Origin of the sequence: Isoptericola sp. NPDC019482, from assembly GCF_040632295.1 — a bacterium.
GTDB lineage: Bacteria > Actinomycetota > Actinomycetes > Actinomycetales > Cellulomonadaceae > Isoptericola.
On sequence record NZ_JBEYBQ010000001.1, the window covers coordinates 56,880 to 281,346 of the forward strand.

Genomic DNA, 224,467 nt, shown 5'->3' on the forward strand with positions numbered 1-224,467 from the left:
AGCTTCTCGGAGCGGTCGAAGCGGTACACGCCGTTCTGCTCCTGGAAGACGTCGGTGAGCTGGGTGTAGCAGTAGCCGAACATGAGCGGGTCGCCGAGCAGCACGTCGGTCAGGCCGCGGAACCGGGCGTGGAACTCCTCCTCGTCGGCGACGCGCTGGCCGTAGCCCCACGACTCGGCGGTGTCGTTCCCCGCCGCCGCGGCGGCCGCCTCGGGGTTCCACCAGATGCCGCCGTACTCGGAGACGAAGTACGGCTGCCCCCGGTACGGCAGGGACATCGCCGCGTCCGGGCGCCGGTTCTCGTACGGCGCGCCGTCGGCGAGGCCGGCCTGCTGGCGGGCGAAGGCCGCCGGGTCCTGCTCATAGCTGTGCGAGTCCCAGACGTCGGTCTCGAGCACGCGGTGCGAGTAGCCGCTGGCATCGATCACGGGGCGCGACGGGTCGGCGAGCTTGGTGGCGAGGAACATGCCGCGCGTGACGTCGTCGAGCACGGTCAGCCGGTCGTGCAGGTCCTGGTGCGTCTCGTTGAGGGGGCACCAGCCGACGATCGACGGGTGCGAGTGGTCCCGCTCCAGCACCTCGAGCCACTGGGTGGTGAACGACGCGGTGGGCTGCTGGTTGTGGCCGACGGTGCCCTGCCCGCTCACGCCCCAGTCGCCGAACTCGCCCCACACGAGGTAGCCGAGCCGGTCCGCGTGGAACAGGAACCGCTCCTCGAAGACCTTCTGGTGCAGGCGCGCGCCGTTGAAACCGGCCTGCATCCCGAGCTCGATGTCGCGCACCAGCGCGGCGTCCGACGGCGCGGTCATCAGCGACTCGGGCCAGTACCCCTGGTCGAGCACCAGCCGCTGGAACACGGCCCGGCCGTTGATCCGCACAGCCTGGCCGTCGATCGCGACGGACCGCAGGCCCGCATACGAGTCCACGGCGTCGACGAGCGCGCCGTCGCCGTCGCGCAGCTCCACCCGCAGGCCGTACAGGTGCGGGTCCCCCGGGCCCCACGGGCGCACCCGGTCCTCGGGGACGACGACGCGCAGCGCGGGCGCGAGGTCGACGTCGGCGCGCGCGGTGTCGGAGGCGACGACGCCGTCGGCGTCGGTGAGCGTCGCGGTGACGGTGTGGCCGGGCCGGTTCGCGGTCAGCGGCAGGACGACGTCGAAGGAGCTGCTCGCGACGTGCGGCGTGACGCGCGGGCGGCGCAGGTGGGCGCCCGGCACCGGCTCCAGCCAGACGGTCTGCCAGATGCCGGTGGTGCGCGTGTACTGGCAGTGCGTGTTCGCGTACCAGGTGGCCTGCTTGCCGCGCGCCTGCCGGGCGTCGCGGGGGTCGCGGGCCCGCACGACGACGGTCACGGTGTCGCCGGGCGCGGCCAGGCCGTGCAGGTCGGCGGTGAAGGGCGAGAACCCGCCGCGGTGACGCACCACCTCGGTGCCGTCCACCCACACGGTGGTGTCGTGGTCGACGGCGCCGAAGTGCAGCAGCACGTGCGTGTCGTCGCCGTCGACGGCGGCCCACTCGGCCGGGACGGTCACCTCGCGGCGGTACCAGACCGCCTCGAGGAAGTCGGTGTCCCCGATCCCGGACAGCTCCGACTCGGGGGCGAACGGCACGGTGATCGTGCCGGCGAGCTCGCGGTCGCGCAGCCCGCGCTCCAGCCCCGAGTCGCCGCGGTCCAGCTCGAACTGCCACGTGCCGTTGAGGTTCAGCCAGCGCTCGCGCACCATCTGGGGGCGCGGGTACTCCGGTCGGGGCACCGCCGCGCCGGTGGGCGCGGACGGCGGGTCGAGGTGGGTGAGGTGGTCTGCCATGGCGGCTGCTCCGTCGCGGTCGGCTGGTCGATGGTCCGGGGCTGATTCAACCTCCGTGACCCGAAAAGCGCAACGTTGTACCACCGGGAGTCTGCGGGCGACGCCGTCAGCCCGGCCTGCGGGAGCTCTCCCGCACCAGCAGGCGGTGCGGCGCGACGACGTCCTCCGCCTCCCCCGCACCACCCTCCACCTGCGCGACGAGCCGCGCCACGGCGCGCTCGGCGATGCCGCGCACGTCGGGCGCCACGGTGGTCAGGCCGGGGTTCGCGTACCGGCCGTCCTCGGTGTTGTCCCACCCGACGACGCCGACGTCCTCCGGCACCCGGACGCCGTTCGTGCGCAGCACGTGCATGGCGCCGAGCGCGAGCAGGTCGTTGCCGCACACCAGGCCGTCGATCTCGCCGACCCGGGCGAGCACGTCCTCGACCGCCCGCGCCCCGGCGGCGCGGCTGTAGTCCGGCACGGGGAGCAGCCAGTCCGGGCGGGCCTCGAGCCCGGCGTCGCACAGCTCCTCCACGAAGCCGCGCAGGCGCGGGGCGCCCGAGCGCTCCGGCACCCCCGGCTCGGCACCCAGGAACGCGAGGCGGCGACGCCCGGTCTCCAGGAGGTGGCGGGTGGCCTCCCGGGCGGCCGCGACGTTGTCGATGCTCACGTGGTCCGTGGTCAGCGGCGCCCCGGGCGTCCAGGGCCGCTCGCCGAGCAGCACCATCGGCGTCGCGCCGCGCAGCTCGTCGACCTCGCCCAGGCTGAGGTCGAGCGGGCTGAACACGATGCCGTCGATGAGCCGCACGTCGAAGCCGCGGGCCACGAGGCGCTCCGCGTCCGCGTCCCCCCGGGTCTCGTCGATGAGCACCCGGTACCCGCGGGCCGCTGCGACCTCGATGGTCTCGTGGGCGAGGGTCGAGAAGTAGGGCGAGTCGATCTGCGGCACCGCCAGTGCGAGGATCCCCGTGCGCCCCTGCCGCAGCTGGCGGCCCGCGAGGCTGGGGCGGTAGCCGAGCTCCGCGATGACGCCCTCGACGCGCTCGCGCGTCGCCGCGCCCACCCGGCCGGTGCCGTTCACCACGTTGGACACGGTCTTCCAGGACACGCCCGCCGCGGCCGCCACGTCCTTGATCCCCGGCGGCCTGCGCCGCGCGCCCCCCGTCGGCGTCCCGTCCGCCGCGACCTGTCCGCTCACCCGTCCACCTCTCGTCGCCCGGCGCAGCGACGCGCCGTGCGCCACCCCTTGACGGGCGGCGCCTCCGTAGTCCATCGTGATCCAACGTTAGACCGCAACGTTGCACCACGGGTCGAGGACGACCCCCGAGAGATCGGATGCGCAGTGACCGTGACCGGTGAGCCGATGACGGCGACACCCGACGCGCCCCGCCAGGACCGCGCCCGAGGCGCGGCCAAGCGTCGCCGCGAGGCGGGTGCGGGGTTCGCGTTCTTGTCGCCGTGGTTGGTGGGTTTTGTGGTGTTGACGGCGTTCCCGATGGTGGCGTCGTTGTATCTCGCGTTCACGGATTATGACTTGTTCCGGCCGCCGTCGTGGGTGGGGCTGGAGAACTTCACGAAGCTGTTCGAGGACCCCAGGTTCTGGACGTCGGCGAAGGTGACCGCGATCTATGTGCTGGTGGGGACGCCGATCAAGCTCGCCGCGGCGTTGTTGGTCGCGATGGTGTTGAACATGAAGCACCGGGGTCAGGGGGCGTATCGGTCGATCTTCTACGCCCCGTCGTTGATCGGTGCTTCGGTGTCGATCGCGATCGTGTGGAAGGCGATGTTCATCGATGACGGCATCGTGGACCGGATCCAGCAGCTGTTCGGGCTGCCGGCCGGGGGCTGGGTGGGTGACCCGTCCAAGACGATGCCGATGTTCGTGCTGCTCGCGGTGTGGACGTTCGGCGCCCCGATGGTCATCTTCCTCGCGGGCCTGAAGCAGATCCCGGCCGAGCTGTACGAGGCCGCGAGCGTTGATGGTGCGGGCCCGGTCAGGAAGTTCTGGCGGATCACGATCCCGATGCTGTCCCCGGTGCTGTTCTTCAACCTGCTGCTGGAGACCATCGGCGCGTTCCAGGTCTTCGGGTCCGCGTTCATCATCTCCGGCGGTACCGGCGGTCCCGCGGACTCCACGTTGTTCTACACGCTGTACCTGTACATCAAGGGCTTCGCCCAGTTCGACATGGGGTACGCCTCGGCCATGGCCTGGGTCCTGGTCGTCGTGGTCGGTGTGATCACCGCGATCTTGTTCAAGACCTCGAACGCCTGGGTCCACTACTCCGGAGACAACCGATGAGCGCGCACATCACGACGCCGCCGCTGTCGAACCAGGCGGCCGCCACAGGAATCGCTACCGGGGGCGGGTCGTCCCGCCCGGCCGGCCCGATCGACACGTCCCTGCGCCAGGCCGCGCGCCGTCGTAAGGGTGTGCGGTCGGTCGGGTTCCACGCGTTCATGATCATCTGCACCGTGGTCGTGCTGTACCCGGCGGCGTGGATGCTGATGTCCTCGTTCAAGCCGTCGAACGAGATCATCGGGAACATCAGCCTCTGGTCGGACCATCTGTCGCTGGGCAACTTCGCGACCGCGTTGTCCGGCATCGGCGGGGTCGGGTTCTGGACCTTCTTCGGCAACTCCATGATCCTCGCCGTGGCCTCGGTGGTCGGGGTGATCCTGTCCTCCACCGTCGCGGCCTACGCGTTCGCCCGGATCGACTTCCCCGGCCGGGGCATCTTCTTCGCGATCATGATCGGCACCCTGCTGCTGCCGTTCCACGTCGTGATCATCCCGCAATACATCATGTTCAACGAGCTCGGCATGGTGAACACCTTCATCCCCCTGCTGGCGCCGAAGTTCCTCGCCGGCGAAGCGTTCTTCGTCTTCCTCATGGTCCAGTTCATGCGCAACCTCCCCCGAGAGCTCGACGAAGCCGCCCGCATCGACGGCGCCGGCCACGCACGCATCTTCGGCTCCATCATGCTGCCCCTGATGCGACCCGCGATCATCACCAGCTCGATCTTCGCGTTCATCTGGTCCTGGAACGACTTCCTCGGCCCCCTGCTCTACCTCAAGAAGCCCGACCTCTACCCCCTGCCCATCGCGCTACGCCTCTACGTCGACCAAACCTCCGTGTCCGACTACGGCGCCCAGATGGCCATGGCCGTCCTCGCCCTGCTGCCCGTGATGCTCTTCTTCATCCTCTTCCAGCGCTACATCGTCGACGGCGTCGCCACCCAAGGCCTCAAGGGCTGACACCCGCCGCGTTCTCGCACGACCCACCACCACCGACCAGCCCGCGGCGGGCACGACCGCCGAGGCCCGACCCCGCAGAGCTGCGGGACGGAGGAACCACCATGAAGCTCGCACGACTCTCCGGCGCGGTCGCCGCCATCGCCGTCACTGTCGGCCTGACCACCGCCTGCGGCAACGGCGGCGCCGACGCCGGCCCGGCCGCCAAGGTCTCCACGGACGAGGACATCACGCTCTCGTTCGCCTGGTGGGGCAACGACGACCGCGCCGCGCGATACGAGAAGGCGATCGACGCCTTCGAGGAGAAGTACCCGAACATCACCGTCCAGACGCAGTTCCAGTCCTGGGACGACTACTGGACGGCGCGCTCCACCGAGGCCGCGGGCAGCGCCCTGCCCGACGTCGTCCAGATGGACGCGGGCTACGTGCGGCAGTACGGCGCCACGGGGCAGCTCGCCGAGCTGGACGGCCAGGTGGGCGTCAACCTCGACGTCGACGGCGTCGACGACACCGCGCTCGCGTCGGGCCAGATCGAGGGCACGACGTACGCCGTCCCGGTCAGCCTCAACACCCAGTCGATCATCTACAACGCCAAGCTCCTCAAGGAGCTCGGCATGGAGCCCCCGGCCGAGGGCTACACCTGGGACGACCTGGTCGCCTGGTTCGGTGACGTCGCCGAGGCCGGCGCGAAGCACGACCCGCAGGTGTACCCCATCGGCGACATGACGGGAAACAGCCCGTGGTTCCAGCAGTGGCTGGTGCAGCAGGGCAAGGCCCCGTTCACCGACGACGGCCAGATCGCCTTCACCCAGGAGGACGTGCAGGCCTGGGCCGACCTGTGGGCACCGCTGCGCGAGTCCAAGGCGTTCTTCCCCCCGCAGCGCGCGGCGCAGCTCGAGCCCAAGACCGGCCTGAACTCGAGCGAGGTCGTGGCCGAGGCCAACTGGGACACGCTGATGCCCAACTACGTGGCCGAGCTCGGCAGCGACGACCTCGACCTCATGCCCATCCCCACGGGTGACGACGGCAAGAAGATGTACTGGCATTCCGGCGTCATGCTCTCGGCGTCGGCCAGCTCCTCGCACCCGGACGCGGCGGCCGCGTTCATCGACTTCATGACCAACGACCCGCAGGTCGGCGAGATCTTCGGCACCTCCAAGGGGGTGCCGGCGACGGACGCCCAGAAGGACGCGATGAAGCTGGAGGACGGCTCTCCCGACTCCCGCCTCATCGGCTACGAGGACGCCAACGCCGACGACGTCACCGAGCCCGCGCCGGTGCCGGTCGAGGGCTATGGCGAGATCGAGGCCGAAATGGCCCGTCTCTCCGAGGAGATGCAGTACGGCAAGCTCACCGAGGACCAGTTCGTGGAGCAGTGGTTCGCGTACGTGCAGGACACCGTCAAGGCGCAGTGACCCCGCGGTGACCGGGGGTGCCGCGCGCCCGCCGCGCGGCACCCCCGCCGAGCAGGGACGATCGGGGCATGCCCGGCCCGCACGCCCCCGCCACGCAGCCTCCCGCCCCCCGACCCACGCAGCGACCCCACGTCGCGGCGCTGGTCGAGGACTGGTGGTGCTCCGTGGCGGGGGCGTTCCTGCGCCGTCGCGGCTGGGTGCCGCGCGTGCTCGCCTACACGGGGTACGGCACGCCGCACGACGTCCGGGTGCTGGCACGCGTGCTGCTGGTGCCGCCGTCGCGCGCGCGAGGCCCGCTGTCCTCGGTGCAGCACGCCGACCGGCGCCCGCTGCGGAGCTACCTCACGCTGCCGGCGCCGGGCGAGCCGATGCGCGTGGCCGTGGGTGACACCCTCGTCGACGTGGTCACCGACCGCGCCGGGTACGTGGACGTCGAGGTGCCCCTGCCCGACGACGCTCCCCTGCCGGCCGGCCGGCACGACGCGACCGTCACCGCCCTCCGCGCCGGGGCCGCCACCGCGCCGACCGTCGCCCCCGTCGTCGTGGTCGGCGACGACGCGGCGTTCGGCGTCGTGAGCGACATCGACGACACGGCGATGGTCACCGCCGTCCCGCGGCCGTTCGTCGCGGCGTGGAACACGTTCGTCACGCGGGCGAGCGCCCGCCGCCCCGTGCCCGGGATGCCCGAGCTGTACCGGCGCCTCGCCGCCGAGCACCCCGACGCGCCGTTCGTCTACCTCTCCAACGGCGCCTGGAACACCGCCGGCACGCTGGCCCGGTTCCTCGACCGGCACGGCTTCCCGCCCGGCCCGCTGCTGCTCACCGACTGGGGGCCCACGCAGACCGGCTGGTTCCGCAGCGGCCCGCGGCACAAGGGCGAGAGCCTGGACCGGCTCATGGTCACGTTCCCCCGCGTGCGATGGCTGCTGATCGGCGACGCCGGCCAGCTCGACGAGGACGTGTATGTGCGCGCGTCCGCGCGCTGGCCCGGGCGGGTCGTGGCCATCGCCATCCGACAGGTCGACGGCGCCCGTCCGCGCGCCTCCCGCGGCCGACCGGCGCCGGGTGCGCCGCTGGTGCACGGCGCCGACGGCACCCAGCTCGCCGACCGGCTCGACGACGTCCTGGGCCGCTGAGACCACCGGACGTCCGGCCCCTGTCGTCCTACGCGCTCGGCTCCCAGGTGCGGGACTGCAGCTCCGCGGCCAGGGCACGGACTCGTTCCCCCGCGGCACGCCACCCGACGACGGGCTCCGCGAGGACCACCGTGCGACCGCTGACCACCTCGACGATCCACGGCTTGCCGAACGCGACCCTCGCCAGGACGAACGCGGGCAGCAACAGCAGCAGCACCAGGATCTCGCCGAGCAACAGCAGCAGGAGCACGATGAGGGGCAGCAGCACCACGATCGCGATGCCGAGCAGGATGACGGCGACGACCGGCAGCTCCCCGTCGGCGTCAGGGAGGTCCCAGGGCGAGGCCGAGGTCGGGTCCACCTCGCGCAGGCGTGGCCGCCACGGCAGCAGCCGGCGGTGCACGCGGAACGTGGCGCCGCTCGGCGTCGTGATCTTCACGGCGCGAGAGTACTGCCCCGGCCCTGGGGGCTCGGGCCTCAGGGCCGAGCCAGCGGCACGAACCCCGACTCGTAGGCGCGGACGACGGCCTGGGTGCGGTCGCGTACCCGGAGCTTGGCGAGCACGTTGCCGACGTGCGTGCGCACCGTCTCCACGCCGAGGTACAGCTCGCGGGCGATCTCGGCGTTGGACATGCCCGCGGCGACCAGCCGCAGCACCTCCGCCTCGCGATCGGTGAGGCCGACGGAGCGCAGCCGGTCGCCCTGCGACGTGTCGGGGCCGTGCGCGGCGACCAGGCGCCGGACGGCGTCCGGGAACAGCAGCGAGTCCCCCCGCGCCACGACGCGCACCGCGTGCACCAGCTCCTCGGGGCGGGCCCGCTTCAGCAGGAAGCCCTGGGCGCCGGAGTGCAGAGCGTCGAGCACGTGGTCGTCGTTCTCGAACGTCGTCAGCACCAGCACGCGCGGCGCGGGGGCGTCGGGCCGCGCGGACGCGACGACGGCGCGAGTGGCCGCGATCCCGTCCACCTTCGGCATCCGCACGTCCATGAGCACGACGTCCGGCCGGGTCCGGGCCACGACCTGCGGCACCTCGGACCCGTCGCCCGCCTCCCCGACGACCTCCAGGTCCGGCTCCGCGTCGAGGATGACGCGCAGGCCCGCGCGCACCAGCGGCTCGTCGTCGACGAGGACGACACGGACGACGGCCTCGACGTTCTCGGGCGGGGTCACCCGCACGATCCTGCCGCACGTCCGGTCCGGCGTCGCCCGGGGAACCCGTTCACCCGAGCGGGAACCGTGCCCGCACGACCCACGCGCCGCTACGCGGGCCGGCGTCGAGCTCGCCCCGCAGCAGGCGGACGCGCTCGGCCATGCCGTGCAGCCCGCGGCCCCCGCGGTGCGCCGGTGTGGCGCGCGACGGCGCGGCGGGCAGCGGGTTCGTCACCGCGACGTCGAGGGCGCCGTCGTCGACGGACACCCGCACGGTCACGGGGCGACCGGGGGCGTGCCGGACGGCGTTGGTGAGCGCCTCCTGCACCACGCGGTAGGCCTCGTGCGACGTCGCGCGCGGGAGCGACCCGGCGGTGCCGGGGTCGAGGTCGAGCCGCACGGCCGTCCCGGCGCGCCGTGCGTCGTCGACGAGGGCGGGCAGGTCGTCCAGCGACCGGGCGGGGGCGCGCCGCGCAGACGCCGCCCCCGCGTCGTCGCCCGCACGCAGCAGCCCGAGCACGTGGTCGAGGTCGGCCATCGCGGACCGGCCGGCGTCCTCGATCGCCGCCAGCGACCGGCGGGCGGCCTCCGGGTCGGTCCCGACCTGGCGGGCGGCCGCCGCGGCCTGCAGGGTCGTCACCGTCAGGGCGTGGCCCACGGAGTCGTGCAGCTCGCGGGCGAGGCGGCCCCGCTCGGCGAGCCGGTCGGCGTGCGCCTCGAGCTCCGCGATCCGCGCCGTCTGGTCCGGGCCCAGCAGGGGCTCGGCCGACTGCCGCAGCACGCGCCGTGCGAGCGCCGTGCCGTACGGGAGCGCGAGCAGCGCCAGCACGGCGAGCGCCAGCCAGCCGGCGGTGTTGCGGGCGAGCGCCGACCCCATCTGCACGAGGAACGCCCGCTCGACGCCGAACGCCGACAGCACGAGCTGCGTCGCCAGCGGCACGGCGATCAGCAACCCCAGCGTGACCAGTGCGCCGAGCGCGAGGTGCAGCGCGAACCAGGCGGCGCCGCGCCAGCGCGTGGCGACCGTGGGCGCGCCGACCGGGTCGGGGAGGGTGCGCGCGTCGACGTCGAGGAACGTGCGCACGGCCGCGATCTCCAGGGCCCGCACGGGCGCCAGGAACGGCGGCGAGCCGACGATGACCGCGGTGACCAGCGCCAGCACGCCGACGGCGACCCGCGGCGTCGCCGGGTCCGCGAACATCTGCACGAACCCCGCGGCGAGCACGAAGTACGCCCCCGCCAGCACGCCGCCGATGACGAGGTACACCCCCGCGCGGACGGTCGACGCGCTGGTCAACGGCGACAGCGCCCAGCGCAGCGTGCGCCGCCTGCTCCCCGCCGTCGCCGTCATGCCCGCCAGTCTGCCCACCGGGCCGGCCGGGCGCCTCCCCCGCCAGGGGGGTCTCCTGCGACGTAGTACCTGATGATGCTTCCGTGGGAGTAACCATCAACGGGGACTACGTCACCACCGTCAGACGGGCTTGCGGGCGCTCACAATCATGTGGGTGCCGAGGAACCGGCGGCGCCAGGTGACGTCGTCGAACCCGAGGCGCCAGAGGATCGACGCGACCTGCTCGGGGGACATGAACCCGAGGGTGGTCTCCTCGAGGTAGGTGTACGACTTCTTGTCGCGCGCCACGAGCTGCCCCAGCAGCGGGATCACGACCTTCACGCCGAGCGCCACCGGGTACTTCAGCAGCCCGCGCGGGGGGCACGTCTCCAGCAGCGCGAGGCGGCCGCCCGGCTTGAGGACGCGCAGCTGCTCGGCGAGCACGCGCTCGGCGTCCTCGACGTTGCGCAGCAGGTAGCCGTGCGTGACGGCGTCGAACGACGCGTCGTCGTAGGGCAGGGCGTTCGCGTCGGCGAACTGCCAGGTCACGGCGTCGGCGCCGGTCTTGGCACGCGCGCCCTCCAGCATCCCCTCGGAGAAGTCGACGCCGTGGATCGTGGCGCCCGGGTACTGGCGCGCGGCCTCGAGGGCGATGACGCCGGTGCCGGTGGCGATGTCGAGCAGCGACCCGCCCGCGGGCAGCTGCGCCCGGCGTGCGACGTCGCGGCACCAGGCCGCGTGCCGCCCCAGCGTCATGAGGCGGTTCATCCGGTCGTAGTAGCCGGGGACCGTGTCGAAGAGGCGCTGCACCTCCTCGCCGTGCGGCGAGGGGGAGGTCACGCGGCGAGCTCCTGGCCGCTCATCTTGTGGATGGACGACATGACGTGGTCGGTCAGCTCACGACGCACCTGGGCCGGGCGACCACCGGCGGTGAGCTGGCGCGACGGGTCGATCGGGGCGCCGAAGTGCACCTGGATGCCGCGCGTCGGGCGCGGCAGCCGCTTGCCGACGGGCTGCACCTTGTCCGTGCCGCGCAGCGCCACCGGGACGACGGGCGCAGAGCCCGCGAGCGCCAGCCATGCCACGCCGGTGTGGCCCTGGTGCAGCTTGCCGTCGCGGGAGCGGGTGCCCTCCGGGTAGATGCCGAAGGCGCCGCCGCGCTTGAGCACGACGAGGGCGTCGTCGAGCGACCGCTGCCCGGCGCGCGGGTCCTCGCGGTCGACGGGGATGTGGCCCATCGTGGTGAAGAACCAGCGGGAGAGGCGGCCCTTGATGCCGCGGCCCGTCCAGTACTCCGCCTTCGCGATGAAGGTGACGTGCCGGGGCACGACGAGCGGGATGATGATCGAGTCGATGAACGACAGGTGGTTGCTCGCGAGGATCACCGGTCCACGCCGCGGGATGTTGTGCAGCCCGGTCACCTGGGGGCGCAGCAGCACGTACACCAGGAGCGACAGGACGAGGCGCAGGAACCGGTAGGTCACCGCACCATTGTGCCCCCTGCTCCGGCGGGGTTCGCCGAAGCAGCTCCCGCGGGCGTGCGATCAGGGCGTTCACGCCGCCGAGGCTGCGAGCAGCGACGCGGCGGCGCGGCGTGCCTCGCGCGCCACGTCGGCGTCGTGCGTGATGGCGGCGGTGGTCTGCGCGCCCTCGGCGAGGAGCACGACCTGCAGGGCGACGGCGTCGGGCAGGCCTGCCTCGCGCACGAGGGCCAGCACGTGCTCCCGGAAGGCCTCCTTGTGCCCGCGCACGGCCTCCGCGATGCGGGGCGACGTCGCGCCGAGCTCGCCGAACGAGTTGATGAACGCGCACCCCCGGAACCCGTCCTCCCGGAACCACGCGTCGAGGAAGTCGAAGACGCTGAGGATCCGGTCGCGCGGCGTGGCCGCACCGGCGGCCGCGCGCTCCACGCCCTCCGTCCACTGCCGCGTCCGGAGCGCGAGGACGGCGACCACCAGGTCCTCCTTCGACTGGAAGAGCCCGTAGATCCGCTTGAGCGACACGCCCGCCTCGGCGCGGACGGCGTCCATGCCCACGGCCTGCACGCCGCGCGCGTAGAACAGCCGGTCGGCGGCGGCGACCACGGACTCCCGCGCTGCCTGCTCGTCGAGCATCGTTCACCCTCTCGTCGCCGTCCCTCCCCTTGCGGGGAGAACCATCGTTCTCTACTGTAGCGAACAGCGGGAGAACGATCGTTCTCCCCTCCTTCGGAAGGAGCACGACCATGGGCCACATCACCGTCGGTCAGGAGAACAGCACGGCCGTGGAGCTCTACTACGAGGACCAGGGCTCGGGGCAGCCGGTCGTCCTCGTGCACGGGTACCCACTCGACGGGCACAGCTGGGAGCTGCAGACCCGCGAGCTCCTCGCCGCCGGGTACCGCGTGATCACCTACGACCGCCGCGGTTTCGGCGCGTCCAGCAAGGTCGGCTCGGGGTACGACTACGACACGTTCGCGAAGGACCTCGACACCGTCCTGACGACGCTCGACCTGCGGGACGTCATCCTCGTCGGTTTCTCGATGGGCACCGGCGAGCTTGCCCGGTACGTGCGCAACCACGGCCACGAGCGCGTCGCCAAGCTCGCCTTCCTCGCCTCGCTCGAGCCGTTCCTCGTGCAGCGCGACGACAACCCCGAGGGCGTGCCGCAGGCCGTCTTCGACGGCATCGTCGACGCGGCCCGCGGCGACCGCTATGCCTGGTTCACGCAGTTCTACAAGGACTTCTACAACCTCGACGAGAACCTGGGCACGCGGATCTCCGAGGAGGTCGTGCGGGCGAACTGGAGCACGGCCGTCGGCTCCGCGCCCGTCGCTGCCTACGCCGTCGTCCCCACGTGGATCGAGGACTTCCGGCCCGACGTCGAGGCGGTCCGCGCCGCGGGCCTGCCCACGCTGATCCTGCACGGCACGAAGGACAACATCCTGCCGATCGACGCCTCGGGCCGGCGCTTCCACGCCGCCGTGCCGGACGCCGAGTACGTCGAGGTCGAGGACGCTCCCCACGGCCTGCTGTGGACGCACGCGGACGAGGTCAACGCGGCGCTGCTCGCGTTCGTCGGGCGCTGAGCGCGCCCCCGTGGGCACTCAGCTCGCGGTGAGCAGGTAGTCGTCGGCGTCGTCGTCCCACGCGAGGGCGACGGCGCCGGCTGCCGCGGCGCCCTTCGCGAACTGCAGGAACCCGCGGTAGCCGAGCGCCTTCTCGGAGAAGTCGGGGCGGCGCTTGCGCACCTCGTTCTTCAGCCCGGACAGCGGCGCGCTGCCGCCGGCGTCGCGCACCACCTGGCGCAGCAGGTCGAACGCGCCCTCGGTGTCCTGCTGCGCGGGCAGCTCCACCTCGGGGTCGCCCGTCGACGGGCCGGGCGAGAGCACCACGAAGCCGCGGTCGGCGAGGAAGCGCAGGAACTCGCCGAACGTGCGGAAGCCGTAGTCCGACTCGCTGAACGTGGGGTCCTTGCGCACCATCGTGCGCTTGAGCATCGACGCCGTGACCGAGCCGCTGGTCGAGGCCTGGAGGTCGGCGAGGGTCTGCGCGACCTTGACCTCCATCGTCGCGTCCTCTCCGGCGGGCGCCGCGTCCTCCTGCTCGAGGTCCGTCTCGACCACGGACTCGACGGGCTCTGCCGCGGGCTCGACGGCGGGCTCGGCCGCGGGCGCCTTCTTGCGGCGGCGGGTCCCCGACGTCGCGCCGGACGTCGCGGGCGCGGGCTCCTCGGCGGGAGCGGCGGACTCCGTCGCCTCTGCGGGGGCCTCGACCGGGGCGGGGGCCTTGGCCCTCCCCCCGCGGCCACCGCCGGACCGGCCGGTGCCCTTGCCGCCGCGGCCGGACCGCTTGGGGGCGGGGGCCTCGGACTCGTCGGGCACGTCGACGCCCTCGAGGCGGTCGTAGAAGAGGAACTCGTCGCAGGCCGGCGGCAGCAGGCGGGACGTGGAGTTCTCCACGCCGACGCCGATGACCTTCTTGTCGAGCTCGCGCAGCTTGTGGACCAGCGGGGAGAAGTCGGAGTCGCCGGTGCACATCACGAACGTGGTGATGTACTCGCGCTCGAACGCCATCTCGATCGCGTCGACCACCATCTTGATGTCGGCGGCGTTCTTGCGGGACGCGCCCATGCGCTGCGTCATCTCGATGAGCTCGACCTGGTGGCGGGTGAGCATCCGCCGGTCCTCGTCGAAGTACGACCAGTCGGCGTACGCGCGGCGCACGACCACGCGCCCCCGCACGGCGAGCGCGTCCGCGATGGGCTTGAAGTCGAACTGCATGCCGCCCAGGTGGTCGCGGGCGCCGAGCGCCAGGTTCTCGTAGTCGAGGAAGACGGCGAGGCGCTCTTCGGTGTCCATGCACGTCAGGCTACGGCGTCGAGTGCTCCACCGCGGGCCCAGAGCCGGTTACCACGGCCGTCAGCACGCCGTCCAGGTTCCGGGCGTTCCGTCACCCTTTCTTCACCCCCTATCCTGTGTCGGGTCCCGACGACGCGACGCCTTGGAGGCTCACCTTGTCAGCAGATCCCGGAGCCACCACGGCGACGGACGAGATCGTTCCCGACCCCTCGCTCCCCCCGACGGCCGTCCCGGCCGAGGACCTCAAGCCCCGCTGGACGCCCGCGAAGATCGCACTCTGGGCCGCGATCGCGCTCCTCGGCGGCGTCGCGTGGGTCATGATCGCGCTGGTGCGCGGCGAGACCATCAACGCGATCTGGTTCGTCTTCGCCTCGGTGTGCACGTACCTCATCGGGTACCGCTTCTACTCGAAGGTCATCGAGCGGTACATCACGCGCCCCGACGACCGCCGCGCCACCCCCGCCGAGACGCAGGAGGACGGCAAGGACTTCGTCCCCACCGACCGCCGCGTGCTGTTCGGCCACCACTTCGCCGCCATCGCCGGCGCCGGCCCGCTGGTGGGCCCGGTCCTCGCCGCGCAGATGGGGTACCTGCCCGGCACCATCTGGATCATCGTCGGCGTGGTGCTCGCGGGCGCCGTGCAGGACTACACGGTGCTGTTCTTCTCCATGCGCCGCGGCGGGCGCACCATCGGCCAGATGGCGCGCGAGGAGCTCGGGCGGATCGGCGGCGTCGCCGCGATCGTCGCGTCCCTGCTCATCATGATCATCATCGTGGCGATCCTCGCCCTCGTGGTCGTCAACGCCCTCGGCGAGAGCCCCTGGGGCGTGTTCAGCGTCTCCATGACGATCCCGATCGCGCTGTTCATGGGCGTCTACCTGCGGTACCTGCGCCCGGGCAAGATCACCGAGGTCTCCCTCATCGGCTTCGTGCTGCTGCTCGCCGCGATCATCGGCGGCGGCATGGTCGCCGACACCGCGTGGGGCGCCGACGTGTTCACCCTCGACCGCACCACGATCGCCGTCGGCATCATCGTCTACGGCTTCGTGGCCGCCGTCCTGCCCGTGTGGTTGCTGCTCGCCCCGCGCGACTACCTGTCCACCTTCATGAAGGTGGGCGTCATCGTGGTGCTCGCCGGCGCCGTCGTCATCGTGCGGCCCGAGATCAACGTGCCCGCGATCAGCGAGTTCGCGAGCGGCGAGACCGGCCCGGTGGTCTCCGGCAGCCTGTGGCCCTTCCTGTTCGTGACGATCGCGTGCGGCGCCCTGTCCGGGTTCCACGCGCTCATCTCGTCGGGCACGACGCCGAAGCTCGTGGAGAAGGAGCGCCAGACGCGCTTCATCGGCTACGGCGGCATGCTCATGGAGTCGTTCGTCGCGATCATGGCGCTGGTCGCCGCGATCTCGATCGACCGCGGCGTGTACTTCGCGATGAACTCCTCGGCGGCCGCCACGGGCGGCACCATCGAGGGCGCGGTCGCGTTCGTGAACTCGCTCGGCCTCGCCGGCGTCAACCTCACGCCCGACACCCTCAGCACCCTGGCCGGCCAGGTGGGCGAGCCGTCGATCGTGTCCCGCACCGGCGGCGCGCCGACGCTCGCGCTCGGCCTCGCGACGATCATGCACCAGCTCGTCGGCGGCACCGCGATGATGGGCTTCTGGTACCACTTCGCGATCATGTTCGAGGCGCTGTTCATCCTCACCGCCGTCGACGCCGGCACCCGCGTGGCCCGCTTCATGCTGCAGGACACCATCGGCAACGTGGCACCGAGGTTCAAGGACGTGAGCTGGCGACCAGGGGTGTGGATCTGCACCGCGATCATGGTCGCGGGCTGGGGCACGATCCTCTACCTGGGCGTCACCGACCCGCTCGGCGGCATCAACACGTTCTTCCCGCTGTTCGGCATCGCGAACCAGCTGCTGGCCGCGATCGCGCTCGCCGTCGTGCTCGCGATCGTCGCCAAGCGCGGCCGCGCCTACTGGGCCTGGCTGTGGATCGTGGCCGTGCCGCTCGCCTTCACGGCGCTCATCACGATCTGGGCGTCGTTCGAGAAGATCTTCTCGGACGTGCCCCAGGTCGGGTACTGGGCGCAGCACCGGGCGTTCCAGGACGCGCTCGCCGCCGGGGAGACGTCGTTCGGCACCGCGCCCGACGTCGCCGCGATGGAGGCCGTGGTCCGCAACACCTTCGTGCAGGGCACCCTGTCGATCGTGTTCGTGGTGCTGTCGATCATCGTGATCGCGGCGTCGGTGGTCGTGACGATCAAGGCGTTCCGCGACGGCGGCGGCGAGAACCATGAGGACGCGCCCGTCGCGTCCCGGCGGTTCGCCCCGGCGAACCTCTTCGCGACGGCCGAGGAGAAGCGGATCGAGAAGGAGTGGGCCGACGCCGGCCTGCGGGAGACCAGCGGTGCCGGGCACCACTGACGCCCGCACCGTCGGCGCCACCGCGCGCGACGCCGCCCGGGCACTCGCCCGGGCGGCGTCGGCGGGGTGGTCGAACCTGCGCTGGTACGTGCGGCAGGTGATGGGCGAGGGCGCCTACGCGACGTACGTGGCGCACGAGCGGTCCGCCCACCCGGACCGGGAGCCGATGGGCGAGCGCGAGTTCTGGCGGGAGCACTACGCGGCCCAGGACCGCAACCCGGGCTCGCGCTGCTGCTGAACGGTGCTGAGCGGGCGGGCACGACGGCGCCCGCCGCGCCAGGATGGGCGCGTGCGCGCGATCGTCTACGAGTCCCACGGCGGGCCGGAGGTGCTGCACCTCGCCGCCGTCCCCGACCCTCAGGCCGGGCCCGGCCAGGTGCGCGTGCGCGTCGAGGCCGCCGCCGTCAACGGCTGGGACGTGAAGTCCGGCGCCGGGGCGACCGGCGCCCCGGCGCCGACGTCGGCCGTCGTGCCCGGTCTGGAGGTGGCGGGGGTCGTCGACCAGGTCGGCCCGCCCGGCGGGGACGGCGCGACCGGCGTCGCGCCCGGCGACCGCGTGGTCGGGTTCGCCGTCGGCGGCGGGTATGCCGAGCTCGCCCTCACCTCGGTCTTCGCGCGGGTGCCCGACGGGCTCGCCGCGGCCGACGCGGTGACGCTGCCCGTCGCGGCGGAGACCGCGACCCGCGTGCTGCGCCTCCTCGACGTCCGGTCCGGCGAGACGCTGCTCGTGCACGGGGCGTCCGGGTCGGTGGGCGAGCTGGCCGTCCAGCTCGCCGTGCGCCGCGGCGCCCGCGTGATCGGCACGGCGTCGCAGCGCAACCAGGACCGGGTCGCCGCACTCGGCGCGACGCCCACCACCTACGGCGCGGGGCTCGTGGAGCGGGTGCGCGCCCTCGCCCCCGACGGCGTGGACGCCGTCCTCGACGCCACCGGCGCGGGCGTGCTGCCCGACTCGATCGCCCTGCGCGGCGGCACCGACCGGATCGTCACCATCGCCGACGACGCCGCGGCGGACCTCGGGGTCCAGGCCAGCTGGCGGTCCGAGCGCGACGCCGGCGAGCTCGCCGAGGCCGTCGACGCCCTGGCCCGCGGCGAGCTGACGACCACCGTCGGCGCCGTGCTGCCGCTGGCCGACGCGCCGCGGGCGCACGAGCTCGTCGAGACCGGACGCGCGGGCGGCAAGGTCGTGCTGGTGCCCTGAGCAGGGCGTTCCCGCCCGATCCGCATCAGCGATCGTCTCACCAGGCGGTCTCATCCTCGCTCGTATCGCGGATGCTGCGTACGATCGCGTGACAAGCCATCCAGAGCGGCCGAGAGTCCTGGCTCGACGACGCCGCAGCAACCCGTTCTCCGACGGAAGCCTCCCGAGGACGAAGGTGCTCACGCCAGGATCGATGGAGTGACGCATGGTCGCAGAGGCATCCCTTTCGCCCACCCCGGTGCTGCCGGCACGCCCGACGGTCTCGTTCGAGCTCATGCCGCCGCGCCGGCCGGACGCCGCCCCCAAGTTCTGGGAGACGGCGCGCCGGCTCGTGGCCGCGCGCCCGGACTTCGTGTCCGTGACGTACGGCGCGGGCGGCGGTGACCGGGCGACCGCCCGCCAGGTCGTCGCGACCCTGCTCGAGGGCACACCCGTCCTGCCCGTGGCGCACCTGACCTGCGTGGGCGCGCACCGCGAGGACGTCTCCGCCGTCATCGACGACTTCCTCGACGCCGGCACCCGCGCGTTCCTGGCCCTGCGCGGCGACCCGCCGAAGGACCAGCCGGACTGGGCGCCGCCCGCCGACGGCGTCGCGTCGTCGATCGAGCTCGTGCACCTGCTGCGCGAGGTCGAGGCCCGGCGCTGCGCGACCGACCCCGGGGCCGCCCTGCGCGGCGCCGCCCGCCCGATGACGATCGCCGTCGCGACGTTCGTCGACGGCAACGTGCAGGCGGGCACCACCCGGGCCCAGGAGGTCCGGCGCCTCAAGGAGAAGCAGGAGGCGGGGGCGGGCTTCGCCATCACGCAGCTGTTCTACGAGGCCGACTCCTACACCGACTTCGTCGCCGAGGCCCGCGCGGCCGGGGTGACGATCCCGATCCTCGCCGGGCAGCTGCCCACGACCGAGCCGCGCCGGCTCCGTCGCGTCGAGGAGCTCACCGGCGTCCGCGCGCCCCGGCAGCTGCTGGACGCGCTCGACGCCGCGGGGGACCCGGAGGCCCAGCACGCCTACGGGACCGCGCGCGCCGTGGAGCTCGCCCAGCGCGTGCTCGACGCGGGCGCCCCCGGCATCCACGTGTACACGTTCAACAAGTACCGTCCCGCTCTGGACCTGCTCGAGGGTGTCCACCTCGGCGGACCGGCGCCCTCCGACGCCACGTCGGACGGCGCGGACCTGGCCAGAAGGCCGTGGGTACCGAGCATCCCGACCCAGGCTCCCGTCGTCTGACGGGCGCCCGAACTCTGGAGTGCTCATGTCCACCACACCGACCAGCCCCACCCCCGCCGCCTTCCCGGGCGGCACGATCCTCGGCTACCCGCGCATCGGGCGGCGCCGCGAGCTCAAGAAGGCCGTCGAGTCCTTCTGGGCCGGGCGCACCGACGCCGTCGACCTGGAGGTCGCGGCAGGCACGCTGCGCCGCGAGACGGCACGCCGCCTCGTCGACCTCGGCCTGAACCCCGACGACGGCTCCGTGCCCGGGTCGTTCTCCTATTACGACCAGGTGCTCGACGTCGTCGCGCTGCTGGGCGCCGTCCCCGCGCGGTTCCGCGACCTGCTCGACGACGAGGACGGCTCGCTCGAGCTCGACGGGTACTTCACCGTGGCCCGCGGCCGCGGCGAGGACGCCCCGCTCGAGATGACCAAGTGGTTCGACACCAACTACCACTACCTCGTGCCGGAGATCAGCGAGACGACGCCGGTCTCGTTCGCCGACCACCGCATCGTGCGCGAGTACGCCGAGGCCAAGGAGGCCGGCGTCACGACGCGCCCGGTGCTCGTGGGCCCCGTGACGTTCCTCGCCCTGTCGAAGGCGGCCGACGAGGCGGGCGAGGGCTTCCACCCGCTCGACCGGCTCGACGACGTCGTCGCCGCGTACGCCGACCTGCTGCGCGCGCTGGCCGCCGTCGGCGTGCCGTGGGTGCAGCTCGACGAGCCCGCGCTCGTCACCGACTCCCTCGACGTGCCCGCCGAGCGCCTGCACGCGGCGATCGCCTCGGCGTACCGCACCCTGGCGACCGGCCTCGCGAGGGAGACCGACGACGACACCGCCTCTGAGGACTCCGCGGGCGAGCGGCCGGCCATCCTCGTGACCGCGCCGTTCGGCGGCCTGCACGAGGACGCCCTCGCGCTCCTCGCCGCGACCGACGTCGACGCGATCGCGATCGACCTGGTCAAGGGTGCCGTGCCCGCCGGCAGTCTCGACGGCGCGGTCCCGGGCCTCGAGGGCAAGACGCTCGTCGCGGGCGTGATCGACGGGCACAACGTCTGGCGCGCCGACCTGGCCGCCAAGCTCGACGTCGTCGAGTCGCTGCGGGGCCTCGGCGCCGGGGCCCTCGCCGTCGGCACGTCGACGTCGCTGCTGCACGTGCCGCACGACGTCGAGGACGAGGTGTTCGACCAGCAGGCGGCGGGCACCACGCTCGACCCGCGCCTGCGCGACTGGCTCGCGTTCGCCGACCAGAAGGTGGGCGAGGTCGCGACCCTGGCCCGCGCCCTCGCGGACGGCCGTGGCGCCGTCGCGGACGCGCTCGCCGCGTCGTCCGCGGCCGTGGCCTCCCGCGCGACGGCGGCGGGCGTCGTCGTGCCCGCGGTGCGCGACCGGGCCGCGGCCCTCACCGACGCCGACTTCGCCCGCGGCCCGTACGCGGAGCGCGCGGCCGCGCAGGCCGCGCGCCTGAACCTGCCCCCGCTGCCCACGACGACGATCGGCTCGTTCCCGCAGACCCCGGAGATCCGCAAGGCCCGGGCCGCGTGGACGAAGGGCGAGCTCGCCGACGCCGACTACTCCACCGCGATGCGCGAGGAGATCGGGCGCGTCGTGGCGCTGCAGGAGGAGCTGGGCCTCGACGTGCTGGTGCACGGCGAGCCCGAGCGCAACGACATGGTGCAGTACTTCGCCGAGCAGCTCGACGGCTTCGCGGTGACGGCGAACGGCTGGGTGCAGTCGTACGGGTCGCGCTGCGTGCGCCCGCCGATCCTCTGGGGCGACGTGCAGCGCCCGGCGCCGATCACGGTCGAGTGGTCCGCGTACACGGCGTCGCTCACCGACAAGCCGGTCAAGGGCATGCTCACCGGCCCGGTGACGATCCTCGCGTGGTCGTTCGTCCGCGACGACCAGCCGCTCGGCGACACCGCCAACCAGGTGGGCCTGGCCCTGCGCGACGAGATCGCGGACCTGGAGGCCGCGGGCATCGGCATCGTGCAGGTGGACGAGCCCGCGCTGCGCGAGCTGCTGCCGCTGCGCCGCGCCGACCAGCCCGCCTACCTCGACTGGTCGGTCGGGTCGTTCCGGCTCGCGACGTCGGGGGTGGACGCCGCCACGCAGATCCACACCCACCTGTGCTACTCGGAGTTCGGCGAGGTCATCGGCGCGATCGACGGCCTCGACGCCGACGTGACGTCGGTCGAGGCGGCCCGCTCCCGCATGGAGATCGTGCCGGAGCTCGCCGACGCCGGGTACTCCCGCGGCATCGGGCCGGGCGTCTACGACATCCACTCCCCGCGTGTGCCGTCGTCCGACGAGGTCACCGAGCTGCTGACGCTCGCCGTCAAGGCGATCGACCCGGCGCTCGTGTGGGTCAACCCGGACTGCGGGCTCAAGACCCGCCGGTACGCGGAGGTCGAGCCGGCCCTGGCGCATCTGGTCGCCGCCGCGCGCGAGGTCCGCGCGGCCCTCTGACCACTGCCGAGCATGCAGTTGCGCACCTTCTGAGCGTTCAGAAGGTGCGCAACTGCATGTTCGGCGACGGGGTGACGCAATAGACGTCGACCCGGGCGACGGTCCCGTGCCACCATGGAAGGGCCGGTCGTGCCCTCGGGGCGCGAGCGGACCACCATCTTTCACGAGCGAGGAGCGAGCGATGCCGGGCGTCGCAGGGAGCGGGGTGGGCCACCAGGCCTGCTCGGGCAGTCCCGCCTGCCCCGGCACCGTCCCCCGCTGATCGTTCACGCTTCTCAGGCTGATCGGTCCGGCGGACCGGGCGGTGCGGGGCTTCGTCGCGCCCACCCCCGCTCATCCGAAAGCCGATCCTCATGAACCCCCTGACCGAGAAGCAGCTCCGCGACAGCCTCGTCAACGCGACGCGCAGCGAGCGCCAGCGCATGATCGTCCCCGACCTCGACGAGGTCGACTGGGACCGCCTCGACTACCTGGGCTGGCGCGACCGCAAGCAGCCCCTGGCCGCGTACGTCGTCATGACCCTCGACGACGAGCCGGACGCCGAGCCCGTCGGCGTCCTCCTGCGCGCCACCGAGCGCACCGGCCCGCGCCGCGCCGCCATGTGCGCGTGGTGCGAGGACGTCGTCGAGACCCGTGACGTGCAGCTCTTCGTCGCCAAGCGCGGCGGCGCCGCCGGCCGCAAGGGCGACACCATCGGCACGCTCGTCTGCGGCGACTTCCGCTGCTCCCGCAACGTGCGCCGTCGTCCCACCCTTGCCGAGGCGGGGCGCGACGACCCCGGCGTCCGCGAGGCGATCGTCGAGCGCCGCGTCGCTGCGCTGCGCGAGCACACCCGCAAGTTCCTCGACGAGGTGCGCCGCACCGCCTGACGCATCCGACCCCTGCCGAACAGGCGGTTGACACCGTTATCGCGGGCGAACACCCCCGATAACGGTGTCAACCGCCTGTTCGGCGGCTCCGGGCCTACCGGTAGAAGCCGTCCCTCAGGTTGATGCCGTGCTCGACCCACGCCTTGAGCGCGGCGAGCATGCCGGTCCAGCCCTCGCAGTTGCCGAACGCGTTCTTCGCGCCGCCCGGGCTGAGGGCCCAGGACGACTCGGTGATGGTGACGAGCGTGCGGGTGTCGTCGTCGAGCGGCTCCAGCTCGAACGTCGTGGTGGTGGAGCCGGACCCGTCGGCGGTGTCCGCACCCTCCCACCGGATGACGATGCGGCGCGGCGCGTCCGCCTCGACGACGGTGACGGGGAAGCGGCCGGGGAAGTCCGCGAAGTCCCAGGACACGTCGGCCCCGGGCTCCAGGCGCCCGCGGGCGCCGCCGGTCGTGAAGTACTGGGACAGCTGTGCGGGGTCCGCGATGGCCTCGTAGACGTCACGGCACGGGCGCGAGACGCGGCCCGAGACCGTGAAGGTGAGCTCGGAGAGTGCCTGCTTCTCGTTCATGTTGTATTTTTATCACATGAACTCTCCGGCGCCCAGGGATGACGGCGACCCCGCCGACGACGACGCCGTCTTCAAGGCCCTCGCCGCGCCGGTGCGGCGGCGCATGCTCGACGCGCTCAAGGAGTCCACCCGCACCACCGGCGAGCTGTGCGCGCTGTTCCCCGAGCTCGACCGCACCACCGTGCTGCAGCACCTGCGCGTGCTCGAGCGTGCGGAGCTCGTCACCGGCCGCAAAGTGGGCCGCGAGCGCCACCTCGCGCTCGCGCCGCTGCCCATCAAGCGCCTCCACGACCGGTGGATCGGCGACTACGCGCGCGCCGCCGTCGATCTGCTCGGCCGGCTCGACGACGACGCCTGACGCCCCCGACACGACGAAGACCCCCGCGACGCCGTCGTCGCGGAGGTCCGTCAGGGAGGTGCGGGGTCAGCCGCGCTCGTGCGCGCCGATCATCGGGAGGCCGAAGGCCAGCCCGACGAGCAGGATGCCGCCGACGACCATGTACGGGTCCAGGGTCGGGTTGCCGCCCGAGGCGCCGGAGCCGAACAGCACCAGGCCGGCGGCGAAGAGCACGAACGCGCCGAGGAAACGGCCGAGGACGGCACCGGTGGGCTCGGACTTGACGCGCGGGTTGACCTGGAAGTCGCTCATGCTCCGAGGATAGGCCGACGACGGCGGGCACGGCGAACGGCCCCGGCGGCTCCCGTGCCTGTGCGACGCCACGTGCCTATCGTCCGGACATGGGGTACGCGACGAAGCACCTGACCACCGACACGTGGGACGACTTCGCGGCGCTCGTCGAGGCCCACCACGGCGTGTGGGGCGGGTGCTGGTGCATGGGTTTCCACCCGGAGGGCATCGGCCGGGACAGCACGCCCGAGGGCAACCGCGCCGCCAAGCTGGCGCACACCCGCGCGGGGACGGTGCGGCAGGTGCTGGTCTACGACGGCGCGGACTGCGTGGGCTGGTGCCAGTACGGCACGCCGGCCGAGCTGCCGAACATCAACAACCGCAAGGCCTACGAGCGCGAGGCCGGGGAGCCGCCCACCTGGCGCATCGGCTGCATATTCACCGCGGGGAAGCACCGGGGGCACGGGGTCGCCCGGGCCGCCGTCGGCGCGGCCCTGGACGCCATCGCTCAGGCCGGCGGCGGGGTGGTGGAGGCGTACCCGGAGCAGACCGCCGACCGGCCGCCGCAGCGCGGCGCCTACCTCCACACGGGCCCGGAGGCGCTCTACGAGCAGCTCGGCTTCGTCCGCGACCGGCGGATCGCCAAGTGGCGCTGGGTGATGCGGGCCGACGTGCCCGCCGTCTGACGATCCACAGGAGCGTCCGGGCGGGCTGTCCTTCAGGCGCACACCGCCGTCCCGGACACGCAGACCGTCCGTCGCCGGCGTGTCACCCGTGGTGTGGTGGTCAACCGACATCGAGACCCGGTCCCGGAGCAGACCGCGTCCAGGTCCTGCGTGACGCGCATGCACAGGAGGTGCCCGTGGACCCCCGTCGCACGCCGGCCGACACGCCCGAGACTCCGTCGTCCCCCGCACCAGCGCGGGAGAGGTCCGCCCTGGAGCACACTCTCGGCATCCCGAACACGCCGCTCACCGGCTCGTATGGTTGCCTGCTCCCGGAAGAGACCTGGTGGTGGTCGGAGGGGACGTTCCTCGTCCACGGCTTCGAGCCGGGCGAGGTGGTGCCGTCCACCGCTCTCGTCCTGGCGCACCAGCATCCCGACGACCGCGAGCGAGTGCAGCGGCTGCTCGCCGCGGCCCGGCGCACCGGTGCCCCCTTCGCCAGCGTGCACCGCATCATGGACGCACTCGGCCGGGAGCGCACCGTCGTGCTCACCGGTCACGTCCAGCCCACCGAGCACGATCCCTTCACGACCGTGCTGGAGGGCTTCGTCACGGACGTGACGGACGAGATCCGGGAGCGCGCGTCCCGCACGGCCTCCCAGCAGGTGGCCGAGTCGGAGCAGAGCCGGTCCGCGATCGAGCAGGCCAAGGGGGCGCTGATGGTGCTCTACGGCGTCACGTCCGACGACGCCTTCGCGATGCTGCGCACCGCCTCCAACGACCACAACGTCAAGGTGCGGGACCTCGCGACAGCGGTACTGGCCGCCGCGAACACGCACGGGACGGCCGGGCGACATTTCGTCGAGCGTCTGCTGCGCTCCGCCCCTCTCGCGACCGGACGGTCCACGAGCGCGCGCTGAGAACCGGCGCTCACCGGTGCAGGGTCGTCGACGGCAGCTCGTCGTGCTCCCGCCGGTAGGCGGCGGCGAAGTGGCCGAGGTGCAGGAATCCCCACCGGTGCGCCACCGCCGCCACGGTGACGACACCCGGGTCGGCGTCGAGGAGCTCGCGTCGCGCACCGTCCAGCCGGGCCCGGCGCAGCACCTCTCCCGGAGTCGCGCCCAGGGAGCGACGGAACGCCGCCTGCAGGCCGCGGGTGGAGACATGCACCGCGGCGGCGACGTCGTCGACCGTGATCGCCTCGTGCGCGTGCTCGTCGATGAACGCCGACGCCCGCCGCACGACCGCCGGCAGCACGCTCCGAGTGGCCGGCCCCCGGTGATCGAGGGCCACGTTCGGGAACGTGTGCAGGAGCGACAGAACGACGTGGTGCTCCAGCGAACGCTGCAGGACCGGCGACGACATCGCCTCGGCGTCGACGGTCAGCGACCGCGCGGCATAGCGCGCCGTCGCCTCCCACGCGCGCGCCTCCGCCGGACCCAGCGGCGAACCCGCCTGGAAGAGGCGGCTCGGCTGCTCGCGCCCCGTGAGGCGCGACGCCACCGCGCGCACGTACCCCCGGTCGACGGTGAAGCCGCTCGTCCTGGCCGTCTCCCAGGTCGCCGTGGCCTGGTCCCGCGCGTCGAGCAGCACCGGGCCCGGCCCGAAGGTCTGTCCGGCGTGCTCCAGCGCGATCTCGCCCCGCAGCTCGAGGATGACGAGCGGCTCCGGCTCGTCCAGGGCGGAGCGGCCGGGCATGGGCAGCGTGTGGTCCGTCCAGGCCAGGTGACCGACCGCGGCGGAGCGGATGGAGAACTCGAAGGCCTGCTTCGGCGCTCGCAGGTGCACGCGCGGGAAGATCCTCTCGAGCGCCTGCTCGGCCTCCTGGGCGTCGGAGGTGCGCAGCTCGAAGCCCGCGACCGATGTCGTCATCCGCCAACAGTCGCGAGTACGACACCGGTGCGCAAGGGGTCGGCTGAGCGCCCCGTCCCGCCGTCTCGCGGCGTTCGGCGGGCGTCCGACGGCGTTCTCCGCCACTGTGGGAGGAGCCGCACCCGGGACCCGCACCCGCCACAGGAGACACGCATGGACCAGCGCCGCTCCAGCACCCGCCCCGCAGTCCGCACCCGCGCCGTCGCCGCGCTGGGTGCCGTCGCCCTCACCGCGACGACCGCCGTCGTCGGCGCCACCGCCGCGACCTCGGCGAACGCCGCCCCGCGCGACGACGTCAAGGTGCCGACCGCCGTCGGGTACGGCGGCGCGATCAGCACGGTGGACCCGGAGGCGAGCCGGGTCGGCCTGGAGGTGCTGCGCAAGGGCGGCAACGCAGTCGACGCGGCGGTGGCCGCGGCCGCGGCGCTGGGGGTGACGGAGCCGTACAGCGCCGGCGTCGGGGGCGGCGGGTACTTCGTGTACTACGACGCCGACAGCGGCGAGGTGCAGACCATCGACGGTCGGGAGACGGCGCCGGCGGACATGCCGAACGACGCCTTCATCGACCCGGCCACCGGGAGGCCGTACCCGTTCACGCCGGACCTGGTGACCAGCGGCGTCTCGGTCGGCACGCCGGGCACGCCCGCCACGTGGCAGACGGCGCTCGACGAGTGGGGCACCTACTCCCTGAAGAAGGCGCTGAAGCCGGCGACGCAGCTGGCGCGGCGCGGGTTCGTCGTCGACCAGACGTTCCACGACCAGACCAAGAGCAACGCCGAGCGGTTCGCGGCGTTCCCCGCGACGGCAGAGCTGTACCTACCGGGCGGGCAGCCGCCGGCCGTCGGCAGCGTGTTCCGCAACCGCGACCTGGCGGACACGTACGACCTGCTGGCGAAGCACGGCACGGACGCGTTCTACGGCGGCGACCTCGCGGCCGAGATGGTGGACGTCGTGCAGGACCCGCAGACCTCTCCGGACACCGACCTGCCCGTGCCGCCGGGATTCCTCGACCTCGACGACCTCGCGGGCTACGAGGCGCTGCTCCAGGACCCGACGGTGTCCGACTACCGCGACTTCGACGTCTACGGCATGGCGCCGTCCTCCAGCGGCGGGTCCACCGTGGGCGAGGCGCTCAACATCCTCGAGACGTTCGACCTCGCGGCCATGGACGACGCCGCCTACCTGCACCACTACCTCGAGGCGAGCGCGCTGGCGTTCGCCGACCGCGGCGCCTACGTGGGCGACCCCGCGTTCGTCGACGTCCCGCTCGACACCCTGCTGTCGGACGACTTCGCCGCCGAGCGCGCGTGCCTGCTCGACCCGGAGGCGGCGGCGACCAAGCCCGTCGCGCCCGGCGACGTGGACGCCGACGACGCGGCGTGCGGCGAGACGATCGCCCCCGCCGACTCGGACACGGAGAACGTCTCCACGACCAACCTCACCGTGGTCGACAAGGACGGGAACGTCGTCGAGTACACCCTGACGATCGAGCAGACCGGCGGCTCGGGGATGCTCGTGCCGGGGCGCGGCTTCCTGCTGAACAACGAGCTCACCGACTTCTCCACCGTGTGGGCGGCGGACGACCCGAACCGCATCGAGCCGGGCAAGCGGCCGCGGTCGTCGATGGCGCCGACGATCGTGCTGCGCGACGGCGAGCCCGTGCTGGCCCTCGGCTCCCCCGGCGGTTCGACCATCATCACGACCGTGCTGCAGACGCTGACGAACCACCTCGACCGCGGCATGCCGATCGGCGACGCGCTGGCGGCCCCGCGCGCCGCGCAGCGCAACACGGCGTCCGTCACCGCCGAGCCGGAGTTCATCGAGGCCTACGGACCGGAGCTCGAGGCCTACGGGCACACGCTCGTGCCGTCGGGCGACGCGTTCACGTCCGCCGCGGAGATCGGCGCGGCCACCGCCGTGCAGATCGGCGACGACGGCCTGCTCACGGCCGTCTCCGAGCCGCGCCGCCGCGGCGGCGGCGCGGCGATGGTGGTGGAGCCTTCCGACGGCTGACCCGGCGCCGGCCTACCCGGCGACGAGCTTGCGCAGCAGCGCCTCCAGCTGCTCCCGCTCGCCCCGCGAGAGGGGGGCCAGCAGCCCGTCCTCGAGCTCGAGGTGCGCGGGATACGCCTCGTCGATGAGGCGGCGGCCCTCCGGCGACAGGGTGACGACCCGCCCGCGCCCGTCGTCGGCCCGCGCCTGCCGGGCGACCAGTCCGGCGGCCTCCAGCCGGTCGACCCGCTTGGACGTCGCGCCGGCCGTCACCATGGTGTGCTCCGCGAGCTCCCCCGGGTGGAGCGCGAACGGTGCGCCCGCGCGCCGCAGCGCGCACAGGACGTCGAACTCGCCCTCCCCGATCCCGAACCGGCGGTAGTTCGCGACCAGGGCGGCGGTGAAGTCGTCGGAGATGCGGCGCATCCGTCCGATCACCGCCATGGGGCTCGGGTCGAGGTCGGGGCGTTCCCGGCGCCACTGCTCGACGAACGTCGCGACGCGATCGACCTCAGCCATGGAAACCACTCTACTTTCCACGGAAAGTAGAGTGGTTTCCATGGAAAGTATGTCGTGGGCACGCCGGACCTGGCTCCGCGTCCGCTGGCCCCTCGTCGCGGCGGTCGGGCCGGTCGCGTTCGGGTCGAACTACGTCGTGACCCACCACCTCCTCCCCGAGGGCACGCCCCTGTGGGGGTCGGCGATCCGCGCGCTCCCTGCGGGCCTCGTCCTGCTGCTGGTCGCGCGCCGGCTGCCGCGCGGCGCCTGGTGGTGGCGCTCGGTCGTGCTCGGCACCCTCAACATGGGGATCTTCTTCTGCCTCGTGTACGTCGCGGCCCAGCTGCTGCCGTCCAGCGTGGCCGCCTCGCTCATGTCGCTCAGCCCGATCGCGATCGCCGGCGCGGCGTGGCTCCTGCTCCGCGAGCGCCCCACGCCGCGCGTCGTCGTCGCGGCCGCCGTGGGCGGCGCCGGCGTCCTGCTGATCGTCGGCACCGCGACCGGCGCGCTCGACGGCTGGGGCATCGCGGCGTCCGTCGCCTCGATGGTGCTCTCGTCCGTCGGGGCCGTCCTCACCAAGCGATGGCAGGACGGGACGCCGGTGCTCACGGTCACGGCGTGGCAGCTCGTCGTCGGCGGCCTCGAGCTGCTCGTCGCCGCGATGCTCGTCGAGGGCGCGCCGCCCGCCCTGACCGTGTCCGAGACCCTCGCGTTCGCGTACGTGAGCCTCGTCGCCACGGCGCTCGGCTTCGTCTGCTGGTTCAGCGGGTTCCGCCATCTCCCCGCCGGGGCCGTGGGCGTGATCGGCCTGCTGAACCCCGTCGCGGGCGTCGCCCTCGGCGTCCTCGCGGGGGGCGAGGTGCTCACCGGGCTCCAGGCCCTCGGCATCGGGCTCGTGCTGGCCAGCGTCGCGCTCGTGAACGCGGCACGCCGGACGCCACGCCCCGCACCGCCCCGGGACGAGGGCGGTCAGGGCAGGGCGGCGCCGCGGGTCGCCGCCTCCAGCAGCTCCAGGACGTGCACGTAGTCGCGGCCGGTGGCGCGCGTCATCCCCATCTCGCAGGTGCGGTTGTTGGAGACGTAGGCGTCGTACCGGCCGCCGGGCCGGGCCCGCTCCCCCGCCGCGACGTCGGCGGCCTCGGCGTGCGTCGCGGCGGCGGTGAGCTCGGGGTGCAGCATGCCGCGGTCGCCGGCGAAGCCGCAGCAGCCCCATGCGGCGGGCACGACGGCGTCCTCCGCGACGGCGGCCGCGACGGCGCGCAGGTCGTCCATGGCGCCCAGGTGCACGGTCGCGCAGGTGGGGTGCACGACGACGCTCCCCTGCCGCTCGACGTCGACGCCGCGCGCCGCGAGCGCCGGCAGGACGTCGGTGCGCACGAACGTCACGGCGTCGACGACCCGCAGCCGCGCGAAGCGCTCGGCGTCCTCCCCGGAGAGGTGGTGCGGCGTCTCGACGAGGCCGTGCGTGCAGCTCGACGCGTCGCCCACGACCGGCAGCTCCCCGCCCCGCGTCGCCGTCCACAGGGCGTCGAGCACCTGCCGCGCCATCAGCGCCGCGCCGTCCGGCAGGCCCTTGCTCGCCCAGGGCGTGCCGCAGCACAGGCCCCCGATGCCCTCCGGGACGGCGAGCTCGATCCCGGCGCGCTCGCACAGGGCCCGGAGGGCGTGCTCGGCCCCGAGCGCGCTGCCGTCGAAGTCCGGCAGGCCGCGCGGGGCGGGGGCGAACAGCTCGCCCATGCACGACGCGAACAGCACGGCCCGGGGACCGCCGCCGTCGGCCGCCGGGAGGTCGTCGGACTCGCGCCGGGGCCCCGGGCCGGGCAGGTCGGCGTCGACCCGCGGCACGACGTCGGTCCCGACGACGCCGCGCGCGACCTCCGACGCGACCCGCACCACCGGCGTCGGCACCTTCTCCACCACGCCCAGCGCACCGCGCAGCACGTCCACGACCGGCCCCCACGACCCGGCGAGCGCCTCGCCGCCCCGCTGCACGAGCGCCGGGTTCGACCGCGCCCGGTGCCCCTTCATCACGGTGCCGGTGTCGATGCCGACGGGGCACGCCTCCACGCACAGGGAGTCGGCGGCGCACGTCTGCACGCCCCAGTACCGGTATGCCTTCGCCAGCTCCTCGCGCTCCCCCTCGGGCGCGACGGCGAGCTCCTTGAGCAGCGCGATGCGCTGGCGCGGCGTCGTCGTGAGGGTCCGCGAGGGGCAGCCGGGCTCGCAGTAGCCGCACTCCACGCAGCGGTCCACCAGCGGGGCGTCCTCGCCGCCGGCGGAGGCCTCGACCTTGAGGTCGCGCAGGTGCTCACGCGGGTCGTCGGTGAGGAGAACACCCGGGTTGAGCAGGCCGCGCGGGTCGAACAGGCTCTTGATCTCGCGCATGACGGCGTACAGGTCGTCGCCGTACTGGCGCCGCACGAACGGCGCCATGATGCGGCCCGTGCCGTGCTCGGCCTTGAGCGAGCCGCCGCGGCCCAGGACCAGGCCCACGAGGTCGTCGCTGAACGCCGCGTACCGGTCGAGCTCGGCGGCATCGCCGAGGCGCGGCGTGATCATGAAGTGCAGGTTGCCGTCCTTCGCGTGGCCGAACGTCACGGCGTCCTCGTAGCCGTGCCGGGCGAACAGCCCGCCCAGGTCGCGCACCGTGCCGGTGAGGTCGGGCACCGGGACGACGACGTCCTCCAGCAGCGCCGTCGCCCCGGCCGGACGTGCGCCCGCGACCGCCGTGTACAGGCCCTTGCGGACGTGCCACAGGCGTTCGCGCGTGGCGGGATCGGTCGTCAGCACCGCGGGCAGCTCCAGCGCGAGACCGTCGACGACGGCGCGGGCGGCGTCCTGCAGCGGCGCGAGCGCATCGTCGGTCGCGGCGCGGTACTCGACGAGAAGCGCCGTCTGGCCCGTGATGCCGGCACCCTGGGCGAGCGACCGCATCGACACGTCCGCCCTCGGGTCGGCCGCCGCGACGCGCAGCGAGGCGGCGTCCATCAGCTCGATCGCCTCGGGGCCGGACGCCCCCAGCGGCACGAGCGCGTCGGTGGCGCGCTCCAGCGAGTCGAAGACGAGCAGCGTCGTGGCCGCCTTCGTCAGCAGGGGCACGGTGCGGAAGGTGACGTCCGCGACCCAGCCCAGCGTGCCCTCGCTGCCGATCATCAGGTGCTCGAGGATCTTCACCGGGCTGTCGTGGTCCAGCAGCGCGTTCACCGAGTAGCCCATGGTGTTCTTCATCGCGAACTGCCGCTCCACCTCCGCGCGCATCGTCGCGCTGCCGCGCACCCGGTCGCGCAGCCCCGCCAGGCCGCGGTGCAGGTCGGGCTCCAGGGCTGCGAGGCGCGCGTCGGCGTCAGGGGTCCCCGTGTCGAGGACGGTGCCGCTCGCCAGCACCACCGTCATCGACTCGACCGTCCGGTACGCCGTGCGCGTGGTGCCCGACGACATCCCCGAGGAGTTGTTGGCCACCACTCCCCCGACCGTGCACGCGACCTCGCTCGCCGGGTCGGGCCCGAGGCGCCGGCCGTGCCGGGCGAGGTGCCCGTTGACCAGCCGCAGCGTGGCCCCGGGCTGGCAGCGCACGCGCTCCCCGCCGTCGAGCACCTCCACGCGCGCGAACCGCGTGCGGGTGTCGACCAGCATCCCCGCGCCCGACGCCTGCCCCGACAGGCTGGTGCCGCCCGACCGGAACGTCACCGGCAGGCCCCGCCGGCTCGCCTCCCGCATCGCGGCGACCACGCCGCCGACGTCGTGCGCCCGCACCACCACCTCCGGGCGCAGCAGGTAGTGCGACGCGTCGTGCGCGTGCGCCACCCGCGTCAGCAGGTCGGCGCGGAGCTCGAAGCCCGACGCCGGGCGGTCGCGATGGCTCGCCGGTGAACCCATGCGCCCAGTTCAGCAGCCCGTCCCGCCCCGCGCGACCCCCGCCCACGGCGTCGTCCGGCTTGCGAGCCTGGCACAGCGGCCGGAGCGTGGCGGAGACGCCAGGACACCAAGACACCAAGACCGGACGCACGGCGCGGAGAGGCGGGTGAGGTCGATGCAGCTGGCTCGGACGGTGGGCCGGGTCACGATCGGCGGACTGTTCGTGGCGCACGGCACGCAGAAGCTGTTCGGATGGTTCGGCGGTCCCGGTCTCGACGGGACCGAGGGGATGATGACCGCGCTCGGCTACCACCCTCCGCGGCAGCAGGCCATGACGGCAGGCGTGGTGGAGGCGGGCGCGGGCGCGATGCTCGCCCTCGGGCTCGGCACGCCGCTCGCGGCGGCCGGCCTGACCGGGGTCATGGCGTCCGCGGTCCGCGACGTGCACGCCTCGAAGGGCCTGTGGAACTCCGACGGGGGCTATGAGTACAACCTGGTGCTCGTGGCCGCCCTCGCGGACCTCGCCGAGAACGGCCCCGGCACCCTGTCGCTCGACCGGGCCCTCGGGATCGAGCGACGCGGCATCCGGTGGGGAGTGGGCGCCGTCGTCCTGGGCGTGTCCGCGTCGTTCCTCAACGCGGCGCTGAGCCGGCGGCTGCGCGAGCGGGAACAGGCGGGTCGCGAGCTCGACGACGCCGCGACGGCCTGACCGCGCCGTACTCTCGGCGGGTGCCCCCCGACGCTCCCGCGCCCGCCGTCACCGCCCGCCGGATCCTCGTCGCCGGCACGTCCGGCGCGGGCAAGACGACGCTCGCCGGACGGGTGTCGGCCGCGCTCGGCCTGCCGTACACGGAGCTGGACAGCCTGTATCACGGGCCCGGCTGGACGCCCCGCCCGGAGTTCGAGGACGACGTCTGCGCCGTCGTCGCGCAGGACGCGTGGGTCAGCGAGTGGCAGTACCGGGCGGTGCGGCCGCTGCTGCTGGAGCGCGCCGAGCTGCTGGTGTGGCTCGACCTGCCGACGCCGCTCGTGCTGTGGCAGGTCGGACGGCGGACCGTGGGGCGCAGGCTGCGGCGCACCGAGCTGTGGAACGGCAACGTCGAGCCGCCCCTGCGCACGATCCTCACCGACCGCGACCACATCCTGCGGTGGGCTTGGCGCACCCGCCGCACGCTGCGCGGCCTCGACGAGCGACTGGCGCGCGAGGCGCCGCACGTGCAGGTCGTGCGGCTGCGCAGCCACCGCGCCGTCGAGCGCTGGGTGCGCACCCTGGGTCCCCGTCCTTAGGAGCCGAACGTCTCCAGCAGCGTCGCGCGCTCCGCCTCGGTGAGGTTGGTGGCGATGAGCCTGGCGTGCAGGCCCTGGAACCGCTCGCCGACCCGGTCGACGTCGCCGTCCTCGGTCACGGCGAACAGGGCCGGCATGAAGTAGAGCGCCCGGGCCTCGCGGTTCGCCGCGGCCGTCGCGGGAGTGGCTTCCTGGGCGTGTACGAGATCGGCTCTTCTCGTCGGCCGTCGGTAGGGAGTAGGTCAGAGCGTCGAGATGCCGTCGCCGAGCATCTTGGCACCGATCACGAGCAGCAGGACCGCCATGATCACGGCGTTGTGGTGCACCATCCAGGTCTTCAGGTCGTCGAGCACCTTCGCGGCCCGCTCCCCCATCGCGAGGTAGATGACCAGCGGGGTCACGACGCCGGCGCTGGCGATCAGCGCGAAGACGACGGCGGCCACGACCTGCGCGTTCGTGTCCCCCGGAGCGGCCGCGGCGATCGCGGCGCCGCCGGACACGACGAGCAGCAGGTTCTTCGGGTTGACCGCGGACAGCAGGACGGCGAGCCCGAGCGCCTTGCCGGGCGTGAACTGGTCGATCGCCGCCATCCACTTCGGCGTCTCGGGCGCCACGCCCTCGCGGGGGCGCCCGCGCCACTGCTTGACGGCGAGCAGGAGCAGCAGCACGCCGAGCACGATCTTGACGACGCTCGCCCACGCGGGCGGGCCGCCGTCGTCCGGCGAGGACGAGCCGGCGAGGACCGCGACGAGCGCGACGACGACCAGGACCGCGACGAACCAGCCGATCAGGAACGCGGCGGCGTTGGCCTTGGCACGCCGGCTGACCAGCATCAGCACCACCGCGACGATCGGCAGCGGGCTGATGAGGACGCCCACCGCCACGGGGAGTGACTGTCCGATCGCTGCGCCCACCTGTGCTCCTTCGTCCGGGTCTGGTCCGAACGTAGGCGCGGCCGGGCGAGACCGCCTGTCGAGTCGCCCGTCGAGGTGTCAGCGCGAGGTGTCAGCGCGAGGTGTCGACCCGGTCGTGCAGGACGGCGTCGAGCGCCTCGACGATGCGGACGTCGCCGTCCAGCCAGTCGACGTCGAACAGGGTGGACCGGTCCAGCCAGCGCAGGTCGTCGTGCTCCACGAGGGGGCGCGGCTCGCCGTCGGTGACGACCGTGAGCCAGAGCCGCAGGACGTGCCGGTCGGTGATGATCCAGCCGCCGTCGTCGGGGCCGGGGAGCTCGTCGCCGAGCTCGACCCGCACCCCCAGCTCCTCCATGAGCTCGCGGTGCAGCGCCTCGACCGGCGTCTCCCCCGGGTCCACCTTGCCGCCGGGGAACTCCCACCGGCCCACGAGGTGCTCGGGCCGGCTGCGTCGTGCGGCGAGCAGGCGCGCCGGACGGTCGAGGTCGTCGACGATCGCGGCGGCGACCACGAGGCGGCGTGCTGTCATGGTCGCGAGTCTGCCATCCGGGGCCGCGCCGCCGAGGGTCGTGACCGGTGCCCGGACGTGCGAGAGCCCCGCACCGACGACCTCCCCTGTCGTCGGGCGGGGCTCGCACCTCCCGCGCTCAGCCGACTCCCACGCCGGCCTGTCGCGCCCATGCGACGGCCTCGGCCCGGTTGGAGACGCCGATCTTGCGATACACGCTGCGCACCTGCGACTTCACCGTGTTCCGGGTGACGAACAGCTTCGTCGCGATCTGCTCGAGGGTGACGTCCTCGGACAGGTTGGACAGGACCACCCGCTCGCGCCGCGTCAGCAGACGGTTCGTCACCGGGGCCATTTCGATCGTGCTCATCGTTCTTCCTCCGTCGACGGCCGTCGACCGAAGGTCGACCAGGGGAAGCCGTCATGGATGAAGATGCGAACGGGCCCCGGTCATGACGCGAAATCTCGCTGATCGCTGCCGCGCCGGGACGGCGACGGCCGGCCGCGCCCCGTCGGAGGGCACGGCCGGCCGTGTCGTCGCAGGTCAGCGCGGTTATCCCAGGCAATCAACGCATTTCAGGCCCGATGGTCACGATTCGGTCACGGGTCCCGGGAAAGCGTCAGCCCGCCTGGGCGGCGTACTCCTCGGCCGTCAGCAGGGCGCCGCGGGACGTCACGTCCACCTTGAAGAGCCAGCCCGCGCCGAAGGGGTCGGAGTTCACCACGGCCGGGTCGTCCACCGCCGACTGGTTGACCTCCACCACGGTGCCGCTCACCGGCGAGTACAGCTCCGAGACGGACTTGGTGGACTCGATCTCGCCGACGACGGCGCCCGCCTCGATCGTCGCGCCCACCTCCGGCAGCTCGAGGTAGACGACGTCGCCCAGCGCGTCGGCGGCGACGGACGTGACGCCGATCGTGGCGGGCGACGCGTCGTCCACCCACTCGTGCTCGGCGGAATAGCGGAGGTTCTCGGGGAAGTCGGCCATGGGGACTGCTCCTTCGGGGCTTTCAGGCGGATGGTCGGGACGGGTCGAGGACGATCGTCCTACGAACGCTTGTGGAGCTCGGCGGACGAGGACGATCGTCCTACGAACGCTTGTAGAACGGCAGCGGCACGACGACGAAGGGCTCCGCGCGGCCGCGGACGTCGACGGCCAGCTCGGTGCCCTCGGCGGACACCTCGGGGGTCACGTACGCCATCGCGACCGGGTAGCCGAGCGTGGGTGACGGCGCGCCCGACGTGACACGGCCGACCACGGCGCCCACCGCGCCGTCGAGACCGCGCTGCACGACGTCGTACCCCGCGCGGGCGGGGCGGCGCCCCTCGCCGCGCAGGCCGACGAGGACGCGCGCCGGCGCACTCTGGGCGCGCGCCGCGAGGGCGTCGCGACCCACGAACGGCAGCGGCGCACCGTCGGCGTCGGCCTTGTCGAGCTTCACGACGCGGCCGAGGCCCGCCTCGTACGGCGTGGTGGTCTGGTCGAGCTCGTGCCCGTAGAGCGGCATGCCCGCCTCGAGCCGCAGGGAGTCGCGCGCGGACAGGCCGGCCGGGACCAGGCCGCGCCCCTCCCCCGCCGCGAGCAGCGCCCGCCAGAGCTCCGCGGCCCGGTCAGCGGGCACGAACAGCTCGAACCCGTCCTCCCCGGTGTACCCGGTGCGCGCCACGAGCACGCCGATCCCGGCCACCGTGGCCGGCGCGGAGGCGTAGTACTTCATGCCGCGGACCGTGTCGACGTCGTCGTCGGCCGTGAGCGAGGCGACGATCTCCTCGGCCTCCGGGCCCTGCACCGCGACCAGCGCGGTCTCGGCGGACCGGTCGGTGACGAGGGTGTCGAACCCGGCCGCCCGCGCCACCAGCTCGGCCGCGACGCGCGGCGCGTTGCCCGCGTTCGCGACGACGAGGAAGTGCTCGTCGGCCAGGCGGTACACGATGAGGTCGTCGAGCACGGAGCCGTCGTCGGCGCAGATCATCGAGTACCGCGCCCGGCCGACGCCGATCGCGCTCGCGTTGCCCACGAGGGCCTGGTCCAGCGCCGCGCCGGAGCCCGCGCCCTCCAGGTGGATCTCCCCCATGTGCGACAGGTCGAACAGCCCCGCCGCCTCGCGCACGGCGCGGTGCTCCGCGAGGTCGGAGGTGTACCGCAGCGGCATCAGCCACCCGCCGAAGCCGGTGAGGCTGGCGCCCAGCGCGACGTGCTCGTCGTGCAGCGGCGTGGTCTTGTCCTGCGTCTCCTGCTGGTCCTCGGCCATCGAGGCTCCCTTCGGTGTTGTGAGCGCGATTTCGGGGACAATTCGGGGCTGCAAAGTCCCCGAAATCGCGCTCACAGCGGTCAGTGGGTGGGGGTCGGCTCCGCGTAGGACTCCAGCGGCGGGCAGGCGCACACGAGGTTGCGGTCGCCCTTGGCGCCGTCGATGCGGCGCACCGGCGACCAGTACTTCGCGCCCCGCAGGCTGGGCAGCGGGAACGCGGCCAGCTCACGGGAGTACGGGTGCGTCCACTCGTCGGCGACGACGCTCGCCGCGGTGTGCGGGGCGTGGCGCAGCGGGTTGTCGTCCACGGTCCACTCCCCCGCCGCGACGCGGTCGATCTCGCCGCGGATGGCGATCATCGCGTCGACGAAGCGGTCCAGCTCGGCGAGGTCCTCGCTCTCGGTGGGCTCCACCATGAGCGTGCCCGCCACCGGGAACGACATCGTCGGCGCGTGGAAGCCGTAGTCGATGAGCCGCTTGGCCACGTCCTCCGCCGTCACGCCCGTCGCGGCGGTCATCGGCCGCAGGTCGAGGATGCACTCGTGCGCCACCAGGCCGTTCTCGCCGGTGTAGAGCACCGGGAAGTACGGGTCCAGGCGCTTCGCCACGTAGTTCGCGGTGAGGACGGCGGCCTTCGACGCCTCGGTCAGCCCGTCCGGGCCCATGAGCGCCAGGTACGCGTACGAGATCGGCAGGATGCCGGCCGACCCGTGCGGTGCTGCGCTCACCGGCGCGATGCCGTCCTGGGCGTCCACGCCGGGCGTCGGGTCCGCAGGCAGGAACGGCACCAGGTGCGCCGCCACCGCGACCGGGCCCACGCCGGGGCCCCCGCCGCCGTGCGGGATGCAGAACGTCTTGTGCAGGTTGAGATGCGACACGTCGCCGCCGAACTCCCCCGGCCGCGCCAGGCCCACCAGCGCGTTGAGGTTGGCACCGTCGATGTACACCTGACCACCAGCATCGTGTACAAGGTCGCAGACCTCGCGCACGTGCTCCTCGTAGACGCCGTGCGTCGACGGGTACGTGATCATGATCCCCGCCACCTGCGGGCCGTGCTGCTCCAGCTTCGCCCGCAGGTCGTCCAGCTGGATCTCGCCGTCGTCCGCCGTTGCCACGACCACCACGCGCAGGCCCGCCAGAGCCGCGGATGCCGCGTTCGTGCCGTGCGCCGACGCCGGGATCAGCACGATCTCGCGGTGCTCCTCGCCCCGCGACCGGTGGTACCCCTTGATCGCCAGCAGCCCCGCGAACTCGCCCTGCGAGCCCGCGTTCGGCTGCACCGACACCCCCGCGTACCCCGTGATCTCCGCGAGCTGCGCCTCCAGCGTCGACACCAGCTCCGCGTAGCCCAGTGCCTGGTCAGCCGGCACGTACGGGTGGATGTCCGCGAAGCCCGGCCAGCTGATGGCCTCCATCTCCGCCGTCGCGTTGAGCTTCATCGTGCACGAGCCCAGCGGGATCATCGTGCGGTCCAGCGCCAGGTCCTTGTCGCTCAACGACCGCAGGTACCGGAGCATCGACGTCTCGCTGCGGTGGATGTGGAAGATCGGGTGCTGGAGGTACGGCGTGCTCCTGGTCACGGCCGCGGGCAGGTCGGAAACCCCTCGCGCGGACGCGTTCACGGGCGCCTGGGCGCCCTCCACTTCGGGAAGATCTACGTCCGCGCGAGGGCTTTCCGACCTCCCCGCTCCCTGCACCGTGTCGGCGTTCGTCAGCACCCGCGTGAAGACGGCGAGGACGGCGGTCACGTCGTCGGCGGTCGTAGTCTCGTCGCACGCGATCTGTACATGGTCGGCGTCGGGGTTGTACAGGTTGTAGCCGGCGTCTGCGGCTGCTGCGACGACACGCCCTGCCTGGCCGGGGACGACGGCGCGGACGGTGTCGAAGAAGACGTCGTTCTCGACCATGACGCCCGCCTCGCGCAGGCCGGCCGCGACGGCGGCGGCGCGGGCGTGGGTGCGCTCGGCGATCGCGCGGAGGCCGTCGGGGCCGTGGTACACGGCGTACATCGAGGCGACGATGGCGAGCAGCGCCTGCGCGGTGCAGATGTTGCTCGTCGCCTTCTCGCGGCGGATGTGCTGCTCGCGGGTGGCGAGGGCCAGGCGCAGGCCCGTGGCGCCGTCGGCGTCGGTCGAGACGCCGACGAGACGGCCCGGGAGCTGTCGCTCGAGGCCCTTGCGCACCGCCATGAACGCGGCGTGCGGGCCGCCGTAGAACAGGGGGACGCCGAAGCGCTGGGCGGAGCCGACCGAGACGTCCGCGCCGAGCTCGCCGGGAGAGGTCAGCAGGGTGAGGGCCAGGAGGTCCGCGGCCACCGTGACCAGCGCGCCGCGCTCCTTGGCCTCCGCGACCACGCCGCGCGCGTCCAGCACGCGGCCCGACGCGCCCGCCTGCTGCACCACGACGCCCACCAGGTCGCCGTCGGGAAGCGTGCCGCCCGCCGCGACGAACGCGTCGAGCCCCGCGGCCAGGCCGCCGTCGAGCCCGACGACGACCACCGGGAGGCCGATCGCCTCCGCGCGGCCGCGCGTGACCGACAGGCTCTGCGGGAACAGGTCCGCGTCGAGGACGACGTAGCCGCTCTTCGCCCGCGAGGCCCGCCACATGAGGGCGACGGCCTCGGCGACGGCCGTGGCCTCGTCGAGCAGGGACGCGCCCGCGATCCCCAGGCCGGTGAGATCCTCCACCGCCTGCTGGAAGTTCAGCAGCGCCTCGAGGCGGCCCTGCGAGATCTCCGGCTGGTACGGCGTGTACGCCGTGTACCAGGCGGGGGACTCGAGCACGTTGCGGCGGATGACCGGGGGAGTGGCGGTGCCGTAGTAGCCCAGACCGATCATCTGGCGCTTGACCTGGTTCTTCCCCGCGAGGTCGCGCAGGTGGGCGAGCACCTCGGCCTCGGAGCGGGCGGCCGGCAGGTTCAACGGGCGGTCCGTGCGGATCGACGCGGGGACGGCGGCGTCCACCAGCGCGTCGAGGCTCGCATGGCCGAGGGTGTCGAGCATCGTGGCGACCTCGCGGCCGCGCGGGCCCACGTGCCGGTCGGCGAAGACGTCGGGGTCGACGCCGGTGGGGGTGGTCGAGTGGTCCGGGAGGGTGGTCACGTCGGTGCTCCGAGGGTCGGGCCGGGCAGGCGGGGGACTGGCAGGTCCTCCCCGCTCTGTCATCGGACGCGCGCGCGTCGACCTGAGAGTTTTGCCGGTCCGCCATGGCGTCGTCGCAGACGTGACCTACGACGTCGACGGGGCGCGCCGACTTGCACCGTCGGTGGGCCCGCGCCTGCCACAAGGCGAGCGGGGCCGCTTTCCAGAGTTGCCTCGCCACGACGGTACGGATGCCTGAGAGATTCCCGGGGAGGGTTGCTCCTTCGGCGCCGGCCGGCCACCTTGCGGCGCACGGCGCGAGCTCTCCCGTCGCGGTTCGAGCGGCTATGTGGCAACCGCACCCGGGGGCGAGGCCGCGTTGTGGGGGCAGCCAGGGCTGCCGTGTGACGTGGCCGATCCTACCCGGCCGCCGCGCCGTCGCGGGCCTTGCGGGCGTCGTGGTCCCGGGTGCCCGTGGCGAACGCACCCACGACCAGCACCGCCCCGGCGAGCACCAGGTAGAGCGCCAGCAGCTGCGCCCCCGTGGCGACGTCCGCGCTGGGCCGCAGCAGCATGACCAGGCCGAGCACGATCCACAGCACCGCGTTGACGAGCTGCCAGTCCCACGACGTCGTGCGCAGCGCACGGCCGCGCAGCGCGCCGATGACGCCGACCACGCCGGCCGCGCACGCCCACACCGCCACGATCAGGTACATCACCGGGCCCGTGAGGGACGGCCACACGATGATGAGGACGCCCGCGACCAGGCTGACCACGCCCGCGATCAGGCGCCAGCTGATCTCGTCGCCCGTGCCCTGCGGGCGGCCCGACCGCTTGGTGGGGGCGCCCTCGAGCGTGAGCAGCACACCCTGGACGACGATCACCAGGCCGACGAGCCACCGCACCCACACGAGCCCACGGTCGGGGTTCGCGAACAGCACGATCCCCGCCGCGAGGTACATCAGCGCCCTCAGGTACACCAGGCCCCAGAGGCGGCGCGCGACGCCGAAGGTGCGGTCGGACAGGGGCGCGGCCCCCGACGAGCCGGCCGGCCCCGACGTCGTGTCGCTCATGCTCGCGATGGTAGGAGGGGTCCCGCCAGGTCGCGCGGCGGAGACCTGCGACGACACGGGCGGGAGCGACCCTCAGGCGAGCTCGAGGTCGCGCGTCACCTCGACCATCGCGTCGACGACGGCACGCACGGCCGGGCCGGGCTCGTGCCGCGTGGCACGGTGCCGCGCGACGATCCGGCGGGTACCGAGGCCCGCGAGGCGCGCGACCTCGACGCCCTCCGGCACGTCCCCGCCCTGGAGCGCGAGCGCGGGCAGCATGGCCACGCCCTGGTTCGCCGCGACGAGCGCGAGCGCCGTGTCGAAGTCGAAGAACCGGTGCCGCTGGCTGACGGTCGTGCCGAGCGTGCGGGCCAGGCGGCGCAGCGCGCGGTCGGACGCCGTGTCGGCCTCGGCGCCGACCCACTGCAGGTTCGCCAGGTCGTCGAGGCGCTCGGGCATGGGCAGCCCCGCCGGTACGACGACGCACCACGGCTCGTCGAGCAGCGGGACGTCGTGCACGCCGCGGGGGGCGGGGGAGTCCATGTCGGCGTCGCGCTCGAGCAGGATGACGTCGAGGTCGCCGGCGCGCAGCATGCGGATCGCCTCGGCCGGCTCGTGCTCGCGCACGTCCACCTCCACGGCCGGGTACTGCTCGGCCAGGTCGAGCAGCATGGGCGCCACGACGGCGCGGATCGCCGTCTGGAAGGCGCCCAGCACGACCGTGCCGCTCACCCCCTCGCCGAGCCCGGCGATCGCCTGCCGGGCCTCGAGCAGCTCGGCCTCGATCCGCTCGCCGGCCTCGGCCAGCACGCGGCCCGCCGGGGTGAGGGTGACGCCGCGCGGTCCGCGGTCGAGGACGGCGATGCCCTCCTCGGCCTCGAGGCGGGCGATCTGCTGGGACACCGCGGACGGGGTGACATGCAGAAGATCTGCTGCCGCGAGCACGCCTCCGGCACGGTGCACGGCAAGGAGGAAGGCAAGTCTCCGTGGGTCTGTGGCCATGTAGAGATACTAACTGCCGGTCGGAGAAGGATTTGATTGTGCTGAAGGCAGATCGTGCTGCAGAATCGTTTCGACGCCAGCCGGAGCTCTCCGGTTCCCGGGTCTCGGGAGCGGCGTCCCCCACATCCTCAGTTCTTCCTTCCCGTGGCACACCTGTGCCACGCCGACCCCCCGGAGGTGCCCGTCATGACGATCTCCCTGCTGACCGTGATTACCGCCCTCGGCTGGGCCGGCGCCATCGCCGGGCTGGTCGCCTACGGGATGGTGAGCAAGGGCCGCTGGACCGCCAACTCCTTCGCGTTCCAGATCACGAACATGGCCGGCGCGGTCGTGATGACCGTCGTCGCCGGGGTCAACGGCGTCTGGCCGTCCGCCGCCGCGAACGTGGCGTGGATCGTCATCGGTGCGCAGACGCTCATGACCGTGAGCAAGGCGCGTGCCGCCGCCCGCCGCGAGGCCGAGGCCGTGCGGGTCGAGTCGCCGGAGCAGGTCGACCTCGCCGCCTGACCGGCTCCGCCGTCGCCCGCCGCGTCAGCTGCGGCGGTGCACGACGACCGGGACGACGACCCAGAGCAGCAGGAGCACGCCGAGGACCGACGCCCCCACGACCAGGCCCGCAACCCGGTCGACGACGACGTCGAAGACGAGCATCACGGCACCCGTCATGACCAACGCCATCAGGACGATCGCCACCCTCGTCATCCTGTCGCCGCCGGTGACGATCTCCTCCTTGAGGCGGCGGCGGAACAGCGCACGGTGCAGCGCGACGGGGGACGCGAGCATCCCGGTCGTCGCGACGGACAGCACCACCAGGACCAGGTAGAGGGTGATCTGGTAGTCGTCCAGCTCCGCGAAGCGCTGCTGGAACGGCAGCGTCAGCAGGAAGCCGGTCAGGATCTGCACGCCGGTCTGCATGACCCGCAGCTCCTGCAGGAGCTCGACCCAGTTCCGGTCCGAGCGCTGCTCCGGCGTCTCTCCACGACCGTGGTCGTGCTCGGACACGTCCGTGGCGTCGTCGCTCATCCTGCCCCTCCTTCGTGGCGGGCGTCGTCGTGCCTCCGCCCGAGCTCGACGTCGACGACGACCGCGCGGTGGTCGCTGACGCCGAGGTCCACGGCGCGAGCGGCGGACGCGGCCGTCACCGGGCCGTCGGCCAGCACGTGGTCGATGCGGATCCAGGGCCGCGTGCGCGGATAGGTCTGCACGTGCACGAGCTCGCGCCAGCCCGTGCGCCGGGCCGGTAGGTCGCCGCGCGTGTTGAGGTCGCCCACCAGCACCAGCGGGCGCGGCGCGTGCCGCACCCGCCGCCGCAGCCGCCGCAGCTGCGCGGCCTTCCACGGCTCGCGCTGGGACAGGTGCGTGGCGACGACGGTCAGCGGTCCGTCGGGGGTCGCCACGGCGGCGACGACGGCGACGCGCGGCTCGTCCACGCCGAGCGGCGGCACCCCCGGGAGGTTCAGGCCCGGCAGCCGCATGGCGCGCCACGCACGGACCGGGTGGCGGCTCAGCAGCGCGATGCCGTAGCCCGCCGGGGCGGGCAGGCGTCCGTCGTCGCCCTCGGCCGAGCGCGGGGCGCGACGACGACGCCACCCGGGGTCGAGCGGCCCGCGGACCGCGGGGACGAAGCGGTGTTCCCGCATCCCGAGCGCCGCGGCCAGCCGGTAGGCCTGCGCCTCGCCGTCGGACCGGGCCTGGCCGTGGTCCACCTCCTGCAACGCCACGACGTCTGCGTCGAGGGCGGCCAGCGCGGTGCCGAGCCGATCGAGGTCCACGAGCCTCCCGTCCACCAGGGCGTGCTGGATGTTCGCCGTCACCAGCCGGATCATCCGTCCTCCGTCCACGAGGCAACCCCGCCCCGCCGAGGTAGTTCCAGGAGCCGCGAGGTAGTGCGAGCCTCCCGCAGGACGCCGTGTCTCGCACCCACGAGCGGACCTCCGGGAACTACCTCGCGGAGGAGGGACTACCTCGCGGGGCCTGGGACTACCTCGGCGTCAGAGGGTGCGGTGCCAGGCGACGATGCGGTCGACCGCGCGGGAGACGACGTCCGGCGCCGCGGCGAAGGAGAGGCGCACCCAGTCGCCCCCGCCCACGGCGTCGAAGTCCGCGCCGGGGGTGATGGCGACGTCGGCCTCGGCGAGCAGGCGGCGGCAGTAGGCCACCGAGTCGCCGCCGACGGCGTCGCGGAAGCCGGCGACGTTCCCGTACAGGTAGAACGCGCCGTCGGCGGGCGCGACGGGGCGCCAGCCGAGCTCGTCGACACGGTCCAGCAGGGTGGCGCGCGACGCCGCGTACCGTGCCACGTTCTCCGCGGCGGCGGCGTACCCGGCGGGGGAGAAGGCCGCGACGCCCGCGTGCTGGGCCAGCGCCGGGGGCGAGAGCGCGACGTTGCCGGCGAGCGCGTCGACCGGGCCGACCAGCTCGTCGGGCAGCACGAGCCAGCCCAGCCGCCAGCCGGTCATCGCCCAGTACTTGGAGAACGAGTTCACCACCACGGCACCCGATCCCGTGTACATCGCAGCGGTGGCCTGCTGTACATCGGCCGAGTAGGCGATGCCGTGGTAGATCTCGTCGCTGATCAGGCGGACGTCGTGCTCCTCGCACCAGCGCGCCAGCGCGGCCAGCTCGGCGGGCGGGAGCATCGTGCCGGTCGGGTTGGCGGGGGACGCGACGACCAGCCCGTCGAGCCCGCCCTCGTAGTACGCCTCCATGAGCTGCGAGACCGTGGGCTGGTACCGGGTGTCGGGCCCGCAGTCCAGCTCGACCACCTCGCAGCCCAGCGCGGCGAGGATGTTCTTGTACGCCGGGTAGCCCGGCCGGGCCAGCGCGACCCGGTCGCCGACGTCGAACGCGGCGAGGAACGCGAGCAGGAACCCGCCGCTCGACCCGGTCGTCACGGCAATGCGCGCGGGGTCGACCTCCACGTCGTACCAGCGCCGGTAGTGCCCGGCGATCTCGCGCCGCAGCGCGGGCACACCCATCGACTCCGTGTAGCCGAGGTCGGCCGTGCGCAGCAGCTCCGCCGCCTTCTCCCGCACCACGTCCGACGCCCCCGTGGACGGCTCGCCCGCGCACAGGTTGAGCACGTCGTGCCCGGCCGCGCGGCGCTCGTTGGCCTCCGCCAGCACCTGCATGACGGCGAACGGCGGCACATGGCTGCGACGGGAGACCTTCATACGGCCCATCATGCCGGGTCCCGCACCGCCCGCGACGGACGGTCCGCCCTAGTCTGGGAGCACACGAACCGGAGGGATGCCGATGTTCCGACGCCGCCGTGACGACCAGGGCGACCCGGCCCGCCGGGCCGCGCAGTACCAGGTGGACCGGGAGGCGGCAGCCGATGCCGCGGCCGCGGAGGAGGCCGGTGACCCCGCACCCGAGGAAGCGGGCGCCGGGCCGGGACGGGCCAAGCGCCGCATGGACGACCGCGCCCTGTGGGTGGACACGGTCGTCGACCAGGCGATCCGCCGGGGCGAGTTCGACGACCTGCCGCTGGAGGGCAAGCCGATCCCCGGGCTGCGCGGCACGCACGACCCGGACTGGTGGCTCAAGAACCTCGTGGAGCGCGAGCAGATAACCGGCGTCCTGCCTGCCGCGCAGCTGCGCCGCGACGACGCCGAGCTGGACGAGACGCTCGACCGCGAGCCGGAGGAGAAGCGGGTCCGCGAGACCGTCGAGGAGTTCAACGCGCGCGTCGTCGACGCCCGCCGACAGCTCATGGGCGGGCCACCGGTCGTGACACCCACGCGCGACGTCGAGCGCGAGGTGCAGCGGTGGCGCGAGCGTCGCCGCGCTCGCGGGATCTTCTGAGGCCGCCGTGGGCGACGTCGTCGTGGTGACCGGCCCGCCAGGCTCGGGCAAGTCCGCCGTGGGGTCGGCCCTGGCCGACCTGCTCGACCCCTCGGTGCTGCTGGAGGCCGACTGGTTCTTCGGGCGGTGGCGGACCGGCGCCGTCGACCCCTGGCGGCCAGAGGCCGCGCCCCAGACCGCGCACGCGGGCCGGGCCGCGCTCGCCGCGACCGTCGAGTTCGCGCGCTCCGGCGCCTGGGTGGTCTACGACGGCGTCCTCGACCGCGCGGCGACGACCGACCTCGCCGCCCTCGCCCGGGAGGCCGGCGTCGCCGTGCACCGCGTCGTCCTGCTGCCGCCGGTCGACGCGTGCCTCGCCCGCGTGGCGGCGCGCACGGGGCACGGCTTCGACGACCCCGGCGCCACGCAGGACATGCACGCGGCCTTCGCGGCGGACGCCGAGAGCACGGGAGACGCCGCCGTCCTGCGGGACGACGGCGCGCCGGCCGACCGGCTCGCGGAGCGCGTGCGCGACCTGCTGCGGGCCGGGGCGTTGCGGGTGCAAGTCCGGGTGCCGACCGGGGGAGCGCGGCCATGACGCGGCACGCCGTCCTGCTCGACCTGCAGGGCACCGTGCACGAGGGCGACCGGCTGGTCCCCGGCGCCGACGCCGCGGTCACCGCGCTGCGCGACGCGGGACACGCCGTCCGCTTCGTCACCAACACCGACTCGCAGGACTCGGCGTCGATCGTCGCGCGCCTTCGGCGGATGGGTCTCGGCCTGGACGCGGCGGAGCTGTTCACCCCGGTGGATGCCGCGGTGGCCGATCTCGAGGCCACCGGCGCGCGGGTGCACGTGCTCGCCACCGCTGCCGTCCGCGACCAGCTCGCCGCGCGCCTCGACGTCGTCGGGCCGGAGGCCGACCCGACGCACGTGCTGGTCGGCGACGTGCACGACGTGCTCGACTACCCCGCCCTCGACGCCGCGTTCCGCGCGGTCCTCGGCGGCGCGGAGCTGCTGGCGCTGCAGCACGGACGGTGGTTCCTGCGCGACGGCCGGCCCGCGCTCGACACCGGGTCGGTGGTCGCCGCGATCGAGCACGGCGCCGAGGTGACGGCGCGCACCCTGGGCAAGCCGAGCACGGAGTTCCTGCGGCTCGCGCTCGGCACCGTCACCCCGGCGCCGGAGCCCGGGCGCACGTGGGTGGTGGGCGACGACCGCTCGTCGGACGTCGCGATGGGGCGCGCCGCGGGCGTCCGCACGGTGCTGGTGCGCACCGGCAAGTTCGCCCGGCAGGCCGACGACGACTCCCTGCCGCGGCCCGAGCACGTCCTGGACGACGTCACCGCGCTGCCGGGGCTGCTCAGCGACGCCTGATCGCGCCGGGCACGGGAGCGTCAGCGCCGGCGGTTACCGTGACGCCGTGACGACGCGCCCGCACGACCCGACCCTCACCGCCGCGTGCCTGGTCTCCCGCGCGGCGGCGGCGCTGGCCGTGACGCCGCGGCCGACGACGGTCGACGGCCTGATGGCCGGCGACCCCGGCACCCTGGTGCGCGGCGTCGCGGTGACCACGCTGGCCACGTTCGAGGTGCTGGAGCGCGCGGTCGCGGCGGGCGCGAACGTCGTCGTCACGCACGAGCCGCCCGACTACGACCACACGGGCGCGGCGGTGCCCGACCTGGAGGCGGAGAACGACCCCGTGCTCGCCGCCAAGCGCGCGTTCGTGGCCGAGCACGGCCTCGTCGTGTGGCGCGCGCACGACGCCTGGCACGACCGTCGCCCGGACGGCGTCGACGAGGGCGCGGCCCGCGCGCTGGGCTGGTCGCTCGACCCGGCCGCCGAGGGAGCGTCGGTGTGCGACGTCGGCCCGACGACGCTGGGCGAGCTGGCCGCGCACGTCGCGACGGCGCTCGGTTCACGCACGGCCCGCCTCGTCGGCGACCCGGACCAGCGGGTGCGCCGCGTCGGCCTGGACCTGGGGTTCCGCGGCTTCGCGCGCAACCGCGCGCTGCTGCGTCGCGACGACGTGGACGCCGTCGTCGTGGGGGAGGCGCACGAGTGGGAGACCCAGTCGTACGCGCTGGACGCCGCGCACCTCGGCGCGACCGGTCGGGGCGCGCCGAAGGGGCTGGTCGTGGCCGGGCACGTGCCGGCCGAGCAGGCGGGGATGGCGTTCTTCGCCGACTGGCTGCGCGACGTCGTGCCGGAGGTGCCGGTGACGTTCCTGCCCGCACCGGACCTCGGCCGCCCGGCCGCGGTTCAGCCCACGTAGGCGAGCGCGTCGATCTCGACGAGCATCTCCTCGCGGGGCAGACCGACCATGATGGTGGTGCGCGACGGCAGCACGGCGTCCGGGCCCAGCCGCTCGGTGAGGAACGCGCCGTACGCGTCGTTCATGGCGCCGAAGTCGTCGCGCGTCGTGAGGTAGACGCGCAGCATGACGACGTCCGCCATCGTGCCGCCGCCGGCCTTGACGATCGCCTCGACGTTCTGCAGCGTGCGCGTGGTCTGCGCGGCGACGTCGCCGGGGTAGAGGTACTCGTTGGTCGCCGGGTCCACGGGGCCCTGCCCCGAGACCTGGAGCAGGTTGCCGACCCGGACGCCCTGGTGGAAGGTGTGCGCCGGGGCGGGGGCCTGGTCGGTGGAGATCGCGGTCTTCGGGGTCTGCTCAGGCATGTGCTCGTCCTTTCGGGGTGGGGCGGCCACGTCGGACCCGGTGTGCATCTCGGCGGCGGGTGCGGCATCGTCGCACCGTCGACGGGGAACGAGGAGGGCCTGACGATGGACGGTACCGGAGCCGAGGACACCTGTCGGATCGACCACGAGAAGGTCGCCGCCCGCGACGGCGAGCGCGTCGGCTGGCGGCACAAGGCGATCCCGCCCGAGCTGTGGGGGCTGACCGTCGCGGAGGTCCGCGAGCGCCGACCCCGCCTGTCGCAGCTGCCCACCCCGCTGCTCACGCTGTCCCGGTCCGCGCTCGACGCCAACCTGCGGGTGATGGCCGACTGGTGCGCCGCGCGCGGCCTCGACCTCGCCCCGCACGGCAAGACGACGATGGCGCCGCAGCTGTGGGCTGAGCAGCTCGACGCAGGGGCGTGGGCGATCACGGTCGCGAACCCGTTCCAGCTGGCCGTGGCGCTCGAGTTCGGCGTGAGCCGCGCGATGGTGGCGAACAGCGTGATCTCGCCGCTCGCGCTGCGCTGGATCGCGGACGAGCTGGCCGCCGACCGCGACCTGCGGGTGCTGGTCTGGGCGGACTCGCCGGACACGGTGGACCTCATGCACGACGCGCTCGCGGCGCACGTGGGCGCGTCGGGCTCGCGCCCGCCGATCGACGTGCTCGTCGAGCGCGGCGGCGCCGGCGGCCGCACGGGCGCCCGGGACCTGGACACGGCGCTCGCGACGGCGGAGCGCGTCGTCGCGTCCCCGCACCTGCGCCTGGCCGGCGTCGGCGGGTACGAGGGCGCTCTGGCGCACGACTCTGACGCGCACAGCCGGGACGTGGTGCGCGGCTACCTGCGCGACATGGTCGAGGTGCACGAGCGGCTCGCGGCCGACGGGCGGTACGAGGTGGAGGTGCCGGTCGTGACGGCGGGCGGCAGCGCGTACTTCGACGTCGTCGACGAGGTCATGTCGCCGCTGGTCGCGACGGGCACGCGGGTGGTGCTGCGCAGCGGCGCGTACGTGGTGCACGACGACGGCTTCTACCGGCACGTCTCCCCGCTGGGCGAGGAGCCGCGCAGCGGCGGGCCGGGGTTCCGCAGCGCGATGCACGCCTGGGTCCGCGTGAGCTCGCAGCCCGAGCCGGGCCTCGCGCTGTTCGACGCCGGCAAGCGCGACCTGCCGTTCGACGAGGGCCTGCCGGAGGTGCAGCTCCGCCGCCCACGGGCGGCGGGCGACACGCCGTCCCCGGTGACCGGCGTCCAGGTCACCGCCCTGAACGACCAGCACGGCTTCCTTCGGTGGGACGGCGACGCCGACCTGCGCATCGGCGACGAGCTGCGCCTGGGCCTGTCGCACCCGTGCACGGCGATGGACAAGTGGACACTCGTGCCGGTGGTCGACGACGCCGACGCGGCCGACCCGGTCGTCGTCGACCTCGTGCGGACCTGGTTCTGAGGGGCGGGGCATGGCCGCCGACCTGCTGATCCGCGACGCGCTGGTGCTCGACGGCACGGGCGCGCCCGGCGTCGTCGCCGACGTCGCGGTGACCGGCGGTCGCATCACCGCCGTCGACGACGGTCGCTCCGAGGCGCGCTCGGCGGGCGCCCACCGCACGGTGGACGCCGCGGGCCGCGCGCTGACGCCCGGCTTCATCGACATGCACGCGCACTCCGACGTGCAGATCCTGGCGAGCCCGGACCACACGGCGAAGGTGAGCCAGGGCGTCACGCTGGAGGTGCTGGGCCAGGACGGGCTGTCGTTCGCGCCCGTCGACGAGCGCACCCGCACCGCGATCCGCGCCCAGATCGCGGGCTGGAACGACGACCCGCCCGGCTTCGCCTGGGACTGGGAGTCCGTGGCGGGCTATCTCGACCGCCTCGACCGCGGGATCGCGTGCCACGCCGCCTACCTGGTGCCGCAGGGCACGCTGCGCCTGCTCGTCGTCGGGCCGGACGAGCGCCCGGCCACGCCCGCGGAGGTCGCGCGGATGGGCGAGCTGCTCGCCCAGGGGATGCGGGAGGGCGCGCTCGGCATGAGCAGCGGCCTCACCTACACGCCGGGCATGTACGCCGACGACGACGAGCTCGCCGCGCTGCTGCGCGTCGTCGCCGCGCACGACGGCTACTACAGCCCGCACCACCGGTCGTACGGCAAGGGCGCGCTCGAGGCTTACGCCGAGATGATCGACCTGGCCCGGGCGACGGGCTGCGCGCTGCACCTCACGCACGCGACGATGAACTTCGGGCCCAACAGGGGCCGTGCGGGCGAGCTGCTCGCCCTGATCGACGGGGCGCTGGACGACGGCGTCGACATCACGCTCGACACGTACCCGTACCTGCCCGGCTCGACGACGCTGAGCGCGATCCTGCCGAGCTGGTCGTTCTCGGGCGGCCCGGACGCGCTGCTGGCGCGGCTGGCCGAACCCGCCGACCGCGAGCGCATCCTGTACGAGCTGGAGCACGTCGGCACGGACGGCTGCCACGGCTGCGTGGCCGAGTGGGACACCATCGAGATCAGCGGGGTGCAGAACCCCGCGCTGGCCGGCCGCGTCGGCCGCACCGTCGAGGCGATCGCCCGCGACGAGGGCCGCGCGCCGGGCGACGTGTTCGTGGAGCAGCTGATCGCCGACCGCCTCGGCACGACGATCCTGCAGCACGTGGGCCACGAGGAGAACGTGCGCGCGATCATGCAGCACCGCACGCACACGGGCGGCTCGGACGCGATCCTCGTGGGCGGCCGCCCGCACCCCCGCGCGTGGGGCACGTTCCCGCGCTACCTCGCGCGGTACGTGCGCGAGCTCGGAGTCCTCACGCTCGAGGACTGCGTGCACCACCTCACGGGCCGTCCCGCGGCGCGACTGAGGCTGGTCGACCGCGGCCTGGTCCGCCCCGGCCATGCCGCGGACCTCGTGCTGCTCGACCCCGACACCGTCCAGGACACCGCCACGTTCGAGGACCCGCGCCGGCAGGCGACGGGCATCGACCTGGTCCTGGTCGACGGCGTCGCCGTCATCGACGACGACGGCGTCCGCACCGACGCCCTCCCCGGCCGCGCGCTGCGGCGCACCGGGAGCGGCACCCGCTGAGACAGGAGAAGCGCGGGCGGGCCCGGCGCGGCCCGGTCGCGCAGGCGCGCCGGGTTCCTTACCTTCGGGTCGTGGAACAGTCCGGCACGAGCAGCGCGTGGGAGCCCGACGTGCTGCCCGGCTTCGAGCGGCTGACCCTGCCGCTGGAGCCGGACTTCGAGGGCGACGTCGTGGCGACGCTCGTTCGCCGCGCCCCCGAGCCGGGCGGTGACGAGGACGCGGCGCCCGACGCGGGCATCGACGTCCTGTACGTGCACGGCTGGGTGGACTACTTCTTCCAGACCCACCTGGCGGCGTTCTGGGAGCGGCAGGGTGCGCGGTTCTACGCCCTCGACCTGCGCAAGTACGGCCGCAGCCTGCGCGAGCACCAGACGCCGGGCTTCGTCACCGCGCTGGCGACGTACGACGAGGACATCGAGGCCGCGCTGGCCGTGCTCGGCCACGGCCCGAAGGCGTCGTCGGGCCGCCGGCTGGTGCTCATGGGCCACTCGACGGGCGGGCTGGTGCTCAGCCTGTGGGTGTCGCACCGGCCGGGCCGCGCGGACGCGCTGGTGCTCAACAGCCCGTGGCTCGAGTTCCAGACCCGCAGCGTGGGCCGGTGGATGCTGGAACCGGGTCTGCGCGCCCAGGCCGCGCTCGCGCCGCGCAGCCACCTGGTGAACGTGGACCTCGGGTTCTACACCCGCAGCGTGTCCCGGCGGTTCGACGGCGCGTGGGACATCGACCAGGCCTGGCGGCCCGACATGGGCTGGCGCACCACCCCGGCGTGGCTGTCGGCGATCTTCCAGGGGCAGGAGCGCGTGTCCCGCGGGCTCGGCATCGACGTCCCGGTGCTGGTGCTGCTGTCCGCCCGCTCGACGGCGCCCGTGCGGTGGAGCCCCGAGATGATGACCACCGACTCCGTGCTCGAGGTGGGCGGCGTCGCGCGCCGGGTGCCCGCGCTGGGCAGCCTCGTCACGCTGGTGCGCATCGACGGCGCCATGCACGACGTCACGCTCTCCGCCCCCGCCGTGCGCGACGTCGTCTGGCGCGAGATCTCCCGCTGGACCGGCGCCTACGTGCCCGCGGCGCCGCCGGCGGCCGAGCCGGAGCCGCAGCGCGCGGCCGCCTGGTGGCGCCGCACCTTCGGCCGTGGCCGCCGGTCGCGACGGGCGGTCACAGCGCCCGCACCAGCTCGATCTCCTCGCCCTGCTCGAGGACGAAGCGCTCGCCCGACGGCGTGAACCCGAGCTTGCCGTAGGCGGCCCGGGCGCGCGGGTTGTCGACGTGCACGCACAGTCGCGCCCGCTCGACGCCGCGGCTCCGCGCCCAGTCCTGGGCGCCGTCGAACAGCTGCGCCAACAGTCCGGCGCCGCGGTGCTCAGGCCGCACGAACACGCCCACCAGGTGCACCTGCCGCTGCGTGACCGGCCCACCCAGGACATCGGTCGCGCCCGGCTCCTCGACCAGGCCGGTCGTCGTGCCGACCCAGCGACCGTCGGCGTCGACGGCGACGAACGCCGCCACCGCGGCGCTGGTCGCGTTGCCGCGCGCCCGCTCCTGCCAGAACGCGTCCGGGCGCGCCGCCGCGACGTCGTGCGTCTCGAGGAACGCCACCGGGGCCGCCGGGTCCTGCAGCGCCGCCAGGCGAAGGTCGCGGGTCTCGCGCCACTCGTCCTCCCGGGCGCGGCGGACGGTGATGGGGGGCTGCGGCGTGGTCATTCCTCGATCCTTCCATCGCCCCCGGGTCCCCGGTCAGGGCTTTTGCCGACCCCGCCCGCGGCCCGGCGCGCCGCTCGGCGTGTCGCCCGGCGCGCCGTCAACCGGATCGGGTTGTCCTTTCGGGGTCCGTCCGCAGACCAGGAACGACGTCCGCACATCAGTCACCGTTCCGCGTGGGCACGAGCCGCGGTCTCAGCCGGAGCGGCGCTCGGAATCCAGGACCGAGTGCGGCTCCGCCGACAGGGCCGAGAGTGACAACCCCCGGGCGGCGACGACACGCCGGGGGACACGCCGGGTCAGCGCTCCAGCCGCGTCCGCACGTGCGCGACGACACCGTCGGAGGCGGCCTCGACCTCCGCCAGCGTGGTCTCGAAGCCGGACTGGTCGCCGTACCAGGGGTCGTCGACGTCGAGCAGGTGCTCGTCGCCCCCCGGCTCGACGACGGGCGCCTCGGGGTCGAACGAGCGGTACATCCGGATCTCGGCCAGCCCGGGGGCGCCCGCGGCGCCGTCGGCCAGGCGGCGCAGGCGCCGCGCGTGCTGGGCCGTCATCGCCAGCACGAGGTCGTGGCCGGCGAGGTCGGTAGTGGTCACCTGGCGGGCGCGGTGTCCGTCGCCGGTCGGGTAGCCGTGCGCCGCCAGGGTGCGGCGGGCGCGGCTGTCGACGGGGTTGCCGTGCTCCTCGTCGCTCACGCCGGAGGAGTCCACGACGACGCGGTCTCCGAGCCCGGCGGCCTCGAGGCGGTCGCGCAGCACGATCTCGGCCATGGGGGAGCGGCAGATGTTGCCGGTGCAGACGGTCATCACGCGGTACGGGGTGGCGGTCACCGGGTCATTCTCGCCTCTCGCCGAGCCCGGGCCCCGATCCGTGCCTACCGTGAAGCATGGCGAGATGGGCGGCGGACGGGCTGGTCGCCGTGACCGGGGCGAGCGGGAGGCTCGGGTCACGGCTGGCGTTCCGACTCGCGGCAGAGGGCGCGCGACAGCGGCTGGTCGTGCGGGACCCGGCGCGCGCCCCGCGCCTGTCGGACGGGCGGGCACTGCCGGAGTGCGAGGTCGCCGTCGCCGACGGCTACCGCGACACCGCCGCGATGCGGGCCGCCTTCGAGGGAGTGCGCACCGTGTTCCTGGTCAGCGCGCGCGAGGCCCCCGGCCGCGTCGCGCAGCACGCCGCGATGATCGACGCCGCGGCCGCGGCCGGCGTCGAGCGCCTCGTGTACACGTCGTTCGCCGGCGCGGCGCCGGACGCCGTCTTCACGTTCGCCCGCGACCACTGGCACACCGAGCAGCACCTCGCCGACGTCGCCGCCCGCACCGGGCTGCGCTGGACCGTGCTGCGCGACAACCTCTACTTCCACGCGCTGAGCACGTTCGTGGGGCGCGACGGCGTGATCCGCGGCCCGGCCGCTGACGGGCGGGTGGCGGCCGTGTCGCACGACGACGTCGCGGACGTCGCGACCGCCGTCATCCTCGACGAGCGCCCCACCCGGCACGACGGCGCGACCTACGACGTCACGGGTCCCCAGGCGCTCACGCTCGACGAGGTGGCGGCGACGCTCGGCCGCGCCGCCGGCCGCGACCTCACCTACCACCCGGAGACCGAGGAGGAGGCGTACGCCTCCCGCGCCGGGTACGGGGCGGAGCCGTTCGAGCTCGACGGGTGGGTCACGTCATACACCGCCATCGCGGCGGGCGAGCTGGCGCACGTCTCGGACGACGTCGGGCGCCTCGTCGGCCGGCCCGCGCGCTCGCTCGCCCAGTGGCTGGACGACTACCCGGGCGAGTGGGCGCACCTGCGGCGGGCGTAGGCCCGCCAGGGCTCGCGTTCACCCTGGGGAAAACCCTTGGCCTCCCTCGCCGCGCGGGCGTAGCGTCGTCGGCACATGAGAAGGGAGGTGATCGGAGAAGTGAAGACTCTTCGGACCCATGAGGTGGTCGCGCGCTAGTCGCGCGCGCTAGAACGTCGGGCGGGTAGCGAGTTCCTCGCGACCACCGGAGCCCGCGGGTGCCGTGACCTCGTCCAGCACGGCAGGAGGTTCGACCTCCAGCCCGCGGGCTTTCTGCTGCCTGCGCTCAGCGCCTGAGATCAGACTGCGCATATCGCGCAGACAATTGCGCGCGATGCGCCGCTCATGCCAGAATCCCCGCACAGTCTGTGCGTCCCGGCCCCCGCGGTCACCGGAGCTCCGGTCACGGGGACGACCAACCCCAGAGCGAGGACGCTGACAATGACCGATCGAGCCGCGACGACGCGCACCGGTCCCCCTGGTGGACCGACGACGGCGACACCCGACCCCTATCGACTCGACCCGGCCGACGCCATCGAGCCACCCACCTCGTTCCGGGGTCGTCTCAAGTACCTCGGCCCGGGCCTCGTGATCTCCGCGGCGGTGATCGGCTCCGGCGAGCTCATCACGACGACGGCGCTGGGCGCGAAGGCCGGCTTCGTACTGCTGTGGCTCGTCATCATCTCGACGGCCATCAAGGTGTGGGTGCAGCTCGAACTGGCGCAGTGGACGATCCTCAGCGGCAAGCCGGCACTCGAGGGATACAGCCACGTAGGACCCCGCCTCGGGCGGCGGGCCGGGTGGATCAACTTTCTGTGGATCCTCATGGACTTCGCCAAGGTGCTGCAGCGCGGCGGCATCATCGGTGGCGCCGTCGCGGCCCTGAGCATCATGTTCCCCGTCGTGGGCGAGCCGCTAGGCACCCCGTCGCTGATCTTCTGGACGGTCGTGTCCCTCGGCGTCGTCATCTCGCTGCTCGTGACGAACCGGTACTCCGTCGTCGAGAAGTTCTCCGTCGCGGCCGTCGTCGTCTTCACGCTGTGCACCGTCGGCCTCGCGATCGCGCTGCCGTTCACCGACTTCGCGTACGACAGCACCGACGTCGCGTCCGGCCTGACCTTCGCCATCCCGGCCGGCACCCTGGGCTTCGCGGTCGCCATGTTCGGCATCACCGGGGTCGGTGCAGACGAGATGACGACCTACACCTACTGGTGCCTCGAGAAGGGGTACGCCCGCTACGTCGGGCCAGACGACGGTTCGGCCGAGCGAGCCCGGCGCGCGCACGGCTGGATCAAGGTGATGCGCACCGACGTGCTGGTCTCCTGGGTCGTCTCGACCGTCTGCACGATGTCCTTCTACGTCATCGGCGCGGCGATCCTGCACCCGCAGGGTCTCGTGCCCGAGGGCAACGACATGATCGTGACGCTCTCGCACATGTACACGTCCGTGATGGGCGACGGCGCACAGTGGATCTTCCTCGTGGGCGCGTTCATGGTGCTGTTCTCGACGTTCGTCGCGTCGACGGCGAGCGTGCCGCGGCTCTGGGCCAACACGGTCGCGCTCCTCGGCTTCTACGACTGGCACGATCTCTCGACGCGCACCCGGATCATCCGCGTCCTGACCGTCGTGTTCCCGATCGTCTGGGCGCTCAGCTTCCTGGTGATCCAGTCGCCCGTGCTCATGGTGCAGATCGGCGGGGTGGCCAGCGGCATCTTCCTGATCGCCGTCGTGATCGCCGTCTGGTGGCTGCGCACCAAGGAGGTGCCCAAGGAGTTCAGGTCGAACCACGCGCTCACCGTGGCGCTCGTCCTGTCCTCCCTGGCCGTCGCCGCCCTGGGCGTCTACTCCGCCCTGGAGACGTTCGGCATCGAGGTCGGAGCATGATGCGCGCGGTCGTCCTCACCCCGTCCTTCGGCCGCCACTCGGACGCCCCTGACCGGCTCGCCGAGGACCTGGGGCTCACGCTCGAGCGGCGCACCGAGGGGCACCCGAAGTCCGCCGCCGACGTCGTCGCCGCGATCGGCGACGCCCCGGCCGTGATCGTGGGTCTCGACGAGATCTCCGCCGACGTGCTGGCCGCCTGCCCGAACCTTCGGGTCGTGGCCAAGCACGGCGTCGGTGTCGACAACATCGACCTCGGTGCCGCGGCGGCCGCCGGGGTCTCGGTCGTCAACACGCCGGGCGCGAACGCCGGTGCGGTCGCCGACCTCACGCTCGGCCTGATCCTCATGGGCGCGCGGCGGATCCGCGAGGCCGAGGACAGCCTGCGAGCGGGCCGCTGGGAGGTCTTCCTCGGCACCGAGCTGTCGGGCAAGCAGCTCGGCATCCTGGGCTTCGGTCGGATCGGCCGGGCCGTGGCCGACAGGGCCCGCGCGTTCGGGATGCGGATCTGCGCCTACGACCCGTTCGTGCCCGCGGAGGTGATCGAGCAGGCCGGCGCCCGCCCGGCGGACCTCGACACCGTCGTCGCGACGAGCGACGTCCTCTCCCTCCACCTGCCCGGCGGCGACGGCGTCCTGCTGGGCGCCGCGCAGATCGACGCCATGCCCCGCGGCGCGGCGCTGGTCAACGCGGCGCGGGGCGGTCTCGTCGACGAGCACGCGCTGGCGGCCGCCCTGACCACCGGACGTCTCGCGTTCGCCGCCCTCGACGCGTTCGAGGTCGAGCCCCCGCCGGCCGACCATCCGCTGCTGGGCGCCCCGAACCTGATCGCGACACCGCACGTCGGCGCGTTCAGCGACGTCGCGAACGCGACGATGGGGACGATGGTCGTGGAGGACGTGGTGCGCGTGCTGGACGGGCGTGAGCCCGCGCACCCGGTGCGCCCCGCGCGGTAGGTCTCCCGCAGACGCAGGAACGCCGCCCGGCCTGCGCCGGGCGGCGTTCCTGCGTCCTGCTGCGTGCGGCCGACGACCGCCTGTCAGGTCCAGAGCTTGCAGTCGCCGTCGAGCACCTGCGCGGTGCCGTCGATCCACGCCTCGGTGAAAACCACGTGCTTCATGGTCTCCCGCGAGAAGTAGGAGTACACGAGGTGCAGCGTCTCGCCCTCGACCATGAGATACGGGTACTCGTAGCGGTGGTTCGAGCGGAGGTTGCCCGTCCCCGTGAACCCGTCGCCGGGCTCGACGACCCGGCGCACGGGCCAGGTCCGCCCCCCGTCGTCGGACACCGCGACCGTCACCTGCGAGCGCTCGAACGGCCAGAACACCGGGCCACCCACGTCGTTGAAAGACTGCGCGTTGTACGCCACGGCGAGGCGCCCGCTCGGCAGGCGGACGGCGGAGAGCCCGGCGTTGTTGTTGGGCAGCGCGGTCGGCTCCGGCTCGGTCCAGGTGTCGCCGTCGTCGGTCGAGCGGCTCAGGTAGATGCGGTCCGCCGACCGGCTGCGGAACAGCGCCACGAGCTCGCCCGGGCCGAGCTCCACCACGTTCGCGTGCACCCGCCCTCGGCTGCCCGGCACCGCGACCTCGCGCCAGCTGGCTCCGGCGTCGTCGGACAGCTGCAGCACCGTGACGTCGGACCCGTTCTTCGTGTCGTCGTCGAAGCAGAGCCACTGCGGGAAGACCCAGCGCCCCGAGGCGAGCACCTGCACGGGCTGGCGGCAGAACGTACCGGGCCGGGTGAACCATTCCTCGGGGTCGCTCCAGGTGCGGCCGTCGTCGTGCGACACCCGACGGCGCACGACCGAGGTGTGCTGCAGGTTGAACGTCTCCTCGACGCCGGTGTTCCGCGCGACCATCGACGTGTACACGAGCCACAGCGCGCCGTCCGGGTGCCGGAACAGCGACGGGTTCTGCTCGGCCCGCACCGGGTCCTCGGTCACCCGACGCTCGTCGCCCCACCGGCCGGTGGCCGGGTCGAGGCGGGCCTGGACGATGCCGATGTCGGCGTTGCCCTCGTCGCTGCCGCCGAACCACACGGCCAGCAGGCCGCCGTCGGAGGTCGGCGCGAGGCAGGGCGCGTGGTTGGACGCCGTCGGCGTGGGCAGCAGTGCCACGGCCGCGCCGTCGCGCGGGTCACGGTAGAGGGCCCCGTCTGCCGGGACGGGCGCGCGGTCCGTGACGGTGTAGCCCCCGCTCACCGCAGCCCTCTCGCGAGGTCCGCCTGGACCGTCGCGCGGATCGTCTCCAGGGCTTCCGCCGGCAGCAGGTTGAACGGCGCCCGGCATGGGCCCAGCCACGCGCCGCGCGCGTTGGCCGCGGCCTTGACCACCGTGTTCGGGTTGCCGAGGGCGAGGCAGTTGCGGATGGGCCGGATGCTGTCCTGAGCCGAGCGGGCCGCGTCGACGTCGCCGGCGACGAACAGGTCGTAGATCGACGCCATCGTGCCCGGGTAGATGTTCGCGATGCCGCTGATACCCCCGGTCCCGCCGGCGAGCAGCGTCCACAGGATGAGGGAGTCGTTCCCGGAGATCACGGAGAACGAGTCGCGGTCGGTGCGCTCCAGGTACTGGAGGATCGTGTCGAAGTTCCCGCTGGAGTCCTTGACGGCGACGATGTTGTCCACCTGCGCGAGGCGTTCGACCGTCGCCGGTGCGACGTTCACCCCGGTGCGCGCCGGGATGTTGTAGACGATCACGGGCACGTCGACCGCGCCCGCGACGGTGCGGAAGTGCTGCTCGAGCTCGGCCTGCGAGGCGGCGGCGAAGTACGGCGAGATGATCGACACCGCGTCGGCGCCCGCGGCCGCGGCGTCACGCGCGATGCGCACCGTCTCGGCCGTGCCCACCGCGCCCGCGCCGATCACGACCGGGACGCGACCCGCCACCTGCTCGACGACGACCCGCGCGACCCGGGCACGCTCCTCGGCCGACTGCACGAAGAACTCGCCGTTGGTGCCGAGCGCGAAGATGCCGTGCACCCCGGCCTCGATCTGGCCGTCGACGTGCTCGCGGAGCGCGGCCTCGTCGATCGCCTCGTCCTGGTCGAACGGTGTGGCGACCGCGGCCAGGATCCCCTTGATGCTGGTCATCGTTTTCCTTTCGGTGGGAGGTCGGTGCCGGGCGACGGCGGTCGCCCGGCCGGCGGCTAGCCGGAGAAGGCTGTACCGAGCTGGGTCGGCAGGCTGATCGCGATCTGCACGCCGACGACGATCGCGATGACGCCGAGGACCCCGAGGGCGCCGATCTGCCACCGCTTGTTCACGGCGTAGCCGAACATGTACTTCTTGCTGCTGGTGAGGATCACCAGCGCGATGACGATGAAGGGCAACGAGAGCACGGTCGACACGCTCGTGCCGACGACGTTGAGCGCGATGAGGTTCGGCGCGTGCGGCAGCGAGGCCACGATCGGCACGACCGTGAAGACGACGATCTGGATCCAGCGGAACTTCGGGTCCTTCTCGTCCCGGCCGAGCCACTTCTGCCCCGACCGGGTGCTCAGGTGCAGGCCGTTGACGGCGAGCTGTGCGAAACCACGGGTCTCGGACGGGAAGCTCGACGCGGCGGCGGCGAAGATGCAGAACCACAGGATGTACGGACCGACCGGGCCGACGATCAGCTCCATCATGTGCGACAGGTCGCCCTCGTCCGAGATGGACAGGCCGCGCGGGTGCGCGAACTCGGCCGCGACCACCCAGAACAGCAGGTTGATGAGCAGCAGCGGGAGCATCCCCGACATGAGGTCGAACTGCTGGAGCTTGCGGTAGCGAGGGCCCACCCAGCCCTTGTCCTTCATGAAGCCGGAGTACAGGAGGTTCGGCATGTTGCCGGCGATCGTGCCGATCGTGGCGCAGGCGATGACGATGGGTCCGAAGGCGCCCGTGGTCTCGCTGGAGGTCTGGAAGGTGAAGAGGCCCTGGAAGAAGCCGGCGACGTCGAACGTCCCGATCTTGAAGAGCGCGTAGACGAAAGCGCCGATCATGAGCACGGACGCGAACCGTGCGATGTACTCGAGGATCGTGAACTGGCGCCTGCTGGTGATCACGACGAGCGTGACGCCGACCATGACGACCGCGCACACGAAGGTGCCCCACTCGCCGCCCCAGCTCCCCCCGGTGAGCTGGTAGAGCCCGATCGCGCACGCCTTGAGAAAGGTCGCCTGCGTGACGAACCCGGCGACGAGGACCACGCCGGCCATGAAGCCCGGCAGCCACGGCAGGATCCGGTGGAAGCCCTCCAGGATCTGCGTGTCGCCGTGCCGGTTCATCAGCGTGTACTTGGCGATCGAGGACACGATGAACGTGCGCGCGACCAGCGAGATGACCAGGGTCCACACGAGCAGGTACGCGTAGTTCGCACCGGAGACCGACGAACTGACGAGGTCGCCCGTGCCCAGGAACGTCATGGCGAGCACGAGTCCCGGACCGACGGTCGTGATGAGGCCACGACCGCGGGGCAGAGGGATCTGCTCGGGGCGCACCGCCTCGTCGGACGGCGCGTTCAGAGTGGTGGTGCCACTTCCTTGTGACATGGTTCGGCCTTTCGTCATCGAGCGGTGGTCACCGGTTGTATCGAGGCATGAACCCACGGACAGGGGCCGTGGCGCGGTCGACGGCCTCCAGCACGTCCGTCGGGAGCGGTCCCCGCCCGACGGCGGCCAGGTTCGCGGCGAGCTGCGCAGGACGACTGGCGCCGAGCAGCAGCGCATCCGTGCCCTCGGCCCCGGCCGCCCACCGCAGCGCGAGCTCCGCCTGCGACAGGCCCGCCTGGTCGGCCACGTCGGCCAGCGCCTCGGCGGCGTCGAGCACCGCGTCGGACAGATAGCGCTGCCGGTACATGTCGGCGAGGACGGATCCGCGGAAACGATCGGGGGTCCCGCCGGTCGACGGACGCCGGGCGAGGAGGCCGCCCGCGAGGGGGTTGTAGACCATGGTGGCCACGCCGTGCGTGCGGGCGCACTCGAACCACTCGTCCTCGGCACGGCGGGCCAGGATGCTGTAGACGTTCTGGGCCACCACCGGACGCGGCGCGCCTGCCCGCTCGCACGCGGCGAGAAGGTCCACGACCTGCCAGGCCGCGTAGTTCGAGACGCCGAGGGCGGAGATCTTGCCCTCTGCATGCAGCTCCGCGACCGTCTCGAGCGTCTCTGCGAGCGGAGCGAGCCGGTCCGGCTGGTGCAGGTAGAACAGGTCGACCCGGTCGACACCGAGCCTGCGCAGGGATCCCTCGACGCCGGCCCGCAGACCGGCGCGGGACAGCGGGGAGTGGGCTCCGGCGTCCGGGTGCGGCATCCCGGCCTTCGTCGCGAGCACGATCTCGTCCCGGTGTCGCGCCACCCACGGCGCGATGAGCGACTCGGTGGTGCCCTTCGCGTAGCCGTTGGCCGTGTCGATGCCCGTGATCCCGGCGGCCAGCGCGGCCTCGAGGATCTCCTCGGCCGTCGCCGCGTCCACCGTGTCGCCGAAGGTCATGGTGCCGAGCACCAGCGGGCTGAGCGGCACGTCGACGCCGTCCAGGATGACGTTCTTCTCAACGGTCATGGGCCTCGCTCCTCCGGTCGTAGCGCGTCGACCCTGAGCGCGTCGGCGCGGAGCCACTGTGCCACGACTGCGCGCGACGCGCAAAGATTTGCGCACATCGCGCAGACGTGGAACGCTGACGTCGTCCAGGAACCAGGCCACGAGGGGAGGCGCCGTGCTCGAGAGCGACGAGCGCCTGCTCATCCTGGCCGACGACCTGAGCGGAGCCGCCGAGGCCGCGGCCACCCTGGGCGTGCCGGCGTCCGTGGAGCTCGTCACGACGGAGCAGGACGCCGTCCACGCCGTCCACGCCGTCCACGCCGTCCGCGCCGTCGACCTGGACTGCCGTTACGCGCCGTCCGACGTCGCCTATCGACGGACGGCCACAGCACTGACCGTCGCGCCCGGCACGACGACCGTGCTGCTCAAGATCGACTCCCTGCTGCGCGGCAACGTCGAGGCGCAGCTGCGCGCGGCGCTCGACTCGTCGCGCCACCCCGTCGTGCTCGCCCCGGCGCTCCCGGAGCACGGCCGCACCGTGGTGGACGACGTGCCGCTGGTCCACGGCGTTCCACTCGCGGAGACTCGCGCGTGGCACATCGAGGACGCCGAGGCGCCCCGCCGGCTACGCGACGTGTGCCCCGAGCCCGCACTGCACCTCGGGCTCGCCGCCGTGCGCGGCGGCGGGCTCACCGGAGCACTGGCCGCCGCGACGCTCGCGACCTGTGACGCGGAGACCACCGACGACCTGGCCCGGGTCGCCCACGCCGTCGCGGCGGCCGGCGGCATCCTCGTCGGTGCTTCCGCGCTGGCCCGCGCCTGGCCGGGCGGACGTGGGGCTCGCGACGACGTCAGCGCCCCCGGCGGCCTGCGACCCCCGCGCCGGACGCCCACCCTCACCGTCCTCGGCACGGCCGCACCCGCCGTCCACCGACAGGTCGAGCACCTCGACGCCGCCTACCCGCAGACACTCGTCGAGCTCCCCGCCGCCGACGTCGCGCGCTGGGCGGACGACCCGGCCGCGAGCGCCGCGACCGCCGTGCGGGTCGCGTCCGCGCTGGCCGCGGGTCACGACGTCACCGTCCGTCTGACCGACTCGGGCGAGCCCACGGACCCCCGGCCCCTGCCCCTCCTGCTCGGGGGGCTCGTGGCGCAGGCCCTCGCCGCGGCCGGCACCGTCGACCTCGTCGCGTCCGGCGGCGAGACGGCACGCGCCACGCTCCTGGCCCTGGGCGTCCGGCACCTCGAGGTGCTCGCCGAGGTCCACCCCGGGGCCGTGCTCTCCCGAGCGGACACCGCCGCCGGCATGCACGTCGTCACCCGCCCTGGCGGCCAGGGCGACGACGACTCCCTCGTCCTCGCCCGCCGCGCCCTGCACGGTCGCCGCGCCGGCCGCGCCACCACGTCGACCGACACCGCTACAGACATCCTGGAGAAGAACAGATGAAGACCGTGCCCACCATTGCCGTCACCATGGGCGACGGGGCCGGGGTCGGCCCGGAGATCTGCGTGTCCGCGTGCCTCGACCCGTCCGTCGTCGCGGTCGCGAACCCGGTCGTCATCGGGGATGCTGCCCGCCTGCGCCTCGCCGCGTCGATCCTCGACGTCGAGGTGGAGATCGTCGCCGTGGACAGCGTCGCCGAGGCGGTCCACGGTCCCGGCCGCATCAACGTGATCGACCTGGGCCTGCTGCCCGAGGACCTGGCGTGGGGCGAGCTGTCGGCCACGGCCGGCGACGCCGCGTTCCGCTACATCGAGCGCGCGGCCCAGCTCGCGATGGCCGGTGAGGTGCAGGCGATCTGCACCGCGCCGCTCAACAAGGAGGCCCTGCACGCCGCGGGGCACACCTACCCCGGGCACACCGAGATGTTGGCCGAGCTCACCGGGACGGACGAGGTCTCGATGATGCTCTCCACCCCGAAGCTGCGCGTCATCCACGTGACCACGCACATCGGCCTGATCGACGCCGTGGCGCGCATCGAACCCGGTCTCGTCGAGCGGACCGTCCGCCGCGGCCACGACGCGCTGGTCCGAGCGGGAGTCACGAACCCGCGCATCGGCGTCTGCGCCATCAACCCGCACGCCGGCGAGGGCGGGCTCTTCGGCTACGGCGAGGAGGAGACGAAGATCGTGCCGGCGCTCCGGGCGCTGGAGGGTTCCGGGATCGACGCGGTCGGCCCGCTCCCGGCGGACACCGCGTTCTTCCTCGCGGGCCGCGGCGACTACGACCTCATCGTCGCGATGTACCACGACCAGGGACACGGTCCGATCAAGGTGCTCGGCATCGAGGCGGGCGTCAACATCACGGTCGGGCTGCCGGTGATCCGGACGTCCGTCGACCACGGCACCGCCTTCGACATCGCCGGCACCGGTAAGGTCGACCCGGAGAGCATGTCCGAGGCCGTCCGCCAGGCGTCGTCCCTCGCCACGGTGTGATCACCACGCCGCCGGCCGCCCGACAGAGAGGTCCGATGAACGCACGCAACCGCCGCGAGGAGATCGTCAGGCTGGCCCGGACGCGAGGCGTCCTCAGCGTCGAGTCCCTGTCCGAGACCCTCGGGGTGACGGCGTCGACCATTCGTCGCGACCTCGCCCGGCTCACGGCCGACGGAGCCCTCGCCCGCACCTACGGCGGCGTGATGGCCATGACACCGCACCCGGAGAGCGGGCTCGCCGAGCGGAGCGAGCAGGCCACGGCCGCCAAGCGGGCGATCGGGGACTGGTGCGCGGCGCAGGTGACGGCGGGCGAGACCGTCCTGCTCGACGCGGGGACGACGTCGGCCCAGGTCGCCCGCGCCCTGCGGGGTACGACGCCGCTCGATGCCGTGACCGTCGGGCTGACCCCGCTGGGTCAGCTGTCCGGCGTCGACGGCATCGAGGTCACGCTGCTCGGTGGGAGGCTCCGCGACATCAGCCAGGGCTTCGTCGGACCGCTCACCGAGGCGGCCCTCGAGCGGCTCACGTTCGACGCCGTCTTCCTGGGTGCCGATGCCGTGACGGCTGAGGACGGTGTGTGTGAGGCGACGCTCGAGCAGACCCGCCTCAAGGAGCTCATGGCTCGCCGCGCGGCGCGCGTCTACGTCGTCGCGCACGCCGAGAAGCTCGGGAAGCGGCCGTTCCACGCGTGGGCCGCTCTCGCGCCCGGCTGGACCCTCGTCACCGATGACGGCGCGACGGACGCGCAGGTCGCGCCGTTCGAGGCTCGCGGCATCACCGTCGTGCGCGTCGACACGCAGGACGAGTCGTCGTCCGGCCCCGACCGCCCCGCCTGACCTTCAGGCTGCGGCCGCGATCTGCGCCGTCAGACGAGAGCCGCGCCACGACGCTCCCGCCGCAGGCGACGCTCGGCCTGGTCGACGAGCTCGTCCGCGTCGGCGGCGCCGGCGACGGACCACGCGGACGCCGCGTGGAGCGCGGGCCAGACCCGGGGGTCGAACCCCGCGGACGGCGCGGCGACGTGCGCGAGCACGTGCTGCCGCAGCGCGTCCGCGGACGCCGCCGCCTGGATGTCGTCCATCGCCGGCAGGGTGGCCAGCACGGCGAAGCCGTCGCCCTCCACACGACCCGCCGCGCAGCCGGCGGGCAGCGCCGCCCCGATCCGGGCCGCGAGCTCCGCGAGCACCTCGTCGCCGGCGTCCTGCCCGTGGCCGGCGTTGAGCCGGGCCATGTCCCGCACGTCGAGGAGCACCAGCACGACGCGGGTGGCGCCGCCCCGCACCAGGTCACAGCGGTGCCGCAGCGCGTACCACGTGGCGGAACGTCCCGGCAGCCGAGTGAGCGGGTCGCGCGTGGAGCGTTCCGCGAGCTCCGCGACGACGGCGCGCATCACGTCGGCCGTGCTCGCCGCGCCCCAGGCCGACGGGCTGCTCACCAGGACGTCGTCGTACCGGCGGTCCGCGGTGCGGGCCATCGCGCGGGTCGCCACGTCGGCCACGGCGGTCCCTGGCCCGACGACGAGGGGCGACCAGTCCGCGACCGCCCCCGTGGGGCGCCGTTCCAGGACGGCGCGGCCGTAGCCGAGGCGTCCCGTGAGCGCGGCCGTCAGGCCCGCCCGCGTGACGATGCCGGTGCGGGCGGGCGCGGCGTCGTCCTGCACGGCGACCGACCCCACCTCCGGGCGCCGGAAGATGACCTCGAGCTGCCCGACGGGCAGCGTGGAGCCCACCACCAGCACCGGCTGGGCCAGGTCCGCGACCGACGCGACGCGCGTCGTCCGGCGGGGGGCGACGTGGCGGGCCAGGCGGGCGATCTCGTCGTGCACAGCGGAAGTATGGCCACCCGGTGCCCCTGTCGGAGTCGCTCCGCGGAGATGTTCGCCGAGCGTTCGCCGGTCGTTCAGACCGGGCCAGGAAAGATGGGAGCGCGACCACGCAGCGCCCACGGTCGTCGGTCCCTAGAGTGTCGCGAGGGTACGCGATGTCTGTGATGTCTCGGGGGCGACACATGCGAAGGACGAGCACGAACGGTCGCAGGGCGACGAGCGGCCTGCTGGCGGCCGCGCTCGCACTGGGCGGGCTGGTGGGCCTCGGGGCGCAGACGGCGACGGCGCCGCCGGCGGCCGCGGCCGAGGGCGACGTCAACCCGTTCACGTCCGCCGGCGGGTACACCGTCTACGCGCAGCGCGACGCCTTCGTCGGCAACCAGGAGATCGAGGGCTCGCTCGCCGCAGGGCGGAACCTCGCGCGGACGGGGACCACGACCCAGTGGACGGTGATCCACGTGGCGGCCGGCACCGCCGACTACACGATCCCCACGGTGGACGGCGACCCGAACCGGCTCCTGATCGGGCGCTTCGACCCCGACACCACGCGGAACGTCGGCGAGGTCGCCATCACCAGCCGCGGCGCGACCACGCCCGACAACGACGGCACGCTGAAGATGGTGGACCGCGACCTCGGGCCGTATCTCACCTCGGCGCGCGGCGAGGGCTGGGTTCGCGTGTCGCGAATCCCGCCGGAGGGGCCGATCCCTCCCCTCATCGACGCGACGGCGCAGCAGTACCCGGCCGACGCGGAGCCGCCGACGGGCGGCAACGCGTCGATCTTCACGGAGCAGACGGGCGGCACCCAGGACGTCGTCGCGGGGTACGTGCAGGCGAACCAGGACGCGACCACCGAGGAGAGCGCGGAGTGCCTCGCGGCGATGGCGGACCCGGACGGCCACGACGCGAACCACGTCACGGTCGCGGAGGACGCCGGCGACCGCAAGGTGCTCTCCCCGCTCGCGGCCGACCGGCCCAACGTGGTCGCGTACGAGGACGTCGCGGGTGCGAGCCTGCTCCAGTTCTCGGCGGGCAGCCCCACGCCCGGGCAGGCGAACCCGCTGATCATCCGTGTGCCCGCGGGCACCACCGACGTGCACGGCCTGCGCGTCGACCCGCAGGGCCAGTACTCCCCGTACATCCTGTGGGACCTGTCCGCGGTGACGGGCGACGTGACCGTCGAGAACACCGGCGGGCGCATCGACGGCTCGATCTTCGCGCCCTTCGCGAACGTCACCGTCGACGCCGCCCCGCTCGACGGCCAGGTGATCGGGCAGGACGTCACCCTGCTGGGCGGCGAGGTGCACTCGTTCCTCTTCGCGAGCACCATCCCCTGCGGCGAGCCGCGCGGCACGTTCGAGGTGGACAAGGAGCTCGACGGCATCGCCGCGGGTGACCTGCCGGAGGGCACCACGTTCCCGGTCGACTGGACCGCCACGTCGCCCGACGGCGAGGTGCTCGACACCGGGACGCTCGAGCTGCCCGCCGACGGCTCGCCCGTGCGCCCGGCGGCGGTGGACGGCACGGTGCGCACCTTCCCCGTCGGCACCGTGATCACCTTCGAGGAGCAGACGCCGGATGACGTGCCCGGCTGGGAATGGGGGCCGCCGTCCGTGGCCCCGAACCCGGTGACCATCACCGCCGACGGCGACGGCGTCGTGGCCGCGACGGTGACGAACACGGCGGAACGCACCACCGGCACCTTCGAGGTGACGAAGACCGTCACCAACGGCACCGGCGACCCCGTGCCGCCCAGCCCCGGAGCCGTCATCACCGTCGGCTGGACCGCCGTCGACCCGGACGGGAACGAGTCGAGCGGCACGATCGAGCTGGAGTCGAACGGGAACTGGGACTTCGCGTCACAGGGGCCGGTGGACGAGGACGGGAACCCGGTCGAGTTCCCCGTCGGCACCGAGATCACCCTGAGCGAGCCGGACCTCCCGGACCCGCCGGAGGGTTACACCTGGGGCGGGCCGTCCTGGAGCCCGAGCATGATGTTCACCATCGACCGCGCCGATCAGGTGGTCGCCGTCGAGCTCACCAACCTGGTGGTCGCACAGCCGGCGACGGCAGCCTTCAGCGTGGTCAAGGTGCTCGACGTCGACGGCCCGGTGGACCCGGAGCCGCAGTTCGCCATCGAGTACACCTTCGACCCACCGGGCGGGGAGCGTGAATCCCGGACCCGGGAGATCGCCGTCGGGGACCCCGTGACGATCGACACCCTCCTCGACGGCCAGCCCATCCCCGCCGGCAGCACGGTCTGGGTGCAGGAACCCGCACCGACCGGCGGCGGCGATGTCGTCTGGGAGGACCCGGTGCTCTCCGTGGACGGCGAGCCGCTCACCGACCCCGACGAGGACGGCTTCTACCCGCTCGAGCTGACCGCGGGGCAGACGATCGCCCTTGAGGTGACGAACGTCGGCCACGTACCGACCGGCACGTTCACGCTGGCCAAGGAGCTCGACGGCCCAGCCGCCGAGGACGTGCCCGAGGGCCTGACGTTCGGCGTCGGTTGGACGGCCACGTACCCCGACGGCACGACGGCGGGAGGGACCACCGAGCTGTCGCCCGACGGCACGCCGGCCGGACCGACGGACGCCGACGGCGAGCCGCTCGACTTCCCCGCCGGCACCACGGTCACGTTCGACGAGGCGAACCTGCCCGACCTGCCGGGCTGGGACTGGGGCGAGCCCACGATCACGCCGGCCGAGGTCACGGTGGGCGACGGCGAGACGGCCGCGGTCACTGTCACCAACTCCGCCGACGTGGAGCACGGCACGTTCGAGGTGTCGAAGGCCCTGGAGGGCGCCGACCCGGGCGACGTGAGCGGCGACGGTTTCACCGTCCCGTGGACGGCGACGCTGCCCGACGGCAGCACCGACGAGGGCGAGCTCACCGTGCCGGCGGACGGCTCCGCCGTCGGGCCCGACCGCGACTTCCCGGTGGGCACCACGGTGCACGTCACCGAGGAGCCGCCGTCCGACGCGATGCTCCCCGACGGCTGGACCTGGGCCGTGCCGACCTGGTCGCCGGGCAGCAGCCTGACGATCGACGAGGGCACGGGCACCACGGCCTTCACCGTGACGAACACCGCCGTGCCCGTCACGACGCTGCGCCTGGAGAAGCTGGTCGAGGGCGCCGACCTGCCCGACGGCACCCGCTTCCCGGTCGAGTACCGCGTGGACGACGGCCCGGTCCAGCAGGGCGACCTCGTGCTCGGCGACCCGTTCGTGGCCGACGACGTGCCGCTGGGCACCATCGTCGAGATCCGCGAGGTCGACCCGCCCGCCGTCGACGGCGCCACGTGGGACACGGAGCGCTGGGCGATCGACGGGCAGGCGCTCGAGCCCGACAAGGACGGCTGGGTCGTGATCCACGCGGACGACGAGGAGCTCAACGCCGTCACGCTCACGAACACGGCCCGCCCGACGACGCCGGAGACCCCCGGGGGCACCCTGCCGGCGACGGGGTTCGGCGGGGGCCCGCTCCCGCTGCTCGCGCTCGGCCTGCTGCTGCTCGGCGTCGCCGCGCGCCTGGTGGCCCGGACGCTCCGCGCCTGACCGCCGTGCAGGGCGGCGGCGCGAGGGATCGGCACGCGGGTTCCGAGCCGGGTGGCGCGCCCGACGTCGCGGCGCTGCGGCGGGGCGCCCACGAGCGCGCCGTCGCCCGAGCGAGGCTGCCGTTCGCGGGGACGGTGACGGACTCGGTGCACGACGGCGTCGCCCTGCGCCGGTACACGCCCGACCGGCGCCACCCGGGCGCGGCGGTCGTCTTCCTGCACGGCGGGTACGGGCTGTTCGGCGACCTCGACCTGCAGGACGGCTGGTGCCGGCGGACCGCCGACACGCTCGGCGTCGTCGTGCTCTCCGTCGACTACCGGCTCGCGCCGGAGGCGTCGCTCGACGACGCCGTCGCGGACGCCGTGGCCGCCGTCGACCTGCTCGCGCGCGAGGGCTTCGACCGTCTCTACCTCGACGGCGACTCCGCGGGCGGCGCCGTCGCCGTGCTCGCCGCCGTGCGCACGCTCCACCCGCTGGCGGGACTGCTGCTCACCAACCCGAACCTCGACCTGTCGCTCGAGACCTACGACGACGCCCTGCCGGGCGGCCCGGGCCGCGAGCTGTCCACGTACGCGATGCGCGCGTGGACCGGCGTCGACGCCGCCGACGCACCGCGGCTGCACCGGTCGGCCCGCGGGCTGCCCCCGACCCTGGTCGCGGTCGGGGAGCTCGACTCGCTGCGTCCCGAGGCGCGGGAGCTGGCCGACGTCTGCCGGCGCGACGGCGTGCCCTGCCGGCTGGTCGAGCTGCCCCGCGCCGGGCACGGCTTCGTCGGCACCGAGCGCGCTGGCGAGGTGCTCGCCGAGGCCGCGGCGTTCCTCAGCCTCGGTTGAACCGTGGCCACAGGGCCAGCGCACGGACCGGCCGGCCCGTCGGAGGGGTCGACGGGCCGGCCGGGGTCGGGATGACGGCACGACCGTGCCGTCAGGGTGGGTCAGCTCAGCCGAAGGTCACCTCCAGCGAGCCGTCCGCGGCGAAGGACCAGTCGAGCGCGCCGTCGTACGCACCGCAGTCGCCGGTGCCGTTCCAGGCGTTGGTGCCGTCGTCCGAGCCGGACAGCTTGTCGTTCGAGCCGCCGCCGCACGAGACGTTCCCGCTGAACTTGTGGGAGCCCTCGTCGAACGCGAAGTTGCGCTCCTCGCTGCCGATGCCCACGTTGTCCGTGACGGTGATCGAGCCCGGGTTGCTGTTGTACGTGAACCCGTGGTGCCCGTTGTCGTACGCGATCGAGTCGCGGATCACGTGGTCGACGGCGATGTCGGAGCCGCCCAGCTTGAAGCCGTTGCGGTCGCCGCTGCCGGCCTGCGAGCCGTCGGACAGCGTCCCGTTCTCGTACGAGAGGGAGTGCTCGATCGTCACGACGCCGATCGGGCCCGTCTCGTCCTTGGCGTACAGGTCCCAGCCGTCGTCGATGTTGTTGTGCGCCACGCAGTCGCGGAACACGTTGCCCTCGCCGACCGTCAGCTTGGCCGCGAAGCCGTCCGCGTCCTCACCGTCGGAGTCGACGTTGTCGTAGGACTCCGAGGAGAGCACCAGGTTGTCCGACGGCCACTCCTCCTTCGGAGCCCCAGCGACCAGGCGGGCGATCTGCAGTCCGGTGTCGGCGTTCCCGCGGGTGACGACGCGCTCGATCACGTTGTCGTCGCCGCCGAGCAGGATGCCGTTGTCGCCGGAGTTCTGCACGGTGATCCCGTATACGTGCCAGAAGTTGCCGCCGATGGCGAGGCCACGGTTGGCGGAGTCCTCCGCCTGCGCGGAGAAGTCGAGCACCGGCGTCTCGCCCGGGTACGCCGACAGGAGGGTGCGCTCCGACGACGTGCCGTCGTTGCCCGGCTCGATCGTGATCGTGTCGGCCTCGTCGTACTGGCCGCCGCGCAGGTAGATCGCGCCGCCCGGCTCGACGGCGGCGATCGCCGCGGCGATCGTCGTCGGGTCGGCCTCCGTGCCGGCCGCTCCGGCCGAACCGTCGGGCGCCGCGTAGATGACCTCACCGCTCGGGGTCGGCGGGTCAGTCGGCTCCGGGTCGGTGGGGTCCGTCGGCGGGTCGGTCGGCTCCGGGTCGGTCGGGTCGGTCGAGCCCTGACCGGCGTACGTCTCGAGCTCGGCCACCTTCGGCGTGCCGGAGGCGCCGGTGATCTCGAGGTCGATCTTGCTCAGCGTGGTCTCGGGCAGGTTGACGACGCCCGCGCGGCTACCCGTGGCGAGCACCGCGCCGTTGTCGTGGTTGACGACGCGGAACGCGGTGATCGTGCCCTCGGATCCGGCCGCCTCGACGATGTTCACCTGCGACACCGTCTGCGGGGTGCCCCACTTGACGGACACGCGGCCCGTGGTGCCCGAGGGCGACCAGAAGGTGCTCAGGTCGCCGTCGATCACGTTGCCGAAGCTGGTGCCCGACGCCTTGCTCGAACCGTCCGCGCCGGCGCCGGCGCTCAGGTTGGTGCCGCTCGGCGGGTCGGTCGGGTCGGTCGGCGGGTCCGTCGGCTCCGTCGGGGGATCCGTCGGCTCCGTCGGCGGGTCCGTCGGGTCCGTCGGGTCCGGCGTCTGCGCCTCGCACGACCCGTCGGAGACCTTCAGGCCCTTGTTCGCCCCCGCGGTCGCGGCGACGACGTCGGGCACACAGCCGGCGTCGTCGAGCGCGTAGTCGTAGGGGATGCTGACCGTCGTCGTCGACGTCGGGTTCGGGCCGGCGGGGTTGTTGTCCTCGCCCGGCTCCGACCAGGTGACGTTGTCGAAGGTGTTCCCTGCGACCTGCCAGTAGCCCGGGAGGTCGGTGTAGAACGTGCCGAGCACGTCCTTGGAGTCCTGGAAGTAGTTGTTGTCGACCTTGGCCTTGCCGCCGGCGCGCGCGTTGATGCCCGACTCGTGGATGTCGACGTAGTGGTTGTTGTAGATGTGAGCCGTCGCCCCGCGCAGCAGGGGGAGGCGCGAGTCGATGTTCTCGTAGAGGTTGTGGTGGTAGGTGACCGGCCCGTTGTCCAGGTCGCTGTCACCCGAGCCGACGAGGCCACCGCGGCCGGAGCCTCGCAGGATGCTGTAGGAGAGCGTCACGTACTTCGTGTCGCCCTTCATGTCGAAGAGCCCGTCGTAGCCCTCGGACTCGCCGCCCGAGGCCTCGAGCGTCACGTGGTCGGCCCAGACGTTCGAGACGCCGGACTCCATGCCGATCGCGTCGCCGCCGTTGGACGTCGGGGAGCCGGACTTCTTGACGTTCTTGACGGTGACGTTCTGGATGATGATGTTGCTGGCCTCGCGGATGTGGATGCCCACCTGGTCGAACGTGGCGCCGCTGCCCACCCCGACGAGGGTGACGTTGCTGATCTGCTTCAGCTCGATCACGCCGTCCGCGGTGTTGCAGCTGTCTCCCGAGACCTTGCTCGTGTTGCTGTGGTTGATCGTGCCCTCGACCTGGATCGTGATCGGGGTGTCCTCAGAGGCGCGGCCGCAGAGGGCCTCGTGGATCTGGGTGCCGGTCGTCGCCTTGACGACGGCGCCGCCGGCGCCGCCCGTCGTGCCACCGTTCTGGGTCGCGAACCCGGTCGGGCCGGTCTCCGCTGCTTGGGCGCCGGGGAGCGTCAGGGCGGTCACTCCGATCGCGGCGGCCAGGGACGTCGTCACCCCCGCCGCCAGGAGTCGTCGCGCTGCTTGCCGTCTCATCGTTGCTGCCTCACCTTCGTCGTCGAACGCGGGACTTGCAGCCGGTGCCGGGACAGCTCCGCCTGGCGGAACGACCGCTGTCCGAACCCGCATTGGTCACGAACAGATCACAGCAACCGGTTTCTTGACCGTAGGGGACCGGTTTCCCGGAGCGCAACCCCCAATTTCACCCGGTCTTCGTCTCGGCGACGGTTGACGCGACCACCGAGGGTCAGCGGGCGGGCTCCGCAGAGCTCCGCGCCCACCCGGCCAGGAGGTCGGCGACCTGCACGCGCGGGTCGCGGCGCGAGTCCACCTGCCGCACCTCCACGAGGGGCGGTGGGGCGGGAAAGGCCGCCGCGGCGAGTGCCGAGCCCAGCACGGCGGTGCGCTGCGGCGTCAGCGCGCTCTGCTCGTCGTGCACGACGACGACCGAGCGGCCCTCCCTGCCCCACCGCAGCACCGTCTCGGCCAGGGCCGGGACCAGCGGCTCGAGCGGCGGCGGAACGGCGGGGTCGCCGTCGAGCAGCCGGTCGAGGACCGCGACCACCTGGCGCCGGGAGAGACCCGCGAGCTCGGGCACGCCGTCGGCCACCATGCCCGGGACGAGCGCGAGGAACCGGTCGACCGCGGCCCGGTCGGGCCGCCGCCGGTGCTTGAGGCGCGTCATCGCGACGAACGCGGCCAGGACGTCGCCCCGATCCCGCAGGACGGCGGCGCCGCCGCCGTGGTCGCGGCCGAGCCGCGTCCCGTCGAGGTACGACGGCTCACCCGTGAGCAGGTCGAGCACCCGGCCGGCGACGTGGTCGCGCTTGTCGACCACGTGCACCGTCGAGCGGCCCGCCAGCTCCCCCAGGAACCACGCCACCGCCTCCGGCTGCCCCGGACGCAGCAGCAGGTGGGCCTTGTGCTCCGTGGTCCGGCGGTGGTTGAACCGCGACCGCAGCGTGTCCAGCACCGCGGCGGCCTCGTCCCGCGTGAGGTCCACCCCCGCGTGCGCGATCACCGGCGACGCCGGGTCCAGCAGGTTCGTCCCGGAGAACCCCGACTCGTCGCACGCGACCTCGACGACGGCGACCGGCCCGGACATGACGCCATCGTGGCGCGGCCGACCGCCCATCACCACCGCATGACACATGTCATGGCCGAGGCGTGCGGTCGACACGGGAACCGGTGACGCGGGGCACTACCCGGCGCCCCCGCTCGCGGGTGGACTGGGGGTCATCGCCCGGCAGCACCCGACACCCCTGGAGCACACCGTGAACCTCGTCGACACGTTCCAGGACCTGGTCGCCCAGGTCCCCGACCTCGTCCAGCCGATGATCGTCGCGGTCGCGGCGATGGTCCCCTTCATCGAGGGCGAGGGCGGCGCGACCATCGGCATCCTCGGGGGGATCCACCCCGCCGTCGCGGCGGTCGCCGCGATGATCGGCAACTTCCTCGCGGTCACGGCCGTCGTGCTGGCCAGCGCCGGCGCCCGCGACGCGGTCGTGAACCGCCGTCGGGCCAAGGCCCGGCAGCGCAGCACCGTCCTCGTGGGAGCCGGCAGCGCCCGGGACGCGGCGTCACCCGAGCCGGCGGACGACCGCCGCAGCGCCCGCCGCGCGAAGTTCCAGCGCGCCTACGAGCGCTACGGCGTCCCCGGCGTCAGCCTCCTCGGGCCGCTGCTGCTGCCCACCCACTTCACCGCGTCGATGCTGGTGGCGTCCGGAGTCGGCAAGGCCCGTGTGCTCGTCTGGCAGGCCGTCGCGATCGTCGGCTGGACGACGGTCACCGCGTTCCTCGCCAGCCGGTTGCTGACCCTCGTCCACTGACCGGGGGTCGTCATCAGGGCCGCCGTCTTCCCGCACTCGTTCCCGTTCAGGGCGTACGCGGGGAGGAGCTAGGCGTCGACGAGCCTGCCGAGGCGCCGGTACGCGCGTCGGCCGAGAGCTCTTCGGCGGGCACGGTGCGGGTCCGGGACCGCCACCCCAGCAGCGCGAGGCCTCCGTTGGCCAGTATCTCCGCGTACGCGGGGTGGGCCCAGGCGGACCCGGAGACGTCGAGCACCACCGCGAGGACCAGTGCCGGTGCGGCGGCGGCGAGCAACCACGCGGACGGCGACCGGTCCCCGCGGGCGAGCATGACGGCCCCGAGCACAGCCGGCACGAGGAGCATCGAGACGAACGCGAGGTTCACGACGAGAGCGGCGGCGCCCTCCGGCTCGACCCCGGTGGCCGCGAGGACCATGCCGACAGCCATGGCCCCGTAGGTCGAGACGAGCACCCACCGCAGCACGGAGCAGAAGCGACCCGCCGGGAGCGCGTCGCGGCCGACGGTGAGCAGGACGGCGACGAGCGCCGCGTAGCAGAGCGTGTGCAGCACGGCGACGGCGACGGCGACGGACGGCTCGGCGGGCTCGGACAACGGGTGCTGACCGGTCGCACCGCCGACCACGATGTCGGTGAGGGCGACGCCGACGAAGACGACGGTGACACCGACGGCGACGAGGTTGACGCGGGACATGGCTCCTCCTGGACGAACGACTGGCGGACGGATCGACGTCCGGCCCCTCGGGCGGGCTCCCGGGCGGTCCGACCACCGTCACCCCGCCGGCGGGCGCGCCGCGTCGGTCACGACGTACTGATCGCGTCGGCCACGGGGACGAGGAGGAGCTCATCCTCACGGAGGACGCGCGCGGCCCCCGGCGGGACTAGCGTCGTGAGGGTGCGCAGGTCGGTGCTCGAGCACGTCGCGACCGGCGTCGCCGCCGTCGGCCTCGCCGTGGTGTCGCTCGCGCTCGAGCCAGGCCCGATCCGGGCCCTGGACGTCCTGTTCGCCGCGTTCCTCTACACCTTTCTCCTGCTGGGACTGCGGTTCGGGGTGCGCGCCGTGCGCGACGCCCTGCGGGCCGGACGCCTCGCCGCGGACGTCGAGCACCGCACCGTGGCCGACGTCGTGGGACCGGCGCTCCGCGAGGAGCGCGCACGGATGGCGGCCGACGTCGGGGCCGTGGTGCACCGAGCGTTGAGCGACGTCCGGGCCATGGTGCTGAGCCTGTCCACGGCACCGGACGACGCGGTCCCGGAGATACTTCGGGAGGTTCAGCGACGTGGCCGTACGGCCGTCACCGAGCTACGGCGGATGGTGGGGTTGCTCCGCGCCGCCGACCCCGCGCCGCACGACCCCCCGTCGGTCGCCGCGTCGACGGCGACCCTGCGTCGTCCCGACGTCGTCCTCACCGTCGTGACGGTGCTGGTCTGCCTCGTCGAGACGACGGCCGGTGCGGTCTCGGGCGAGCTCGCCACGGACTACGGCCTGCGGGTCGGGCCGGTCTCCGTACTGCTCACCCTGCTGGCCGCCGCGGCCGTGGTCCTGTGGCGGGTGAACCCGGCGCTGGGTACGACCGTCCAGGGCGTCCTGGCGACGCTCGGGCTGGTCGTCGGATCGCCGCTCCTCGTCGGCGGGTGGGCTGTCCTGGCCTTCTGCCCGACGCTGTGGAGGTGTGTCGCCCGTGCCCGAGCGGGATGGCCGACGGTGGTCGGTCCCGTCCTGCTGGTCACGGCCACGCTCGCGTCCCAGTGGCGCTTCTTCCGGGAGAACACGGAGATCCTCGCCGTCGTCTATGCGGCCACGGTGGCGACGGCCCTCGTCGTGCGCCTCGGCGAGGTCCGCCGCGGCCGGGCGACGGCCCGTGTGGCGAGCCGGCGCGCCTTGCTCGACGACGCCGCTCGCCGGGCGCTGCTCGACGACCGACGCGCCCTCGCCCGGGACCTTCACGACACGGTCTCCGGCTCTGTCGGCGTCATCGTCGTGCAGGCCGGCGCGGCGGAGCTGCACTGGGACCTGCGCAGGGACCAGGCGATGGAGTCGCTCGCTGCCGTGCGGACGTCGGTCGACACCGCCCTCGAAGAGCTCGACGCCCTGACGGCACGGCTCGGCGCGGGCGACGGCGCGGTCCATCGCGGCGTGCCGGAGCTCGATCGCCTGGTCGAGCGCATGCGTTCGGCCGGCCTGACGATCCGCACCGAGATCGCGGTCGATGGCGGTTCGGTCGACGCCGAGACCGCGACCTGTCTGTTCCGCGTCGCCCAGGAAGGGCTGGCCAACGCGGCGCGGCACGCGCCAGGATCGGCCGTCTCCCTCGTGCTGCACAGGGTGGGGGACGCCGTGGAGCTGACGCTCGACGACGACGGCGCGCCGCGCGCGGACGGCACCGGCGAGCCGGGGTTCGGCCTGGTGAGCCTCGCGGAACGGGTCGAGCGGCTCGGTGGCCGGCTGACGGCCGGGGCGCGGGGCGACGGCTCAGGGTTCGTCCTGCGGGCCCGGCTGACAAGTCGTCGGCCCGCGACGTCCGGGGGCACCGGGCACGTCGGGACGCCGACATGATCCGTGTCCTCCTCGCCGACGACCACGAGCTCCTGCGCACGGGGATCGCCTCGGTGCTCTCCAGCGACCCAGACCTCGCGGTCGTCGGTCAGTGCGCCGACGGGCCGACTGCGGTCCGCGAGTGCGCCCGACTTCGGCCCGACGTCGTGCTCATGGACGTGGAGATGCCCGGCGGGGACGGCATCTCCGCCACCGCGGCGCTGCTCGCCGCCGACCCCACGACGCGGGTCGTGGTGCTCACCATGTTCGACCTCGACGAGTACGTCGTCGGTGCCCTGCGTGCCGGGGCGTCCGGGTTCCTGATCAAGACGACCCCGCCGCGCGAGCTCGTCGCGGCGGTCAAGGCCTGCGCGGCCGGGGACGCCACGTTCGGCCCCAGCGTGATGGACCGGCTGGTGCGGACCTACGTCGGGTCGGCGCACGTGCCGCACCCCGGTCTGGACGAGCTCACCGCCCGCGAGCGCGACGTCCTGCGCGCCCTGGCCGGCGGCAGGTCGAACGCCGAGATCGCCTCGCACCTCTTCCTCGCCGAGACCACGGTGAAGACGCACGTCGCCCGCATCCTGACGAAGCTCGGTGTGCGGGACCGCGTCCAGGCGGTGGTCGTCGCGCACGAGGGAGGCCTCGTCGGCCCGACATGACAGGCGCAGGACCGTGCGGACGGGGGTCGATGCCGACCGGCGTCCGCATGGTGTGGCAAACGCAGAAGGTCCCGGCCAGGAGAACCTGACCGGGACCTTCTCTTCACGTGCGCGAGGGGGGAGTTGAACCCCCACGCCCTTTCGGGCACACGGACCTGAACCGTGCGCGTCTGCCTATTCCGCCACTCGCGCGTGCCGCAGAAGATTAGCACGGCGCGTGGGGTGCTCCCCAATCGCCTGCTGAGGGCCCTGACGGCCCCCGACGGACCCGTCCGGCCGCTGGTGGTGGGCGTGGCGGCCGTCACCTGACCGTGACCTGCCGGTTCCGCTTCTGCGCCGAGCGTTCGCAGGAAATCCACACCGCGCGGAGGAGTGGTGCTGCGGCGCTGCCTACGATCTAGATAGTCTGCCCGCGGACGTGTCGGGCCAATGGGAGGAGGTGGCATGGGCGCCCTGGATCGCTTCGAGAAAGGCGTGGAGCGCGTGATGAACAACGCGTTCGCGAAGGTGGGTCGCAACAGCGAGATCAAGCCGGTCGAGCTGGCGAGCCGCCTGCGGCGCGAGATCGACGACCGCGCCGCCGTCGTCGGGCGCGACCGCACGGTCGTGCCGAACGAGTTCACGATCGAGCTGTCGTCGGCCGACTTCTCGCAGATCGACGCCTGGGGCGCGGAGACGATGGCCGACGAGCTGGCCACGAACCTCACCGAGTACGCCGCCTCGCAGCACTACGCCTTCGTCGGCCCGGTCAGCGTGTCGTTCGAGGAGCACGAGGACCTGCCGGGCGGCCGCTTCCAGCTCCGCTCCGCGACCGTGCGCGGCAACGTCGCGCCCGCCACGTCGGCGGCGCCGTCCACCCGCCACCCCCTCATCGACATCGACGGCCAGCGCTACCTGCTCACCGGCCCCGTCACGGTCATCGGTCGTGACGCCGAGGCCGACATCGTCGTCGACGACCCGGGAGTCTCGCGCCGCCACCTGGAGATCCGCGTGACGCCGGAGGGCGTCGTCGCGACCGACCTCGGCTCCACGAACGGCCTGTTCGTCGAGGGCCACCAGGTGCCCGCGGCCACCCTGCTCGACGGCAACACCCTGACCATCGGCCGTACCCGCATCATGTTCTGGACCGGCAGCGCCTCGGGCCAGCAGACCGAAGGCTGGTGATCCCCCCAGGATGAGTGAGCTGACGATCACCCTGCTGCGGCTGGGCTACCTGGTGCTGCTCTGGGTGTTCGTGCTCTCCGCGATCGCGGTGCTGCGCCGCGACCTGGCACCCCGCGGCGCCCCGCGCGCGTCCAAGACCGAGCGCCGTCGCGCCGAGGCCGCACCCGCACCCGCCGCGGGCGCGCCGGCCGCAGCGGCACCCGCGCCCACCCGGCGCGGCGGCCCCACGCGCCTGGTCGTGACGGCCGGCCCGCTGACGGGCACCACCCTCCCGCTGTCCTCGGCGTCGATCCTCATCGGTCGCTCGCCGGGCTGCACCCTCGTGCTCGACGACGACTACTCGTCGTCGCGGCACGCCCGCATCTTCCCGCAGGGCGACCAGTGGTACGTGGAGGACCTCGGGTCGACGAACGGCACCTTCATCGGGGACACCCAGGTGTCGGGACCGCAGCCGCTGGCGCCGGGTGTCGGCGTCCGGATCGGCCAGTCCGTCGTCGAGCTCCAGGGGTGACCGCTCCGTGACCCTCACCCTGCGCTACGCCGCGCGGTCCGACGTCGGGCTCGTGCGGTCCAACAACCAGGACTCCGCGTACGCCGGGCCGCACCTGCTGGCGGTCGCCGACGGCATGGGCGGGCACGCTGGCGGCGACGTCGCGTCCCGCCTCGCGATCGCCGCCCTCGCCCCGCTGGACCGCACCGAGCACGGCCCCGAGGAGGCGCTGACCGACCTCGAGCACACGGTCGAGCGCGCCCGGCAGGACCTGGTGCGCGCCAGCGACGCCGACCCGGAGCTGGTCGGGATGGGCACCACCGTCACGGCGCTGCTGCACACCGGCACCACGCTGGTCATGGCGCACCTCGGCGACTCGCGCGCCTACTTGCTGCGCGAGGGCCGCCTCACGCAGGTCACGGTGGACCACACCTTCGTGCAGCACCTGGTCGACACCGGCCGCATCTCCCCGGAGGAGGCGGAGCACCACCCGCAGCGCAACGTCGTCATGCGGGTGCTGGGCGACTTCGACGTCGATCTCACGCCCGACATGTCGGTGCGCGAGGCGCGCGCGGGCGACCGCTGGCTCCTCTGCTCCGACGGCCTGTCCGGGTTCGTCTCGCCCGAGCAGCTCACCGAGGTGCTCACCGAGACCGCGAGCCCCGACGAGGCCGCGGACCTGCTGATCACGCTGTCCATGACGGCGGGCAGCACCGACAACATCACCGTCGTCGTCGCCGACGTCGTGGACGACGGCGACGCCCCCGTCGCCGAGGACGTGACGTCGGCCCCGGTCGAGGGCGCCACGGTGCCGCAGGTCGTGGGCGCGGCCGCGACGGGCGAGCTCCCCGCGGTCCTCGCGACCCCCGCAGAGGACCCGGCGGACGACCCGGCGCCCCTCGACGAGGGCGCGGACCCTGTCGACGACGACCCCGAGGACGACGACGCCGACGACGCGGACGCCCGCCCGGAGCGCAAGCGCCGCCCGTGGATCACGGTGCTCGTGGTGCTCGTGGTGCTCGGCGCCGTCGGGTACGGCCTGTGGCGCGCGTACGGCTGGACGCAGCAGCAGTACTACGTGGGCGTCGCCGACGGCGAGGTCGCGGTGTTCCAGGGCATCCCCGCCAGCGCCGGCCCCCTCACGCTCTCCACGCCGGTGGAGCTCACCGGCACGCCGGTCTCCGACCTGCCCGACTACTGGGCGGACCGCCTCGACGGTTCCATCCGGGCCTCGTCCGAGGCCGAGGCTCGCGAGCGCGCGGACCGGCTCATCGCCGAGGCCGCCCCCGAGCCGACCCCCACCCCCACCCCCTCCGCGTCCCCCTCGAGCACTCCGACGGCGACGCCGTCCCCGGACCCGTCCACCACGAAGCCGGCCGCCGAGACCGCCGCCGACAAGCCGGCGGACAGCGCCGCCGACAGCAAGGCCGAGGGGGGGTCGAAGGGGTGAGCGCCGTCGTCGAGAACCCCGAGCGGACGGTCGAGCCGACCGAGCGCCGACCGGCCCGCCTGGCCGAGCTGTTCCTGCTGATCCTCGCGCTGGCAGCCGGCATCAGTGCGTTCGCGATGGTCGGCCGCAGCGTCACCGGCGAGCTGCCCGCCGACTTCTGGGCCGTCAGCCTCGTCCTCACCGGCATCTCCGTGGCCGCGCACGTCGTGCTGCGGCTCCGCGCGCCCTGGGCGGACCAGGTGATCCTGCCCGCCGTCGTGCTGCTCAACGGCCTGGGCCTGGCGATGATCCTGCGCCTGCAGCTCGCGGACACCCAGGGCGCCGACGCGTGGGCGCAGATGATGTACACCGCGCTCGGCGCGGTGATCGCGATCCTCCTCGTCTGGTTCCTGCGCGACCACCGCTGGATCCGCCGCCTCACCTACACGGCGATGCTCGTGGGCCTGGGGCTCGTCGTCCTGCCGTTGCTGCCCGTCATCGGGCGCGAGATCAACGGCGCCCGCATCTGGGTGAACATCGCCGGCTTCTCGCTGCAGCCCGCCGAGTTCGCGAAGATCGCGTTCGCGATCTTCTTCGCCGGCTACCTCGTGACGAACCGCGACACCCTGGCCCTGGCGGGCAAGAAGGTGCTCGGCCTGCAGCTGCCCCGCATCCGCGACCTCGGCCCGATCATCATCGTGTGGGCCGCGTCGCTGGCCGTCCTCGTCTTCGAGCGCGACCTGGGCACGTCGCTGCTGTTCTTCGGCCTGTTCGTCGCGATGCTGTACCTCGCCACCGAGCGGTTCAGCTGGGTGCTCATCGGCCTCGTGCTGTTCGCGGCCGGCGCGCTCGTCGCGGCGAGCGTGTTCCCGCACGTCGGCGCGCGCATGGACGTGTGGCTGCACCCGTTCGACAACGAGCTGTACAACGCGGTCGGCGGGTCCTACCAGATCGTGCAGGGCACGTTCGCGCTGGCCGCGGGCGGGCTGTTCGGCACCGGCTGGGGCGAGGGCTACCCGTACCTCGTGCCGTACGCGTTCTCCGACTTCATCTACTCGTCGCTGGGCGAGGAGCTGGGCCTCACGGGCCTCCTCGCCATCCTGCTGACGTACCTCCTCATCGTGCAGCGCGGCCTGCGCACCGCGATCGCGGTGCGCGACGGCTTCGGCAAGCTGCTGGCCGGCGGCCTCGCGTTCGTCATGGCGCTGCAGCTCTTCGTCGTGGTCGGCGGCATCACCCGGATCATCCCGCTCACCGGCCTGACGCTGCCGTTCATGGCGCAGGGCGGGTCGTCGCTGCTGGCGAACTGGATCGTCATCGCGCTGCTGCTGCGCATCTCCGACAACGCCCGCCGCCCGTCGGCGCTGCCCGTGCGCGGCACGATCGCGCAGGGCGGGGCGATGCACGACCCGATCGTGGTCGGCGCGCACGACGGCACGACACCGGGCGGCGGCGTCCCCGTCCGACGACCGGCAGCGGACGCGCCGTCGCGCGGGTCGACGCCGTCTCACCCCACCGAGGCCATCACGCCGCACCGCGACGACCCCCGAGGCACGACAGGAGGTGAGCACCTGTGAACACGACCCTGCGCCGGCTGGCGAGCGTCGTCATGGTCATGTTCCTGGCGCTCATGGTGTCGACCACGTGGATCCAGTTCTTCCACGCCGACGAGCTCAACAGCGACACCCGCAACATCCGCTCGATCTACGCGGAGTACGGGCGCGCCCGCGGCCCCATCGTCGTGGGGGGCGAGGCGGTCGCGCTGTCCAAGCCCGTGGACGACGAGTTCGGCTACCAGCGCGAGTACGCCGACGGCAAGCTGTACTCGCCGCTGACCGGCTTCTTCTCGCTCGCGAACGGTACGTTCGCGATCGAGCACGCGGAGAACGACTACCTCAACGGGCAGGCCGACGCCCTGTGGGTGGACCGGCTGCAGAACATGCTCACGGGCCGTGACCCGGAGGGCTCGTCGGTGGAGCTCACGGTCGACCCGAAGGCGCAGCAGGCCGCCTGGGACGGCCTCGGCGACCAGCGCGGCGCCGTCGTCGCGCTCGACCCCAAGACGGGCGCGATCCTCGCGCTGGTGTCCAAGCCGTCCTATGACCCGAACGACCTCGCGTCGCACTCCACGAAGGAGGCCGGCGAGGCGTACACGAAGCTGCTCAACGCCGACGGCAACCCGCTGAAGAGCAACGCCACCGCCGACGCGTACCCGCCGGGCTCGACGTTCAAGCTGATCACGACCGCCGCCGCGCTCGAGAGCGGCGACTACACGCCGGACACGGTCATCGACGCCCCGCCCTCGTACACGTTGACCGGCACCAGCACGCCGGTCGGCAACTTCGCCGGCACCTCCTGTGCCTCGGCGGGCAAGATGACGCTGGCCGACGCCCTGCGCATCTCCTGCAACACGGCCTTCCTCGGCCTCGCCGGCGACCTCGGCGCGGACGCGATGGACGAGCAGGCGGAGAAGTTCGGGTACGGCGACAAGTTCCAGATCCCCTTCTCCACCGCGGCCAGCGTGTACGACCAGGACCCGGACTCCATGAGCACCGCACAGGTGGAGCTGTCCGGCATCGGGCAGGGCAGCGTCATCGCGACCCCGCTCCAGGTCGCGATGGTCTCCGCGGCGATCGCGAACGGCGGCGAGGTCATGGAGCCCTACTCCGTCGACACCGTCCGCGACCCGCAGCTCGAGGTGGTCCGGGAGACGTCGCCCACCAGCCTGGGCCGTGCCGTCTCGGAGAAGACGGCGGGCCAGCTCACCGAGATGATGAAGAGCGTCGTGGAGTCCGGGTCGGGCACCAGCGCCCAGATCTCGGGCGTCCAGGTGGCCGGCAAGACCGGCACCGCGCAGCACGGCGCCGACACCTCCAAGACGGACCCGCACGTCTGGTTCACCGGGTTCGCGCCGGCGGACGACCCGCAGGTCGCCGTCGCGGTCGTCGTCGAGGACGGCGGCGACCTCGGCGGGCAGGCCACCGGCGGCTCGGTCTCCGCGCCGATCGCGAAGGCCGTCATGGAAGCGGTGCTGAACGGATGAGGCCGGCCACGGGGCTCGCGCTCGGCGAGCGGTACCGCCTGACGCGCCGCATCGCGATCGGCGGCATGGGCGAGGTCTGGGTGGCCGACGACGGCTACCTGGGCCGCGAGGTCGCGGTGAAGGTGCTCCGCGAGGAGTACACGGGCAACGAGGACTTCCTGCGCCGCCTGCGCACGGAGGCGCGCAACAGCGCCGCCCTGTCGCACCCGAACATCGCGCAGATGTACGACTACGGCGAGCAGGACGGCGCCGGCTTCCTCGTCATGGAGCTGGTCCTGGGCGAGCCGCTGGCCGACCTGCTGGAGCGCGAGCCCGTCGTCGCGCCCCGCAAGCTGCTGCCGATCCTCGCCGCCACGGCGCGAGGCCTGCACCACGCGCACCTGGCGAAGGTGGTGCACCGCGACGTCAAGCCCGGCAACATCCTGCTGGAGCACGGCGGCAGCGTGAAGATCACCGACTTCGGCGTCTCGCTCGCCGCCAACCAGGCCCCGATGACCGCCACGGGCATGGTCATGGGCACGGCGCAGTACCTGTCTCCCGAGCAGGCCGTGGGCCAGCCCGCGACGGCGGCGTCCGACCTCTACGCGCTCGGCGTCGTCGCGTACGAGGCCACGGCGGGCAAGCGCCCGTTCACGGGCTCGACGCCGGTCGACATCGCGGTCGCGCACGTCAACGCGCCCGTCCCTCCGCTGCCCACGCACGTGCACCCCGGTCTCGCGGACGTCATCGGCCGCATGCTCGAGAAGGACCCGTCGCGCCGGCCCGAGTCGGCCGCCGCCCTCGCGGGGGAGCTCGAGTCGCTCGCGCGCGAGATCGCGGAGGACCCGCTCGGGGCCCGGTCCCGGTCCGCACGACGCGCCGCCGCGGCCCGCCAGGGCGCGCGGCCCGCGCGCGCCGTCCCCGCGCACGCCGCGCCCGCGACGCCCCGCCCCTCCGCTCCGGCGACCCCCGCTGCCCCCGCCGGGCCGAGCACCCCCGCCTCGCCGCCGTCGGCCGCGATGCCGGTCGCGTGGGCGGCGGTGACGCCGTCCGACGACGAGCGCGCGACGACGTCTCCCGAGCCCACGCCGCAGGGAGACGTGGCCGACCCGACGACGCCGGCCGACGACGTCGCCGGGCGCGCGTACCCGCTGCGGCGCGAGGTGCGCGCCGGCTCGCACGACGCGCGCCGCCCGCCGGTGCGCAAGCCGCAGCCGACCGGCGCCCGCAGCCGTGCGTCGTCCCGGTCCGCCCCCGAGGCGAAGCCTGCTCGCCGGACGTCGACGTCCACGGGCCAGCGCTTCGGCCCCCTCGGGCGCCTCTCCTGGCCGCTGCTCGCGCTGCTCGGCCTCCTCGTCGTCCTGCTGCTCGCCACCCTCGTGCAGGCCATGGCGGCCGACGCCGAGGGTCAGGCGGCGGCGCTCCTGGTGGGACCTGCGCTCGCGCTGTCCCGCCCCTCCCGCACGGATGCGCATCCCTCCTCTGGGATGATGCTCCGAGACACGCCGCGCGCCCCGCGCGCGGCCATGACCGAGAAGGACATCTGAGTGGTGGACAACACGCCCCGGGTACTCGCCGGCCGCTACGAGGTCGGTGAGCTCATCGGCCGCGGTGGCATGGCCGAGGTGCACATCGGGCACGACACGCGCCTGGGTCGCACGGTCGCGATCAAGGTGCTGCGGTCCGACCTCGCACGCGACCCCTCCTTCCTGGCGCGGTTTCGCCGGGAGGCCCAGTCGGCCGCCGCGCTGAACCACCCCGCCATCGTCGCCGTCTACGACACCGGTGAGGACACGCACACGGACACGCAGGGCGCGTCCGTGCACGTCCCGTTCATCGTCATGGAGTACGTCGAGGGCCACACGGTCCGCGACATCCTGCAGGACGGCGCAGCCGTGCCGATCGAGGAGGCCGTCGAGATCACGGCGGGCATCCTCAGCGCGCTGGAGTACTCGCACCAGGCCGGCATCGTGCACCGCGACATCAAGCCCGCCAACGTGATGATCACGCCCACGGGCGCGGTCAAGGTGATGGACTTCGGCATCGCGCGCGCGATGGCGGACTCCGCCGCGACGATGACGCAGACGCACGCCGTCATCGGCACGGCCCAGTACCTGTCTCCCGAGCAGGCCCGCGGCGAGACCGTGGACGCCCGCAGCGACCTGTACTCCACGGGCTGCGTGCTGTTCGAGCTGCTCACCGGGCGCCCGCCGTTCATGGGCGACTCCCCGGTCGCAGTCGCGTACCAGCACGTCGGGCAGGCGCCGCAGCGCCCCAGCGAGCTCGCCTCGGACGTGCCCGAGGTGCTCGACCGCATCGTGCTCAAGGCCCTCACGAAGGACCGCGACGCCCGCTACTCGACGGCGGCGGAGTTCCGCGCCGACCTCGAGACCGCGCTGCGCGGGGGAGACGTCACCGCGCCGCTGATCGGCGCGGCCGCGGCCGGCGCCGCCGCGACGCAGGTCATGGGGCCGGCCCAGGGCACCCAGGTGATGGACCCCGCGAGCACGTCGCAGTGGGGCACCACCGGGGCCGTGGGCGCGAACGGCGGCGAGCCGGACGACGAGAAGAAGAGCCGCAAGGGGCTCATGTGGGCGCTCATCGCCATCGGCGTCGTCGCCCTGGCGGCGATCATCACGTTCCTCGTCATGAACAGCGCCGACGCCAAGACGACCGTGCCCGACCTCAAGTCCAACGTCACCCCCGCCGAGGCGGAACGAACGATCACCGCCGCGGGGCTCGAGTACGAGCAGGCCACGGACACCGAGTCCACCGAGCCGGAGAACACGTTCCTCGGCACGAACCCGCAGGGCGGCACCGAGGTCGAGCGCGGGAGCGTCGTGACCGTGACGTTCTCCGCCGGCCCCGATACCGTCGCGGTCCCCAAGCTCGCGGGCATGACGGAGGACGAGGCCGAGGCCGCGCTCGACGAGGCCAAGCTGTCGCTCGGGGACGTGTCCGACGCGAACAGCAAGGACGTCGAGGAGGGTGACGTCATCGAGTCGAAGCCGGCCGCGGGCCAGGCGGTGAGCGAGGGGTCCTCGGTCGACCTCGTGCTCTCCAACGGCCGGGTCGAGCTGCCGAACCTCGAGGGCAAGTCCGAGCAGACGGCCAAGGACACGCTCACCGGCCTGGACCTGAACTTCTCCACGAGCACGGAGGAGAGCGACGAGAAGGCCGGGACGGTCATCCGCCAGAGCCCCCAGCCGGGCAACGTCCCGCAGCGCAGCTCCGTGGAGATCGTCATCGCCAAGGAGAAGGCTCCCGAGATGACGACCGTGCCGCCGGTTGTCGGGAGCTCGGCCGCCGAGGCGCAGACCGCCATCACCGGCGCCAACCTCAAGCCGCAGATCAGCTACGAGGCGTCGGACGACGTGGCGAACGGCTTCGTGATCTCCCAGGACCCGGAGGGCGGCGAGGTCGAGGTGGGCTCCGACGTCGCCATCGTCGTGTCGAGCGGCCCGGAGGCGGAGGAGCCGCCCAGCGGCGAGCCGACCGGCGAGCCCACGGACGGGGAGACGGACGACGCCGGCGGCCTGCCAGGGCTGGACCTCGGGGGCGACAGCTAGCTCCCGCTGATCCCGGAGACGAACGAGCCCGTCAGGACCGCACGGTCCTGACGGGCTCGTCCCGTTCCTGCTCAGCCCTGGTGCACCAGGGGCGCCATGCCGACGGACCGGTCCACCGCGCCGTCGTCGCCGCACACGGCGAGCCAGTTGGCCAGCAGCCGGTGCCCGCCCTCGGTGAGCACCGACTCGGGGTGGAACTGGACGCCGTGCAGCGGCAGCTCGCGGTGCTGCAGCCCCATGACGACGCCGCTCGCGGTCGCGCCGGTCACCACCAGCTCGGCGGGCACGCTCTCCGGGAGCACCGCGAGGGAGTGGTAGCGCGTCGCCGTGAAGGGCGAGCCGAGGCCGTCGAGCACGCCGACGCCGTCGTGCTCGACGAGGCTGGTCTTGCCGTGCATGAGCTCCGGGGCGTGCGCCACCGTGGCGCCGTACACCTCGGCGAGGGCCTGGTGCCCCAGGCAGACACCGAGCATGGGCGTGCGGGAGCGCGCGCAGGCGCGGATGACGTCCTCCGACGCCCCGGCCTCCTTCGGCGTGCCCGGCCCGGGGGAGACGAGGACGCCGTCGAAGGGCGCGCCGTCCGCGTCGTGGAAGACGCCGTCCGCGTCGGGCTCGGGTACCGCGTCGTTGCGCACGACCACGGTGCGCGCGCCGAGCTGGTCGAGGTAGCCCACGATCGTGTAGACGAACGAGTCGTAGTTGTCGACCACGAGGATGCGCGGGCCGGTGGTCGGAGAGGTGGGGGTGGTCATGGCTGTCTCGCTTCGGGGAGATGGTCAGGCGGGCTGCGGGGCGGGACGACAGCCGCGCCATCGACGCCGGCCCGGCAACGCCGTGATCCAGGCGGTGGCGGCGCTCACGAGAACACGTCCGTGCCGGCGGGGACGGTCGCGTACTTCATCTCGGAGCTGCCCGTGTACGAGGGCAGCTCGAGCGTGCCGGCGTCCTTCACCGACCACCCGAGGGCGACCCAGTCCACGTACTGCTGGTAGATCGCGACACCCGGGTCGGAGTCGAGGGAGGTTCGCAGCTGGTCCGGGTCCCCGACCGCCTCGATCACGTACGGCGGGGAGAACACCTTGCCGTGCAGCAGCAGGATGTTGCCGGAGCAGCGGAACGCCGACGTCGCCGTGACGCGCTCGCCCTGCAGCGTCATCGCCTCGGCGCCGCCCGCCCACAGGGCGTTGATGACGTGCTGCACGTCCTGCTGGTGCACGACCAGGTCGTCCGGGCGTGCCCCGGCGATGGACTGGCTGGACGCCGGGGCGTCGTCGAGCGCCACCCGTAGCCCCGGCCCCGAGACGGGCAGGGCACCGGTGACGACCGACTCGTCCGCGACGAGGTCGGCGCTGCGCGTGGGCAGGTCGGTGCCGACCTGCTGGCCGAGGTCGTCGATCTCCGCCTCGAGCTCGTTCATCTGGTCGGTGAGGTCGGCGACCCGGTCGGACTCCGTGGTGACGAGCTCGGCGAGGTCCTGCGGGTCGCGGCCGTCCTTGGTGTCCGCGAGCTGCGCGCTGGCGGTGAACAGGAGCCCGGACGCGGCGAGGACGCACGCGACGGTCGCGCTCTGGCGCAGTCGGCGGTTCATCGGCACCCCTGTCCGTCCCAGCTGTCCTTCTCGAGCCTGCTGACGACTACGCTAGTCGACAGAATCGCCGACGGTGGCGGGCATCCGGCCCGCGGCCGCCGCCCACACCGTCCGGACAGGAGATCTCCCCGTGCCCGAGTCGAAGTCCCGCAAGAAGAAGAGCGCGCCCGCCGAGCAGGCCGCCGCCCCCGCGAAGGCGAAGCCGCAGGGCAACCCGCGCTGGCTGGTGCCGACGATGCTCACGCTCATGCTGCTGGGCCTCGCGTGGATCGTGCTGTACTACCTCACGGCGCAGGGCCTGGGCCTGCCGGTCCCCGCGCTCGGCGGCTGGAACCTCGCCGTCGGGTTCGTGCTGATCATCGCGGGTTTCGGGCTCACCACCCGCTGGCGCTGACGCCGGCACCGACGCGCGGACTTCCACCGGTGTAGTTCGTTCCACACCTGTGGACAACCCTGTGGGCGACGCTCAGAGCATCCCCACCGAGGCGTACTTCCACAGGGTCGCGGCGACGAGCACGACGGCGACGCCTGCGGGCACCGCCCACGCGACCAGGGCCTGGCGCTCACGCGGCGCGAACGCGAAGGCTGCGCCCATCGCGAGCCCGACCGCCAGGCCGCCGAGGTGCGCCTGCCACGCGATCCCGCCGACGAAGAACGGGATCGCCATGTTGATGGCGATGAGCACGACGATCTGCGCCGCGCTGCGCCCGGTGCGACGCAGGACGGGGATGATCGCGCCGAACAGCCCGAAGACCGCGCCGGAGGCGCCGACGACGGCACCGACCCACGAGTAGCCGTCGGGGTCGGCGAGCAGCAGGTAGCCCACGGACCCCGCGATCGCGGACAGCACGTAGAGGGCGATGAACCGGCCCCGGCCGAACGCCTGCTCGAGGAACGGGCCGGTGAGCCACAGCGCGTACATGTTGAACAGGATGTGCAGCGGGCTGGTGGAGTGCAGGAACGCCGCGGTGAGGAACCGCCACGGCTCCTCGAGGCCCACCGACGGGGCGAAGGCCCAGCGCTGGGTCCACTCGCCGCCGGTGACGAGCTGCAGCACCCAGCTCACCACGCACAGGGCGACGATCGTCAGCGTGACGACGGGCCGCCCGCCGCGCACCGTGCCGCCGAACATCGTCCGCGCGCTCGGTATCGCGCGCGACGCCTCCTTGACGCAGTCGACGCACTGGATCCCCACCGCGGCGGGCCGCTGGCACTCCGGGCACGTCGGCCGGCCGCAGCGCTGGCAGCGCACGTAGGACACGCGGTCGGGGTGTCGCGGGCACACCGGCGGAGCCGTCGGCTGCGGTTCTGGAGTCGGTGTCGAGATGGGTCAGCCCTCCGTGAGCCGAGAGAAAGGTCGGGGTCGAGAACCTCGTCGCAGTCCTATCCTTCCCGACGTGGAGCGCCCCCTGGGGCGCGTGAACGGGACTGCGACGAGGTTCTCGACCCCGACCGTGACCTGGACCGAAGCTCAGTCCTCGATCGTGACCGAGTTGATGACGATGTCCTGCACCGGGCGGTCACCGGGGCGGGTCGGCGTGGTGCCGATCGCGTCGACGACGGCGCGCGACTCGTCGTCGGCCACCTTGCCGAAGATGCTGTGCTTGCCGTTGAGCCACGGCGTGGCGGCGGTGGTGATGAAGAACTGCGAGCCGTTGGTGCCCTCGACGGCGCCGGTGACCGGGTTGCGGCGCTTGCCGGCGTTCGCCATCGCGAGGATGTACTTGTCGTCGAACTGGAGCTCCGGGTGGATCTCGTCGTCGAAGGTGTAGCCGGGGCCGCCGGTGCCGGTGCCCAGCGGGTCCCCGCCCTGGATCATGAAGCTGTCGATGACGCGGTGGAAGATGACACCGTCGTACAGGGGGTCGTTGCGCTCGGCGCCCGTGGCCGGGTCCGTCCACGTCGTGGTGCCCTTGGCCAGCCCGACGAAGTTCGCGACGGTCTTGGGCGCGTGGTTCGGCAGCAGCTCGATGCGGATGTCACCGGCGGAGGTGTGGAGGGTAGCGAACATGCCCTCATCCTCTCACCCTCCCCCTCACCATCCGTCTTCACGACCCGCACGGCGCGGCCCGCGCGTGCCGCTGCAGGCCAGGGCACCTGGTGGCACAGTGGGTCCATGGTGCGAAAGAACGTGGGCGACGGCGTCAAGGACGCTGCCAAGGACCAGGCCGAGAAGCTCTCCTCGAAGGTTTCCGAGAAGGTGAGCTCGACGATCAACGACATCGACACCGAGAAGCTCAAGGGCTCCGCGACGGAGGCGGCCGCCGTGCTGGTCGACGTCGGTGCCCGAGCTGCCGGCGGGGCGAAGGGCGCGGCGAACCAGGCCAAGGACTGGGCCGAGCCGCGCGTCGACTCGTTCCTCGAGTGGCTCGTGCCCCGCGCCGAGAATGCGTGGCGCGAGAGCGTGCTCGCGGCGGCGCCGCGGGTCGAGAAGGCGGCCGACAAGGCCGGCCCGCTCGTGGACACGGCGCACGACAAGATCGTGGACGACTACCTGCCGCGGGTCGTCCAGGCGTTCAACGAGGCGGCGACGCGGGCCGGTGCGGCCGCGGGTGCGGCCGGCGTCCTGGCGGCGGACGCCGCGCGCGACGCCGCGGAGAAGGCCGGTCGTGCGGGCAAGAAGGCCGCGAAGCAAGCGGCCAAGGAGGCTGCCAAGGCCCAGGCCGCTGCCGAGAAGGCGGCGGAGAAGGCCGCCAAGGAGGCCGAGAAGTCCGGCAAGGGTAAGGGGCTGTTCTGGTTCCTCGCGCTCGCCGGGGCGGCCGTGGCGGGCTTCGCCTTCTGGCGCCGCGCCCAGCCGCAGAACGACCCGTGGGCCGAGCCGTGGGAGCAGCAGTCCGCCCCGGACTACGACGGCGCGGCCCGCGACGCGCGGCACGCCGTCGGCGATGCGGCGGAGGCGGTCGGCGAGGCCGCGGGGCACGCCGTCGCGAAGGGCCGCGAGGCCGCCGAGCGTGCCTCCGAGAAGGCGGCCGAGCTCGGCGAGGAGGTCACCGAGGCTGTGGACAAGGCCAAGGACAAGGCGACCGACGCCGCGAAGAAGGCCACGAGCCGCACGCGCTCGGCCACGCGCAAGACCGAGGACGCCGTCGCCGACGTCGCGGACGACACCAAGGATGCGGGGGAGGGCGACCGGGCCTGACCGTCCGACGTACGGACGGCACCGCACCGCACCGTTCGCTACGACACCGACCGCAGGGCCTCGTCCACAGGGACGGGGCCCTGCGGCATGTCCGGGGTCGGAGCGGCCCGCAGGCTCAGGCCGCGTCCGTTCGCGACCCCGGAGCATGAGAAAGGCCGCCGACGATGTCGGCGGCCTCTTCCTTGTGGTGGAGCCAAGGGGACTCGAACCCCTAACCCCCTGCTTGCAAAGCAGGTGCGCTACCAATTGCGCCATGGCCCCTGGCGGCCTCGTCAGACGGGCCGGGCGTGCTCAGTCGATGGTGTCGGTGACCTCGGACCACAGGTCCCGGTCGGCCGAGTCCTCGTTGAGACGGCGCCAGACCAGGTAACCCGCGCCCAGCGCGAGCAGGAGGACGAACAGCTTCTTCATCTTCTGCCTCCTCGTCACGACCGTCGTCGTGCGTCTCGGGCCCGGGCCTGAGATGGCCTGGAGTGGGGCTAGGAGGACTTGAACCTCCGACCTCTTCCTTATCAGGGAAGCGCTCTAACCGTCTGAGCTATAGCCCCGAGCGCGCCCCCACGAGGGAGCGCGTGCAGCACGGAACATTACCGTACGCGTGGGTCCGTTCCCAAACCGGGAGCGGCGTCACGCGATGTGACGTCGGTCCCGGCCGGGACGGGGATCACTCGTCCGTCAGCGTGAGGTGCACGCCACCGACGAGCGCGGCCGTGATGTTGTACAGGATCGCCATGATCGTGGCGAGCGCGGTCAGCAGCACCACGTTCACGATGGCGATCAGCACGGACAGGGAGATGACCCGGTCGAACTCGATGAACTGCATGAGGTTCACGGCCTGCGGGCCGATGGTCTCGCTGAGGAAGCCCTGGATCTTCGCGAAGGTGCCCATGTCGTTGAGCACGTACCAGACCACCATCGTCGCGACGACGGTGATGAAGCCGATCGCGACGGACAGCAGGAACGCGAGCTTCATGATCGACCACGGGTCGACCCGCGAGACGGACAGCCGCACCCGGCGCGCCCCGGCGCCGGCCTGCGCGGCCCCGACCATGGGGCCGCCCGCGGGCGCCGCCGCTGCGGGAGCGGCCGTGCCCTGGACGCCGCCGGCCGAGTAGTGCATCTCCGGACGCGGCTCGGCAGGCTTCGCGGCGCCCTTCGGCGCGGCCGCGGCGTCGTCCTCGCCCTTGCCCGGTGCCTCCGGCATGACCGACTGGACCTTCTTCGCCGCGCTGCGAGCGGCGGCGAGGGCGGCGGCGGCCGCCTTCACGGCGCCTTCCTTGACGGGGGACGCGCCCTGGGCGGCGGTGCCGTCCGGGGCGGCCGCGGCGGCCGACGACGACGGCGCGGCCGGTGGGGCGGGCGGGGCCGGGACCTGGCCCACGCGGACGGCGCCGGCCGGTGTCGTGGTCGATGTCGTGCCTGCCGCCGGGCTGCGGCGGTGGGTCGAGTCGTCGACGTCCGCCTCCCGCGTGGAAGGCGCCGACGACGCCCGGGTCGACGCGCTGTTCTCCGTCATCAGTCCTCGTCCCCGCTCGTGGTCTGCTCGTCGGCGGTCTGCTCGTCCACGCTAACCGACTCGTCGCCGCTTGCCTCGTCGACGTCCCGACGTTCGACGTTGCGGGCGACGGCGATGATGCGGTCCCCGCGATCGGGCTTCGCGAACGTCACGCCCTGCGTGGTGCGGCCGGTGAGGTTCACCTCCGCGACCGCCGAGCGCACGATCTTGCCACGCTCCATGATGACCAGCACCTCGTCGTCGGCCTCCGTGACCAAGGCCCCCACGAGGTCTCCACGGGCCTCCACCAGGTTGGCGACCTTGATGCCGTAGCCGGCGCGGCCCTGGACGCGGTACTCGGTGATCGCGGTGCGCTTCGCGAAGCCGCCCTCGGTGACGACGAACAGGTCGGTGCCGGGGGTGACGACGTCCGCGTTGAGCAGCTCGTCCTCCTCGCGGAACTTCATCCCCGTGACGCCCGACGTCGCACGGCCCATCGGGCGCAGCGTGTCGTCGTCGGCGGGGAAACGGATCGACTGGCCCTTGCGGGACACGAGGATGAGGTGGTCGTCCGCGTTGACCAGGCGCGCCGCGACGAGCTCGTCGGGCTGGCCGTCCTCGTCCTCACGCAGGTTGATCGCGATGAGGCCGCCGGAGCGCGGCGAGTTGTACTCCCCGAGGCGGGTCTTCTTCACGAGCCCGCGGCGGGTGGCGAGCACGAGGTAGTCGGCGGCCTCGTAGTCCGGCAGGTCGAGCACCTGCGCGATGTGCTCGCCGGGCTGGAACGCCAGCATGTTGGCCACGTGCTGGCCCTTGGCGTCGCGGCCGCCCTCGGGCAGCTCGTAACCCTTGGCGCGGTACACGCGGCCCAGGTTCGTGAAGAACAGCAGCCAGTGGTGCGTCGTCGTGACGAAGAAGTGCTCGACGATGTCGTCCTCGCGCAGGGCCGCCCCGCGCACGCCCTTGCCTCCGCGGCGCTGCGCCCGGTAGTTGTCCGACCGGGTGCGCTTGGCGTAGCCGCCGCGCGTGATCGTGACGACGACCTCCTCCTCGGGGATGAGGTCCTCGACCGACATGTCGCCGTCGAACGGCAGGATCGTGGTGCGTCGCTCGTCCCCGTAGCGCTCGACGATGTCGTCGAGCTCGTCCTGGACGATCGTCCGCTGACGCTCGGGCTTGGCCAGGATGTCCTGGTAGTCCTTGATCTGCCGCTCGATCTTGTCGTGGTCGTCGATGATCCGCTGGCGCTCGAGCGCGGCGAGACGCCGCAGCTGGAGGGCGAGGATCGCGTTGGCCTGCTGCTCGTCGACGTCGAGCAGCTCCATCAGGCCCGAGCGAGCCTGCTCGGCGTCGGGCGAGCGCCGGATGAGGGCGATGACCTCGTCCAGCGCGTCGAGCGCCTTGAGGTAGCCGCGCAGGATGTGGATCTCGCGCTCCGCCTCGGCCAGCAGGTACTCGGTGCGGCGGCGCACGACCTCGATCTGGTGCGTGGTCCAGTGCCGCACGAAGGCGTCGAGGCTCAGCGTGCGCGGCACGTCGTCGACGAGCGCGACCATGTTCGCGCCGAAGCTGAACTGCAGCGGCGTGTGCTTGTACAGGTTGTTGAGGACGACCTTGGCGATCGCGTCGCGCTTGAGCACGATGACGAGGCGCTGGCCGGTGCGGCCCGACGTCTCGTCGCGGATGTCGGCGATGCCCGCGAGCTTGCCGTCGTTGACGAGGTCCGCGATCTTGCTCGCCAGGTTGTCCGGGTTGACCTGGTAGGGAAGCTCCGTGATGACGAGGCAGATCCGGTTCTGGATCTCCTCGACGTTGACGACGGCGCGCATCGTGATGGAGCCGCGCCCGGTGCGGTACGCCTCCTCGATGCCCTTGGTGCCGAGGATCTGCGCGCCGGTCGGGAAGTCGGGGCCCTTGATGCGCTGCATGAGCGCGGCGAGGAGCTCCTCGCGCGACGCGTCGGGGTTCGCCAGGTGCCAGCGCACGCCCTCCGCCACCTCGCGCAGGTTGTGCGGCGGGATGTTGGTCGCCATGCCGACGGCGATGCCGGCGGAACCGTTGACCAGGAGGTTCGGGAACCGGGCGGGCAGGACGACGGGCTCCTGCGTGCGGCCGTCGTAGTTGTCCTGGAAGTCGACCGTGTTCTTCTCGATGTCCCGCACCATCTCCATGGCCAACGGGGCCATGCGGCACTCGGTGTACCGCGGGGCGGCGGCGGGGTCGTTGCCGGGCGAACCGAAGTTGCCCTGGCCGGCGACGAGCGGGTACCGCAGCACCCAGTCCTGCACGAGGCGCACCAGCGTGTCGTAGATCGCCGTGTCGCCGTGCGGGTGGAACTTGCCCATGACGTCGCCGACGACGCGCGAGCACTTGGAGTACGCGCGGTCGGGGCGGTAGCCGCCGTCGTACATGGCGTACAGCACGCGGCGGTGCACCGGCTTGAGGCCGTCCCGCACGTCCGGGAGCGCGCGACCGACGATGACGCTCATCGCGTAGTCGAGGTAGCTGCGCTGCATCTCCAGCTGCAGGTCCACCTGGTCGATCCGGCCGTGCTGCACCGTGACCGCTCCGTCGGTCGTGTCGATCGCCTCGTCGTCCGGGGCGCCGTCCGTCATGTCGGGGCCGGGGGTCTCGTCCGTCACCGTCTACCTTCTTCCTGTCCTGCGCCGCCGGGGCGCGGGTTCCGTCGTCCTCGAGATCGTGGGATGGCGTACAACGGCGTGCGTACGAGTTGTACGACGTCGCCGTCAGCCGCTAGATGTCGAGGAAACGGACGTCCTTGGCGTTGCGCTGGATGAAGCTGCGGCGGGACTCGACGTCCTCGCCCATGAGCACCGAGAAGATCTCGTCGGCCGCGGCCGCGTCGTCCATGGTCACCTGCAGCAGGGTGCGGTGCTCCGGGTCCATGGTGGTGTCCCAGAGCTCGGTGTAGTCCATCTCGCCCAGGCCCTTGTAGCGCTGGATGCCGTTCTCCTTGGGGATCCGCTTGCCGGCGGCCAGGCCCTCCTTGAGGAAGGCGTCCCGCTCGCGGTCGGAGTACACGTAGTCGTGCGGCGCGTTCGACCACTTGAGCCGGTACAGCGGCGGCTGCGCCAGGTACACGTGGCCGTGCTCGATGAGCGGCCGCATGTAGCGGAACAGCAGGGTGAGCAGCAGGGTGCAGATGTGCTGGCCGTCGACGTCGGCGTCGGCCATGAGCACGATCTTGTGGTACCGGAGCTTCGAGATGTCGAAGTCCTCCCCGATGCCGGTGCCGAACGCCGTGATGAGGGACTGGATCTCCTGGTTGGAGAGCGCCTTGTCCAGCCGGGCCCGCTCGACGTTGAGGATCTTGCCGCGCAGCGGCAGGATCGCCTGGTTGTGCGGGTCGCGACCGCGGACGGCGGAGCCGCCGGCCGAGTCGCCCTCGACGATGTAGACCTCGCAGTCCTCGGCCCGGTTGGACTGGCAGTCCTTGAGCTTGCCGGGCATCCCGCCCGAGCTGAGGATCCCCTTGCGCCGCGTGGCCTCGCGCGCCTTGCGTGCCGCGATGCGCGCCTGCGACGCCTGGATGGCCTTGCGGATGACGTCGCGCGCCTCCGTCGGGTGGGCGTCGAACCAGTCCACGAGCTTCTCGCGCACCACGCGCTGGACGAACGTCTTCGCCTCGGTGTTGCCGAGCTTCGTCTTGGTCTGGCCCTCGAACTGCGGCTCGCCGAGCTTGACGGAGATGACGGCGGTGAGGCCCTCGCGGATGTCGTCACCCGTGAGGTTGTCGTCCTTCTCCTTGATGATCTGCTTGTCGCGCGCGTAGCTGTTCACCAGCGTGGTGAGCGCCGCGCGGAAGCCCTCCTCGTGGGTGCCGCCCTCGGTGGTGGAGATGGTGTTCGCGAACGTGTGCACCGACTCGCTGTACGCGCTGGTCCACTGCATCGCGATCTCCACGGAGATCTTCCGCTCCGTGTCCTCGGACTCCACGTCGATGATCTCGGGGTGGATGAGCTCGGACTTCTTGGCCGCGTTGATGTGCGCCACGTAGTCCGTGAGGCCGTTGTCGTAGCGGTACGTCACCGTGCGGACGGGGTTCGCCTCCTCGACGTCCGCGGTGCCGTCCGCCGACGTGACGTCGGCGGCGGTGCCCTCCGGGGTCTGCCCGGCGACCTCGTCGTCCGCGACGGCGTGGCCCGCGCGCTCGTCACGCAGCGTGATCTGCAGGCCCTTGTTGAGGAAGGCGTACTGCTGGAAGCGCGAGCGGAGCGTCTCGAAGTCGTACTCCGTCGTCTCGAAGATCGAGTCGTCCGCCCAGAACGTCTGCGTGGTCCCGGTTGCCTCACCCTCGGCCAGCGGCTCGAGCTTCTGCACCTCGGTGACGGGCTCGCCGCCGTCGCGGTACTCCTGCTGCCAGTGGAAGCCGTCGCGCTTCACCTGCGACACGAATCGCGTGGAGAGCGCGTTGACCACGGACATGCCCACGCCGTGCAGGCCGCCGGAGACGGCGTAGCCGCCGCCCCCGAACTTGCCGCCCGCGTGCAGGATCGTCATGACGACCTCGAGCGTCGGCTTGCCCTCGGTGGGGTGCATCGCGACGGGGATGCCGCGGCCGTTGTCACGGACGCGGACGCCGCCGTCGGCGAGAAGGGTCACCTCGACGCTGTCGGCGTGACCCGCCAGGGCCTCGTCCACAGAGTTGTCCACAATCTCGTAGACCAGGTGGTGGAGGCCTCGCTCGCCCGTGGAGCCGATGTACATGCCCGGGCGTTTGCGGACGGCCTCCAGGCCCTCGAGGACGGTGATGTTGCCGGCGTCGTACCCGCTCCCCGGTCCGGCTGTTCCGTTGGCTCCGTTGGCGACTGTGTCGGGACGGGGGGTGTCGGTTCGGTCTGCCACAGGCGGAGCTGCTCCTCGGTCGTCGTGCACGCGCCGGCGCTTCGTGCATGGTGCAGGCGGCGCGGCTCTCAGGTTCCGGGCTGCGCGCGACCGAGGCGTGCGAGAGGTCGCAGCACGACCCGGAATGACCGTCCCAGTCTACCTGCCGGAGGCAAGGAAACGGCGGATTGACGCCGTTCGGGGGAAGTTCGGCACACGTTGTCCACAGGCGGTGGACGGCGTCGTCCCCGCAGCGTTGTCCACAGGGTTTTCCCCAAGGTTTTCCACATCTCTGGGGGCGATCGGAGCCGGACTTCGCGAACGTCCGTTTTTCGTGCTCCGACCGTTATCAATATCCTCTCCCGTTTTGCCCAGGAAACTGGTGTACTACACCACGATTCCCCGTTTCGCACCTCGGCTGGTGCGCGCCCGTGCACCGGTCACCACCGAAGGGACAACCCCACAGTGAAGAGGACCCTGGCCGGCGTCGCCGCCACGACGCTCGCCGTCGGAGGGATGCTCGTCGCCACCGCGGCGCCTGCCTCCGCCCACCACCCAGAAGTCGGGGCGAGCTGCCAGACCGGTGAGCTCCGGATCGAGCTCTACTCCTACCCCGATGCCACCGTCACCGTCATCCTCGACGACAAGCAGATGGTGCAAGACCACCGGTTCTCCGGTGACTATCGGAAGGCATTTGGTCTCGACCCTGCCGCGCCCCATGGCTGGGAAGTGCGCATCGACGCCCACGACGACAACGGGTACGACCGGCGCTTCTCAGGTGAGCTCGAAGCTTGCCGCCCCGCTCCAGACAACGGACTCGAGGTCGGGCTCTACCTGTACGAGAAGGACCACGCCGACGAACCTGCATCCTGGGGTAACTCCGGAGACCAGGAACTGATCGCCCACCGCGAGGGGAACCAGTTGTGGACGGAGTTCCCGGGAGACCTCCCCGCCGAGGTCTGCGGCCCTGGCTGGGCCGTCCAGCAGGATGTCGTGGCCCCGGACGGTGACTTTGTCTGGCCGACCGAGATCAAGCGCCAGGTGCTCACACTGCAGAAGTGGCTCCGAGGAGCCGTCCATCAGAACCTGTCCGACCTCGTGGACGTACCGGCCTGCGACCAGCCTGGCGGGCCCGTCAAGCTGCCTGCTCCTGTGCCGGTGGACGTGTGCGGACCGGGTGACGCAGTGACTCTGCCGACGTCGGAACTCGCGACCTACGCAGAGGAGTGGAACGACCAGCGCACCCACGTCGTCGTCACCGCAACCCCGAACCAGGGCGTGGCCCTTGTCGACGGGGCCGCGACGACCTGGCAGTTCGACTTCGACTCCAGCCAGTGCGAGACCACGCTGCCCGTCGTGAGGCCTGTCCTGCCGACGGTTGCCGACCTCTGCGGCGTGGATAACGACAGGCTCGACCTCCCTGCGGACGGCGGCAACATCACCTACAGGTCCACGGATGAGGGTGTCGTCGCCACCGCTGCGGCGGGCTACACGCTCGGCACCCTGCCGGAGGGCTACACCTCCACCGGTGTGACCACGGCGCTGTACGCCGTCACGGACAGCACCTTCACCGATGCGGACTGTGAACTGATCGCCTCCGACGACATCGGCGCGGTGTGCGTCGGCGACACCCCGTACCTCGACTATGGCGTCGCTCTCCCCGAGGGGGTCGAGGTCGACAGCGACACGCCGCTGACGATCACGTTCCTCCACCCGGACGGCGGCGACAACTACGTCGCCACCGACCAGCCGCTGGAGGGCCAGCTGCTGTGGCCGGGCGCCTCGGACACCGCGCCGAAGCAGTGGCCGGGCTGGGAGCAGCAGGACGACGGCTCCTACGTCGAGACGGACGGCAACTACGCCTGGACCCGAGACGGCGTCGAGGTGCTCTTCGAGGTCAACCCGGAGTACTCGCAGATCGTGAGCTACCCGGAGGCGTCCTCCGAGTGCGCGAACCCGGTCGGCACGGGCGGCGCCGACGTGGAGGTCGTCGCGGACGACGCTGACGTCCCGCCGGTCGAGGCCGAGGCCGCCGACGAGCTCCCGCAGACGGGCGCGACGGTGGGCGTCTTCGCCGGGATCGCCGCGCTGCTGATCGTGGGCGGCGGCGTGCTGTTCTGGCTGCGTCGCCGCATCCAGCACTGACGTACTGAGCACGGAGAAGGGGCCCGGCCGCACCAGCGGCCGGGCCCTTTCTCGTCGTCCACAGGCACTGGAGCGCTCAGCCGTAGGTGTCGCGCGGCCCCGGGCCGCGGACGGATCGTCGTCCGCGGCGGAACCCGGGCCCCGCGGGGCCGAGCACGGTGACCTGCTCGACGACGCCCTCGCCGATCTCCTCCTCGAGCCGCCGCAGGAGCGTGGGCACCAGCAATCGCACCTGCGTCGCCCAGGCGGTCGAGTCGGCGCGCACCACGAGCACCTTCTGCTCGAAGGTCTCCGGCTGGCAGTGGTCCGCGACCTGGTCGCCCACGACCTCACGCCAGCGACCGATCACTCCGCCGACGGAGACGTCCGCAGACCAGCCCTTGTCGCGCATGAGGCGCCCGACCACCTCCGACAGCAGCTGCGGGTCACGGGCGCCCGGTCCCTGCCCCGACAGACGCGGTTCCGCGAGGGGGGACCGGCGTGCCGGCGATCCCGGCCGCAGCCCCTTCGCCCGCGCGGCGGCCTTCGCGCGGTTCAGCGCCTCGCGCGCGACGGCCGACGGCGGCGTCAGCTCGGTGCGGTCCTTGACCGGCCGCGGGTCCTCGGCACGGGACGACGCGTCGCGCGCTCCGTCGTCGTCGGGCCCGCCGCCGGCCGCGTCGTCGTCCTCGCCGTCCTCAGTCCGCACGACGCACCTGGCCCGGGGTGACCTCGAACCGTGCTCCGAGCAGCCCCGGCGGGACGTCGTCGGGCACGGCGGCCGTGACGAGCACCTGTCGCGCCGGCGCGACGAGCTCCGCGAGCCGCTCACGACGCCGCACGTCGAGCTCGGCGAACACGTCGTCCAGGATCAGGACGGGATCGGCATCGGTGTCGAGATCGGGGTCCCAGAAGGCGGCGTCCGGCACGTGCTCCGGCTCCTCGCCACCGCCGAGCAGCCGGTACGACGCGAGCCGCAGCGCCAGCGCGAACGACCACGACTCGCCGTGGCTCGCGTACCCCTTGGCCGGCAGGCCGCCGAGCGTGAGGGTCAGGTCGTCCCGGTGCGGTCCGACGAGGCTCACCCCGCGCTCGATCTCCTGCGCCCGGGACTCTGTCATCGCGCCCAGCATCGCCTTCTCGAGATCCTCCGCGGCCGGGGTCGCGCCGTCCGCGATGCCGGGAACGCTCGAGCGATAGGCGAGCTCGGCGTCGCCGTCCGCGTCGCTGACCTGCTCGTACGCGGCCGCGACGTGCGGCCTCATGACCTCGACCAGCGCCAGCCGCATGGCGAGGATCTGACCGCCGAGCTGCGCTGCCCGCGCGTCCCAGACCTCGAGCGTGCTCGTGTCCTCCGTGCCGGCGCCGGATCGGCGTACCCCCCGCAGCGACTTGAGCAGCGCCGACCGCTGCCGGACGACCCGCTCGTAGTCGCTCAGGAGGCCGGCCGCGCGGGGGAGCAGCTGCACCACCAGCTGGTCGAGGAAGCGACGCCGCCCGTCCGGGTCGCCCTTGACCAGCGCCAGGTCCTCGGGCGCGAAGAGCACCGTGCGGAGGATGCCGAGGACGTCGCGCGCCCGGCCCAGCTGCCCGCGATTCACGCGGGCCCGGTTCGCCTTGCCCGCGGTGATCTCCAGCTCGACGGTCGACGCGCGGTCCCCGCGCACGATCCGCGTCCGGACGACTGCCCGCTCCGCCCCCGCACGGATGAGGGGGGTGTCGTTCGCGACACGATGGCTGCCGAGCGTCGCCACGTAGCCGATGGCCTCGACGAGGTTCGTCTTGCCCTGCCCGTTGCGCCCGACGAACGCGTTGGGGCCGGGCTCGAGCTCGACGTCCGCCGCCGCGTACGACCGGAAGTCGAGGAGGGAAAGGTGCGAGACGTACATCTACCCTGCTCGGCGGCCCGACACCGCCGACCTCACTGCGCGGGCTTGACCGCGTGCCCGCCGAACTGCTGACGCAGCGCAGCCACGGCCTTCATCGCCGGGGACTCGTCCTGCCGGGACGCGAACCGCGCGAACAGCGCCGCCGAGATCACCGGCAGCGGCACCGCGTTGTCGATGGCCTCGTCCACGGTCCACCGGCCCTCGCCCGAGTCGTCGACCCAGTCGTCGATCGCCGCCAGCGCCGGGTCCTCCTCCAGCGCCTTCACCATGAGGTCGAGCAGCCACGACCGCACCACCGTGCCGCGCATCCACGCCTTCATCGTGCCGTGCACGTCCGTGACGATGTCCTTCGCGGCGAGCAGCTCGTAGCCCTCGGCGTAGCTCTGCATCAGGCCGTACTCGATGCCGTTGTGGACCATCTTCGCGAAGTGCCCCGCGCCCACCTCACCGGCGTGGACGAAGCCCTCCTCGCGGGGTCCCTCGGGCCGCAGCGCGTCGAAGACGGGCATGAGCGTCTCGACGTGCGCGCGATCGCCGCCGCACATCAGGCCGTACCCGTTCTCCAGGCCCCACACACCGCCGGACACACCGACGTCGACATAGCCGATGCCACGCTCGGCCAGCTCCGCCGCACGCGCCTGGTCCTCCGGGTAGTGCGAGTTCCCGCCCTCGACGACGACGTCACCGTCGCCCAGCAGGGTGCCGAGCTCCTGCACGACGCCGCGCGTCGGGTCGCCCGCCGGCACCATCACCCACACCACGCGGCGGTCCGCGGGCAGCGCGGCCACGAGATCGGCCAGGGAAGCGACATCGGACACCTCGGGCCGCGGGTCGTACCCGGTGACCTCGATGCCGCCACGACGCAGCCGCTCACGCATGTTGTTGCCCATCTTGCCCAGACCGACAAGTCCGATGTGGCTGACCATGGGTACCTCCAGGAGCGGTGCGAGCAGGTGGGCGGACGTGCTCAGCCGGCGAAGCGGATCGGCACGAGCAGGTAGCGGTACTCCGACGAGTCCTCGCCGTCGAGCGACTCCTGGCCGGTGAACTCGACCGGCTTGTTCGGGTGCGTGAACGACAGCCGGACGAAGTCGGTGCCGAGCGCGCCCAGCCCGTCCAGCAGGAACTGCGGGTTGAACGCGACCTGGATGTCCTCGCCCACCAGCACCGCCTCAAGGGCCTCGGACGCCTGCGCGTCGTCGCCCTGGCCCGCGTCGAGCACGACCTGGCCGTCGGTGAACGACAGGCGGATGGGGGTGTTGCGCTCCGCGACGAGCGAGACGCGCTTGGCGGCCTCGATGAGCGGCGCGGTGGCGACGACGGCGTGGATCGGCGTCGCGTCCGGGAAGAGGCGACGCACCGGCGGGTAGTCGCCGTCGACGAGCTGCGACGTCGTGTGGCGGCCGCCGGCCTCGAAGCCGATGAGGTCCACGCCCTGGCCGGTGGACAGACCCACGTTGACGAGGCCGCCGCCACTGCCCAGGGACTTCGCGACGTCGGTCAGCGTGCGGGCTCGCACGAGCGCGACCGCCGAGTAGCCGGGCGTGGCGGGCGTCCAGGTCAGCTCGCGCAGGGCGAGGCGGTACCGGTCGGTCGCGATGAGCGTGATGCGCTCGCCCTCGATCTCCATCCGCACGCCCGTGAGCAGCGGGAGCGTGTCGTCGCGGCTCGCGGCCACGCTGACCTGTGCGACGGCGTGCGTGAGCGCGTCGCCCGTCACCGTGCCGCTCAGCTCGGGCATCTGGGGCAGGGTGGGGTAGTCCTCCACCGGCATGGTCAGCAGGGTGAAGCGCGAGGCGCCGCACGTGAGGACCACCTTGGTGCCCTCGAGCGTGACGTCGACCGGCTTGTTCGGGAGGGCACGGGAGATCTCCGCGAGGAGGCGTCCCGACACCAGGACGGTGCCCGGCTCGGAGACCTCGGCAGGGATCTCTGCACGGGCCGAGACCTCGTAGTCGAAGCTGGACAGCCAGATGGTGCCGGCGGTGTCGACCTCGATACGGACGCCCGCGAGCACCGGTGCCGGCGGGCGCGTGGGGAGCGTGCGCGCCGTCCAGGTCACGGCCTCGGCCAGGACGTCACGCTCAACCCGGAACTTCATCCCACTCCTCGCGTTGTCGACCCTTGTCGATCGAAGTGGACGCACGGGCGTGGGGTCGTGGCCCGGGACCGGCCCGGACCGTCGAGGTTCCCCGACCAGCCTCGTCGTCCGAGCCAAACCCTACGCGAGACAAGGGCTCTTCGGCACGTGATCCTCAGGCTGAGGCGCGGACCGGCCTGGAAGCGCGAGCCGGCCTGATGAAGGTGTGGGGAATTTTCTGATGATCAAACGTTCGTCATCGTCATCGGGGTTGTGGATTCTGGGGATGACGGGCGTTTCCGCAGGTCAGAGCCTTGATCGCGGTGTGGAGGCCGTGGGGGCACAACTGTGGACAACACCTATGGCCTGTGGGCGACGGATTCTTTGCCCACAGCCGTCCACCGATCGGGGCGTCGTCGTCCACTGTTCTGGGGCTGCGGTCCACACCCGTCCACAAGGTTTTCCACAGGTGTGAATCTCTCGAGGCCCCGCGAGGGGCCTGTTGTCCACGACAACGCTCCACAGGGCTGGGGACAGAGGCGGCGGAACCGGACGTTTCTGGGCACTCCCCTGTGGGTGAGGATGTGGAGAGACGCCGACGGGCCCGGATCCACACCCCTGTGGAGGAGGTGGACGGGCCCGTGGAGCGACGTGTCGTGCGGCGGGATCAGCCGCGGTGCTGCTGCTTGATGCGGCTCGTGAGCTCGGTCACCTGGTTGTAGGTGGAGCGACGCTCGGCCATCTGGCCCGCGATCTTCTTGTTCGCGTGCATGACCGTGGTGTGGTCGCGCCCGCCGAACTGCTGGCCGATCTTCGGGAGCGACAGGTCCGTGAGCTCGCGGCACAGGTACATGGCGATCTGCCGTGCGGTGACGAGCACCCGTGACCGCGAGGAGCCGCACAGGTCGTCGATCGTCAGCCCGAAGTAGGCCGCCGTCTGCGCGATCACCATCGACGGGGTGATCTCCTGCGTGTCGTCGTCGGTGATGAGGTCCTTCAGGACGATCTCCGCGAGAGCCAGGTCCACGGCCTGGCGGTTGAGGTTCGCGAAGGCCGTGACACGGATGAGCGCACCCTCGAGCTCGCGGATGTTCGTCGAGATGCGCGAGCCGATGTAGCTGAGCACCTCGGCGGGGACGTCGAGCCGCTCGCTCGCGGCCTTCTTCCGCAGGATGGCGATGCGCGTCTCCAGGTCCGGCGGCTGCACGTCCGTGATGAGGCCCCACTCGAAGCGGGAGCGCAGGCGGTCCTCGAAGCCGTTCAGCTGCTTGGGCGGGACGTCGGAGGTGATCACCACCTGCTTGTCCGCGTTGTGGAGGGCGTTGAAGGTGTGGAAGAACTCCTCCATCGTCTGTTCCTTGCCCTCGAGGAACTGGATGTCGTCGATGAGGAGCACGTCGACGTCGCGGTAGCGGCGCTGGAACGCCCCCGCGCGGCCCTCGCCGATGCTGTTGATGAAGTCGTTGGTGAACTCCTCCGAGTTCACGTACCGCACGCGCACATGGGGATAGAGGTTGTGGGCGTAGTGGCCGATGGCGTGGAGCAGGTGCGTCTTGCCCAGGCCGGAGTCCCCGTAGATGAACAGGGGGTTGTACGCCTTGGCGGGAGCCTCGGCGACGGCGACGGCCGCGGCGTGGGCGAACCGGTTGGACGAGCCGATGACGAAGGTCTCGAAGATGTACTTCGGGTTGAGCCGCGTCGGCTCGGCCGGCTGCTTGGGGCTGGGGGGCAGCGGGGGCGCCTCCGGCTCGTCCGGGACGCCAGGCTCCGGGGGAGCGGTGTAGTCCTGGGACGGACCGGTGAGGGTGTCGCTGCTCAGCTCGGGGTCCACCGTGATGCCGAAACGGATGTCGCGCCCGAGCGTGGACGCCATCGCGGAGACGAGCTGGTCCCGGACCGAGGTCTCGAGGTACGCGCGCGTCTGCTCGTGCGGCACCGCGATGAACACGGTGTCCTCGAGGATGGCCATCGGCTTCGCAAGCTTGATGAAGGCGAGCTGCCGGGCGGTCATGTCCGGGCGGGCCTCGAGGGTGGCGAGCGTGTGTGCCCAGACGTCGGTGATGTTCTCGTCCGGCTGGGCCACGGGCGTCGTCCTTCGGGTCGTTCGGGATGGGGCAGATGGTGGTCAACGAGGTCGCGAGTCTGCCATGCCGGAACTCCGTCCACAGCGTTGTCCACATGCTGTGGAACCTGTGGAGAACGCTGTGGACGATGACCGTACCCGGCGGCCGGCGCGACGTCGCGCCGAGGTGCGTGAGGTCCTCCCCATCGTAGCCACCGGCGGCTGCGCGTCGCCGCTGGGCGGGTTTGACCTGAGGGGCCTCCACGGCGTAACGTCGGACAGCCGTTCCAGGTCCTTTCGCGCGCCCTTAACCGGGCTGGCGGTCCTCGGGTCGGCCCGGTCGGTGCCCCCACGCCTCGTGCGCGAGGTCCGACCTGCGACAAGACCCTGCATCGTCGAGGAACTGACGGTGTACCTCCCCGACGTTTCTTGGAGTACCTCGTGAGCAAGCGGACCTTCCAGCCGAACAACCGCCGTCGTGCCAAGACCCACGGCTTCCGGCTGCGCATGCGCACCCGTGCCGGCCGCGCCATCCTGGCGAACCGTCGGCGCAAGGGTCGCGCCGAGCTCTCTGCCTGACGGATGCTGCCCGCGGCGCACCGACTGCGCCGTTCCGTCGACTTCGAACGGACGGTGCGCCGCGGCACGCGTGCAGGTCGATCGACCGTGGTGGTGCATCTCCTCGTCGACCCCGACGCCGGCCCTGAGGCCGGCGTCGGTGCTGTCGCGGGCGGTGCGCCGTCACAGGTCGGTCTTGTCGTATCCAAGGCCGTGGGGAACGCCGTGCACCGCAACCAGGTGAAGCGTCGTCTGCGGCACATCGCCGCGGCGCACCTTTCCGAGCTCCCGGTCGGAGCCCGGATCGTCGTGCGCGCCCTGCCGGCCTCGAGCGCCGCCACGTACGCGGATCTCGACAGGGACCTCACGAGCAGCCTCGACCGTGCCCTCGCACGGTCCCGGAGGGCATCGTGACCGCCGCGGCCGTCGGCCGCGGGCGCGACGTCCTGCGGAATCTCCCGGCCGCCGTCCTCATCGGCGTCCTGCGCGTCTATCAGTCGGTGATCTCCCCGCTGACGGGGCCCACCTGCAAGTACTACCCGTCGTGCTCCCAGTACGCGATCATCGCGATCCGTACGCACGGCACGTTACGGGGAACCGGTCTCGCTCTGTGGCGGATCCTGCGGTGCAACCCGTGGAGCCTCGGCGGAGTCGACGACGTCCCACCCGCTCGCACCTCGAGCGTCGACGCTGATGTCGACGTGCCGGGCCACGAGCACCGCGGCGCAGCACACCACTGACCCTCCCGGACCGCGCCGCCGGGGACGCAGACTTTCCGACAGAGGAGACAATTCGGGATGTTCGACACCATCCTCTACCCCATCGAGTGGGTCGTGGCCTGGATCATGTACGGGGCGCACGCCCTGTTCACGACCCTCGGGATGCAGGACGGACCCGGCTGGGCCTGGGTGTTCTCGATCGTCGCCCTGACGGTCGTGATCCGTATCGCGCTGATCCCGCTGTTCTTCAAGCAGATCAAGGCCTCGCGCGGGATGCAGATGATGCAGCCCGAGCTGCAGGCCGTGCAGAAGAAGTACAAGGGCAAGACGGACCCTGCGTCCCGCGAGGCCATGGGCCGCGAGACCATGGAGCTGTACCGCAAGCACGGCACCAACCCCATGGCGTCGTGCCTGCCGATCCTCCTGCAGTCCCCGATCTTCTTCGCCCTGTTCCGGGTGCTCAACAACCTTCAGGGCATCGCCGAGGGCACGCACAAGGCGATCGGGCCGATCGACCAGCGCATCGCCGGTGACATCGAGTCGTCGAGCCTCTTCGGCGCCCAGCTGTCCGACGTCTTCCGGACCACGGACTCGACCACGTCGCGCGTGGTCGTCATCTGCCTCATCATCCTGATGAGCGCCACGATGTTCTTCACCCAGCGCCAGCTGACGATGAAGAACATGCCGAAGGCGGCCCTCGAGGGCCCGATGGCGAGCACGCAGAAGATGATGCTCTACATCCTCCCGGTGATCTTCTTGATCTCGGGCATCAACTTCCCGGTCGGCGTGCTGATCTACTGGGTCATCTCGAACCTGTGGTCGATGGGCCAGCAGTTCTACACGATCAAGAAGATGCCGGCCCCCGGCTCGGAGGCGGAGCGTCTCCTCAAGGAGAAGCAGGCGCGGAAGGCCGCGGCCAAGGGCGCGATCGAGGCGACCCCCGAGCCCGAGCCCGAGAAGCCGCGCGGGCAGCGTGAGCAGCCCAAGCGCAAGAACCGCCAGAAGCGCCGCTGAGCAGCGAGAGGAATCGAACACCGATGACCACGGACACGCCGGTGGAGCAGGGCCCCGACCGTACGAAGCGCCTCGAGGAGGAGGGCGAGATCGCGGCTGACTACCTGGAGGAGCTGCTCGACATCGCCGACCTCGACGGCGACATCGACCTGGACATCCAGCACGACCGCGCGGCGGTCGAGATCGTGGCGGACGAGCACGAGGACCTGTCGGCGCTCGTCGGTCGCGACGGGGAGGTGCTCGAGGCACTGCAGGAACTCACCCGGCTCGCCGTCCAGGCACGGACGGGGGAGCGGAGCCGTCTGATGCTCGACATCGCGGGCTTCCGCGCCGCGCGCCGGGAGGAGCTGACGGTCCTGGCCGAGGACGCCATCCGGCAGGTGCGCGAGTCCGGTCGAGAGATGGAGCTGGACCCGCTCAACGCGTTCGAGCGCAAGGTCGTGCACGACGCTGTTGCGGCGGCGGGCCTCGTGAGCGACTCGCGCGGCGTGGAGCCGGCCCGATACGTCGTGGTCCAGCCGGCCTCGGACCAGGGTGCGGCGTCGGAGTCCTGACAGCCTCGACGAGAGCCCGTTGTTTCACGTGAAACGACGGGCTCTCGTCATGTGGTGGGAGTGCAAGGGAGAGATCGTGATCGACGAGACACAGGCAGGGACGGCTGACGACGACGCGGCGCTCGGCGAGAGCGTGGCGGTGCGCGAGTATTTCGGGGACCGCTATGCCCTTATAGCGCGCTTCGCCGCGAGCCTCAGGGACGAGGGTGAGCTGCGCGGGCTCATCGGTCCGCGGGAGGTGGCGCGCCTCTGGGAGAGGCACATCCTGAACTCCGCCGCAGTGACTCCCTATCTCGGAGACGCGCGCTCGGTCGCCGACATCGGGTCGGGCGCGGGGCTCCCCGGTCTCGTCCTGGCAGTTCAGCGCCCCGACATCGAGATCCACCTCATCGAGCCGATGGAGCGCCGGACGGCGTGGCTCCAGGAGTGTGTCGAGAACTTGGGGCTGGAGAACGTGCAGGTCAGGCGCGGACGCGCGGAGGAGTATCACGACGCGTTCGAGGTCGACATCGTCACGTCACGTGCCGTGGCGGCCCTGAGCAAGCTCGCGCGGATGAGCCTGCCGCTGGTGCGCAAGGGCGGAGCGATGGTCGTGCTGAAGGGTCGCAACGTGGAACGTGAGATCGAGCCGGCCCGCAAGGTGCTGCGCTCGTTCAAGACGGCTGAGCCGGAGATCCTTGAGGGAACGACCATCGAGGACGTCGAGCCCACCACGATTCTCCGGATCCGGCGCAGCTGACCACCGGCCGCCGTCGGTCGTGGACCCAGGTCTGTCCACGGGTCGGAGTTTTGACCCGTCGCGAGGTCGCGCAGGCCGTAGAGTGAGCGCGGAGCACCGGGCCGTGGCGTCGTACGTGCCGCGATCCCGGTGCAGAGTCCCTGTGACGAACCGGAGGAGCGGCACGTGAGCACGAGTACGGAGCACGTCGACGACGTCCCGCAGAACGATGGGACCGCGACGGGCGATCCGCACGTTTCACGTGAAACCGCGCCGGACTTGGCCTGGGCGCCCGGCGGCCTTCCCTCGGCGATCGACGGATACCGCGATGCGCTCGTGGCCTCGGTTCCCGAGGCCGACGAGTCCACCCCGCTGGCAGCGCAGCTCGCGATCGACGCGCGTCGTCGGATCGAGCTGCAGGGTCGACAGTTCCCTCGGCCGGCGCGCACCCGCATCATCACGGTCGCGAACCAGAAGGGTGGCGTGGGGAAGACGACGACGACCGTCAACCTTGCCGCCGGCCTGGCCCAGTCCGGCCTCAAGGTGCTGGTCATCGACAACGACCCCCAGGGGAACGCCTCGACAGCACTGGGCCTCGAGCACCGTGCCGGTACGCCGTCGATCTACGAAGTACTCGTCGAGGACGAGCCGCTGGCGAACACGGTGCAGGAGTGCCCGTCAGTTCTGGGGCTGTACGGGGTGCCCGCGACCATCGATCTTTCCGGTGCGGAGATCGAGCTCGTCTCTCTCGTTTCACGTGAAACACGACTTCGGCGCGCACTCGACGCCTACCTGACGGAGCGCGAGCGGCGGGGTGAGGAGCAGATCGACTACGTTCTGGTCGACTGCCCCCCGAGCCTCGGACTGCTGACCGTCAACGCCTTCGTGGTCGGACGGGAAGTCCTGATCCCGATCCAGTGCGAGTACTACGCCCTCGAGGGACTGAGCCAGCTCCTCAAGACGATCGAGCTGATCAAGGCGCACCTCAACCCCGAGCTCCGAGTCTCGACCATCTTGCTCACGATGTACGACGGCAGGACGAACCTGGCGCAGCAGGTCGCCGCGGAGGTGCGGGAGCATTTCCCCGACCAGACGCTGCGGACCACCGTTCCGCGATCGGTACGCATCTCGGAGGCACCCAGCCACGCGCAGACGGTCATGACCTACGACCCAGGTTCTACGGGATCGTTGGCCTACCTCGAGGCCGCTCGGGAGCTCGCGGAGCGCGCGCCGCAGCGCGCTGACCAGCGATGACGCTAGTGGACCGCGATCGGCCACGGCTGGCGCGTCGCTCGACGAGGGAATACCGCGGTGTGCCCCGCGGCGGTGTGGCAGGTTCCCCACGGGGAGATGACAGCAACTTCAGGACGACCAGGGGAGCACGGGGCCAGATGGTTCAGGAGGCTGGAGCATGAGTCAGAAGAAGCGTGGCCTGGGTCGCGGGCTCGGCGCGTTGATCCCGTCAGGTCCGGAGGGCGATCGTCCGGTCGACGTCTTCTTCCCTGCGGGCGAGAGCCGTGATGCCGCCGAGAAGGGAGGAGCGCTGGCGACTGTGGCCGCGGATCGCTCCTCTTCGGAACCTGCTGCTGACGATTCCGGCCGGGCCTCGCGCCGTTCCGCCTCGTGGGATTCTGCGATAGCGGGAGGCCGGCTGAGCATTCGGACCGGTGCGGAATCGCCGTCGAAGGAGACGCCGGCGAACGACGGCGCTCCCGCATCAACTCTTTCTGAGGCGCCCAGCGTCGGGGACGAGCCCACCGACGTCGCGACTGAGCGCGTGGCGGAGGAGTTGCTCGGTGCCGAAGGCTTGTCACTGGGCCTCATCACGAGCATCGAGGTGGCGGACCTCGACGATGTCACGGACATTGCGTCCGCAGAGGACGACGGGGCTGAGAGCGAGGGTGTCACCTCGAACGGGACTGCTTCGACGCCCTCGAGTTCCGAGAGCCTGTCGGATCCGGCGGACGGGAACGATCGTGTTTCACGTGAAACGGAACTGAAGCCGGTCCCCGGCGCTCGTTTCGCGGAGATCCCCGTCGATTCGATCCGCCCGAACACCTGGCAGCCGCGAACGGTCTTCGACGATGGTGAGCTCGACGAGCTGGTGGCCTCGATCGCGGAGATCGGTGTCCTTCAACCGATCGTGGTGCGTCCCGACGCCTCTGAGCAGGAGCAATACGAGCTCATCATGGGTGAGCGTCGGTGGCGGGCGAGCCAGGCCGCCGGCCTCGAGACCATCCCGGCCATCGTCCGGGAGACCGACGACAGCGACATGCTGCGTGACGCCCTCCTGGAGAACCTGCACCGGGCGGCGCTCAATCCGCTCGAGGAGGCGGCGGCGTACCGCCAGCTGCTCGATGACTTCGGGTGCACTCACGAGGAGCTCGCGACGCGCATCGCGAGATCGCGGCCGCAGATCTCTAACACCCTGCGCCTTCTGAAGCTGCCCCCTCTCGTTCAGCGGCGCGTCGCAGCGGGGGTTCTTTCTGCGGGGCACGCTCGGGCTCTGCTCTCCCTGAGTGACGGTGCGGAGATCGAGCGGCTCGCCCAGCGCATCGTGTCCGAGGGGCTGTCCGTACGGGCGACGGAGGAGGTCGTCGCGCTGCTGACCAGCGGCGATGTCGAGGCTCCGACGAGGCGTGCTCCCCGCGCGGGGCAGCGAAGCGAGGCCATGGACGAGCTCGCGACACGGTTGGCCGACCGTTTCGAGACGCGCGTGAAGGTGAGCATCGGGAAGACCAAGGGGCGACTGACCGTCGAGTTCGCGTCCGTGGAGGACCTCAACAGGATTCTCGGAGTGATGGCGCCCGAGGACCCGGGCCTCCTGCGGTCCGGAGGCGCGTGACCTGTGGTACCCGTGAAACGGGCACCGCTCTCGAGGAGCGGTGCCCGTTCTTGTTGTTGGGTGGTGTGCACCACCAGCGTGGCCGCCAGCAGTGACTTGGCGAGACAGCGTGTGTCGCCCGGCGCGGAGAGTGACGAAGGCGTCGCGACGACGGAAGGGGGCGGCGTCTCGGGTGCGGCGGTGTTTCACGTAAAACGTGCTCGTCGATGTTCTTCCCGCGTAACCAGATGGTGAGTCCGGAACGACGGCCCGCGATGGCGATCAGCGTGAACGTCCTCGTGTGTGTCGCGCTTCGCGAGGGACATCGGGAAAGCGGGTATGTAGGGAGTCGAACGTGTGGCAGCGCGATGGGATCGGCCGACAGCACATGTCGGTCGTGCTGGTCGGCACGCAGGGCAGGGCCCCCTACCGACATCCGGTCGCGAGGGTGCACCTCTCAAGGCTTTGACCAGGGGGTTCTCATCCCCGGCGATTCGCGCGCGGGTGTCGGCCATCCGTCGTGCACCGGGTGCACGGGTATCGAAAGCGCCCAGCGCCCGGTGTGGTGCAGTGCCCGCGCAAGGGCAGGCGGATCAGCATCTGCGGAGATGGTGCTGGAGCATGACTCACGTGCACGGTCGAGACGCTCCCAGTGTGGGTCGTGCTGATTCTTCGGTGCGGGATGTCGGACGGCGCCTCGACGCTTTGGCATGCGGGATCGGACCGTCATGCTCGCGGGCCGGGCACTCGTGCGCTGGCGAGGGATAGGAGGCCACGGATCGACGCAGAAGGATCGCGCCCCCATTTGGGCCTTCGTCGCACGCCCGTGGGTGGGGCACGGCCGGGGGGCGGGGCAGAGCGTGGCCCAGGGGATGGAGGATGGCCCGGGCGGCGATCGTGGCCACACGGTGGCGACACGAACTGACCGCGGACGATGGTGGCGGACGCGAACTGACGCAGAGGCTGATCTTCGCCCAGTGCGGGCCGATCTGGATGACCGTTCCAGGCCGGGCACCTTGACACATGGATCAGTGCCGAATGGCGTGCGGAGAGCCGTCGGGCGACGCGCCCCGACGGCATAAGGCGTTAGGACGCCATCATCCAGATCCCGGCTGTTTCGGTCAAGTCCCAGGTGGTGGTGTAGCGCTCGGTGATCCTCATGCGGTCAGGCGCTGAGTTCGAGGACGGGGTCGGTGTTTACCTCCGTTCCTGGCTCGGTGAACGTGGTGAGTCGGCAGCGGTTCAGGAGGTCGAGGCCGAGGTAGCGGCGTCCTTCGGCCCATTCGTCGGTCTGCTCGGCCAGGACGGCTCCCACGAGTCGGACGATCGCGTCTCGGTTGGGGAAGATTCCGACCGAGTCGGTGCGGCGACGGATCTCTTTGTTCAACCGCTCAGAGGGGTTGTTGGACCAGATCTGGGTCCACACGTCCTTCGGGAAGCCGGTGAACGCGAGGATGTCGGCGCGGGCGGTGTCGAGGTGCTCGCCAACGGCGGGGAGCTTGCCGGTGACGTAGTCGAGCAGCCGGTCGAACTGGGCGTTCACCGATGCGGCGTCGGGTTGGTCGTAGACGGAGTGCAGCATGGCCTTGACCGCGGGCCACAGGCTCTTGGGCGTGATGGCCATGAGGTTCGCGGCGTAGTGGGTGCGGCACCGTTGCCAGGTCGCGCCGGGCAGGTTCGCCGCGATCGCCTCGACCAGGCCTGAGTGCGCATCGCTCGTGACGAGGCGGACCCCGGCCAGGCCGCGGGCGACGAGGTCGGCGAAGAACTCGTTCCACGCCGTCTTGGTCTCCGCGGTCGCGACCCGCATACCTAACACCTCGCGGTGCCCGTCGCCGTTGACCCCGGTCGCCACGAGCACGACGGCGTTGATGACCCGCCCGGCCTCGCGGACCTTCATCGTCAACGCGTCCGCGGCGACGAACGTGAACGGGCCTGCCTCGTCCAGGGGACGGTGGCGGAACGCCTCAACCTGTTCGTCCAGATCCGCCGCCATCCGCGAGACCTGCGACTTCGAGAGGCTGTTGATGCCGAGGGTCTTGACGAGCTTGTCCATCCGGCGGGTCGATACGCCGGCCAAGTAGCAGTCCGCGACCACCGTGATCAGCGCGGCCTCGGCCCGCTTCCTGCGCTCGAGCAGCCACTCCGGAAAGTAGGTCCCCGAACGCAGTTTCGGGACCGCGACGTCGATCGTGCCGGCCCGGGTGTCCAGATCGCGGTGCCGGTAGCCGTTGCGCTGCGCCGTGCGCGTCGTCGACCGCTGGCCCCACTCCGCGCCGACCACCGCATCGGCATCCGCGCTGAGCAGGGCGTTGATCACCGTCTGCAACAGCGATCGCATCAGATCCGGGGAGGCCTCGGTCAGGGCCTCGCCAAGCAGGCCGGCAGGGTCGACAATGTGTGGTGCGGTCATCGTGATGCTCCGTTCGAGGGTGCTGTGAAGGGTTCACTCGAAGGATCACGCGGTGGCCGCTTCACGTCTCGTCGAAGATCTCGACGACCCTGGCGACCGCGCTACACCACTATCTGGGACTCAACTGCTGTTTCACGTGAAACAGAGTCCGGCCTCGTCGATGCGTAGGCGAGGGCGTGCAGTCGCCACCTTGGCGTCTGGCGGCGTTCCACGTGAAACATGACAGCAAGGCCACGCGCAGGAGCACCGTGCGCCAGACGGCGGACCGCGGCGGCAGCCGGGGGCCCAGACACAACGCGATGTTCCATGGAGCTCTGGCTGCGGCTATGCGACGACAGCCATGAGCGGCCGAGCACAGTCACGCCCGTACGCCGCTTGTGATGAGGCGCGGTGCGGGTCGGGACCGCGGCAGGAGGACGAAGCGCACCGAGCTGCCGACGACCAGCCCACCCACAGCAGCCCTCCGTTCCATCAGCAGCGCCGGGCTGCTGGCCGGGTCGTGATTCTGCGCCGGCCACCTCGACGCGAGGGGCCAGGGCTGCACTCCAGCGGACAGGGAGTGGCCGCAGGAGGAAAACGCTGGCCGCGAAGGCACCGGGGGAGGTGGTGGTCGACAACCCGCACGACGTGACCCTCGGACGGCGAGGGAAGCGAACGAGGCGAAGTGACCGACCGTGAAGCGCGCCTGACGTCGCGTTCGAAGCGGATCTCTGCAGGTCACAGGGGCGTGACGCCTGCACCAGTCGTCTTCGCAGTGTGAGGCCAGTCGCCACCATCGAGGCCGACGAGGCGTTCCATCCTGAGCGCCCGCCTGCACCCAGCAGCCGGCCAGAGCTGTACGTGTGTCCGGCGGGGGGACGGTTCGAGGACGCCTGGGAAGCGGGTACGGGCTTGACGTCCTCGCACGCGCGGACTCGGACCGGGGCCTCTGGCGACGGGAGTCAGGAGAGCGCGAGGTCGAACGAGGACTCCGATCACTCCCCGCCTGGGGTTGCCCTGCGGACGAGCCGCCGGGAACGAGGCGTCTCCGTCACGGTGCGCCAGAGGAAGGGTGCCGATCTGGGCCGACCCGTCCTTGGCCAGAAGTGGAGTCGAGTGCGTTCTGCGTGTGGGGCGATCGGCCGGCCCGCGGGACGGCGGAGGCCGGTACCGGCGGGATCATCGAGCCCGAAGCGCTCCAAGGGCAGGGGGCCAGCGCCGGTGGTCGATGCGCGTGTCGAGGCCCAGGTGGGGGACGCCGCGCCGGCGCGAGCGCGTCGCCCGTCCCGCGGGGTGGCGACGTGAGGTCTTCACCGACCGGACAGGGGGAGGGGTGGCGGTGGTCCGTCGGTGACCGTGAGGCGGGCACTGCTGCCACGAGGCGATGGCACCCGCACGGTCGTCGAGCCGCCCCGCTGGTCCACGGGGATGGCGCCTGGGGGACCGTCGGTATGGCGGCGCGCGGGGAGGCGACCATGGCGCCCCCGGCCTCCGTGACGAGGCCGACGTCTCTGACGGGCGCCGAGCGCGGCCGGCCTCCGGGGGAGAGGGAAGCGCCTGAGCGGACGACCTCACGATGACCGCGCAGTTCGCCCATCAGCACGGGCGGTACGTGCGGCACAGGGTCTCGCCACGGGTGTGTGACGGGCGTAAGCGGACTGACCGGTCATACCGCGGATAGGGCTCAGACCGCCCGAGAGGTGATCTTCCGCGGCTATCGCTCACGGTGACGAGGGGTCGCCGCCGGCGTGGTGCGTCCGGTCGACCGGCAGGGCGTGCCGGGCATGACGAAGGCCGACCGTGTTTCACGTGAAACACGGTCGGCCTTCGTGACAGATGCTCAGGCGCTCGGCGTGAGGACCGCGTCGATCTCCTCCTGGAGTGCGCGCTTGGGGCGCGCACCGATCACGGACTTCACGAGCTCTCCGCCGGAGTAGACGTTGAGCGTCGGGATCGACGTGATGCCGTAGGCCATGGTGGTGGCCTGGTTGGCGTCGGTGTCCAGCTTCACGATCTTGATCTTGCCCTCGTACTCGTCCGAGAGCTCCTCGAGGATCGGGGCCACCATGCGGCAGGGGCCGCACCAGGTCGCCCAGAAGTCGACGAGGACGGGGACGTCGGACTCGAGGACCTCGGACTTGAACGTGTCGTCGGTGACGGCGACGGTAGCCATGTGTCCCTCCTTAGGGATCGATGGAGAAAGGTCAGCCGGCGAGCGCGGCAGGCAGCCCGTCCGGGTTGGGCACGGCCGGGGTGCCGGCGAGCGACTGCTCGCCCTCGGCGTCGGCCACCTCGGTGAGATAGGACTGCGCGTCGAGGGCCGCGGCGCATCCGGAGCCGGCAGCGGTGATCGCCTGGCGGTAGGTGTGGTCCACCGCGTCGCCGCAGGCGAAGACTCCGGGCAGGTTGGTCCGCGTGGAGCGGCCCTCGACGAGGATGTAGCCCTCGTCGTCCAGGTCGATCTGGCCCTTGACCAGGTCGGTGCGGGGGTCGTGACCGATCGCGACGAACAGGCCGGTGGTGTCGAGCTCGCGCTCCTCGCCGGTGACGGTGTCGCGCAGCGTGAGGCCGGTGACCTTGTCCTGACCAGAGATCCCGGCGACCTCGCTGTTCCAGGCGAACTCGATCTTCGGGTCCGCCTGCGCACGGTCTGCCATGATCTTCGAGGCGCGCAGCGAGTCGCGGCGGTGCACGATCGTCACCTTCGAGGCGAAGCGCGTGAGGAAGGTGGCCTCCTCCATCGCGGAGTCGCCGCCGCCGACGACGGCGATGTGCTGGTCGCGGAAGAAGAATCCGTCGCAGGTGGCGCACCACGAGACGCCACGGCCGGAGAGCTGCTTCTCCTCGGGCAGGCCGAGCTCGCGGTACGCGGACCCGGTCGCGAGGATCACCGCGCGGGCCTTGAAGGTCTCGCCGCCCCCGGTGACGACCGTCTTGACGTCACCCGTGAGCTCGACCTGCTCGGCGTCGTCCCACAGCACTCGGGCACCGAACTTCTCGGCCTGCTCGCGCATGGCCTCCATGAGGTCCGGGCCCTGGATGCCGGCGGGGAAGCCGGGGAAGTTCTCCACCTCGGTGGTGTTCATCAGGGCACCGCCCGCGGTGACGGAACCCGCGATCACGACAGGTGCCAGACCAGCCCGTGCGGCGTACACGGCCGCGGTGTAGCCCGCCGGCCCCGAGCCCACGATGACGATGTCGTGCACGGTGGCCTCACCGGTGGTGTTGGTCGGCTGATCGGTCACGTTCTCTCCTGCTCGTCTGGTGGTCGTTCGCGTCCTGCGGCGCCATCGCACTCAACACGCCGAGGGGGTGTGGTGTTCCCGGGCGACCGACGGTCGGCCTCCCGGGAACGGTCACGAGAGGACGATCTCGTTGAGCTCGACGTAGTTCTTGCCGTTCGTGGTCGGGAGCTCCGTGATCCAGATGACGAAGGAGTCCGCCACGGTCTCCTCCGAGAGGTCGAGCGTCGTCTCGGAGCTGAACGACCCCTCGGCGAGCACAGGCCCGTCGGTCGGCTTGTCTCGCGACGTCGCGCGCACCTCGACGTGCCCGCCCTCGGAGTTCGTGTTCAGCGTGATCGAGGTGACCGGGGCCGGCTCCTCGAGCTCGATGACGTACCCGAGGCCGGAACGCAGCCCGGCGAAGTCGGCGCCGTTGAACCACTGGGTGTACCAGAAGGTGGACGGGTCGCCGTCGTACGCGAGGTCGACGGCTTCGGGGTGCTGGCCGTCGCCCTCGGGGTCGAGCTGGTCGCCCGACTCGATGACGGGCCGGACCTCCGGGGTCTCCTCGGGCTCGTTCGACTCCTCGGCCGTGGGATCCTCGGCGGCCGCGCCGCCGGCGTCCTCGGTGGCTGCGGGGGTCTCGGCCACCGGCGGCGGGTCCGACGGCGACAGGACCTTCGAGACGGCCCAGAGCGCGCCCGCGAGCACGAGCACGACGACGAGGCCGAGCACGATCGGCGTCGGGTTCACCCCGCGCCGCTTGGGGGCGGGCGAGGACGCGAAGCCGCCGGTGTCCGTGCGGGGCTCTCCGCCCCCGGGCGGAGGCGGGACGGGCGCGTGGGCGGTCTGCTGCTGCACGGGCGCACCCTGGGCCGTGGGATAGGCCTGGGTGCCGTAGCCCGCCGGCGGCGCGCCGTAGGCCGCGGTCGGCGCCGCGGGCTGGGCCGAGGGCTGCTGCACGGGCGACATCGCGGCCGTGGCCTGCGCGGGAGGCACCGGCGCCTGTGCCGCGGTCGGTGCCGCGACCGGCGGCATCGCCTGCGTGGACTGGTGCGCACCCGCAGCAGCGCCGACGGCGCCGCCGACAGCGGCCGAACGGGCGATGCGCCCGCTGGCCGGACGGCGGACGGGCGGGGCCGGGGGAGGCGTGCCCGGCAGGGCGGCCCCCGTCCCGACGGCGCCCATCACGGACGAGCGGACCGGCGGCTCGGTCGACGGCTGCACGAACTGGGGGAGCGACGCGACGACGGAGACCTCGCCCCAGGGGGCCAGCGCGGCGACGACGTCACCGGGGGCGGTCGGGGCGTCCGGGGAGCCGGAGCCGAAGGTCCGGCGCACCAGGGAGTCCAGCTCGGGGTCGACGTGGGGGACCAGCGTCGACACGGGCACGACTCCGGTCTCGTCGCGCTGCGCGGGCAGCGGGCGCACGGCGTCGGGGGCGATCCAGGGCTCGTCGAGCGAGTCCCCGGGCCAGCGGGCGGTGAGCGCGTAGTAGGCGAGGGCGACGAGGTCCCGCGCGTCCGCGGCGGCCGCGCCGGAACCCGTGACGTGCTCGCGGCCGCCGTCGACCCCGGCGAGCGCGGCGTCGATGCCGAGCCCGGTCACGACGACGCGGTGGCCGTCCACCCGGACGGCCTCGGGCCGCAGCGCCAGGTGGTGCACACCGCGCTGCCCGGCGGCCTCGAGGGCCGCCGCGGCCTCGCCGACGACGGCGCGCGCCTGCTGCGCGTCGACCAGGCCGCCGGAGACGACCTCCGTGAGCGTCGTGCCGCGGTAGGGCTCGGAGATGATGTAGCTGCGGGGACCCGCGCCGAGGTCGGTGCTGCCGACGTCGAGCACGCGGGAGAGCCGCGGGTCGGCGACGAGCGCGGCCCGGCGGGCCGCGTCGAGCGCGGCGGACGCGTACTGGCCGTCGACGAACGTCACGCGGACGGGACGGTCCAGGATCTGGTCGTGCGCTTCCCACGCCTCGGCTGCGGCGAGGTCGGTGTCCGCGAGCTGGACGAGTCGATAGCGATCGACCATGACGGTCCCGGGATGGGCGGTGCTCACCTGTGCTCCTCGGTGGGGGTGCGGGGGGAGAGGGTCCTCCGGTCCATCGGACCATGGTACGGGCGGGCCCGTGGCCGCGAGGCCGGGCCCGGCGGGCGTGCCCGCAGGGCCCTCACGGAACCCGCGCGCGCCGGGCACGCGACCGGCGTCATCGCTTGATCCGGCGGAGGACGGGGGCGAGCGCGTCGTCGAGCTCGCGCACGTGCAGGACCTTCAGCGCGAGGACGTACCCGACGATCATCACGATCCCGGCGACGGCCGTCACGAGCAGCGAGTGCCCCCACGAGCTCACGTCGTAGCCGTCGAGGAGGCGCACGGTCAGCCACCCCAGGAGGGCGGCGATCAGCGCGCCGATCAGCGCGCGGACGTACAGCCGCAGCACGCGTCGGCCGTCCATGCCGTGGAGCTTGCGGCGCATGCCGCGCACCCGCAGCAGCAGGGAGATCCACGTGGACAGGGCGTACGCGCCGCCGGCGGCCACGGCCCACCATTCGGGAGCCAGCAACCGCGTCGCGCCCCACAGCACGAGCACCATCGAGACGGTCGCGATGACCTGGATGCCGAAGATGCTGCGGCCGTCCTCGAAGGCGAAGTACATGCGGCGCACCAGCACCGTCGCGCCGAGGGCGATGATGCCGACCGCCATGGCCTGGATGATCGGCGCGACGGCCGCGATGCCGTCCTGCCCGAGCGAGGGCAGCAGCGCGCCGGTCAGCGGGACGGCGAGGACGGCGAGGACCGCTGTGGAGAACACGGAGAAGACGCCCGCGGAGCGCATCCCCAGGGACATGTCGCGCCGCACACCCGGGATGTCCCCGGCCTGGACCGCTGCCGTCATGCGCGGGAACAGCACCGTGACGATGGAGACGACGACGAGCGAGTGGGGCAGCAGGTAGATCGTCATGGCGTTGGTGTACGCGGCGTTTCCGGCGACCACCACGTCGGGATCGGTCACGGAGCGGCCAGCGGACCACAGCACGTTGGTGAGGAAGAGGACGCCGACCTGCTCGAGGGCCACGGCACCGATGGTCCAGCCGACGACCGAACCTGCCGCGCGGAGTCCGATCCCTCGGAAGCCGAACCGGAAGCGCCAGCGGAATCCCGAACGACGCAGAGCGACCACGAGCACCAGGGCCTGGGCCGCGATACCGAGCGTCGCCGTCCCGGCGAGCACCGCCGTCTGCGCCGTCGACCACTGGGACAGGTCCGAGATGCCGAGGTCCGGCGCCGCCCCCCACACCAGGAGAAACGTGCCGAACCCGATCAGCGACACCAGGTTGTTCGCCACGGGCGCCACGCCGTAGGCGCCGAACTTCCCCTGTGCGTTGAGTACCTGGCCCAGCAGCATGTAGAGCCCGTAGAAGAAGACCTGAGGGATGCACCAGTACGCGAACACGATCGCGAGGTGGCGCGCGTCAGGGTCGAGGGGCGCGGAGACCGTGGAGAGCCAGACGATCAACGGCGCCGCGATGACGAGCACCGCGGTGAGCAGGAGGAGACCAAGCCCGGAGAGGCTGAGCAGCTTGTCGAGCCGCTCGCGGGCGTTGTGGGCGTTCATCGCCCGCAGGATCTGCGGGATCAGCACGGCCTGGAGGACGCCGGCCGAGATCAGCGCGAACAGCATGTTCGGCAGCTTGTTCGCGATGTCGAACGCGTCGGCGACCGTGCCGACGGCACCGACGCAGGCCACCAGCAGCATGGCGCGGATCAGCCCCGAGGCGCGCGACGCGATCGTGCCCAGCGTCATCACGAGGGAGCCACGGCCGAGGCTGGTGCGTCGCACGGCGTCGGCGCCGCCACCGTCGTCACCGCCACCACCGGCACCATTACTACCCGCACCGGCGTCGTCGCCGTCCGCACGGGCAGCGGCGCCCTGGCCCGGCCCACCGCCGGCGGGGTCGGCGACCGGGTGCCAGCTGGCACCGGCGGCGCCGGTCGGTGACGCCGGGTCGGTCGCGTCGCCCTCGCCGGGCAGGTCGGGCCGGCCGTCGTCGGGGAAGGCGGACGTCGAAGTCATGAGGGGTCGGTCTCCGTGGCCTGGGCGGGGGGCGTGCGTGTGGCGGGGGCCCCGCCGCCACCGGGGTCGTCCGGCGGGTCGTGCGGGTGGTCGGGCAGGTCGCCCGCATCGCGGTCGGGCAGATCGCGGTCGGGCAGATCGCGATCGGGCACGTCGCGGTCGGGTGCAGCGACGTCGCCGCCCGCCGGGGCGTCGGGTCCCTGCGGGTCGGCCGCGGCGGCCGCGACCCCCTCGCCGGTGGTGCGCGCCGACGACCGTCCCCGACGCACGGTACGCCAGATGCCGCCGAGGAACAGGAGCGCGACCAGCACGGCGACGACGGCGGTGCCGGCGGTCTCCCAGCCGGCGCGGACGCGCAGGGAGAAGCTGGTCGGCCCGGCGACGACGGTGCCGCTCGGTGCGAGGACCTCGACCTGCACGGTGACGTCGCCGGAGCCGATGGCACGCACGGGGACGTGCACGTTCGTGGCGGTGCCGGCAGGGACGACGACCGTGGGGCGCGACTCGACGACCAGCCGGGACGCGTCGGGCCGCAGCACCACGGTGACGGTGGCGTCCACGGGGAGGTCGTTCGAGACGGTCACGGGCAGCTTGCCGGTGTCGGAGACGAGCGTGACGTTGGAGCGGTCGGCGACCCCGATGCCCTGCTGGAGGGCGTCGGCCTGCTCGACGGCGAGGTCGACGGCGCGGTCGCGGGCCTCGCGCTCGGTGCGCGCGGCGACGGCGAGCGGGGCGACGAGCGCCTGGTCGGCATCGCCGCTCAGCTCGACGGGGTCGCTCGCCACGGTCGAGAACGCGGCGAGGTCGCGGTGGGCGTCGAGGAGGCGGCGCACGGAGGACGGCGCCAGCTCGCCCTTGGACCGACCGGCCCGCTCGCCCCGCGCGGGGTCGTCGCGCTGGACGCGGGAGGCCGGGGCGGCGACGGTCTCCGAGAGCGGGACGACGTCGGCCCACGACGCCTCGTCGAGGGCACCGAGGACCGCCCCCACAAGGGCGGGGTCGGGGGACCAGTCGCGCGGGAGCGCGGCCAGCAGGTGCAGGTCCTCCTGGCCGGACTCCGCCTGCTGCAGGGCGACGAGCGCGGCGTCGGCCAGCACCCGCGTGGACGCCTCGGCGGCGGTGGGCGCATCGGTGTCGTCGGTCAGAGTGGTGAGCGCGGACGAGAGGCCGGCGTCGGCGACGAGGGCCGGCACCTTGCCAGACGGCGTCTCCACGGCCGTGCGGGCGGAGGCGGCCGCGCCGTCGTCGGGGGCGAGCCCGTCGGCGACGACGACCTGGTCGACCGAGGCCTCGCGCCCCGCGGACAGGGTCGCGACGTCCGGCCGGCCGTCCGGCCAGGCGAGGGTGAGGTCCCAGCCCTCCGGACGCTGCCACGCCGAGCCGAGCGCGGCCTCGCCGCCGGTCGCCGCAGCGACGTCCGCCCGGGACGGCTCGGCGTGCGCCACCGCCGCGAGGTCGGGGTCGTAGCCGGGCAGGACGGCGACGTCGGCCGGCTCGCCGGTGGCCGCGGTGCGGAGGGTGCTGCTCGTCAGGCTCGCCGACGTCGCGGCGTCGGCGTCGTCGTCGCCGACAGCGGGTGCCCCGGTGAGCCGGGTGGCCCACGCCTGGGCGTCCTCGTCGCCCGTGGCGGCGGCCGCGGCGACCAGCGCGGGGTCGACGGCGAGCGACATGCCGGGGGAGGAGCCGGTGACGGCCGCGGCGTCGAGCAGGCGGGTCAGCCGTCCGCCGTCGGCGGTCGCGGTGCCGAGCGCCAGGTCGTAGCCGTCCGGGTCGAGCGGGTCGACGGCGGGCCCCGTGACGGGCGCGGCCACGCTCACCGAGACCGGGTCGGGCGCGTCGCCCGCGGGCGCGAACAGGAGGAAGGTGTGCACGACGTCGAGCGTCGCGTCGCCGCGGGTCAGCGCGACGGACATCTCGCGCGGCCCCCAGGGGTTCTCCGCGCTGAGGCCGAGGACGTCGACCTCGAGCTCCATCGTCACCCGCGTGGAGTCTCCGGGCGCGAGTCGGTCGACGGCCGCGCCGTCCTGGCGCGATCCTGCGGTGCTGGTGCCGCCGTCGTCCGCCCAGGCCGCCAGGTCCTCGCGCGAGGTGACCGGCCGCCACGCGACGCCGAGGTCGAGCTGGGCGCCGTCGAGCACCGTGTCGGTGCCGTTGGTGACCTGGAGGGTGAGGGTCACGGTGGAGCCAGGCGCGGCGAGCACGGGCGCGGAGCTCACGAGCTCGACGGTCGCCTCGCCGTCGCGCGCGGCCGGCACGACCGAGGGCGACGGGATGGCAGCCGACGCCATGGTGCCGGGGAAGGCGACCAGCGCGCCCGTCAGGAGCAGCCCGGCGAGCACGAGGAGGACGGCGGACAGGCGGGCCGGACGGGCGGGCGTAGGCGCGGGTGCCGCGCAGGCACCCGACGGTCGGGAGGCGGTCACGCGGCGGGCCTCACTCGACTGCTCCGAGGCCGGGGTGGCCGAGCACCTCGGGCGTGCGGCGCAGCACCTGCTGCGCGACGATCGCGAGGCGCTGCTCGTTGGGGTACGAGAGGCGGTCCGTCAGCTGCTCGACCGGCACCCAGAGCGCGTCCTCCGCCTCGCCGTCGGGGTCGCCCTCGGCGGTGATGGTGCCGCCCTCCGCGCGCAGGAGGAAGTGGTGCACCACCTTGTGGACGCGGTGGTCCTCGCCGCTGAACCAGTAGTCGATGACGCCCAGGCGGGTGCGGATCGTCCCCAGGATGCCCGTCTCCTCGCGGATCTCGCGGACGGCGGCCTGCTCCGGCGTCTCCTCGCCCTCCAGGTGCCCCTTGGGCAGGCACCACTCGAGCCGGCCGCCGCGGTTGCGCCGCACGATCACGGCCGCCTCCGGGCCGCCCGCAGCGACCTGCACCACGAGCCCGCCCGCCGACGTCTCCTCGTGGACGGGCAGGTGCGTCGTCGTGCCCGACGGGGCCACTCCGACGACGGCGGGCGTCGCCGTGCCGCGCGGGCCGGCCAGGCGCGCCGGGTCGACCTTGAGCGGGTGTCCTCCCGGTGGCACGGGGACCGGCGCGGCCGGGCGCCGGCGCCGCGGGCCGGGAACCGGGGCCGGGGATGACATGCGCCCCACCCTACCGAGTGACGACGCCCCGCCGGCCCAGCCGCCGGGGCGCGCACGCCCAGGATCTGGGAGGATGGGACGCCGTGTCGACCCCTGAACCCCCGGCCCCCGCCGCGCTGCTGCGCCGCGCCCTCGCCGTGCTGACCGAGATGGCCCCCGCGGCCGTCGAGCTGGGCGAGGTGTTCCGTGCCGCCGGGCACGAGCTCGCGCTGGTCGGAGGGCCTGTCCGCGACGCCTTCCTCGGCCGCACCAGCAACGACCTGGACTTCGCGACGTCGGCCTCGCCCGACGAGACGCAGGCCCTGCTGGCCCGCTGGGGCGACGCCCACTGGGACATCGGCAAGGAGTTCGGCACCATCGGGGCGCGGCGGTTCGCGCGTGCCGGGGGCAGGTCCGGCGTCGGCGCAGGAAGGGTGTCGGGCGACGTCGTCGTCGAGGTCACCACCTACCGCACCGACGAGTACGACCCGGCCTCCCGCAAGCCCGTCGTCGCGTTCGGGGACACCCTCGACGGCGACCTGTCCCGGCGCGACTTCACGGTCAACGCGATGGCGGTGCGCCTGCCGGACCTCACGTTCGTCGACCCGTTCGACGGGCTGTCCGACCTGGCCCGGGGAGTGCTGCGCACCCCGATCGCGCCGGAGCGGTCGTTCGACGACGACCCCCTGCGCATGATGCGCGCGGCGCGCTTCGCCGGCCAGCTCGGGTTCGCCGTCGAGCCCGCGACCCGGCAGGCGATCGTCGACATGGCGGGCCGCATCGACATCGTCTCCGCCGAGCGGGTGCAGGCGGAGATCTCCAAGCTGCTGCTGAGCGACCGCCCCCGCGCAGGCCTCGAGGTGCTCGTCGACACGGGCCTGGCCGACCACGTGCTGCCCGAGCTGCCCGCGCTGCGGCTGGAGATCGACGAGCACCACCGCCACAAGGACGTCTACCAGCACTCGCTCACCGTGCTCGAGCAGGCGATCGCGCAGGAGACCGGCCCGGACGGCCCGGTGCCCGCGCCCGACCTCGTGCTGCGGCTCGCCTCTCTGCTGCACGACGTCGGCAAGCCGGCCACCCGCCGCTTCGAGCCCGGCGGCGGCGTGAGCTTCCACCACCACGAGGTGGTCGGCGCGAAGCTGGTGGCCAAGCGGCTGCGCGCGCTCAAGTACGAGAAGCAGGTGGTCAAGGACGTGGCGCGGCTCGTCGAGCTGCACCTGCGCTTCCACGGCTACGGCGAGGGGCAGTGGACGGACTCCGCGGTGCGCCGCTACGTCACCGACGCGGGCCCGCTGCTGGAGCGCCTGCACCGGCTGACGCGCGCCGACTCCACGACGAGGAACAAGCGCAAGGCGCAGCGTCTCGCCGACACGTACACCGACCTCGAGCACCGCATCGCCGCCCTGCGCGAGCAGGAGGAGATCGACGCGATCCGTCCGGACCTGGACGGGTCGCAGATCATGGCGATCCTCGGCATCGCGCCCGGGCCCGCCGTCGGGCAGGCGTACAAGCACCTGCTGGCCCTGCGGATGGAGCACGGTCCGCTCGGCGCGGAGCGCGCCGAGCAGGAGCTGCGCGCCTGGTGGGCGGGCCGCGAGGGCTGACCGACCCTCCCGCGCCAGGGCGCGGCGGGTCTATCCTCACGCTTGCGCGCGGGCCCGACGGCGAGCCCCGGAGCGCGACGAGCGGAGGCTGGGCATGAGCGGTGCCGGGGTGACGTCGGGCGGTGCGTCCGGCGGGACGGCCGGTGGCGTGCGCGGAGCGGGCGGCGACGCGGGGGCGCGCGACCGGCGCGCACGCCTCGTCGTGTCGGCGTTCTACCTGGTGCAGGGCATGTGCTTCGCGGGGCTCCTGGCGCAGGTGCCGACGCTCCAGCACGACCTGGGTATCTCGGACGGCACGCTGACGCTGATCCTGCTGCTGGTGCCGGTCGTGGCCGGCGTCGGCAGCGTGCTGGCCGGGGCCCTGGCCCCGCGGGTCGGCAGCGCCCGCCTGCTGCACGTGTGCGGGCCGCTCGTGGCGCTCGCGGTGCTGGGCGCGGGCCTGGCGCTGAGCGTCACGGTGCTCTACCCCGTGGTCGCGGCGGTGGGGCTGTTGCTCGGCCTGGTCGACGCGAGCATGAACATGCAGGGCGTGGAGGTGGAGCAGCGGTACGGCCGCAGCCTGCTCAACTCCTTCCACGGCGCATGGAGCGTCGGCGGCATCCTCGGGTCGCTCGCGGCCGTGCTGGCGCACTCGCTGGGCTGGTCGCTCGCCGCCGGGCTGGGGCTCGTCGCCGCGGTGGGCGTCGCCGTCGACCTCGTGGCGACGGCGGCCGCGTCCGGGGGCGGCGCCCCGCGTCCGGCCGCGCGGGAGACGGTGCCCGGCCTGGTGTCGGGGGACCGCGCGCTCCGCACCGTGAACGGGGTGCCGGAACCGGCCGGCCCTGTCGGCCGGGAGCGGGTCGACGCCGGCTCGCCCCGCGCCGCGCGTCCGCCGTGGGGGCCGCTCGTCCTGGTGGGCCTCGCCGTGACGATCGTGTACGTCGCGGACTCGGCGACGTCGAACTGGTCCACCAAGTACATCCAGGACGCGCTGGGCGCGGCGGCGAACGTCGCCCCGCTGGGTCTCGCCGCCTACCTGGGCTGCCAGCTGATCGGCCGGCTCGCGGCCGATCGGCAGGTCAACCGGTTCGGGCCGGTGGCGCCCGTGGCCGTCGGCGGGATCGTGGGGGCGGCGGGCCTCGCCGCTGTGACGCTCGCCCCCGGGCCGTGGGTCGCCGTCGTCGGCTTCGGGCTCACCGGGCTCGGCCTGAGCGTCGTGGTGCCGCTGGCGTTCTCGGTGGCGGGCCGGCTCGACCCTGAGGGCACGGGCGTCGCGGTGGCGCGCGTGAACCTCTTCAACTACGTGGGGTTCGTCGTGGGGGCGGGACTGATCGGCGGCGTCGCCGAGCTGCTCAGCATGCGGCTGGCGTTCGCCGTCCCCGCGCTGCTCGCGCTCGGCGTGATCGCCCTGGCGCCGGCGTTCAAGGTCGCGGCGCGCGACGACGTCGCTGCTCCGTCCGCCGCCCCCTGACGTCGGGGACGACGACGGGCGGTCACCGTCGTGCGACGGTGACCGCCCGTGGCGGCCGAGGCGGCGCCGCCGGCCCGTGACGGGGCCGGCGACCGGTCAGTGCGCCGCCGGCATCCCCTCGCCGTCGGGCGAGGCGGGCACGCGCCGCAGCAGGAGCGACAGCCCCACCGCGACGAGCATGATCGCCGCGCCCCACACGAACGCGTCGCCGACGCCCTCGGCGAGCGCGACCTGCGCCGTCGCGCCGTCCTCCATGAGGGCGACGGACCGCGTGGTCATCACCGCGACGAACATCGCGGTGCCGGCCGCGCCGGCGAGCTGCTGCACGGTGCCGATCGCGGCCGACCCGTGCGAGTACAGGGGCGGCGTGAGCGACGACAGCGCCGAGGTGAACAACGGCGTGAACATGAACGCCAGGCCGAGGCTCAGCGTGACGTGCAGCGCCAGGATGTACCAGGGCGACGAGTCCGCGTGCACCTGCGTGAACAGGGCCAGGGCGACCGTCACGACGGCCAGGCCGGGCGTGACGAGAGGGCGCGGGCCCACGCGGTCGTAGAGCCGTCCGACGACCGGGCCGAGCAGACCCATGAGGGCACCGCCCGGAAGGACCACGAGTCCCGTCCACAGCGGGTCGAGACCGATGGCCTGCTGCAGGAACAGCGGCAGCAGGATCAGCGAGCCGAACATCGCGAGCATGCCGACCGCCATGATCGCGAGGCCGACGGAGAACGCGCGGAACCGGAACACGCTCAGGTCGAGCAGCGCGCGGTCGTCGCGGGCCAGGAGGAGCTGGCGCCAGGCGAACAGGCCGAGCGTCACCACGCCGACGGCGATCGGGATCCACGGCGCGACGGGCGGAGCGTGCCGCGCGGCCTCGCCGAGACTGGACAGGCCGTACACGAGGCCGCCGAACGCCACAGCCGCGAGGAACAGCGACAGCGGATCGAGGCGCGAGTGTGTACGGTCGGCGACGTCCCGGACGTACAAGAAGCCCATGACCAGCGCGAGCAGCGCGATCGGGAGCACGATGCCGAAGACCCAGCGCCAGCTCAGCGAACTGAGGATCACCCCGGACACGAAGGGCCCGAGCGCCGGCGCGGCGGCCATGACGATGGAGATGTTGCCCATCACCTTGCCGCGGATCGCCGGCGGTACGACCGTCATGATCGTCGTCATGAGCAGCGGCATCATGATCGCCGTGCCCGACGCCTGCACGATGCGGCCGCCCAGCAGCCAGCCGAAGCCGGGGGCGAGCGCGGCGAGCAGGGTGCCCGCGCTGAACAGGGACATCGCGAGCAGGTAGGCGCCGCGCGTGCCGAGGCGCTGCAGCAGGAACCCGGTGGCCGGGATGATCACCGACATCGTGAGCATGAACGCGGTGGTGAGCCACTGACCGGTGCTCGCGGTGATGCCGAGGTCGGTCATGAGCGGGGCCAGGGCCACGCTCATCGTCGTCTCGTTGAGGATGACGACGAACGCCGAGCCCAGCAGCAGCGCGATGACGGTGAACTGCTGGCGCGTGAGGCGCTGGGGCACGGCCTCGTCGATGACGATGCCGCGCGGGGGAACCGTGGTGTCGGCCGTGCTGGGAGTGGTCGCGGGGGTCAGGGCAGCCTCCGGGGTCGGCGCGTCGGGTGGGGCGGTGTCGGTCTGTCGGGGGGCTGGCACGCTGTGCTCCGCTCGCGTCGTGCCGGGTGAGCCCGGCGGAGGGCAGGCGAGGGCCGACGCCGGTGGGCGCGGCACGTCGTCGTGGTCGGTCGTGGCCCCGGGGGCGGTCACCCCGGTGCGGTCATGGTGCGGTCGCCGGACGGGCGAGACCGTACTGTGTACGACCACGAACCATCCTGCGATATTCCCGCTCCCGGTGACGACCTGTTTTCCGGGCGGAACTCGTCGGTCCGGGCGGAACCGTGGACAGGCAGCCGTCAAGCAGCCGTCAGGCGTGCGCGGCGGCGTCCTCGGCGCCCCCGGCGCGGCGGACGCGGGCGGGCACCTCGGCCGGGGACCGCGCGCCCCGGGTCGCCATGAGCAGCGCGGCGAGGACGTAGGCGACGGCGAGGCCGACGAAGACGCCGCGGGACCAGCCGGTGTCCGGCAGGGTGAAGGCGGCGAGGGCGGCCGCGCCGACGAACGCGGCGTTGTAGAGCACGTCGTAGAAGGCGAAGGCGCGGCCGCGGAACTCGTCCTCGGCGTCGCGCTGCACGATCGTGTCGACCGCGATCTTGGTGCCCTGCGCGGCCAGCCCGAGGAGCGCGGCGCCCGTGTACACGACGACGCGCTCCGGCGTCGTGACGAGGAGCAGCTGGCTCGCGGCGGCGAGCAGGAGCATGACGGCGATCCAGCCCTGGGGCCCGGTGCGGCGCGACAGCGTGGGGGTCAGCACCATCGCGAGGGCGCCGCCGACGCCGGTGAGGCCGATGACGACGGCGAACGTCGCCATCCCGGCGCTCTGGCTGCCGGGGTCGAGCAGGTTGCGCGAGATGAGGATCGACGCGATGAACACCACGCCGTAGAGGAACCGGTGCACGGCCATGGCGAGCAGCGCCTGCCCGGGGGTGCGGCGCGCGACGAGGTAGCGGGCGCCGTCGGCCAGGCCGCGGGCGACCCTGGCGAGCTCGCCGCGCAGGTCGGCCTCCGCCGGCCGCTCGGGGCCGAGCTGGGTGCGCCGCAGGCGCGTGGCGAGCAGGGACGCGACGCCGAAGACGAGGGCCGCGCACACGAGCGCGGAGGAGTCCTTGACCCGGCCGGGCTCGAACATCAGGCCGAGGACGAAGCCGATGCCGCCGCCGACGAACGCGGCGCCGGCGCCGAGCGTCGGGGACAGCGAGTTGGCGGTGAGCAGCAGCGGCCCGTCGACGACGCGCGGCAGGCCGGCCGACAGCCCGGCGAGGAGGAAGCGGTTGACGGACAGGGCCGCCAGGCCGATCGCGTAGATGGCCCAGCCGACGCCGCCGGCCAGCATCACGCCGGCCATCGCGAGCGTGAGCACCACGCGCACCGCGTTGCCCCACACCAGCACCTGGCGGCGCTGCCACCGGTCGAGCAGCACGCCTGCGAACGGGCCGACGATCGTGAACGGCGCGAGCATGACGGCGAACGCGCCGGCGATGGCCGCCGCGGTGCCCTGCGACTCGGGGGAGAAGAACAGCAGGGACGCCAGGCCCACCTGGAACATGCCGTCGCCCGCCTGCGAAACCAGCCGCACGGTGAAGAGCTTGCGGAAGCCCTCCAGCCGCAGCAGCGCGCGCAGCTCGTGCCAGGTCTCGCCGATCGCTCCCACGTCCTTACCCTCCCATGTCCTGTGGCGCGAGATAGAGAGGGTCCTCCCGCGAGATAGAGAGGGCGCGCCCCCGGGCCGAAGCCGGGGGTGCCTCTCTATCTCGCGGGAGGACCCTCTCTATCTCGCGGGGTCGTCAGCGCTCGACGTCGCCGCGGATGAACGCCTCGAGCTGGGCGCGGCCCGCGGTGTCCTCCATCTGCACGGGCGGGGACTTCATGAAGTACGTCGACGCCGAGAGGATCGGGCCGCCGATGCCGCGGTCCAGCGCGATCTTGGCGGCGCGGACGGCGTCGATGATGATGCCGGCCGAGTTGGGGGAGTCCCACACCTCGAGCTTGTACTCCAGGTTCAGGGGCACCTCGCCGAACGCGCGGCCCTCGAGGCGGACGTACGCCCACTTGCGGTCGTCGAGCCACGCGACGTAGTCCGACGGGCCGATGTGGACGTTGCGGTCCTCCTTCTTGCCGCCGAGCGGGCCCTCGAGGTTCGAGGTCACCGCCTGCGTCTTGGAGACCTTCTTCGACTCGAGGCGGTCGCGCTGCAGCATGTTCTTGAAGTCCATGTTGCCGCCGACGTTGAGCTGGTAGGTGCGGTCGAGCACGACGCCGCGGTCCTCGAACAGCTTGGCGAGCACGCGGTGCGTGATCGTGGCGCCGACCTGCGACTTGATGTCGTCGCCGACGATCGGCACGCCGGCGTCCTCGAACTTCTTCGCCCACTCGGGGTCGGAGGCGATGAAGACGGGCAGCGCGTTGACGAAGGCGACCTTCGCGTCGATCGCGGCCTGCGCGTAGAACTTGTCCGCGGCCTCGGAGCCGACGGGCAGGTAGGACACGAGGACGTCGACCTTCGCGTCCTTCAGCGCCTGCACGACGTCGACGGGCTCGGCGTCCGACTCGTCGATCGTCGCGGAGTAGTAGTCGCCGAGGCCGTCGAGGGTGTGGCCGCGCTGGACGGTGACGCCGGTGGGCGGCACGTCCGCGAACTTGATGGTGTTGTTCTCGGAGGCGTGGATCGCCTCGGCGAGGTCGAAGCCGACCTTCTTCGCGTCGACGTCGAACGCCGCGACGAACTCCAGGTCACGCACGTGGTAGTCGCCGAGCTGCACGTGCATGAGGCCGGGGACGGTGTCGGTCGGGGCGGCGTCGCGGTAGAAGTGCACGCCCTGGATCAGGGACGATGCACAGTTTCCGACACCGACGATGGCAACGCGGACGGAGGTCATCCTCGCTCCTTGTTTCTCTGGGCCGGCGCGTCGGACGCCCCGGCGTTGTGGTCGCGGGCGCGGCCGAGAGCACGGTCGCGTTCCGTGGTGATGAGTCCGTCGAGCCAACGCACCTCGCGCTCGACCTGTTCGAGCCCGTGACGCTGCAGCTCGAGGGTGTACTCGTCGAGCCGCTCGCGGGTGCGTGCGGCAGACTCTCGGACCGCCTCCAGGCGCTCGGTGAGCCGGGTTCGCCGGCCCTCGAGGATACGGATGCGGGTCTCGGCGTCCGTCTGCGCGAAGAACGCGAAACGGACGTCGAAGTTCTCGTCCTCCCAGGCGGCGGGGCCGGACGACGCGAGGACGGTCTGGAGATGTTCCTTGCCGTCCGCCGTCAGCCGGTACACGATCCGCCCGCGGCGGCCCGACAGGGGTGCCTTGCCGTTGGCCTTGGCGCCCGACTGCCGGGAGCCCGACGCCCGGCCGGCGGGGGCCGGCGCCTCGCGCTCCGTCGTCTCGATGAGACCGCGGGCGACGAGGGACTTCAGCGCCGGGTAGAGGGTGCCGTAGGAGAACGCGCGGAACGAGCCGAGCAGCAGGTTGAGCCGCTTGCGCAGCTCGTACCCGTGCAGCGGGGCGGAGTTGAGCAGGCCGAGGATGGCCGTCTCGAGCACCACAGACCTGCTGCGCACGAGGGTTCCCCTTCCGTCCCGTCGTCCCGTTGCTGCCGACCCGTCGTCACGACGTATCGAGTCGATACATCGTGAGAATAGGACTCGCCGACATGGTCGTGCAACGGGAGGCGACCGGACGTCAGCTCCGCGCAGTTGTGAAGGTTCCGCGGAGCGCAGGCCAGAGGGCTGCGGACGCCTGGGGTCGAACCGTCGCCCCGGGCGCCCGAGGCTCCCTCTGGCCCCACCGGATCGCCTAGTGTTCCCTGTGGTCCGCAGGCCGGCGCACTCTACGAGCAGCTCGCCGGTCCCGCACGACGAAAGGCTTGACGTGGCGAGGAGACGTCGCTTCTGGAACTACCCGCGCCCGCGCAAGGGCCCGGTGCAGCGCTGGCTGCCGTCCTGGCGCATCGTCGTCGGCACCCTGCTCACCGGGACGGCGCTGGGCGCCGGGCTGTTCGTGGCCGCGTGGAGCACCACGACGATCCCGAAGAACCTCGACGAGGTGAACAACCAGGCGGCGACCGTCTACTGGTCGAACGGCAAGGAGATCGGGCAGTTCGCCGAGCAGAAGCGTGAGCTCGTCCAGCTCGAGGACCTGCCGCCCTACGTGGGCAACGCCGTCGTCGCGTCCGAGGACGACACGTTCTGGACCAACAACGGCATCGACGTCAAGGGCATCGCGCGAGCGACGTACAACAACCTCAAGGGCGGAATGCGCCAGGGGGCGTCGACCCTGACGCAGCAGTACGTCGAGCGGTACTACCTCAACACCGAGGACTCCTACGCCGGCAAGGCTCGCGAGGCGATCATCGCGCTCAAGGTGGCGCAGACCCAGCCCAAGGAGCAGGTGCTGGAGAGCTACCTCAACACCATCTACTGGGGCCGCAACACGTACGGCATCCAGGCCGCGTCGCAGGAGTTCTTCGGCAAGGACGCCAAGGACCTCACGCCGTCCGAGGCCGCGCTGCTCTCGGGCATCATCCCCTCGCCGAACAAATGGGACCCGTCGGTCGACCCGGAGCGGGCCAAGGAGCGCTGGGAGCGCAGCATCAACCGGATGTACCAGCAGGGGTACATCACCAAGGACGAGCACGACAAGGCCGAGTTCCCGAAGTTCAAGGAGAAGAAGGAAGCCGCCAACACCTGGGGCGGCCAGAAGGGCTACATCCTCGCCCAGGTGCGCAAGGAGCTCGTGAAGTCCGAGAGCAACCCCGACGGCCCGCTCGAGTCCGAGCAGGAGCTCGAGACCCGCGGCCTGCGGATCACCACGACGATCGACCAGAAGCTGCAGAAGACGGCCGTCGAGGTGGAGAAGACGCTGCACGAGGACGGCACCTACGGCAAGGCGAACAAGAACGTCCGCATGTCGCTGGTGTCGATGGACCCCCAGACGGGCGCCGTGAAGGCGCTGTACGGCGGCCCCGACTACGTGAAGCAGTCGCTCAACACGGCCACGCAGGACGTCATCCAGGCCGGTTCGACGTTCAAGCCGTTCACGCTCATCGGCGCGCTCGAGGAGGGACACACCCTCGAGGAGAAGTTCGACGGCAGCACGCCGCAGGTCTTCCCCGGCGACTCCGCCGACGACAAGCCCTGGACCGTCGGGAACTTCGGTGGCGAGCCGTTCGGGCAGATCGACCTGGCGACGGCCACCGCGCACTCGGTGAACACGGTGTACGGCAAGCTGAACCTCGAGATCGGGCCGCAGAAGACGGTGGACGTCGCCGAGAAGGCCGGGATCAGGGCGTCGTCCCCGGATCTCCAGCCCTACCGGTCCAACGTGCTCGGCACCGCGTCGGTCTACCCGATCGACCTCGCCCGCGCCTACTCCACGATCGCCGCGGGCGGCTACCGCACCACGCCGCACGTCGTGGCGAAGGTGGAGACGCTCGACGGCACCACCCTCTACGAGGGGCCGACGGAGCAGGAGAAGGAGTTCGAGTCCGACGCCATCACGGCGGCCACCTACGCGATGACCAGGGTCGTCGAGGAGGGCTCCGGAGACACTGCCAAGGAGCTCGGTCGCCCCGTCGCCGGCAAGACCGGGACGTCGAACGAGAACAGGTCGGCGTGGTTCGCGGGCTTCGTGCCCCAGCTCACCACCGTCGTGGGCCTGCGGCAGTACACGACGCTCGATCTCGAGGCCGGCGACATCAAGGGCCAGGACGAGATCGACGGCTTCGGCGAGTGGGAACAGATCACCGGTGGCTCGTGGCCGGTCCGCGCCTGGACCGACTTCATGCAGGTCGCGACCGAGGGCATGGAGTCCCTGGACTTCCCCGAGTACGTGCCGACGCAGCCGACGTACACCCCGTCGCCGACGCCGTCCGAGACCGAGGAGGAGAAGGTCACCGTCACCGACGTGACCGGCTGGGACATCGCCAAGGCCACACGCGAGCTGGAGAGGCTGCAGCTCAAGGCGAGCACGAGGGCCCAGAACAGCGACCAGCCCAAGGGGACCGTGCTGGAGATGTCGGGCGCGAACACCGAGGTGCCGGTCGGCGCGACGATCACCCTCGTCGTCTCCACCGGCCAGGCGGACCAGCCGGAACAGGTCGTGGTGCCGAACGTCGTCGGGCAGCCCCGGACGACGGCCGAGCAGATGATCTACGGCGACGCCCTGGAGCCGGCGGTGCGCGAGGAGTTCAGCGACCAGCCCGTCGGGACCGTGATCAGCACCGAGCCCGGCCCCGACGCCAGCGTCCCCGAGGGCTCCACCGTGACGCTCGTCGTCTCGAAGGGCCCCGAGCCCGGCAACGACGACAACGGGAACGGCAACGGGAACGGGAACGGCAACTCGCCGTCGCCGGACCCGACAGCCACCGACGACGGTGGGATCCTCGACGGCATCGGCGAGGACAACTGAACCCGATGACCAGCGCGCGTACCCGCGGAGCCGGCTGATTTCGAGTCAGCGGGCTCCGCGGGTATCCTGGTCGACTGGCTGTGCCCACCACCCCGGACCGTTCCGGGGCGGAGCGCGGCCGACGCACGCAAGAACCCTCCTGTCACGGAACGACCGTGACCGCTGAGACCAGAGGAGGTGGGTTGAACACATGCGTCAGTACGAGCTGATGGTGATCCTGGACCCGGAGGTCGAGGAGCGCACCGTGGCCCCGTCGCTGGACAAGTACCTGACGGTCATCTCGACCGAGGGTGGGTCCGTCGACAAGGTCGACATCTGGGGTCGTCGCCGCATGGCGTACGACATCAACAAGCGTTCCGAGGGCATCTACGCCGTCGTCGACTTCACCTCGACGCCGGCCACCGCGAAGGAGCTGGACCGCCAGCTCGGCCTGAACGAGGCCGTGCTGCGCACCAAGATCCTGCGCACCGACGCCCGCTGAGACCTGAACCGAATCTCTGCCCCCGTCGCGGGCGGCGTCCTGGTCGTTGTGGACAACGACGGCGCGGATGTCACAGTCCCGTGATGGGATCCCCTCACGACTCTCGGACGAACGAAGGAGCATGGCATGGCTGGTGAGACCGTCATCACGGTCGTCGGAAACCTGGTCGCGGACCCGGAGCTGCGCTTCACCCCGTCAGGGGCTGCCGTCGCCAACTTCCGCATCGCGTCCACGCCGCGCACGTTCGACCGCCAGACCAACGAGTGGAAGGACGGCGAAGCGCTGTTCCTGTCCTGCTCGGTCTGGCGCGAGGCCGCGGAGAACGTCGCCGAGTCGCTGACGAAGGGCATGCGCGTCGTCGTGCAGGGCCGTCTGACGCAGCGCTCGTACGAGACCCGCGAGGGGGAGAAGCGCACCGTCATGGAGCTGCAGGTCGACGAGGTCGGCCCGTCGCTGAGGTACGCCTCGGCGAAGGTCACCCGCGCCCAGCGCTCGGGTGGCGGCGGCGGCTTCGGCGGTGGCGGCGGCAACCAGGGGGGCGGCTACGGCGGCCCCCAGGGTGGCGGCGGCCAGCCCGGCGGAGGCTTCGGTTCTTCCGGCGGCGGTCAGAGCAACGACCCGTGGGCCACGGCCGGTCCCGCCTCCTCCGGTGGCGGGTTCTCGGACGAGCCCCCGTTCTGATCGGCGCCAGTCCCCAGATCACCCGTCCTCCGACGCCGGCCCCGGCCGGTGCCTCGTGAGGACAGCACCTGTGAAGGAGCAACACCATGGCGAAGCCTGTGGTGCGCAAGCCCAAGAAGAAGGCCAACCCGCTCAAGACGGCCAAGATCGAGTCCGTCGACTACAAGGACACCGCGCTGCTGCGCAAGTTCATCTCCGACCGCGGCAAGATCCGCGCGCGTCGCGTGACCGGCGTCTCCGTCCAGGAGCAGCGCCAGATCGCCCGTGCGGTGAAGAACGCCCGTGAGATGGCGCTGCTGCCGTACTCGTCCTCGGCCCGCTGACCGGAAGGATCACTGAATCATGTCGAAGCTGATCCTGACCCACGAGGTCACCGGTCTCGGTGAGCCTGGCGACGTCGTCGAGGTGAAGGACGGGTACGCCCGGAACTTCCTCATCCCGCGCCGTCTGGCCACCCCCTGGACCAAGGGCGCCGAGTCCCAGGTCTCCGCGATCCGCAAGGCCCGCAAGGCCCGCGAGATCGCCACGCTGGACGAGGCCAAGGCGGTGGCCGACTCGCTCGCCGCCAAGACGGTCGTCGTCACGGCGAACGCCGGTGAGTCCGGCCGCCTGTTCGGTGCCGTCACCACCGGTGACATCGCCGACGCGGTCGTGGCCGCCGAGGGCCCGCAGGTCGACAAGCGCAAGATCGAGATCGGCCAGCCGATCAAGACGACCGGTGAGTACACCGTGTCGGTGCGCCTGCACCCCGAGGTCTCCGCGAAGATCGCCGTCAAGGTCGTCGCCGGCTGAACGTCTGACGCCTGACGGTCGAAGGCCCCGACCCCCGCGAGGGGGTCGGGGCCTTCGTCGTTCCTCCCGTCAGACGGTCAGGGCAGCGGCTTCAGGTCGACGTCGTAGACCGTGGTCTGCCCGGCGACGATCTGGGCGGCGCGGACGGTCGGGACGAAACCGTTCGCCGCGGCGATCAGCTGGAGCGGCCCGTTGGCCTTGGGCATCCAGTACCCGTACGTCCCGTCGGCCCCCGTGACGAGGGTCTTGTCGGACGCCTTGCCGTCGAGGTGCACGACCGCGCCCTCGAGCGGTGACCCGGCACCGGTGATCGTGCCCGCGACCTTGCCCCAGCCGGCAGGCGCCTTGACGGTCATCGTCGCGCCGACCTTCGGCGCGGCGTACGGGGTGTTCTCGCCCACGGTGATCGTGGCCGTGTACGTGCCCGGCTGCTCCACCGCGGCGTCGAGCGTCACGGCTGCCCGCACGGACGCCCCCGGCGCGAGAGTGAGCTCGGGCGGCTGGACGTCCAGCCACTCGACGCCCCCGCCGGCGGACTCACCCGACACGTTCATGACGATGTGCATCCCGGGGGACCCGATCTCGGCCGTGTCGCTCGGCTCGGCGATGTCGCACTCCCGCGAACGGAGGTAGCTCGGCGCGCTCTGGCCGGCGTCGTTGGACCCGATGAAGAACCATCCTCCGGCGGGCACGTCCACCTCGACGACGAGCGTGCCGTCCGCGGGCACCTCGCCGGTGACCGGCACCGTGACGATCTCGCCGCTGGTTCCCGCCGCGACCGTGGCCTCGGCACTCCCGACGAGCGTCATGTTGGCGTACCGCAGGTCGCCGTCGAGCGTGTAGAGGTTGACGGTGAGCGCCTGTGCGACGCGAGCGGCCTCCACACCGAACGACACCGCGGACACGTCGAACGACCCGTCGATCCCGAAGTCGCTCAGCGTGAAGGTGCGCAGGTAGCCGTTGTCCTGCGTGACCACCTGGTTGGTGCAGGCCACCGAGTTGTTGGAGACGATGTCCTGCGACGACGAGTGGGTGAGCGTCGTCTCGCCGGCCGCGACGACGGCCGACAGGTCGGGCGAGACGGTGCCGGCGTCCGCGCCCGAGGTCGCGAGGCCGCTGCCCCCCTTCGTGCCGGCGGCACCCAGGCTGCTGCCCTTCGGAGCGGACGACTCGGCGATGGTGGCGGTGTCGGTGACGTGGTTGATGACGCCGCCGCCCGTCGTCGACGTCGAGAGCATCTCGAAGCCGCCCGACGACGCTCCGAGCGCCACGTCCACCGGCTCGGTGCCGGTATTGGTCAGCTGGAAGGCACGGCTGGCCGTACCGCCCATCGCGAGCGCGGCGGACACGCTCCCCTTGTCGACCTCGAGGCGCCCCGCGCCCAGGGCGACGTTGCGGGTCAGGACCTGACCGTCCTCGGTGAGGGCGGCGTTGCGGGTCGCTCCGGCGTACTCGTCCATCGCGTACGAGAGGCCGTACCGCTCGAGCGGGAGCCGGGCGGCGTACGTGCCGTCCGCCTCGGTGGTCACGACCGCCTCGTCCCCGTCGTCCTTCGACGTGATCGTCACGGTGGCGCCCTCGAGCGGCTCGCGGGTGTTCCCGTCCCGGACGACGCCCTGGATGGTGCCCATGTCGACGAGGTCGTAGGTGATCGACATCCCCTCGCTTACCACCGGGGTGTTGTACGAGTACTGGGACGCGACCGCTCCGGCGGCATCCTCGATCCCGATCGTGGCGGAGTCACCGCGCGCGGTGGTGCTGTCCGTGACGGCGCCGTACCCGAGGGTCACCCGGCCGTCGGCGAACAGGGTGGCCGAGACGTTCACACGGTCGGTTTCCGGACGGTACTTGCGCACGTTGCGCCACTCCACGACGAACGCATCGACGCCGTCCACGGTGGTGGAGCCCGTGTACACGGCGGCCTCCGCGTCGACGTTGAGGTCGTCCCAGAACGGGTAGACCGCGGCGTTCGGCGCGGCGGGCGCGGGCAGTGCGGTGTTCGTCAGGCTGGTGGACGACGCGAGGAAGTTCAGGAACCCGTTGGTCGACACGTACGCGGTGTCGTACCGGTCGCCGTAGAACGGGAAGCTGAACGGCAGGTCCACCGCCGCGGCCTTGTCGTCGCCGGTGAGCCCCAGCAGGGTGTCGCCGGACGCGACGCCGGCCGTGCCGGTGGTGCAGGCGTAGCCGTAGCCGTCGATCGTACGGTCGAGCACGGCGTTCGCCGTCTCGTCGCCGTCCACGACCAGCTCGGTGCTGAACGGTTCGGCGCAGTGCCCGGCCGAGACGGTCAGCGTGTACGTGCCGTCCGGCACGTCGGCGATCGTGTACCGCCCGTCGGCGTCGGTCGTGACGTCCTCCAGGGGAGCGGAGAGCGAGACGACGGCACCCGCGCTGGGCGAGCCGTCCCGCTCGGCGACGAGACCGGTGACGGTGCGGAGCGGTGCGCGCTCGAGGGTGATCGGCAGGGTGACGGCCTCGTCGGCGGTGACCGTGACCTCCGAGGTCGCCGCCAGGTACCCGAAGGCGGTCGCGCTCACGGCGTAGTCGCCCACGGCGAGGCGGGCGGAGAACGTGCCGTCCTCGCCGGTCGTGACGGTGCGGTCGTGGGTGCCGTCGAACGCCACCTCGGCGCCGACGACGGGCTCGCCGCCGGCGTCGGTGACCGTGCCGGTCACGTCGCCGGTACCGTCGGTGGGCGCGGCCTCGACGAGGGCCAGGGCGTCGAGCTTGCCCTCGCCCCAGACGTTGTTGTCGTCGGCGGTGCCGCCGCACGTCAGGTCCTCGACGTCCAGCGCCGTCTGGTCGAGCAGCGCCGCGGTGCCCTCGATGTCGCCCTGCAGCGCCGGCGCGGCGCTCCACAGGAGGGCGACGGCGCCCGCCAGGTGCGGCGTCGCCATGGAGGTGCCGCTCATGGTCGCGTAGCCGCCGGGCACCGACGACCGCACGTCGACGCCGGGGGCCGCGATGTTCGGCTTGACGCCGTCCTCGCGGCCCGGGCCGCGGGCGGAGAAGCCGGCGATGTCGCCGTCGACGTCGAAGGCGCCTGCCGCGTAGGTGTGGGTGAACGTGCCGGGGAAGCGCCCGGACTCGCAGGACGGCCCCTCGTTCCCGGCGGCCCAGGCGCCGAAGATGCCGGCGGCGTTCCAGGCCTGCGTCTCGGCGCTCATCCAGTCCGCGGGCAGGTTCACGCCCGACGGGATCCCCCACGAGTTGTTGATGACGTGCGGACGCTTGCTCGGGTCGGCGTCGGTGCCGTCCGCTCGCGTCGGGGCGAGGAACCACTGGGCGTCAGTCAGGTAGTCGTCGAAGTCGCACCCGGCGAGGTCGATGCAGTTGGCCGCGATCCAGGTGGCGCCGGGTGCCACGCCGACCTGGTTGGCGCCGTCGGAGCCCAGCACGGTGCCCGTGGTGTGCGTACCGTGCGACCCGCTGCTGGCGCACGGGTCGCCGCCGCAGGCGTCCGGGACGTCGAACCAGTTGTAGTCGTTGTCGAGCGAGCCGTCGGGCTGGATGCCGCGGTACTTCGACCGCAGCGCGGGGTGCGTGACGTCGACGCCGGTGTCGAAGCTCGCGACCGTGATGCCCTCGCCCGTCACACCGAGGTCCCAGACCTCCGGGGCGTTGATGGCGTCGATGCCCCACTCGACGGCGGCGGTCAGCCTGGTGTCGGCCGGCTTGGATTCGACCGGTTCGGTCTCCTCCATCGCGAACGTCTCATAGATGCCGGTGACGTCGTCGGACCGGGCGACGTCCTGCGCCAGCGCGAGCGTGCCGCCCTCGACGTAGATCGAGTTGTTGATCCAGTAGCTGGTGTAGTGCGCGCCGGCGGCGTCGAGCGTGTCGATCACCTCGGCCTGGGACTTCTTCGCGAGCGCGGTGAGCGTGTCGTACACGTGCTGGCCGCGCTCGTCCCAGTCGGCGATCTTCTCGGCGGCGGCGAGGTCCGCCGCCTCGTTCATCCTGATCCAGAAGTCACCGGACTTGTGGTCCGTGAGCTGCTCCTGCACCGCGGCGGAGAACTTGTCCGCGGGGTCGTCGGGGGTGGAGAGGTGCGTGGTCGTGGCGTCGACCTGCGCCAGCGCCGGCGCGGCGGCCACGGCCGACGTGGCGAGGAGGGCCAGGCAAGCGCTCGTCGCTGCCCAGCCCCTCCTGCGGTGGATCGTTGAGTGCACGGTTCCTCCAGGTGAGGGTGCCCCGGGTGCGGGGCTTCGTGACGGGCGCCCGGTCGGGGCCCGTCCTCAGCCCATCCGGCGATCCTTCGGCGGACAAGGACGACCGGCGGCCAGTTTCCGGTCAACCCGGGGACGGATCCGGGTCGGTTCCGGGCTGCGTCGGCGGGCGGTCCGGCCTGAACTCTGATAGGCACCTGGGTAAACGATGTCCGCGTCCCCTTCCCGGAGTGCGCGTCGGACGGAGGACGCAGATGCCCCCCAAGAACGTGGTCGAGCCGGTCGGCGGGTACGTGCTGTGCATCGGGTTGCCGCTGCAACGGGTGGGCGAGGTGGCCCGGCTGCTGCGCGGGCGCGCCGCCGTGATCGCGACCGCCGACACCGACGGCGCGCGCATGCTCCTCGGCCCGCCCCCGCCCGCGGTGGTGCCGGATGACGAGCCGCCGCACACGCTCGAGGTGCACGCCCGCGCTCCCGCGCCGCCGTCGGGCGAGATCCCGGTCGTCTCCGCCGCTCTCGTGGACGACCGGGCGCGTCGGATCGTGCTCGGCGCGCTCACCGTGGACCTCGCGGCGCGGGAGGTCACCGCCGGGGGTGTCCCCGTGCACCTGTCGATGCGCGAGTTCGACCTCCTGGTCGTCCTCGCGTCCGCACCCGACCGGGTGTGGTCGTTCGCCGAGCTCACGAGCACGGTGTGGCGGACCGGCTACCTGGGCGACCCGGACCCGGTGGTGTCCGCCGTGAAGCGGCTGCGCAAGCGGCTGCGCGTGCTGCCGGAGCTGCGCGTGTCGTCCGTGCGGGGCATCGGGTACCGGCTCGTGGTCCCCTCGTGACCATGCCGCTCCGACGTACCCGCCGCGCCGACGGTTCTGATCACGTACGTTCTGGAGCGCACAGCGTTCGCCATCAGAACCGTCGGCCGTGTGCTGGGGCTCAGCCGAGCAGCACCGGGCCCCGAGGGACAGGTCGGCCGGGCCGCCAGCTCGTGCCCCGGAGATGGTCGGTGACCTGCGGCCCGACGACGCCGGACCAGGCGTCCGACCCGGAGTAGCGGAGCACGACGTGCCCCGCGGCGGCGAGGAGGTTCTGCCGCCGACGGTCGCGGAACAGCGCCTCCGGGGTCGAGTGCTCGTCGTGCCCGTCCACCTCGACGAGCAGCCACCGTCCGTCGCCGAGCCACCACGCCATGTCGACGCGGACCCTGGCGCCGTCGCGCGTGACGAGTCGCAGCTGGAGGACGTCGGGAGGGGCGCCCTCGTCGAGGCAGCTCAGGCGGGCGACGGTTTCGGCAGGGGACTCGGAACGCCGGTCCGCGAGCCCCCACCAGTCGTGCGTACGTTCTACGCCTCGCCGTCCCCGCGCCAGGTCGTGCGCAAGGTGCAGTCCGTCCGGTGTGATCAGCCGCCGGTGCAGCGCGCTGTCCATGACGGCGACGGCGTGCCTTCGGTCGAGGTGCGGGACCGCCTGCGCCAGGGCCAGGTCGACGGGCACGGCGAGGCGACCGCCGACGTCGTCGTACGACCTCGCCCCCTCGTAGCGCCGTAGCAGCACTCCGGGGCGGACCACGCGTTCGCGACGGTCGAGGCGAGTCACCTCCACCAGCGGTTCCACGGGCAGGCCCTGGACGTCGCGGAGGACCAGTGCCGACTGCCCGACCGCGACCGCGGACGGCCCGTGCGCCAGCAACCCGTACCAGGCGGGCCGACGGCGACGGTGGGCGAACAGGTCGTCTCGCTGGTGGTCGGGGTCGCGGGTCCGTCCGAGGAAGGGCTGGGGGAGAAGGTCATAGACCGAGTCGAAGACCCGGTGGAGCCGACCGTCCCGAACCGCTCGGCTCATGCGAGGTGAGGTCATCCCGACGGCGAGGAGCTGCGCGCGGGTGACGAGCCCTTCCTGGGTGCGTGCGTCGGCCATCAGCGCGGCCGGGAGGGGGTTCGGCGCTCGCACGAGGCCCATCGGACCACGTCGTGCCGGTGTCGTGTCGTGACCCTGTGGACAACTTCCGTTAACACCCGCCGACGGTTCTGATCACGGACGTTCTGGGCCCGATGGCGTACGTGATCAGAACCGTCGGCGCGAGGGTGGCGGCGTCACGCGCCCGTGACCATCCACCGGTCGCCGCGGGCGCGCAGGCCGGTCGTGAGGGCGCGGGCGAGCATGAAGACGCCCGCGAACGCGCCCCACAGCCAAGCCAGCCCGATCGCGCCGTCGGGCGCCCAGGCGCGCACCGCGAGGGCGAACGGGACGTAGACCACGAGGGTCAGCATCCCCGCCCAGGCGAGGAAGCGGCCGTCGCCGGCGCCGATGAGGACGCCGTCGAGCACGAACACCCAGCCCGCCATCGGCATGAGCACGCCCGTGACGACGAGGCCGGCGGTGATCGCGACGCGCACGTCGTGGTCGGACGTGAACAGCGGGGCGATCCACCAGCCGGAGACGGCGAACATGACGCCGATGACGACGCCGGCGCCGACGCCCCACTGCAGGGAGCGGCGCAGGACGGCGCGCACCCGGCCGACGTCGCCCGCGCCGAGGCCGTGGCCCACCAGCGCCTGGCCCGCGATGGCGAGGGCGTCGAGGGCGAACGCGGCGAGTCCCCACAGGCTGTTGACGACCTGGTAGCCGGCCAGCGCCGTCGCGCCGAGGCTGGTCGCGACCGCGACAGTGAGCAGGATGGCGAGCCGCAGCGACGCCGTCCGGACGAACAGCGGCGCGCCCGCCCGGGCGTTGGCCCAGATGCCGGCGTGGTGCGGCCGCAACGACGCGTGGTGGCGCCGGGCGCCCCGCACCACGACGACCGTGAGCACGGCGCCCATGCCGAGCTGGGTGGCGGCGGTGCCGATGGCCGAGCCCGCGATCCCCAGGCCGGCGCCGTAGACGAGAACGACGGACAGGATCGCGTTGACGACGGCGCCGCTCGACGCGACCCACAGGGGCGTCCGTGTGTCCTGCAGGCCGCGCAGCACGCCGGTGGACGCCAGGACGACGAGCATGCCCGGCAGGCCGATCACCGACCAGCGCAGGTAGGTGGCCGCGTAGCCCGCGACGTCCGCGTCGGCGCCCATCGCCCCGACCGCCCAGTGCGCGCCGACGGCGAGCACCGCCGCCAGCACGACGCCCAGGCCGAGGGCGAGCCACATGCCGTCGACGCCGGACTGCAGCGCGTCGCGGGTGCGGCCCGCGCCGACCAGCCGTGCGACGGCGGCGGTGGTGGCGTAGGCGAGGAACACGCACAGCCCGACGAGGGTGACGAGCAGCGTCGAGGCGACGGACAGGCCCGCGAGCTGGGCCGTGCCGAGGTGGCCGACGACGGCGCTGTCGACGAGCACGAACAGCGGCTCGGCGACGAGGGCGCCCAGCGCGGGCAGCGCGAGGGCGAGGATGTCGCGGTCGATGCGGCGTCGATCACCCTTGTGGTTGCCGCTGTTCTCACCCCTGTGGACAACCTTGTGGGTGGCGTCCGCGGGCGGGTGACCCTCCGGCGGCGTCGGTGAAGGAGGGGTGGCGTCGTGGTGTCCGCCGTCTGGATCCGGGGTGCGGTGCACCTCACCCAACTTTCTTCTCCTCCACACCCTGAGGGTAACGTCGCCGCAGGTCAGGGGCCTGCGGAAAGTTGTACACAGCCGATATCCCCAGTTGTGCACATGCCTGTCCACCGCCCATGCACAGCCTGAGCCACCTATCCACAGGCCCGTCCACATCTGTGTCCACACCGTCGATTGCGCACGGTCGCGGGCGCGCCTAGCGTCGTCCGCGGTGTCAGAGGGCCACGGTAGAACGTGGACCTGACAGCGGGAGTCGATGTCCGGTGACGGACCGGACGCCGGCGACGGCGGGGGAGCGGGGTGAGCATGTCGATCGAGGAGCTCGAGGCGGGCTATCAGGGGGCGCCCGGCGCCACCTTCGACCGCACACCTCCTCAGGACGTCGCTGCCGAGATGAGCGTGCTCGGCGGCATGCTGCTCTCCAAGGACGCCATCGCCGACGTCGTCGAGCAGATCCGCGGCAACGACTTCTACCGCCCCGCGCACGAGGCGGTCTACGACGCCATCATCGACCTGTACGGCCGCGGCGAGCCGGCTGACGCCATCACCGTCGTCGCCGAGCTCACCAAGCGCGGCGAGCTCGCCCGCGTCGGCGGCGCCCCGTACATCCACGACCTCATGGCCGGCGTCCCCACCGCCGCCAACGCGGGCTACTACGCGCGCATCGTGCAGGAGCGGGCCGTGCTGCGCCGCCTCGTCGAGGCCGGCACCAAGATCGTGCAGCTCGGCTACGCCACCGACGGCGGCGACGTCGAGGGCATCGTCAACACCGCGCAGGCCGAGATCTACGCCGTCACCGAGCGCAAGACCTCCGAGGACTACCTGCCGCTCGCCGAGATCATCGGCGGCACGATGGACGAGATCGAGGCCGCCGGCAACCGTGGTGAGGGCATGGTCGGCGTACCCACCGGCTTCGCCGACCTCGACCGGCTGACCAACGGCCTGCACCCCGGGCAGATGATCGTCATCGCCGCGCGGCCCGCTATGGGCAAGTCGACGCTCGCCATCGACATCGCGCGGGCGGCGTCGATCAAGCACGGGCAGTCGTCCGTCGTCTTCTCGCTCGAGATGAGCCGCAACGAGATCACGATGCGTCTGCTGTCTGCGGAGGCGCGCGTTCACCTGCAGAAGCTGCGCAACGGCTCCATGGGCGAGGACGACTGGCAGAAGGTCGCCAAGGTGATGGGCCGAGTGTCCGAGGCGCCGATGTTCATCGACGACTCGCCGAACATGTCGCTCACCGAGATCCGCGCCAAGTGCCGCCGGCTCAAGCAGAAGCACGACCTCAAGCTCGTCGTCATCGACTACCTGCAGCTCATGACCTCCGGCAAGAAGGTCGAGTCACGCCAGCAGGAGGTCTCCGAGTTCTCCCGTGCGCTCAAGCTCCTGGCGAAGGAGATCGGCGTCCCCGTCATCGCGCTGTCGCAGCTGAACCGTGGTCCCGAGCAGCGGCAGGACAAGAAGCCGGCGATGTCGGACCTTCGCGAAAGTGGCTCTATAGAACAGGATGCAGATATGGTTATCCTTCTGCATCGTGAAGACGCCTATGAAAAGGAATCGCCGCGAGCGGGCGAGGCTGATCTGATCGTCGCCAAGCACCGTAATGGCCCGACCGACACCATCACCGTGGCTTTCCAAGGTCACTACTCGCGGTTCGTCGATATGCAGTCCTGACAGTCGTGTCGTCGACGTGCAGCAGGCTTTGCTGAACCCTGCAGGTGAGTTGCTTAAGGGTGGCTGATGGGAATCTGCTGGTCTCGATGTCGAGCAGTGGGGTGTGCCACCATCCTGCGATGACCGCCACTGAGTCGATCCCTCCCGTGCCGCCGGTTCCCGGCGTCGTGCCTGCTCGAGCGCGCACCGTCTACGTGGTGACGCATCCGGAGGCGACGCACCACGTCGACGGATTGGTCGGTGGTCAGTTCGACTCCGAGCTGACAGTGAAGGGCCTGGAGGACGCGGGTCGGATCGCTGCGGCCCTGGCCGAGCGGATCGACGACGGGGCGAGCCGGGCCGTCGTCTCCTCGGACCTCCGTCGGACGGCCCAGACGGCAGCAGTCATCGGCGACGTCCTGGGTGTCGCCCCCGTCCTCGACAGCCGCCTGCAGGAGAAGTCGTACGGCGTGGCGGGAGGACGCGAACAGTCCTGGTTGGACGAGCGGTTCGTCTCACCGCCGGCGGTCGGGGACCGGTTGCGCCACCACGAAGGGATCGACGGCGCCGAGACGCGCCGGGAGGTGGCGTACAGGGTCTACGAGGCGACGTCGGACGCCCTGACGCGCGACGTGGACGACCTGGTGGTCGTGACCCACGGCTACGCGGCGACGTTCGTGGTCGCCGCGTGGATCGGGATGCCGATCGAGAGCACCGGCCACGTGGCCTTCCACGTGCGCTCGGGCAGCATCACGACGCTGCGCGAGGACGACTACTTCCACAACCGAGCTGTGCTGGCCGTGGGGGAGACGTCGCACCTGCAACGTTGACGGATGCGTTCGAAGGCCTGTGGTGACGCAGGCCGGTCACTCCGTGGCGCGCGCGAGGACGGCGATGCCGGGTCCGCCGGGCAGGTCGATGCGGCTGGGGCCGCGGTAGGTGCCCGGTGCGGGGGTGCTGGTCATGGTCCAGGTGTCGATGACGTCGACCGTGAAGTCGGTGTCGTCGGGCAGCTCGATGATCCGGTAGGCGGGGCGGTGGCGCCCGAAGTACTGCAGGTAGACGGTGCCCTCGATCCCCAGGGTCGGAGCGCTGTGGCGGCGGTCGTCGTCGAGCGGCGCGACGTCGTCGGGCAGGCTCTCGACGACCTGCCGCAGGTAGGCGATGCGGGCGGGGCTGTCGCCGACGAGGTCGCCGCCCTGGGCCCACCAGATGGCGTCGCCGTGGTGCAGGTAGGTCTCGCCGTGGGTGACGGAGCCGCCGAGGGTGACGGCGGTCCAGAACGTGTCGACGACGGACTCGGCGGTCAGGTCGCCCCACCGGTAGGGCAGGTCGCCCTCGTACCCGCACTCGTCCACGACGACGGGCTTGGACCACTGGGTGCGCCACTGGCGCATCTGCTGCACGTCCCAGTGCTGGAGGCTGACGTGGGTCACCCACGGCCGGTGGTGGTCGTACAGGGCGAGGCTGGCCGGGTCGTACATCCGGGTGCCGTTGTGGATCGAGGCCAGGTGGCGGTACGGGTCGTAGCGCTCGACCGTCGCGAAGGCGCGGTCCCAGTCGTCCATGGACTTCTCGCGCATGAAGTCGTACTCGTTCGCCAGCGACCACCACACGTTCCGGTAGGCCGCGAGGCGGGCCAGCGTGTACCGCAGGTAGCGCTCGTCGGCCTCGGGGTCCATGCGGTCGAAGCCCCACCGGCCCTTGTCGTAGGGGTGGAACAGGATGAGGTCGCACTCGATGCCCAGGCGTTGCAGGGCGAGGATCTGTTCCTCGAGGTCGCGGTAGAACACCGGGTCGGGCCGGGTGAGGTCGAAGGTCCCGTCGTCGTGGCGCTCGAACGGGAAGCGGGCGGGCTCGGCGGCGTTGAAGGCGTAGTTCTTGGGGAAGACGCACATGCGCAGCTTGGTGAACGACGCATCCCCGAGCGCGGCGAGGGTCCTTTCCTGGGTCGCCGCCGGCTGGTGCGTCCAGGCGTAGCAGGTCGTGCCGAACGGACGGTAGGGCGTGCCGTCCGCGTACCGGAAGCGGCTCGCGTCGCGCACGCGCACCGGGCCGTGGTTGTCGCCGCTCGCCGGGACGCAGGCGAAGGCTCCCTCCGCGAGGGTGGCGCCGTCGGGTCCGGCGACGCGGTAGCACCATCGCCCGACCTGCTCGGGCATGAAGCGCACCCGGTAGACGCCGTCGCCGTCGTAGAAGCCCTCGACCTGGCGTCGGGTCCGGCCGTCCTGCGGCCCGTCGAGCCGGAACTCGGCGCGCGGGCGGACGTCGAACGGGTTGCCGGGGGAGCGGAGCTCGACCGAGACGTCGACGACGTCCCACTGCTCGACCTCTGTCCGGGCGGTGCTCATGGTGCGGGACCTCTCTGTCGTCGCGGCATCAGACGTGCGGCGTCATTCTCGCGAACCTCGGCCGGTCTCGACCGGTCCCGATCAGAAATGGACCTACCGACGCTCCTCCTCCCGGTGCCCGGGGCATGATGCCCCCGTGGACTTCTCGCAGCCGCCGGTGGTCCGGGTCGCGCCGGACGCCGAGCACCCGCTGCCCGCGGGCGTGTGGCCGCGCACCGTCCCCGCCGTCGAGCAGGTGCTGCGCGACGGGCTGGACCTCGCGCCGGGCGTGACGTTCCTGGTGGGGGAGAACGGCAGCGGCAAGTCCACGCTCGTGGAGGCGGTCGCGGTCGCCTACGGGCTGTCGCCCGAGGGTGGCACCGCGCACGGTCGGCACTCGACGCGCGAGACCGAGTCGCCGCTGCACCGCGCCGTCCGGTTGCAGCGGGGCGTCGGGTCGGGGCGGTGGGGCTTCTTCCTGCGCGCGGAGACGATGCACGGCTGGTACACGTTCCTCGAGGAGCACCCGGGGCCGAGGGACCCGGTGTTCCACGAGATGAGCCACGGCGAGTCGTTCCTCGCCGTCCTCGAGTCCCGGTTCGACGGTCCGGGCCTGTACTGCCTCGACGAGCCGGAGGCGGCGTTGAGCTTCTCCTCCACGCTCAGCCTCATGAGCGTGCTCGAGGACCTCGCCGGACGCGGCGGCCAGATCCTCTGCGCCACGCACTCGCCCGTGCTGGCGGCGCTGCCCGGCGCGACGATCCTGGAGGTCGGGCCGTGGGGCCTGCGCCCGACGACGTGGGACGACCTGGAGCTGGTGCAGCACTGGCGCGCGTTCCTCGACGCGCCGGAGCGCTACCTGCGACACCTGCTCGGCTGAGCGGGCTCGGCTCGTCGCCGACATCGCCGGTTCGTGCCTCAGAGCGTGTGGAGCCACGGGTACTGGCGACACAGGCCTCCCGCCCGCCTCGATCGGCCGGCCGCCGATGTCGAGACCCGGCGCACGGCTCCGTCCCCGGGGTGAGGCGCCCGACCGGGAGCCCGAGTCCGAAGGAGCAGACCATGACGCACCCGACCGGCCGCACGGTGGCCGCGAACATCAGCCTCTCGCTCGACGGCCGGTACCGCGGGCCCGAGGGGCCAGGGGACTTCGGGGCGTTCCTGCCCTACGTCGCCACGGACACCGCGCGCGACCACATGAGCCGGATGTGCGCGGGCGCGACGACGGCCGTGCTGGGCCGCGTCAACGCGGAGGGGTTCCTGGGCTACTGGCCGTCGGTGGCGGACGACAAGGCCGCCGACCCGCGCGACCGCACGTACGCGAGGTGGCTGGTCGACACGGAGAAGGTGGTGCTCTCGCGCACCCTCGCGACGGCGCCGTGGCCGCGGGCACGGACGGTGGACGCCCCCGCGACCGACGTCGTGCGGGAGCTCCGGGGCACGGGTGACGGGGAGATCCTCGTCAACAGCAGTGCGAGCGTCATCAGGCCGCTCCTCGCCGCGGACCTGCTCGACCGGCTGTACCTGCTCGTCGTGCCCGTGATCGTCGGCGGCGGGCCGCGGTTGCTCGACGACGGCCTGCCAGGCTCCACCTGGACGCTGACCTCGCAGGTCGTGGGGGAGCAGGGCGAGGTGGCCGCGGTCTACGACCGGGCGCGGTGAACGCCCGCTCGCGTCGCCGGGGGTGACGGCTACGCTGCCCCGGTGCTCGAACCCGCCCCGCTGATCGCCGGACTGCCGTGGACGGGCTGGGCCGTCGTCGTCCTCGTCGCACTGCTCGTCGGCTTCTCGAAGACGGCGCTGGGCGGCCTCGGCATGATCGCGGCGGCACTGATGGCGCTCGTCGTGCCGGCCAAGGAGTCCACCGGCGCGGTGCTGCTGCTGCTGATCACCGGCGACCTCGTCGCGATCTGGGCCTATCGCAAGCACGCGGACTTCCGCGTGATCGGGCGCCTGCTCGCGCCGGTGCTGGCGGGCGTGGCGCTCGGCGCGGCCTTCCTCACCTGGGTCAGCGACGACGTCATGCGCCGCACGATCGGCGGCATCCTGCTGGCGCTGCTGGTGCTCAACCTCTGGCGCGATCGGCTGCGCGTGGACACGCGCGCCGCGACGCTCGGGTACGGGGGCCTGGCCGGCTTCACGACGATGGTCGCGAACGCCGGCGGGCCGCCGATGAGCCTCTACCTGCTCGCCGCGCGCTACGAGAAGTGGCGGTTCCTCGGCACGACGGCGTGGTTCTTCTTCACGGTGAACGTCATCAAGCTGCCGGTCGCCGTCGGCGTCGGGATCGTGGGCACCGACACGGTGGGGCTGTGGGCGGCCCTCGCGCCCGTCGTGCTGGTCGGGGCGTGGATCGGCCGGCGCGTCATCGGGCACGTGGACCAGCAGCTCTTCGAGCGCCTCGTCACCGTGCTCGTGGCGCTCGCGGCCCTCAACCTGCTGCTGCTCTGACGCGCCGGCGCGTCACGTCGGTCGCAGCCCCCACCGCGCGGGCGCCATCGTGTAGATCTGCCGGTACAGCGCGGTGCCGACGAGGACGCCGAGCGCGATGGCGACGATCGACCCCGCGATGGTCGGCAGGCTCGTGGAGCTGACGGCGTCGCCGCTGGCGGTCTGGGTGAGCCCGATCAGCCCGGTGGCGCCGGGCACGAGCAGCCAGAACGCGGGCAGGAAGCAGACGACGGCGGGCGGCGCGCCCCGGACGGTCTGCACGAGGTAGGCGCACAGCGTGAGGGCCGCGGCGCCGAGGAAGCCGCTGTAGACACCGCTGGTGAGGGTCGCGCCGACGACCTGACCGCCGTACGCCACCAGCAGCACGACGGTGAGGAAGAAGAGGGACCGCGGCGGGCCGCAGTGGTACAGGAAGATGCCGAGCGAGAAGAGCAGCACCCCGATCCACGGCTGGAACGCGCCGAGCGTGGTGGGGGAGGACGCCAGCGCGTCCGCGCCGGGCACGTCGGTGATCGCCAGGGCTGCGAGGATCCCGAACGCGAGGAACAGCAGCTGCGCCAGCCCGGAGACGAGCCGGCTCGACCCGGCGACCATGTCGCCGGCGGCGAGCTCCTGCACCCCGGTGGTGAGCGCGGCGCCGGGCAGCAGCGTGACCAGGGGTGGCACCAGCACCTGCAGCGGCTCGCTCACGACGGCGGTGTCCGCGAGCCCGAACACCAGCAGGGCCAGCACGAAGGCGGTGACGACGGGCAGCAGGGTCGCGGCGTAGGTGCCGGGCCGCACGGTGAGCTTCACCGCGCCCACCAGCACGCCCAGCACGAACGCGTAGAGCAGGCTCACCGGGTTGCCGCCGAGCAGCACCAGCCCCAGGCCCGCCGCGGCCAGCCCGTGCCCGGCCGTGCGTACCCAGGCCGGGAACCGTGGGTGGGCGTCCTTGACCTCCTGCAACCGCTCGGCCCCCTCGGATGCGTCGATCCGGCCCGCGACGGCGTCGTCCACGACGGCGTAGACCTGCGCGGCGCGGTCGAATCGGACCTCCCCGCCGGCGGACTCCGCGACGTCGAACCGGGTCTCGGTGTCGCCGGGCATCTTGATGAGGATCAGCGTCGGGAAGACGAACAGCGTGGTCTTGGGGGACCCGAGGGCGACGGCGACACGCTTGAGCGTGTGCTGGATGTCGGTGGCCGCCGTCCCGACGGTGAGGAGCGCGCCGCCGAGCAGCACCAGGAACTCCTGCAGCCGCTCGGACGCGGCGTCCACGACCGGCTCGGCCTCGAGCGACCGGCGTCGGAGCGAGAAGCGCCGCAGGTGGAGGTGCCGGGGCCACCGTCGCGCCGGCGGGGCCGCCCGCAGGGCGTCGTCGCCGTCGTCACCGGTCACCGTGCCTCGCCCTCTCCCGACGGGTGTGGATCGCGATCGCCACCCTAGGGCCGGTCCGCGCGGGCGACCACCGCGACGGCTTGCGGCGGTGCGCGTCAGTGCCTGGGTCGAAGGACCGGGCCGGACCGCTGCATCGCGGAATTCGCTACCGACCGGTAGGCAACGCGGTGATTCATGTGTACGCTTGTACACATGCCTCCTGTCGCCCCTTCGTCGTCCGACCGCCGCGCCCGTGCCGCCGTCGCGGCGCTGTTCCTCACCAACGGGGCCCTGTTCGCCAACCTCATCCCGCGCTACCCGGAGATCAAGGCGGACCTGCAGATCAGCAACGCGACCTATGGCCTGGCGGTGGCGGCGTTCCCCGCGGGGGCGATCGCCGCGGGGCTGGCGGCCGGCCTCCTCGTGCGGCGGTTCGGCTCCGCGCGCGTGGCGGTGGCCGGGACGGTCCTCACGAGCCTGGGGGTGCTCGCCGCCGGCGTCGCGCCGGGGCTCGGGCTGCTCGTCGCGGCCCTCTTCCTCGGCGGCGCGATGGACGCCTGCACCGACGTGGCCCAGAACGCGCACGGGCTGCGCGTGCAGCGCCGGTACGGCCGCTCGATCCTCAACTCCTTCCATGCGGTGTGGTCGATCGGCGCGGTCCTGGGCGGCTCGATGGCCGCCGCCGCGATCGCCCTCGACGTCCCGCGCGGCGTGCACCTGGGGGTGTCGGCCGTGCTGTTCTCCACCGTCGCGCTGGCCGCGCTGCGGTTCTGCCTGCCGGGGCTCGACGGCGCGGTGCAGGACGGCGGCCCCGCGCCCGCCGCCGCGGGGTCGGCCCCCGCGACGCCGCGCGGCCGCACCGTGCTGGTGCTCGCGGCACTGGTGCTGGTCGCGTTCGCGGGCACCCTCGTCGAGGACGCCGGGAACTCCTGGGCCGCCGTGTACCTGTCGGGCACCCTGGGCGCCGCCGCCGCGGTGGCAGCGACCGGCTACATCGCGCTCACGGGGGCGCAGTTCGTCGGGCGGATGCTCGGCGACCGGTTCGTCGACCGGTTCGGCCAGCGCGCGGTGGCGCGCGCGGGCGGCCTGCTCGTCGCGGTGGGCACCGGCCTGGCGCTGGCGTTCCCGTCGGTCCCGGGGACGATCGCCGGTTTCGCGTGCGCCGGGTTCGGCGTCGCGACGCTGGTGCCCGCGGCGATGCACGAGGCCGACGAGCTGCCAGGCCTGCGCGCCGGCACCGGGCTCACCGTCGTGTCGTGGCTGATGCGCCTGGGGTTCCTGCTGTCGCCCCCGGTCGTCGGCCTCGTCGCCGACGCCACCAGCCTGCGCACCGGCCTCCTCGTGCTGCCGCTGGCCGGCGTGGTCGTCGTCCTCGCCGCGGGCGTCCTCTCCGGGCGGCGCACGGCCCGGCCCGCGACGCCCGGCGAACGGCCCGCGGACGCCATCATGGGGTCATGACCGCCGGGACCCGCCCTCGCCGCTACGACCCCGAGCGTCGCGACCGCATCATCGACGCCTGCCTCGACGTCATCGCCGCCCACGGTGTCGCGGGCACCACGCAGCGCCGCGTCGCCGCGGCGGCCGACGTGCCTCTGGGCTCGATGACGTACCACTTCTCCGGGCGGGACGAGCTGCTGCGCGAGGCGTTCGGACGCTTCACCCGCCAGGCGTCCGCGCAGTTCGACCGCCGCATGGCCGACGCGCCGGACCGTGACGCCGCGCTGCGCGCCGTCGTCCGGCTCATCACGCTCGACGTGTTCGCCACGCAGCGCGACCTGGTGCTCTCGCACGAGCTCTACACGCTCGCCGCGCGCGACCCCGCGTTCCGGGACCTCACGAACGACTGGATGCGCCGCAGCCGCGCCGCGCTCGGCCGCCACTTCGACCCGGCGACCTGCCGGGTCCTCGACGCGTTCGTGGAGGGCATGACCATCCACCGCGCCCTCGACACCGAACCGCCCGACGGGGTGGACGTGCTCGGCGCGGTGCGGCGGCTCGCCGGGCCGGGCCCGGCCGCCGGAGCGGTCAGTAATCGCCCATCTGCGTGACTCCCGCGGTGTACTCCCAGTGCCACGGCTCGTACTTGGAGCCGCCGGGCCGGGCCCAGTCGGGGTTGTCCCAGCCGTAGGCCGGGGCGTTCGCGGCGAGCCAGTCCCACCGGGAGCCGGAGTACGTCTCGGGGCAGATGTCGACCGCGAGGCCCCAGCCGTGGTTCGACGTGCCGGGCGCAGCCGCGAGGTACCCCTTGGCGGCCTTGGTCGCGACCTGCTGCGCGTAGCTGCGGAAGCCGTCCGTGATGCACATGGACTCGCCCCACGCGGCCTTGTACGCCTCGTTGAGCTCGGCGAGCCTCACGGCCGCGTCGGCGCGGACCTGCGTGCGCCCGTCCCACAGGGTGCACAGCTCGCTGGACGGGATCTGCCCGTTGGACCCGGTGCCGGCAGCCTCCCCGCCGCAGCCGGGCAGGACGGGCGGGGGCGCCTCGATCTCGCCCCGGGCGAGCGTCTCGACCGTCATCTTCGCCTTGTCCGACACCGTGACCGTCGCGCCGGCCGAGGTCTGCTGCACGGTCGAGGCCTGCGCGACGCCCGCCCTGGCGCCGCTGCGCGAGGCGGCGGCCCCCCGGTCGTCGACGGCTGCGGCGGCCGCGGCGGTGATCGCCTCCAGGGAGCCCGTCGTGGGCTGGTTGTCGGCCTCCGGAGCCGCGGCCTGCGGCGCGATCCCGGTGAGCGTCGTCGTGGTGGCGACGGCGACGGTCAGCCCGACGCCGAGGCCGGCCAGGCGGCCCGGGACGCGCTTGCGCGCCGACTTGCGCACGGGACGGCGTACGGTGCGCGCGGTCTCCGCGGGAGTCGTCGTGCCGCGCGGGGCGCCGTCGTCCGCGGCCGGGTGCACGGGGGCGAACACGTGCGCGTGCACCACGGGGGGCGTGGCGGGTGCCGGAGCCTGGACGTGGACGCGAGGCGCCGGGGTGGCGGGAGCGGCAGGGGTGACGGGCGCGGCGGCACGGGGCGGCGCGCCCTCGCGGACGGGCTCCGGGACGTGCCGGACGGCGGTGACGGGGCGGCTGCGCCCGCCGCGGCCGGGGTCGCGCCGGCTCGGGTAGGTGCGGGCGGGGGCCGGCGCGGGCTGCGTCTGCGTCATCGCGCGGCCTGCGCGGAGACGACGGTCGGAGAGGGTGCGCCGCGGTGCGCGGTGCTCCCGTGAACGTGGGTTGTCATGCGACCTCTCTTGCTGCCTGAACCACCGGCCCGGAGGAACGTACCGCACGGGCGGATGAAATGTCACGAAACGATCACGAGGTGGTCGCAGGGGCGCGGCTCGAGCACCGTCACCGATGCCTCCCGTGCGGGATGCCGCGGCCCGGCCTAGCGTCGGGGGATGAGCGAGGACAACGACGTGGTCCGGACCGAGAAGTCCGGTGGCAAGGCCGCGAAGATCCTGTACCGGCCGGTGGGGATCGTCAGCTCGATCGTCGGCGGGCTCGTCGCGGGTCAGGTGTTCAAGCAGGTCTACAAGCGGGTCGCGCCGGGGCATCCGGACGACGCGCCCACGCCGCTGCAGTCCGAGTACCGGATGCGGGAGATCCTGCTCGCGTCGCTGCTGCAGGGCGCGATCTTCTCCGTCGTGAAGGCGGCCATCGACCGCGGCGGCGCCCGCGCGTTCGAGCGCTGGACGGGGGAGTGGCCGGGCGACTGACCGGTGCCCGGCCCTGTTCTCACCAGTCCGCGGGGCGGGAGTCCTTGCCGTCGAGCCACAGCCGGTCGCTCGCGTCGCGGTGCGAGCCGGTGGTGCCGACGTGCTTGGTGCCGATCTGGTCGCCCTTGACGATCACGTGCGCCATGGCCTGGGCGTGCCCGTGTCCGATCCCGTACGTCTCCTTGAGCCAGGCGACGACGGCCATGGTCTTGCTCTCGGGGCCTAAGCCCTGCTGGGCGGCGGCGTCGACGATCTGGCGCGGCGTGAGCCCGGTCTTTGTCTCGACGGTGTCGAGGTAGGCCTGGAACGACATCAGCGGTGCTCCTCGCTCTTGTTCTCCTGGATCATCGTGCCGGACGCGTGGATGCACATCATGCGCAGCACGCCGGTGCCGGTGTTGGTGAAGCCGTGCCAGACGTCGGGCCCGACGACGGCGGTGTCGCCCGCGCGGGCGACGACGCTCTCGGTGCCGATGCGGATCGTGGCCTCCCCCTCCAGCACCGACCAGGTCTCGGAGTAGGGGTGGCGGTGCAGGTCGGGGCCCTGCCCCGGGTCGTTGCTGACGAGGAAGAACGACACCCCCGACCCGTGGTCCTGGCCCTCGAAGCGCAGCGTGCGCGAGCCGGGGATGCGGAGGGTGTCGGCGGGGACGACGGCGGCCATGGTGGGCTCCTTCGGTGAACCGTGGTGGACGTCGTCCAGCCTCGCGGGGGCACGCTCCCCGCCACTACCGTTTCGACGTGCATCGAAACGTGGTCGAGTTCCGCCTCGCCCCCGACGACGTCTCGGCGATCCGGTTCGGCGTCTCGCCCGGCCACGAGCTGGCGCACGCCGTCCGGGTGCTGGCCCAGCCTGCGTACCACCCGCTGCAGTGGGGGTGGCTGCGGGCGGCGCGGGGCCGCGCGCCCGCCCGGGCGCTCGGACTGCTGACCCTGCTGGTCGGCGCGGACGGGTACCTGCCCGACTTCCTCACCTCGACGCCCGGCTGGGACCTCGGTCCGGACGAGGAGCTCGAACGGCTCCGGGAGGCCGACCTCGGCCCGCTGCGGGTCGACCTGCTCAAGCGCGTCGACCGGACCGACGGCGCCGACCGGCGGCTCCTGCAGGCACTCGCCGACGACCCGGCGCACGCCCGCGACCTCGCCGCCGACGCCTGGGCGCAGGTGTGGGACGCGGTCCTCGCGCCGTCGTGGCCCCAGCTGGAGCGGATCCTGCGCGCGGACATCGGCGCTCGCTCCCGCCGCGTCACGACGCACGGCCTGGGCACCATGGTCGAGACCCTGCACGAGGCCGTGGCCTGGGCCCCCGACGCCGTCCAGGTGCGCCTCCGCCTGCACGGCGAGGTGCTCGACTGCGCGGGCAGCGGCCTGGTGCTGGTGCCGTCGGTGATGGCGCCGCGGTGCTCGGTGGTCACCGAGCCGCCCGCGCAGCCCACGCTCTTCTATCCCGCGCTGGGGATCTCCGAGCGCTGGGCCGACGACGCCCCCGACACGTCCGGGGCGCTCGCGGACCTGCTCGGGGCGGGCCGGGCGGGCGTGCTGCTCGCGCTGCGCGGGCCGCTGACCACGAGCGAGGTCGCCGCCGCCGGCGGGCTCGCCGTCTCGACGGCGTCGCACCACCTGGCGCGGCTGCGCGCCGCCCGCCTGGTCGACGCGCGCCGCGACGGCCCGCGCATGCTGCACGAGCGCACGCCGCTGGGGGAGGCGCTGGTCGGGGGCTGATCGCCCGGGGCGAGGCATGACCCGCGCGATAGGTTCGCCCGATGCGTCGCCCTGCTCCTCAGCCCTCGTCGTCCGTCGCGCGCGTGCCGGGGTTCCGCCCGCTGCTGGCGATGTCGGCGCTGGGCTTCTCGGGGTACGCGCTGCTGCTGCCGGCGGCGCCGCTGTGGGCCGTGCACGGGGGAGCGAGCGAGGGCGGTGCCGGGCTCGTCAACGCGGTGCTCATGCTCGCCACCGTGCTCACGCAGACCACGGTGCCGTGGCTGCTGCGCCGGGTGGGGTGGCGGCTCACGATGACGGCGGGCGTCGTGCTGCTCGGCGCGCCGTCGTTGCTGTTCATGGCCACGGACCAGCTCGGGTGGCTGCTCGCGCTCTCGGCGGTGCGCGGCATGGGGTTCGCCGTCCTCACCGTGTGCGGGTCGAGCGCCGTGGCCGCCCTCGTGGACGGGCCGCGGCACGGCCGCGCCATCGGGCTGTACGGGCTGTCGATCGCGTTCCCGCAGCTGGTGCTGGTCCCCAGCGCCGCGTGGATCGCCGAGACGCTCGACTTCCGCGTGGTCTTCGCGCTCGGCGCGCTGCCCGTGCTCGCGGTGCCCTTCGCCGTCCTGCTCGGCCGGTGCCTCGACGCCGTGGACGATCGCGCCGGCGAGGCGGACGCCGACGCCGCGCGCGCCGGGCAGCCTGTCGACGGCGGGCCCGGGCGCGGCCGCGTCCTGCTCGCGCTGGTCATGCCGTCGCTCGTGCTGCTGGCGGTGACGACGCCGGGCGGCGCGCTGCTGACGTTCGCGCCGCAGTTCGCCGGGGGAGCGGGCGCGGCCGTCGCGGGACTGCTGGGCTTCACGGCCGCGACGGCCCTCGCGCGCTGGGGCGTGGGCGGCCTCGCAGACCGGTTCGGGCCGCGCGTCTTCCTCGCACCGCTGCTCGCCTTCTGCGCCGCCGGGCTGGCGGTGTGCGCCTGGGCGATCGCCGACGGCGGCCCTCGACCGGCGCTCCTCGTGCTGGGGATGACGATGGTCGGCGTCTCCTACGGCAGCCTGCAGAACCTCACCCTCGTCGCGGCGTTCGCGGCCGTGCCCGCGCGGCAGCACAGCACCGCCAGTGCCGTGTGGAACATCGGGTTCGACGCCGGCACCGGGCTCGGGTCGCTGGTCGTCGGCTTCATCGCCGCGGGCACCTCGTTCTCCGTGGGGCTGCTCACCACCGCCGTGGTGTGCGTCGTGGCGGCCGTCGCGGTGCTGCTCACCCGACCCTCGCGCTGACGACGCCCGCCTGGTGCACGATGGGTGCGGACACCGACACGCGACGAGCGGAGGCCGAGATGGGCACCAAGCAGGAGATCCAGCACGGGAAGCCGGAGCGCGGCCGGAAGCGGGGGCCGGGGCTGTTCCAGCTGATCATGGTCGGCCTGGTCGTCGCGGCCGTCACCAAGGAGCTGCAGAAGGACAAGGAGGACCGCACCTGGCACGGCACCGTCGCCGGGTTCGTCCCCTACGAGTTCCGCGTCCCGACCGTCGAGCGCATCCGCGAGCGCGTCTGGGACCCGGAGGGCGAGCACCTGCTCAGCCCGCACGTCTTCGGCGTGGGCTGGACGGTCAACGTCGGCCGCATCGTCGAGCTCGTGCGGCGCAAGGTCGACGACGCGCGGGAGGACGCCCCGGCCTGACCAGGGCGGAGGCGGGCGTTCGCTGACGTCAGGCCCGGGCGTCCAGCCACGACCGGCCGACGAGCGCGGTGGACGATCGGGGGAGACGAGGGGCGCCGCCGTCGGCGAGCGAGCGGCACGCTCGCATCACGGTGTTGAAGTCCGACGGCGCTCGCGTCTCTCCCTCCATGCTGCCGCCGTCGGGGTGCCAGGTGGCCCTCCAGCCCTTGCCCTGCAGCATCACGAACGGACCGGCGACGATGCTGAGGACGTCGTCGTCGATCGCCTTCAGGAGGCCCGCCGACCCGAAGTCGCAGGCGTCGCAGCCGCAGTCGGGGACCCCGTAGTCGATCCGGTGGTCGGCGTCCTCGACAGCGAGGTGGAGAAAGTCCGGCGCCTCCCCGTGCTCCGTGGGGCCGGCGTCCTGCTCCAGCAGCACGAGCGCCAGCGTGCCCGGCACGGGGGACACGATGCGCACGCCGCGTGCGAACTCGTGCCGCTCCGTGGTGACGGGGCCGAGGCGCTCGACGACGACGCCCGGCAGCGCGCCGAGCACCTCGGTCCACGCGTGGGCGCGGCCGTGCACCACCCGGTACCTGTGCAGGTCGGAGACTCGTGAGTACTCCTCGTGGCGCGGCTCCACGCCCTCAGGCCGGGGCGGCGGCCAGGAGGGCAGGCCGAGGCGGTCGTAGGCGTCGACCACCCGCGCCCGCAGGACGTCGGGCGTCACGGCGCGTCGAAGGCGCGGACCACGAGCCCCTGCGCGAGCGCGCCGAACGCGCCGCGCTCGTCGTGCAGCACGCTGGACGTGAGGCCGGCGCCGGTCGCGCCGAAGACGACGCTCGTGTCGAGGCCCAGCCACCCGCCTGCGGGCGCGCGGTACAGGTGCGCCGAGAGGTCGACGTTGGGGAAGGCGACGCGGCGCGGGTCGGCGCGCACCGTCATGCCGTTCGCGAGGTCGAACAGCCCGACGGTGCGGGCGAGGGCGCTCGCGTCCTCGTCCTCGACGAGCGCGTGGCCCGTACGGACCCAGACGTGCCCGCGGCCCGGCCCGGCCAGGGCGCGGCGCACCTCGATCGACTCGACGAAGCCGCCCGGCCAGTCCGCCGCGGGGTCCCAGGCCGCGGTCGCGTCGGGCCCGGGCAGCGGCGCGGGCGCGCCACCCGCGAGCGGGCTCGTGTCGCCGACGGCGGTGAGCCACGCGCGCAGCGTCACCACGGTGCGGCCGGAGCAGGCCACCGACGCCTCGACCAGCTCGACGCCGCGACCGGGCCGCAGCACGCGCACGTCGGCGGACATCTCCTCCAGGCGGTACGGACCCCAGATGTCGAACGTCAGCCGGGTGGCCCCCAGATCGTCGCGGCCCCGCTTCTCCCGGTCCGCCTCCACCAGGTGGGTGAGCAGCCCGAGCGTGGGGGCCACGTGCTGCTCGTCGGTCTTCCAGGCGCCCCCGACGTGCTCGGTGGGCTGGAACGTCGTCGCGCCGGTGCGGCGGAAGTAGGCCATGGGTGTCCGTCCTTCGTGGGGAGTGACGGCCATCCTGCCAGGCGTGGCGCCGACGGTCAGAGCCGCTTGCGTAGCCTGTGGTGGGTCTCGACCACCCGGAACCCGAGCCGCTCGTAGAGGGACCTGGCCCCCGCCGGGTCCTCGGCCGCGGTGCGCAACCGCAGCGGCGCGGACGTGCGCGCCCCGACGCGCTGAGCGAGGTCGACGAGCAGCGCCGTCGCCGTCCCACGGCGCTGCCAGTCGGGGTGGACCTGGACGTCGTCGATCTCCGCGACGTGCGGCCACAGCGTCGCCGAGGCGAGCCCGACCAGGTCGGGTCCATGCTCGGCCAGCAGGTACAGGTCGAGGTCGGCCCGGGCGAGCCAGCCGCGCACGTCGTCGACGCTCGGCGCCACGAAGTGGTCGCGGCCGGTCCAGACGCGCGCGGTCAGGTCCGCGATCCGGGCGGCGTCGTCGGGGCGGGCCGTGCGGACGCCGACGCCGTCGGGCAGGGTGGCGGCGGAGGCGACCTCGCGTGACGCCTCCATCTCGACCACCGCGAACGCGTCGGCGAAGCCGAGGTCCCGGAGCAGCGCACGCCTCTCGACCTCGCGGGACCGGCTGTTGGCGCCGAGCGTCGCCGCCCGGTCGCCCCGGCCGACGCGTCGTCGGACGTCCTCCTCGAGGTGGACGAAGAGGTCCCGCTCGTCGGTGCTCCGCGAGGCTCCGGGCGCGGCCCACACGTCGAGCAGGTGCAGCCAGGTGCCGTCGGTCTCGGTCCAGCTCCAGACCAGCCCGTAGCCGCGCGGCGACCCGTCGGGGCCGGGCGCGACGACCGCGCGGTCCGCGGACCGCAACGCCTTCTCGAGCTCGTCGGCCGTGGGGACGGCATCCAGGATCGCCCGCTCGTCGATCCCGTCCGAGGCCGCGCCGGCGCGCCGCAGCTCCGCCAGGCGGCGCGTCGTGCGCGTCAGGTCGTGCGGTACAGGTTCGCCGATCACCAGGACAGCCTCTCGACGGGAGGTGCGCGGGCCCAGGCATTTTGCGCAACCGTCACCCGCGCCCGCGATTCGACGGGGCCGCCGGGCGCGCTCAGGCCGTCGGGCCGGCGACCCCCACGAGGACCAGGGGCCGGCTGGGCAGCGGCTCGAGGCCGTAGCGCCGGTAGACCTCGGCGTGTCGGGTCGTGGCGGCGACGGTCCCCACGGTCTCGTGCGGAGCGACGACCTCGCCGACGTGGCGGGCGATGAGCGCGAGGGCGCCGTCGCGCCCTCGCGACGCGACGGAGTCGACCGTCCAGTCGGCTGCGCGGAACCGCGCGACGTCGGCGCGACGCTGCTCCCGCGACGCCGCCCTCAGGGCGGTGCGCTGGGCGCGGGCCACGGCGGTCCAGCTGCGGGCCGCGGGGAACGCGAGGAGCAGGACCGCCGCGGCGAACCAGCCGAGGATCACCACGGCGACGCCGACGGATGCGACGGTCGGCGCGAACGACGCCTGGCCCGCCGCCGTGCCGAGCACGGCGCCGACGAGGATCGCGACCCCCACACCGCGGGCGAACATCCCCACCGACGGCCACGCGTTCCGGCGCGTCAGGCGCACGACGACCCTGCCTTCGTGGTGCACGAACCCGTCGAGGACCACGGCGATCGCCACCCACAGCGGCCACGTCACCGTCGCCCCGACCCTGCGGGCCCGGGCGGGAGCGTTCGTCCAGGCCAGCGTCCAAGCGACGGGGGCCAGCGCACGTCCCCGCACGGGTTCCATCGCCGGCGCCCAGACGGCGTTCATCCGCATGGCGGGACGGTATCCCTCGCCGTCGCCGTCACCACCGCCGGGGCCGGGTGAACTCAGCCCGCCCGGCCCGCCGCGACGCCCCGGGTGTCCTCGTCGGCGCCCCACGACGCCAGCAGCCGCAGCCGGTCGGCGGACGGCGACCCGGGCTCCGCGGTGTACACGAGCAGCACCTGGCCGGGCTCGGCGGTGATGGCGAGCTCCTCGAAGGCGAGGGTCAGCTCGCCGACCACGGGGTGGCGGAAGCGCTTGGTGCCGGTGCCGTGGATGCGGACGTCGTGCGCGGCCCAGAGCCTGCGGAACGTCTCGCTGCGCGTGGACAGCTCGCCCACCAGGTCCTGGAAGGCCTTGTCGTGGGGGTTGCGCCCCGCCTCGGCGCGCATCACGCCCACGCACATCTGCGCGAACAGGTCCCAGTCGGGGTAGAAGTCGCGGGCCGCCGGGTCGAGGAACTGGAACCTGGCCAGGTTGGGCGTGCGCCCGCCGTCTCCGATGACGGGGGCGTAGAACGCGCGGCCCAGGGTGTTGGTCGCGAGCAGGTTCTGCCGCGGGTCGCGGACGAACGCGACCGCGTCGGTGATCGCCTCCAGCGCCCACTGCAGGCTCGGGCGCGGCTCCGCGGGCCGGGTGGCCCGGCCGCGCGAGCGGCCCGACGTCGGGATGCCGTCGGCCGCGCGCGCCAGGTCGAGGAGGTGCGCGCGCTCCGCGTCGTCCAGCTGCAGGGCCCGCGACACGGCGTCGAGCACCGACGCGCTCGCGCCGGCGATCGCGCCCCGCTCGAGCTTCGCGTAGTACTCGACGCTCACGCCGGCCAGCATCGCGACCTCGCTGCGCCGCAGACCGGGCACGCGCCGGTTCGAGCCCCCGGGCAGACCGGCCTCGTCGGGGGTGACCTTGGCCCGGCGCGACATGAGGAACTCGCGCACCTCGGCCCGGGTGTCGCTCTTGTGGTCCATCCCGCCAGGCTAGGCACGGTCGCGGTCGGGCGGCGGCCGCGAGGGGTGTACCGCCGGTACACGGTTCGTCAGGGACTCCCGCCGCGCTGACGCCCGACGCACGCTGGACGACGGCGCACCCCGATCCGCTACTGAGAAACACCGACGAACGGAGCACCACCATGCGTGGAGTCGTCCTGCACGCCCCCGGCGACGTGCGCGTCATCGAGCGCGAGGACCCCCGGATCATCCAGCCCACCGACGCGATCATCCGCGTCACCGCCACCTGCATCTGCGGGTCCGACCTGTGGCCCTACCGCGGCGTCGAGGACGTCCACGACGCCGTCATGGGCCATGAGTACGTGGGCGTCGTCGAGGAGATCGGCGCCGACGTCCGGACCGTCAAGGTCGGCGACTTCGTCGTCGGCTCGTTCTGGGCGTCGGACAACACCTGCGAGATCTGCGAGTCCGGCTACCAGGCCTACTGCGTGCACCGGGTGCTCATGGGCACCCTCGGCACCCAGTCGGAGTGGGCGCGCATCCCCCTGGCGGACGGCACGCTCGTCGCGACGCCCGGCATGCCCGACGACGATCTCGTGCCGTCGCTGCTCGCCGCGTCCGACGTCCTGGGCACCGGCTGGTTCGCGGCCGTCGCCGCCGAGGCGGGCCCCGGCAAGACGGTCGCCGTCGTGGGCGACGGCGCGGTCGGGCTGCACGGCGTCCTCGCCGCGAAGCAGCTCGGCGCGGAGCGCATCATCGCGATGTCCCGGCACGCCGACCGGCAGGCGCTGGCCCGCCGGTTCGGCGCCACCGACATCGTCGAGGAGCGCGGGGACGCGGGCGTGGCCCGCATCAAGGAGCTGACCGGCGGGCTCGGCGCGCACTCCGTGATCGAGGCGGTCGGCACGCAGGAGTCGATGATGCAGGCCGTGCGCTCGACCCGCCCGGGCGGCCACATGGGTTTCGTGGGCGTCTCCCACGACGTCGCGCTGCCCGGCGACGACATGTTCATGGCGGGCATCCACCTGCACGGCGGCCCGGCCCCCGTACGCCGCTTCCTGCCCGAGCTCGTCCGGCTCATCTGGGACCGGGAGATCGACCCGGGGCAGGTGTTCGACCTCACGCTGCCCCTCGAGCAGGCGGCCGAGGGCTACGCGGCCATGGACGAGCGGCGCGCCACCAAGGTGCTGCTCACCGTCTGACGGTCAGGACTTCGCCGGCGTGAGGGCCAGCACGCCGGCGAGGCCCACCATCATCCCGCCGCCGGCGCCGCGGACCGCCGCCAGGCGTCGCGGCGACCGGGCGAACCACGCGCGGGCCGTGCCGGCGAGGACCGCCCAGGTTCCGTCGAGAACCAGCGCGATCAGCGTGAACTCCAGCCCCAGCACGAGCATCTGCAGGGGCACGGCCCCGGCGTGGAAGTCGACGAACTGGGGGAGCGCGGCGACGAAGAACACGATCGTCTTGGGGTTGGTCGCCCCGACGACGAACCCCTGCCGCAGCACCGTCCACGACGACGCGGGCCGTGCCCGCGGGTCGGTCCGGACGTCGGTGCCCTCGCGCCGGTGCCGGATGGCCTGGACGCCGAGGTAGGCGAGGTAGGCGGCGCCGAGCAGCTTGAGGGTCGTGAACAGCGCGACGGACTGCGCCACGAGCGTGCCCACGCCCAGCGCCACCAGGACGACCGGGACGAGCGCGCCCAGCTCGTTGCCGAGCACGCTCAGCAGCCCGCCGCGTCGCCCGAGCGACAGCGAACGGCCGATCACGAACAGCACGCTCGGCCCCGGGATCGCGATGAGCACGACCGAGGCGAGCGCGAAGGCGAGGAGCGACTCGACGGGCGGCACGGGCTCAACCTAGCCCTGCGCCGGGACCCTGGGAACCCGGGCGCCGGGTGCGGGGCGGGGGGTCGGCAAGGCAGTGGGCTGGATGCCAGGAACGAGGCGGTCCATCATCCGCAGCAGGCTAGGTGCCTGGTAGACCTCCGAGCGCCGGATGCGGCCGCCGGACGGTTCCAGGATCTGGACGTCGAGCAGGTTGTCGATCACCTTCCGGGCCGTGACCCCGGATGTTCCGAGGGCCCGCTGGAGGTAGCGGGCCGTGACGACCGGTTGTTCGGCAAGGATGCGCAGGGCGTCGTGCACCTTTGAGTCGGAGCGAAATCGGGACACCTGCCCGGCCCAGTCGTGCTGCACCTCGGCAGACTCGGTCAGGATGCGCTCGGTCTCGTCGCAGGCATCGGCCAGGATGTCGGCGAAGTAGGCGACGAACTGGCTCACCGTCTCGGACCTGTCGGCAGGGTCTCCGTGCCGGAAGTCCGTGAGGCGGCGGACGTACTCGTCGGTGTCCCGGCGCAGCACGACGGACAACGGGAGCACGCCCTGCTCGAGCACGGCGGCGCGGGCGAGGTAGCCGTGCACGAGCACGCGCCCGGTGCGCCCGTTGCCGTCCTCGTACGGGTGGATCGTCTCGAACTGGGCATGGATCAGCGCTGCCTTGATCAGCGGACTGTCCGGGCTGCGGTTGGCGTAGTCCAGCAGGTCGCCCATGAGCGGCGGCACGCGCTCGGCCGGCGGCGCTACGTAGGAAGCGGTCAGCTTCGACGAACCGCCGATCTGGACGTCGACATCGCGGTACCCACCCTTGTGCACGTGCGGCGCGATGGCACGGTGGATGTCGTGCACCGACCCGTCGTCCCACGGGTCGCGGAGAGACTCCACGCCGTCCCGCACGGAGTTCAGGTTGCCGAGGATGGCGTGGGCGGTGTCGAGCCGGTCGAACTGATGGCCCTCCAAGCCGGGATCCAGGTCCTTCAGCTGGGCGACCATGACGTTCCGAGGAGTCTCGCGCAGCCCTTCCACCCACGAGGAGGAGATGGACTCGGAGCGCACCAGCGTCGCGTAGAGGATCGGCTGAGGCCGAGCGCGGAGCCGCTCGGCGATGCGGGCGACGCCGGCGGAGACGTCGGTGATGGCCTCCAAGGCGTCGGCGTCCAGCAACGGCGCCATCCGCAGGTCCAGCCCGACCGGGAAGTAGCGCCGGTACGCGCCGCCACGCCGGTCTGCCGACCGCATGGCACCGAGGTCAGGTTCCTGAACCTCTCGCACCCACAAGGTGCGTTCGTCGGCGGACACGTCAACCCTTCCCTTCACCGGACCTTGGTTAAGGCTAGCGCGCTAGCCTTAACTGTGGCTTGGCGACGGGGTGGGGATCGGGGAACGACCCGTGCCCGAAGAGGATGCGCCGCGCGGCGGCACGACCGGGCGGCGTGCGCAGCGCGGTGAACCCGGCGGCGGCGACGGCGGGCGTGCGCACCAGCGACAGGCCGCGGCGCAGGGCGAGGCGCCCGCGGAACCGGGCGCGCAGCGCGGCGCCGTCGTACGCGGCGAGCTCGCGCCGGTCGCCGGTGCGCAGGGCGCGGTCGAGGACGTCGGCCGCGTGCGCGGACAGCCGCAGGCACGGGTCGAGCCCGCCCGCGGTGAGGGGCGAGACGGCGCCCGCGGCGTCCCCCACGAGGAGCCCGCGCGGACCCGTGATGCGGCGCAGCAGCCCGCCCACGGGGATGGGGCCCGCGCGCCGCTCGACGGCGTCGGGCACGGGCGCGCCCGCGAGGCCGGGCGCGGTGGCGGCGAAGCGGCGCAGCGCGTCGCGCAGGCCGTGCGGGTACCGGTCGGGGTATCCGGCGACGCCCACGTGCGCGTGCTGCCCGTCGTCGAGCACCCACGCGAGGTAGCCGGGCGCGAGGCGCGGGTCGAGCACGCAGTGGAAGGCCGGCACGACGTCGGTCCGGTGCGGCAGGGCGAAGACCTCCTCCGCCCCCACCAGCAGCTCGCGGTTGCGGTCGAGGCCCAGCTCCCGCGCGACGGCGGACCGGGCGCCGTCGGCCCCGACGACGAACGTCGCTCGCGCCTCCACCGGTCCGCCCGGGCCGTGCAGCAGGTGCACGTCGCCGTGCGAGCCGAGGTAGCGGGTGCCGAGCTCGAGCCGCACCCCCGCGACGGCGGCCCGCGCCGCCAGCTCCAGGTACAACGGCGCCATGTCGCCGACGCGGAACTCGTCGTGCCTGCTGTCGAGGGTGACCGGGCCCCGGTGTGACGGCGGGTAGAGCACCATCCGCCGGATCGGCGGCCCGAGGTGCTCGGGCGGCAGGTCGAAGTCCTCCAGCGTGCGGCGCACGAAGATGCCGGTGGTGCGCACGGTGGTGTCGAGGCGGGAGCGCCGGTCGGCGAGGACGACGTCGTGCCCGCGCCGCGCCAGCTCCGTCGCCGTCCACAGCCCGGCCAGCCCGGCCCCGACGACGAGCACGTCAGCCCTCATCGTCGGCACCGCCCTCCGGCTGGTCGTCGACCCACTCGAGCAGGTCGCCCGGCTGGCAGCCGAGCACGCGGCACATGGCCTCGAGGGTGGCGAAGCGGACGGCCTTGGCGCGCCCGTTCTTGAGCACGGCGACGTTGGCGGGCGTGAGCCCCACGCGCTCGGCGAACTCGCCGACGCTCAGCTTGCGCCGGGCGAGCTCCACGTCGAGGCGGACGACGATCGGCATCAGATCACCCCGTCGAGGTCGGTGCGCAGCTCCGTGGCCTGCCGCAGCAGCGCGCGCAGCACCACCATCAGCAGCCCGACGGCGGCGCCCACGAGCAGCACCCCGAGGAGCAGCGCGGCCAGCCCCGCCAGCCCCTCCGCGGCGACGAGCAGCACGAACGCCACCAGCACGAGCAGCCATGCGCCGGCGACGGCGGCCACGATGCCGTTGACCCAGACCATCGCGTGGTCGGAGAAGATGCGGTCGTCGCGCACCATCGTCAGCAGCCGCCACGTGCACACGATGACCGCCTCGACGCAGGCGAGGCCGACGACGGCGAGCACGAGGAGCGGCCAGCGCAGGGGAGCGAGGTCGGGGGACTCGCCGGCCATCCGTGCGAACGCGGCGGGCAGCACGGCGACCTGGGTGGCGACGAGGGCGGCGAAGACGGCGACGAGCAGGCCGCGGAGCGGTCCGACGAGGCGCTGGGTGCGGGACATGGCGACGAGCGTGGCGCCCTCGCCTATCGAAAGTCAATAGGTATCGATCGCTTTGCAGCGTCTTCGCAGGATCTCCCCGTGGTCAGTCGTCGCCCTCGAACAGCCCGCCGTCGAGCAGCCAGTGGTAGCGCAGGCGCAGCGCGCGCTCGGTGCTGGCCAGGATCGTCCCGACCAGGAGCGCGATGTTGAGGCCCGCGGGCAGCCGGACCGGTGAGGTGAACGTGCCGAACCGCTCGGCGACGGGCGGGACCTGGGAGATCTGCTCGACGATCTGCGGGGCGCCGAGCACCAGCGCGACCGCGAGGACGACCCAGGAGACGGCGCCGACCGCGCGGCTCACCTCAGGGCGGTCGCGTTCCAGGCGGGCGCGGCGCCCCTCGGCGGAGGCCGGGTCGGGTGCGAGCTGGCGCTCGCGGCCGTCGGCGGTCACGTAGTGGCAGCGGCGCAGCCCGTAGCTGCTGGTGGCCACCTGGACGACGCCGCCGGTGACGGGGAGCTCCGCCGGGAGCCGCGACGTCGCGGCGTGCACGCCGTCGCGGTAGAGGCGGGCCCGCACGTCGCCGTCCTCGGAGTCGCCCCAGAGCCGCACGTCGACCGACCACCGCTCGGGCACGCCGCCGTCGCCCACGAGATCCAGGTGGAAGAGGGCGCGGGACAGCGGCTGCCACCACCGGAAACGCTGCAGGGCGTGCCCGTCCCCGGGCCTGATCCGTCGCGCGGCGCGCCGACGTCTGCGGTCCGAGAACATCCCCGGCAGCGTAGCCGGGCCCGCGACCCGTGGCCCGCCGGGCGGGTCGGGTGCACGATGTCTGGCGTGAGCACGCCCGAGACCCCGCCGCGGTCCCGCCTGGTACGCATGTCCGCCCGCGACCCGAAGGAGCCCGGCCGCACCGCGAGCCCGCTGGAGCTGTTCTTCGACCTGGTCTTCGTGGTCGCGGTGAGCGTCGCGTCCGTGCAGCTGCACCACGCCCTCACCGAGGGGCACGTCGGGAGCGGGCTGCTGTCGTACGGGATGGTGTTCTTCGCGATCTGGTGGGCGTGGATGAACTTCACCTGGTTCGCCACGTCGTTCGACACCGACGACTGGCTGTACCGCGTGCTGACGATCGTGCAGATGTCGGGCGTGCTGGTGCTCGCGGCGGGGATCGAGCCGGTGTTCGTGGACGGCGACTTCACCGTGGTGGTCGCCGGGTACGTCGTGATGCGCGTCGCGATGATCGCGCAGTGGCTGCGCGCGTCGGCGACGGACGGCCCCACCCGTGGCGCGACGCGGGCCTATGCCGCCGGCATCGCCGTCGTCCAGGTGTGCTGGCTCGCCCTCCTGCTGCTGCCCGAGGAGGTCCAGGGGGCGGCGTGGGTGGTCCTCGCGGCGGCGGAGCTGGCGGTGCCGGTGGTCGCCGAGAACCGCGGCCGTACCCCGTGGCACCCGCACCACATCACCGAGCGGTACGGCCTGTTCACCCTGATCCTGCTCGGCGAGAGCCTGCTCGCGTCGTCCAACGCGATCATCGAGGCGCTGCACGACGAGCAGGACCTCGGGTCGCTGATCTCGATCGCGGTGCTGACCGTCGTCGTCACGGCCGCGCTGTGGTGGATCTACTTCTGGCCGCCGCACCACCAGGCCCTCGACGGCCGGCTGAGCCGGTCGCTGCGCTACGGCTACGTGCACTACTTCGTGTTCGCCGCCGCGGGCGCGTTCTCCGCCGGCATCGAGGTGGAGATCGACGCGCTCACCGGGCACACCGCGCTGTCCGACGTGGGGGCGTCGTTCACGGTCACGGTCCCCATCGCCGTGTTCGTGCTCGGCGTCTGGTGGCTCGCGATCCGCGACAACGCCGACCGCGTCGTCAACACGGTGGTCCCGGTGGGCGCGCTGCTGGTGCTGTGCGACCCGGTGATCCCGGTGCCCGTCACCCTCACCGCCGTGATCATGGTGGCGATCGTCGTGGTGCTGGTGCTGCACCCGCCGGTGACCGGGGCGTCGCGCCGGGCCGGTTGACGCCGGCCGTCAGGCCGTCGTCGCGCTCGACGCCGTGCGCTCGTCGCGGCGGGCCAGGAGCTCCGCGCGGTCGTACTGGGGCGGCAGCGACCAGTCGGCGCCGAGCTCCCGCGCGGCCCGGACGGGCCAGTACGGGTCGAGCAGCAGCTCCCGGCCCAGGGCCACGAGGTCCGCCTCGCCCTCGGCGACCAGCTGCTCGGCGTGCTGCGGGTCGCGCACGAGGCCGACGGCGGCGGTGGTCACGCCCGCCTCCCGGCGCACCCGCGCCGCGAAGGGCACCTGGTACCCGGGTCCCACGGGGATGGTCGCGTCCGGCACGTTGCCGCCGGTCGAGACGTGCACGACGTCGACGCCATGCTCGCGCAGCAGCCCCGACAGGCGCACGGTGTCGTCGGCGGTCCAGCCCTCGGGCTCGGCCCAGTCGGTCGCGGACAGTCGCGTCAGCACCGGCACGTCGTCGCCCACCGCGCCGCGGACGGCGTCCACCACCTCGAGCACGAGGCGTGCGCGGCCCTCGAACGACCCGCCGTAGGAGTCGGTGCGGTGGTTCGAGAGCGGCGACAGGAACTCGTGGAGCAGGTACCCGTGCGCGGCGTGCACCTCGACCGCCTCGTACCCGGCCTCGACGGCACGGCGCGCGGCGGCGGCGAACTGCGCCACGACCTCGCCGATCCGCTCCGGGGGGAGGGCTTCGGGCAGCGGCGAGCCGTCGGCGAAGGGCAGTGCGCTCGGGGCCAGCACCTGCCAGCCGAGGCCCTCCTCGGGTGCCAGCGCCCCGCCGCCGTCGGACGGCCGCCCGGTGCTGGCCTTGCGGCCCGCGTGCGCGAGCTGGACGCCCGGCACCACGCCCTGCTGGCGCATCAGGGCGGTGAGCCGGCGGTGGCCCGACACCTGGGCCGCGTTCCACAGCCCGAGGTCGTACGGCGAGATGCGACCCTCGGGGCTCACGGCGGTGGCCTCGACGAGGACGAGACCCGGGCGGCCGACGGCGCGGGAGCCGTAGTGCTGCACGTGCCAGTCGGTCGGGACGCCGACCTGCGGGCCCGACGGCTCGGCCGAGTACTGGCACATCGGCGCCATGACGATCCGGTTCGGCAGCGTGACGGCACGCAGCGGCAGCGGGGCGAAGAGGGCAGAGGGCACGGGGCGGCTCCGGTGGGTCGGTGATGGCGGTGCTGCCCGTGCCAACCGGCGGACCGTCGAACATCATCCGAGAGACAGGTCACCGCGCGCTGTGTACGACCGTACGCAACGCGGCTAGGCTCCTGCGGGTGACCACGGACCACTTCGCGGGGGACCCGCGCTCGAACCACGAGCGGATGCTCGCGGGGGACCTGTACGTCGCCGACGACCCGGAGATCGAGCGCCGCGCCCAGCGCGCCGCGCGGCTGCAGGACGAGTACGCCCGGACCGCGCCGCACGACCCGGCGGGCGCCCGCCCGGTGCTCGCCGAGCTGCTCGGCACCCTGGGCGAGGGCGCGGTGATCCGCCCGCCGCTGTACGTCGACTACGGCGAGAACGTGCACGTCGGCCCGCGGACGTTCGTGAACTACCACCTCACCGCGCTCGACGTCGCGCCCATCGTCATCGGCGCGGACTGCCAGATCGGCCCGAACGTCCAGCTCCTCACGCCGACGCACCCGGTGGAGCCCACCCCGCGGCGCGACAAGCTCGAGGCCGCGCGGCCCATCACGCTCGGCGACAACGTGTGGCTGGGCGGCGGTGTCATCGTCTGCCCCGGCGTCACGATCGGCGACAACTCCGTCATCGGCGCCGGGTCGGTCGTGACCCGTGACATCCCGGCGAACGTGGTCGCGGTGGGGAACCCCGCGCGCGTGGTGCGCAGCATCGCCGAGGACGCCTGAACCGCACGTGGCCCGCGCGTGACCGCGCGGTCGAATCGATACGAGGAACGCGGTTACGATCGTCCGCATGCCCGACCAGCTCCGCCGTCGCCTGTCGCTGTTCTCGCTGACCCTGCTGGTGGGCCTGGGCATGTCGTCCTGGATCACCCGCACGCCCGACGTCCGGGACGCGCTCGGCGCGTCGACCGCGGGGATGGGGCTGGTCCTCTTCGGGCTCTCCGTCGGCTCGATGACGGGCGTGCTGTCGGCGGGCCCGGTCGTGCGACGCCGGGGCGCGAGGCCCGTGATCCTGGTCGGCTCCCTGCTGGTGGTGGCCGGCGTCGCGGTCATCGGCGCGGCCGCGGCCGCGGGCCTCGCTGCGGGCGCGTTCGCGGGCCTGCTGCTCGTCGGGCTGGGCGGCGGGCTCGGCGAGATCGGCCTCAACATCGAGGGCGCGGCGCTCGAGGTCGAGAGCGGGCGCCCGGTCCTGCCCGCGCTGCACGGCAGCTTCAGCCTCGGCACCGTCGTCGGCGCCCTCGTGGGCATCGCGCTCACGGCGCTCGACTTCCCCGTCGTCTGGCACCTGCTCGCGATGGCGGCCGTCATGGCCGCGCTCGTGGCCTGGGCGATGCCGGGGATCCCCGCGGGCACGGGACGGGAGGCGCCGGAGGCCCGGGCGGCCGGCGCCCCGCGCGAGCGCCGACCCAGCGTGTGGCGCGACGGGCGCCTCGTGCTCATCGGCGTCGTCGTGCTCGCGATGGCGTTCGCCGAGGGCGCCGCCAACGACTGGCTGCCCCTGCTCATGGTCGACGGCCACGGGATGTCGGCCACGCACGGCTCGCTCGTCTACGCCGGCTTCGCCGCCGCGATGACGGTGGGCCGGTTCAGCGGCGGCCCGGTGGTCGAGCGGTTCGGCCGCGCCGCGGTGCTGTCCGTGAGCGCGGTGTGCGCCATCGCCGGCATCCTCGCCGTGGTGTTCGCGCCGAGCCCGGTGGTGGCCGGGGTCGCGGTGGCGCTCTGGGGCCTGGGGGCGTCGCTCGGGTTCCCGGTCGCGATCTCCGCGGCGGGCGACGACCCGGAGCGCGGCGCCGAGCGGGTGAGCGCCGTCGCCACCAGCGGGTACCTCGCGTTCCTGGTGGGCCCGCCGCTGCTCGGCTTCCTCGGCGAGCACCTGGGGCTGCGGCTCGCGATGCTCGCCGTCGTCGTGCTGCTCGTCGTGGCGGTCTTCGCGGCCCGCGCGGCGACGCCCCGGCCGGTCAGCCTTCCCGAGCGGCCAGCACCGCAGCCCGCTCGGCCTCGCTGAGCAGGATGCAGAACTCGTTGCCCTCCGGGTCCGCGAGCACCACCCAGCCGCCCTGCCCGTCCGGGCTGCGGAGGTCGGCGACCTGCGTGGCGCCGAAGGCGAGCAGGCGCTCCACCTCCTCGGCCTGCGTGCGGTCCGTGGGGCGCAGGTCGAGGTGACCGCGGTTCTTCACCGTCTTGGGCTCCGGCACCTCGATGAACAGGAGGCGGCCGTGGCTCTCGGCGGGCGCGTCGTGGCCGGCGGGCGGCACGATCATGCACTCCTCGTGGCCGGGCAGGTTCGGGTCGCCCGGCACGTCGACGTAGCCGAGCACCTGCTTCCACCACTCGGACTGGGCATAGGCGTCGCGGGCGTCGAACGTCGTGTGCGAGATGCGTGAGGTCATCCCCGCATCGCACCACGACGACGCCCTGCGGTCCCGGCAATTTCGCGCCCGCGCACCTATCCTGCGGGCGTGAGTGCCGAGGTCAACGCCACCGCCTGGTCCGTCGTCGCGTCGGCGGTGATCTGCGGCCTGTGGGTGGCCTGGCTGGTGCACTCGCTCCGGGTGGACCGCCGCCGCCTGCGCAACGGGTTCCTCGTCCTCGCCGTGGTCTACAGCGGGGTCGGCCTGCTCTGGCAGCTTGTCGCGCTGGTGCCCGGGGGCTCGACCGCCATGGGGTGGGTCAGCTTCCTCCTGTTCGGTGTCCTCGTCCTGGGTCTCCTGGTGCTGCCCGTCCTCCTGGTGGTCAACGGGCTGACGATGGTGCGCCGGGAGCGCCGCAGCCTGGGGAACCTGCTGTCCCTGCTGGTGGGTATCGCGATGCTCGCTGCGCCGTTCGTCGTCGTCGCCCCGTTCGTGCTGCAGGTGCCCTGGACCCTGGGGCTCGTCGTCGGGCTGGTGATGGGCACGGCGTGGCTCGGGTTCGTGTTCCTCGGCTTCGTCACGCAGACGCTGCTGTACCGGCGGTACGCCGAACGGGTGCCCGCGCACGGCGTCATCGTGCTGGGCTCGAAGGTGGTGGGCGGCCGGGTGCCGCCGCTGCTCGCGGCCCGCCTCACCACGGGGCGGGCAGCGGCCGAGCGCCTCGGGTCCGACGGCGTCCCCGTGCCGATCGTCCCGTCCGGGGGGCAGGGCTCCGACGAGGTCCGCCCGGAGGGCGTCGCGATGGGGGAGTGGCTCGTCGACCGCGGCGTGCCCGCCGACCGCGTGCTCGTGGAGGACCGGGCGCGCACCACGCGCGAGAACCTCACCCTCGGCGTCGCCGTCCTGCGCGAGCACGGCACCGAGGGCCCGTACCTCCTGGCGACGAACAACTACCACGCCCCGCGCGCCGCGATGGAGGCGATGGACCTCGGCCTCGACGTGCACGCGGTGGGCGCCCCGACCGCGGGGTACTTCTTCCCCAGCGCGTACCTGCGCGAGTTCGTCGCGGTGCTGCGCCGCCGCCCCGCGGTGCACGGCGTGGTGGCGGCGGGCATCGTCGTCGTGGTCGCCCTCGTGACCCTCGTCGCGGTCGCGGGGTTGTAGGGACTCAGCCCACCAGCGCGGGCTCGTCGTCGGCGTCCGGGACGGCGGCCAGGTGCCGGCCCTCCTCCTGCCCGGTGCGCTGCCGGGGGATGCAGAGCACGATCGCCGCGCCCACGGCGGCCGCGACGGCGCCGATGACGAAGCAGAGCTGGAACGCGCCGCCGGTGGGGATGGGCGGAGTGCCGGGCGCCAGCACCGTGGTCTGGCTGGTGAGCACGATCGCCATCACCGCGCCGGCCACGGTGGTGCCGATGGAGCGCATGAGGCTGTTCAGCCCCACGCTCGCGGCGGACTCCGCGGCCGGCACGTTGTTGAGGATGAGAGTGGGCATCGCGGCGTACCCGATGCCGACGCCGGCGGACGCCACGCACGAGGCGAGCATGAGCTGCCACGGCGCGTCCATGAGGAAGACGGCGACGACGTAGCCGAGCGCCAGCACGCCCGCGCCGATCGCCATGGTGCTGCGGCCGCCGAGCCGCGTGAGCAGGCGCGACGAGACCGGCGTGAAGAGCATCATCATGAGGCCCGCCGGGGCCATCCACAGGCCCGCCTCGAGGATGGTCTGGCCCAGGCCGTAGCCGGTGGCCTCCGGCATCTCGAGGAGCTGCGGCACGACGATGGACTGCGCCATCATGCCGAACCCGATGAGGACGGCGGCGAGGTTGGTGAGCAGCACCGGACGGCGGGCGGTGGTGCGCAGGTCGACCAGCGGGTCGTCGTGACGCAGCTCGTACCAGCCCCACAGCAGCAGGACGACGACGCCGCCCACCACCATGCCGAGGGTGCTCACGGAGCCCCAGCCCCAGTCGTTGCCCTTGGACACGCCGACGAGGACGCCGACGAGGCCGATGGCCAGCCCGATCGCGCCGACGACGTCGAGGCGGCCGGGGTGGGCGTCGCGCACGTGCGGCACGACCGTCGCGGTGAGGGCCGTCATGACGACGGCGAGGACGACGGAGACCCAGAACAGCATGTGCCAGTCGAAGTCCTGCGCGATCCAGGCGGCCAGCGGCAGGCCGAGCGCGCCGCCGACGCCGAGCGTGGCGCTGACGCCCGCGACCGCGGTGTTGCGCAGGTGCGGCGGCGCGATCTCGCGGACCATGCTGATCGCGACGGGGATATAGCCCATCGCGATGCCCTGCAGCACACGGCCGACCAGGACGGGGCCCACGGAGTCGGAGACCGCGCAGACCAGCGAGCCGACCACCAGAACGGCGGCCGAGACGACGAGCACCGGCTTCTTGCCGTAGAGGTCGGCGAGCCGGCCGGTCACCGGCATGGCGACGCCGCCGCCGAGCAGCGTGGCCGTGACCACCCACGACGCGGTGCTGGCGGAGGTGGACAGCAGCTCGGGCAGCTCGCTCTGGATCGGGATGACGAGCGACTGCATGAGCGCGGCGCAGAGGCTGCTGAAGCAGACGACCACGACGACGGCGATCGCCCGCCGGTCGGTGCGCGGCGGCGCGTCGGGGGCGGGGGACGGGGAAGAGCTCACGGCACACCTCGGGATGTGTAACTTACATAAGACCGTGTGTATGCTACCTGCATATCGACCAGCGTCAACCCCCGAAGGGATCCCGATGCCGACCGTGACACCGTCGTCCGCGCCGTCGCCCTCGCCGTCCGACCCTGCTGGGCTGACCGACGACCGCCGGGTCGCGGGCCTGCTCTTCCGGCTCGACCTCCATCGCCGTCTCGCGGAGCACCGCAGCCCGCTCGGCACCGCCGACGGTCGCCTCCTGTGGCTGCTCTCCGACGGCCGGCCCCGCACGCTGCGGGAGATCGCCGAGGCGCTGCGACTCGAGCAGTCCACGGTCAACCGTCAGGTCAACGGGGCGCTCGCGGCCGGGCTGCTGCGCCGGTTCACCGCGCCCGGCCGGTCGGCCCGCCTCCTCGAGCCGACCGAGGAGGGTCTCGCTCGGTTCGAGGAGGCGACCGGTCAGGCGCTCGGCGCCTACGCCGACGGCCTCGCCGTGCTCGGCGCCGACGCGGGCGCGTTCCTCGACCAGCTGGAGCGGTTCGCGGACGCCTACGGGGATGCCGTCCGGGAGTCGTGACGCATGCTCCTGGTGTGACCCAGGTCACCGCGAGCGGGTGGGCGCCGTCCTACCGTGGACGCATCGATTGGATCACCGCGGGGCCGCCGACGGCCCGGCGCTGACGCCCGCCGACCCCTCGACCGGCGCCCGCAGGGCAGGCCGCGACCCGTGGGGAAGGAGGAGTGCGATGAACTGCTACGAGTGCGCCACGCGTGACCGTCGGGAGACGGTGGCGGTGGCGAGCTGCTCCACGTGCGGCGCCGGAGCCTGCCTGGATCACGTCCGGGTGGGGGCCGCCGTCGTCCACGAGCACTCGCCCGGCAACCCGGCCGACTACAGGCTGCCGGGGCGTCGGCTCTACGACGTGACCTGCGCACCGTCGGGATCGGTGACGCCGCAGGAGGCCGCGGCGGGCATGGAGCCGGCGACCTGACGCGGTCGTCGACGCAGTACGCCCAGATCCTGCCCGATTTCGGGCAGGATCTGGCATGTCAGGGGCGAGGGGCGCATGATGTCCCGGTGACCGACGCCGATCTCGTCGCCCGCATCGCGACCTCCACGGGGCTCTCCCCGGCGGAGGCGGAGCGCGTCGTCGAGGACGTCCTCGCCTGGTACCGCGAACCGGCCGAGGACTACGTGCGTCGTCGGCACGCGTCGCTGCGCACCTACGGGCGCCGCAACGAGGAGATCTACGCGCAGATCGCCGCCGAGCTGCGGGAGCGCCTCGTGGCAGCCCCGGAGCTCAGCGAGCGTCAGGTCCGCCGCGTCATCTACGGCTGAAGAATCTACGGCTGAACATCAACGGCTAGGAGCAACCACCCCATGTGCGGAATCGTCGGCTACGTCGGCCCCCAGCAGGCAGCCCCCGTCCTCGTCGAGGGCCTCACGCGGCTGGAGTACCGCGGCTACGACTCGGCCGGCATCGCCGTGCTCAACCCGCGCTCGACCGCGCACCCGTCGCGCGTCGTGCGGGCCAAGGGCCGCGTGCGCGACCTCGAGGCCGCGCTGCCCGCGCGCCTCGCCGGCACCGTCGGCATCGGGCACACCCGCTGGGCGACGCACGGTGAGCCGAGCGAGCGCAACGCCCACCCGCACACCTCGTTCGACGGCCGCGTGCACGTGGTGCACAACGGCATCATCGACAACTTCCACGCGCTGCGCTCGCGCCTCACCGCCGACGGCGTCGAGCTCACCTCCGACACGGACACCGAGGTCATCGCGCACCTCGTGGCGCGCGAGCTCGCGGCCGGGCAGGGCTTCGAGGACGCCGTGCGCGCCGCCGTCACGCAGATCGACGGCACGTACGCGCTCGCGGTGACCGACGTGCAGAACCCGGACCGGATCGTCGTCGCGCGCAACGGCTCGCCGCTGCTGCTCGGCGTCGGCGACGGCGAGATGTTCGTCGCCTCGGACGCCGCGGCGATCGTGCGCCACACGAGCCAGGTCGTGCTGCTCGACGACGGCGACTTCGCGTCCGTGACGGCGGACGGCTTCCGCACCTTCACCAACGACGAGGAGCACACGGCACGCGACGCCGTCACGATCGACCTCACCGTCGAGGAGCTGGAGCTGGGCGGCCACGCCCACTTCATGCACAAGGAGATCCACGAGCAGCCGGAGACCGTGGAGCGGATGCTGTCCGGCCGCCTCGACGACCGGTTCGGGACCGCCAAGCTCGACGGCCTGAACCTCGACCCGCGCCAGCTGCGCCGGTTCACCCGCGTGAAGATCCTCGGCTGCGGCTCCGCGTACTACGTGGGCCAGCTCGGGGCGTCCATGATCGAGGACCTGGCGCGCATCCCGGCCGACGCCGAGCCCGCGAGCGAGTTCCGCTACCGCAACCCGATCATCGAGCCCAGCACCCTGTACGTGGTGGTCAGCCAGTCCGGCGAGACCGCCGACACCCTCTTCGCCGTCCGCGAGGTGCAGCGCAAGGGCGGCACCGTCGTCGGGCTCGTCAACGCCGTCGGGTCGTCGATCGCCCGTGAGGTGGACGGCGGCATCTACCTGCACGCCGGGCCCGAGGTGGCGGTCGCGTCGACCAAGGCGCTCACGCACATGGGCGTCGGGTTCGCGCTGCTCGCGCTGGCGCTGGGCCGCGTGCGCGACCTGTCGTTCGCGGACGGCAAGCGCATCATCGCCGGCCTGCGGGCGATCCCCGGGCAGATCGCGCAGATCCTGGGCGACGAGGAGGACCTGTCCGCCGCGGCGAAGGAGCTCTCCGAGGCGCCGAGCCTGTTCTTCATCGGCCGCGTGCGGGGCTACCCGGTGGCGCGCGAGGGCGCGCAGAAGTTCAAGGAGATCACCTACCGGCACGCCGAGGCGTACCCGACGAGCGAGCTCAAGCACGGGCCGCTCGCGCTCATCAGCCCGGAGCTGCCGACGGTCGCGATCATGCCCGCCGACGACCTGCTGGAGCGCAACATCACCGCCGCGCAGGAGATCCGCGCCCGTGGCGGCGCCGTCGTCGCGATCACGCACCCGGGCGTCGAGCTCGGCGACGCCGCGACGGCGCGCATCGAGGTGCCGCGCAACGAGGTGGAGCTCGACCCGATCCTGCTGACGATCCCCACCCAGCTGCTCGGCTACCACGCGGCCGTCGCCCTCGGCGAGGACGTGGACCGGCCGCGCAACCTCGCGAAGTCCGTCACCGTCGAGTGACGACGGCGGCGGGGAGGTGCGGCAGGTGGCGGCTCAGCCGCCGACCTCGTCGAGGAGCTGCCGCACCCCCTCGCCGTCCATCAGCCCGATGACGTTGCCCGCCGGGTCGGTGAACCAGGCGCCGTCGCCGCCCTCCATGAAGCCGCGGGCGACGCCCTTCTCGTCCTGGTCGAAGCCCTCGTAGCGCTCGAGCGTGACGCCCTTCGCGACGAGGTCGTCCACCACGGGATCGACGTCGTCCACCGCCAGGTGGAAGACGGTGAACGCCGCCGGGGTGTGGTCCTCCTTGGGGTACACGAACACCGGGGAGCTCGTGTCGAGGTGGAGCACCAGGCCCATGCCCTCGTCCAGGGTCGTGACGCGGAGCCCGAGGGTGTCCGCGTAGAAGCTGCGTGCCGCGTCGAGGTCGTCCACCGAGAAGCTGGAGAACCCGCGCCGAGTCGTGACCATCGCCGTTCCACTCCCTTGTGACCGCCGGTCCCCGGGCGTGGGGAGCCGCCACGAGGGTGCCGGACCTCTCCAGGATCCGTCCGTCGTCCCGTCCACGCCGCTGCCCGGACGACCGGGGGCGGGTGAAGTTCGGCCGGCCCGTGGCGTCGTCCCGGTCACGCCGGGTCGGGCTGGTCCTCGATCTGCACGGCCTTGAGCTCCGGGGTGAACGCGAACAGGGCGCCGTCCTTGGCGCCCACCCACCAGCCGCCGCACTGCAGGGTGGCGTCCTGCTCCTGGCCGGCGGTCCACCACCCCGCCTCGAGCGTCGAGTCCGTGCGGTAGTCGTCGGCGGTCAGGGTGCCGCGCGCGGGCTTCGGCACGAGCGGGTGGTCGGCGTCGACCGACGTGCAGTCGGTCGGCAGGGACGTGACGTCGGCGTCCATCGTGAGGATCACCTCGTCGCCGGTGGTGCGGAAGACGCCGCGGACGTCGGAGGCGTCGTCGGGCACCCAGGAGGGCAGCCCCTCGTCGGCCTTGCCGTCCACGCCGCTGTCGTACGTGAACGCCTTGGTGTGGCCGGCGCTCCGGTCCTGCAGCGCCTCCGAGATGGCGCCGCACGCCGTCGTCGTGACGGTGACGACGGAGGCGAGCGCCAGCACGCCGACGCCGCGGTAGCGGCGCACGGGCGACGTGGTGACGGCCGAGACGTCGGCGCGGTCGGCACGGTGGGTGCTGCGGTGGTCGTGGTGGTTCTCGTGCTGCGTCATGTCCACGACGCTACGAACGCGCAGGTGGCGGCGTCGTCGGCCCCGGAGCGGAACCTCGCGGGCGGCGCGTACGACCCGGGGAGGACGCCGGGCTCAGGGCCGGCTCAGGGGTTCACCCGAGGCGGGCGGTCGAGGTGAGCGGCGACCGCGGCGGCGGTGACGGCGACGGCGGTGGTGGCGGTCGCCGTCCCGACCACGCCCGCCCAGCCGGCGTCCTCCCAGACGTGCGTCGCGACCGCGCCCATGACGGCACTGCCCACGTAGTACGCGAACAGGTACGCGCTCGAGGCCTGCGCGGTGCCGCGGCCTTGCCGGTGCGCGCGGTCCACGGCCCAGCCGCTGACCAGGGAGTGCGCGCAGAAGAAGCCGACGGTGAGGATGCCGAGCCCGGCGACGACGGCCACGACGGAGGTCGGCACGGTCACCGCGACCCCGACGCCGAGCAGCACCAGGCCCGCGACGACGGCCGGGCCGCGCCCGCGCCGTCGGGCCAGGAGCTGTGCGACGGACGGCGTGACGATCCCGACCGGGTACGCCAGGTACACCAGGGTCACCGCGTGCCCGAGCGAGAACGGCGGCGCCTCGAGCCGGAACGCGACCGCGTTGTACACGCCGACGAACGTGCCCATGCTCGCGAAGCCGACGGCGCACAGCAGTGCCACGACCGGGTCGCGGAAGGCCGACGCCGTGCCCGTCAGCACGCCGCCCAGCCGCAGCGGCCGGGGCGTGAACCGGGCCGAGCGCGGCACGAGCGCCCACAGGGCGACGGCCGCGAGGAGCGTCGTGACGCTCAGCACCTCGGTGGCCAGCGGCCACCCGCCGAGGGCGGCGAGCGGGCCGGGCACCAGCCGCCCGACGGCGCCGCCCACCGCGGTGCCCGCGATGTACGCCGCGTTGGCGCGGGCGTGCGCGCCCGGGTGCATCTCCTCGCGCAGGTAGGCGAGCGCGACGGCGGGCAGGCCGGCCAGCGCGACGCCGGCCAGCCCGCGCAGCACCAGCAGGCTGCCCCAGGTGGGCGCGAACGCGCTCGCGAGCCCCAGCACGCCCGAGGCGAGCAGCGACCAGCGCATCACCTCGACCCGCCCGAACCGGTCCGCGACCGGGCCGACCGCCAGCAGCGCGACCGCCATCGCCGCCGTCGTCACCGACAGCACCTGGGCGGACGCGCCCGCCGAGACGTCGTAGTGCGCGGCGACCTGCGGCAGCAGCGGCTGCACGTAGTAGAGCAGCGAGAAGTTCGCGAGCCCGCCCGCGGCCAGCCCCAGCAGCGTGCGGCGGTACGCCCGCGACCCGGGGCGGTGGCCCTCGAGCGGGGTTGTGGTGCGCGTCGGCGCGGGCGGGGCGGCGGTCACCGGTCCACGATGCGCCGGTCGTTCCGATGCGCCAAATGATCCGGACGCGGGTTCTGATGCCAGAATCGCATCTAGCCTGACGGAGGGACGGACATGGACGAGCAGACCCTGCGGGTGTTCCTGTCGCTGTGCGAGACGGAGAGCACCCGCGACACCGCGGCGCTGCTGCGGGTGGACCAGTCGACGGTCTCCCGCACGCTGGCGCGGCTCGAGGCGGGGCTCGGCGTCGAGCTGTTCCGCCGGCACGGGCGCCGCATCGCGCTCAACCGGGCCGGCGTGAGCTTCCGCGGCGACGCCGCGCGCGTGCTCGACGAGATCGAGGTGGCTCGCCGGCACGTGCGCCAGGAGGCGCTCGGCGCGCGCACCGTGCGGCTCGGCTTCCTGCAGTCCGTGGCGCGGTGGCTGGTGCCGCGCGTCGTGACCGAGCTGCGTCGTGACGACCCGGACCGCCGCTTCGAGCTGCGCCAGGGCTTCGCGCAGGACCTGTTCGGCTGGCTCGACGACGACGTGCTCGACCTCGCGCTCGTCACGCCCCCGCCGCCCACCCGCACCACGGGCTGGCGGCTGCTGCACGAGCAGGTGCTGTGCGTCGCCGTCCCGCCGGGGCACCGGCTGGCCGGGCGCGCGGGGGTCGGTGTGGACGACCTGGCGGGGGAGCGGTTCGTCGCGTTCTCGCGGACCACCGAGCTGCGCGGCGTCGTCGAGGGCATGCTCGGCACGGCCGGCGTCGAGGTGGAGGTCGCGTTCGAGTCCAGCGAGGTCGACACCATCCGCGGCCTCGTCGCCGCGGGGATGGGCGTGGCCGTGCTGCCCCGGCCCGAGCGGCCCGACGCCGCCGACCCCGTCTACGTACCGCTGGAGCCGCGGACCACCCGGAGGCTCGGTGTGGCCTGGCCCGACCGGTCACGCATCCCCGCGGTGGCGCGGACGGTCACCGGGTAGGTTTTCGCCGTGAGACCCGAGCCCCGCGACGCGCCGACCCCCGAGGCCGTGGCGTCCCTGCAGCGCCGCACGCTGACCGTCGTCGTCGCGAGCCAGGTGCTCGGCGGCGCAGGGCTGGCGGCGGGCGTCACGGTCGGGGCGCTCCTCGCGCAGGAGATGCTCGGCAGCGACCGCCTCGCGGGCCTGCCGACCATGCTGTTCACGCTCGGCTCGGCGCTCGCGGCGTTCCTCGTCGGGCGGATCACGCAGCGGGCGGGACGCCGGGTGGGCCTGGGGCTGGGCTTCGCCGCGGGCGGCCTGGGCGCCGTCGGCGTGGTGGTGGCCGCGGCCCTCGGCGCCGTCCCGCTGCTGCTCGTGTCGCTGTTCGTCTACGGGGCGGGCACGTCCACCAACCTGCAGGCCCGGTACGCGGGCACCGATCTCGCCGCCCCGGACCGCCGCGCGACGGCGGCCAGCGTCGCGATGGTGTCCACCACGCTCGGGGCCGTGGCGGGGCCGAACCTCGTGGAGCCGCTCGGCGTCCTCGCGACGTCGTTCGGGCTGCCCGCGCTCGCGGGCCCGTTCCTGCTCGCGGCCGTCGCCTTCCTCGCCGCCGGCGGCACGCTGTTCGTCTTCCTGCGGCCCGACCCGTTCCTCGTCGCGAAGGAGCTGGCCGAGGCCGCGGACGGCGCGGTCGACGGGGTGGTCGACGGCGCGCCGGCGGGGACGGACGGGGCTCCGGACGGCGCGCGGCGCACCGTGCCGGCGGGCGTCGTCGTCGGCGCGACGGTGATGGTGCTGACGCAGATCGCGATGGTCGCGATCATGACGATGACGCCCGTGCACATGCGCGGCCACGGCCACGACCTGGCCGACGTCGGCCTGGTCATCGGCATCCACGTGGCGGCGATGTTCCTGCCGTCGCTGGCCACGGGCGTGCTGGTCGACAAGGTCGGACGGGTGCCGATGGCGGTCGCGTCCGGCGTGACGCTGCTGCTCGCGGGGATCACCGGCGCCGTCGCGCCGGGCGACTCGATGGTGCTGCTCGTGCTGTCCCTCGCGCTGCTCGGGCTCGGGTGGAACTTCGGCCTCATCGCGGGCACGGCGCTCATCGTCGACGCGACGACGCCCGCCACCCGCGCCCGAACCCAGGGCACGGTCGACGTGCTCATCGCCCTCGCCGGCGCGGGCGGGGGCGCGATGTCCGGCGTCGTGATGGCCGGGTCGAGCTACGCCACCCTGGCGCTCGGCGGCGGCGTCCTGTCGCTGCTGCTGATCCCGGTGCTGTTCCTCACGCGCCGGTCGGCGCCGTCTCCGGCGTGAGCGTGGACAACGAGGCGACGACGCCGTCGACGGCGCCCGGCACGGCGCGGTAGTACGCCCAGCGCCCGCGCTGCTCGCGCTCGAGCAGGCCCGCCTCGACGAGGATCTTGAGGTGGTGGCTGACGGTGGGCTGCGACAGCCCGACCGGCTCGGTGAGGTCGCAGACGCACGCCTCGTGGCCCTCGTGCGCGGTGACGATCGACAGCAGCTGCACGCGCGTCGGGTCGGCGAGGGCCTTGAACGTGCGGGCGAGGTCGCGGGCGCCGACGACGTCCACGGCGGGCGTCGTGCCGCCGCAGCAGCCGGCGTCGTCGGTCGTGGTCATGCGACCCATCTTGCCACGCATCGAAGAACGTGGATACGTTGCTCCCTGGGTGTTATCGACGTTCATCGATACGAGGGAGTCCGGAGATGGTCGAGACGGTGCGGGACGAGCTGCCGGTGGTCGTGATCGGCGCGGGCCCCGTGGGGCTGGCTGCGGCGGCGCACCTGCTGGAGCGAGGGCTCGAACCAGTGGTGCTGGAGGCCGGCGCGGGCGCGGGCGCGGCCGTCGCGTCGTGGGGGCACGTGCGCCTCTTCTCGCCGTGGCGGTACGACGTCGACGCCGCGGCCCGGCGACTGCTGGAGCCCACCGGGTGGGCGTCGCCCGACCCCGACGCCCTCCCGACCGGCCGCGAGCTCGTCGACGGCTACCTCGCCCCGCTGGCCGCGACGCCGGAGATCGCGTCCCGGCTGCGCACCGGGACCCGCGTGCTCGCCGTCGCGCGGGACGGCGCGGACAAGACGCGATCGCTCGGTCGGGAGCGCCGCGGCCACCGCGTCCGCACCGTCGACGCCGACGGCCGCGTCTCCGACGTCCTCGCCCGCGCGGTGATCGACGCGTCGGGCACGTTCGGCACCTCGAACCCCCTCGGCGTCAGCGGCCTGCCCGCCGCCGGCGAGGCCGAGGTCGCGCCCTTCGTCACCGGGCCGCTGCCCGACGTCCTCGGAGCGGACCGCGACCGGTTCGCCGGCCGGCACACCCTGGTGGTCGGCATGGGCCACTCCGCCGCGAACACCCTGCTGAGCCTGGTGGAGCTGTCGGAGACGTCGCCCGGCACCACCGTCACGTGGGCGATCCGCGGCGGCTCCGCGCGCCGGCTGTTCGGCGGCGGCGCCGACGACGAGCTGCCCGCCCGCGGCCTGCTGGGCACCCGCCTGCGCGAGGCCGTCGACGCCGGCCGCCTCCGTCTGCTGACCCGGGTCTCGATCGAGCAGCTCGCGCCGGGGGAGGGCATGGTCCAGGTGCGCGGCACCGCCAAGGACGAGCCGCTGGCCCTGGACGTGCACGCGATCGTCAACGCCACGGGCTTCCGCCCCGACCTGGACATGCTGCGCGAGGTCCGCCTCGACCTCGACCCCGTCGTCGAGGCGCCGAGCGCGCTCGCCCCGCTCATCGACCCGAACCAGCACTCGTGCGGCACCGTGCCGCCGCACGGAGAGCAGGTGCTGCGCCACCCGGACGACGGCTTCTACGTCGTCGGCATGAAGTCCTACGGGCGCGCGCCCACGTTCCTGCTGGCCACCGGGTACGAGCAGGTGCGCTCGGTCGCCGCCGCGCTGGCCGGCGACCGCGCGGCCGCCGACGCCGTCGAGCTGGACCTGCCCGCCACCGGCGTCTGCTCCAGCGACCTGGCCCTGGGGGCCGACGGCGAGTCGTCCGCAGGGTCGTGCTGCGGCACCGCGCCGGTCGAGCCGCAGCTCGTCACCCTCGGCGTGGGCGCCCCCGCCGGGGTCGGTTTCGCCTCCGGCGTCGCCCACGGGCGGTCCGGCGACGACGACAACGCCTGACCAGATCACCTGACGCCACCGCCCCCTTCGAGCAAGGGATCCGTACCGTCAAACGTGCTCTTGGCGGTACGGATCCCTTGCTCGAAGGGGGCGTCGGGGGTCAGTGCGCGACCGGGTCGACGCCGAGCGAGGCGAGCAGCGCGAGGACCCGGCGCCGGATCTCGTCGCGGATGGGGCGCACCGCCTCGATCCCCTGCCCGGCGGGGTCGTCGAGCTCCCAGTCCTCGTACCGCTTGCCGGGGAAGAGCGGGCACGCGTCTCCGCAGCCCATCGTGATGACGACGTCGGAGGCCCGGACGGCGTCGGTCGTGAGGACCTTGGGCTGCTCGGCCGTGATGTCGATGCCGGACTCGGCCATCGCCTCGACGGCGACGGGGTTGATGCGGTCGGCGGGCATCGAGCCGGCGGAGCGGACCTCGACCGCGCCGCCCGACAGCACCTTCAGGAAGCCCGCGGCCATCTGGGAGCGGCCGGCGTTGTGCACGCAGACGAACAGGGCGGACGGCCGGGCGCCGTCGTCGGGGAGGGTGGACATGCCCTCATATTGATCGACGTCGATGCACTCCGCAAGGAGCCGGTGCTCGAGCCTCAGGACTCCGGCTCCACGGGCCCGTCCTCGCCCACGGCGGCCTCGCCGCAGGTGGTCTCCTGCGCGGTGACGACCACGGGGTCGTCGGGGCCGGCGTCGGTGGCGACGGTCGACTCGTCGCCGTTCGACGCGTTCAGCGCGGCGTCGTCGAGGTCGACGAAGGTGCGCTCGACGGTGAAGGAGCTGCCGTCGGCGGACGTCGCGTTCAGGCCAGCGAGGCGCAGGTCCCCGTCGACCTCCGTGCACCCGACGCCGGTGCCCTGGCCGGTGAAGCCCTTGTCGAACGTGTAGGGCGCGCCGGCGAGGTTCTGCGTCGCGGCGAGGTCGCAGTCGGCGGCGGAGAAGAGCAGCACCTCGCGGCCCGTGTCGACGAGCGCGATCGGGGTGGTGCCGTCCCCGGCCGCCACGACGTTCACGACGGCGGACGCGCGCTGCGGGCTCGCCGAGTCGATCGCCGCCGAGAACGTGGCCCCCGACGCCGTCGTGATCCCGAAGCGTCGCTCGGCGCCAGCGGTGAGCCACGCGGTGTCGGCCGCGCCGTCGCCGTCCACGTCGACGACCTCGTGCGTGTCCGCGCCCTCGGGGGTGCCGTCGTCGGTCTCCGCGCAGCCCGCGGCGCCCGTCGTCGTGGGCGACGAGGAGGGGTCGGGGGAGGTGTCGTGCGTCGCGGTCGCGGTCGCGGTGGGCGACGGCGACGCGGCGGTCGCGCCGTCGCCGCCGCCGTCGCGCACCACGAGCCAGACGGCGACGGCGAGGACCACGACCGCGGCGAGCACCACGACCCGCCAGGTCCAGGGGTTGCGGGCGGGAGCGGGGCCGGGGGTGGGAGAGTCGCTCATGCTCCCCAGGCAAACACCGTCAGGCGGGGTCGCGCACGCCGTGCAGGCGGGCGTGCAGGGAGCGCACCTCGTCGGCGAGCGCCGGGGCGGGCCCGCGCGTGGCCACTCCGGGCGCGACGTCGCCCACCGCCAGCGGGGTCACGGGGCCGGGCGCGACGCCCCACTCCTGCAGCCACGCGGTGAGCTGGGCGGTGCTCGAGGCGTAGACGATGGGGCCGAGGCCCACCCAGGCGTGCGCCGCGCTGCACATCGCGCAGTGCTCGCCGGACGTGTACGCGGTGGCGCCCGCCCGCTCCTCGGGCGTGAGGTGGGCGGCGGCCCAGCGGGCGATCTCGAGCTCGGGGTGGCGGGTCCGGTCGCCGCCGGCCACGCGGTTGCGGTCCTCGAACACGACGGTGCCGGCCGCGTCGACGAGCAGCGAGCCGAACGGCTCGTCCCCGTCGTCCAGCGCCTCGCGGGCGAGGTCCACGCAGCGGCGCAGGTGCGGCAGGTCGGCGTCGGTCACGGCCTCAGTTTGGTATCCCATATATCCATCCTCTCGCACCCGCCGCCCGGCGCGACGGACCGCCACGGCCTATCGTCCGTCGGAGCAGCCGATCGAAGGAGCCCGGATGAGCCAGGACCAGACCGTGACGACCCTCGACGCCGACCTCGCGGTGATCGGCTTCGGCAAGGGCGGCAAGACCCTCGCCGGCACGATGGCCCGGCGTGGGCAGCGCGTCGTGCTGGTCGAGCAGTCCGCGCGGATGTACGGCGGCACCTGCATCAACATCGGCTGCGTGCCCACCAAGGCACTGGTGCACGAGGCGCAGACGCCGGACGCGGCGCTCGACGACGAGACCCGCTACGCGCGCGCCGTCGGGCGCACCGCGGACCTCACGTCCCTGCTGCGCGGCAAGAACCTCGCCATGCTCGACGCGCTCGACACGGTGACGGTCGTGACCGGCCGGGCGCGGTTCACGGACCCGCACACCCTCGAGGTCAGGGCCGGCGACGACACCCTGCGCGTCACCGCCGCCGCGATCGTCGTCAACACGGGCGCCGACCCGGTGCTGCCGCCGGTGCCCGGGCTGCGCGAGAGCGCGCACGTCGTGACGAGCACGCAGCTCCTGGAGCGGCCGCGGCGCCCGGCGCACCTCGTCGTGCTGGGCGGCGGGTACGTCGCCGTCGAGTTCGCGTCGATGCACGCCGCGTTCGGCGCCCGCGTCACGGTCGTCGCCCGCGGGCCGCGCCTGCTCAGGGGCGAGGACCCGGACGTCGCCGCCGAGGCCACCGCGATCCTCGTCGACTCCGGCGTCGAGGTGCTCACGGACGCCACGGTGACGGGGGTGCGCGACGACGGCGCCGAGGCCGTGGTCGCCTACGAGGACGCCGCCGGGCAGGACGGCGAGCTCCGCGGCGACGTCGTGCTCGCCGCGCTCGGCCGGGCCCCGCACACGGCCGACCTGGACCTGGCCGCCGCGGGCGTCGAGACCGACGTGCGCGGCGCGGTCGTCGTGGACGAGCACCTGCGCACGACCGTGCCGCACGTCTTCGCCGTCGGCGACGTCAACGGCGGCCCGCAGTTCACCTACGTCTCGCTCGACGACTACCGCATCGTGCTCGACCAGCTCGTGGGGGACGGGACGCGCTCCACGGCGGACCGCCGCGCGATCGCCTCGGCCGTGTTCATGACCCCGCCGCTGGCGCGCGTCGGCCTGACGGAGACCGAGGCCCGCGCGACCGGCCGGCGGCTGCGGGTGGCGACGCGGCGCGTGTCCGACATGGCCACCGTCCCCCGGGCCCGGATCGTGCACGACACGCGCGGGCTGATGAAGGCGGTCGTGGACGCCGACACGGACGAGGTGCTCGGCGTGACCATGCTCAGCCACGACGCGCACGAGACGATCAACATCGTCGCGCTCGCGATGCGCCTCGGCGCCACCGCCGGCCGGCTGCGCGACGAGATCTACACCCACCCGTCGATGACGGAGGCGCTCAACGACCTCTTCGGCGCGCTGCCGCCGGACTGATCTCAGGACCGCCGGCGCAACGCCGGGTCGTCCTCGTTCGCCTCCAGCGCGGCGATGAGCGTGCGCGCGTCGTGCGGGCCGCGGTGCCGGACGCCGTCGAGGAAGAACGTCGGCGTGCCGCGAGCCCCGGACGCCGCGGCGCTCGCCTCGTCCGCGCGGACCCGGGCGTGCAGGGCCTCGTCGGTCAGGTCGGCGTCGAACCGCTCGAGGTCGAGGCCGATCGTGGCGGCGTACCCGCGCAGGTCGTCCGGCTCCAGCCGGGACTGGTGGGCGAACAGCTCGTCGTGCATCTCCCAGAACCGGCCCTGCCGGTGCGCGGCCTCGGCGGCGACGGCCGCGAGGTAGGCGTGCGGGTGCACGTCCCGCAGCGGCAGGTGCCGCACGACGTACCGCACCCGGTCGCCGAAGTGCTCGCGCAGCTCCGCGCCCATCCCGGTCGCACGGGCGCAGAACGGGCACTCGAAGTCGAGGTACTCGACGACGGTGTGCGCGGCGTCGACGTCGCCCTTCGCGTGGTCGCGGTCGGGGTCGACGGCGGGGGAGAGCGTGACGGGCAGGTCGGCGCTCGCCTCGCCGTAGCGCACGCGGGCGACGGTGAAGATCGTCCAGCCCAGGAGGGAGGACAGCACCATCGCGATGAGGATGCCGACGGTCGCGGCCTGCCCGGCGGGCGTGCCGTCGAACGCGAGGTCCACCACCAGCAGCGACACGGTGAAGCCGATGCCGGACAGTGCCGCGCCGCCGAGCACGCTGCCCGGGCCCACGCCGTCGGGCAGGCGGCCGAGCCCGGCGCGGACCGCGCCCCACGTGCCCAGCCCGATGCCGACGAGCTTGCCGACGACCAGGCCCGCCACGACGCCCCACGTGATCACCGACCCGAGCGCCGCGCCGAGCGCGCCGCCGCGCAGGTCGATCCCCGCGTTGGCCAGGGCGAACAGCGGCACGACGACGAGGGACACCGGCCCGCGCAGCACGTCGTGCAAGCGGTGGTTGACCGAGATGGACCGGGCCAGCCCGACGCGGGCGTTGCGCGCCACGCTGGCGCTGGGCGACTGCCAGTAGTCGCGGAACAGGCTCTTGGCCTGCAGCACGTCGTCGCGCCGGGTGGCGACCGCGGGCACGAGCAGCCCGGCGAGCATCCCCGCGATCGACGGGTGCACGCCGGCCTGCACGGTCGCGCCCCACAGCACCACGACGACGAGCACGTACGGCGAGCTGCGCCACTCGCGCATCCGGCCCAGCAGCCACAGCACGCCGAGCGCGGCGAGCGCCACGAGGAGCGGCGCGAGTCGCACGTCCTCGGAGTAGACGACGCCGATGATGCCGACGGCGAGGAAGTCGTCCACCACGGACAGCGTGAGCAGGAAGACGCGCAGCTGGCTCGACATCGCCGGCCCGACCAGCGCGAGCACGCCCAGCAGGAACGCCGTGTCGGTGCCGACGACGACGCCCCAGCCGTGCGGGTCGGCGTGGCCGGCGACGGCGAGGAAGACCAGCGCGGGCACGATCACCCCGAGCGTGCCCGCCACGAGCGGCACGAGGCGCGAGCTGCGCTGCCGCAGCGACCCGATCGCCAGCTCCTGGCGCACCTCGAGGCCGACGACGAAGAAGAACAGCACCATGAGGCCGTCGTTGACCCAGTGGTGCAGGTCCATGTCGAAGCGCAGGTCGCCGACGTCGACGTGGATCGGCAGCTCCCACAGGTGCTCGTACCAGCCGGACAGCGGCGAGTTGGCCCACACGAGCGCCAGCAGCGTGACGCCCACGAGCAGCAGGGCGGCCCCCGACTCGGTGCGCAGCCGTTCCGCCAGTGCGCGTGCTGCCATGCGTGTCTCCCGTCGGTGGTGGTGCGGGCCCGCGAGGAGCGTACGTCGCTCCCGGCCCGCCGGCCGTCGGGGGCAACGTCGCCCGACGGACCGGGTGTTCCCGGGAATGCCCGAGGGGTGTCGTGGGTTGTGACCACACGGCAGGTGAGAATCGTTCTCACCGCGACCGCCTGAGGAGCAGCCGGATGGCCACCCGCACGGACCTGCGCCCGATCGTCAAGCTCCGCTCGACGGCGGGTACGGGCTTCACGTACGTCACCCGCAAGAACCGCCGCAACGACCCCGACCGCGTCGTGCTGCGCAAGTACGACCCCGTCGTGCGCCGGCACGTCGACTTCCGCGAGGAGCGCTGACGGCGGAGCCCGTCGCCCACCCACCGGTGAGAGGAGAACCCACCATGAAGCAGAGCATCCACCCCACCTACGGCCCCGTCGTCTTCCGCGACACCAGCGCCGGCACCGCGTTCCTCACGCGCTCCACGCTGGCGGGCGACGCCGCCTCCGGGCCCGGCCGCCCCGCCCGCACGATCGAGTGGGAGGACGGGAACACCTACCCCGTCGTCGACGTCGAGATCTCGGCCGCCAGCCACCCGTTCTGGACCGGGGCCGCGCGCGTCGTCGACACCGCGGGCCGCGTCGAGAAGTTCCGTCGCCGCTACGGGCAGGGCGCCCGATGAAGGTCCGCGCCTCGCTGCGGTCGCTGAAGCGCCTGCCCGGCGCCAAGGTCGTCCGCCGCCGCGGCAGGACGTTCGTCATCAACGAGCAGAACCCCCGGTTCAAGGCCCGCCAGGGCTGAACCGGGGGTTCCCCCAGCGCACGACCCCGCCCGACGACGTCGTGCAGGTCCCGGCGCGCCTCGCGCGCGCCGTGCGCCGGGGAGCGCCCCTCGCCTGACAGGATCGTCCGCACGACGAGAGAGAAGGTGGACGATGGCGATCACCCTGTGCGTGCTGCTGTGGGCGGCCGACGGCGAGGCCCCGGCGCTGGCCGACTACGAGACCGAGGTGCTGGCGCTGGTGCCGCGGCACGGCGGGCGGGTGCTGCACCGCGTGACCAACGTGGCGCACACCGACGACGCGGCGCACGGCGCCGTCCAGCCCACCGAGGTGCAGCTCATCGAGATGCCCGACGAGGAGGCGCTCGCGGACTTCATGGCCGACCCCGACCGCGAGGCCCGGCTCGACGTCCGCGACCGCGCCATCGCGCGCACCGAGATCCTGCGCGTGCGTCCCGTGGGGTGAGCGCACGGGTCGGTACGCCTTCGACACGCCGGAACGGTTCGCGCCGAGCCGCACCTCCGTGGCGGTGCGCTGGGCCGGATCCGGCGTCGCGCCGGGTGGGGCGCGCGCGGTTGAGCGAGGTATCGAGCGCGGCGCCGTCAGCGCCCCTCGGGCATCTCCCGGCCGGGCACCAGCACCTCGTCCACGAAGCACCAGCCCCAGTGCTCGCCGGGCTCGATCGACCGCATCACCGGGTGCGCGGTGCCGTGGAAGTGCGCCGTCGCGTGCTTCGACGGCGACGAGTCGCAGCACCCGACGTGCCCGCACTCGAGGCAGGCGCGCAGGTGCACCCAGGTGCCGCCGGCGGCCACGCACTCGGGGCACGCTCCGGTGGTCTCGGGGGCGACGGGGGCGATCCGGTCGAGGTGCTCGCAGGTGCTCGTCATGGCGCGTCCCTCTGTCGTCGGGTGCTCGGTGGGCTGGCATCGGTGCGACTGCGAGTCTAGGGAGCCGCCCGGCGCGCTGCGCTCCGGGCAACCGGCTAGCGTGTCGACATGCCCGCAGGATCGCCGCTCCCGAGCGGTTCCGACGACGCCCGCGAACGCACCGCCGTCATCGTCGAGGACGACCCGGACATCCGCGAGCTGCTCGACGCGGTCCTCACCCAGGCCGGGTTCGCCACCTACACGGCCGCCGCGGGCCGTGCCGGGGTGGAGCTCGTCCACCGGCTCGACCCGCTGGTCACGACCCTCGACGTGAGCCTGCCGGACATCGACGGCTTCGAGGTGTGCCGGCGCATCCGGGCGGTCTCGGACACCTACGTCGTCATGCTGACGGCGCGCACGGACGAGATCGACGCCCTCATGGGCCTGGAAGCCGGCGCCGACGACTACCAGACCAAGCCGTTCCGACCGCGCGAGCTGAGGGCGCGGATCGAGGCGATGCTCCGGCGCCCCCGCCGTGCCGGCGCCGCGGACGGCGTCGCGTCCGCCGTCGCCGACAGCCTCGTCGCCGACAGCCTCGTCGCCGACAGCCTCGTCGCGGACGGTCTGGTCGTGGACGTCCCGGGGCGGGTCGTCCACGTCGACGGCGCGGAGGTCCCTCTCACGCGCAGCGAGTTCGACCTGCTGGCGGCGCTCGCGGGCGCCCCGGGCCGGGTCCTCGCCAAGGACGCCCTGGTGCGGGTGCTGTGGGGCGAGACGTACGACGTCGGGACGCCGGTGACGGAGGCCGACCGCCGCAGCGTCGAGGTCCATCTCGCGAACCTGCGCCGCAAGCTCGGCGACGACCCGGGAGCGCCACGGTGGATCCGCACGGTGCGCGGGGTCGGCTACCGGTTCGACCACCGCCCCTGAGCGAGGGCCGCCGCGACGAGCAGGGTGGCGGAGCGGGCCTGCGAGGACACGTCGTCCAGCCGCCGACGTGCGCCCGCCACGCCCTCCTGGGCCAGCGCCGCCAGCGCCCGGTCGGCGGCACCCGCGAGGCCCTCGAGGCCGAGCATCGTCGACGTGCAGGAGAAGGACAGCAGGGCCTCGCGGACCGCCTCGTGGTCGGTCCGGCGCAGCGCCCGGTCCAGCGCGGTGACCCGTCCGGCCAGCAACCCGACCCACGACCCCGCGAACCTGGCGACGGCGGCCCGGTCGCCCTCCAGCTCCTCGGCGAGCGAGGTCCAGGCGGCCTCGAGGGCCGCTGCCTCCCCGGGCCCGGGCGTGCTCATGCCCGCAGGCCGTGGTGACGACGCAGCAGCCGCCGCACCATGAAGACGGTCTGGAGCACGGTGATCACGCCGAGTACCGGCCACCCGAAGGAGAGCACGGCGGACTGCGCGGCGGTCGGCAGGAGCGTCCAGGACCAGGCGACACCCGCGAGCGCGACGACCGCGACGACGAGCGGGGCGAGATAGGCCCAGCCGCTGCCGCGCTCGGCCTTGGCCTGCGCCGCCCAGTTGTCGGTGCGCGACCGGGACAGGAACTTGGACCAGGCGCGGACGAAGTGCCCGATGCGGATCCACATGTACAGCTCGGCGGGCACGAGCGTCGCCGCGAACAGGACGTCGCGCCAGGTGCGGTCGCGCATCGACATCGCGATGCGCAGGTTCAGCGCGACGGCGACGGCAGGAGGCACGAGCCAGACGGGGGAGAACTCGAAGGCGCCGATGCTCAGCGCGCCCGCGAGGAGCAGCCCGAAGAGCAGGCGCGTGGCGGCGTTGACGACCATCCCCACGTTCTCCGTCCAGCGCAGCCGGAGGTTCGGGTGGAAGGGCTGACCCCGGGTGTCGCCGCGCTGGCCCGGCCACATGAGGTCGATCGCGCCGTAGTTCCACTTGACCTGCTGGCCGTCCAGGGCGCGCAGGGTGGTCATGCCGCCGACGACGGCGCGGGCCGTGGCGCTGATCTTCGTGGAGTACCCGAGCGACTTGATCTGCAGGCTCAGCAGGGAGTCCTCGACCTCCGAGTCGCTCACCCAGGGGGCGCGCTGGTGATGGGCCAGCATCACGTCCTCGAGCGCCGACATGCGGAACAGGGAGGCCTGCCCGCCGAGCACGGCCATGTTCCGGCCGCGCAGCAGGTTCTGCATGGTGAAGGCCGCGAACTGCGCGCGCTGACCGGTGAGCAGGAAGCGTGCGAAGGGACCGCGGGGCGAGGTGTCGACCGTGTAGATCGCGGAGATGCCGCCGATGCGCGGGTCCGACTCCATCTCGGCCTCCAGCTGCTCGACGGCGTTCTTCGCCAGGACCGTGTCGCCGTCCACGCCGAGCAGGTAGTCGGCGCCGCGCACGAGGCGGTAGCCGTAGTTGAGGGCACCGACCTTCTTGTCGGGGACCTGTCCCATGTCGTGCACGTAGACGCGCGTCGTCTGCTCGCGGCCCTTGCGCACGACGGTGTGCTCGCCGGCGAGGCGGGACGCCTTCCGGAACGTCTTGTCGGTGGTGTTGTTCACGACGACGTGGACCACGTCGGGCAGGCGCGTCTGGCGGAGCAGCCCCTTGAGGACGCTCTTGATCGTGGCGCCCTCGTTGTACGCGGGGACGATCGCGCCGATGGTGGCCCGTCGCGGGGTCTCGGCGACCACGAGCTCGGACGGCGTGAACTCGTACCGGTCGAGCTCGGTGCCGAACGCCAGGGGCGGGCCGGGCTCGGTGAGGGTGGCGGTCATGGAGGGCTCCGGGGTGGTTCGGGGACGAGGTAGTTCGAGATTCAACGAACTCATCCTCCGGACCGAACCTGCGGCGACCGTCGGGGTCGCCGCAGGAAAGCCTCAGGATCGGCTCAAGAACGCGCGCCGAGGCCCGCGCGGGCGGTGCGCACCAGCGCCGTGAGCCCGTCCGCCCCGCCCGCGGCCCGGCCCTCGGCGATCTCCAGGACGATCGGGTCGCCGTCGAGGTCGACGGGCCGCTCGAGCAGCTCGCGACGCACGTCGGCCACCCAGCGAGCGTCGTCGACGGCGTCGGGGAGCACCACGATCACCTCGTCCCGGACGGTCGTGTCGGAGCCCGCGGCGCCCCCGGCGGGCAGGAGCCTCAGCACGACGTCCGCCAGGTGGGCCCAGGCCGCGTCGCGGCCCTCGTGACCGAACGCGTCGCGGACCGCGGCGCCGTCGACGCAGCGCAGGACGACCACGCGCACCGGCCCGCCCGCCGCCCGGCCGCCCGGGTCGGCGACCGTGCGTCCGAGATGGGCCGGCGTCCGGGTGCCGAGCACCGGGTCGAAACGGACGGCGGCCGCCACGGTGGTCTCCCGCGTGCGGAGCGCCATCATCGCGAACGCCCCCACCAGCACCAGGACCAGGTTCACGAGGGTGGTCGTGGTGGTCGAGAACCAGCGCTCGAACGCCACCGAGCCGGGGCCGCCCGCCGCGAACACGACGGCCCGGGCCGCGTAGTAGGCGCCCGCGGCCGCGCACGTGATCCCCAGGGCCGTCGCCTCCGGCGCGGGCCGGCCGCCGCGTCCCGAGCGGCCGAGGAACTCGACCGCCGCGAGCAGCGACCATCCCGCGACGCCCAGCAGGTACGGCAGGCCGCCCGCCCAGGGCCCGCCGTCCGGCCCGTCGACGAGGGCGGCGAGCGCGACGACGGCGGCCGACGCCGTCACCACCCAGAGCAGCGAGCGCCTCCCCGCGCGGGCGCGCGCGCCCGACCAGATCGCGCCGAGCGACAGGACGAAGGCCCCGTTGCCCAAGGACGTGGCCCACCAGGCGGCGGCGGACGCCCCGCTCGCCAGGTAGGCGAACGTCGTGACGATCGCGGCGAGGAAGGTGAGCGTCCAGCAGCGGTCGACGACGTCGGCCCGGGGCCGCCGGACCACGCCGACGACGTAGAGCGTGGAGACCACCACCAGGACCACGGGCGTGACCACCAGCAGCGTCGTCTCGTCCAGCCCGTTCACCCCGCACCCCCTCGCGCGCCGGAGGGGCGTGCCGCGGCTGCCGGGAGCCGGACCGTGACGGTCGTGCCGACCCCGGGCTCGCTCGTCAGGCCGATCGTCCCGCCGTGCGCCTCGACGACCTGGCGGCAGATGTGCAGCCCGAGCCCGGTGCCGTGCCGGGTGCCCTGCCGCACCGCGGGGGCCCGGTAGAACCGGGCGAAGACGCGTTCGACGTCGTCGGGCGCGATGCCGACCCCCTCGTCCCGGACCACGAGGGCGACGGAGCCGCCGTCGTGGTCCACCTCGGCGGACACGGCACCGCCCGCGTCGGAGTACTTCACGGCGTTCGAGAGCACGTTGTCCACCACCTGTCGCAGCATCGCCGCGTCGCCGCGGACGTGCGCGCCGTCCGCCGGACCACGATGCTCCACCCGCAGCCCGGCGCCGGCGGCGAGAGGCTCGATCGCGGTGACGGCCTCGTCGACCACGGCGGCGAGGTCGACGTCGTCGCGGGCGGGGTCGAGGTCGCCACCGCGCGTGGCCGCGGCCGTCAGCAGGTCGCTCACGAGCGCGAGGAGACGGTCGGCGTTGCGTGCCGCGACGTCGACATGGTGCACGACCCGGGGTGGCGCGCCGGGGACGTCGGCGGCGAGCTCGAGATGACCGACGATCGACGTGAGCGGCGTCCGCAGCTCGTGGGACGCGGCCGCGACGAAGTCCTCCTTGAGCTCGAGCGCCGTGACCTGGTCGGTGAGGTCCTCGAACGTGACGACGGCGAGCCGTCCGCCGGTGTCCGGGTCCGCCCGGTCCAGCTGCACGACGGAGGTGCGCAGCGCCCGCCGGCCGGTGGGCAGCGGCCACCACGCCACGTCGCCGGTCAGCGAGTCGCCGGACACGGCGCGCTCGACCGGCCCGGTCGCGGACCAGGATCCGTCGAGGGCGGTGGGGCGCAGGTCGGGCAGGTCCTGGACGCGGAGGCCGGGACGGAGCATCCCGTCCGTGGCGTCGACGGCCAGGCGGTTCACGAGCACGATGCGGCCGTCGGCGTCGAGCAGGAGGATCCCCACGCCTGCCGTGCCGACCACGGCCTCCAGCAGCCGCCGCTCGTCGCCGAGGCCCGCGGCGGCCTGCCGCAGCTGTGCGCCCTGGCGTCGCAGCAGCAGGTTGCGGGCGTCCGACCGGCGCTGGATGGCCCCCACCGAGAGGGCGACCGCGGAGAGGACCACGGGCACGAGGGCGACGCGGGCCAGCTGGTTCGACGTCGTGACGGCGCCGGTCGCCACGGTGGGCAGCCAGGTGACGGCGAACCCGCCCGCGACGGCGAGACCGACGCCGACCCTGCCCTGGCGCTGGGCGAGCCACAGCACGGGGAAGACGGCCAGCAGCGACGCGGGCGCGTCGGCGGCGACGAACATGGCCGTGGCGGTGAGGTCCAGCAGCGGCACCACGATCTCGGCACGGTGGCCGAGCCGGTGCCACGGCACGAGGATCGTCACGGCCAGCGCGACGACCAGGACCACGACGCCGGCGACGAACCAGCCCTCGGTCACGGTGGCACGGTCGTAGACGGTGAGCCCGATCGTGGCGAGGGCCGCCGTGGCCAGGAACGGGAGGTGGACGACGAGCACGCCGGAACGTCGGACGGGCAGCGCGTCCGCGCGCACCCCCGCGTCTGCTCGCATCCGTCGACACTAACCACGGCGCCTGCGCGCCGCGCGCCGCGGCGCCCTACGCTGACCGCATGCCGGAGCGTCCCGTGATCCTGCTCGTGGCGGACGCGCACGCGTCCCAGGTGGAGCAGGAGTTCCGCGCCCGGTACGACCGCGACTACCGGGTCGAGCTCGTGCGCACCGCCGACGCGGCGCTGGACCGGCTGCGCGACCTGGTGGCCGCGCGGGAGCCGGTGGCCATGATCGCGGCGGAACGCCGGCTGCCGGACGGCGCGGGGGTCGAGCTGCTGCACCAGGTGCCGGCGGTCGTGTCCACGGCGCGACGGGTGGCGCTGATCGCCGGCGACGAGTACGCCGACGCCCTGGACGAGATGCGGGCCGCCCTCCTGCGCCGCGACATGGACACGTTCGTCGGCATCCCGCGCGGCGCGCGCGACGAGGAGTTCCACACCGCGCTGGTCGAGCTGCTGTCGGAGTGGGGCTGGTCGGTGGCCCGCCCCACCGTGACGTCCACGGAGATCGTCGCGGAGCCGGGCGACCGGGAGGCGGCCGCGGTCCGCGACCTGCTCGAACGGCTCGGCATCCCCAACCGCGTCCTCGCCCCCGACGACGCCGCGGCGCGCGAGATCCTCGCGGAGGCGGGCGGGGGCGCCGCCCTCCCGGTGGTGCGCGCGTTCAACGGCCGCGTGCTCGCGGGCGCGACGCCGTCCGCCGTCGCGGAGGCGATGTACGGCGGCTACGACTCGATCCCGCCGGGCGAGATCGCCGACGTCGCGGTGGTCGGTGCGGGGCCGGCTGGGCTGGCGGCCGCGGTGTACGCGGCGTCCGAGGGCCTGGCGACGGTGGTGCTGGAGCGTGACGCCATCGGCGGCCAGGCCGGGTCGAGCTCGATGATCCGCAACTACCTCGGCTTCCCGCGCGGCATCTCGGGGATGCGGCTGGCGCAGCGCTCCCGCATCCAGGCGGGGCGGTTCGGCGCCCGCTTCTACACCGGCCGCCCGGTGGCGCGGATCGAGCCCGGCCCCGCGCACGAGCCGGAGCACCACCACGTGCACGTCGACGGCGCGCAGCTCTGCGCCCGCACCGTCGTCCTCGCGACCGGCGTCTCCTACCGGCGGCTCGGCGTGCCTGGGGTCGACGACCTCGTCGGCGCGGGCGTGCACTACGGCGCCGCGAGCTCGATGGCGCGCGAGATGACGGACCGGGACGTCGTCGTGGTGGGCGGCGGAAACTCCGCCGGCCAGGCCGCCGTGCACCTGGCGAAGTTCGCCGGCTCGGTGACGATCCTCGTGCGCCGCGCGGACCTCGCGGAGACGATGTCGGACTACCTCGTCCGGGAGATCGCCGCGACGCCGACGATCGCGGTGCGCCCGCGCACGGCCGTCGTCGACGGCGGCGGGGACGGTCGCCTCCAGTGGCTGATCACCGAGGACCTGGACACCGGCGAGCGGTCCAAGGCGCACGCCGACGGTCTGTTCTGCCTGCTCGGCGCCGAGCCGGACTGCGGCTGGCTGCCGGGCGGCGTCGCGCGCGACGACCACGGCTTCGTGCTCACCGGCCGCGACGTGCCGCAGGAGCGCTGGGTGGACGGCCGCCCGCCGGCCAGCCTGGAGACGACGCTGCGCGGCGTGTTCGCCGTCGGGGACGTGCGCGCCGGCTCGATGAAGCGGGTCGCGAGCGCGAGCGGCGAGGGGGCGTCCGTCCTGCCACTGGTGCACACGCACCTCGCCTGGCTGCGGGCGCAGGAGTTCGGGGGAGGGAGCCCGGCATGACCGACGGCACGCACCCGCCGCGCACCTTCGAGCGCAGCCGCGCCCGCGACGTCGGCGACGCGGTGACCGGAGTGTTCGTCCGCCTCGGGCTGGTGCCGGGCACATGGTTGCTGACCACGCGGGGCCGGCGGTCGGGCCTCCCGCGCACGAACCCCGCGACCCTCGTCACCCTCGACGGGCGGCGCTGGCTGGTGGCCCCGTACGGCGTCGTGTCCTGGGTGCACAACGTGCGCGCCAACCCGCGCGTGCTGCTGCGCCGCGGGCTCGCGCGGCGCGTGTGCGTGGTGCGGGCGGCCTCGGCCGAGGAGGCCGGGCCGGTGCTGCGGCAGTACCTGCGCCAGTCGCGGCCCACGCGGCCGTACTTCGCGGCGACCGTCGACTCCCCGGTGGCGGACTTCGTCGCCGAGGCGGACCGGCACCCGGTGTTCGAGCTGGTGCCGCACGACGCCGGCCGCTGACCCACCCGTCCACATGGTGGTCCCAGTATTCGAGACAACTCCTACCTAAATAGTCGGGTGTGGATTACGGTCTCCGACATGACCACGACGGCACTCCTCATGCTCACCCCGCGACCCGCGGGCGAGCCGTGTCGCCCGGGCGCAAGCACCCGCCCGAGCCGACACCCCGAGGAGCATCGTGAGCACCACCGTCTACCCACGCCCCACCGACCAGCGCCCGACCGACCCTGAACGCGGCGCCCGTACCCGCGCCCGCCGCGGCGTCGCCGCGCTCTCCGCGGCCCTGCTGGGGCTGACGCTGTCCGCCTGCGCGGGCGCCACGGCCGCGCAGGAGTCCGCGTCCGGCAAGACCGTCTTCCGCTACCAGGGCGGCACCGGCACCGTCTCCTACCCCGAGCTGGCGGAGGACCTCGGCTACTTCGAGGACATCGAGCTCGACTGGATCGGCGACGTCACCGGCGGTCCCGCGTCGATCCAGGCCGCCGTCACGGGCGAGACGGAGTTCGGCGGCGCGTTCAACGGCGCGATCGCCAAGCTGCAGTCCACCGGCGCACCCGTCACGTCCGTCATCTCGTACTACGGCGCGGACGAGGAGACCTTCGCCGGCTACTACACGCTCGAGGGCAGCGGGATCACCTCCGCCCGCGATCTCATCGGCAAGAAGGTGGGGCTCAACGCCCTGGGCGCGCAGTACGAGACCGTGCTCAAGGAGTGGCTCGCCCGCGAGGGCCTGACGGCGCAGGAGATCGCGCAGGTCGAGCTGGTCGTGGTCCCGCCGGTCAACCTCGAGCAGACCCTCCGCGAGGGTCAGATCGACGTCGCGGCGCTGAGCGGCGTCATCAAGGAGAAGGCGCTGGACCGGGGCGGCCTCGCCGCGCTGGTCGACGACACCGAGCTGTTCGGCGCGTTCGCGTACGGCACCTACCTCCTGCGCGACGACTTCATCGCCAAGAACCGCGACGCCGTCCAGGACTTCGTGCAGGGCACCGCGCGGGCGATCCGCTGGGCGCAGACGACGCCCGCGGACGAGGTGCGCGACCGGTTCACGACGATCATCGAGGAGCGGCACCGCACGGGCGAGACCACCGACCTGGTGCCGTACTGGAAGTCGTCGTCGCTCCCCACCCCGGGCGGCGTGATCCAGGAGAAGGAGATCTCCGTCTGGGTCGACTGGCTGGAGGAGGACGGCCAGGTCGACGACGGCTCGCTCCAGGTCGACGACCTCTACACCAACGAGCTCAACCCGTACGCCGACGGCACGTTCGCCCCGGACGCCGGGCCCGACGGCGAGGAGGTCGCGTCATGACCGCGCTCACGGAGCGGACTGCGCCGGCCGCGCGGGCCGCGGGCACGGACGTCGACGACGCCCCGCCGCGCCTGCGCTTCGACCGGGTGCGCAAGGAGTTCGCCGTCCGCGGCTCGGGCGGCACGCTCGTGGCGCTGGAGGATCTCACCCTCGACGTCGCCGCGGGGGAGCTGGTGACCCTCGTGGGCCCGTCCGGCTGCGGCAAGTCGACGCTGCTCGACCTCGTCACCGGCCTGTCCGAGCCGACGTCCGGGCGCATCCTCCTGGACGGCCGACCCGTGACGGGCCCGGGCCTGGACCGCGGGATCGTCTTCCAGCAGTACGCGCTGCTGCCGTGGCGCACCGCGCAGGCCAACGTGGAGCTCGGTCTGGAGGCGCGGCGCCTGCCGAAGGCGGAGCGCCGCCGGATCGCGCGGGAGCACCTGGAGCTCGTGGGGCTCGCCGGGTTCGAGGACCGCTACCCGCACGAGCTGTCCGGGGGCATGAAGCAGCGCGTCGCCATCGCGCGCAGCCTCGCGTTCGACCCCGAGGTGCTGCTCATGGACGAACCGTTCGCCGCCCTCGACGCCCAGACCCGCGAGACCCTCCAGGACGAGCTCCTGCGGATCTGGCGGGCCACGGGCAAGACGATCGTGTTCATCACCCACGGGATCGAGGAGGCCGTGTACCTCGGACAACGCGTCGTGGTGCTCACCCCGCGCCCGGGCCGCGTGCAGGCCGTGCTCGACGTCGACCTGCCGGGACGCGGCGAGCCGGGCCGGGACCTGCGGGCCGACCCGGAGTTCGTCGCCCTGCGCCACCGCGTCTGGGACGCTCTGCACCACGTCGAGGAGGCGGCCCGATGACCGTCACCGAACCCACGACGCGGTCGACGGGCGCCACCCCGGACGGCGCCGACGCCCCGGCGTTCGCCGACCCGCCCACGCTCGGCCGCCGCAACGCCCTCGACGTCGCGGCCGGTCAGGGCCGGACCGCGGCCCGGTCCGCCGGCCGGCTGGCGCTGAACCTCCTGCGCGCCTCCGCGGCGCTCCTCGTGTTCCTCGCCGTCTGGGAGGCGGCGCCGCGGCTCGGCCTCGCCGACCCGGTGTTCCTGCCGCCGTTCAGCACCGTCCTCGCGACGTTCGTCGACCTGGTCGCGGACGGCACGATCGGTCTCCAGATCGGCACCAGCCTCGCCCGGGCCGGCGCCGGGTTCGCGATCGCGGTGGTGGTGGCGATCCCGCTGGGGTTCGTCATCGGCTGGTACGCCCGGGCCGCGCAGTACCTCAGCCCGTTCTTCGAGCTCTTCCGCAACACCGCGGCGCTCGCGCTGCTGCCGGTGTTCATCCTCGTCCTGGGGATCGGGGAGACCTCCAAGGTCGCGATCGTCGTCTACGCCTGCTTCTTCCCGATCCTGCTCAGCACGATCACGGGGGTGCGGACGGTGGACCCGCTGCTGGTCCGGTCGGCACGGTCGCTCGGGCTCGGCAGCGCCGCGCTGTTCGCCAAGGTCGTGCTGCCGTCGGCCGTGCCGACGGTCTTCACCGGCATCCGCATGGCGGCCACGTCGTCGATCCTCGTGCTCATCGCCGCCGAGATGGTGGGCGCGAAGGCCGGGCTCGGCTTCTACATCACCTACACCCAGTTCAACTTCCAGATCCCCGAGATGTACGCCGGGATCGTGACGATCGCCCTCGTCGGGGTGGCCGTGAACGCCGGGCTCGTGCTCCTGGAGCGCCGGCTCATGCGCTGGCGCGCCGCCTGACGCCCACCCCTTCCTTCTTCCTTCCGCACTCCTCGAAAGGCGGAGCCATGCCCGCACACCAGCCCGCACGCACCCTGACCCTGAACCTCTTCCTGCACCACGTGGGCCACCACGAGGCCGCCTGGCGGCACCCGTCCACGCGTCCCGAGCAGCTCTTCACGCCCGACTACTACGTGCGCCTGGCGCAGCAGGCGGAGGCGGCCAAGCTCGACGCCGTGTTCTTCGCGGACGGCCCGTTGCTGCACGGCGGCGTCGAGCACAACGCCGTCGGCACGCTGGAGCCGATCCTGGCCCTCGCGACCATCGCCGCCCACACCGAGCGGATCGGCCTCATCGCGACGGCGTCGACCACGTACTACGAGCCGTACAACCTGGCGCGCCTGTTCGGCACGCTCGACCACGTCAGCGGCGGCCGCGCCGGCTGGAACATCGTGACGACGTCGTCCGCGCAGGCGTCGGCGAACTTCGGCCTCGACGCGCACCCGGACCCCGCGGTGCGGTACGCCCGCGCCGAGGAGTTCCTCCAGGCGGTCACGCGGCTCTGGGACTCCTGGGAGGCGGACGCCGTCCTCGTCGACCGCGAGGCGGGCCGGTACGCCGACCCGACGCGCATCCACCCGGCCGCCTTCGAGGGCGAGCACGTGCGCGTCGCGGGGCCGCTGAACCTGGCCCGCTCGCCGCAGGGCCGGCCGGTCCTGGTGCAGGCGGGCGCGTCCAACGCGGGCCGCGACTTCGCGGCCCGCTGGGCGGAGGCGATCTTCACCGCCCACCAGCGGCTCGAGGACGCGCAGGCGTTCTACGCGGACGTCAAGGACGGGGCGCGCCGGCACGGTCGTGACCCCGGGCAGGTGAAGATCCTGCCCGGCATCAGCCCGTTCATCGGCTCCACCGAGGCCGAGGCGCGTGCCCTGGAGCGCGAGTTCAACGAGCTCACCGTGCCCGAGTACGGCCTGCGGCAGCTGGGCGGCCAGGCGGGCGTCGACCTGTCGCACCTGGAGCTCGACGCGCCCGTCCCGCTCGAGATCTTCGCCGACGCCGGCGACGTCACGGACAACGCCCGGTCGCGGTTCCAGGTGGTCGCGGGGATCGTGCAGCGCGAGCACCCCACCCTGCGGCAGCTGTTGCATCGGCTCGCCGGCGCCCGTGGGCACCGCGTCGTGGCCGGCACGCCCGAGCAGGTCGCCGACACCATCGCCGAATGGTTCGCCCACGGCGCCGCCGACGGGTTCAACGTCATGCCGCCGTCGCTCCCGTCGGGCCTCGAGGCCTTCACCGAGCAGGTGGTCCCGATCCTGCAGCGGCGTGGCCTGTTCCGCAGCGAGTACGAGGGCAGCACCCTGCGCGACCACCTGGGGCTCGCCGAGCCCGAGAACCGGTACACCGCGGCCCGCCGCGACGCGGACGTGCTCGTCGCGCCCGTCCTGGAGGGGGCCCGATGACGGCGCTCGCGGGGCGGACCGCCCCGATCAGCGCCGACGAGTTCCGCTCCGTGTTCCGCGGCCACCCCGCGGGGGTCGCCGTCGTGGCGCTGCGCGACGGCGACCGGCGGATCGGGTTCACGGCGACCTCGGTGATCTCCGTGTCGGCGGAGCCGCCGCTGCTCGCCTTCTCGCTCGCGACGTCGTCCTCCTCGTGGCCCGCGGTCTCGCGGGCGGGCACGGTGGCGGTGAGCTTCCTGGCCCACGACCAGGCAGACCTCTCGGCCCGGTTCGCGACGAGCGGGATCGACCGCTTCGCCGACGGCGGGTGGCGGGACCTCGACACGGGAGAACCGGTGATCGACGGCGCAGCCGCGTGGGTCCGCGCGCGCGTCGTGCAGCGGACCGCGGTGGGCTCGAGCCACCTCGTGACGCTGGAGGCGGTGCGCAATCACGTCGAGCCCGCCGCGACGCCGCTCGTGTTCCACGACCGGGGCTACCACCGGCTGGGCGCGGCGAGCCGGGTCTGAGCACGGGGCCGGGCACAGTGCCGGGCACGGGTTCAGGCACGGTGTGACGCTCGGCGCCCGGCGCGCGGGGGCGGAGCAAGGCGGGTGAAATGGGGCCATGGACCAGGCCCAGGACGTGACCGCCGAGCCGACGCCGTGGGCCTCGCCCCCGCAGGACGTGCTCGCCGCGCTGCGCACGGACGACGGCGGGCTGACCGCCGCCGGTGCGGCGGAGCGTCTCGCGGAGGTCGGCCCCAACCGGCTGCCGCCGCCGGAGAAGGACCCGCTGTGGAAGCGGATCCTCGTGCACTTCGACGACGTGCTCATCTACATCCTGCTGGTCTCCGCGGTGCTCAAGGCGATCCTCGGCGACTGGGTCGACTTCACGGTGATCCTGCTGGTCGCGGTGGTGAACGCGGCGATCGGCTTCATCCAGGAGGGGCGCGCCGAGAGCGCGCTGAACGGCATCCGGCAGATGCTGTCGGTGCATGCCGAGGCCCGCCGCGACGGCGCGTGGGCCAAGATCGACGCCGACGACGTCGTCCCCGGCGACGTGGTGCGCGTGCGGTCCGGCGACCGGGTGCCCGCCGACGTGCGGCTGCTGCAGGCCACCAACCTGCGCGTCGAGGAGTCGGCGCTCACGGGGGAGTCGGTCGCGGCGAGCAAGCGGGTCGACGCCGTCGACCCCGATGCCGGGGTGGGCGACCGCACCAGCATGCTGTTCTCCGGCACGCTCGTGGCCGCGGGCCAGGGCGTCGGGGTGGTCACGGCCACCGGCGAGCGCACCGAGATCGGCCGCATCCAGACGATGATCTCCGAGGTCACGAGCCTGGAGACGCCGCTGACCAAGCAGCTCGACCGGTTCGGCAAGCTGCTCGCGGTGCTCATCCTCGGCATGGCCGTGGTGATGGTGATCATCGGCCGCGTCGTGCACGACTTCTCCGTGCCCGAGCTGGTCTCGGCGTCCATCGGGTTCGCGGTCGCCGCCGTCCCCGAGGGCCTGCCCGCCCTGGTGACGATCACCCTGGCGCTCGGCGTGCAGCAGATGGCCCGCCGCCGCGCCATCACGCGCAAGCTGCCCGCCGTGGAGACGCTCGGCTCCGTCACGACGATCTGCTCGGACAAGACGGGGACGCTGACCAAGAACGAGATGACCGCGCGGCTGGTGCGCACCGCCGGCCGGTCGTTCGACGTCGCGGGCGCCGGGTACGCACCCGTCGGCGAGCTCACGCTCGCGGGCGAGGGGTCGCGGCACGCCGACCTTGCCGACGACCGCGACCTGGACGCCGTCGTCGCCGCGATGATGCTGTGCAACGACGCGCGCGTGGTGCCCGGGGACGCCGGCGGGCAGGGCGAGGACTGGCGGCTGGTCGGCGAGCCGACGGAGGGCGCGCTGCGCAGCCTCGGCATGAAGGCGGGCTTCGACACCACGGGCTGGTCGCGCCGGGACCTCGTGCCGTTCGAGTCCGAGAACAAGTACATGGCCACCCTCGACCGTGCGCCCGACGGCGCGGAGGTCGTGCACGTCAAGGGCGCGCCCGACCGGGTGCTCGACCGGTGCACCGCCCAGACCGGCCCGGACGGCACGGCCCAGCCCATCGACCGCCCGTTCTGGGAGGCGCAGATCGACGAGATCGGCGGGCGGGGGCTGCGGGTGCTCGCGGCGGCCCGCCGTCGCGCCGTCCCGTCCGAGCCGTCCGGGGAGCTCGCCGACTCGCTCACCGGCCTCGAGCTGTGCGGCCTGGTCGGCATCGTCGACCCGCCGCGCCCCGAGGCGATCGACGCCATCGCGCAGTGCCGCGACGCCGGCATCGCCGTCACGATGATCACCGGCGACCACGCCGGAACCGCGGTGGCGATCGGCCGCGAGATGGGCATCGTCCACGACGAGGTCGGCCCCGACGGCGAGGGACCCGCCGTCCTCACCGGCGCGGAGCTGGAGGCGATGACCACCGAGCAGCTGCGCGCCGTCGTGCAGGACGTGCACGTGTACGCCCGCACGAGCCCGGAGCACAAGATCCGCATCGTGTCGGCGCTGCAGGCGCACGGCGAGGTGGTCGCGATGACGGGCGACGGCGTCAACGACGCCCCCGCGCTCACGCAGGCCGACGTCGGCGTCGCGATGGGCATCAAGGGCACGGAGGCCACGAAGGACGCCGCCGAGGTGGTGCTCGCCGACGACAACTTCGCCACCATCGAGCGGGCCGTGGAGGAGGGGCGGCGGATCTACGACAACATCCGCAAGTCCGTGCTCTTCCTGCTGCCCACCAACGGCGCGCAGTCGCTGGTCATTCTCGTGGCGGTGCTGTTCGGCCTGGTGCTGCCGCTCGCGCCGGTGCAGGTGCTGTGGATCAACATGATCACGGCCGTCACGCTGTCCCTCGGCCTCGCGTACGAGAGGGCGGAGCCGGACGTCATGTCGAGGCCGCCGCGCGACCCGAAGGCGTCGATCCTCGACGCCGCGTTCGTGCGGCGCATCCTGATCGTGTCGCTGCTCATCGGCGGCGCCACGCTGCTCGTGTTCTACGCCGAGCGGGCGCAGGGCGCGCCCCTCGCCGAGGCGCAGACCACGGCCGTGACCATGCTCGCGCTGGGGCAGCTCGCCTACCTGTTCAACTGCCGCTTCCTGGACCGGTCGAGCCTCACGGTGGACGTGCTGCGCGGCAACCGGGTCATCTGGCTCTCCGCCGTCGCGCTGATCGCCCTGCAGTGCGTCTTCGTCTACGCCCCGTTCATGCACGACTGGTTCGACGCCGCCCCCATCGGCCTCGAGGAGTGGGGCAAGACGCTCGGCCTGGCCGTCGTCGTCTTCCTGCTCGTCGAGATGGTCAAGGCGGTGGGCCGGGCGCGGCAGCGCCGCGCCCGGGCCTGATCAGCCGCGCCGCACGTGCTGCAGCGTCGTGCCGGCGCGGCGTGCGGCGCGTCGCACCGGGCCTGCGTCGTCGGCGGTCAGCGTGAGCCCGCACGAGTCCGCGATCCGCTGCGCGACCTGCGGCACGGTGAGGTCGTCGGTGGGCAGGTGCTCGGCGAACGTGGGGGAGGAGAGCAGCTCCAGGTTGGGCACCACCCGCTCGACCGCCCATGCCTCGCGGCGCAGGGCGAGCCGACGCAGGCCGACGGCGTCGGCCACCCGGCCGGCGCCGAGCCCGCGGCGGGCCAGACGCTGCACCACCGTGGCCGGCTCCGCGAGCAGCGCGACGTGCCGCACGTCGTGCCCCAGCTCGCGCAGCCGCCCGACGGTCTCGTCGAAGTAGCGCGTGCTCGTCACCGTCATCGGGGCCAGGACGTGCCCGTCGTGCTTGGCGAGGACCAGGTCGAGCACCTCGACCACCCCCGTGCGCCAGGACGTGAAGTCCTGGAAGTCCGGGCGGTAGTCCCGCGGGACGAGCCGCTGCATCCCGTACCCGACCTGCTCCGGGTCGACCACGAGGCTCCCCGGCAGGCGCCGGTGCAGCTCGGCCACGGTGTGCGTCTTGCCGACGCCGAACGTCCCGTTCACCCAGATGAGCACCCGGTCACGCTAGCGGCGGCCAGGGCACGCGGGTGACGGACTCGCCGTGCCCGACGACCGACCGCGGCGCGCCCGGCACGTCGACCTCCGCCGTCGTGCCGACCGGGACGACGCAGCGCACCACGAGCTCCGCTCCGTCCGCACGGTCCTCGACCCGCCACGCGACCTCGGCGGTGCCGTACGGCGTGACGTGCCGGGCCGAGGCGTGGGTCAGCCCGCCGCCGGGGCGCGGGGCCACGCGGAAGGTGCGGTACCCCGGCTCGAGCGGCGCGAGGCCGGCGACCATGCGGTGCAGCCAGTCGGCCACCGAGCCGAGCGCGTAGTGGTTGAACGACGTCATCTCGCCCGGGTTCACCGTGCCGTCCGTGAGCATGCTGTCCCAGCGCTCCCAGATGGTGGTGGCGCCCAGGTCGACCATGGCCAGCCACGACGGCGACGCGTGGCTGAGCAGCAGCGCGTACGCGGCGTCGAGCCGGCCCGTGGCGCTCAGGGCGTCCGTGACCAGGGGCGTGCCGGCGAACCCGGTGCCGACCGTGTTCCCGCCGTCGCGCACCAGGGCCGCGAGCCGCTCGCCCGCGCGACGGCGCGCGTCGTCGCCGTCGAGGAGGTCGAAGACGATCGACAGCGCGTGCGCGGTCTGGGTGTCGTGCATCGCGTCGCCGCTGTCGACGTAGCGCTTGCGGTACGCGGCGGCGACCTCCTCGGCGAGGTCCCCGTAGCGGGCGGCGTCGTCGGCGCGCCCGAGCGTGCGGGCCATGTCCGCGACGGCGCGCGCCGACCGGGCGAGGTAGGCCGTGGCCACGAGGTGCGGGTCGGTCTGGGCGCGCAGCGGGTCCTCGGGCGGGGCCGTCGGGTCGAGCCAGTCGCCGAGCTGCATCCCGGTGTCCCACAGCCGGTCCGGCCCCGCGAGGCCGGCCACCTTGTCGACCCAGGTGACGGCGCTCGCGTACTGCCGCTCCAGCAGGCCGACGTCGGCGGAGTCGCGGTGCAGCGCCTCCGGCACGAGGGTCGCGGCGTCACCCCACCCGGCGATGTCCTGCGTGGGCTGCCAGTACGTGCCGCCGGGGATCCACGGCACGTACACGGGCACCGTGCCGCCGAACCGCCGCTGCTCCGCGGACAGCGAGCGCAGCCAGTCGGCGAGCATCCCGTGCACGTCGTAGAGGAACGCGGCGGTGGGCCCGAACGCCTGGATGTCGCCGGTCCAGCCGAGGCGCTCGTCGCGCTGCGGGCAGTCGGTGGGGATGTCGACGAAGTTGGAGCGCAGGCTCCAGACGACGTTCTCGTGCAGGCGGTCGAGCGCCGGGTCGCTGCTGGCGAACCAGCCCGTGCGGGCCATGTCGCTGTGCAGCACGCGGGAGACGATCGCCGGGGCGTCCGCGCCCGGCCAGCCGGAGACGTGCGCGTACCGGTAGCCGTGCACGGTGAACCGCGGCTCCCAGGTGAGGCCGGCGCCGTCCAGCACCACCTCGTCCGTGGCGGCGGCCTCGCGCAGCGTGCGCGTGTACAGGGTGCCGTCCTGCAGCACCTCGGCGTGCCGCACGCGCACCACCGTGCCCGTGGGCGCGGCGGGGACGGTGAGGCGCGGGCGGCCGGAGTGGTTCTGCCCGAAGTCGACGAGCCAGCCGTCCTCGCCGTCCGGACCGGGCGCGCGGGTCACGCTCACGGGCGCGAGCTCGCCCGTGCAGCGCACCGGCGGGCCGTCGGGGGCCGCGAGCACGGACCGGTCCAGGGGGTGCACGACGACGGGCGACCAGGCGGCGTCGTCGAAGCCGGGCTCCGACCAGCCCGCCGGGAGCAGGCGCGCGTCGAACGTCTCGCCGTCGTACAGCGAGGCGCGTGTGAGCGGGCCGGGGGCGCTGCGCCACGCGGCGTCGCCGCCCACCACCACGGTCCCGGCATCGGTGACCACCTCGAGCTGCGCCAGCACCCCGACGTGCGTGCCGTAGAGGTCGCGGTGCCCGCCCTCGAAGCCGTACCGGCCGCGGAACCAGCCGTCGGCGAGCCAGGTGCCGACGGCGTTCGCACCCGGGCGCACCAGGTCGGTGATGTCGTAGGCGTACACGCGCAGGCGGTCGTCGTAGGGGGTCCACCCGGGGACCAGCTCGTCGCGGCCGACGCGCCGCCCGTTGAGCTCCGCCTCGACCAGGCCGTGGGCGGTGAGGTGCAGGCGCGCGGACCGCACCTCGCTCCCGGGGACGTCGAACCCGCGGCGCAGCAGCGGCGCGCGGCGCGTCTCGACCGGTCCCTCGTCGTACCCGGGGCCGACCAGCTCGGCCGTCCAGTCGGCCGCCGTCAGCCCGCGCTCGACGACGGCCGGCTCGCTCCACGGGCCCCAGCCCGCGTCGTCGGCGCCACCGCCGGCACCGTCGTCCCGGGTCCGCACGCGCACCTCGGCGCGAGCGCGCGGAGCCAGCGGCACGCCCGGCCAGGGGACGAGCACCTGGGCGTCGCCGTCGACGACGGCGGTCGCGTCCTCGAGCGTCCGGACCTGTCCGCTGCCGTCGGGCGCCGTCGTGCGCCAGGCGATCTCGTACGCGCCCTGCCGGTAGCCCGCGGGCGCTGCGTCGAGATGCCACGAGAGGCGGGGGCGGTCCTCGCCGACCCCGAGGGCGGGCTGGGCGTGGTGCTCGACGCGCAGGACGGGCGCGGGGAAGGTCATCGTGCTCCCTTGTCGATACGGGTGGTGTCGATACGGGTGGTGTCGGTGCGGGTGGCGGCGCCGGTCGGCGCCGGCGCGACGGGCTCGTCGTCGGCGACGCGCGGGTACCGGGTGATCCAGAAGTACCCGATCACGCCGCCCACGGCGATGCACGCCGCCACGAAGACGAACAGCACGTTCGGGCTGGCGGCGAGCAGGGTGGGCGTCCACAGGGCGACGACGGCGGCGACCACGCGGGTGAACGCGATCATCACACCCTGCGCGGTGCTGCGGTAGGTGGTGGGGATGAGCTCCTGCGCCCACACCTTGAACATCGGCTCGCCCGCGACGGCGCCGGCGATGGAGCCGACGACGCCCATGGTCACGAGCGTCCAGACCTCGACGCCGAAGACCACCGGGACCAGGTAGCCGAGCGTGTAGAACACGGCCATGACGGCGAACCAGCGCATCCGGTGCGCGCCGTCCACGATCCGCATGAGCAGATAGGTCGCGGCGAACGCGATCGCGAAGGTGACGAACCCGACCGTGGAGGCGAACCGGACGGTGGTGCCCGCCATCTCCGTGTACATGAGGGTGGAGAACTGGCCGCCGGTGTTCGCACCCACGTTGACCAGCGCGTAGAAGAGCGCGACGGCGACCATCGGCATGAGGTAGGGGCCGCGCAGCAGCCGCTTGAGCGTGCCGAGGTCGACCGCCTCGGCGCCGGCGCCCGTGGTGTCCGCGTGCGCCGCCTGCCAGCGCGACGACTCCGGCATCCCGGCCCGCAGCACCAGCACGACGAGCGCGAGCACCAGGAGCTGCCCGTACATGATCCGGCCGCCGGTCATGCCCATGCCGCCGACGACGATGCCGAACAGCTGCGCGGCGATGATGCCGACGAGCCACAGGATGTGGGAGAACGAGATGAGCTTGCCGCGGTGCTCGGGCGGCGCCTCCTCGGCGATCATCGCGAGCGACGCGGGCAGGTCGGCGCCGACCGCGAGGCCGAGCAGCACGACGCCGGCGTAGAGCGCCCCGGTGCCGGGCGCGGCCACGAGCACCGCGGCGCCCGCCACGTACACGGCCATCGTGGTGAGGAAGACCCGCTTGCGACCGAAGAGGTCGGCCAGCCGGCCGCCCACCAGCGCGCCCGCCGCGATCATGAACGTCAGCAGCGCGGAGTACTGGCCGAACTGCGCGTCGCTGATGCCCAGCGGCTCCTTGTACAGCACCAGCGCAGTGCCGGTCGTGATGATCGCGCCGGCGTCGAGGTACGACGCCATGCCCGCCACCGTGGTGCGGTACCAGGTCCTGCCCGGGATCTTCCCCGGGGCCGTCGAGGTCGTCATCGTTCTCCCACTTCTACTTTGAAGCGCTTCAAATTGAGTCGTTTCACGAGGATGCCCGGACCTCGCGCGCATGTCAACAGCCGACCACGGGCCTACGGTGCACGCATGAGCCGAAGGTCCGAACGCCGCGAGCGCCGACGGCGCCGCCGCGACCAGCTCACGCCGGACCAGCGCGCCGACCGGCTCAAGGAGCGCGTGTACGTCACGTTCGCCGCGCTCGCCGTGGTGCTCGCGCTGCGCGGCCACGTCGAGGGCCTCACGCCGGGACAGGCGGCGACCACCCTGGTCATCACCGTCGGCGGCACCCTGCTCGCCGTCTTCCTCGCCGACCTCGTGTCGCACGTCGTCGCGCACAACCACCTCCCGACCCGCGCCGAGGGCCGCCACATGGTGGGCGTGATCTCCAGCGCCGGCGGAGTCGTGGTGCTGCCGCTCGTGTTCCTGTGGGTGGCCGCGAGCGGGGCGTGGACGACGGCGGGCGCGCTCACCGCCGCGACCTATGCGCTCGTCGCGAGCCTCGGCCTCGTCGGGTACGTGGCCGTGCGGCGCGCGGCGATCCCCACCTGGCAGAAGTGGCTCCTCCTGCTGGCCGAGGTGGTGCTCGGCATGGCGGTCGTGGCCCTCGAGGTGCTCGCGCACGGGTAGGTCCCGGCGGGCGCCGCCGCGGGCCTGATGGATCGCACCGCCGGCGCGCGGACCCGGCGCGACGGTGGAACGATCGGCCGCAGCACCCGTAGATCCCGTCCAGGAGGTCACGGCCCATGGCGCAGCAGGACACCGCGACGTCGACGGGCGGCACGACGAAGGTGTCGCTCCTGACCCTCACCGCGATGGTCGTCGGTTCCATGGTCGGCGCCGGGGTGTTCTCGCTTCCGCGCAGGTTCGCGCAGGAGACGGGCGTCATGGGCGCCCTCATCGCGTGGGTCGTGGCGGGCGCGGGCATGCTGATGCTCGCGTTCGTCTTCCAGCGGCTGGCGATGCGCAAGCCCGACCTCGACGCGGGCGTCTACGCGTACGCGAAGGCGGGCTTCGGCGAGTACACGGGCTTCTTCGCCGCCGCCGGCTACTGGGCCAGCGCGTGCGTCGGGAACGTCACCTACTGGGTGCTCATCATGTCGACGCTGGGCGAGTGGGTCCCGGCGCTCGGCGCCGGGGACACGGTGCTCGCGCTCGCGCTGTCCACCGTCGGCCTGTGGCTGTTCTTCCTGCTGGTGCGGCGGGGCATCAAGGAAGCGACGGCGATCAACCGGATCGTCACCGTCGCCAAGATCATCCCCATCATCGTCTTCGTCCTGCTGGCGCTGTTCGTCTTCGACCCCAGCGCGTTCGCGGAGAACTGGGGCGGCGCCGACTACGCGGGCTCCTTGTTCGACCAGGTGCGCGGCACGATGCTGGTGACGGTCTTCGTGTTCCTCGGCGTCGAGGGGGCGAGCGTCTACTCCCGGCACGCGCGCCGGCGCGAGGACGTCGGCCGGGCCACGATCCTCGGCTTCGTCAGCGTGTTCGCCATCTTCGCGTCGGTGACGATCGTGTCCTACGGCATCATGCCGATGGCCGAGATCGCCGAGCTGCGGCAGCCGTCGATGGCGGGCGTCCTCGAGGCGGCCGTCGGCGAGTGGGGCAGCGTCTTCGTCGGCGTCGGCCTCATCATCTCCGTGCTCGGGGCGTACCTCGCGTGGACGCTCATGGCCGCCGAGGTGCTGTTCGTCGCCGCGAAGGACCGCGACATGCCGCGCTTCCTCACCCGGCAGACCGACCGGGACGTGCCCGTCAACGCGCTGCTGCTGAGCACGTCCCTGTCGCAGGTCGTGCTGATCCTCACGTACTTCTCCGAGGACGCGTTCGACTTCGCGCTCGACATGACCGCCGTCATGACGCTCATCCCGTTCCTGCTCGCCGCGCTCTACGCGGTGAAGCTGCGCGCCACGCGGGAGACCTACGACGGCGCGCCGCCGTCGACCCTGCGCGGCGACCTCGTCGTCACGGTCCTGGCGACCGCCTACACGGCCTTCCTCGTCTTCGCGGCCGGCCTGAGCCTCGTGGTGGTCTCGTTCCTCTTCTACGCGCCCGCGACCGTCCTGTTCGTCATGACGCGGCGCGAGCAGGGGCGCAGGGTCTTCGCCCCCGCCGAGCTGGTGCTGTTCGCCGTCGTGGTCGCGATCGCCCTCCTCGCGGTGATCGGCCTCGCCACCGGCTGGATCTCGATCTGACCGTCCCCACCGACCTCACCGTCCGTCGTCCGACCGAAAGGTTCTCGCCATGACCACCGCACCGTCCGCGCAGCCCGCCGCCCCGGCCCACGGCGTCCACTCGGAGGTCGGCCGGCTGCGCAAGGTGCTGGTGTGCTCGCCCGGGCTCGCCCACGAGCGGCTCACCCCCACGAACTCCGACGACCTGCTGTTCGACGACGTCATGTGGGTGGAGTCCGCGCAGCGCGACCACCTCGACTTCGTCAACAAGCTCACCAACCGGGGCGTCGAGGTCGTCGAGCTGCACGACCTGCTGGCGCAGACGATGGCCATCCCGCAGGCACGCTCGTGGCTCCTGGACCGCAAGGTGGTGCCGAACCAGGTGGGTCTCGGCCTGGTGGAGGGCACGCGGGCGTACCTCGACTCGCTCACCGACCGGGAGCTGTCGCGGTTCCTCGTCGGCGGCCTCTCGACGCACGACCTGCCGGCCGACTTCCGCAGCGACTACGTGAACCTGGCCCGCGAGTCCACCGGCACCCCCGAGTACCTGCTGCCGCCGCTGCCCAACACCCTGTACACCCGCGACACGACCTGCTGGATCTACGGGGGGCTCACGCTCAACCCGCTGTTCTGGCCGGCGCGCAAGGACGAGACGCTGCTGATGAAGGCGATCTACTCCTTCCACCCGGAGTACGTCGGCTCGCGCGTGTGGTGGGGCGACCCGGAGCAGGACTGGGCGCAGGCCACCATCGAGGGCGGCGACGTCATGCCCGTCGGCAACGGCACCGTGCTCGTGGGCATGAGCGAGCGCTCGTCGCGGCAGGGCATCACCCAGTTCGCCAAGGCGCTGTTCGACGGCGGAGAGGTGCAGCAGGTCGTCGTGGCCGGGATGCCGCGGCTGCGCGCCGCGATGCACCTGGACACGGTGTTCACGTTCGCCGACCGCGACCTCGTCACCGTGCACCCGACGATCGTCGACGGCATCCACGCGTTCACCCTCCGCCCCTCGGACGCCGCGCCCGGGGTCGAGGTCACCGACGAGGGCGACACCCCGTTCGTCGACGTCGTCGCCCGGTCGCTCGGGCTGTCGAAGCTCCGCGTCGTGGAGACGGCGGGCGACGTGTACGCCTCCGAACGGCAGCAGTGGGACTCCGGGAACAACGCCGTCGCGCTGGAGCCCGGCGTCGTCTTCACCTACGACCGCAACACCCTGACCAACGCCGCGCTGCGCCGCGCCGGCGTCGAGGTGGTCACCATCGTCGGCGCCGAGCTCGGCCGCGGGCGCGGCGGCGGGCACTGCATGACCTGCCCGATCTCGCGGGACCCGATCGACTGGTGACCGGCAGCGCCGCGCCGGAACGGGCGGCTCCGGAATACACGTGGCCCAGGTCACTGTTCGACCCGTCGTGAGCCTGCTGACCCGTACCGCCCCAGCCGCGCGCGACCTCGACCTGCTCGGCGACCTCGCCGCCGCCGCAGCCGTGCGGATCGTGCCGGCGGGCGAACCCTCGGCCGCCGCGCGCAGCTGGGTGGTGCGCCTCGGGCGTGACCTGTACGTGCGGTCGGTGCCGGGCGGCACCCGCGTCGTGGGCGGCCGCGCGCACCTGCAGATCGACGGCTCCCGGCGGCCGGTCGTGCTCGCCGAGGTGGCGCCCGAGCTGCACGCTCTGCTCGACGACGCCTACCGGGCGAAGTACGGGCGGTGCGCCCCGGAGAAGGTCGCCGCCGTGACGTCCGACGTCGCGGTCGCGAGCACGTTCCGGGTGCGCCCCCGACGGGCGACCTGGGCCGAGCGCGTCGGCGCCGCGCTCGGCGCCGTCCGCGGCGCCGCGCGGAGGCAGCCCGCCGAACGACCCTGCCCGACCTGCTAGGCGGGCTCGGGGACCCGTTCGAGGCGGGCGTCGAGCATCCGCACCGTGGCGTCCACGCCGGCCAGGGTGGACGAGTCGTGCGACACCAGCAGGGTGGCCGCGCCGGTCTCGCGGGCCAGGCCCGTGATCAGCTCGACCACGCGGGTGCCGCGCTCGTGGTCCAGGGCCGACGTCGGCTCGTCGACCAGCAGCACCTCCGGCCGTCCCACCAGGGCGCGCGCGATCGCGACGCGCTGCCGCTGCCCGCCCGACAGCTGCGCGGGCCGCCTGCCCGCGTGGTCGCCCACGCCGACGGCGTCGAGCAGCTCGAGGGCCCGGTCGCGGACGCTCGACGGGCGGCCGCCTCGCAGGTGGGCGTGCAGCTCCAGCTGCTCCAGCGCCGTGAGCGAGCCCAGCAGCTGGGGTGACTGGAACACCATGCCGATGCGGTCCAGGCGGGTGCGCGTCGCGGCGGAGACCGTCGTCGTGGGCGTGAAGACGACGTCGTCGCCGATGCGGACCGCGCCGCGGGTGGGGTTCGTCAGCCCGGCGGCCACCGCCAGCAGGCTGGACTTGCCCGCCCCGGACGGGCCGAGCAGCGCGGTCGTCGTGCCGGCGGGCACGGTGAGGTCGACGTCGTCCACGGCGGTGAGCGTGCCGTCGCCGTCGGGGTAGACGAGCGTGACGTGGTCGAGGTGCAGGTCCATCGGGGTCCTCCTGTGCGGTCTGTGCTGTCGGTGCGAGCGGGTCAGCGCGCCGCGAGCGCGGCGTGCGGGTCGATGCGGGTGATGCGGGCGATCGAGACGGCGGCGCCGGCCAGCCCGAGCAGCACGAGGGCTGCGGCGGGCACGAGCGTCGTCGCCGTCGTGACGACCACCGGGACGACGCCCGGCAGCAGCGAGGCGCCCGCGACGGTCAGGCCCGTGCCCACCGCCACGCCGCCGACCAGCAGCACCGCGGCCTGCCCGAGCGCGTCGCGCAGCAGGTAGCGGGTCGAGGCCCCGAGCGCCTTGAGCACCGCGACGTCGCCCGCGCGGCCGATCGTCCACACGGTGAAGAACGCGCCCACCACCAGCGCGGAGATGACCAGCAGGAACGCCTGCATCGTCGACAGCGACGTGTTCTCGCCGGCGAACGACGCCACCGCCGAACGGGCGTCCGACGTCGTGACCGTCGTCGTGCCGAGTGCGGCGTCCGCGCCGGCCAGGGCGGTGTCGGCCACTCCGTCGTCCGCCGTGGTGAGCGCGACGACGGTCGCGACGTCGTCGTCGCCGGTCGCGCCGTGCGCACCGCGCGCGCCGACCGCCTGCCAGTCGTCGAGCGTCGTCCACACGACCGGGGTGTGCGAGAACGACTCGTCGGCGTCGACCGTCCCGGCGACCGTGAGCTCCGCGCCGCCGAGCGTGACCGTGTCGCCGGTGCTCGCGCCGAGCGCGTCCGCCGCCCCGGGCGTGAGTACCACCGTGCCGGGGCCGACGTCGCGCCCGCCCGGCACGAGGGCCGAGCCGTCCGCGACGCCGAGCGCCGTGACGGACGCCGTCGTGCTGTCCGACGCGGCGCGCGTCGTCGCGAGGCCCAGCGGCTCGGCCGACTCCACGCCCGGCACGTCGGCCCAGCCCTCCCACTGGTCGGGCGTCACGCGCGACGCCGTGAACTCCGGGGAGTCGCCGGCGGAGGGCATCGAGAACGCGAGGTGGTCGGCGGGCAGGTCCGTGACCGCCGACGTCGACTCCCGGGCCAGGCCCGCCGTCAGGGAGGCGAGGAACGTGACGAGGAAGGTGATCAGCACGATCACCACGGACATGAGCACGAAGCGGCCACGGGCGTGGCGCAGGTCGCGCAGGGCGACGAACACGGGGACCTCCACGGGTCGGTGGTTTCTGGGCTGCTCCCAGCCTCCGCACCGGGAGCGCCGCGATCATCGGGATGCGGACGGATCCTGCGGCGCCGAAGGGTGGCTCGGTCGTTCCACCTTTCGGACGATGCGTCGCCGCCCCCCGCGGCTACCGTGGACGGGGTGATCCACCGCCCCCAGCCGTCGGCGACGCGCGCCCTGATCCTGGGGCTCGACGTCCTGCTCGCGGCGCTCGCCGTGGTCGCCGTCGTGCAGGCCCCGCCGGGGCGGACGTGGGCGGCGACGGTCGTCGCGGCCGTGCTCGTCGGCGTCTACGTCTCCGGGCGCCGGGCCGTCCGGGTGCACGACCGGCCCGTCGACACACCGCGCGGCGCCTGGTGGCCCGACGCCGCGTGGATCGCGGCCCTCGTGCTCCCGTGGGTGGTGCTGCTGTGGATCTCGCCGGCGGCACTGTGGCTCGCGTTCCCCCTGATGCTGCTGGAGATGCACGTGCTCGGGCCGCGCCGCGGCGTCGTCGCGGTGGCCGTGACGACGGCGCTCGCGGTCGCCGAGGGCCTGCTGGTGCAGGCCGACGCCGACGACCCGTGGACCGGCTTCGTGCTCGGCCCCGTGCTCGGCGCGGCCGTGGCCGTGGGCGTCGTGCTGGGGATCGAGGCGTTCGTCCGCGAGTCGCAGACGCGGCAGCGGACCGTGGACGAGCTCACCGCGGTGCGCCAGCACCTCGCGCAGGCCGAGCGGGAGCGGGCCGTCACCGACGAGCGGGCCCGCCTGGCGCGGGACATCCACGACACCCTGGCCCAGTCGCTGTCCGCCATCGAGCTGCTCCTGCGGGCCGCCGACG

General features: G+C 73.2%; 206 protein-coding genes, 3 tRNA genes and 2 riboswitches (2 of these 211 only partly in view). Of the genes, 105 read left to right on the forward strand and 104 right to left on the reverse strand.

The window, feature by feature from the left end; all coding sequences use genetic code 11:
• Positions 1–1,808, reverse strand: partial view of a sugar-binding domain-containing protein gene (locus tag ABZ493_RS00250; RefSeq protein WP_430580176.1) — the 5' portion only. It extends 73 nt beyond the left edge of the window; only the first 1,808 of its 1,881 coding nucleotides appear in the window; its start codon is at positions 1,806–1,808; its stop codon lies beyond the left edge, outside the window.
• A 106-nt stretch (positions 1,809–1,914) separates the two neighbouring features.
• Positions 1,915–2,988, reverse strand: coding sequence for a LacI family DNA-binding transcriptional regulator (locus ABZ493_RS00255; protein ID WP_430580177.1), 1,074 nt, complete (start codon positions 2,986–2,988; stop codon positions 1,915–1,917).
• Positions 2,989–3,153: 165 nt separating this feature from the next.
• On the opposite strand from ABZ493_RS00255, the gene ABZ493_RS00260 reads away from it, so the two are divergent.
• The 4 genes from ABZ493_RS00260 to ABZ493_RS00275 all read left to right on the forward strand — a co-directional run bounded on the left by ABZ493_RS00260 (position 3,154) and on the right by ABZ493_RS00275 (position 7,593).
• The gene (locus tag ABZ493_RS00260) at positions 3,154–4,089 is read left to right on the forward strand and encodes a sugar ABC transporter permease (RefSeq protein ID WP_430580178.1); all 936 of its coding nucleotides are present in this window, start codon (positions 3,154–3,156) and stop codon (positions 4,087–4,089) included.
• A complete protein-coding gene (locus ABZ493_RS00265; RefSeq protein WP_430580179.1) occupies positions 4,086–5,045 on the forward strand; it encodes a carbohydrate ABC transporter permease in 960 nt (319 codons plus the stop codon). The genes ABZ493_RS00260 and ABZ493_RS00265 overlap by 4 nt, the downstream gene beginning before the upstream one ends.
• A gap of 101 nt (positions 5,046–5,146) precedes the next feature.
• Positions 5,147–6,457 carry an extracellular solute-binding protein gene (locus tag ABZ493_RS00270; protein WP_430580180.1) on the forward strand — a complete coding sequence of 437 codons (1,311 nt, stop codon included), beginning with the start codon at positions 5,147–5,149 and terminating at the stop codon, positions 6,455–6,457.
• Between the two features lie 68 nt (positions 6,458–6,525).
• Positions 6,526–7,593, forward strand: coding sequence for a phosphatase domain-containing protein (locus ABZ493_RS00275; protein ID WP_430580181.1), 1,068 nt, complete (start codon positions 6,526–6,528; stop codon positions 7,591–7,593).
• 28 nt (positions 7,594–7,621) lie between these two features.
• Here ABZ493_RS00275 and ABZ493_RS00280 read toward each other — a convergent pair whose 3' ends face one another.
• From ABZ493_RS00280 to ABZ493_RS00305, 6 genes are all read right to left on the reverse strand, one after another.
• The gene (locus ABZ493_RS00280; protein WP_430580182.1) at positions 7,622–8,032 is read right to left on the reverse strand and encodes a hypothetical protein; all 411 of its coding nucleotides are present in this window, start codon (positions 8,030–8,032) and stop codon (positions 7,622–7,624) included.
• Between the two features lie 38 nt (positions 8,033–8,070).
• Complete coding sequence (locus tag ABZ493_RS00285; protein WP_430580183.1) at positions 8,071–8,763, reverse strand: response regulator transcription factor; 693 nt, start codon at positions 8,761–8,763, stop codon at positions 8,071–8,073.
• 49 nt (positions 8,764–8,812) lie between these two features.
• A complete protein-coding gene (locus ABZ493_RS00290; protein ID WP_430580184.1) occupies positions 8,813–10,093 on the reverse strand; it encodes a histidine kinase in 1,281 nt (426 codons plus the stop codon).
• 120 nt (positions 10,094–10,213) lie between these two features.
• Positions 10,214–10,912: a ubiquinone/menaquinone biosynthesis methyltransferase gene (locus ABZ493_RS00295; RefSeq protein WP_430580185.1), complete on the reverse strand. Its 699-nt coding sequence runs from the start codon at positions 10,910–10,912 to the stop codon at positions 10,214–10,216.
• Positions 10,909–11,556, reverse strand: coding sequence for a lysophospholipid acyltransferase family protein (locus ABZ493_RS00300; protein ID WP_430580186.1), 648 nt, complete (start codon positions 11,554–11,556; stop codon positions 10,909–10,911). The genes ABZ493_RS00295 and ABZ493_RS00300 overlap by 4 nt, the downstream gene beginning before the upstream one ends.
• A gap of 69 nt (positions 11,557–11,625) precedes the next feature.
• Positions 11,626–12,186, reverse strand: a complete 561-nt coding sequence (locus tag ABZ493_RS00305; protein WP_430580187.1) for a TetR/AcrR family transcriptional regulator — start codon at positions 12,184–12,186, stop codon at positions 11,626–11,628.
• A 110-nt stretch (positions 12,187–12,296) separates the two neighbouring features.
• Between ABZ493_RS00305 and ABZ493_RS00310 the strand changes: the two genes are divergently transcribed.
• Complete coding sequence (locus ABZ493_RS00310) at positions 12,297–13,139, forward strand: alpha/beta hydrolase (RefSeq protein WP_430580188.1); 843 nt, start codon at positions 12,297–12,299, stop codon at positions 13,137–13,139.
• Between the two features lie 18 nt (positions 13,140–13,157).
• Here the strand turns inward: ABZ493_RS00310 and ABZ493_RS00315 are convergent, their stop codons facing one another.
• Positions 13,158–14,411, reverse strand: coding sequence for an NYN domain-containing protein (locus tag ABZ493_RS00315; RefSeq protein ID WP_430580189.1), 1,254 nt, complete (start codon positions 14,409–14,411; stop codon positions 13,158–13,160).
• Between the two features lie 155 nt (positions 14,412–14,566).
• On the opposite strand from ABZ493_RS00315, the gene ABZ493_RS00320 reads away from it, so the two are divergent.
• The 6 genes from ABZ493_RS00320 to ABZ493_RS00345 all read left to right on the forward strand — a co-directional run bounded on the left by ABZ493_RS00320 (position 14,567) and on the right by ABZ493_RS00345 (position 22,587).
• Positions 14,567–16,837, forward strand: coding sequence for a carbon starvation CstA family protein (locus tag ABZ493_RS00320; RefSeq protein WP_430580190.1), 2,271 nt, complete (start codon positions 14,567–14,569; stop codon positions 16,835–16,837).
• Positions 16,821–17,075 (forward strand): YbdD/YjiX family protein, encoded by a 255-nt coding sequence (locus tag ABZ493_RS00325; protein ID WP_430580191.1) that lies wholly within the window; start codon positions 16,821–16,823, stop codon positions 17,073–17,075. Before ABZ493_RS00320 ends, ABZ493_RS00325 begins: the two co-directional genes overlap by 17 nt.
• A 51-nt stretch (positions 17,076–17,126) precedes the next feature.
• Positions 17,127–18,038 carry an NADP-dependent oxidoreductase gene (locus ABZ493_RS00330; protein WP_430580192.1) on the forward strand — a complete coding sequence of 304 codons (912 nt, stop codon included), beginning with the start codon at positions 17,127–17,129 and terminating at the stop codon, positions 18,036–18,038.
• Between the two features lie 93 nt (positions 18,039–18,131).
• Positions 18,132–18,238, forward strand: a riboswitch (SAM riboswitch).
• Between the two features lie 5 nt (positions 18,239–18,243).
• Positions 18,244–19,266 (forward strand): methylenetetrahydrofolate reductase, encoded by a 1,023-nt coding sequence (locus tag ABZ493_RS00335; protein WP_430580193.1) that lies wholly within the window; start codon positions 18,244–18,246, stop codon positions 19,264–19,266.
• A gap of 25 nt (positions 19,267–19,291) precedes the next feature.
• Positions 19,292–21,718: a 5-methyltetrahydropteroyltriglutamate--homocysteine S-methyltransferase gene (gene metE, locus ABZ493_RS00340; RefSeq protein WP_430580194.1), complete on the forward strand. Its 2,427-nt coding sequence runs from the start codon at positions 19,292–19,294 to the stop codon at positions 21,716–21,718.
• Between the two features lie 353 nt (positions 21,719–22,071).
• Positions 22,072–22,587 carry an FBP domain-containing protein gene (locus ABZ493_RS00345; protein WP_430580195.1) on the forward strand — a complete coding sequence of 172 codons (516 nt, stop codon included), beginning with the start codon at positions 22,072–22,074 and terminating at the stop codon, positions 22,585–22,587.
• Positions 22,588–22,681: 94 nt separating this feature from the next.
• Here the strand turns inward: ABZ493_RS00345 and ABZ493_RS00350 are convergent, their stop codons facing one another.
• Positions 22,682–23,158: an SRPBCC domain-containing protein gene (locus ABZ493_RS00350; protein WP_430580196.1), complete on the reverse strand. Its 477-nt coding sequence runs from the start codon at positions 23,156–23,158 to the stop codon at positions 22,682–22,684.
• A gap of 16 nt (positions 23,159–23,174) precedes the next feature.
• Here ABZ493_RS00350 and ABZ493_RS00355 point away from each other — a divergent pair, with 16 nt between their 5' ends.
• Positions 23,175–23,516: a metalloregulator ArsR/SmtB family transcription factor gene (locus ABZ493_RS00355; RefSeq protein ID WP_430580197.1), complete on the forward strand. Its 342-nt coding sequence runs from the start codon at positions 23,175–23,177 to the stop codon at positions 23,514–23,516.
• Positions 23,517–23,582: 66 nt separating this feature from the next.
• On the opposite strand, the gene ABZ493_RS00360 is transcribed toward ABZ493_RS00355, so the two are convergent.
• Positions 23,583–23,807, reverse strand: a complete 225-nt coding sequence (locus ABZ493_RS00360) for a hypothetical protein (RefSeq protein WP_429731262.1) — start codon at positions 23,805–23,807, stop codon at positions 23,583–23,585.
• Positions 23,808–23,896: 89 nt separating this feature from the next.
• Here ABZ493_RS00360 and ABZ493_RS00365 point away from each other — a divergent pair, with 89 nt between their 5' ends.
• Together ABZ493_RS00365 and ABZ493_RS00370 are read left to right on the forward strand one after the other, a co-directional pair.
• A complete protein-coding gene (locus tag ABZ493_RS00365) occupies positions 23,897–24,472 on the forward strand; it encodes a GNAT family N-acetyltransferase (protein WP_430580198.1) in 576 nt (191 codons plus the stop codon).
• Between the two features lie 176 nt (positions 24,473–24,648).
• Positions 24,649–25,371 carry a PAS and ANTAR domain-containing protein gene (locus ABZ493_RS00370; protein ID WP_430580199.1) on the forward strand — a complete coding sequence of 241 codons (723 nt, stop codon included), beginning with the start codon at positions 24,649–24,651 and terminating at the stop codon, positions 25,369–25,371.
• A gap of 10 nt (positions 25,372–25,381) precedes the next feature.
• On the opposite strand, the gene ABZ493_RS00375 is transcribed toward ABZ493_RS00370, so the two are convergent.
• A complete protein-coding gene (locus tag ABZ493_RS00375; protein ID WP_430580200.1) occupies positions 25,382–26,323 on the reverse strand; it encodes a helix-turn-helix transcriptional regulator in 942 nt (313 codons plus the stop codon).
• A 153-nt stretch (positions 26,324–26,476) separates the two neighbouring features.
• On the opposite strand from ABZ493_RS00375, the gene ggt reads away from it, so the two are divergent.
• On the forward strand, positions 26,477–28,336 hold the full coding sequence (gene ggt / locus ABZ493_RS00380) for a gamma-glutamyltransferase (RefSeq protein WP_430580201.1): 1,860 nt from the start codon (positions 26,477–26,479) through the stop codon (positions 28,334–28,336).
• A 12-nt stretch (positions 28,337–28,348) separates the two neighbouring features.
• On the opposite strand, the gene ABZ493_RS00385 is transcribed toward ggt, so the two are convergent.
• Complete coding sequence (locus ABZ493_RS00385) at positions 28,349–28,834, reverse strand: MarR family transcriptional regulator (RefSeq protein WP_430580202.1); 486 nt, start codon at positions 28,832–28,834, stop codon at positions 28,349–28,351.
• Between the two features lie 40 nt (positions 28,835–28,874).
• Here ABZ493_RS00385 and ABZ493_RS00390 point away from each other — a divergent pair, with 40 nt between their 5' ends.
• Positions 28,875–29,840 (forward strand): EamA family transporter, encoded by a 966-nt coding sequence (locus ABZ493_RS00390; protein ID WP_430580203.1) that lies wholly within the window; start codon positions 28,875–28,877, stop codon positions 29,838–29,840.
• On the opposite strand, the gene ABZ493_RS00395 is transcribed toward ABZ493_RS00390, so the two are convergent.
• A complete protein-coding gene (locus ABZ493_RS00395) occupies positions 29,783–32,689 on the reverse strand; it encodes an FAD-binding and (Fe-S)-binding domain-containing protein (protein WP_430580204.1) in 2,907 nt (968 codons plus the stop codon). The two genes, ABZ493_RS00390 and ABZ493_RS00395, sit on opposite strands and share 58 nt — an antisense overlap.
• A 154-nt stretch (positions 32,690–32,843) precedes the next feature.
• Here ABZ493_RS00395 and ABZ493_RS00400 point away from each other — a divergent pair, with 154 nt between their 5' ends.
• Positions 32,844–33,377 carry a DoxX family protein gene (locus ABZ493_RS00400; RefSeq protein WP_430580205.1) on the forward strand — a complete coding sequence of 178 codons (534 nt, stop codon included), beginning with the start codon at positions 32,844–32,846 and terminating at the stop codon, positions 33,375–33,377.
• A gap of 20 nt (positions 33,378–33,397) precedes the next feature.
• A complete protein-coding gene (locus ABZ493_RS00405) occupies positions 33,398–33,955 on the forward strand; it encodes an AAA family ATPase (RefSeq protein ID WP_430580206.1) in 558 nt (185 codons plus the stop codon).
• Here the strand turns inward: ABZ493_RS00405 and ABZ493_RS00410 are convergent.
• The 9 genes from ABZ493_RS00410 to ABZ493_RS00450 form a co-directional block, all read right to left on the reverse strand.
• A complete protein-coding gene (locus tag ABZ493_RS00410; protein WP_430580207.1) occupies positions 33,952–34,092 on the reverse strand; it encodes a DUF1269 domain-containing protein in 141 nt (46 codons plus the stop codon). The two genes, ABZ493_RS00405 and ABZ493_RS00410, sit on opposite strands and share 4 nt — an antisense overlap.
• Positions 34,093–34,197: 105 nt before the next feature.
• Positions 34,198–34,869, reverse strand: coding sequence for a GAP family protein (locus tag ABZ493_RS00415; RefSeq protein WP_430580208.1), 672 nt, complete (start codon positions 34,867–34,869; stop codon positions 34,198–34,200).
• Between the two features lie 91 nt (positions 34,870–34,960).
• Positions 34,961–35,398, reverse strand: a complete 438-nt coding sequence (locus tag ABZ493_RS00420) for a (deoxy)nucleoside triphosphate pyrophosphohydrolase (protein ID WP_430580209.1) — start codon at positions 35,396–35,398, stop codon at positions 34,961–34,963.
• A 118-nt stretch (positions 35,399–35,516) separates the two neighbouring features.
• Positions 35,517–35,747: a LuxR C-terminal-related transcriptional regulator gene (locus ABZ493_RS00425; protein WP_430580210.1), complete on the reverse strand. Its 231-nt coding sequence runs from the start codon at positions 35,745–35,747 to the stop codon at positions 35,517–35,519.
• Between the two features lie 250 nt (positions 35,748–35,997).
• Positions 35,998–36,366 carry a glycine cleavage system protein GcvH gene (gene gcvH, locus ABZ493_RS00430; RefSeq protein WP_430580211.1) on the reverse strand — a complete coding sequence of 123 codons (369 nt, stop codon included), beginning with the start codon at positions 36,364–36,366 and terminating at the stop codon, positions 35,998–36,000.
• A 100-nt stretch (positions 36,367–36,466) separates the two neighbouring features.
• Positions 36,467–37,630 (reverse strand): glycine cleavage system aminomethyltransferase GcvT, encoded by a 1,164-nt coding sequence (gene gcvT / locus ABZ493_RS00435; protein WP_430580212.1) that lies wholly within the window; start codon positions 37,628–37,630, stop codon positions 36,467–36,469.
• An 80-nt stretch (positions 37,631–37,710) separates the two neighbouring features.
• A complete protein-coding gene (gene gcvP, locus ABZ493_RS00440) occupies positions 37,711–40,731 on the reverse strand; it encodes an aminomethyl-transferring glycine dehydrogenase (protein WP_430580213.1) in 3,021 nt (1,006 codons plus the stop codon).
• A 212-nt stretch (positions 40,732–40,943) separates the two neighbouring features.
• Positions 40,944–41,050: riboswitch (glycine riboswitch) on the reverse strand.
• 79 nt (positions 41,051–41,129) lie between these two features.
• Complete coding sequence (locus ABZ493_RS00445) at positions 41,130–41,783, reverse strand: DUF308 domain-containing protein (protein WP_430580214.1); 654 nt, start codon at positions 41,781–41,783, stop codon at positions 41,130–41,132.
• Positions 41,784–41,855: 72 nt separating this feature from the next.
• On the reverse strand, positions 41,856–42,764 hold the full coding sequence (locus ABZ493_RS00450; RefSeq protein WP_430580215.1) for a LysR substrate-binding domain-containing protein: 909 nt from the start codon (positions 42,762–42,764) through the stop codon (positions 41,856–41,858).
• 186 nt (positions 42,765–42,950) lie between these two features.
• On the opposite strand from ABZ493_RS00450, the gene ABZ493_RS00455 reads away from it, so the two are divergent.
• Entirely contained in the window at positions 42,951–43,271 is a 321-nt protein-coding gene (locus ABZ493_RS00455) for a hypothetical protein (protein ID WP_430580216.1), read from the forward strand.
• A 24-nt stretch (positions 43,272–43,295) separates the two neighbouring features.
• Here ABZ493_RS00455 and ABZ493_RS00460 read toward each other — a convergent pair whose 3' ends face one another.
• The 3 genes from ABZ493_RS00460 to ABZ493_RS00470 all read right to left on the reverse strand — a co-directional run bounded on the left by ABZ493_RS00460 (position 43,296) and on the right by ABZ493_RS00470 (position 45,937).
• Entirely contained in the window at positions 43,296–43,787 is a 492-nt protein-coding gene (locus tag ABZ493_RS00460) for a DUF6328 family protein (RefSeq protein WP_430580217.1), read from the reverse strand.
• On the reverse strand, positions 43,784–44,590 hold the full coding sequence (locus ABZ493_RS00465; RefSeq protein WP_430580218.1) for an endonuclease/exonuclease/phosphatase family protein: 807 nt from the start codon (positions 44,588–44,590) through the stop codon (positions 43,784–43,786). The genes ABZ493_RS00460 and ABZ493_RS00465 overlap by 4 nt, the downstream gene beginning before the upstream one ends.
• A gap of 165 nt (positions 44,591–44,755) precedes the next feature.
• Positions 44,756–45,937, reverse strand: a complete 1,182-nt coding sequence (locus ABZ493_RS00470; RefSeq protein ID WP_430580219.1) for an aminotransferase class I/II-fold pyridoxal phosphate-dependent enzyme — start codon at positions 45,935–45,937, stop codon at positions 44,756–44,758.
• 82 nt (positions 45,938–46,019) lie between these two features.
• Here ABZ493_RS00470 and ABZ493_RS00475 point away from each other — a divergent pair, with 82 nt between their 5' ends.
• From ABZ493_RS00475 to ABZ493_RS00490, 4 genes are read left to right on the forward strand one after another with little or no spacing between them, the layout of a single operon-like run.
• A complete protein-coding gene (locus ABZ493_RS00475) occupies positions 46,020–46,571 on the forward strand; it encodes a DUF1992 domain-containing protein (RefSeq protein ID WP_430580220.1) in 552 nt (183 codons plus the stop codon).
• Between the two features lie 7 nt (positions 46,572–46,578).
• Positions 46,579–47,148: an AAA family ATPase gene (locus tag ABZ493_RS00480; protein ID WP_430580221.1), complete on the forward strand. Its 570-nt coding sequence runs from the start codon at positions 46,579–46,581 to the stop codon at positions 47,146–47,148.
• Positions 47,145–47,927, forward strand: coding sequence for an HAD hydrolase-like protein (locus tag ABZ493_RS00485; RefSeq protein WP_430580222.1), 783 nt, complete (start codon positions 47,145–47,147; stop codon positions 47,925–47,927). Before ABZ493_RS00480 ends, ABZ493_RS00485 begins: the two co-directional genes overlap by 4 nt.
• Before the next feature lie 46 nt (positions 47,928–47,973).
• Positions 47,974–48,825: a Nif3-like dinuclear metal center hexameric protein gene (locus ABZ493_RS00490; protein WP_430580223.1), complete on the forward strand. Its 852-nt coding sequence runs from the start codon at positions 47,974–47,976 to the stop codon at positions 48,823–48,825.
• On the opposite strand, the gene ABZ493_RS00495 is transcribed toward ABZ493_RS00490, so the two are convergent.
• Positions 48,813–49,229 carry a RidA family protein gene (locus ABZ493_RS00495; protein ID WP_430580224.1) on the reverse strand — a complete coding sequence of 139 codons (417 nt, stop codon included), beginning with the start codon at positions 49,227–49,229 and terminating at the stop codon, positions 48,813–48,815. The genes ABZ493_RS00490 and ABZ493_RS00495 overlap by 13 nt on opposite strands.
• Positions 49,230–49,334: 105 nt before the next feature.
• On the opposite strand from ABZ493_RS00495, the gene ABZ493_RS00500 reads away from it, so the two are divergent.
• The 3 genes from ABZ493_RS00500 (at position 49,335) to ABZ493_RS00510 (ending at position 53,525) form a co-directional block, all read left to right on the forward strand.
• Positions 49,335–50,672 (forward strand): amino acid deaminase, encoded by a 1,338-nt coding sequence (locus ABZ493_RS00500; protein WP_430580225.1) that lies wholly within the window; start codon positions 49,335–49,337, stop codon positions 50,670–50,672.
• Positions 50,673–50,682: 10 nt separating this feature from the next.
• Positions 50,683–52,302 carry a D-aminoacylase gene (locus ABZ493_RS00505; protein ID WP_430580226.1) on the forward strand — a complete coding sequence of 540 codons (1,620 nt, stop codon included), beginning with the start codon at positions 50,683–50,685 and terminating at the stop codon, positions 52,300–52,302.
• 71 nt (positions 52,303–52,373) lie between these two features.
• The gene (locus ABZ493_RS00510; protein WP_430580227.1) at positions 52,374–53,525 is read left to right on the forward strand and encodes an alpha/beta hydrolase; all 1,152 of its coding nucleotides are present in this window, start codon (positions 52,374–52,376) and stop codon (positions 53,523–53,525) included.
• On the opposite strand, the gene ABZ493_RS00515 is transcribed toward ABZ493_RS00510, so the two are convergent.
• On the reverse strand, positions 53,458–54,003 hold the full coding sequence (locus tag ABZ493_RS00515; RefSeq protein WP_430580228.1) for a GNAT family N-acetyltransferase: 546 nt from the start codon (positions 54,001–54,003) through the stop codon (positions 53,458–53,460). The two genes, ABZ493_RS00510 and ABZ493_RS00515, sit on opposite strands and share 68 nt — an antisense overlap.
• Before the next feature lie 296 nt (positions 54,004–54,299).
• Positions 54,300–54,806 carry a low molecular weight protein-tyrosine-phosphatase gene (locus tag ABZ493_RS00520; RefSeq protein ID WP_430580487.1) on the reverse strand — a complete coding sequence of 169 codons (507 nt, stop codon included), beginning with the start codon at positions 54,804–54,806 and terminating at the stop codon, positions 54,300–54,302.
• 80 nt (positions 54,807–54,886) lie between these two features.
• Between ABZ493_RS00520 and ABZ493_RS00525 the strand changes: the two genes are divergently transcribed.
• The 3 genes from ABZ493_RS00525 (at position 54,887) to ABZ493_RS00535 (ending at position 58,626) form a co-directional block, all read left to right on the forward strand.
• Complete coding sequence (locus ABZ493_RS00525; protein ID WP_430580229.1) at positions 54,887–55,810, forward strand: NAD(P)H-binding protein; 924 nt, start codon at positions 54,887–54,889, stop codon at positions 55,808–55,810.
• A gap of 420 nt (positions 55,811–56,230) precedes the next feature.
• Positions 56,231–57,673, forward strand: coding sequence for an Nramp family divalent metal transporter (locus ABZ493_RS00530; RefSeq protein WP_430580230.1), 1,443 nt, complete (start codon positions 56,231–56,233; stop codon positions 57,671–57,673).
• Complete coding sequence (locus ABZ493_RS00535) at positions 57,670–58,626, forward strand: phosphoglycerate dehydrogenase (protein ID WP_430580231.1); 957 nt, start codon at positions 57,670–57,672, stop codon at positions 58,624–58,626. Before ABZ493_RS00530 ends, ABZ493_RS00535 begins: the two co-directional genes overlap by 4 nt.
• 83 nt (positions 58,627–58,709) lie before the next feature.
• Here ABZ493_RS00535 and ABZ493_RS00540 read toward each other — a convergent pair whose 3' ends face one another.
• From ABZ493_RS00540 to ABZ493_RS00555, 4 genes are read right to left on the reverse strand one after another with little or no spacing between them, the layout of a single operon-like run.
• Positions 58,710–59,870, reverse strand: a complete 1,161-nt coding sequence (locus ABZ493_RS00540) for a sialidase family protein (protein ID WP_430580232.1) — start codon at positions 59,868–59,870, stop codon at positions 58,710–58,712.
• Positions 59,867–60,760 carry a 4-hydroxy-tetrahydrodipicolinate synthase gene (gene dapA, locus ABZ493_RS00545; RefSeq protein WP_430580233.1) on the reverse strand — a complete coding sequence of 298 codons (894 nt, stop codon included), beginning with the start codon at positions 60,758–60,760 and terminating at the stop codon, positions 59,867–59,869. The genes ABZ493_RS00540 and dapA overlap by 4 nt, the downstream gene beginning before the upstream one ends.
• 56 nt (positions 60,761–60,816) lie before the next feature.
• A complete protein-coding gene (locus ABZ493_RS00550) occupies positions 60,817–62,199 on the reverse strand; it encodes a divalent metal cation transporter (protein ID WP_430580234.1) in 1,383 nt (460 codons plus the stop codon).
• 28 nt (positions 62,200–62,227) lie between these two features.
• Positions 62,228–63,208: an aldo/keto reductase gene (locus ABZ493_RS00555; protein ID WP_430580235.1), complete on the reverse strand. Its 981-nt coding sequence runs from the start codon at positions 63,206–63,208 to the stop codon at positions 62,228–62,230.
• Between the two features lie 154 nt (positions 63,209–63,362).
• On the opposite strand from ABZ493_RS00555, the gene ABZ493_RS00560 reads away from it, so the two are divergent.
• The 3 genes from ABZ493_RS00560 to ABZ493_RS00570 are packed head-to-tail and all read left to right on the forward strand — an operon-like array spanning position 63,363 to position 66,459.
• On the forward strand, positions 63,363–64,634 hold the full coding sequence (locus tag ABZ493_RS00560) for a four-carbon acid sugar kinase family protein (RefSeq protein WP_430580236.1): 1,272 nt from the start codon (positions 63,363–63,365) through the stop codon (positions 64,632–64,634).
• The gene (gene pdxA, locus ABZ493_RS00565) at positions 64,631–65,623 is read left to right on the forward strand and encodes a 4-hydroxythreonine-4-phosphate dehydrogenase PdxA (protein WP_430580237.1); all 993 of its coding nucleotides are present in this window, start codon (positions 64,631–64,633) and stop codon (positions 65,621–65,623) included. Before ABZ493_RS00560 ends, pdxA begins: the two co-directional genes overlap by 4 nt.
• Before the next feature lie 35 nt (positions 65,624–65,658).
• Complete coding sequence (locus ABZ493_RS00570) at positions 65,659–66,459, forward strand: DeoR/GlpR family DNA-binding transcription regulator (RefSeq protein ID WP_430580238.1); 801 nt, start codon at positions 65,659–65,661, stop codon at positions 66,457–66,459.
• Between the two features lie 29 nt (positions 66,460–66,488).
• Here the strand turns inward: ABZ493_RS00570 and ABZ493_RS00575 are convergent, their stop codons facing one another.
• A complete protein-coding gene (locus tag ABZ493_RS00575) occupies positions 66,489–67,448 on the reverse strand; it encodes a diguanylate cyclase (RefSeq protein WP_430580239.1) in 960 nt (319 codons plus the stop codon).
• A gap of 182 nt (positions 67,449–67,630) precedes the next feature.
• Between ABZ493_RS00575 and ABZ493_RS00580 the strand changes: the two genes are divergently transcribed.
• Both ABZ493_RS00580 and ABZ493_RS00585 read left to right on the forward strand, forming a co-directional pair.
• Positions 67,631–71,008, forward strand: coding sequence for a DUF5979 domain-containing protein (locus ABZ493_RS00580; protein WP_430580240.1), 3,378 nt, complete (start codon positions 67,631–67,633; stop codon positions 71,006–71,008).
• Between the two features lie 5 nt (positions 71,009–71,013).
• Positions 71,014–71,841, forward strand: coding sequence for an alpha/beta hydrolase (locus ABZ493_RS00585; RefSeq protein ID WP_430580241.1), 828 nt, complete (start codon positions 71,014–71,016; stop codon positions 71,839–71,841).
• A 106-nt stretch (positions 71,842–71,947) separates the two neighbouring features.
• Here ABZ493_RS00585 and ABZ493_RS00590 read toward each other — a convergent pair whose 3' ends face one another.
• Positions 71,948–74,665 (reverse strand): polysaccharide lyase family 1 protein, encoded by a 2,718-nt coding sequence (locus ABZ493_RS00590; RefSeq protein WP_430580242.1) that lies wholly within the window; start codon positions 74,663–74,665, stop codon positions 71,948–71,950.
• 211 nt (positions 74,666–74,876) lie between these two features.
• Positions 74,877–75,734 carry a DUF3800 domain-containing protein gene (locus ABZ493_RS00595; protein WP_430580243.1) on the reverse strand — a complete coding sequence of 286 codons (858 nt, stop codon included), beginning with the start codon at positions 75,732–75,734 and terminating at the stop codon, positions 74,877–74,879.
• 169 nt (positions 75,735–75,903) lie between these two features.
• Between ABZ493_RS00595 and ABZ493_RS00600 the strand changes: the two genes are divergently transcribed.
• Positions 75,904–76,458 carry a small multidrug efflux protein gene (locus tag ABZ493_RS00600; RefSeq protein ID WP_430580244.1) on the forward strand — a complete coding sequence of 185 codons (555 nt, stop codon included), beginning with the start codon at positions 75,904–75,906 and terminating at the stop codon, positions 76,456–76,458.
• A gap of 46 nt (positions 76,459–76,504) precedes the next feature.
• On the opposite strand, the gene ABZ493_RS00605 is transcribed toward ABZ493_RS00600, so the two are convergent.
• Positions 76,505–77,149: a hypothetical protein gene (locus ABZ493_RS00605; protein ID WP_430580245.1), complete on the reverse strand. Its 645-nt coding sequence runs from the start codon at positions 77,147–77,149 to the stop codon at positions 76,505–76,507.
• Between the two features lie 201 nt (positions 77,150–77,350).
• On the opposite strand from ABZ493_RS00605, the gene ABZ493_RS00610 reads away from it, so the two are divergent.
• Positions 77,351–79,012 carry a histidine kinase gene (locus ABZ493_RS00610; RefSeq protein ID WP_430580246.1) on the forward strand — a complete coding sequence of 554 codons (1,662 nt, stop codon included), beginning with the start codon at positions 77,351–77,353 and terminating at the stop codon, positions 79,010–79,012.
• On the forward strand, positions 79,009–79,653 hold the full coding sequence (locus ABZ493_RS00615) for a response regulator transcription factor (RefSeq protein WP_430580247.1): 645 nt from the start codon (positions 79,009–79,011) through the stop codon (positions 79,651–79,653). Before ABZ493_RS00610 ends, ABZ493_RS00615 begins: the two co-directional genes overlap by 4 nt.
• A gap of 108 nt (positions 79,654–79,761) precedes the next feature.
• On the opposite strand, the gene ABZ493_RS00620 is transcribed toward ABZ493_RS00615, so the two are convergent.
• Positions 79,762–79,845 (reverse strand) — tRNA-Leu (locus ABZ493_RS00620).
• A 252-nt stretch (positions 79,846–80,097) separates the two neighbouring features.
• On the opposite strand from ABZ493_RS00620, the gene ABZ493_RS00625 reads away from it, so the two are divergent.
• From ABZ493_RS00625 to pknB, 7 genes are read left to right on the forward strand one after another with little or no spacing between them, the layout of a single operon-like run.
• Entirely contained in the window at positions 80,098–80,817 is a 720-nt protein-coding gene (locus ABZ493_RS00625; protein ID WP_430549440.1) for an FhaA domain-containing protein, read from the forward strand.
• A 10-nt stretch (positions 80,818–80,827) separates the two neighbouring features.
• Positions 80,828–81,328, forward strand: coding sequence for an FHA domain-containing protein (locus tag ABZ493_RS00630; protein WP_430580248.1), 501 nt, complete (start codon positions 80,828–80,830; stop codon positions 81,326–81,328).
• Between the two features lie 7 nt (positions 81,329–81,335).
• The gene (locus tag ABZ493_RS00635; RefSeq protein ID WP_430580249.1) at positions 81,336–82,757 is read left to right on the forward strand and encodes a Stp1/IreP family PP2C-type Ser/Thr phosphatase; all 1,422 of its coding nucleotides are present in this window, start codon (positions 81,336–81,338) and stop codon (positions 82,755–82,757) included.
• The gene (locus ABZ493_RS00640; RefSeq protein WP_430580250.1) at positions 82,754–84,313 is read left to right on the forward strand and encodes an FtsW/RodA/SpoVE family cell cycle protein; all 1,560 of its coding nucleotides are present in this window, start codon (positions 82,754–82,756) and stop codon (positions 84,311–84,313) included. Before ABZ493_RS00635 ends, ABZ493_RS00640 begins: the two co-directional genes overlap by 4 nt.
• The gene (locus ABZ493_RS00645; RefSeq protein ID WP_430580251.1) at positions 84,310–85,779 is read left to right on the forward strand and encodes a penicillin-binding protein 2; all 1,470 of its coding nucleotides are present in this window, start codon (positions 84,310–84,312) and stop codon (positions 85,777–85,779) included. Before ABZ493_RS00640 ends, ABZ493_RS00645 begins: the two co-directional genes overlap by 4 nt.
• Positions 85,776–87,305, forward strand: a complete 1,530-nt coding sequence (locus ABZ493_RS00650; protein WP_430580252.1) for a serine/threonine-protein kinase — start codon at positions 85,776–85,778, stop codon at positions 87,303–87,305. Before ABZ493_RS00645 ends, ABZ493_RS00650 begins: the two co-directional genes overlap by 4 nt.
• Positions 87,306–89,327 carry a Stk1 family PASTA domain-containing Ser/Thr kinase gene (gene pknB, locus ABZ493_RS00655; RefSeq protein WP_430580253.1) on the forward strand — a complete coding sequence of 674 codons (2,022 nt, stop codon included), beginning with the start codon at positions 87,306–87,308 and terminating at the stop codon, positions 89,325–89,327.
• Between the two features lie 71 nt (positions 89,328–89,398).
• Here the strand turns inward: pknB and ABZ493_RS00660 are convergent, their stop codons facing one another.
• Positions 89,399–90,079: an aminodeoxychorismate/anthranilate synthase component II gene (locus tag ABZ493_RS00660; RefSeq protein WP_430580254.1), complete on the reverse strand. Its 681-nt coding sequence runs from the start codon at positions 90,077–90,079 to the stop codon at positions 89,399–89,401.
• A gap of 104 nt (positions 90,080–90,183) precedes the next feature.
• Complete coding sequence (locus ABZ493_RS00665) at positions 90,184–90,915, reverse strand: DUF881 domain-containing protein (protein ID WP_430580255.1); 732 nt, start codon at positions 90,913–90,915, stop codon at positions 90,184–90,186.
• A 130-nt stretch (positions 90,916–91,045) separates the two neighbouring features.
• On the opposite strand from ABZ493_RS00665, the gene ABZ493_RS00670 reads away from it, so the two are divergent.
• Positions 91,046–91,309, forward strand: coding sequence for a cell division protein CrgA (locus ABZ493_RS00670; RefSeq protein ID WP_430580256.1), 264 nt, complete (start codon positions 91,046–91,048; stop codon positions 91,307–91,309).
• A gap of 72 nt (positions 91,310–91,381) precedes the next feature.
• On the opposite strand, the gene ABZ493_RS00675 is transcribed toward ABZ493_RS00670, so the two are convergent.
• Both ABZ493_RS00675 and ABZ493_RS00680 read right to left on the reverse strand, forming a co-directional pair.
• Positions 91,382–92,176, reverse strand: coding sequence for a rhomboid family intramembrane serine protease (locus ABZ493_RS00675; RefSeq protein WP_430580257.1), 795 nt, complete (start codon positions 92,174–92,176; stop codon positions 91,382–91,384).
• 210 nt (positions 92,177–92,386) lie between these two features.
• Complete coding sequence (locus tag ABZ493_RS00680) at positions 92,387–92,926, reverse strand: peptidylprolyl isomerase (RefSeq protein WP_430580258.1); 540 nt, start codon at positions 92,924–92,926, stop codon at positions 92,387–92,389.
• A 105-nt stretch (positions 92,927–93,031) separates the two neighbouring features.
• On the opposite strand from ABZ493_RS00680, the gene ABZ493_RS00685 reads away from it, so the two are divergent.
• Positions 93,032–94,054, forward strand: coding sequence for a hypothetical protein (locus tag ABZ493_RS00685; protein ID WP_430580259.1), 1,023 nt, complete (start codon positions 93,032–93,034; stop codon positions 94,052–94,054).
• Between the two features lie 185 nt (positions 94,055–94,239).
• Here the strand turns inward: ABZ493_RS00685 and ABZ493_RS00690 are convergent.
• The 6 genes from ABZ493_RS00690 to gyrB all read right to left on the reverse strand — a co-directional run bounded on the left by ABZ493_RS00690 (position 94,240) and on the right by gyrB (position 100,415).
• Positions 94,240–94,315: transfer RNA gene (locus ABZ493_RS00690), tRNA-Ala, on the reverse strand.
• A gap of 30 nt (positions 94,316–94,345) precedes the next feature.
• Positions 94,346–94,465, reverse strand: coding sequence for a DLW-39 family protein (locus ABZ493_RS00695; RefSeq protein WP_217700772.1), 120 nt, complete (start codon positions 94,463–94,465; stop codon positions 94,346–94,348).
• Between the two features lie 63 nt (positions 94,466–94,528).
• Positions 94,529–94,602 (reverse strand) — tRNA-Ile (locus tag ABZ493_RS00700).
• Between the two features lie 116 nt (positions 94,603–94,718).
• Complete coding sequence (locus ABZ493_RS00705; RefSeq protein WP_430580260.1) at positions 94,719–95,570, reverse strand: DUF3566 domain-containing protein; 852 nt, start codon at positions 95,568–95,570, stop codon at positions 94,719–94,721.
• Entirely contained in the window at positions 95,570–98,164 is a 2,595-nt protein-coding gene (gene gyrA / locus ABZ493_RS00710) for a DNA gyrase subunit A (protein WP_430580488.1), read from the reverse strand. Before gyrA ends, ABZ493_RS00705 begins: the two co-directional genes overlap by 1 nt.
• Positions 98,165–98,303: 139 nt before the next feature.
• The gene (gene gyrB / locus ABZ493_RS00715; RefSeq protein WP_430580261.1) at positions 98,304–100,415 is read right to left on the reverse strand and encodes a DNA topoisomerase (ATP-hydrolyzing) subunit B; all 2,112 of its coding nucleotides are present in this window, start codon (positions 100,413–100,415) and stop codon (positions 98,304–98,306) included.
• Positions 100,416–100,910: 495 nt separating this feature from the next.
• Between gyrB and ABZ493_RS00720 the strand changes: the two genes are divergently transcribed.
• Positions 100,911–102,539: an LPXTG cell wall anchor domain-containing protein gene (locus ABZ493_RS00720; RefSeq protein ID WP_430580262.1), complete on the forward strand. Its 1,629-nt coding sequence runs from the start codon at positions 100,911–100,913 to the stop codon at positions 102,537–102,539.
• A gap of 76 nt (positions 102,540–102,615) precedes the next feature.
• Here the strand turns inward: ABZ493_RS00720 and ABZ493_RS00725 are convergent, their stop codons facing one another.
• From ABZ493_RS00725 to dnaA, 5 genes are all read right to left on the reverse strand, one after another.
• A complete protein-coding gene (locus tag ABZ493_RS00725) occupies positions 102,616–103,227 on the reverse strand; it encodes a DciA family protein (RefSeq protein WP_430580263.1) in 612 nt (203 codons plus the stop codon).
• Complete coding sequence (recF, locus tag ABZ493_RS00730; RefSeq protein ID WP_430580264.1) at positions 103,217–104,407, reverse strand: DNA replication/repair protein RecF; 1,191 nt, start codon at positions 104,405–104,407, stop codon at positions 103,217–103,219. Before recF ends, ABZ493_RS00725 begins: the two co-directional genes overlap by 11 nt.
• Positions 104,408–104,439: 32 nt before the next feature.
• Positions 104,440–105,333 carry a phosphogluconate dehydrogenase (NAD(+)-dependent, decarboxylating) gene (gnd, locus tag ABZ493_RS00735; protein WP_430580265.1) on the reverse strand — a complete coding sequence of 298 codons (894 nt, stop codon included), beginning with the start codon at positions 105,331–105,333 and terminating at the stop codon, positions 104,440–104,442.
• Positions 105,334–105,374: 41 nt separating this feature from the next.
• Positions 105,375–106,508, reverse strand: coding sequence for a DNA polymerase III subunit beta (gene dnaN, locus ABZ493_RS00740; RefSeq protein ID WP_430580266.1), 1,134 nt, complete (start codon positions 106,506–106,508; stop codon positions 105,375–105,377).
• A 646-nt stretch (positions 106,509–107,154) separates the two neighbouring features.
• The gene (gene dnaA / locus ABZ493_RS00745; protein ID WP_430560887.1) at positions 107,155–108,570 is read right to left on the reverse strand and encodes a chromosomal replication initiator protein DnaA; all 1,416 of its coding nucleotides are present in this window, start codon (positions 108,568–108,570) and stop codon (positions 107,155–107,157) included.
• 420 nt (positions 108,571–108,990) lie between these two features.
• On the opposite strand from dnaA, the gene rpmH reads away from it, so the two are divergent.
• The 8 genes from rpmH to ABZ493_RS00785 all read left to right on the forward strand — a co-directional run bounded on the left by rpmH (position 108,991) and on the right by ABZ493_RS00785 (position 114,957).
• Positions 108,991–109,128 (forward strand): 50S ribosomal protein L34, encoded by a 138-nt coding sequence (gene rpmH / locus ABZ493_RS00750; RefSeq protein ID WP_013840089.1) that lies wholly within the window; start codon positions 108,991–108,993, stop codon positions 109,126–109,128.
• 3 nt (positions 109,129–109,131) lie between these two features.
• Positions 109,132–109,521, forward strand: coding sequence for a ribonuclease P protein component (rnpA, locus tag ABZ493_RS00755; protein WP_430580267.1), 390 nt, complete (start codon positions 109,132–109,134; stop codon positions 109,519–109,521).
• Complete coding sequence (yidD, locus tag ABZ493_RS00760; protein ID WP_430580268.1) at positions 109,518–109,847, forward strand: membrane protein insertion efficiency factor YidD; 330 nt, start codon at positions 109,518–109,520, stop codon at positions 109,845–109,847. Before rnpA ends, yidD begins: the two co-directional genes overlap by 4 nt.
• Positions 109,848–109,904: 57 nt before the next feature.
• Positions 109,905–110,840: a membrane protein insertase YidC gene (yidC, locus tag ABZ493_RS00765; protein ID WP_430580269.1), complete on the forward strand. Its 936-nt coding sequence runs from the start codon at positions 109,905–109,907 to the stop codon at positions 110,838–110,840.
• Between the two features lie 23 nt (positions 110,841–110,863).
• Complete coding sequence (locus ABZ493_RS00770; RefSeq protein WP_430580270.1) at positions 110,864–111,394, forward strand: R3H domain-containing nucleic acid-binding protein; 531 nt, start codon at positions 110,864–110,866, stop codon at positions 111,392–111,394.
• A gap of 79 nt (positions 111,395–111,473) precedes the next feature.
• Positions 111,474–112,133, forward strand: coding sequence for a 16S rRNA (guanine(527)-N(7))-methyltransferase RsmG (rsmG, locus tag ABZ493_RS00775; RefSeq protein ID WP_430580489.1), 660 nt, complete (start codon positions 111,474–111,476; stop codon positions 112,131–112,133).
• Between the two features lie 291 nt (positions 112,134–112,424).
• Positions 112,425–113,366, forward strand: a complete 942-nt coding sequence (locus ABZ493_RS00780; protein WP_430580490.1) for an AAA family ATPase — start codon at positions 112,425–112,427, stop codon at positions 113,364–113,366.
• 157 nt (positions 113,367–113,523) lie between these two features.
• Positions 113,524–114,957, forward strand: coding sequence for a ParB/RepB/Spo0J family partition protein (locus ABZ493_RS00785; protein WP_430580271.1), 1,434 nt, complete (start codon positions 113,524–113,526; stop codon positions 114,955–114,957).
• Positions 114,958–116,101: 1,144 nt separating this feature from the next.
• On the opposite strand, the gene ABZ493_RS00790 is transcribed toward ABZ493_RS00785, so the two are convergent.
• From ABZ493_RS00790 to ABZ493_RS00820, 7 genes are all read right to left on the reverse strand, one after another.
• Complete coding sequence (locus tag ABZ493_RS00790; protein WP_430580272.1) at positions 116,102–117,349, reverse strand: IS256 family transposase; 1,248 nt, start codon at positions 117,347–117,349, stop codon at positions 116,102–116,104.
• Positions 117,350–119,168: 1,819 nt separating this feature from the next.
• A complete protein-coding gene (gene trxA / locus ABZ493_RS00795; protein WP_416344037.1) occupies positions 119,169–119,501 on the reverse strand; it encodes a thioredoxin in 333 nt (110 codons plus the stop codon).
• Positions 119,502–119,532: 31 nt separating this feature from the next.
• Complete coding sequence (trxB, locus tag ABZ493_RS00800) at positions 119,533–120,573, reverse strand: thioredoxin-disulfide reductase (RefSeq protein WP_430580273.1); 1,041 nt, start codon at positions 120,571–120,573, stop codon at positions 119,533–119,535.
• Between the two features lie 111 nt (positions 120,574–120,684).
• A complete protein-coding gene (locus ABZ493_RS00805) occupies positions 120,685–122,607 on the reverse strand; it encodes a hypothetical protein (protein ID WP_430580274.1) in 1,923 nt (640 codons plus the stop codon).
• Positions 122,608–122,755: 148 nt separating this feature from the next.
• The gene (locus tag ABZ493_RS00810; RefSeq protein WP_430580275.1) at positions 122,756–124,624 is read right to left on the reverse strand and encodes a lipid II flippase MurJ; all 1,869 of its coding nucleotides are present in this window, start codon (positions 124,622–124,624) and stop codon (positions 122,756–122,758) included.
• The gene (locus tag ABZ493_RS00815; protein ID WP_430580276.1) at positions 124,621–127,047 is read right to left on the reverse strand and encodes a DUF6049 family protein; all 2,427 of its coding nucleotides are present in this window, start codon (positions 127,045–127,047) and stop codon (positions 124,621–124,623) included. Before ABZ493_RS00815 ends, ABZ493_RS00810 begins: the two co-directional genes overlap by 4 nt.
• A gap of 10 nt (positions 127,048–127,057) precedes the next feature.
• Positions 127,058–127,708, reverse strand: a complete 651-nt coding sequence (locus tag ABZ493_RS00820; protein WP_430580277.1) for an NUDIX hydrolase — start codon at positions 127,706–127,708, stop codon at positions 127,058–127,060.
• 83 nt (positions 127,709–127,791) lie between these two features.
• Here ABZ493_RS00820 and ABZ493_RS00825 point away from each other — a divergent pair, with 83 nt between their 5' ends.
• Positions 127,792–129,294 (forward strand): CCA tRNA nucleotidyltransferase, encoded by a 1,503-nt coding sequence (locus ABZ493_RS00825; RefSeq protein ID WP_430580278.1) that lies wholly within the window; start codon positions 127,792–127,794, stop codon positions 129,292–129,294.
• A gap of 94 nt (positions 129,295–129,388) precedes the next feature.
• Positions 129,389–130,744: an MFS transporter gene (locus ABZ493_RS00830; RefSeq protein ID WP_430580279.1), complete on the forward strand. Its 1,356-nt coding sequence runs from the start codon at positions 129,389–129,391 to the stop codon at positions 130,742–130,744.
• 96 nt (positions 130,745–130,840) lie between these two features.
• On the opposite strand, the gene ABZ493_RS00835 is transcribed toward ABZ493_RS00830, so the two are convergent.
• From ABZ493_RS00835 to ABZ493_RS00850, 4 genes are all read right to left on the reverse strand, one after another.
• Positions 130,841–132,412 (reverse strand): MDR family MFS transporter, encoded by a 1,572-nt coding sequence (locus ABZ493_RS00835; protein ID WP_430580280.1) that lies wholly within the window; start codon positions 132,410–132,412, stop codon positions 130,841–130,843.
• Between the two features lie 268 nt (positions 132,413–132,680).
• Complete coding sequence (locus ABZ493_RS00840) at positions 132,681–134,024, reverse strand: MFS transporter (protein ID WP_430580281.1); 1,344 nt, start codon at positions 134,022–134,024, stop codon at positions 132,681–132,683.
• Positions 134,025–134,157: 133 nt separating this feature from the next.
• Positions 134,158–135,249, reverse strand: a complete 1,092-nt coding sequence (locus ABZ493_RS00845) for an inositol-3-phosphate synthase (RefSeq protein WP_430580282.1) — start codon at positions 135,247–135,249, stop codon at positions 134,158–134,160.
• Positions 135,246–135,920, reverse strand: coding sequence for a PadR family transcriptional regulator (locus tag ABZ493_RS00850; protein WP_430580283.1), 675 nt, complete (start codon positions 135,918–135,920; stop codon positions 135,246–135,248). Before ABZ493_RS00850 ends, ABZ493_RS00845 begins: the two co-directional genes overlap by 4 nt.
• A 310-nt stretch (positions 135,921–136,230) precedes the next feature.
• On the opposite strand from ABZ493_RS00850, the gene ABZ493_RS00855 reads away from it, so the two are divergent.
• From ABZ493_RS00855 to rplI, 5 genes are all read left to right on the forward strand, one after another.
• On the forward strand, positions 136,231–138,768 hold the full coding sequence (locus tag ABZ493_RS00855) for a transglycosylase domain-containing protein (RefSeq protein ID WP_430580284.1): 2,538 nt from the start codon (positions 136,231–136,233) through the stop codon (positions 138,766–138,768).
• 190 nt (positions 138,769–138,958) lie between these two features.
• A complete protein-coding gene (rpsF, locus tag ABZ493_RS00860; protein WP_429762829.1) occupies positions 138,959–139,249 on the forward strand; it encodes a 30S ribosomal protein S6 in 291 nt (96 codons plus the stop codon).
• A gap of 126 nt (positions 139,250–139,375) precedes the next feature.
• Complete coding sequence (locus ABZ493_RS00865) at positions 139,376–139,930, forward strand: single-stranded DNA-binding protein (protein WP_430560869.1); 555 nt, start codon at positions 139,376–139,378, stop codon at positions 139,928–139,930.
• Between the two features lie 86 nt (positions 139,931–140,016).
• Complete coding sequence (rpsR, locus tag ABZ493_RS00870; RefSeq protein WP_100422261.1) at positions 140,017–140,253, forward strand: 30S ribosomal protein S18; 237 nt, start codon at positions 140,017–140,019, stop codon at positions 140,251–140,253.
• 19 nt (positions 140,254–140,272) lie between these two features.
• Entirely contained in the window at positions 140,273–140,722 is a 450-nt protein-coding gene (rplI, locus tag ABZ493_RS00875) for a 50S ribosomal protein L9 (RefSeq protein WP_429762831.1), read from the forward strand.
• Positions 140,723–140,799: 77 nt separating this feature from the next.
• On the opposite strand, the gene ABZ493_RS00880 is transcribed toward rplI, so the two are convergent.
• Positions 140,800–144,822, reverse strand: coding sequence for a carboxypeptidase regulatory-like domain-containing protein (locus tag ABZ493_RS00880; RefSeq protein WP_430580285.1), 4,023 nt, complete (start codon positions 144,820–144,822; stop codon positions 140,800–140,802).
• Positions 144,823–145,148: 326 nt separating this feature from the next.
• On the opposite strand from ABZ493_RS00880, the gene ABZ493_RS00885 reads away from it, so the two are divergent.
• Positions 145,149–145,727: a winged helix-turn-helix domain-containing protein gene (locus ABZ493_RS00885; RefSeq protein ID WP_430580286.1), complete on the forward strand. Its 579-nt coding sequence runs from the start codon at positions 145,149–145,151 to the stop codon at positions 145,725–145,727.
• 100 nt (positions 145,728–145,827) lie between these two features.
• Here the strand turns inward: ABZ493_RS00885 and ABZ493_RS00890 are convergent, their stop codons facing one another.
• A complete protein-coding gene (locus ABZ493_RS00890; RefSeq protein WP_430580287.1) occupies positions 145,828–146,850 on the reverse strand; it encodes a hypothetical protein in 1,023 nt (340 codons plus the stop codon).
• 134 nt (positions 146,851–146,984) lie between these two features.
• Complete coding sequence (locus tag ABZ493_RS00895; protein ID WP_430580491.1) at positions 146,985–148,289, reverse strand: MATE family efflux transporter; 1,305 nt, start codon at positions 148,287–148,289, stop codon at positions 146,985–146,987.
• Positions 148,290–148,745: 456 nt separating this feature from the next.
• Here ABZ493_RS00895 and dnaB point away from each other — a divergent pair, with 456 nt between their 5' ends.
• Both dnaB and ABZ493_RS00905 read left to right on the forward strand, forming a co-directional pair.
• Positions 148,746–150,113, forward strand: coding sequence for a replicative DNA helicase (dnaB, locus tag ABZ493_RS00900; protein WP_430580492.1), 1,368 nt, complete (start codon positions 148,746–148,748; stop codon positions 150,111–150,113).
• Between the two features lie 119 nt (positions 150,114–150,232).
• Entirely contained in the window at positions 150,233–150,922 is a 690-nt protein-coding gene (locus ABZ493_RS00905) for a histidine phosphatase family protein (RefSeq protein ID WP_430580288.1), read from the forward strand.
• 36 nt (positions 150,923–150,958) lie between these two features.
• On the opposite strand, the gene ABZ493_RS00910 is transcribed toward ABZ493_RS00905, so the two are convergent.
• Positions 150,959–152,443: a DUF5605 domain-containing protein gene (locus ABZ493_RS00910; RefSeq protein WP_430580289.1), complete on the reverse strand. Its 1,485-nt coding sequence runs from the start codon at positions 152,441–152,443 to the stop codon at positions 150,959–150,961.
• Between the two features lie 136 nt (positions 152,444–152,579).
• On the opposite strand from ABZ493_RS00910, the gene ABZ493_RS00915 reads away from it, so the two are divergent.
• The 3 genes from ABZ493_RS00915 (at position 152,580) to ABZ493_RS00925 (ending at position 154,873) form a co-directional block, all read left to right on the forward strand.
• Entirely contained in the window at positions 152,580–153,302 is a 723-nt protein-coding gene (locus ABZ493_RS00915) for an AAA family ATPase (protein ID WP_430580290.1), read from the forward strand.
• Positions 153,303–153,484: 182 nt separating this feature from the next.
• The gene (locus ABZ493_RS00920) at positions 153,485–154,084 is read left to right on the forward strand and encodes a dihydrofolate reductase family protein (protein WP_430580291.1); all 600 of its coding nucleotides are present in this window, start codon (positions 153,485–153,487) and stop codon (positions 154,082–154,084) included.
• A gap of 42 nt (positions 154,085–154,126) precedes the next feature.
• Entirely contained in the window at positions 154,127–154,873 is a 747-nt protein-coding gene (locus ABZ493_RS00925) for a sulfite exporter TauE/SafE family protein (RefSeq protein ID WP_430580292.1), read from the forward strand.
• Between the two features lie 12 nt (positions 154,874–154,885).
• Here ABZ493_RS00925 and ABZ493_RS00930 read toward each other — a convergent pair whose 3' ends face one another.
• Positions 154,886–156,253: a threonine/serine exporter family protein gene (locus ABZ493_RS00930; RefSeq protein ID WP_430580293.1), complete on the reverse strand. Its 1,368-nt coding sequence runs from the start codon at positions 156,251–156,253 to the stop codon at positions 154,886–154,888.
• 192 nt (positions 156,254–156,445) lie between these two features.
• Here ABZ493_RS00930 and ABZ493_RS00935 point away from each other — a divergent pair, with 192 nt between their 5' ends.
• Together ABZ493_RS00935 and ABZ493_RS00940 are read left to right on the forward strand one after the other, a co-directional pair.
• On the forward strand, positions 156,446–157,690 hold the full coding sequence (locus tag ABZ493_RS00935; RefSeq protein ID WP_430580294.1) for an MFS transporter: 1,245 nt from the start codon (positions 156,446–156,448) through the stop codon (positions 157,688–157,690).
• Entirely contained in the window at positions 157,687–158,280 is a 594-nt protein-coding gene (locus ABZ493_RS00940; protein WP_430580295.1) for a TetR family transcriptional regulator, read from the forward strand. Before ABZ493_RS00935 ends, ABZ493_RS00940 begins: the two co-directional genes overlap by 4 nt.
• Here the strand turns inward: ABZ493_RS00940 and ABZ493_RS00945 are convergent.
• Positions 158,258–159,376 carry a M15 family metallopeptidase gene (locus ABZ493_RS00945; RefSeq protein WP_430580296.1) on the reverse strand — a complete coding sequence of 373 codons (1,119 nt, stop codon included), beginning with the start codon at positions 159,374–159,376 and terminating at the stop codon, positions 158,258–158,260. The genes ABZ493_RS00940 and ABZ493_RS00945 overlap by 23 nt on opposite strands.
• Positions 159,377–159,613: 237 nt before the next feature.
• On the opposite strand from ABZ493_RS00945, the gene ABZ493_RS00950 reads away from it, so the two are divergent.
• On the forward strand, positions 159,614–159,931 hold the full coding sequence (locus tag ABZ493_RS00950) for a DUF4235 domain-containing protein (RefSeq protein WP_430580297.1): 318 nt from the start codon (positions 159,614–159,616) through the stop codon (positions 159,929–159,931).
• 19 nt (positions 159,932–159,950) lie between these two features.
• Here ABZ493_RS00950 and ABZ493_RS00955 read toward each other — a convergent pair whose 3' ends face one another.
• Positions 159,951–160,244, reverse strand: a complete 294-nt coding sequence (locus ABZ493_RS00955) for a DUF4287 domain-containing protein (protein ID WP_430580298.1) — start codon at positions 160,242–160,244, stop codon at positions 159,951–159,953.
• Positions 160,244–160,594, reverse strand: coding sequence for a cupin domain-containing protein (locus tag ABZ493_RS00960; protein WP_430580299.1), 351 nt, complete (start codon positions 160,592–160,594; stop codon positions 160,244–160,246). Before ABZ493_RS00960 ends, ABZ493_RS00955 begins: the two co-directional genes overlap by 1 nt.
• A gap of 77 nt (positions 160,595–160,671) precedes the next feature.
• On the opposite strand from ABZ493_RS00960, the gene ABZ493_RS00965 reads away from it, so the two are divergent.
• Genes ABZ493_RS00965 through ABZ493_RS00975 form a run of 3 tightly spaced genes read left to right on the forward strand, consistent with a single transcriptional unit; the run spans position 160,672 to position 163,312 of the window.
• A complete protein-coding gene (locus ABZ493_RS00965; RefSeq protein ID WP_430580300.1) occupies positions 160,672–161,652 on the forward strand; it encodes a helix-turn-helix domain-containing protein in 981 nt (326 codons plus the stop codon).
• Positions 161,653–161,693: 41 nt separating this feature from the next.
• On the forward strand, positions 161,694–162,908 hold the full coding sequence (locus ABZ493_RS00970) for an MFS transporter (protein ID WP_430580301.1): 1,215 nt from the start codon (positions 161,694–161,696) through the stop codon (positions 162,906–162,908).
• A 59-nt stretch (positions 162,909–162,967) separates the two neighbouring features.
• Complete coding sequence (locus ABZ493_RS00975; RefSeq protein WP_430580302.1) at positions 162,968–163,312, forward strand: DUF5808 domain-containing protein; 345 nt, start codon at positions 162,968–162,970, stop codon at positions 163,310–163,312.
• Positions 163,313–163,340: 28 nt separating this feature from the next.
• Here the strand turns inward: ABZ493_RS00975 and ABZ493_RS00980 are convergent, their stop codons facing one another.
• The 5 genes from ABZ493_RS00980 to ABZ493_RS01000 all read right to left on the reverse strand — a co-directional run bounded on the left by ABZ493_RS00980 (position 163,341) and on the right by ABZ493_RS01000 (position 167,523).
• Positions 163,341–164,021 carry a DUF6226 family protein gene (locus ABZ493_RS00980; RefSeq protein WP_430580303.1) on the reverse strand — a complete coding sequence of 227 codons (681 nt, stop codon included), beginning with the start codon at positions 164,019–164,021 and terminating at the stop codon, positions 163,341–163,343.
• On the reverse strand, positions 164,018–164,797 hold the full coding sequence (locus ABZ493_RS00985; RefSeq protein WP_430580304.1) for a thioesterase family protein: 780 nt from the start codon (positions 164,795–164,797) through the stop codon (positions 164,018–164,020). The genes ABZ493_RS00980 and ABZ493_RS00985 overlap by 4 nt, the downstream gene beginning before the upstream one ends.
• Positions 164,798–164,853: 56 nt before the next feature.
• The gene (locus tag ABZ493_RS00990) at positions 164,854–165,777 is read right to left on the reverse strand and encodes a GNAT family N-acetyltransferase (protein ID WP_430580305.1); all 924 of its coding nucleotides are present in this window, start codon (positions 165,775–165,777) and stop codon (positions 164,854–164,856) included.
• Positions 165,778–165,868: 91 nt separating this feature from the next.
• On the reverse strand, positions 165,869–166,570 hold the full coding sequence (locus ABZ493_RS00995) for a hypothetical protein (RefSeq protein ID WP_430580306.1): 702 nt from the start codon (positions 166,568–166,570) through the stop codon (positions 165,869–165,871).
• A gap of 53 nt (positions 166,571–166,623) precedes the next feature.
• Positions 166,624–167,523 (reverse strand): helix-turn-helix transcriptional regulator, encoded by a 900-nt coding sequence (locus tag ABZ493_RS01000; protein WP_430580307.1) that lies wholly within the window; start codon positions 167,521–167,523, stop codon positions 166,624–166,626.
• Positions 167,524–167,684: 161 nt separating this feature from the next.
• Here ABZ493_RS01000 and ABZ493_RS01005 point away from each other — a divergent pair, with 161 nt between their 5' ends.
• Positions 167,685–168,704: a zinc-dependent alcohol dehydrogenase family protein gene (locus ABZ493_RS01005; protein ID WP_430580308.1), complete on the forward strand. Its 1,020-nt coding sequence runs from the start codon at positions 167,685–167,687 to the stop codon at positions 168,702–168,704.
• Between the two features lie 3 nt (positions 168,705–168,707).
• Here the strand turns inward: ABZ493_RS01005 and ABZ493_RS01010 are convergent, their stop codons facing one another.
• The 6 genes from ABZ493_RS01010 to ABZ493_RS01035 form a co-directional block, all read right to left on the reverse strand.
• Positions 168,708–169,349: a LysE family translocator gene (locus ABZ493_RS01010; RefSeq protein ID WP_430580309.1), complete on the reverse strand. Its 642-nt coding sequence runs from the start codon at positions 169,347–169,349 to the stop codon at positions 168,708–168,710.
• Between the two features lie 9 nt (positions 169,350–169,358).
• Positions 169,359–170,576 (reverse strand): Fic family protein, encoded by a 1,218-nt coding sequence (locus ABZ493_RS01015; protein WP_430580310.1) that lies wholly within the window; start codon positions 170,574–170,576, stop codon positions 169,359–169,361.
• 94 nt (positions 170,577–170,670) lie between these two features.
• The gene (locus tag ABZ493_RS01020) at positions 170,671–171,819 is read right to left on the reverse strand and encodes an NAD(P)/FAD-dependent oxidoreductase (protein WP_430580311.1); all 1,149 of its coding nucleotides are present in this window, start codon (positions 171,817–171,819) and stop codon (positions 170,671–170,673) included.
• The gene (locus ABZ493_RS01025) at positions 171,809–172,045 is read right to left on the reverse strand and encodes a helix-turn-helix transcriptional regulator (protein WP_430580312.1); all 237 of its coding nucleotides are present in this window, start codon (positions 172,043–172,045) and stop codon (positions 171,809–171,811) included. Before ABZ493_RS01025 ends, ABZ493_RS01020 begins: the two co-directional genes overlap by 11 nt.
• Complete coding sequence (locus ABZ493_RS01030) at positions 172,045–172,524, reverse strand: DUF2975 domain-containing protein (protein ID WP_430580313.1); 480 nt, start codon at positions 172,522–172,524, stop codon at positions 172,045–172,047. Before ABZ493_RS01030 ends, ABZ493_RS01025 begins: the two co-directional genes overlap by 1 nt.
• Before the next feature lie 82 nt (positions 172,525–172,606).
• Entirely contained in the window at positions 172,607–173,272 is a 666-nt protein-coding gene (locus tag ABZ493_RS01035; RefSeq protein ID WP_430580314.1) for a hypothetical protein, read from the reverse strand.
• A 57-nt stretch (positions 173,273–173,329) separates the two neighbouring features.
• On the opposite strand from ABZ493_RS01035, the gene ABZ493_RS01040 reads away from it, so the two are divergent.
• Positions 173,330–174,523: a low temperature requirement protein A gene (locus ABZ493_RS01040; protein WP_430580315.1), complete on the forward strand. Its 1,194-nt coding sequence runs from the start codon at positions 173,330–173,332 to the stop codon at positions 174,521–174,523.
• Between the two features lie 9 nt (positions 174,524–174,532).
• Here the strand turns inward: ABZ493_RS01040 and ABZ493_RS01045 are convergent, their stop codons facing one another.
• Positions 174,533–175,666 (reverse strand): NADH:flavin oxidoreductase/NADH oxidase, encoded by a 1,134-nt coding sequence (locus ABZ493_RS01045; RefSeq protein ID WP_430580316.1) that lies wholly within the window; start codon positions 175,664–175,666, stop codon positions 174,533–174,535.
• 128 nt (positions 175,667–175,794) lie between these two features.
• Here ABZ493_RS01045 and ABZ493_RS01050 point away from each other — a divergent pair, with 128 nt between their 5' ends.
• Positions 175,795–176,388 (forward strand): sugar O-acetyltransferase, encoded by a 594-nt coding sequence (locus tag ABZ493_RS01050; protein ID WP_430580317.1) that lies wholly within the window; start codon positions 175,795–175,797, stop codon positions 176,386–176,388.
• 67 nt (positions 176,389–176,455) lie between these two features.
• Complete coding sequence (locus ABZ493_RS01055; RefSeq protein WP_430580318.1) at positions 176,456–177,670, forward strand: MFS transporter; 1,215 nt, start codon at positions 176,456–176,458, stop codon at positions 177,668–177,670.
• Here the strand turns inward: ABZ493_RS01055 and ABZ493_RS01060 are convergent.
• Positions 177,624–178,055, reverse strand: coding sequence for a VOC family protein (locus tag ABZ493_RS01060; protein ID WP_430580319.1), 432 nt, complete (start codon positions 178,053–178,055; stop codon positions 177,624–177,626). The genes ABZ493_RS01055 and ABZ493_RS01060 overlap by 47 nt on opposite strands.
• A gap of 69 nt (positions 178,056–178,124) precedes the next feature.
• Between ABZ493_RS01060 and ABZ493_RS01065 the strand changes: the two genes are divergently transcribed.
• Entirely contained in the window at positions 178,125–179,180 is a 1,056-nt protein-coding gene (locus ABZ493_RS01065) for a YdcF family protein (protein ID WP_430580320.1), read from the forward strand.
• Positions 179,181–179,184: 4 nt separating this feature from the next.
• Here the strand turns inward: ABZ493_RS01065 and ABZ493_RS01070 are convergent, their stop codons facing one another.
• Complete coding sequence (locus tag ABZ493_RS01070) at positions 179,185–180,675, reverse strand: MFS transporter (RefSeq protein WP_430580321.1); 1,491 nt, start codon at positions 180,673–180,675, stop codon at positions 179,185–179,187.
• An 85-nt stretch (positions 180,676–180,760) separates the two neighbouring features.
• Between ABZ493_RS01070 and ABZ493_RS01075 the strand changes: the two genes are divergently transcribed.
• The 4 genes from ABZ493_RS01075 to glmS all read left to right on the forward strand — a co-directional run bounded on the left by ABZ493_RS01075 (position 180,761) and on the right by glmS (position 183,880).
• Positions 180,761–181,237, forward strand: coding sequence for a MarR family winged helix-turn-helix transcriptional regulator (locus tag ABZ493_RS01075; protein WP_430580322.1), 477 nt, complete (start codon positions 180,761–180,763; stop codon positions 181,235–181,237).
• Positions 181,238–181,406: 169 nt separating this feature from the next.
• The gene (locus ABZ493_RS01080) at positions 181,407–181,652 is read left to right on the forward strand and encodes a DUF2180 family protein (RefSeq protein ID WP_430580323.1); all 246 of its coding nucleotides are present in this window, start codon (positions 181,407–181,409) and stop codon (positions 181,650–181,652) included.
• Positions 181,653–181,738: 86 nt separating this feature from the next.
• Positions 181,739–181,999 carry a hypothetical protein gene (locus ABZ493_RS01085; RefSeq protein WP_430580324.1) on the forward strand — a complete coding sequence of 87 codons (261 nt, stop codon included), beginning with the start codon at positions 181,739–181,741 and terminating at the stop codon, positions 181,997–181,999.
• Between the two features lie 42 nt (positions 182,000–182,041).
• A complete protein-coding gene (glmS, locus tag ABZ493_RS01090) occupies positions 182,042–183,880 on the forward strand; it encodes a glutamine--fructose-6-phosphate transaminase (isomerizing) (RefSeq protein WP_430580325.1) in 1,839 nt (612 codons plus the stop codon).
• 33 nt (positions 183,881–183,913) lie between these two features.
• Here glmS and ABZ493_RS01095 read toward each other — a convergent pair whose 3' ends face one another.
• The 3 genes from ABZ493_RS01095 to ABZ493_RS01105 all read right to left on the reverse strand — a co-directional run bounded on the left by ABZ493_RS01095 (position 183,914) and on the right by ABZ493_RS01105 (position 186,431).
• The gene (locus tag ABZ493_RS01095) at positions 183,914–184,330 is read right to left on the reverse strand and encodes a VOC family protein (protein ID WP_430580326.1); all 417 of its coding nucleotides are present in this window, start codon (positions 184,328–184,330) and stop codon (positions 183,914–183,916) included.
• 155 nt (positions 184,331–184,485) lie between these two features.
• Complete coding sequence (locus ABZ493_RS01100; RefSeq protein WP_430580327.1) at positions 184,486–185,079, reverse strand: hypothetical protein; 594 nt, start codon at positions 185,077–185,079, stop codon at positions 184,486–184,488.
• A gap of 104 nt (positions 185,080–185,183) precedes the next feature.
• Positions 185,184–186,431: an MFS transporter gene (locus tag ABZ493_RS01105; protein ID WP_430580328.1), complete on the reverse strand. Its 1,248-nt coding sequence runs from the start codon at positions 186,429–186,431 to the stop codon at positions 185,184–185,186.
• Between the two features lie 93 nt (positions 186,432–186,524).
• Between ABZ493_RS01105 and ABZ493_RS01110 the strand changes: the two genes are divergently transcribed.
• Together ABZ493_RS01110 and ABZ493_RS01115 are read left to right on the forward strand one after the other, a co-directional pair.
• Entirely contained in the window at positions 186,525–187,373 is an 849-nt protein-coding gene (locus ABZ493_RS01110; RefSeq protein ID WP_430580329.1) for a LysR substrate-binding domain-containing protein, read from the forward strand.
• 9 nt (positions 187,374–187,382) lie between these two features.
• A complete protein-coding gene (locus ABZ493_RS01115; protein WP_430580330.1) occupies positions 187,383–188,675 on the forward strand; it encodes an MFS transporter in 1,293 nt (430 codons plus the stop codon).
• On the opposite strand, the gene ABZ493_RS01120 is transcribed toward ABZ493_RS01115, so the two are convergent.
• A complete protein-coding gene (locus ABZ493_RS01120) occupies positions 188,644–189,000 on the reverse strand; it encodes a metalloregulator ArsR/SmtB family transcription factor (RefSeq protein WP_430580331.1) in 357 nt (118 codons plus the stop codon). The genes ABZ493_RS01115 and ABZ493_RS01120 overlap by 32 nt on opposite strands.
• 86 nt (positions 189,001–189,086) lie before the next feature.
• Between ABZ493_RS01120 and ABZ493_RS01125 the strand changes: the two genes are divergently transcribed.
• The gene (locus tag ABZ493_RS01125) at positions 189,087–190,505 is read left to right on the forward strand and encodes an FAD-dependent oxidoreductase (RefSeq protein ID WP_430580332.1); all 1,419 of its coding nucleotides are present in this window, start codon (positions 189,087–189,089) and stop codon (positions 190,503–190,505) included.
• Positions 190,506–190,605: 100 nt separating this feature from the next.
• On the opposite strand, the gene ABZ493_RS01130 is transcribed toward ABZ493_RS01125, so the two are convergent.
• From ABZ493_RS01130 to ABZ493_RS01140, 3 genes are read right to left on the reverse strand one after another with little or no spacing between them, the layout of a single operon-like run.
• Positions 190,606–191,040: an arsenate reductase ArsC gene (locus ABZ493_RS01130; protein ID WP_430580333.1), complete on the reverse strand. Its 435-nt coding sequence runs from the start codon at positions 191,038–191,040 to the stop codon at positions 190,606–190,608.
• A gap of 53 nt (positions 191,041–191,093) precedes the next feature.
• The gene (locus tag ABZ493_RS01135) at positions 191,094–191,933 is read right to left on the reverse strand and encodes a hypothetical protein (RefSeq protein WP_430580334.1); all 840 of its coding nucleotides are present in this window, start codon (positions 191,931–191,933) and stop codon (positions 191,094–191,096) included.
• A 19-nt stretch (positions 191,934–191,952) separates the two neighbouring features.
• Positions 191,953–192,459 carry a nucleoside deaminase gene (locus ABZ493_RS01140; protein ID WP_430580335.1) on the reverse strand — a complete coding sequence of 169 codons (507 nt, stop codon included), beginning with the start codon at positions 192,457–192,459 and terminating at the stop codon, positions 191,953–191,955.
• Positions 192,460–192,544: 85 nt separating this feature from the next.
• Here ABZ493_RS01140 and ABZ493_RS01145 point away from each other — a divergent pair, with 85 nt between their 5' ends.
• Positions 192,545–193,945, forward strand: a complete 1,401-nt coding sequence (locus ABZ493_RS01145) for an FAD-dependent oxidoreductase (protein ID WP_430580336.1) — start codon at positions 192,545–192,547, stop codon at positions 193,943–193,945.
• Positions 193,946–193,947: 2 nt separating this feature from the next.
• On the opposite strand, the gene nhaA is transcribed toward ABZ493_RS01145, so the two are convergent.
• Complete coding sequence (gene nhaA / locus ABZ493_RS01150; protein WP_430580337.1) at positions 193,948–195,771, reverse strand: Na+/H+ antiporter NhaA; 1,824 nt, start codon at positions 195,769–195,771, stop codon at positions 193,948–193,950.
• A gap of 185 nt (positions 195,772–195,956) precedes the next feature.
• Between nhaA and rpmG the strand changes: the two genes are divergently transcribed.
• The 4 genes from rpmG to ABZ493_RS01170 all read left to right on the forward strand — a co-directional run bounded on the left by rpmG (position 195,957) and on the right by ABZ493_RS01170 (position 197,011).
• Complete coding sequence (rpmG, locus tag ABZ493_RS01155) at positions 195,957–196,124, forward strand: 50S ribosomal protein L33 (protein ID WP_079573907.1); 168 nt, start codon at positions 195,957–195,959, stop codon at positions 196,122–196,124.
• A 44-nt stretch (positions 196,125–196,168) separates the two neighbouring features.
• Positions 196,169–196,447, forward strand: a complete 279-nt coding sequence (locus ABZ493_RS01160) for a type B 50S ribosomal protein L31 (protein ID WP_430544734.1) — start codon at positions 196,169–196,171, stop codon at positions 196,445–196,447.
• Positions 196,444–196,566, forward strand: a complete 123-nt coding sequence (gene ykgO / locus ABZ493_RS01165; protein WP_430580338.1) for a type B 50S ribosomal protein L36 — start codon at positions 196,444–196,446, stop codon at positions 196,564–196,566. Before ABZ493_RS01160 ends, ykgO begins: the two co-directional genes overlap by 4 nt.
• A 133-nt stretch (positions 196,567–196,699) precedes the next feature.
• Complete coding sequence (locus ABZ493_RS01170; protein ID WP_429730805.1) at positions 196,700–197,011, forward strand: DUF1330 domain-containing protein; 312 nt, start codon at positions 196,700–196,702, stop codon at positions 197,009–197,011.
• A gap of 137 nt (positions 197,012–197,148) precedes the next feature.
• Here the strand turns inward: ABZ493_RS01170 and ABZ493_RS01175 are convergent, their stop codons facing one another.
• Positions 197,149–197,436, reverse strand: a complete 288-nt coding sequence (locus ABZ493_RS01175) for a UBP-type zinc finger domain-containing protein (RefSeq protein WP_430580339.1) — start codon at positions 197,434–197,436, stop codon at positions 197,149–197,151.
• A gap of 108 nt (positions 197,437–197,544) precedes the next feature.
• Between ABZ493_RS01175 and ABZ493_RS01180 the strand changes: the two genes are divergently transcribed.
• Complete coding sequence (locus ABZ493_RS01180) at positions 197,545–198,345, forward strand: response regulator transcription factor (RefSeq protein ID WP_430580340.1); 801 nt, start codon at positions 197,545–197,547, stop codon at positions 198,343–198,345.
• Here the strand turns inward: ABZ493_RS01180 and ABZ493_RS01185 are convergent.
• The 4 genes from ABZ493_RS01185 to ABZ493_RS01200 all read right to left on the reverse strand — a co-directional run bounded on the left by ABZ493_RS01185 (position 198,321) and on the right by ABZ493_RS01200 (position 203,036).
• Complete coding sequence (locus tag ABZ493_RS01185) at positions 198,321–198,707, reverse strand: hypothetical protein (protein ID WP_430580341.1); 387 nt, start codon at positions 198,705–198,707, stop codon at positions 198,321–198,323. The two genes, ABZ493_RS01180 and ABZ493_RS01185, sit on opposite strands and share 25 nt — an antisense overlap.
• The gene (locus ABZ493_RS01190) at positions 198,704–200,146 is read right to left on the reverse strand and encodes a glycosyltransferase family 2 protein (RefSeq protein ID WP_430580342.1); all 1,443 of its coding nucleotides are present in this window, start codon (positions 200,144–200,146) and stop codon (positions 198,704–198,706) included. Before ABZ493_RS01190 ends, ABZ493_RS01185 begins: the two co-directional genes overlap by 4 nt.
• 113 nt (positions 200,147–200,259) lie before the next feature.
• Entirely contained in the window at positions 200,260–201,375 is a 1,116-nt protein-coding gene (locus ABZ493_RS01195) for a hypothetical protein (protein ID WP_430580343.1), read from the reverse strand.
• A complete protein-coding gene (locus ABZ493_RS01200) occupies positions 201,372–203,036 on the reverse strand; it encodes a HAMP domain-containing sensor histidine kinase (RefSeq protein WP_430580344.1) in 1,665 nt (554 codons plus the stop codon). The genes ABZ493_RS01195 and ABZ493_RS01200 overlap by 4 nt, the downstream gene beginning before the upstream one ends.
• Positions 203,037–203,095: 59 nt before the next feature.
• Between ABZ493_RS01200 and ABZ493_RS01205 the strand changes: the two genes are divergently transcribed.
• The 8 genes from ABZ493_RS01205 to ABZ493_RS01240 all read left to right on the forward strand — a co-directional run bounded on the left by ABZ493_RS01205 (position 203,096) and on the right by ABZ493_RS01240 (position 213,103).
• Positions 203,096–204,796, forward strand: coding sequence for an FAD-dependent oxidoreductase (locus tag ABZ493_RS01205; protein ID WP_430580345.1), 1,701 nt, complete (start codon positions 203,096–203,098; stop codon positions 204,794–204,796).
• Positions 204,793–205,254 carry a nitroreductase family deazaflavin-dependent oxidoreductase gene (locus tag ABZ493_RS01210; RefSeq protein WP_430580346.1) on the forward strand — a complete coding sequence of 154 codons (462 nt, stop codon included), beginning with the start codon at positions 204,793–204,795 and terminating at the stop codon, positions 205,252–205,254. Before ABZ493_RS01205 ends, ABZ493_RS01210 begins: the two co-directional genes overlap by 4 nt.
• 178 nt (positions 205,255–205,432) lie before the next feature.
• Positions 205,433–206,560: an ABC transporter substrate-binding protein gene (locus ABZ493_RS01215; protein WP_430580347.1), complete on the forward strand. Its 1,128-nt coding sequence runs from the start codon at positions 205,433–205,435 to the stop codon at positions 206,558–206,560.
• Positions 206,557–207,405, forward strand: coding sequence for an ABC transporter ATP-binding protein (locus tag ABZ493_RS01220; protein WP_430580348.1), 849 nt, complete (start codon positions 206,557–206,559; stop codon positions 207,403–207,405). The genes ABZ493_RS01215 and ABZ493_RS01220 overlap by 4 nt, the downstream gene beginning before the upstream one ends.
• Positions 207,402–208,304: an ABC transporter permease gene (locus ABZ493_RS01225; protein WP_430580349.1), complete on the forward strand. Its 903-nt coding sequence runs from the start codon at positions 207,402–207,404 to the stop codon at positions 208,302–208,304. The genes ABZ493_RS01220 and ABZ493_RS01225 overlap by 4 nt, the downstream gene beginning before the upstream one ends.
• A gap of 47 nt (positions 208,305–208,351) precedes the next feature.
• Positions 208,352–209,743, forward strand: a complete 1,392-nt coding sequence (locus ABZ493_RS01230; protein WP_430580350.1) for an LLM class flavin-dependent oxidoreductase — start codon at positions 208,352–208,354, stop codon at positions 209,741–209,743.
• A complete protein-coding gene (locus ABZ493_RS01235; protein ID WP_430580351.1) occupies positions 209,740–210,252 on the forward strand; it encodes a flavin reductase family protein in 513 nt (170 codons plus the stop codon). Before ABZ493_RS01230 ends, ABZ493_RS01235 begins: the two co-directional genes overlap by 4 nt.
• A 97-nt stretch (positions 210,253–210,349) precedes the next feature.
• Positions 210,350–213,103, forward strand: a complete 2,754-nt coding sequence (locus ABZ493_RS01240; RefSeq protein ID WP_430580352.1) for an HAD-IC family P-type ATPase — start codon at positions 210,350–210,352, stop codon at positions 213,101–213,103.
• On the opposite strand, the gene ABZ493_RS01245 is transcribed toward ABZ493_RS01240, so the two are convergent.
• From ABZ493_RS01245 to ABZ493_RS01255, 3 genes are read right to left on the reverse strand one after another with little or no spacing between them, the layout of a single operon-like run.
• Positions 213,104–213,742, reverse strand: coding sequence for an AAA family ATPase (locus ABZ493_RS01245; protein ID WP_430580353.1), 639 nt, complete (start codon positions 213,740–213,742; stop codon positions 213,104–213,106). It abuts the gene before it with no gap.
• Between the two features lie 4 nt (positions 213,743–213,746).
• Positions 213,747–216,404: a family 78 glycoside hydrolase catalytic domain gene (locus tag ABZ493_RS01250; protein ID WP_430580354.1), complete on the reverse strand. Its 2,658-nt coding sequence runs from the start codon at positions 216,402–216,404 to the stop codon at positions 213,747–213,749.
• Positions 216,401–217,732: an MFS transporter gene (locus tag ABZ493_RS01255; protein ID WP_430580355.1), complete on the reverse strand. Its 1,332-nt coding sequence runs from the start codon at positions 217,730–217,732 to the stop codon at positions 216,401–216,403. Before ABZ493_RS01255 ends, ABZ493_RS01250 begins: the two co-directional genes overlap by 4 nt.
• Positions 217,733–217,837: 105 nt before the next feature.
• Here ABZ493_RS01255 and ABZ493_RS01260 point away from each other — a divergent pair, with 105 nt between their 5' ends.
• The 4 genes from ABZ493_RS01260 (at position 217,838) to ABZ493_RS01275 (ending at position 221,792) form a co-directional block, all read left to right on the forward strand.
• Complete coding sequence (locus ABZ493_RS01260) at positions 217,838–218,377, forward strand: hypothetical protein (protein WP_430580356.1); 540 nt, start codon at positions 217,838–217,840, stop codon at positions 218,375–218,377.
• 116 nt (positions 218,378–218,493) lie between these two features.
• Positions 218,494–219,942 carry a basic amino acid/polyamine antiporter gene (locus ABZ493_RS01265; RefSeq protein WP_430580357.1) on the forward strand — a complete coding sequence of 483 codons (1,449 nt, stop codon included), beginning with the start codon at positions 218,494–218,496 and terminating at the stop codon, positions 219,940–219,942.
• 49 nt (positions 219,943–219,991) lie between these two features.
• Positions 219,992–221,260: an arginine deiminase gene (locus ABZ493_RS01270; RefSeq protein WP_430580358.1), complete on the forward strand. Its 1,269-nt coding sequence runs from the start codon at positions 219,992–219,994 to the stop codon at positions 221,258–221,260.
• A 67-nt stretch (positions 221,261–221,327) separates the two neighbouring features.
• Positions 221,328–221,792, forward strand: coding sequence for a DUF2255 family protein (locus ABZ493_RS01275; RefSeq protein WP_430580359.1), 465 nt, complete (start codon positions 221,328–221,330; stop codon positions 221,790–221,792).
• Here ABZ493_RS01275 and ABZ493_RS01280 read toward each other — a convergent pair.
• Entirely contained in the window at positions 221,789–222,478 is a 690-nt protein-coding gene (locus ABZ493_RS01280) for an ABC transporter ATP-binding protein (protein ID WP_430580360.1), read from the reverse strand. The genes ABZ493_RS01275 and ABZ493_RS01280 overlap by 4 nt on opposite strands.
• A gap of 41 nt (positions 222,479–222,519) precedes the next feature.
• A complete protein-coding gene (locus ABZ493_RS01285; protein WP_430580361.1) occupies positions 222,520–223,638 on the reverse strand; it encodes an ABC transporter permease in 1,119 nt (372 codons plus the stop codon).
• Positions 223,639–223,788: 150 nt separating this feature from the next.
• Here ABZ493_RS01285 and ABZ493_RS01290 point away from each other — a divergent pair, with 150 nt between their 5' ends.
• Positions 223,789–224,467, forward strand: the 5' portion of a protein-coding gene (locus ABZ493_RS01290) for a sensor histidine kinase (protein ID WP_430580362.1). 524 nt of this gene lie beyond the right edge of the window; the window shows 679 of its 1,203 coding nt (coding positions 1–679); it begins with the start codon at positions 223,789–223,791; the stop codon falls past the right edge of the window.

What these genes read in the sequence shown, in the direction of transcription:
- ABZ493_RS00920 (WP_430580291.1), top strand. Translation starts at nt 153,485, where the DNA reads ATGACGCACCCGACCGGCCGCACGGTGGCCGCGAACATCAGCCTCTCG.
- nhaA (WP_430580337.1), bottom strand. Translation starts at nt 195,771, where the DNA reads ATGGCAGCACGCGCACTGGCGGAACGGCTGCGCACCGAGTCGGGGGCC.
- ABZ493_RS01140 (WP_430580335.1), bottom strand. Translation starts at nt 192,459, where the DNA reads ATGGGATACCAAACTGAGGCCGTGACCGACGCCGACCTGCCGCACCTG.
- ABZ493_RS00665 (WP_430580255.1), bottom strand. Translation starts at nt 90,915, where the DNA reads ATGAACCGCCGACTGCGCCAGAGCGCGACCGTCGCGTGCGTCCTCGCC.
- ABZ493_RS01035 (WP_430580314.1), bottom strand. Translation starts at nt 173,272, where the DNA reads ATGTTCTCGGACCGCAGACGTCGGCGCGCCGCGCGACGGATCAGGCCC.
- ABZ493_RS01110 (WP_430580329.1), top strand. Translation starts at nt 186,525, where the DNA reads ATGGACGAGCAGACCCTGCGGGTGTTCCTGTCGCTGTGCGAGACGGAG.
- ABZ493_RS00705 (WP_430580260.1), bottom strand. Translation starts at nt 95,570, where the DNA reads ATGACGGAGAACAGCGCGTCGACCCGGGCGTCGTCGGCGCCTTCCACG.
- ABZ493_RS00420 (WP_430580209.1), bottom strand. Translation starts at nt 35,398, where the DNA reads ATGACAGCACGCCGCCTCGTGGTCGCCGCCGCGATCGTCGACGACCTC.
- ABZ493_RS00445 (WP_430580214.1), bottom strand. Translation starts at nt 41,783, where the DNA reads ATGAGCGACACGACGTCGGGGCCGGCCGGCTCGTCGGGGGCCGCGCCC.
- ABZ493_RS00335 (WP_430580193.1), top strand. Translation starts at nt 18,244, where the DNA reads ATGGTCGCAGAGGCATCCCTTTCGCCCACCCCGGTGCTGCCGGCACGC.
- ABZ493_RS01200 (WP_430580344.1), bottom strand. Translation starts at nt 203,036, where the DNA reads ATGCGAGCAGACGCGGGGGTGCGCGCGGACGCGCTGCCCGTCCGACGT.
- ABZ493_RS01135 (WP_430580334.1), bottom strand. Translation starts at nt 191,933, where the DNA reads ATGAGCGACTCTCCCACCCCCGGCCCCGCTCCCGCCCGCAACCCCTGG.
- ABZ493_RS00470 (WP_430580219.1), bottom strand. Translation starts at nt 45,937, where the DNA reads ATGAAGGTCTCCCGTCGCAGCCATGTGCCGCCGTTCGCCGTCATGCAG.
- ABZ493_RS00785 (WP_430580271.1), top strand. Translation starts at nt 113,524, where the DNA reads ATGAGTCAGAAGAAGCGTGGCCTGGGTCGCGGGCTCGGCGCGTTGATC.
- ABZ493_RS01120 (WP_430580331.1), bottom strand. Translation starts at nt 189,000, where the DNA reads ATGACCACGACCGACGACGCCGGCTGCTGCGGCGGCACGACGCCCGCC.
- ABZ493_RS00685 (WP_430580259.1), top strand. Translation starts at nt 93,032, where the DNA reads ATGGTGCGAAAGAACGTGGGCGACGGCGTCAAGGACGCTGCCAAGGAC.
- ABZ493_RS00290 (WP_430580184.1), bottom strand. Translation starts at nt 10,093, where the DNA reads ATGACGGCGACGGCGGGGAGCAGGCGGCGCACGCTGCGCTGGGCGCTG.
- ABZ493_RS00275 (WP_430580181.1), top strand. Translation starts at nt 6,526, where the DNA reads ATGCCCGGCCCGCACGCCCCCGCCACGCAGCCTCCCGCCCCCCGACCC.
- rnpA (WP_430580267.1), top strand. Translation starts at nt 109,132, where the DNA reads ATGCTGCCCGCGGCGCACCGACTGCGCCGTTCCGTCGACTTCGAACGG.
- ABZ493_RS01075 (WP_430580322.1), top strand. Translation starts at nt 180,761, where the DNA reads ATGCCGACCGTGACACCGTCGTCCGCGCCGTCGCCCTCGCCGTCCGAC.
- ABZ493_RS00720 (WP_430580262.1), top strand. Translation starts at nt 100,911, where the DNA reads ATGCTCGTCGCCACCGCGGCGCCTGCCTCCGCCCACCACCCAGAAGTC.
- ABZ493_RS01255 (WP_430580355.1), bottom strand. Translation starts at nt 217,732, where the DNA reads ATGACGACCTCGACGGCCCCGGGGAAGATCCCGGGCAGGACCTGGTAC.
- ABZ493_RS01000 (WP_430580307.1), bottom strand. Translation starts at nt 167,523, where the DNA reads ATGGACCACAAGAGCGACACCCGGGCCGAGGTGCGCGAGTTCCTCATG.
- ABZ493_RS01015 (WP_430580310.1), bottom strand. Translation starts at nt 170,576, where the DNA reads ATGCGGTCGGCAGACCGGCGTGGCGGCGCGTACCGGCGCTACTTCCCG.
- ABZ493_RS01030 (WP_430580313.1), bottom strand. Translation starts at nt 172,524, where the DNA reads ATGTCCCGCACCCAGCGCCTCGTCGGACCGCTCCGCGGCCTGCTCGTC.
- ABZ493_RS00885 (WP_430580286.1), top strand. Translation starts at nt 145,149, where the DNA reads ATGCCCCCCAAGAACGTGGTCGAGCCGGTCGGCGGGTACGTGCTGTGC.
- ykgO (WP_430580338.1), top strand. Translation starts at nt 196,444, where the DNA reads ATGAAGGTCCGCGCCTCGCTGCGGTCGCTGAAGCGCCTGCCCGGCGCC.
- ABZ493_RS00660 (WP_430580254.1), bottom strand. Translation starts at nt 90,079, where the DNA reads ATGACCACCCCCACCTCTCCGACCACCGGCCCGCGCATCCTCGTGGTC.
- ABZ493_RS01170 (WP_429730805.1), top strand. Translation starts at nt 196,700, where the DNA reads ATGGCGATCACCCTGTGCGTGCTGCTGTGGGCGGCCGACGGCGAGGCC.
- ABZ493_RS01235 (WP_430580351.1), top strand. Translation starts at nt 209,740, where the DNA reads ATGACGGCGCTCGCGGGGCGGACCGCCCCGATCAGCGCCGACGAGTTC.
- gyrA (WP_430580488.1), bottom strand. Translation starts at nt 98,164, where the DNA reads ATGACGGACGGCGCCCCGGACGACGAGGCGATCGACACGACCGACGGA.
- ABZ493_RS00355 (WP_430580197.1), top strand. Translation starts at nt 23,175, where the DNA reads ATGAACTCTCCGGCGCCCAGGGATGACGGCGACCCCGCCGACGACGAC.
- ABZ493_RS00625 (WP_430549440.1), top strand. Translation starts at nt 80,098, where the DNA reads ATGGGCGCCCTGGATCGCTTCGAGAAAGGCGTGGAGCGCGTGATGAAC.
- ABZ493_RS00395 (WP_430580204.1), bottom strand. Translation starts at nt 32,689, where the DNA reads ATGGGTTCACCGGCGAGCCATCGCGACCGCCCGGCGTCGGGCTTCGAG.
- ABZ493_RS00315 (WP_430580189.1), bottom strand. Translation starts at nt 14,411, where the DNA reads ATGGACACCGAAGAGCGCCTCGCCGTCTTCCTCGACTACGAGAACCTG.
- ABZ493_RS00905 (WP_430580288.1), top strand. Translation starts at nt 150,233, where the DNA reads ATGACCGCCACTGAGTCGATCCCTCCCGTGCCGCCGGTTCCCGGCGTC.
- ABZ493_RS01230 (WP_430580350.1), top strand. Translation starts at nt 208,352, where the DNA reads ATGCCCGCACACCAGCCCGCACGCACCCTGACCCTGAACCTCTTCCTG.
- pdxA (WP_430580237.1), top strand. Translation starts at nt 64,631, where the DNA reads ATGAAGACCGTGCCCACCATTGCCGTCACCATGGGCGACGGGGCCGGG.
- ABZ493_RS00365 (WP_430580198.1), top strand. Translation starts at nt 23,897, where the DNA reads ATGGGGTACGCGACGAAGCACCTGACCACCGACACGTGGGACGACTTC.
- ABZ493_RS01270 (WP_430580358.1), top strand. Translation starts at nt 219,992, where the DNA reads ATGACCACCGCACCGTCCGCGCAGCCCGCCGCCCCGGCCCACGGCGTC.
- ABZ493_RS01280 (WP_430580360.1), bottom strand. Translation starts at nt 222,478, where the DNA reads ATGGACCTGCACCTCGACCACGTCACGCTCGTCTACCCCGACGGCGAC.
- ABZ493_RS01190 (WP_430580342.1), bottom strand. Translation starts at nt 200,146, where the DNA reads ATGACCGCCACCCTCACCGAGCCCGGCCCGCCCCTGGCGTTCGGCACC.
- ABZ493_RS00525 (WP_430580229.1), top strand. Translation starts at nt 54,887, where the DNA reads ATGGCGAGATGGGCGGCGGACGGGCTGGTCGCCGTGACCGGGGCGAGC.
- ABZ493_RS00520 (WP_430580487.1), bottom strand. Translation starts at nt 54,806, where the DNA reads ATGACCGTCTGCACCGGCAACATCTGCCGCTCCCCCATGGCCGAGATC.
- ABZ493_RS00270 (WP_430580180.1), top strand. Translation starts at nt 5,147, where the DNA reads ATGAAGCTCGCACGACTCTCCGGCGCGGTCGCCGCCATCGCCGTCACT.
- ABZ493_RS01020 (WP_430580311.1), bottom strand. Translation starts at nt 171,819, where the DNA reads ATGAGGGCTGACGTGCTCGTCGTCGGGGCCGGGCTGGCCGGGCTGTGG.
- ABZ493_RS00570 (WP_430580238.1), top strand. Translation starts at nt 65,659, where the DNA reads ATGAACGCACGCAACCGCCGCGAGGAGATCGTCAGGCTGGCCCGGACG.
- ABZ493_RS00535 (WP_430580231.1), top strand. Translation starts at nt 57,670, where the DNA reads ATGATGCGCGCGGTCGTCCTCACCCCGTCCTTCGGCCGCCACTCGGAC.
- ABZ493_RS00630 (WP_430580248.1), top strand. Translation starts at nt 80,828, where the DNA reads ATGAGTGAGCTGACGATCACCCTGCTGCGGCTGGGCTACCTGGTGCTG.
- ABZ493_RS01055 (WP_430580318.1), top strand. Translation starts at nt 176,456, where the DNA reads ATGCCCGACCAGCTCCGCCGTCGCCTGTCGCTGTTCTCGCTGACCCTG.
- ABZ493_RS00485 (WP_430580222.1), top strand. Translation starts at nt 47,145, where the DNA reads ATGACGCGGCACGCCGTCCTGCTCGACCTGCAGGGCACCGTGCACGAG.
- ABZ493_RS00375 (WP_430580200.1), bottom strand. Translation starts at nt 26,323, where the DNA reads ATGACGACATCGGTCGCGGGCTTCGAGCTGCGCACCTCCGACGCCCAG.
- ABZ493_RS00970 (WP_430580301.1), top strand. Translation starts at nt 161,694, where the DNA reads ATGCGTCGCCCTGCTCCTCAGCCCTCGTCGTCCGTCGCGCGCGTGCCG.
- ABZ493_RS01240 (WP_430580352.1), top strand. Translation starts at nt 210,350, where the DNA reads ATGGACCAGGCCCAGGACGTGACCGCCGAGCCGACGCCGTGGGCCTCG.
- ABZ493_RS00495 (WP_430580224.1), bottom strand. Translation starts at nt 49,229, where the DNA reads ATGCCTGAGCAGACCCCGAAGACCGCGATCTCCACCGACCAGGCCCCC.
- ABZ493_RS00350 (WP_430580196.1), bottom strand. Translation starts at nt 23,158, where the DNA reads ATGAACGAGAAGCAGGCACTCTCCGAGCTCACCTTCACGGTCTCGGGC.
- ABZ493_RS01005 (WP_430580308.1), top strand. Translation starts at nt 167,685, where the DNA reads ATGCGTGGAGTCGTCCTGCACGCCCCCGGCGACGTGCGCGTCATCGAG.
- ABZ493_RS01265 (WP_430580357.1), top strand. Translation starts at nt 218,494, where the DNA reads ATGGCGCAGCAGGACACCGCGACGTCGACGGGCGGCACGACGAAGGTG.
- ABZ493_RS00505 (WP_430580226.1), top strand. Translation starts at nt 50,683, where the DNA reads ATGGCCGCCGACCTGCTGATCCGCGACGCGCTGGTGCTCGACGGCACG.
- ABZ493_RS00455 (WP_430580216.1), top strand. Translation starts at nt 42,951, where the DNA reads ATGACGATCTCCCTGCTGACCGTGATTACCGCCCTCGGCTGGGCCGGC.
- ABZ493_RS00385 (WP_430580202.1), bottom strand. Translation starts at nt 28,834, where the DNA reads ATGGCTGAGGTCGATCGCGTCGCGACGTTCGTCGAGCAGTGGCGCCGG.
- ABZ493_RS00845 (WP_430580282.1), bottom strand. Translation starts at nt 135,249, where the DNA reads ATGACCTCCGTCCGCGTTGCCATCGTCGGTGTCGGAAACTGTGCATCG.
- ABZ493_RS01130 (WP_430580333.1), bottom strand. Translation starts at nt 191,040, where the DNA reads ATGTCCACCCTCCCCGACGACGGCGCCCGGCCGTCCGCCCTGTTCGTC.
- ABZ493_RS00390 (WP_430580203.1), top strand. Translation starts at nt 28,875, where the DNA reads ATGGAAAGTATGTCGTGGGCACGCCGGACCTGGCTCCGCGTCCGCTGG.
- ABZ493_RS00530 (WP_430580230.1), top strand. Translation starts at nt 56,231, where the DNA reads ATGACCGATCGAGCCGCGACGACGCGCACCGGTCCCCCTGGTGGACCG.
- ABZ493_RS00890 (WP_430580287.1), bottom strand. Translation starts at nt 146,850, where the DNA reads ATGGGCCTCGTGCGAGCGCCGAACCCCCTCCCGGCCGCGCTGATGGCC.
- ABZ493_RS00425 (WP_430580210.1), bottom strand. Translation starts at nt 35,747, where the DNA reads ATGAGCACGATCGAAATGGCCCCGGTGACGAACCGTCTGCTGACGCGG.
- ABZ493_RS01060 (WP_430580319.1), bottom strand. Translation starts at nt 178,055, where the DNA reads ATGACCTCACGCATCTCGCACACGACGTTCGACGCCCGCGACGCCTAT.
- ABZ493_RS00995 (WP_430580306.1), bottom strand. Translation starts at nt 166,570, where the DNA reads ATGCGGATGAACGCCGTCTGGGCGCCGGCGATGGAACCCGTGCGGGGA.
- ABZ493_RS01125 (WP_430580332.1), top strand. Translation starts at nt 189,087, where the DNA reads ATGGTCGAGACGGTGCGGGACGAGCTGCCGGTGGTCGTGATCGGCGCG.
- ABZ493_RS00310 (WP_430580188.1), top strand. Translation starts at nt 12,297, where the DNA reads ATGGGCCACATCACCGTCGGTCAGGAGAACAGCACGGCCGTGGAGCTC.
- ABZ493_RS00460 (WP_430580217.1), bottom strand. Translation starts at nt 43,787, where the DNA reads ATGAGCGACGACGCCACGGACGTGTCCGAGCACGACCACGGTCGTGGA.
- ABZ493_RS00790 (WP_430580272.1), bottom strand. Translation starts at nt 117,349, where the DNA reads ATGACCGCACCACACATTGTCGACCCTGCCGGCCTGCTTGGCGAGGCC.
- ABZ493_RS00940 (WP_430580295.1), top strand. Translation starts at nt 157,687, where the DNA reads ATGACCGCCGGGACCCGCCCTCGCCGCTACGACCCCGAGCGTCGCGAC.
- ABZ493_RS00810 (WP_430580275.1), bottom strand. Translation starts at nt 124,624, where the DNA reads ATGACTTCGACGTCCGCCTTCCCCGACGACGGCCGGCCCGACCTGCCC.
- ABZ493_RS00945 (WP_430580296.1), bottom strand. Translation starts at nt 159,376, where the DNA reads ATGACGCAGACGCAGCCCGCGCCGGCCCCCGCCCGCACCTACCCGAGC.
- dnaN (WP_430580266.1), bottom strand. Translation starts at nt 106,508, where the DNA reads ATGAAGTTCCGGGTTGAGCGTGACGTCCTGGCCGAGGCCGTGACCTGG.
- glmS (WP_430580325.1), top strand. Translation starts at nt 182,042, where the DNA reads ATGTGCGGAATCGTCGGCTACGTCGGCCCCCAGCAGGCAGCCCCCGTC.
- ABZ493_RS00550 (WP_430580234.1), bottom strand. Translation starts at nt 62,199, where the DNA reads ATGTCACAAGGAAGTGGCACCACCACTCTGAACGCGCCGTCCGACGAG.
- ABZ493_RS01250 (WP_430580354.1), bottom strand. Translation starts at nt 216,404, where the DNA reads ATGACCTTCCCCGCGCCCGTCCTGCGCGTCGAGCACCACGCCCAGCCC.
- ABZ493_RS00680 (WP_430580258.1), bottom strand. Translation starts at nt 92,926, where the DNA reads ATGTTCGCTACCCTCCACACCTCCGCCGGTGACATCCGCATCGAGCTG.
- ABZ493_RS01145 (WP_430580336.1), top strand. Translation starts at nt 192,545, where the DNA reads ATGAGCCAGGACCAGACCGTGACGACCCTCGACGCCGACCTCGCGGTG.
- recF (WP_430580264.1), bottom strand. Translation starts at nt 104,407, where the DNA reads ATGTACGTCTCGCACCTTTCCCTCCTCGACTTCCGGTCGTACGCGGCG.
- ABZ493_RS00770 (WP_430580270.1), top strand. Translation starts at nt 110,864, where the DNA reads ATGACCACGGACACGCCGGTGGAGCAGGGCCCCGACCGTACGAAGCGC.
- ABZ493_RS00615 (WP_430580247.1), top strand. Translation starts at nt 79,009, where the DNA reads ATGATCCGTGTCCTCCTCGCCGACGACCACGAGCTCCTGCGCACGGGG.
- ABZ493_RS01185 (WP_430580341.1), bottom strand. Translation starts at nt 198,707, where the DNA reads ATGAGCACGCCCGGGCCCGGGGAGGCAGCGGCCCTCGAGGCCGCCTGG.
- rpmG (WP_079573907.1), top strand. Translation starts at nt 195,957, where the DNA reads ATGGCCACCCGCACGGACCTGCGCCCGATCGTCAAGCTCCGCTCGACG.
- ABZ493_RS00465 (WP_430580218.1), bottom strand. Translation starts at nt 44,590, where the DNA reads ATGATCCGGCTGGTGACGGCGAACATCCAGCACGCCCTGGTGGACGGG.
- ABZ493_RS00500 (WP_430580225.1), top strand. Translation starts at nt 49,335, where the DNA reads ATGGACGGTACCGGAGCCGAGGACACCTGTCGGATCGACCACGAGAAG.
- ABZ493_RS00975 (WP_430580302.1), top strand. Translation starts at nt 162,968, where the DNA reads ATGGGCACCAAGCAGGAGATCCAGCACGGGAAGCCGGAGCGCGGCCGG.
- ABZ493_RS00910 (WP_430580289.1), bottom strand. Translation starts at nt 152,443, where the DNA reads ATGAGCACCGCCCGGACAGAGGTCGAGCAGTGGGACGTCGTCGACGTC.
- gcvH (WP_430580211.1), bottom strand. Translation starts at nt 36,366, where the DNA reads ATGGCCGACTTCCCCGAGAACCTCCGCTATTCCGCCGAGCACGAGTGG.
- ABZ493_RS00475 (WP_430580220.1), top strand. Translation starts at nt 46,020, where the DNA reads ATGTTCCGACGCCGCCGTGACGACCAGGGCGACCCGGCCCGCCGGGCC.
- gnd (WP_430580265.1), bottom strand. Translation starts at nt 105,333, where the DNA reads ATGGTCAGCCACATCGGACTTGTCGGTCTGGGCAAGATGGGCAACAAC.
- ABZ493_RS00595 (WP_430580243.1), bottom strand. Translation starts at nt 75,734, where the DNA reads ATGTCCGGGCCGGTCGCCGTCGTCGAGGTCGCGTGCGACGAGTCGGGG.
- yidC (WP_430580269.1), top strand. Translation starts at nt 109,905, where the DNA reads ATGTTCGACACCATCCTCTACCCCATCGAGTGGGTCGTGGCCTGGATC.
- ABZ493_RS01095 (WP_430580326.1), bottom strand. Translation starts at nt 184,330, where the DNA reads ATGGTCACGACTCGGCGCGGGTTCTCCAGCTTCTCGGTGGACGACCTC.
- ABZ493_RS01260 (WP_430580356.1), top strand. Translation starts at nt 217,838, where the DNA reads ATGAGCCGAAGGTCCGAACGCCGCGAGCGCCGACGGCGCCGCCGCGAC.
- ABZ493_RS01100 (WP_430580327.1), bottom strand. Translation starts at nt 185,079, where the DNA reads ATGACGCAGCACGAGAACCACCACGACCACCGCAGCACCCACCGTGCC.
- ABZ493_RS00955 (WP_430580298.1), bottom strand. Translation starts at nt 160,244, where the DNA reads ATGTCGTTCCAGGCCTACCTCGACACCGTCGAGACAAAGACCGGGCTC.
- ABZ493_RS00865 (WP_430560869.1), top strand. Translation starts at nt 139,376, where the DNA reads ATGGCTGGTGAGACCGTCATCACGGTCGTCGGAAACCTGGTCGCGGAC.
- ABZ493_RS00580 (WP_430580240.1), top strand. Translation starts at nt 67,631, where the DNA reads ATGCGAAGGACGAGCACGAACGGTCGCAGGGCGACGAGCGGCCTGCTG.
- ABZ493_RS00265 (WP_430580179.1), top strand. Translation starts at nt 4,086, where the DNA reads ATGAGCGCGCACATCACGACGCCGCCGCTGTCGAACCAGGCGGCCGCC.
- ABZ493_RS00345 (WP_430580195.1), top strand. Translation starts at nt 22,072, where the DNA reads ATGAACCCCCTGACCGAGAAGCAGCTCCGCGACAGCCTCGTCAACGCG.
- ABZ493_RS00515 (WP_430580228.1), bottom strand. Translation starts at nt 54,003, where the DNA reads ATGACCACGCCGCAGCCCCCCATCACCGTCCGCCGCGCCCGGGAGGAC.
- ABZ493_RS00410 (WP_430580207.1), bottom strand. Translation starts at nt 34,092, where the DNA reads ATGCCGGCCCTGTTCGCCGTGACCGAGGACGGCGACGTCGACCGGGTC.
- ABZ493_RS01225 (WP_430580349.1), top strand. Translation starts at nt 207,402, where the DNA reads ATGACCGTCACCGAACCCACGACGCGGTCGACGGGCGCCACCCCGGAC.
- ABZ493_RS01175 (WP_430580339.1), bottom strand. Translation starts at nt 197,436, where the DNA reads ATGACGAGCACCTGCGAGCACCTCGACCGGATCGCCCCCGTCGCCCCC.
- ABZ493_RS00305 (WP_430580187.1), bottom strand. Translation starts at nt 12,186, where the DNA reads ATGCTCGACGAGCAGGCAGCGCGGGAGTCCGTGGTCGCCGCCGCCGAC.
- ABZ493_RS00605 (WP_430580245.1), bottom strand. Translation starts at nt 77,149, where the DNA reads ATGTCCCGCGTCAACCTCGTCGCCGTCGGTGTCACCGTCGTCTTCGTC.
- gcvT (WP_430580212.1), bottom strand. Translation starts at nt 37,630, where the DNA reads ATGGCCGAGGACCAGCAGGAGACGCAGGACAAGACCACGCCGCTGCAC.
- ABZ493_RS01160 (WP_430544734.1), top strand. Translation starts at nt 196,169, where the DNA reads ATGAAGCAGAGCATCCACCCCACCTACGGCCCCGTCGTCTTCCGCGAC.
- rpsR (WP_100422261.1), top strand. Translation starts at nt 140,017, where the DNA reads ATGGCGAAGCCTGTGGTGCGCAAGCCCAAGAAGAAGGCCAACCCGCTC.
- ABZ493_RS00555 (WP_430580235.1), bottom strand. Translation starts at nt 63,208, where the DNA reads ATGACCGTTGAGAAGAACGTCATCCTGGACGGCGTCGACGTGCCGCTC.
- ABZ493_RS00820 (WP_430580277.1), bottom strand. Translation starts at nt 127,708, where the DNA reads ATGTCATCCCCGGCCCCGGTTCCCGGCCCGCGGCGCCGGCGCCCGGCC.
- ABZ493_RS00400 (WP_430580205.1), top strand. Translation starts at nt 32,844, where the DNA reads ATGCAGCTGGCTCGGACGGTGGGCCGGGTCACGATCGGCGGACTGTTC.
- dnaB (WP_430580492.1), top strand. Translation starts at nt 148,746, where the DNA reads ATGTCGATCGAGGAGCTCGAGGCGGGCTATCAGGGGGCGCCCGGCGCC.
- ABZ493_RS01205 (WP_430580345.1), top strand. Translation starts at nt 203,096, where the DNA reads ATGCCGGAGCGTCCCGTGATCCTGCTCGTGGCGGACGCGCACGCGTCC.
- ABZ493_RS01210 (WP_430580346.1), top strand. Translation starts at nt 204,793, where the DNA reads ATGACCGACGGCACGCACCCGCCGCGCACCTTCGAGCGCAGCCGCGCC.
- ABZ493_RS01180 (WP_430580340.1), top strand. Translation starts at nt 197,545, where the DNA reads ATGCCCGCAGGATCGCCGCTCCCGAGCGGTTCCGACGACGCCCGCGAA.
- ABZ493_RS00590 (WP_430580242.1), bottom strand. Translation starts at nt 74,665, where the DNA reads ATGAGACGGCAAGCAGCGCGACGACTCCTGGCGGCGGGGGTGACGACG.
- ABZ493_RS00830 (WP_430580279.1), top strand. Translation starts at nt 129,389, where the DNA reads ATGAGCGGTGCCGGGGTGACGTCGGGCGGTGCGTCCGGCGGGACGGCC.
- ABZ493_RS00960 (WP_430580299.1), bottom strand. Translation starts at nt 160,594, where the DNA reads ATGGCCGCCGTCGTCCCCGCCGACACCCTCCGCATCCCCGGCTCGCGC.
- ABZ493_RS00985 (WP_430580304.1), bottom strand. Translation starts at nt 164,797, where the DNA reads ATGGCCTACTTCCGCCGCACCGGCGCGACGACGTTCCAGCCCACCGAG.
- ABZ493_RS00260 (WP_430580178.1), top strand. Translation starts at nt 3,154, where the DNA reads ATGACGGCGACACCCGACGCGCCCCGCCAGGACCGCGCCCGAGGCGCG.
- metE (WP_430580194.1), top strand. Translation starts at nt 19,292, where the DNA reads ATGTCCACCACACCGACCAGCCCCACCCCCGCCGCCTTCCCGGGCGGC.
- rpsF (WP_429762829.1), top strand. Translation starts at nt 138,959, where the DNA reads ATGCGTCAGTACGAGCTGATGGTGATCCTGGACCCGGAGGTCGAGGAG.
- ABZ493_RS00360 (WP_429731262.1), bottom strand. Translation starts at nt 23,807, where the DNA reads ATGAGCGACTTCCAGGTCAACCCGCGCGTCAAGTCCGAGCCCACCGGT.
- ggt (WP_430580201.1), top strand. Translation starts at nt 26,477, where the DNA reads ATGGACCAGCGCCGCTCCAGCACCCGCCCCGCAGTCCGCACCCGCGCC.
- ABZ493_RS00450 (WP_430580215.1), bottom strand. Translation starts at nt 42,764, where the DNA reads ATGGCCACAGACCCACGGAGACTTGCCTTCCTCCTTGCCGTGCACCGT.
- dapA (WP_430580233.1), bottom strand. Translation starts at nt 60,760, where the DNA reads ATGACCAGCATCAAGGGGATCCTGGCCGCGGTCGCCACACCGTTCGAC.
- ABZ493_RS01025 (WP_430580312.1), bottom strand. Translation starts at nt 172,045, where the DNA reads ATGCCGATCGTCGTCCGCCTCGACGTGGAGCTCGCCCGGCGCAAGCTG.
- ABZ493_RS01040 (WP_430580315.1), top strand. Translation starts at nt 173,330, where the DNA reads ATGTCTGGCGTGAGCACGCCCGAGACCCCGCCGCGGTCCCGCCTGGTA.
- rplI (WP_429762831.1), top strand. Translation starts at nt 140,273, where the DNA reads ATGTCGAAGCTGATCCTGACCCACGAGGTCACCGGTCTCGGTGAGCCT.
- trxA (WP_416344037.1), bottom strand. Translation starts at nt 119,501, where the DNA reads ATGGCTACCGTCGCCGTCACCGACGACACGTTCAAGTCCGAGGTCCTC.
- ABZ493_RS00695 (WP_217700772.1), bottom strand. Translation starts at nt 94,465, where the DNA reads ATGAAGAAGCTGTTCGTCCTCCTGCTCGCGCTGGGCGCGGGTTACCTG.
- ABZ493_RS00935 (WP_430580294.1), top strand. Translation starts at nt 156,446, where the DNA reads ATGCCTCCTGTCGCCCCTTCGTCGTCCGACCGCCGCGCCCGTGCCGCC.
- ABZ493_RS01220 (WP_430580348.1), top strand. Translation starts at nt 206,557, where the DNA reads ATGACCGCGCTCACGGAGCGGACTGCGCCGGCCGCGCGGGCCGCGGGC.
- ABZ493_RS00650 (WP_430580252.1), top strand. Translation starts at nt 85,776, where the DNA reads ATGAGGCCGGCCACGGGGCTCGCGCTCGGCGAGCGGTACCGCCTGACG.
- ABZ493_RS01080 (WP_430580323.1), top strand. Translation starts at nt 181,407, where the DNA reads ATGAACTGCTACGAGTGCGCCACGCGTGACCGTCGGGAGACGGTGGCG.
- ABZ493_RS00950 (WP_430580297.1), top strand. Translation starts at nt 159,614, where the DNA reads ATGAGCGAGGACAACGACGTGGTCCGGACCGAGAAGTCCGGTGGCAAG.